General features: G+C 65.3%; 215 protein-coding genes, 2 tRNA genes, 1 pseudogene and 1 riboswitch (1 of these 219 cut by a window edge). Of the genes and pseudogenes, 101 read left to right on the forward strand and 117 right to left on the reverse strand.

Going from position 1 to position 224965, the window contains the following annotated elements:
* Window positions 1-862: 862 nt before the first annotated feature.
* Window positions 863-2251 (forward strand): MFS transporter, encoded by a 1389-nt coding sequence (locus tag AABA86_RS21795; RefSeq protein ID WP_338308391.1) that lies wholly within the window; start codon window positions 863-865, stop codon window positions 2249-2251.
* 35 nt (window positions 2252-2286) lie between these two features.
* Here the strand turns inward: AABA86_RS21795 and AABA86_RS21800 are convergent, their stop codons facing one another.
* Both AABA86_RS21800 and AABA86_RS21805 read right to left on the reverse strand, forming a co-directional pair.
* Window positions 2287-4482 carry a hypothetical protein gene (locus AABA86_RS21800; protein ID WP_338308392.1) on the reverse strand — a complete coding sequence of 732 codons (2196 nt, stop codon included), beginning with the start codon at window positions 4480-4482 and terminating at the stop codon, window positions 2287-2289.
* A 264-nt stretch (window positions 4483-4746) separates the two neighbouring features.
* Window positions 4747-6363, reverse strand: a complete 1617-nt coding sequence (locus tag AABA86_RS21805) for a B12-binding domain-containing radical SAM protein (protein ID WP_338308393.1) — start codon at window positions 6361-6363, stop codon at window positions 4747-4749.
* A gap of 332 nt (window positions 6364-6695) precedes the next feature.
* On the opposite strand from AABA86_RS21805, the gene AABA86_RS21810 reads away from it, so the two are divergent.
* From AABA86_RS21810 to soxA, 7 genes are all read left to right on the forward strand, one after another.
* Window positions 6696-7145 (forward strand): (2Fe-2S)-binding protein, encoded by a 450-nt coding sequence (locus AABA86_RS21810; protein ID WP_212247830.1) that lies wholly within the window; start codon window positions 6696-6698, stop codon window positions 7143-7145.
* 11 nt (window positions 7146-7156) lie between these two features.
* Window positions 7157-9343 carry a xanthine dehydrogenase family protein molybdopterin-binding subunit gene (locus AABA86_RS21815; RefSeq protein WP_338308394.1) on the forward strand — a complete coding sequence of 729 codons (2187 nt, stop codon included), beginning with the start codon at window positions 7157-7159 and terminating at the stop codon, window positions 9341-9343.
* A gap of 54 nt (window positions 9344-9397) precedes the next feature.
* On the forward strand, window positions 9398-10669 hold the full coding sequence (locus tag AABA86_RS21820) for an NAD(P)/FAD-dependent oxidoreductase (RefSeq protein WP_338308395.1): 1272 nt from the start codon (window positions 9398-9400) through the stop codon (window positions 10667-10669).
* 195 nt (window positions 10670-10864) lie between these two features.
* Window positions 10865-11305 carry a sulfur oxidation c-type cytochrome SoxX gene (gene soxX, locus AABA86_RS21825; RefSeq protein WP_338308526.1) on the forward strand — a complete coding sequence of 147 codons (441 nt, stop codon included), beginning with the start codon at window positions 10865-10867 and terminating at the stop codon, window positions 11303-11305.
* Between the two features lie 9 nt (window positions 11306-11314).
* Window positions 11315-11782, forward strand: coding sequence for a SoxY-related AACIE arm protein (locus tag AABA86_RS21830; protein WP_212247825.1), 468 nt, complete (start codon window positions 11315-11317; stop codon window positions 11780-11782).
* Window positions 11782-12099, forward strand: coding sequence for a thiosulfate oxidation carrier complex protein SoxZ (soxZ, locus tag AABA86_RS21835; protein ID WP_338308396.1), 318 nt, complete (start codon window positions 11782-11784; stop codon window positions 12097-12099). The genes AABA86_RS21830 and soxZ overlap by 1 nt, the downstream gene beginning before the upstream one ends.
* Window positions 12096-12875 (forward strand): sulfur oxidation c-type cytochrome SoxA, encoded by a 780-nt coding sequence (soxA, locus tag AABA86_RS21840; RefSeq protein ID WP_338308397.1) that lies wholly within the window; start codon window positions 12096-12098, stop codon window positions 12873-12875. Before soxZ ends, soxA begins: the two co-directional genes overlap by 4 nt.
* A 102-nt stretch (window positions 12876-12977) precedes the next feature.
* On the opposite strand, the gene AABA86_RS21845 is transcribed toward soxA, so the two are convergent.
* Window positions 12978-14540: a hypothetical protein gene (locus tag AABA86_RS21845; RefSeq protein ID WP_338308398.1), complete on the reverse strand. Its 1563-nt coding sequence runs from the start codon at window positions 14538-14540 to the stop codon at window positions 12978-12980.
* 261 nt (window positions 14541-14801) lie between these two features.
* Here AABA86_RS21845 and AABA86_RS21850 point away from each other — a divergent pair, with 261 nt between their 5' ends.
* On the forward strand, window positions 14802-15806 hold the full coding sequence (locus AABA86_RS21850) for a helix-turn-helix domain-containing protein (RefSeq protein WP_338308399.1): 1005 nt from the start codon (window positions 14802-14804) through the stop codon (window positions 15804-15806).
* A 78-nt stretch (window positions 15807-15884) separates the two neighbouring features.
* On the opposite strand, the gene AABA86_RS21855 is transcribed toward AABA86_RS21850, so the two are convergent.
* Window positions 15885-17552, reverse strand: coding sequence for a regulator (locus AABA86_RS21855; protein ID WP_338308400.1), 1668 nt, complete (start codon window positions 17550-17552; stop codon window positions 15885-15887).
* A 10-nt stretch (window positions 17553-17562) separates the two neighbouring features.
* A complete protein-coding gene (locus AABA86_RS21860; RefSeq protein WP_338308401.1) occupies window positions 17563-18261 on the reverse strand; it encodes a cysteine hydrolase family protein in 699 nt (232 codons plus the stop codon).
* 417 nt (window positions 18262-18678) lie between these two features.
* Between AABA86_RS21860 and AABA86_RS21865 the strand changes: the two genes are divergently transcribed.
* Window positions 18679-19959: a glycoside hydrolase family 75 protein gene (locus AABA86_RS21865; protein ID WP_338308402.1), complete on the forward strand. Its 1281-nt coding sequence runs from the start codon at window positions 18679-18681 to the stop codon at window positions 19957-19959.
* Window positions 19960-19965: 6 nt separating this feature from the next.
* On the opposite strand, the gene AABA86_RS21870 is transcribed toward AABA86_RS21865, so the two are convergent.
* Window positions 19966-20919 carry a hypothetical protein gene (locus AABA86_RS21870; protein WP_338308403.1) on the reverse strand — a complete coding sequence of 318 codons (954 nt, stop codon included), beginning with the start codon at window positions 20917-20919 and terminating at the stop codon, window positions 19966-19968.
* A 166-nt stretch (window positions 20920-21085) separates the two neighbouring features.
* On the opposite strand from AABA86_RS21870, the gene AABA86_RS21875 reads away from it, so the two are divergent.
* Window positions 21086-24562: an indolepyruvate ferredoxin oxidoreductase family protein gene (locus tag AABA86_RS21875; RefSeq protein WP_338308404.1), complete on the forward strand. Its 3477-nt coding sequence runs from the start codon at window positions 21086-21088 to the stop codon at window positions 24560-24562.
* 146 nt (window positions 24563-24708) lie between these two features.
* On the opposite strand, the gene AABA86_RS21880 is transcribed toward AABA86_RS21875, so the two are convergent.
* The 4 genes from AABA86_RS21880 to AABA86_RS21895 form a co-directional block, all read right to left on the reverse strand.
* On the reverse strand, window positions 24709-26430 hold the full coding sequence (locus AABA86_RS21880) for an FAD-dependent oxidoreductase (protein WP_338308405.1): 1722 nt from the start codon (window positions 26428-26430) through the stop codon (window positions 24709-24711).
* Window positions 26431-26489: 59 nt separating this feature from the next.
* Complete coding sequence (locus AABA86_RS21885; protein ID WP_212247802.1) at window positions 26490-27509, reverse strand: S1C family serine protease; 1020 nt, start codon at window positions 27507-27509, stop codon at window positions 26490-26492.
* 91 nt (window positions 27510-27600) lie between these two features.
* Window positions 27601-28047: a hypothetical protein gene (locus AABA86_RS21890; RefSeq protein ID WP_338308406.1), complete on the reverse strand. Its 447-nt coding sequence runs from the start codon at window positions 28045-28047 to the stop codon at window positions 27601-27603.
* Window positions 28048-28054: 7 nt separating this feature from the next.
* A complete protein-coding gene (locus tag AABA86_RS21895) occupies window positions 28055-29653 on the reverse strand; it encodes a GMC family oxidoreductase (RefSeq protein ID WP_338308407.1) in 1599 nt (532 codons plus the stop codon).
* A gap of 200 nt (window positions 29654-29853) precedes the next feature.
* Between AABA86_RS21895 and AABA86_RS21900 the strand changes: the two genes are divergently transcribed.
* Complete coding sequence (locus AABA86_RS21900) at window positions 29854-30642, forward strand: thermonuclease family protein (RefSeq protein ID WP_338308408.1); 789 nt, start codon at window positions 29854-29856, stop codon at window positions 30640-30642.
* 219 nt (window positions 30643-30861) lie between these two features.
* On the opposite strand, the gene cyoD is transcribed toward AABA86_RS21900, so the two are convergent.
* Genes cyoD through AABA86_RS21920 form a run of 4 tightly spaced genes read right to left on the reverse strand, consistent with a single transcriptional unit; the run spans window position 30862 to window position 34709 of the window.
* On the reverse strand, window positions 30862-31248 hold the full coding sequence (cyoD, locus tag AABA86_RS21905; RefSeq protein WP_212247795.1) for a cytochrome o ubiquinol oxidase subunit IV: 387 nt from the start codon (window positions 31246-31248) through the stop codon (window positions 30862-30864).
* On the reverse strand, window positions 31245-31886 hold the full coding sequence (locus AABA86_RS21910; protein WP_338308409.1) for a cytochrome (ubi)quinol oxidase subunit III: 642 nt from the start codon (window positions 31884-31886) through the stop codon (window positions 31245-31247). The genes cyoD and AABA86_RS21910 overlap by 4 nt, the downstream gene beginning before the upstream one ends.
* On the reverse strand, window positions 31886-33886 hold the full coding sequence (gene cyoB, locus AABA86_RS21915; RefSeq protein WP_338308410.1) for a cytochrome o ubiquinol oxidase subunit I: 2001 nt from the start codon (window positions 33884-33886) through the stop codon (window positions 31886-31888). Before cyoB ends, AABA86_RS21910 begins: the two co-directional genes overlap by 1 nt.
* Complete coding sequence (locus AABA86_RS21920; protein WP_212247789.1) at window positions 33876-34709, reverse strand: cytochrome ubiquinol oxidase subunit II; 834 nt, start codon at window positions 34707-34709, stop codon at window positions 33876-33878. The genes cyoB and AABA86_RS21920 overlap by 11 nt, the downstream gene beginning before the upstream one ends.
* A 249-nt stretch (window positions 34710-34958) precedes the next feature.
* On the opposite strand from AABA86_RS21920, the gene AABA86_RS21925 reads away from it, so the two are divergent.
* Window positions 34959-35759: an SDR family NAD(P)-dependent oxidoreductase gene (locus AABA86_RS21925; protein ID WP_212247788.1), complete on the forward strand. Its 801-nt coding sequence runs from the start codon at window positions 34959-34961 to the stop codon at window positions 35757-35759.
* A gap of 60 nt (window positions 35760-35819) precedes the next feature.
* Here the strand turns inward: AABA86_RS21925 and AABA86_RS21930 are convergent, their stop codons facing one another.
* Complete coding sequence (locus AABA86_RS21930; RefSeq protein WP_338308411.1) at window positions 35820-37184, reverse strand: PQQ-dependent sugar dehydrogenase; 1365 nt, start codon at window positions 37182-37184, stop codon at window positions 35820-35822.
* A 179-nt stretch (window positions 37185-37363) separates the two neighbouring features.
* On the opposite strand from AABA86_RS21930, the gene AABA86_RS21935 reads away from it, so the two are divergent.
* From AABA86_RS21935 to AABA86_RS21945, 3 genes are all read left to right on the forward strand, one after another.
* Window positions 37364-38554: a urate hydroxylase PuuD gene (locus AABA86_RS21935; RefSeq protein ID WP_338308412.1), complete on the forward strand. Its 1191-nt coding sequence runs from the start codon at window positions 37364-37366 to the stop codon at window positions 38552-38554.
* 141 nt (window positions 38555-38695) lie between these two features.
* A complete protein-coding gene (locus AABA86_RS21940; RefSeq protein ID WP_338308413.1) occupies window positions 38696-39553 on the forward strand; it encodes a VOC family protein in 858 nt (285 codons plus the stop codon).
* Between the two features lie 77 nt (window positions 39554-39630).
* Window positions 39631-39906: a hypothetical protein gene (locus AABA86_RS21945; RefSeq protein ID WP_212247782.1), complete on the forward strand. Its 276-nt coding sequence runs from the start codon at window positions 39631-39633 to the stop codon at window positions 39904-39906.
* 4 nt (window positions 39907-39910) lie between these two features.
* On the opposite strand, the gene AABA86_RS21950 is transcribed toward AABA86_RS21945, so the two are convergent.
* The gene (locus AABA86_RS21950; RefSeq protein ID WP_338308414.1) at window positions 39911-40945 is read right to left on the reverse strand and encodes a L,D-transpeptidase family protein; all 1035 of its coding nucleotides are present in this window, start codon (window positions 40943-40945) and stop codon (window positions 39911-39913) included.
* A 184-nt stretch (window positions 40946-41129) separates the two neighbouring features.
* Between AABA86_RS21950 and AABA86_RS21955 the strand changes: the two genes are divergently transcribed.
* Window positions 41130-42089: a transglycosylase SLT domain-containing protein gene (locus tag AABA86_RS21955; protein ID WP_338308415.1), complete on the forward strand. Its 960-nt coding sequence runs from the start codon at window positions 41130-41132 to the stop codon at window positions 42087-42089.
* A gap of 48 nt (window positions 42090-42137) precedes the next feature.
* Here the strand turns inward: AABA86_RS21955 and AABA86_RS21960 are convergent, their stop codons facing one another.
* A complete protein-coding gene (locus AABA86_RS21960) occupies window positions 42138-42785 on the reverse strand; it encodes a DUF1236 domain-containing protein (RefSeq protein ID WP_338308416.1) in 648 nt (215 codons plus the stop codon).
* Between the two features lie 548 nt (window positions 42786-43333).
* Here AABA86_RS21960 and AABA86_RS21965 point away from each other — a divergent pair.
* Window positions 43334-43795 (forward strand): NUDIX domain-containing protein, encoded by a 462-nt coding sequence (locus tag AABA86_RS21965; protein WP_338308527.1) that lies wholly within the window; start codon window positions 43334-43336, stop codon window positions 43793-43795.
* Window positions 43796-43816: 21 nt separating this feature from the next.
* Here AABA86_RS21965 and AABA86_RS21970 read toward each other — a convergent pair whose 3' ends face one another.
* Window positions 43817-44800, reverse strand: a complete 984-nt coding sequence (locus AABA86_RS21970; protein WP_338308417.1) for a Bug family tripartite tricarboxylate transporter substrate binding protein — start codon at window positions 44798-44800, stop codon at window positions 43817-43819.
* Window positions 44801-45251: 451 nt separating this feature from the next.
* Between AABA86_RS21970 and AABA86_RS21975 the strand changes: the two genes are divergently transcribed.
* Window positions 45252-45899 (forward strand): hypothetical protein, encoded by a 648-nt coding sequence (locus AABA86_RS21975; RefSeq protein WP_338308418.1) that lies wholly within the window; start codon window positions 45252-45254, stop codon window positions 45897-45899.
* On the forward strand, window positions 45896-46171 hold the full coding sequence (locus AABA86_RS21980; RefSeq protein WP_338308419.1) for an HGGxSTG domain-containing protein: 276 nt from the start codon (window positions 45896-45898) through the stop codon (window positions 46169-46171). The genes AABA86_RS21975 and AABA86_RS21980 overlap by 4 nt, the downstream gene beginning before the upstream one ends.
* A 159-nt stretch (window positions 46172-46330) precedes the next feature.
* On the opposite strand, the gene AABA86_RS21985 is transcribed toward AABA86_RS21980, so the two are convergent.
* The 3 genes from AABA86_RS21985 to AABA86_RS21995 all read right to left on the reverse strand — a co-directional run bounded on the left by AABA86_RS21985 (window position 46331) and on the right by AABA86_RS21995 (window position 48587).
* Window positions 46331-46513 carry a hypothetical protein gene (locus AABA86_RS21985; protein WP_338308420.1) on the reverse strand — a complete coding sequence of 61 codons (183 nt, stop codon included), beginning with the start codon at window positions 46511-46513 and terminating at the stop codon, window positions 46331-46333.
* A 175-nt stretch (window positions 46514-46688) separates the two neighbouring features.
* Window positions 46689-46916, reverse strand: coding sequence for a hypothetical protein (locus AABA86_RS21990; protein ID WP_338308421.1), 228 nt, complete (start codon window positions 46914-46916; stop codon window positions 46689-46691).
* A 252-nt stretch (window positions 46917-47168) separates the two neighbouring features.
* Window positions 47169-48587, reverse strand: a complete 1419-nt coding sequence (locus AABA86_RS21995) for a TAXI family TRAP transporter solute-binding subunit (RefSeq protein WP_338308422.1) — start codon at window positions 48585-48587, stop codon at window positions 47169-47171.
* 276 nt (window positions 48588-48863) lie between these two features.
* Between AABA86_RS21995 and AABA86_RS22000 the strand changes: the two genes are divergently transcribed.
* The 5 genes from AABA86_RS22000 to AABA86_RS22020 all read left to right on the forward strand — a co-directional run bounded on the left by AABA86_RS22000 (window position 48864) and on the right by AABA86_RS22020 (window position 54792).
* A complete protein-coding gene (locus AABA86_RS22000; RefSeq protein ID WP_338308423.1) occupies window positions 48864-50105 on the forward strand; it encodes an MFS transporter in 1242 nt (413 codons plus the stop codon).
* A gap of 32 nt (window positions 50106-50137) precedes the next feature.
* Window positions 50138-51331: a M20/M25/M40 family metallo-hydrolase gene (locus AABA86_RS22005; RefSeq protein WP_338308424.1), complete on the forward strand. Its 1194-nt coding sequence runs from the start codon at window positions 50138-50140 to the stop codon at window positions 51329-51331.
* 173 nt (window positions 51332-51504) lie between these two features.
* Window positions 51505-52590, forward strand: coding sequence for a mandelate racemase/muconate lactonizing enzyme family protein (locus AABA86_RS22010; RefSeq protein WP_338308425.1), 1086 nt, complete (start codon window positions 51505-51507; stop codon window positions 52588-52590).
* Between the two features lie 227 nt (window positions 52591-52817).
* Window positions 52818-53966, forward strand: a complete 1149-nt coding sequence (locus AABA86_RS22015) for an amidohydrolase (protein WP_212247760.1) — start codon at window positions 52818-52820, stop codon at window positions 53964-53966.
* 103 nt (window positions 53967-54069) lie between these two features.
* Window positions 54070-54792: a DUF72 domain-containing protein gene (locus AABA86_RS22020; RefSeq protein WP_338308426.1), complete on the forward strand. Its 723-nt coding sequence runs from the start codon at window positions 54070-54072 to the stop codon at window positions 54790-54792.
* Here the strand turns inward: AABA86_RS22020 and AABA86_RS22025 are convergent.
* Together AABA86_RS22025 and AABA86_RS22030 are read right to left on the reverse strand one after the other, a co-directional pair.
* Window positions 54789-55976, reverse strand: a complete 1188-nt coding sequence (locus tag AABA86_RS22025; protein ID WP_338308427.1) for a CaiB/BaiF CoA transferase family protein — start codon at window positions 55974-55976, stop codon at window positions 54789-54791. The two genes, AABA86_RS22020 and AABA86_RS22025, sit on opposite strands and share 4 nt — an antisense overlap.
* 97 nt (window positions 55977-56073) lie before the next feature.
* A complete protein-coding gene (locus AABA86_RS22030) occupies window positions 56074-57426 on the reverse strand; it encodes a ferredoxin reductase family protein (RefSeq protein ID WP_338308428.1) in 1353 nt (450 codons plus the stop codon).
* A gap of 282 nt (window positions 57427-57708) precedes the next feature.
* Between AABA86_RS22030 and AABA86_RS22035 the strand changes: the two genes are divergently transcribed.
* On the forward strand, window positions 57709-58185 hold the full coding sequence (locus AABA86_RS22035; protein WP_338308429.1) for a hypothetical protein: 477 nt from the start codon (window positions 57709-57711) through the stop codon (window positions 58183-58185).
* A 19-nt stretch (window positions 58186-58204) separates the two neighbouring features.
* Here the strand turns inward: AABA86_RS22035 and AABA86_RS22040 are convergent, their stop codons facing one another.
* The 5 genes from AABA86_RS22040 to AABA86_RS22060 form a co-directional block, all read right to left on the reverse strand.
* Window positions 58205-60490: a heavy metal translocating P-type ATPase gene (locus tag AABA86_RS22040; RefSeq protein WP_338308430.1), complete on the reverse strand. Its 2286-nt coding sequence runs from the start codon at window positions 60488-60490 to the stop codon at window positions 58205-58207.
* A 33-nt stretch (window positions 60491-60523) separates the two neighbouring features.
* Window positions 60524-60937, reverse strand: coding sequence for an EF-hand domain-containing protein (locus AABA86_RS22045; protein WP_433960972.1), 414 nt, complete (start codon window positions 60935-60937; stop codon window positions 60524-60526).
* Between the two features lie 186 nt (window positions 60938-61123).
* A complete protein-coding gene (locus AABA86_RS22050) occupies window positions 61124-61318 on the reverse strand; it encodes a DUF2783 domain-containing protein (protein ID WP_094892235.1) in 195 nt (64 codons plus the stop codon).
* The gene (locus tag AABA86_RS22055; protein ID WP_338308431.1) at window positions 61315-62952 is read right to left on the reverse strand and encodes an FAD-dependent oxidoreductase; all 1638 of its coding nucleotides are present in this window, start codon (window positions 62950-62952) and stop codon (window positions 61315-61317) included. Before AABA86_RS22055 ends, AABA86_RS22050 begins: the two co-directional genes overlap by 4 nt.
* A 28-nt stretch (window positions 62953-62980) precedes the next feature.
* Window positions 62981-63523, reverse strand: a complete 543-nt coding sequence (locus AABA86_RS22060; protein WP_212247743.1) for a VOC family protein — start codon at window positions 63521-63523, stop codon at window positions 62981-62983.
* A gap of 139 nt (window positions 63524-63662) precedes the next feature.
* Here AABA86_RS22060 and AABA86_RS22065 point away from each other — a divergent pair, with 139 nt between their 5' ends.
* Both AABA86_RS22065 and AABA86_RS22070 read left to right on the forward strand, forming a co-directional pair.
* Window positions 63663-64136, forward strand: a complete 474-nt coding sequence (locus tag AABA86_RS22065; RefSeq protein WP_338308528.1) for a MarR family winged helix-turn-helix transcriptional regulator — start codon at window positions 63663-63665, stop codon at window positions 64134-64136.
* 145 nt (window positions 64137-64281) lie between these two features.
* Window positions 64282-65463, forward strand: a complete 1182-nt coding sequence (locus tag AABA86_RS22070; protein WP_338308432.1) for an APC family permease — start codon at window positions 64282-64284, stop codon at window positions 65461-65463.
* Between the two features lie 199 nt (window positions 65464-65662).
* Here the strand turns inward: AABA86_RS22070 and AABA86_RS22075 are convergent, their stop codons facing one another.
* Window positions 65663-66934 (reverse strand): hypothetical protein, encoded by a 1272-nt coding sequence (locus AABA86_RS22075; protein WP_338308433.1) that lies wholly within the window; start codon window positions 66932-66934, stop codon window positions 65663-65665.
* A gap of 286 nt (window positions 66935-67220) precedes the next feature.
* Window positions 67221-67295, reverse strand: a tRNA-Gln gene (locus AABA86_RS22080).
* A gap of 256 nt (window positions 67296-67551) precedes the next feature.
* Here AABA86_RS22080 and AABA86_RS22085 point away from each other — a divergent pair.
* A complete protein-coding gene (locus AABA86_RS22085; RefSeq protein ID WP_212247738.1) occupies window positions 67552-69330 on the forward strand; it encodes an acyl-CoA dehydrogenase in 1779 nt (592 codons plus the stop codon).
* A 165-nt stretch (window positions 69331-69495) separates the two neighbouring features.
* Here the strand turns inward: AABA86_RS22085 and AABA86_RS22090 are convergent, their stop codons facing one another.
* The gene (locus AABA86_RS22090; RefSeq protein ID WP_338308434.1) at window positions 69496-70734 is read right to left on the reverse strand and encodes an MFS transporter; all 1239 of its coding nucleotides are present in this window, start codon (window positions 70732-70734) and stop codon (window positions 69496-69498) included.
* A 219-nt stretch (window positions 70735-70953) separates the two neighbouring features.
* Here AABA86_RS22090 and AABA86_RS22095 point away from each other — a divergent pair, with 219 nt between their 5' ends.
* The 8 genes from AABA86_RS22095 to AABA86_RS22130 all read left to right on the forward strand — a co-directional run bounded on the left by AABA86_RS22095 (window position 70954) and on the right by AABA86_RS22130 (window position 80252).
* Window positions 70954-71712 (forward strand): enoyl-CoA hydratase-related protein, encoded by a 759-nt coding sequence (locus AABA86_RS22095; RefSeq protein ID WP_212247733.1) that lies wholly within the window; start codon window positions 70954-70956, stop codon window positions 71710-71712.
* Between the two features lie 172 nt (window positions 71713-71884).
* Window positions 71885-73540 (forward strand): bifunctional metallophosphatase/5'-nucleotidase, encoded by a 1656-nt coding sequence (locus AABA86_RS22100; RefSeq protein ID WP_338308435.1) that lies wholly within the window; start codon window positions 71885-71887, stop codon window positions 73538-73540.
* A 133-nt stretch (window positions 73541-73673) separates the two neighbouring features.
* On the forward strand, window positions 73674-74603 hold the full coding sequence (locus AABA86_RS22105) for a histone deacetylase family protein (RefSeq protein ID WP_028144213.1): 930 nt from the start codon (window positions 73674-73676) through the stop codon (window positions 74601-74603).
* 73 nt (window positions 74604-74676) lie between these two features.
* Window positions 74677-74928 (forward strand): exodeoxyribonuclease VII small subunit, encoded by a 252-nt coding sequence (locus AABA86_RS22110; RefSeq protein ID WP_008132970.1) that lies wholly within the window; start codon window positions 74677-74679, stop codon window positions 74926-74928.
* A gap of 611 nt (window positions 74929-75539) precedes the next feature.
* Window positions 75540-77468: a 1-deoxy-D-xylulose-5-phosphate synthase gene (dxs, locus tag AABA86_RS22115; protein ID WP_028144212.1), complete on the forward strand. Its 1929-nt coding sequence runs from the start codon at window positions 75540-75542 to the stop codon at window positions 77466-77468.
* 214 nt (window positions 77469-77682) lie between these two features.
* Window positions 77683-78237, forward strand: a complete 555-nt coding sequence (locus tag AABA86_RS22120) for a nucleoside 2-deoxyribosyltransferase (RefSeq protein WP_338308436.1) — start codon at window positions 77683-77685, stop codon at window positions 78235-78237.
* Window positions 78238-78277: 40 nt separating this feature from the next.
* Complete coding sequence (locus tag AABA86_RS22125) at window positions 78278-79012, forward strand: TlyA family RNA methyltransferase (protein ID WP_212247727.1); 735 nt, start codon at window positions 78278-78280, stop codon at window positions 79010-79012.
* Complete coding sequence (locus tag AABA86_RS22130; RefSeq protein WP_212247725.1) at window positions 79005-80252, forward strand: class I SAM-dependent RNA methyltransferase; 1248 nt, start codon at window positions 79005-79007, stop codon at window positions 80250-80252. The genes AABA86_RS22125 and AABA86_RS22130 overlap by 8 nt, the downstream gene beginning before the upstream one ends.
* Before the next feature lie 34 nt (window positions 80253-80286).
* Here the strand turns inward: AABA86_RS22130 and AABA86_RS22135 are convergent, their stop codons facing one another.
* From AABA86_RS22135 to AABA86_RS22155, 5 genes are read right to left on the reverse strand one after another with little or no spacing between them, the layout of a single operon-like run.
* Window positions 80287-81138 (reverse strand): ABC transporter permease, encoded by an 852-nt coding sequence (locus tag AABA86_RS22135; RefSeq protein WP_212247723.1) that lies wholly within the window; start codon window positions 81136-81138, stop codon window positions 80287-80289.
* Between the two features lie 2 nt (window positions 81139-81140).
* Entirely contained in the window at window positions 81141-81989 is an 849-nt protein-coding gene (locus AABA86_RS22140; protein WP_212247721.1) for an ABC transporter ATP-binding protein, read from the reverse strand.
* The gene (locus AABA86_RS22145) at window positions 81986-83032 is read right to left on the reverse strand and encodes an ABC transporter substrate-binding protein (RefSeq protein ID WP_338308437.1); all 1047 of its coding nucleotides are present in this window, start codon (window positions 83030-83032) and stop codon (window positions 81986-81988) included. Before AABA86_RS22145 ends, AABA86_RS22140 begins: the two co-directional genes overlap by 4 nt.
* Before the next feature lie 41 nt (window positions 83033-83073).
* Window positions 83074-84288, reverse strand: a complete 1215-nt coding sequence (locus AABA86_RS22150; protein WP_338308438.1) for a CaiB/BaiF CoA transferase family protein — start codon at window positions 84286-84288, stop codon at window positions 83074-83076.
* Complete coding sequence (locus AABA86_RS22155; RefSeq protein WP_338308439.1) at window positions 84285-85220, reverse strand: hydroxymethylglutaryl-CoA lyase; 936 nt, start codon at window positions 85218-85220, stop codon at window positions 84285-84287. Before AABA86_RS22155 ends, AABA86_RS22150 begins: the two co-directional genes overlap by 4 nt.
* A 90-nt stretch (window positions 85221-85310) precedes the next feature.
* Here AABA86_RS22155 and AABA86_RS22160 point away from each other — a divergent pair, with 90 nt between their 5' ends.
* Both AABA86_RS22160 and AABA86_RS22165 read left to right on the forward strand, forming a co-directional pair.
* On the forward strand, window positions 85311-86219 hold the full coding sequence (locus AABA86_RS22160; RefSeq protein WP_338308440.1) for a GntR family transcriptional regulator: 909 nt from the start codon (window positions 85311-85313) through the stop codon (window positions 86217-86219).
* Between the two features lie 95 nt (window positions 86220-86314).
* Window positions 86315-87409, forward strand: coding sequence for an Acg family FMN-binding oxidoreductase (locus AABA86_RS22165; RefSeq protein ID WP_445083480.1), 1095 nt, complete (start codon window positions 86315-86317; stop codon window positions 87407-87409).
* On the opposite strand, the gene AABA86_RS22170 is transcribed toward AABA86_RS22165, so the two are convergent.
* Together AABA86_RS22170 and AABA86_RS22175 are read right to left on the reverse strand one after the other, a co-directional pair.
* Entirely contained in the window at window positions 87406-88008 is a 603-nt protein-coding gene (locus tag AABA86_RS22170) for a hypothetical protein (protein WP_338308442.1), read from the reverse strand. The two genes, AABA86_RS22165 and AABA86_RS22170, sit on opposite strands and share 4 nt — an antisense overlap.
* Before the next feature lie 77 nt (window positions 88009-88085).
* The gene (locus AABA86_RS22175) at window positions 88086-88469 is read right to left on the reverse strand and encodes a bleomycin resistance protein (protein ID WP_028144200.1); all 384 of its coding nucleotides are present in this window, start codon (window positions 88467-88469) and stop codon (window positions 88086-88088) included.
* A 106-nt stretch (window positions 88470-88575) separates the two neighbouring features.
* On the opposite strand from AABA86_RS22175, the gene AABA86_RS22180 reads away from it, so the two are divergent.
* Window positions 88576-89496 carry an enoyl-CoA hydratase/isomerase family protein gene (locus AABA86_RS22180; RefSeq protein WP_338308443.1) on the forward strand — a complete coding sequence of 307 codons (921 nt, stop codon included), beginning with the start codon at window positions 88576-88578 and terminating at the stop codon, window positions 89494-89496.
* A gap of 37 nt (window positions 89497-89533) precedes the next feature.
* On the opposite strand, the gene AABA86_RS22185 is transcribed toward AABA86_RS22180, so the two are convergent.
* Together AABA86_RS22185 and AABA86_RS22190 are read right to left on the reverse strand one after the other, a co-directional pair.
* On the reverse strand, window positions 89534-90169 hold the full coding sequence (locus AABA86_RS22185) for a hypothetical protein (protein WP_028144198.1): 636 nt from the start codon (window positions 90167-90169) through the stop codon (window positions 89534-89536).
* 166 nt (window positions 90170-90335) lie between these two features.
* A complete protein-coding gene (locus AABA86_RS22190) occupies window positions 90336-91196 on the reverse strand; it encodes a DUF1194 domain-containing protein (RefSeq protein ID WP_338308444.1) in 861 nt (286 codons plus the stop codon).
* 272 nt (window positions 91197-91468) lie between these two features.
* Window positions 91469-91546, forward strand: a riboswitch (Fluoride riboswitch).
* A gap of 102 nt (window positions 91547-91648) precedes the next feature.
* Between AABA86_RS22190 and AABA86_RS22195 the strand changes: the two genes are divergently transcribed.
* The 6 genes from AABA86_RS22195 (at window position 91649) to AABA86_RS22220 (ending at window position 95233) form a co-directional block, all read left to right on the forward strand.
* Window positions 91649-92857: an MFS transporter gene (locus AABA86_RS22195; protein ID WP_338308445.1), complete on the forward strand. Its 1209-nt coding sequence runs from the start codon at window positions 91649-91651 to the stop codon at window positions 92855-92857.
* Window positions 92858-92876: 19 nt separating this feature from the next.
* A complete protein-coding gene (gene crcB / locus AABA86_RS22200; RefSeq protein ID WP_028144194.1) occupies window positions 92877-93266 on the forward strand; it encodes a fluoride efflux transporter CrcB in 390 nt (129 codons plus the stop codon).
* A gap of 6 nt (window positions 93267-93272) precedes the next feature.
* Window positions 93273-93698, forward strand: coding sequence for a fluoride efflux transporter CrcB (gene crcB / locus AABA86_RS22205; RefSeq protein ID WP_338308446.1), 426 nt, complete (start codon window positions 93273-93275; stop codon window positions 93696-93698).
* Window positions 93699-93700: 2 nt separating this feature from the next.
* Window positions 93701-94042: a DUF190 domain-containing protein gene (locus AABA86_RS22210; protein ID WP_338308447.1), complete on the forward strand. Its 342-nt coding sequence runs from the start codon at window positions 93701-93703 to the stop codon at window positions 94040-94042.
* A 44-nt stretch (window positions 94043-94086) separates the two neighbouring features.
* On the forward strand, window positions 94087-94392 hold the full coding sequence (gene clpS, locus AABA86_RS22215) for an ATP-dependent Clp protease adapter ClpS (protein ID WP_018322577.1): 306 nt from the start codon (window positions 94087-94089) through the stop codon (window positions 94390-94392).
* Between the two features lie 79 nt (window positions 94393-94471).
* Window positions 94472-95233 carry a hypothetical protein gene (locus tag AABA86_RS22220; protein WP_338308448.1) on the forward strand — a complete coding sequence of 254 codons (762 nt, stop codon included), beginning with the start codon at window positions 94472-94474 and terminating at the stop codon, window positions 95231-95233.
* Window positions 95234-95254: 21 nt separating this feature from the next.
* On the opposite strand, the gene AABA86_RS22225 is transcribed toward AABA86_RS22220, so the two are convergent.
* From AABA86_RS22225 to fabI, 4 genes are all read right to left on the reverse strand, one after another.
* Complete coding sequence (locus AABA86_RS22225; protein WP_338308449.1) at window positions 95255-96445, reverse strand: adenylate/guanylate cyclase domain-containing protein; 1191 nt, start codon at window positions 96443-96445, stop codon at window positions 95255-95257.
* Between the two features lie 62 nt (window positions 96446-96507).
* Window positions 96508-97596: a chorismate synthase gene (gene aroC, locus AABA86_RS22230; RefSeq protein ID WP_338308450.1), complete on the reverse strand. Its 1089-nt coding sequence runs from the start codon at window positions 97594-97596 to the stop codon at window positions 96508-96510.
* A gap of 178 nt (window positions 97597-97774) precedes the next feature.
* Complete coding sequence (locus AABA86_RS22235; protein WP_338308451.1) at window positions 97775-98374, reverse strand: histidine phosphatase family protein; 600 nt, start codon at window positions 98372-98374, stop codon at window positions 97775-97777.
* Between the two features lie 13 nt (window positions 98375-98387).
* Window positions 98388-99203, reverse strand: a complete 816-nt coding sequence (fabI, locus tag AABA86_RS22240) for an enoyl-ACP reductase FabI (RefSeq protein WP_092259949.1) — start codon at window positions 99201-99203, stop codon at window positions 98388-98390.
* 173 nt (window positions 99204-99376) lie between these two features.
* Here fabI and AABA86_RS22245 point away from each other — a divergent pair, with 173 nt between their 5' ends.
* Both AABA86_RS22245 and AABA86_RS22250 read left to right on the forward strand, forming a co-directional pair.
* Complete coding sequence (locus AABA86_RS22245) at window positions 99377-99865, forward strand: RNA polymerase sigma factor (protein ID WP_028144186.1); 489 nt, start codon at window positions 99377-99379, stop codon at window positions 99863-99865.
* Between the two features lie 106 nt (window positions 99866-99971).
* Window positions 99972-100742: an anti-sigma factor family protein gene (locus AABA86_RS22250; RefSeq protein WP_212247697.1), complete on the forward strand. Its 771-nt coding sequence runs from the start codon at window positions 99972-99974 to the stop codon at window positions 100740-100742.
* 314 nt (window positions 100743-101056) lie between these two features.
* Here AABA86_RS22250 and AABA86_RS22255 read toward each other — a convergent pair whose 3' ends face one another.
* Together AABA86_RS22255 and AABA86_RS22260 are read right to left on the reverse strand one after the other, a co-directional pair.
* Window positions 101057-102019 (reverse strand): DnaJ C-terminal domain-containing protein, encoded by a 963-nt coding sequence (locus AABA86_RS22255; protein ID WP_212247696.1) that lies wholly within the window; start codon window positions 102017-102019, stop codon window positions 101057-101059.
* A 109-nt stretch (window positions 102020-102128) separates the two neighbouring features.
* Window positions 102129-102536 carry an RT0821/Lpp0805 family surface protein gene (locus tag AABA86_RS22260; RefSeq protein WP_212247693.1) on the reverse strand — a complete coding sequence of 136 codons (408 nt, stop codon included), beginning with the start codon at window positions 102534-102536 and terminating at the stop codon, window positions 102129-102131.
* Window positions 102537-102649: 113 nt separating this feature from the next.
* Between AABA86_RS22260 and pdxH the strand changes: the two genes are divergently transcribed.
* The gene (gene pdxH / locus AABA86_RS22265; RefSeq protein ID WP_212247692.1) at window positions 102650-103291 is read left to right on the forward strand and encodes a pyridoxamine 5'-phosphate oxidase; all 642 of its coding nucleotides are present in this window, start codon (window positions 102650-102652) and stop codon (window positions 103289-103291) included.
* A gap of 25 nt (window positions 103292-103316) precedes the next feature.
* Window positions 103317-104069 (forward strand): SDR family NAD(P)-dependent oxidoreductase, encoded by a 753-nt coding sequence (locus AABA86_RS22270; RefSeq protein WP_212247691.1) that lies wholly within the window; start codon window positions 103317-103319, stop codon window positions 104067-104069.
* 418 nt (window positions 104070-104487) lie between these two features.
* On the opposite strand, the gene AABA86_RS22275 is transcribed toward AABA86_RS22270, so the two are convergent.
* Together AABA86_RS22275 and AABA86_RS22280 are read right to left on the reverse strand one after the other, a co-directional pair.
* Window positions 104488-104706: a hypothetical protein gene (locus AABA86_RS22275; protein WP_038972668.1), complete on the reverse strand. Its 219-nt coding sequence runs from the start codon at window positions 104704-104706 to the stop codon at window positions 104488-104490.
* A 204-nt stretch (window positions 104707-104910) separates the two neighbouring features.
* On the reverse strand, window positions 104911-105888 hold the full coding sequence (locus tag AABA86_RS22280) for a magnesium transporter CorA family protein (RefSeq protein ID WP_212247690.1): 978 nt from the start codon (window positions 105886-105888) through the stop codon (window positions 104911-104913).
* A 337-nt stretch (window positions 105889-106225) separates the two neighbouring features.
* Between AABA86_RS22280 and AABA86_RS22285 the strand changes: the two genes are divergently transcribed.
* Window positions 106226-106912 (forward strand): L,D-transpeptidase, encoded by a 687-nt coding sequence (locus AABA86_RS22285; protein ID WP_212247689.1) that lies wholly within the window; start codon window positions 106226-106228, stop codon window positions 106910-106912.
* Between the two features lie 36 nt (window positions 106913-106948).
* Here the strand turns inward: AABA86_RS22285 and AABA86_RS22290 are convergent, their stop codons facing one another.
* Window positions 106949-108046 carry an extensin family protein gene (locus AABA86_RS22290; RefSeq protein WP_338308452.1) on the reverse strand — a complete coding sequence of 366 codons (1098 nt, stop codon included), beginning with the start codon at window positions 108044-108046 and terminating at the stop codon, window positions 106949-106951.
* Window positions 108047-108110: 64 nt separating this feature from the next.
* Here AABA86_RS22290 and AABA86_RS22295 point away from each other — a divergent pair, with 64 nt between their 5' ends.
* Window positions 108111-109739: a fatty-acid--CoA ligase gene (locus AABA86_RS22295; RefSeq protein ID WP_338308453.1), complete on the forward strand. Its 1629-nt coding sequence runs from the start codon at window positions 108111-108113 to the stop codon at window positions 109737-109739.
* A gap of 227 nt (window positions 109740-109966) precedes the next feature.
* Entirely contained in the window at window positions 109967-110821 is an 855-nt protein-coding gene (locus tag AABA86_RS22300; RefSeq protein WP_338308454.1) for a DUF1499 domain-containing protein, read from the forward strand.
* A 120-nt stretch (window positions 110822-110941) separates the two neighbouring features.
* Here AABA86_RS22300 and AABA86_RS22305 read toward each other — a convergent pair whose 3' ends face one another.
* The 4 genes from AABA86_RS22305 to AABA86_RS22320 form a co-directional block, all read right to left on the reverse strand.
* Window positions 110942-111865, reverse strand: coding sequence for an MBL fold metallo-hydrolase (locus AABA86_RS22305; RefSeq protein ID WP_338308455.1), 924 nt, complete (start codon window positions 111863-111865; stop codon window positions 110942-110944).
* Between the two features lie 167 nt (window positions 111866-112032).
* A complete protein-coding gene (locus AABA86_RS22310; RefSeq protein WP_028144024.1) occupies window positions 112033-113247 on the reverse strand; it encodes an acyl-CoA dehydrogenase in 1215 nt (404 codons plus the stop codon).
* A 128-nt stretch (window positions 113248-113375) separates the two neighbouring features.
* Window positions 113376-114452, reverse strand: coding sequence for a 3,4-dihydroxy-2-butanone-4-phosphate synthase (gene ribB / locus AABA86_RS22315; RefSeq protein ID WP_212247679.1), 1077 nt, complete (start codon window positions 114450-114452; stop codon window positions 113376-113378).
* A gap of 172 nt (window positions 114453-114624) precedes the next feature.
* Window positions 114625-116355: a cation:proton antiporter gene (locus AABA86_RS22320; RefSeq protein ID WP_212247678.1), complete on the reverse strand. Its 1731-nt coding sequence runs from the start codon at window positions 116353-116355 to the stop codon at window positions 114625-114627.
* Between the two features lie 67 nt (window positions 116356-116422).
* Between AABA86_RS22320 and AABA86_RS22325 the strand changes: the two genes are divergently transcribed.
* Both AABA86_RS22325 and AABA86_RS22330 read left to right on the forward strand, forming a co-directional pair.
* Complete coding sequence (locus AABA86_RS22325) at window positions 116423-116950, forward strand: DUF3124 domain-containing protein (protein WP_212247673.1); 528 nt, start codon at window positions 116423-116425, stop codon at window positions 116948-116950.
* Window positions 116951-117069: 119 nt separating this feature from the next.
* Entirely contained in the window at window positions 117070-118302 is a 1233-nt protein-coding gene (locus tag AABA86_RS22330; protein ID WP_338308456.1) for an aminotransferase-like domain-containing protein, read from the forward strand.
* 10 nt (window positions 118303-118312) lie between these two features.
* On the opposite strand, the gene hpaD is transcribed toward AABA86_RS22330, so the two are convergent.
* A complete protein-coding gene (gene hpaD / locus AABA86_RS22335) occupies window positions 118313-119167 on the reverse strand; it encodes a 3,4-dihydroxyphenylacetate 2,3-dioxygenase (protein ID WP_338308457.1) in 855 nt (284 codons plus the stop codon).
* Window positions 119168-119185: 18 nt separating this feature from the next.
* Entirely contained in the window at window positions 119186-119458 is a 273-nt protein-coding gene (locus tag AABA86_RS22340; protein ID WP_026202606.1) for a helix-turn-helix domain-containing protein, read from the reverse strand.
* Window positions 119459-119617: 159 nt separating this feature from the next.
* Here AABA86_RS22340 and AABA86_RS22345 point away from each other — a divergent pair, with 159 nt between their 5' ends.
* Window positions 119618-120070, forward strand: a complete 453-nt coding sequence (locus tag AABA86_RS22345) for a hypothetical protein (RefSeq protein ID WP_338308458.1) — start codon at window positions 119618-119620, stop codon at window positions 120068-120070.
* A gap of 95 nt (window positions 120071-120165) precedes the next feature.
* Complete coding sequence (locus AABA86_RS22350) at window positions 120166-120396, forward strand: hypothetical protein (RefSeq protein ID WP_212247669.1); 231 nt, start codon at window positions 120166-120168, stop codon at window positions 120394-120396.
* Window positions 120397-120465: 69 nt separating this feature from the next.
* Here the strand turns inward: AABA86_RS22350 and AABA86_RS22355 are convergent, their stop codons facing one another.
* From AABA86_RS22355 to AABA86_RS22380, 6 genes are all read right to left on the reverse strand, one after another.
* On the reverse strand, window positions 120466-121284 hold the full coding sequence (locus tag AABA86_RS22355; protein ID WP_338308459.1) for an aldo/keto reductase: 819 nt from the start codon (window positions 121282-121284) through the stop codon (window positions 120466-120468).
* Window positions 121285-121599: 315 nt separating this feature from the next.
* Window positions 121600-123174 carry an alkaline phosphatase D family protein gene (locus tag AABA86_RS22360; RefSeq protein ID WP_338308460.1) on the reverse strand — a complete coding sequence of 525 codons (1575 nt, stop codon included), beginning with the start codon at window positions 123172-123174 and terminating at the stop codon, window positions 121600-121602.
* Between the two features lie 119 nt (window positions 123175-123293).
* A complete protein-coding gene (locus AABA86_RS22365; RefSeq protein ID WP_212247662.1) occupies window positions 123294-123713 on the reverse strand; it encodes a hypothetical protein in 420 nt (139 codons plus the stop codon).
* 108 nt (window positions 123714-123821) lie between these two features.
* Window positions 123822-124823: an NAD(P)H-dependent flavin oxidoreductase gene (locus AABA86_RS22370; RefSeq protein ID WP_212247660.1), complete on the reverse strand. Its 1002-nt coding sequence runs from the start codon at window positions 124821-124823 to the stop codon at window positions 123822-123824.
* A gap of 219 nt (window positions 124824-125042) precedes the next feature.
* Window positions 125043-125201: a hypothetical protein gene (locus AABA86_RS22375; RefSeq protein WP_018321727.1), complete on the reverse strand. Its 159-nt coding sequence runs from the start codon at window positions 125199-125201 to the stop codon at window positions 125043-125045.
* Between the two features lie 19 nt (window positions 125202-125220).
* The gene (locus tag AABA86_RS22380; RefSeq protein ID WP_028144036.1) at window positions 125221-125595 is read right to left on the reverse strand and encodes a PRC-barrel domain-containing protein; all 375 of its coding nucleotides are present in this window, start codon (window positions 125593-125595) and stop codon (window positions 125221-125223) included.
* Between the two features lie 138 nt (window positions 125596-125733).
* Here AABA86_RS22380 and AABA86_RS22385 point away from each other — a divergent pair, with 138 nt between their 5' ends.
* From AABA86_RS22385 to AABA86_RS22410, 6 genes are all read left to right on the forward strand, one after another.
* On the forward strand, window positions 125734-127521 hold the full coding sequence (locus AABA86_RS22385; RefSeq protein WP_338308461.1) for a thiamine pyrophosphate-requiring protein: 1788 nt from the start codon (window positions 125734-125736) through the stop codon (window positions 127519-127521).
* 8 nt (window positions 127522-127529) lie between these two features.
* Complete coding sequence (locus AABA86_RS22390) at window positions 127530-127757, forward strand: hypothetical protein (RefSeq protein WP_338308462.1); 228 nt, start codon at window positions 127530-127532, stop codon at window positions 127755-127757.
* Between the two features lie 86 nt (window positions 127758-127843).
* Window positions 127844-128395 carry a DUF4142 domain-containing protein gene (locus AABA86_RS22395; protein WP_338308463.1) on the forward strand — a complete coding sequence of 184 codons (552 nt, stop codon included), beginning with the start codon at window positions 127844-127846 and terminating at the stop codon, window positions 128393-128395.
* Window positions 128396-128522: 127 nt separating this feature from the next.
* On the forward strand, window positions 128523-129101 hold the full coding sequence (locus tag AABA86_RS22400) for a phosphatase PAP2 family protein (protein WP_338308464.1): 579 nt from the start codon (window positions 128523-128525) through the stop codon (window positions 129099-129101).
* Window positions 129098-129445: a DUF3147 family protein gene (locus tag AABA86_RS22405; protein WP_338308465.1), complete on the forward strand. Its 348-nt coding sequence runs from the start codon at window positions 129098-129100 to the stop codon at window positions 129443-129445. The genes AABA86_RS22400 and AABA86_RS22405 overlap by 4 nt, the downstream gene beginning before the upstream one ends.
* On the forward strand, window positions 129445-129930 hold the full coding sequence (locus AABA86_RS22410) for a DUF3147 family protein (protein WP_338308466.1): 486 nt from the start codon (window positions 129445-129447) through the stop codon (window positions 129928-129930). Before AABA86_RS22405 ends, AABA86_RS22410 begins: the two co-directional genes overlap by 1 nt.
* On the opposite strand, the gene AABA86_RS22415 is transcribed toward AABA86_RS22410, so the two are convergent.
* Window positions 129901-130095, reverse strand: coding sequence for a hypothetical protein (locus AABA86_RS22415; protein ID WP_338308467.1), 195 nt, complete (start codon window positions 130093-130095; stop codon window positions 129901-129903). The two genes, AABA86_RS22410 and AABA86_RS22415, sit on opposite strands and share 30 nt — an antisense overlap.
* Window positions 130079-130237, reverse strand: a complete 159-nt coding sequence (locus AABA86_RS22420) for a hypothetical protein (RefSeq protein ID WP_018321736.1) — start codon at window positions 130235-130237, stop codon at window positions 130079-130081. Before AABA86_RS22420 ends, AABA86_RS22415 begins: the two co-directional genes overlap by 17 nt.
* A 173-nt stretch (window positions 130238-130410) precedes the next feature.
* Here AABA86_RS22420 and AABA86_RS22425 point away from each other — a divergent pair, with 173 nt between their 5' ends.
* Window positions 130411-130659, forward strand: a complete 249-nt coding sequence (locus AABA86_RS22425; RefSeq protein WP_338308468.1) for a hypothetical protein — start codon at window positions 130411-130413, stop codon at window positions 130657-130659.
* A gap of 152 nt (window positions 130660-130811) precedes the next feature.
* Here the strand turns inward: AABA86_RS22425 and AABA86_RS22430 are convergent, their stop codons facing one another.
* The 3 genes from AABA86_RS22430 to AABA86_RS22440 form a co-directional block, all read right to left on the reverse strand.
* The gene (locus AABA86_RS22430; protein ID WP_212247645.1) at window positions 130812-131033 is read right to left on the reverse strand and encodes a hypothetical protein; all 222 of its coding nucleotides are present in this window, start codon (window positions 131031-131033) and stop codon (window positions 130812-130814) included.
* Between the two features lie 70 nt (window positions 131034-131103).
* A complete protein-coding gene (locus AABA86_RS22435; RefSeq protein WP_256379439.1) occupies window positions 131104-131235 on the reverse strand; it encodes a hypothetical protein in 132 nt (43 codons plus the stop codon).
* A gap of 111 nt (window positions 131236-131346) precedes the next feature.
* Window positions 131347-131541 carry a hypothetical protein gene (locus AABA86_RS22440; RefSeq protein ID WP_246550159.1) on the reverse strand — a complete coding sequence of 65 codons (195 nt, stop codon included), beginning with the start codon at window positions 131539-131541 and terminating at the stop codon, window positions 131347-131349.
* A gap of 94 nt (window positions 131542-131635) precedes the next feature.
* Between AABA86_RS22440 and AABA86_RS22445 the strand changes: the two genes are divergently transcribed.
* The 3 genes from AABA86_RS22445 to AABA86_RS22455 all read left to right on the forward strand — a co-directional run bounded on the left by AABA86_RS22445 (window position 131636) and on the right by AABA86_RS22455 (window position 140437).
* Complete coding sequence (locus AABA86_RS22445) at window positions 131636-132148, forward strand: DUF4142 domain-containing protein (protein ID WP_212247643.1); 513 nt, start codon at window positions 131636-131638, stop codon at window positions 132146-132148.
* 490 nt (window positions 132149-132638) lie between these two features.
* Window positions 132639-138935 carry a HAMP domain-containing protein gene (locus tag AABA86_RS22450; RefSeq protein WP_212247641.1) on the forward strand — a complete coding sequence of 2099 codons (6297 nt, stop codon included), beginning with the start codon at window positions 132639-132641 and terminating at the stop codon, window positions 138933-138935.
* A gap of 14 nt (window positions 138936-138949) precedes the next feature.
* Window positions 138950-140437 (forward strand): HWE histidine kinase domain-containing protein, encoded by a 1488-nt coding sequence (locus AABA86_RS22455; RefSeq protein WP_338308469.1) that lies wholly within the window; start codon window positions 138950-138952, stop codon window positions 140435-140437.
* Here the strand turns inward: AABA86_RS22455 and AABA86_RS22460 are convergent.
* The gene (locus tag AABA86_RS22460; RefSeq protein WP_028144049.1) at window positions 140434-140655 is read right to left on the reverse strand and encodes a hypothetical protein; all 222 of its coding nucleotides are present in this window, start codon (window positions 140653-140655) and stop codon (window positions 140434-140436) included. The genes AABA86_RS22455 and AABA86_RS22460 overlap by 4 nt on opposite strands.
* Before the next feature lie 142 nt (window positions 140656-140797).
* On the opposite strand from AABA86_RS22460, the gene AABA86_RS22465 reads away from it, so the two are divergent.
* Together AABA86_RS22465 and AABA86_RS22470 are read left to right on the forward strand one after the other, a co-directional pair.
* Window positions 140798-141055: a hypothetical protein gene (locus tag AABA86_RS22465; RefSeq protein WP_338308470.1), complete on the forward strand. Its 258-nt coding sequence runs from the start codon at window positions 140798-140800 to the stop codon at window positions 141053-141055.
* Window positions 141056-141152: 97 nt separating this feature from the next.
* On the forward strand, window positions 141153-141401 hold the full coding sequence (locus tag AABA86_RS22470) for a hypothetical protein (RefSeq protein ID WP_212247636.1): 249 nt from the start codon (window positions 141153-141155) through the stop codon (window positions 141399-141401).
* A gap of 158 nt (window positions 141402-141559) precedes the next feature.
* On the opposite strand, the gene AABA86_RS22475 is transcribed toward AABA86_RS22470, so the two are convergent.
* From AABA86_RS22475 to AABA86_RS22485, 3 genes are read right to left on the reverse strand one after another with little or no spacing between them, the layout of a single operon-like run.
* The gene (locus AABA86_RS22475) at window positions 141560-141760 is read right to left on the reverse strand and encodes a hypothetical protein (protein WP_338308471.1); all 201 of its coding nucleotides are present in this window, start codon (window positions 141758-141760) and stop codon (window positions 141560-141562) included.
* A 33-nt stretch (window positions 141761-141793) separates the two neighbouring features.
* Window positions 141794-142003 carry a hypothetical protein gene (locus AABA86_RS22480; protein WP_338308472.1) on the reverse strand — a complete coding sequence of 70 codons (210 nt, stop codon included), beginning with the start codon at window positions 142001-142003 and terminating at the stop codon, window positions 141794-141796.
* Between the two features lie 19 nt (window positions 142004-142022).
* Window positions 142023-142244, reverse strand: a complete 222-nt coding sequence (locus AABA86_RS22485) for a hypothetical protein (protein ID WP_338308473.1) — start codon at window positions 142242-142244, stop codon at window positions 142023-142025.
* 115 nt (window positions 142245-142359) lie between these two features.
* Here AABA86_RS22485 and AABA86_RS22490 point away from each other — a divergent pair, with 115 nt between their 5' ends.
* Together AABA86_RS22490 and AABA86_RS22495 are read left to right on the forward strand one after the other, a co-directional pair.
* A complete protein-coding gene (locus AABA86_RS22490) occupies window positions 142360-142554 on the forward strand; it encodes a DUF3072 domain-containing protein (RefSeq protein WP_212247632.1) in 195 nt (64 codons plus the stop codon).
* A gap of 79 nt (window positions 142555-142633) precedes the next feature.
* Window positions 142634-142924: a DUF6496 domain-containing protein gene (locus tag AABA86_RS22495; protein ID WP_338308474.1), complete on the forward strand. Its 291-nt coding sequence runs from the start codon at window positions 142634-142636 to the stop codon at window positions 142922-142924.
* Between the two features lie 14 nt (window positions 142925-142938).
* Here AABA86_RS22495 and AABA86_RS22500 read toward each other — a convergent pair whose 3' ends face one another.
* Entirely contained in the window at window positions 142939-143301 is a 363-nt protein-coding gene (locus AABA86_RS22500; RefSeq protein ID WP_212247630.1) for a hypothetical protein, read from the reverse strand.
* A gap of 276 nt (window positions 143302-143577) precedes the next feature.
* Complete coding sequence (locus AABA86_RS22505; RefSeq protein ID WP_338308475.1) at window positions 143578-145122, reverse strand: Do family serine endopeptidase; 1545 nt, start codon at window positions 145120-145122, stop codon at window positions 143578-143580.
* Window positions 145123-145332: 210 nt separating this feature from the next.
* Between AABA86_RS22505 and AABA86_RS22510 the strand changes: the two genes are divergently transcribed.
* Entirely contained in the window at window positions 145333-146169 is an 837-nt protein-coding gene (locus tag AABA86_RS22510; protein WP_212247627.1) for a universal stress protein, read from the forward strand.
* 21 nt (window positions 146170-146190) lie between these two features.
* On the opposite strand, the gene AABA86_RS22515 is transcribed toward AABA86_RS22510, so the two are convergent.
* The 11 genes from AABA86_RS22515 to AABA86_RS22565 all read right to left on the reverse strand — a co-directional run bounded on the left by AABA86_RS22515 (window position 146191) and on the right by AABA86_RS22565 (window position 158565).
* Entirely contained in the window at window positions 146191-146403 is a 213-nt protein-coding gene (locus tag AABA86_RS22515; protein ID WP_063203548.1) for a hypothetical protein, read from the reverse strand.
* 187 nt (window positions 146404-146590) lie between these two features.
* Window positions 146591-148462, reverse strand: a complete 1872-nt coding sequence (locus AABA86_RS22520) for a putative bifunctional diguanylate cyclase/phosphodiesterase (protein WP_246550192.1) — start codon at window positions 148460-148462, stop codon at window positions 146591-146593.
* Between the two features lie 2 nt (window positions 148463-148464).
* Window positions 148465-149616, reverse strand: a complete 1152-nt coding sequence (locus tag AABA86_RS22525; protein WP_246550157.1) for an FIST signal transduction protein — start codon at window positions 149614-149616, stop codon at window positions 148465-148467.
* 208 nt (window positions 149617-149824) lie between these two features.
* Window positions 149825-150562 (reverse strand): ribulose-phosphate 3-epimerase, encoded by a 738-nt coding sequence (gene rpe / locus AABA86_RS22530; protein ID WP_212247621.1) that lies wholly within the window; start codon window positions 150560-150562, stop codon window positions 149825-149827.
* Window positions 150559-151491, reverse strand: coding sequence for a CbbX protein (gene cbbX, locus AABA86_RS22535; RefSeq protein WP_212247619.1), 933 nt, complete (start codon window positions 151489-151491; stop codon window positions 150559-150561). The genes rpe and cbbX overlap by 4 nt, the downstream gene beginning before the upstream one ends.
* A 97-nt stretch (window positions 151492-151588) precedes the next feature.
* Window positions 151589-151996 (reverse strand): ribulose bisphosphate carboxylase small subunit, encoded by a 408-nt coding sequence (locus AABA86_RS22540; protein WP_212247617.1) that lies wholly within the window; start codon window positions 151994-151996, stop codon window positions 151589-151591.
* Window positions 151997-152007: 11 nt separating this feature from the next.
* Complete coding sequence (locus AABA86_RS22545; protein WP_028144065.1) at window positions 152008-153468, reverse strand: form I ribulose bisphosphate carboxylase large subunit; 1461 nt, start codon at window positions 153466-153468, stop codon at window positions 152008-152010.
* Between the two features lie 38 nt (window positions 153469-153506).
* Complete coding sequence (fba, locus tag AABA86_RS22550) at window positions 153507-154592, reverse strand: class II fructose-bisphosphate aldolase (protein ID WP_028144066.1); 1086 nt, start codon at window positions 154590-154592, stop codon at window positions 153507-153509.
* A 12-nt stretch (window positions 154593-154604) separates the two neighbouring features.
* The gene (gene tkt, locus AABA86_RS22555) at window positions 154605-156623 is read right to left on the reverse strand and encodes a transketolase (RefSeq protein WP_338308476.1); all 2019 of its coding nucleotides are present in this window, start codon (window positions 156621-156623) and stop codon (window positions 154605-154607) included.
* Between the two features lie 16 nt (window positions 156624-156639).
* A complete protein-coding gene (locus tag AABA86_RS22560; protein ID WP_212247613.1) occupies window positions 156640-157515 on the reverse strand; it encodes a phosphoribulokinase in 876 nt (291 codons plus the stop codon).
* Between the two features lie 12 nt (window positions 157516-157527).
* Entirely contained in the window at window positions 157528-158565 is a 1038-nt protein-coding gene (locus AABA86_RS22565) for a class 1 fructose-bisphosphatase (RefSeq protein WP_212247611.1), read from the reverse strand.
* A 118-nt stretch (window positions 158566-158683) separates the two neighbouring features.
* On the opposite strand from AABA86_RS22565, the gene AABA86_RS22570 reads away from it, so the two are divergent.
* Window positions 158684-159661, forward strand: coding sequence for a LysR family transcriptional regulator (locus AABA86_RS22570; RefSeq protein ID WP_338308477.1), 978 nt, complete (start codon window positions 158684-158686; stop codon window positions 159659-159661).
* A gap of 229 nt (window positions 159662-159890) precedes the next feature.
* On the opposite strand, the gene AABA86_RS22575 is transcribed toward AABA86_RS22570, so the two are convergent.
* On the reverse strand, window positions 159891-160787 hold the full coding sequence (locus tag AABA86_RS22575; protein ID WP_338308478.1) for an NAD-dependent epimerase/dehydratase family protein: 897 nt from the start codon (window positions 160785-160787) through the stop codon (window positions 159891-159893).
* Window positions 160784-161308: a dTDP-4-dehydrorhamnose 3,5-epimerase gene (rfbC, locus tag AABA86_RS22580; protein WP_338308479.1), complete on the reverse strand. Its 525-nt coding sequence runs from the start codon at window positions 161306-161308 to the stop codon at window positions 160784-160786. Before rfbC ends, AABA86_RS22575 begins: the two co-directional genes overlap by 4 nt.
* A gap of 152 nt (window positions 161309-161460) precedes the next feature.
* Here rfbC and AABA86_RS22585 point away from each other — a divergent pair, with 152 nt between their 5' ends.
* Window positions 161461-162693, forward strand: coding sequence for a class I SAM-dependent methyltransferase (locus AABA86_RS22585; protein WP_338308480.1), 1233 nt, complete (start codon window positions 161461-161463; stop codon window positions 162691-162693).
* A gap of 14 nt (window positions 162694-162707) precedes the next feature.
* Here AABA86_RS22585 and AABA86_RS22590 read toward each other — a convergent pair whose 3' ends face one another.
* The 5 genes from AABA86_RS22590 to AABA86_RS22610 all read right to left on the reverse strand — a co-directional run bounded on the left by AABA86_RS22590 (window position 162708) and on the right by AABA86_RS22610 (window position 167615).
* Window positions 162708-162917: a hypothetical protein gene (locus tag AABA86_RS22590; protein WP_338308481.1), complete on the reverse strand. Its 210-nt coding sequence runs from the start codon at window positions 162915-162917 to the stop codon at window positions 162708-162710.
* A 150-nt stretch (window positions 162918-163067) separates the two neighbouring features.
* A complete protein-coding gene (locus AABA86_RS22595; RefSeq protein ID WP_338308482.1) occupies window positions 163068-163487 on the reverse strand; it encodes a DUF4118 domain-containing protein in 420 nt (139 codons plus the stop codon).
* Window positions 163488-163633: 146 nt separating this feature from the next.
* Window positions 163634-164821: an MFS transporter gene (locus tag AABA86_RS22600; protein ID WP_338308483.1), complete on the reverse strand. Its 1188-nt coding sequence runs from the start codon at window positions 164819-164821 to the stop codon at window positions 163634-163636.
* A 49-nt stretch (window positions 164822-164870) separates the two neighbouring features.
* Entirely contained in the window at window positions 164871-165491 is a 621-nt protein-coding gene (locus AABA86_RS22605; protein WP_445083481.1) for a TetR/AcrR family transcriptional regulator, read from the reverse strand.
* 1170 nt (window positions 165492-166661) lie between these two features.
* Window positions 166662-167615: an N-carbamoyl-D-amino-acid hydrolase gene (locus tag AABA86_RS22610; RefSeq protein WP_338308485.1), complete on the reverse strand. Its 954-nt coding sequence runs from the start codon at window positions 167613-167615 to the stop codon at window positions 166662-166664.
* A gap of 276 nt (window positions 167616-167891) precedes the next feature.
* Between AABA86_RS22610 and AABA86_RS22615 the strand changes: the two genes are divergently transcribed.
* Both AABA86_RS22615 and AABA86_RS22620 read left to right on the forward strand, forming a co-directional pair.
* Window positions 167892-168116: a hypothetical protein gene (locus tag AABA86_RS22615; protein WP_028141616.1), complete on the forward strand. Its 225-nt coding sequence runs from the start codon at window positions 167892-167894 to the stop codon at window positions 168114-168116.
* Between the two features lie 250 nt (window positions 168117-168366).
* Entirely contained in the window at window positions 168367-168693 is a 327-nt protein-coding gene (locus tag AABA86_RS22620; protein ID WP_212249366.1) for a hypothetical protein, read from the forward strand.
* A 31-nt stretch (window positions 168694-168724) separates the two neighbouring features.
* Here the strand turns inward: AABA86_RS22620 and AABA86_RS22625 are convergent, their stop codons facing one another.
* The 4 genes from AABA86_RS22625 to AABA86_RS22640 form a co-directional block, all read right to left on the reverse strand.
* The gene (locus AABA86_RS22625; protein ID WP_338308529.1) at window positions 168725-169996 is read right to left on the reverse strand and encodes an MFS transporter; all 1272 of its coding nucleotides are present in this window, start codon (window positions 169994-169996) and stop codon (window positions 168725-168727) included.
* A gap of 284 nt (window positions 169997-170280) precedes the next feature.
* Window positions 170281-171639, reverse strand: a complete 1359-nt coding sequence (locus AABA86_RS22630) for a sigma-54-dependent transcriptional regulator (RefSeq protein ID WP_028141619.1) — start codon at window positions 171637-171639, stop codon at window positions 170281-170283.
* Window positions 171636-173423, reverse strand: a complete 1788-nt coding sequence (locus AABA86_RS22635) for an ATP-binding protein (RefSeq protein ID WP_212249365.1) — start codon at window positions 173421-173423, stop codon at window positions 171636-171638. Before AABA86_RS22635 ends, AABA86_RS22630 begins: the two co-directional genes overlap by 4 nt.
* Before the next feature lie 294 nt (window positions 173424-173717).
* A tRNA-Pro gene (locus tag AABA86_RS22640) sits at window positions 173718-173794 on the reverse strand.
* A 50-nt stretch (window positions 173795-173844) separates the two neighbouring features.
* On the opposite strand from AABA86_RS22640, the gene AABA86_RS22645 reads away from it, so the two are divergent.
* From AABA86_RS22645 to AABA86_RS22670, 6 genes and pseudogenes are all read left to right on the forward strand, one after another.
* Window positions 173845-174852: an L-threonylcarbamoyladenylate synthase gene (locus AABA86_RS22645; RefSeq protein WP_338308486.1), complete on the forward strand. Its 1008-nt coding sequence runs from the start codon at window positions 173845-173847 to the stop codon at window positions 174850-174852.
* Window positions 174853-174873: 21 nt separating this feature from the next.
* Window positions 174874-176301 (forward strand): FAD-binding oxidoreductase, encoded by a 1428-nt coding sequence (locus tag AABA86_RS22650; RefSeq protein WP_338308487.1) that lies wholly within the window; start codon window positions 174874-174876, stop codon window positions 176299-176301.
* Window positions 176298-176691: pseudogene (locus AABA86_RS22655) on the forward strand (GNAT family N-acetyltransferase). The gene AABA86_RS22650 and the pseudogene AABA86_RS22655 overlap by 4 nt, the downstream one beginning before the upstream one ends.
* Before the next feature lie 8 nt (window positions 176692-176699).
* Window positions 176700-177281 carry an NUDIX domain-containing protein gene (locus tag AABA86_RS22660; protein WP_212249361.1) on the forward strand — a complete coding sequence of 194 codons (582 nt, stop codon included), beginning with the start codon at window positions 176700-176702 and terminating at the stop codon, window positions 177279-177281.
* Window positions 177282-177443: 162 nt separating this feature from the next.
* The gene (locus AABA86_RS22665; RefSeq protein WP_338308488.1) at window positions 177444-178373 is read left to right on the forward strand and encodes a glycine reductase; all 930 of its coding nucleotides are present in this window, start codon (window positions 177444-177446) and stop codon (window positions 178371-178373) included.
* A 35-nt stretch (window positions 178374-178408) separates the two neighbouring features.
* On the forward strand, window positions 178409-179602 hold the full coding sequence (locus tag AABA86_RS22670; protein WP_338308489.1) for a CaiB/BaiF CoA transferase family protein: 1194 nt from the start codon (window positions 178409-178411) through the stop codon (window positions 179600-179602).
* Window positions 179603-179623: 21 nt separating this feature from the next.
* On the opposite strand, the gene AABA86_RS22675 is transcribed toward AABA86_RS22670, so the two are convergent.
* Window positions 179624-180385, reverse strand: a complete 762-nt coding sequence (locus tag AABA86_RS22675) for an SOS response-associated peptidase (RefSeq protein ID WP_338308490.1) — start codon at window positions 180383-180385, stop codon at window positions 179624-179626.
* Between the two features lie 63 nt (window positions 180386-180448).
* Here AABA86_RS22675 and AABA86_RS22680 point away from each other — a divergent pair, with 63 nt between their 5' ends.
* The 4 genes from AABA86_RS22680 (at window position 180449) to AABA86_RS22695 (ending at window position 182405) form a co-directional block, all read left to right on the forward strand.
* A complete protein-coding gene (locus AABA86_RS22680) occupies window positions 180449-180949 on the forward strand; it encodes a hypothetical protein (RefSeq protein ID WP_212249357.1) in 501 nt (166 codons plus the stop codon).
* Window positions 180950-180952: 3 nt separating this feature from the next.
* Complete coding sequence (locus AABA86_RS22685) at window positions 180953-181387, forward strand: NUDIX hydrolase (RefSeq protein WP_338308491.1); 435 nt, start codon at window positions 180953-180955, stop codon at window positions 181385-181387.
* A 108-nt stretch (window positions 181388-181495) separates the two neighbouring features.
* Window positions 181496-181873: a TIGR02301 family protein gene (locus AABA86_RS22690; protein WP_014497304.1), complete on the forward strand. Its 378-nt coding sequence runs from the start codon at window positions 181496-181498 to the stop codon at window positions 181871-181873.
* Window positions 181874-182138: 265 nt separating this feature from the next.
* Complete coding sequence (locus tag AABA86_RS22695; RefSeq protein ID WP_018323382.1) at window positions 182139-182405, forward strand: hypothetical protein; 267 nt, start codon at window positions 182139-182141, stop codon at window positions 182403-182405.
* 191 nt (window positions 182406-182596) lie between these two features.
* Here the strand turns inward: AABA86_RS22695 and AABA86_RS22700 are convergent, their stop codons facing one another.
* From AABA86_RS22700 to AABA86_RS22720, 5 genes are all read right to left on the reverse strand, one after another.
* On the reverse strand, window positions 182597-182917 hold the full coding sequence (locus AABA86_RS22700) for a cupredoxin domain-containing protein (protein WP_212249355.1): 321 nt from the start codon (window positions 182915-182917) through the stop codon (window positions 182597-182599).
* 8 nt (window positions 182918-182925) lie between these two features.
* On the reverse strand, window positions 182926-183459 hold the full coding sequence (locus tag AABA86_RS22705; protein ID WP_212249354.1) for a DUF4142 domain-containing protein: 534 nt from the start codon (window positions 183457-183459) through the stop codon (window positions 182926-182928).
* Between the two features lie 88 nt (window positions 183460-183547).
* Window positions 183548-184240 carry an RNA polymerase sigma factor gene (locus AABA86_RS22710; protein WP_338308492.1) on the reverse strand — a complete coding sequence of 231 codons (693 nt, stop codon included), beginning with the start codon at window positions 184238-184240 and terminating at the stop codon, window positions 183548-183550.
* A 75-nt stretch (window positions 184241-184315) separates the two neighbouring features.
* Complete coding sequence (locus AABA86_RS22715; RefSeq protein ID WP_338308493.1) at window positions 184316-185185, reverse strand: sulfurtransferase; 870 nt, start codon at window positions 185183-185185, stop codon at window positions 184316-184318.
* A 171-nt stretch (window positions 185186-185356) separates the two neighbouring features.
* A complete protein-coding gene (locus AABA86_RS22720; protein ID WP_338308494.1) occupies window positions 185357-186691 on the reverse strand; it encodes a dihydroorotase in 1335 nt (444 codons plus the stop codon).
* Window positions 186692-186792: 101 nt separating this feature from the next.
* Between AABA86_RS22720 and ygfZ the strand changes: the two genes are divergently transcribed.
* The 6 genes from ygfZ (at window position 186793) to AABA86_RS22750 (ending at window position 193415) form a co-directional block, all read left to right on the forward strand.
* Entirely contained in the window at window positions 186793-187668 is an 876-nt protein-coding gene (gene ygfZ / locus AABA86_RS22725; RefSeq protein WP_338308495.1) for a CAF17-like 4Fe-4S cluster assembly/insertion protein YgfZ, read from the forward strand.
* On the forward strand, window positions 187665-188291 hold the full coding sequence (locus tag AABA86_RS22730; RefSeq protein WP_212249349.1) for a DNA-3-methyladenine glycosylase I: 627 nt from the start codon (window positions 187665-187667) through the stop codon (window positions 188289-188291). The genes ygfZ and AABA86_RS22730 overlap by 4 nt, the downstream gene beginning before the upstream one ends.
* Entirely contained in the window at window positions 188288-188902 is a 615-nt protein-coding gene (locus AABA86_RS22735; RefSeq protein WP_212249348.1) for a YfbR-like 5'-deoxynucleotidase, read from the forward strand. Before AABA86_RS22730 ends, AABA86_RS22735 begins: the two co-directional genes overlap by 4 nt.
* A 163-nt stretch (window positions 188903-189065) precedes the next feature.
* On the forward strand, window positions 189066-189572 hold the full coding sequence (locus AABA86_RS22740; RefSeq protein WP_212249347.1) for a tyrosine phosphatase family protein: 507 nt from the start codon (window positions 189066-189068) through the stop codon (window positions 189570-189572).
* Between the two features lie 121 nt (window positions 189573-189693).
* On the forward strand, window positions 189694-190662 hold the full coding sequence (locus tag AABA86_RS22745; protein ID WP_212249346.1) for an NUDIX hydrolase: 969 nt from the start codon (window positions 189694-189696) through the stop codon (window positions 190660-190662).
* A 50-nt stretch (window positions 190663-190712) separates the two neighbouring features.
* Window positions 190713-193415, forward strand: coding sequence for a DUF2339 domain-containing protein (locus AABA86_RS22750; RefSeq protein ID WP_338308496.1), 2703 nt, complete (start codon window positions 190713-190715; stop codon window positions 193413-193415).
* Between the two features lie 63 nt (window positions 193416-193478).
* Here AABA86_RS22750 and AABA86_RS22755 read toward each other — a convergent pair whose 3' ends face one another.
* The 7 genes from AABA86_RS22755 to AABA86_RS22785 form a co-directional block, all read right to left on the reverse strand.
* Entirely contained in the window at window positions 193479-195167 is a 1689-nt protein-coding gene (locus AABA86_RS22755; RefSeq protein ID WP_338308497.1) for a methyl-accepting chemotaxis protein, read from the reverse strand.
* Between the two features lie 249 nt (window positions 195168-195416).
* Window positions 195417-197387 (reverse strand): methyl-accepting chemotaxis protein, encoded by a 1971-nt coding sequence (locus tag AABA86_RS22760; protein ID WP_338308498.1) that lies wholly within the window; start codon window positions 197385-197387, stop codon window positions 195417-195419.
* 197 nt (window positions 197388-197584) lie between these two features.
* Entirely contained in the window at window positions 197585-199327 is a 1743-nt protein-coding gene (locus AABA86_RS22765; RefSeq protein ID WP_338308499.1) for a methyl-accepting chemotaxis protein, read from the reverse strand.
* A gap of 220 nt (window positions 199328-199547) precedes the next feature.
* Window positions 199548-199781: a DUF6894 family protein gene (locus tag AABA86_RS22770; RefSeq protein ID WP_338308500.1), complete on the reverse strand. Its 234-nt coding sequence runs from the start codon at window positions 199779-199781 to the stop codon at window positions 199548-199550.
* 164 nt (window positions 199782-199945) lie between these two features.
* Window positions 199946-200545, reverse strand: a complete 600-nt coding sequence (locus AABA86_RS22775) for a hypothetical protein (RefSeq protein ID WP_338308501.1) — start codon at window positions 200543-200545, stop codon at window positions 199946-199948.
* 113 nt (window positions 200546-200658) lie between these two features.
* Window positions 200659-201645 (reverse strand): acrylyl-CoA reductase (NADPH), encoded by a 987-nt coding sequence (gene acuI / locus AABA86_RS22780; protein ID WP_338308502.1) that lies wholly within the window; start codon window positions 201643-201645, stop codon window positions 200659-200661.
* Between the two features lie 41 nt (window positions 201646-201686).
* Window positions 201687-202940 (reverse strand): MFS transporter, encoded by a 1254-nt coding sequence (locus tag AABA86_RS22785; RefSeq protein WP_212249338.1) that lies wholly within the window; start codon window positions 202938-202940, stop codon window positions 201687-201689.
* A 340-nt stretch (window positions 202941-203280) separates the two neighbouring features.
* Between AABA86_RS22785 and nadA the strand changes: the two genes are divergently transcribed.
* From nadA to nadC, 3 genes are all read left to right on the forward strand, one after another.
* Window positions 203281-204411, forward strand: coding sequence for a quinolinate synthase NadA (gene nadA / locus AABA86_RS22790; RefSeq protein ID WP_338308503.1), 1131 nt, complete (start codon window positions 203281-203283; stop codon window positions 204409-204411).
* Window positions 204412-204604: 193 nt separating this feature from the next.
* On the forward strand, window positions 204605-206200 hold the full coding sequence (locus AABA86_RS22795) for an L-aspartate oxidase (protein WP_338308504.1): 1596 nt from the start codon (window positions 204605-204607) through the stop codon (window positions 206198-206200).
* A 10-nt stretch (window positions 206201-206210) separates the two neighbouring features.
* Window positions 206211-207089 (forward strand): carboxylating nicotinate-nucleotide diphosphorylase, encoded by an 879-nt coding sequence (gene nadC, locus AABA86_RS22800; protein WP_212249335.1) that lies wholly within the window; start codon window positions 206211-206213, stop codon window positions 207087-207089.
* 181 nt (window positions 207090-207270) lie between these two features.
* On the opposite strand, the gene AABA86_RS22805 is transcribed toward nadC, so the two are convergent.
* From AABA86_RS22805 to AABA86_RS22815, 3 genes are all read right to left on the reverse strand, one after another.
* A complete protein-coding gene (locus tag AABA86_RS22805; protein WP_212249334.1) occupies window positions 207271-208725 on the reverse strand; it encodes a cell wall hydrolase in 1455 nt (484 codons plus the stop codon).
* Between the two features lie 641 nt (window positions 208726-209366).
* Window positions 209367-212306: a pyruvate, phosphate dikinase gene (ppdK, locus tag AABA86_RS22810; RefSeq protein WP_338308505.1), complete on the reverse strand. Its 2940-nt coding sequence runs from the start codon at window positions 212304-212306 to the stop codon at window positions 209367-209369.
* 98 nt (window positions 212307-212404) lie between these two features.
* Entirely contained in the window at window positions 212405-212560 is a 156-nt protein-coding gene (locus tag AABA86_RS22815; protein ID WP_018648785.1) for a DUF3096 domain-containing protein, read from the reverse strand.
* A gap of 230 nt (window positions 212561-212790) precedes the next feature.
* Here AABA86_RS22815 and AABA86_RS22820 point away from each other — a divergent pair, with 230 nt between their 5' ends.
* Window positions 212791-213144: a DUF1236 domain-containing protein gene (locus tag AABA86_RS22820; protein WP_338308506.1), complete on the forward strand. Its 354-nt coding sequence runs from the start codon at window positions 212791-212793 to the stop codon at window positions 213142-213144.
* A 300-nt stretch (window positions 213145-213444) separates the two neighbouring features.
* Here the strand turns inward: AABA86_RS22820 and glyS are convergent, their stop codons facing one another.
* From glyS to AABA86_RS22850, 6 genes are all read right to left on the reverse strand, one after another.
* On the reverse strand, window positions 213445-215559 hold the full coding sequence (gene glyS / locus AABA86_RS22825; RefSeq protein ID WP_338308507.1) for a glycine--tRNA ligase subunit beta: 2115 nt from the start codon (window positions 215557-215559) through the stop codon (window positions 213445-213447).
* Complete coding sequence (locus AABA86_RS22830) at window positions 215559-216494, reverse strand: glycine--tRNA ligase subunit alpha (protein WP_212249330.1); 936 nt, start codon at window positions 216492-216494, stop codon at window positions 215559-215561. The genes glyS and AABA86_RS22830 overlap by 1 nt, the downstream gene beginning before the upstream one ends.
* Before the next feature lie 212 nt (window positions 216495-216706).
* On the reverse strand, window positions 216707-216898 hold the full coding sequence (locus tag AABA86_RS22835) for a hypothetical protein (protein ID WP_212249329.1): 192 nt from the start codon (window positions 216896-216898) through the stop codon (window positions 216707-216709).
* Between the two features lie 104 nt (window positions 216899-217002).
* A complete protein-coding gene (locus tag AABA86_RS22840) occupies window positions 217003-217911 on the reverse strand; it encodes a S49 family peptidase (protein ID WP_338308508.1) in 909 nt (302 codons plus the stop codon).
* A gap of 214 nt (window positions 217912-218125) precedes the next feature.
* Window positions 218126-218890, reverse strand: a complete 765-nt coding sequence (locus AABA86_RS22845; protein ID WP_338308509.1) for a tRNA1(Val) (adenine(37)-N6)-methyltransferase — start codon at window positions 218888-218890, stop codon at window positions 218126-218128.
* Window positions 218883-219110 carry a putative signal transducing protein gene (locus AABA86_RS22850; RefSeq protein WP_018323354.1) on the reverse strand — a complete coding sequence of 76 codons (228 nt, stop codon included), beginning with the start codon at window positions 219108-219110 and terminating at the stop codon, window positions 218883-218885. Before AABA86_RS22850 ends, AABA86_RS22845 begins: the two co-directional genes overlap by 8 nt.
* A 135-nt stretch (window positions 219111-219245) precedes the next feature.
* Between AABA86_RS22850 and AABA86_RS22855 the strand changes: the two genes are divergently transcribed.
* From AABA86_RS22855 to AABA86_RS22875, 5 genes are all read left to right on the forward strand, one after another.
* Window positions 219246-220253, forward strand: a complete 1008-nt coding sequence (locus AABA86_RS22855; RefSeq protein WP_026202916.1) for a polyprenyl synthetase family protein — start codon at window positions 219246-219248, stop codon at window positions 220251-220253.
* Between the two features lie 446 nt (window positions 220254-220699).
* Window positions 220700-221215 (forward strand): winged helix-turn-helix transcriptional regulator, encoded by a 516-nt coding sequence (locus AABA86_RS22860; protein ID WP_338308510.1) that lies wholly within the window; start codon window positions 220700-220702, stop codon window positions 221213-221215.
* 1 nt (window position 221216) lies between these two features.
* A complete protein-coding gene (fabF, locus tag AABA86_RS22865; protein ID WP_338308511.1) occupies window positions 221217-222479 on the forward strand; it encodes a beta-ketoacyl-ACP synthase II in 1263 nt (420 codons plus the stop codon).
* A gap of 43 nt (window positions 222480-222522) precedes the next feature.
* A complete protein-coding gene (locus AABA86_RS22870; RefSeq protein ID WP_212249324.1) occupies window positions 222523-223155 on the forward strand; it encodes a LysE family translocator in 633 nt (210 codons plus the stop codon).
* A gap of 7 nt (window positions 223156-223162) precedes the next feature.
* A complete protein-coding gene (locus tag AABA86_RS22875; RefSeq protein WP_338308512.1) occupies window positions 223163-224035 on the forward strand; it encodes an alpha/beta fold hydrolase in 873 nt (290 codons plus the stop codon).
* 140 nt (window positions 224036-224175) lie between these two features.
* On the opposite strand, the gene AABA86_RS22880 is transcribed toward AABA86_RS22875, so the two are convergent.
* Window positions 224176-224965, reverse strand: the 3' portion of a protein-coding gene (locus AABA86_RS22880) for a 4-(cytidine 5'-diphospho)-2-C-methyl-D-erythritol kinase (RefSeq protein ID WP_212249322.1). Its footprint extends 95 nt past the window's final position; 790 of the gene's 885 nt are visible here — the last part of the coding sequence; its start codon lies beyond the right edge, outside the window; the stop codon is at window positions 224176-224178.

A 224965-nucleotide genomic window follows, 5' to 3' on the forward strand; every position in this document is an offset into this window, starting at 1 on the left:
GGTATGAGGGCGTCAAATCAGGCGCGTTTGCTTCCTGTTGGCATCGTCTTCATTGCGCAGTCGGGTACGTTGCCGTCCACGGTAAACCAAAGCTCGTACATCGTATGGAATATGGGCAGGGCACGGCGAACATGCGAAGCTGACGGCGTTTTCGCAGCGTCTCGGAGCTGAGGAGTGACCGATGCGCCTTGCATTGCCCTATTTGGGAATTGGCGTCTGCTTGTCTCTTGCGACCTGGCTGGCGCTGGGGCTTGTGTTTGAGTGACGGTTTTCCACCACGAGCGTTGATCTCCACGTCACTTATTCCGCCGGCTTCTTACCAGCCGTCTTGCCGCGACCTCGCGCAATCCATCGTTCGGGACGACCCGATCTCCCGGCGCGATCTCCGCCTGTTCACGCTGCTAGACCCGCCTGACGGTGTAGCTGAACGCCGATTTCGTCAGCGTGGCCTCGCCTGCTAAGGCAACACAGTGCAGGAGGCGCCGGCAACAATGTCGGCGACAGCGCGCCGAGCATCTCCCTTGCCTTCAAAGGCGGCCAATCGTGCTCGTGAGAGGCGCGCGTCCACATGCTTGCCGGGTGTCGTCAGCATAACGTGCTTGCCGGTGTTTTGCCCGACGTGTCGTCGTCGCAACGGCGGATGTCGTCCCGTTGCCGATTGAAAACCCCTTATTGATCAAGCCCATCTCTACTGTGCATGGGGTTGTTTTCGCACTTTTTGCCGGAGCCAGCAGCCGCGGGCGGTGCGCATACACAGCATGCACGCGTGTGTCTGTGGCAGGCGGCGCGGGCGTAGTACATGCCGAAAGACCCTTTCGGCCACGCCGCCGAAGCAACGCGCTGAGGCAATGACACCAAGGCAATGACAATCACGTTACCTTCCGCCGCGCGCGAGCACGACCACACCATCTCCGACGGCCTCCCCGCCACGCAGCGGCGCTGGGCGATTGCCGCGATCTTCACCGCGCTGGCGATGGCCTCGCTGGACACCGCGATCGCCAATATCGCCCTGCCCGCCATTGCCGCCGATCTGCATGTCAGCCCCGAGCAGTCGGTCTGGGTGGTCAACGTCTACCAGATCGCGCTGGTGACGACGCTGCTGCCACTGGGCGCGCTCGGCGAGATCGTCGGGCACCAGCGCATTTATCTCGGCGGCCTCATCCTGTTCACCATCGCCTCGCTGCTCTGCGCGGTGGCGTGGTCGCTGGACAGCCTGCTGGTCGCCCGCACGTTGCAGGGGCTGGGTGCCAGCGGCATCATGAGCGTCAACACGGCGCTGGTGCGCTTCGTCTATCCCGGCCGGATGCTGGGCCGCGGTTTTGGCCACAACGCGCTGGTGGTCGCGACCGCCTTCACATTCGGGCCCACGATTGCCTCCGCCATCCTGGCGATCGGCCCTTGGCCGTGGCTGTTCGCCGTCAACATCCCGTTCGGCCTCGTCGCGATCGGCATCGGCTTTGCGATGCTGCCGAAGACGCCGCGTGCCGATCACGGGTTCGACTTTCTCGGCGCGATCCTGGCGTCGGCCTGCCTCGGCCTGTTCATCACCGGCATCGGCAGTGCCGCGCATAATCTGTCGCCGGTCGTCGTGGGCATCGAGTTGGTGACGGCCCTCGCGCTCGGCGTCATCCTGACGCGCCGCCACGCCGACCACCCGGCGCCGATGCTGCCGATCGATCTGTTCAGCCGGCCGATGTTCGCGCTGTCGGCCGCGACCGCGGTGTGCTCCTTCGCCGTGCAGGGCCTCGCCTTCGTCTCGCTGCCGTTCTATTTCGAGGACGTGCTCGGCCGCTCGCAGGTCGAGACCGGCTTCTTCATGACACCATGGCCACTGGTGGTCGGCATCATGGCGCCGATCGCGGGACGCCTGTCCGACCGCCACGCGGTTGGCCTGCTCGGCGGCATCGGCCTGGTGCTGCTCGGCCTCGGCATGGCGCTGCTCGCGACGCTTCCGGCCAACCCCGCCATTGCCGACATCATCTGGCGGATGGTGATCTGCGGCATGGGCTTCGGCTTCTTCCAGGCGCCGAACATGAAGGCGGTGATGTCGAGCGCGCCGCCGCATCGCAGCGGCAGCGCCTCGGGCATCGTCGCGACCGCGCGCCTGACGGGACAGACAACGGGCGCGGCCCTCGCGGCGCTCTGCTTCGCGCTCGCCGGCCACGACGGCGCAACCGTCGCGCTGGCGCTCGGCGCCGGCTTTGCCGCGCTCGGCAGCGTGATGAGCTTCCTGCGGCTGGCGGTGAAGTAGACCGAACGCGTTCGCGCGCCTCACTCGGCCGGCCTTCACGGAGCCTTCTGCGCGATGGGACGGCTCACGATGGCCGCGGCATCGAGCGGCTCGCATTTGATCGTCCGCGTCAGCCTTGGCGGGCCCTTCCAGCCCGCGGTCTCGCTCAGAGGCGCGAACGTGCCCCCTTGCGGCGTCAGGATGATCGGCTCCGACTTCAGGCAGAGATCGGGAAATGCGAGGCCATGGCCGCCGCCTTGGCTGAACCGCCCAACCAGCATCTGGGAAGCCTGCATCCGCGTCGCCGGCGAGGCCCGCATCGTGCGGTCGGGATCGAACGCGCGGTAGCACGGCCAATCGGTGTGGTTCGCTTCGAACTCATAGACGATCCGGCAAGCCGCGCCAGCCGATTTCACGAATGGCGCATCGGGCGGCGCGACCGCATCGCGTTCGAAAACCAGGGTCTGCAGCGTCAACACTTCGGTCGTCGCGCGGGACACGTCGGGTTTGCCCGGTTCGACCGCTATCTCCCCCCGCGAGAACACCAGCTTGGTCCTCGGTCGCGCCTCCCTGGTCTCCAGCACCAGCACGGGTCTCTCCGCCCACGAGCGGTCCAGCTCCACGTCACCATTGCCCATCGTCAGCCGCGCATTGCCAACGGAGGGGTTGTCCCTGGCGAAATCGATCGTGCGAAGGTGCACGCTCGACTTCGTCGCCTCGAGGCTCAGGAATCGCAGATCGTCCGCCTTGCGCGTGATCGGCATCATCGGATCGAAGCGATCGTCGATGTTGAACCGGACGATCTTCTTCAGCTTGGCCGCAAGAGGCCCCTTGGCGGCGAGCGGCGCCGCAACGTCGATCACGAGCAGGGCACCGTCGGGCGAAAAGCTATTGCCGAAGGCGCGCTGCCAGGCGGCGGTCAGCAGCGAGTCCGTCCGCTGATCGATGTCCCGCGCGACATAGATCTGCTGTCCGGCGCGAACCAGCGGAAAGTTCTGAAATGCGCCGAGCGCCGCGCCTTTGCGAACTTCCGGTTCAGGGAAGGTGACGCATTTGGACTTGTCGTCGCCTCCGGACTCCTCGACCTTCCTGGACGCAGAGCGGGAGCAGAAGCTCAGATGCTGCTCTTTTGTCTTCTGTGCGCTGATCGACGTCGCGTAGATCAGATCCGGACTTCCGGGCACTTCCATCGGAATCGGAGAGGTCGCGAACATGTCGACCTCCACCCTGCTGAGCGACGGGCCCGCATCGACCGAGCAGAGATCCCGGGCCGGCAGGGTATTGGTGAGAAGGCGCGCCGCATCGGCGCCAACGATACAGGACATGCTGTCCTGCGGGTTGTTCCGGCTCATCCAGATCAGATGGTCCCTGCCCGCTCCATCGACCAGGAGATGCGGCGCCGCGTGCCGGCGGCGCGGCGGCAACCAGACCGGCATGGTCTCGGACAGCATGGGCTCGCGCTTGAGCAGCGCCTCCGGCAACCGCGTCACGCCGACCGAGCGCAATTCGGCGCTGACGGCGTTGGGATCGGTCGTCCATTCGAGAACGGGAACGCTTGCGCAGGTGATGCAGGTCACCGCAAGATTGGAGCGGACGTTCTCGAACATGAGAATGACCTGATCGGGGTCGCTGCCATATTTGGCCGGCGCTGCCGTCTTGAACGGATGATTGACCACACGGCTGACCAGAAATCCGTTCGACCGCGACGGGTCCGAATCGAATTCGAAATAGGTCGATCGGTCCCAACCGCGATAGGCGTCGTATCCGCCGAGGCTCACGCCTGCCAGAACCATCTTGGAGTCGGTCTGACAGCGCGCCGCGCTGCTCTCCTGGCTGCCGTTTCGTATGTAGAGACAGAGTCGAAAAGCCGCGTTCTGCAGAATGCGGTCGCAATCGTTCTGGTTATAGCCATAGGTCGCAAGGCCATGGCGATAGCACAGGTCGTGAAAGACGCACGCCTGCCTGAAGCGCTGCAGGACGAGATGGCGCTTCTGGTTGGAATCCCTGCCGCCGTCGAAGAATATGTTGGCCCAGCGCGGCAGGCTGCAGTTCAGGCCCTCGCCGCTGCCACCGATGGTACTGACGACGTCCGGCCCCGATTGAAAGGCCGTGACGGTGGCGGGCATCTCACCGTCGGTGATGTCGTCGACGTTCTTGTAGATGGAATCGGCGATGAAGGAAGGCAGATACGCGAAGACCAGCACCGCCACGACAATCAGCGCAACCGACCAGCCGATCACCTTCCTGAACATGGCCCAACCCCGCTAAAGCTCTTCCGGCAATGACGTCGGTCGCAATGGCAGACGAGCACTGAGCCTCGCGGGCCAATTCAAATGCCCGCGCGGAACGTCCAGACGCCGAAATCGCAGCAAGCCCGGTGTCGTCCTGATGACGATCAGCTTGAGGTTGTCCTGCTGTCAAGCCGGGATCTCACACATGACAGCCAGTTTGATTGCCGACGCCACACCGGGCAGCGCATCAAAGCGTCGTGGGCGGTTCCATCACGCCCCCGGATGTCAGCCCAGATGTCGAGCCTCGGTCGCGCCCGCAGCCACGGTTGGATTCGGCATATGCTCGTCCAGCGCCGCCAGGCGCGCGTCAATGGCGGCGATGACCTTGCGCGAGAACGGTCCGAGATGGGCATAGGCTGCGATCATCTGGACCGCAATGCGCGCCGATGAGGTGTCGCGCTTGGCGCAGTTCATGAAGGTCTGCCACAGCGGCCCGCGCGCTTCAGGAAGCGCGGAGACGACACGATGCACGGTCTCCATCGCGCCGAGCTTGGCGCGGATATCCCCTTCCGCGAGTTCGTGGCGCTGCCGCGAACGGTCGAGCAGCGTCATCAAGCGGTCGACGCGTCCTGCATAGGCGGCCGGGCTGTAGACGCGCTCCAGCACGCGCTTGTAGTCCATCAGGATGTCGCGCAGCGGGCGCACCGGATCGAAATTGATCCCGGCCGTGCACTGATCGGCGCCGATGGTCGGCGCCACATCGTGGCCCGCATGGAGCCGGCCTTCGCGCTCCAGGCGGCGCGTCAGCTGCGTGTTCGGCAAGGCATAGAGCAGTCCGACCATGCTGACGGGAATCGCCGCCTCCTCGATGAAGTCGATCATGGCGTCTGCCATGGAGACCTTCTCATTGTCGAAGCCGACGATGAAACCCGCGGTGACGAGCATGCCGGCGGCGTAGATCTTGTGGATGCTCTCGGCGATGTTGCGCCGCGTGTTCTGCTTCTTCCGCATGGCGACGAGCGTCGCCGGATCCGGACTTTCGATGCCAACGAAGATGCCGAAGAAGTTGGCCGAACCCATCAGCTCCAGCAATTCCGGATCGTCGGCGAGATTGATCGAGGCCTCGGTGGAGAGTTCGAAGGGATAGCCGTGGGTACGCTGCCATTCTGCGAGTTGCGGCAGGAATTGCCGCAGCGACTTCTTGTTGCCGATGAAATTGTCGTCGACGAAGTCGAGATGGCCGCGGTAGCCCATCTGATAGAGCTTCTCGAGCTCGACGAACATCTGCTCGATCGTCTTGGTCCGCGGCACGCGGCCATAGAGCTCGATGATGTCGCAGAACTCGCAGGTGAAGGGACAGCCGCGCGAATATTGCACACCGAGATAGAGATAGTCGTCGAACTTGAGCAAGTCGAAACGCGGCACCGGCGTCTTGGTCACGTCCGCCTGGAATTTCGGTGCGGTGAAAACGCCGGACCGCGTGCCACCCTCCCAGGCCGCAATGAATTCATCAATGACGCTCTCGGCCTCGCCGAGCACCCGGAAGTCGGCCCGCTCATAGATGTGGGGGCTTGAAGTCGGATCGGGACCGCCCACGACCACTGGCTTGCCGGCCGCGCGGCAGATTTCGATCAGGCGCAGCGTGTCGGCCTGCTGCGGCATCATCCCGCCGGTGAAGACGACGTCGGCCCAGGCGAGATCCTCGTCGTTGAAGGGCGCCGTATTGCAATCGATCAGCCGGACCGTCCAGCTTTCGGGCAGCATCGCAGCCACGGTGATCAGACCCAAGGGAGCTGCAGGGCGCTTTACGCCCAAGACCTTGCAGGATTCACCAAAGGTCCAGAAGGACTCTGCCGAGAACAGCGGGTACAACATCAGCACGTTAGGACTCGGCACGTTCATTGGAACTCCTTCTCGCGTCGGCGCAGTGTACCAAAGCGCCTGCGTCTTGTACCCCGGCAAAAGGGACAAACTGTCGCCGCGGCCTCGATCAGCCCTGGAACCCGCATTCACAGCTCGGCGTCGCCTCAGACCCATGAATTGGCGCCCGCGGAGGTCGATCGAATCGACCATGATGGGGGTGAGACAAAACACCGCTCACTCCACAATCTTCCCCCGGGAGGCCTAATTCTTCGCATTTCACCCCTCGGACTGTTGATTTGAACAGTTCCAGTTTGCCGGACACATTGCGCCCGTGAGTTCAATCGGTGGATTGGGCCAATCAGGGGACTGCGATGGCAAACCTAACAATCAACGGAAAAACCTTCACCCTCGACGTCGAGCCGGATACGCCGTTGCTCTGGGCGATCCGCGAGAATGCCGGCCTGACCGGCACGAAATACGGTTGCGGCATTGCACAATGCGGCGCCTGCACCGTCCACATCGAAGGCGTCGCCACCCGCTCCTGCGGCGTCTCGGTGAGCGAAGCCCAGGGCAAGAAGATCACCACCATCGAGGGGCTCGCCTCCGGCGACACGCTGCACAAGGTGCAGGAGGCCTGGATTGCCCAGGACGTGCCGCAATGCGGCTATTGCCAGAGCGGCATGATCATGGCGGTGGCGGCGCTGCTGAGCGAGAAGCCGAAGCCGACCGACGCCGACATCGACGAGGCCATCACCAACATCTGCCGCTGCGGCACCTTCCAGCAGGTGCGCGAAGCGATCCACACGATCGCCAGCGCGTAAGGAGCCGCCCCATGAACAAGCACGTTTCCCCCAAGATGAATCGTCGTGCCTTCGTCATCGGCAGCGCCACGCTGGGCGCCGGCCTCGCCATCGGCCTCGACATCCCCTTCGGCGGCCCCGCCGTGGTCCGCGCCGCCGACGGCTCGCCCGAAATCGGCGCCTGGGTCGTGGTCAGACCCGACGACACCGTCGTGATTCGCATCGCCCGCTCCGAGATGGGCCAGGGCTCGCTCACCGGTCTCGCCCAGCTCGTCGCCGAGGAGCTCGAATGCGACTGGACCAAGGTCACGACCGAATATCCGACACCCGGCCAGAGCGTTGCCCGCAAGCGCGTCTGGGGCGATTTCTCGACCGGCGGCAGCCGCGGCATCCGCTCCTCGCAGGACTACGTCCGCAAGGGCGGCGCCACCGCGCGCGTGATGCTGATCCAGGCCGCCGCCGACGCATGGAAGGTGCCAGCCTCCGAATGCGCGGCCGCGAACAGCGTCATCACCCATACGCCATCGGGCCGGACCACGACTTACGCCAAGGTCGCCGAGGCCGCAGCCAAGCTGTCGCCGCCGGCGGACGTCAAGCTGAAGGATCCGAAGGACTGGAAGCTGATCGGCAAGGGCGTGAAGCGGCTCGACACCGCCGACAAGACCACCGGCGCCATGATCTACGGCGCCGACGTGAAGCTGCCGGGCATGCTGAACGCCGCGATCAAGGACTGCCCCGTGTTCGGCGGCAAGCTGAAGAGCTTTGACGAAGCCAAGATCGCCGGCATGAAAGGCGTGAAGAAGGTCATCAAGGTCGGCGATACCGCGGTCGCGGTCGTTGCCGACACCTGGTGGCACGCCAAGACCGCGCTGGATGCGCTGCCGATCGTCTGGGACGAGGGCGACAACGCAAAAGTCTCGAGCGAGACGATTGCCAAGTGGCTGGCCGAGGGCCTCGATAACAACCAGCCGGCCTATGTCGGCAACAAGAACGGCGACGCCAAGGCCGCGATTGCGAGTGCGGCGAAGAAGGTCGAGGCCGTCTACTCCTATCCCTACCAGAACCACGCCACGATGGAGCCGATGAACGCCACCGCGCTCTATACGTCGGACAAATGCGAGGTCTGGTGCGGCACGCAGAATGGCGAGGCTGCGTTTGCGGCGGTGCTGGAAGCTTCCGGCCTGCCGGCCGACAAGTGCGACGTGCACAAGGTGATGTTAGGGGGCGGCTTCGGCCGGCGCGGCCAGACCGACTATGTCCGCCAGGCCGTGATGATCGCCAAAGAGATGCCGGGCACGCCGGTCAAGCTGTTGTGGTCGCGCGAAGAGGACATGGCGCACGGCCGGTATCATCCGATCACCCAGTGCAAGATGACCGGCGCGTTCGATGCCGACAACAACCTGGTCGCGCTGCACTACCGCCTGTCCGGGCAGTCGATCCTGTTCTCGCTGCGCCCCGAAGCGCTGCAGAACGGCATGGATCCGGCCGCCTTCCAGGGCGTCGCCCAATCCGGCGAGGCCGCGTTCGGCTATTCGGTGCCGAACCTGCTGGTCGAGCACGCGATGCGCAACCCGCACGTCCCGCCGGGCTTCTGGCGCGGCGTCAACGTCAATCACAACGCGATCTACATGGAGTGCTTCATGGACGAGCTGGCCCAGGCCGCAGGCCAGGACCCGCTCGAATTCCGCCGCAAGCTGATGGGCAATCACCCCAAGCATCTGGCGGTGCTCAATGCCGTCGCCGAGAAGATCGGCTGGACCACGCCGGCGCCGCAGGGCGTCTATCGCGGCATCGCGCAGGTCATGGGCTACGGCAGCTATGTCGCCGGCGCCGCCGAAATCTCGGTGACCGACGGCAGCAAGATCAAGGTGCATCGCATCGTCGCCTCCACCGATCCCGGCTACGTCGTCAACCCGGCGCAGGTGGAGCGGCAGATCGCGGGCTCCTTCGTCTATGGCCTCTCCGCACTGTTCTACGGCGGCTGCACCGTCAAGGACGGCAAGATCGAGCAAACCAACTTCGACACCTACAACTCGATGCGCATCAACGAGATGCCGAAGGTGGAATCGGTGATGGTGCCGAGCGGCGGGTTCTGGGGCGGTGTCGGCGAGCCCACCATCGGCGTTGCCGCGCCAGCCGTGCTCAATGCGTACTTCGCAGCGACGGGCAAGCGCATCCGCTCGGTGCCGCTGCGGAATCAGAACATCACCTTCGCCTAAGAGACGCGCTGCGGCGGCCACGACGGCCGCCGCAGCATTTTCCGGATGATATCCATGAATGTGCCGGTGACACGGCGAAATGCCGTCCTCGGCATCACCGCGGCAGCCGCAACGCTGGCGCGGCCATCGATTTTGCGCGCGCGGTCTGCGGGCCTCGTGGTCGTCGTCGGCGGCGGCTTTGGCGGCGCGGCCTGCGCGCGAGCATTGAAGCGAGCCAATGCGTCACTCGACGTCTCGCTGATCGACGCGAACAGGGTGTTCACCGCCTGCCCGTTCAGCAACGAAGTGATCGCGGGTCTACGCGACATCCAACTCCAACAATTCAGCTATGACAAGCTCGCCGCCGACGGCGTCTTTGTCGTCGGCGAGACCGCGACGAGGATCGACCCGCAGCAACAAAGCGTCACTGTAGAGGACAGCACCTCGTTCTTTTACGATCGCCTCGTGCTCTCGCCCGGTATCGACTTCCACTTCGAGGCCCTGCCCGGCTACGACGAGGCTGCGTCGGAAAAGATGCCGCACGCCTGGAAGGCCGGCGCGCAGACCCTTTTGCTACGCAAGCAATTGGAGGCAATGGCTGACGGCGGCACGGTCGCCATTGCGATCCCGGCCAATCCCTCGCGCTGCCCACCGGCGCCTTATGAGCGCGCCAGCCTGATCGCGCATTACCTGAAGACGAACAAGCCACGGTCAAAAGTGCTGATCCTCGACGCCAAGGACAGTTTCTCCCAGCAGCGGCTGTTCGAGAAGGCGTGGAAGGAGCTCTACGGCGACATGATCGAGCGCGTCGCGCTGTCGCAAGGCGGCCGCGTCACCTCGGTCGATCCTGCTACGAGGACCATCATCACCGAGTTCGGCAACTACACGCCCGATGTCGCCAATGTCATTCCGCCGCAGCGTGCGGGGCGTATCGCCGCGATCGCGGGCGCTACGGATGCGACCGGCTGGTGCCCGATCGATCCTGTGACCTTCGAGTCGAAGCTCGTCAAGAACATCCACGTCATCGGCGATGCCTGCCTCGGCGGCGGCATTCCCAAATCGGCATCCGCCGCGAGTGCGCAAGGCAAGGCTTGTGCCGCCGCGATCGTCGCTTCGCTCGCGGGCCGAACACCCGAGACGCCACGGTTGACCGGCGTCTGCTACAACACTGTCGCGCCCGGCTACGGCTTTTCGCTTGCCGGCAATTACCAGCCCAAGGGCGACATCTTCGCCGAGGTCGACGGCGGCGCCACGAGCCCCGTCGATGCGCCGCGCGAGCTGCGCGCGCGCGAGGCCGCCGAAGCGAAACGCTGGTTTCAAACCATCACGGCGGACACCTTTGGCTAGATCATGACGAGACGAAGCCACCGCTACGACCACAGTGCGCCCCCTCCCCCGCCAGCGGGGGAGGGTCGGGGAGAGGGTGTCTCGACAACGAAGACTCACCCAGAGGAAAGAACCCTCACCCGGCGCTGCGCGCCGACCTCTCCCGCAAGCGGGAGAGGTAAGTGGAGTTCGCGGCGACCTCGATCATTACGTCCAATACCCGCGATTGCCGCATTCATCGTAGCGAGCCTTGCCCTCTCCTCGCATACCAAGGCAGACGAACTCGTCCCTTACAAGATTGTCGGCGACGGCATTCCAGCCTCACTCACCGGCTCTCCCGGCGATGCCACGCGCGGGCGCGCGCTGGTGCTGGCGCGCACCACGACCTGCATCCTCTGCCATTCCGGCCCCTTCCCGGAAACGCGATTCCAGGGCGATCTCGCACCTGACCTCACAGGCGCCGGGAACCGCTGGTCGGCGAGCCAGTTGCGGCTTCGGCTGATCGATGCGGCGCGCTTCAACGCACAGACCATCATGCCGTCCTATTTTCGCAATGACGACCTCGTGCGAGTCGGACGCAATTTTGCCGGCAAGCCGATCTTGTCGGCCGCGGAGATCGAGGACATCGTGGCTTTTCTTGCAACGCTTCGCGACTAAGGATTGTTCATGCCAACCACGCGACGACAATTTTTGAGCCTCGCCGGAGGCGTGACGGCCGTCGGGACGCTTCCGATCGTCACGCTGCGGCCGCTTCACGCGACGCCTGCGATGCTCAACACTGCGATCCGCAACGTCGTCGGCGAAGCGCCAATTCGCACCGGCAGGGTGAAGCTCGACATTCCGCCGCTGGTCGAGAACGGAAACACCGTGCCGATGACGGTGAGCGTCGCGAGCCCGATGACGGCTGATGATCACGTCAAGAGCATCCACGTCTTCAACGAGAAGAACCCGCAGCCGAACATCGGCAATTTCTATCTCAACCCCTCCTCGGGCCGCGCCCAGGTCTCGACCCGTATCCGCCTCGCTGACACCCAGAAGGTGGTCGCGATCGCGCGCCTGTCCGACGACACGTTCTGGCAGGTCGCCGTTGATGTCGTCGTGACGCTGGCCGCCTGCACCGAAGAGATGAACTGATGGCCGCGCTTATCAACGTTCCCGCGAAGGCCAGGCGTGGCGACGTCATCGAGATCCGCACGCTGACCTCGCACATCATGGAAACAGGCTTCCGCCACACCGTGGATGGCAAGCTGGTGCCGCGCGACATCATCACGAGCTTCACCTGCCGCTACAACGGCGCCGAGATCTTTCGCGCCGACCTCTTTCCGGCGATCGCCGCGAATCCCTACTTGTCCTTCTTCACCGTGGCCAAGGAGAGCGGCAAGTTCGAGTTCGAATGGATCGGCGACAACGGCTATGCGTCCATCGCATCGGCATCGATCACCGTCGAATGAGCGTTTGGCGCGCGATAGCAGCGGCGGCCTTGTTCGCCGCGGCCCCTGCCCTGCTCGCCGGCGAAATCCCGCCCGATGCGCGCCGGTCCGGCTACTCCTTCATGGGCCCGGACACGCGCGCCATGCAGGATGACGACACCTCCAATCCCGGCATGCTGTTCGTGCTCGATGGCGAACAGCTGTGGGGCAAGAAGACCGGCAGCGCGGAGAAGTCCTGCGCCGACTGCCATGGCGAGGCGCGCAGCAGCATGAAGGGCGTCGCCGCACGCTATCCCGCCATCGACAAGACGCTCGGTCACCCCGTCACGCTCGACCAGCGCATCAATCTCTGCCGCGCCAATCATCAGCAGGCCTCACCACTGCCCTACGAGAGCCGCGACCTCCTGGCGCTGTCCGCTTTCGTCGCCCACCAATCGCGCGGTATCGCGATCACCGCTGGCGACGATCCGCAAGCAAAGCCCTTCGTGGAGCAAGGCCGCGAACTCTTCATGCAGCGCGAGGGCCAGCTCAACCTCGCCTGCACCAATTGCCACGACGACAATTTCGACAGACGCCTCGCGGGTGCGCCGATCACGCAAGCGCAGCCGACCGGCTATCCACTCTACCGCCTGGAATGGCAGACGCTGGGTTCGCTGGAGCGGCGGCTGCGCAGCTGCATGAGCGGCGTCCGTGCCCAGGCCTATGATTACGGCTCGCCCGAGCTGGTCGCGCTCGAGCTCTATCTGATGTCGCGGGCGCGCGGCCTGCCGATGGAGACGCCGGCCGTGCGGCCCTGATCCGATCCGCGAAGCCGAGGGCGATGGTTGCGCCTCCGCGCGCACGGGCGCGCAAGCTACGATGAGAAGCATACCTACGGTCAATCGTGGGATACCATGCACTCACCATCCCACGCGCAGGCCAACGCGTCCGCCGGCGACCCGCTGGTCGGGTCCATAGCCGATTCCACCGTTGAACTGCATGTTCCGATTGAGGCGGAGTGCCGCATTGAGCGCAAGACCATTGGCCCGCTCGAAGGTGCCGTAGTTCATCGTCACGGCGAAGGTCTCGTCCGGTAACAGCGTCGGCACGCCGGCCATGGCAAAGGCCATGGCGACGCCGCTGGTCGCCTTGCTGGTCCGGCTGCTGAGGTCGTCGAGACGGCCGTTGATGCTGGCGAGCTGTGCATTGATGGCGCTGAGATCACCCGTCGAAGCCAGGCCGAGATTGGCGAGCGTGGTGGTCGCGAGATTGCCGGCGCCGTCGGACGTCACGAGCTGCGTCGCGCCACTTTGCGCGGCCTTGCTCGCAGACGAGGTGACGCCGGCCATGGTGTAGGTGTTGCCCGCCGTGCCGAACGTCTGCTGATTGGCGCGCGTCGCCGTGGCGCCGTTGCCGAAGGCGGCAGAATTGGCGAAGCCGGCGCTGGTATTGTTGCCGACGGCGACGGCGTTCGCGCCCGCGACCGATACGCTGTTGCCGATCGCAACGGCGCCTGTCCCGGTCACGGTCGCCGTGTTCGCCATCACCAGCGCATTGGGCGCGTTGACGGCGTTGCCGGAGCCGAACACCGAGGAGCCTGCTGCGCTCGCGGTGCCGGCCACCGCGTTGTTGGAGCCGACGACGTTGACGTTGTCGCCCCGGCCGATCTGGTTGGTGCCGTTGATCGTGTTGTTGTCGCCCAGCACGAAGCTGCCATTGCCGTTCAGCGTATTGGGGTCGCCGATGGCGTAGCTGCCATTGCCGCGCACGGTCTGACCGGTGCCGAACGCACCGCTGCTCGTGCCGGTGACGTTGTTGAGCGCACCGACCGCGGTGCTGTTCGCGCCGGTCACCACGCTGTTGGTGCCGACGGCCGTTCCATTCGCGCTGCCCGCATTGACGACCGCCCACGAGCCGACCGCCACCGAACTGTCGGCATACGCATAGCTGTCCATACCGTAGGCCGAGCTGGACAGGCCGGTCGCCGTGCTCCGGCCACCGGACGCGGTTGCGAAGTCCCCCGAGGCCTGGGAGCTGGCCCCCACCGCCGTGGAGAACCAGCCCCCTGCACTGCTATTTGAGCCAACGGCTACGGCTTGATCGCCGCTCGCGCTGCTCACATAGCCGTATGCGGCGCTCTGGTAGCCACTTGCCGCGCTCTGCGCCCCGATGGCGGAGGTGTACTGACCGAGCGCGTGGGCGCCATACCCCACCGCGGTTGTTTGCACGCTGGTCGCCTGGCTCGAGGCGCCGACGGCGACGCCGAAATCGCCAGAGGCATTGCTGGACGCACCATAGGCGGAGCTGGATACGCCGCCGGCCGCACTGCCGCTGCCGCACGCCGTACTTGTGGCAGAGCCTGCGCCTGCGCCGCCGGTGCTGTTGCTGGCATCGACGCAGACGAACTGCGCTTGTGCGGATGGCATATCGAGCAAGGCGCCGAGCACGATCGCCGCGACCGCACAGATCGAGGCTGGCAGCATTCGGCGCCGCGCCGCACCTCTCCCCGTTCGTCCCGCCCTCTCGCTGGCCCGCCCATCGGCCAACCGCGCCACAAAACCCGTCCCCCGCGCCTTCATCGCCCTACCTTCACGTCATTGCAAATTGTCCGGGCCGCGAAACACGCACGGCTGGCCCGCGCGCGATAATATGAATATTCATGTCCGGAGACTGCGGTTCGACGGCGTGGAAACTTGCCTGATCGTCCCAATTTGCAGACCAACTGCCGAAGGGAGCGGCCTGGCATGACGAAAATTCCGTATCTGCGCTTCGATACAGCGGAGCTGCCTGCCGCCGAGCGGCTCGACCGCTACCGCGCGATTCTCACGCATTACGAGGTGTCGGTCCCCGAGGGCACGGCCGGCGACGATTTCGAGGTTCTGGCCGAGGCCTGGCTGCTGGGCGGCCTGGTGGCCGCATCCACGCGGATGGGGCCGGTGCGCTTCACCCGCTCCGCCGCGCTGGCGAAGGCCGATGGCCGCAACTCATTCGCGCTGCTGCTGCTCCGTCGCGGCGCCTGGAGCGGCGAGGTCGACGGCGAGCCGATCTCCGCCGGCCCCGGCCAGGTGCTGGTGCTCGACCTGACCCGGCCCTTCGATGGTGTCGCCACGGCGACCGACACGATCAGCCTCGACGTCGAGCGCGATGCAATCGTCAGCGCCGCGCCCGATGGGCTCGACCTGCACGGGCTCGTCCTCGACGGCGCCGCCGGCCGGGTGCTGGCCGATCAGATGGGGCTGCTACGACGACGGCTTCCGGCGATGGGGGAGAACGAGGCGCCCGAAGCGGTCCGGACGACGCTTGGACTGCTGCGCGGATGTTTTGGCATGGCCGCGCAGCCGCGCGAGCAAGGGCTCGCCCGGCGCGACATCGCCATCCTTCATCGCGCCAGCCGTTTCATCGACCAAAATCTCGGTCATCCCGATCTCTCGGTGGCAACCATCTGCCGCGAGATCGGCGTGTCCCGCTCGGTGCTCTATCGCGTCTTCACGCCGCTGGCGGGCGTCGCCGATTACATCCGCGGACGGCGGCTCGAGGCGATCCACGTACTGCTCGAAGACGCAGGCGAAGAGCGCTGGAATGCAGAGATCGCCGCTGAATTCGGCTTCGTGAGCCAGGCCCATTTCAGCCGCAGCTTCCGGCAACGCTTCGGCTACTCGCCGCGCACAGCGCGTGACTCCCGCGATCTTGCAGCCGCCGTCGCAGCTGGCCCGGAACTCTTCCGCGAGTGGATCAACCAGCTGGGTTGACTTGCCCTGGCGTGCGGTTCGAAAGGAAACGGCCGGTCAGCATGACGCCGCCCGGCCGCAGTCTCTGCTTTCCTTCTCCTACTCCGCCGGCGCGGCCGACATCTCCGGATGCGCGGCATAGTGTTCGCTGGCGCCGAGCTTGCTGGCCGCGAACAGGCCGGCGGCCATCGCGGCATAGGCCAGCGCGACGGCGGGCGTGACACCGAATCCGCCGCCGATGCCGACGGCCTCGCCATGCATGAAGCCGAAATAGGTCAGGACCGCACCGACCAGCGCGAAGCCTGATGCCTTCTCGAAGTCGCGCTCGATGATGAAGACGCCGATCGCGCCCAGGATGAGGCCACCGAGGATGGAGCCGCCGCCCATCACCTCCAGCCCGTGGTAGAACACGCCCTGCTGCGGCAGCGCGGCGATCGCGGCAGCCTTCACCGCGTCCGCCTTGTCGGCGGCCATGCCGCCGACGGTTGCCGCCGCATTCATGGTCGAGCCGAGCATCGTGTCGATCTGCAGCTTGGCCCAGGCGGCCAGATGCGGCGTCAGCGCCAGCACGATCGCGGGGGCGTGCTTGACCGGCGTGGTCTGGAACGCCTGCGCGCCGATCAGCATGCCGATATAGAGCAGGATGGGCGAGATCGCGACCACAGGCACCAGCGCCAGCAGCACCGAGATGATGCCGAACCAGGCCAGCACGATCACCATAATGCCGGTTGCCGCCGAGTAGCCGATGCGGCCGCCCATCGCCTTCCAGCCGGGATGGCCGATATAGACGGCGTTGATGAAGGGATTGCCCATCAGGCAACCGATCAGGCTGACGACGCCATCGGCCGTGAGCACCCGCGTGGTCGGATATTCGTCGCCGGCGGCTTCCGCGCTCTCGACATTGTCCATGGCTTCGACGAGGTCATAGATGCCGAACGGAATGGCGGTGACCAGGATGATGCCGAGGAATTCGAAGCCGGAAAAGACGTAGCCTACGGCGGGGAGCGGCACCGAGAAGCCGAAATTGGCAAAGGCATCGCCGACACCCTTGACGCTTAGTCCACCGAGACCGAGCCCGAACAGGTTCGAGCCCCATGCGATGATCATGCCGACGGCGATGGCGACGAGGCCTGCGGGAATGCCGCGCGGATATTTCACGCCGCCAAACCAGCTCACCAGGATGATGGCGAAGCAGACGAGGCCGATCTGCGGCGTCATGTACATTTCCAGCGCCGGCCGCATCGAGATGAAGGTGACGGAGACGCCGGCAAGGGTGCCGAGCAGCGCCGCGCGCGGCGTGATCTTGCGAATGAACGGCGCAATGAAGCCGCCGATCATGAGAATGAAGCTCTGGAAGAACACCCAGACCAGGCCGGCCGACCAGCCCTTGAGCGGATCACCGGTTTTCAGCGTGATCGGCAGCATGATCACGAAGGTGACGATGAACATGTGCGGCACGCTGACGCCCGAGGGCAGCGCGCAGACGTCGTTGCGGCCGGTCTTCTGTGCCAGACGATAGGCGAGGTAGGCGTAGTAGAAGGTCGAGAGGCACATCATCAGCCCGAGCGCTGGGAGGATGCGGCCGAACACCAGACTGTCCGGCATCTTCAAGACGAAGCGCAGCAGGCCCGTGAGCACCAGCATGTTGACGAGGATGTTGGTGCCGAAGCCGAAAAACGCGTTCCAGTCGCCCGATGTCCATAGTGCCGGCTTGAACTCAGACGTATTGAACTCAGACTTGCCGGTCGTCCCCGTCAATGTGCTCATGACAATACCCCTATGTGGTCGAAACCTTCATTGCCTCCAGAACCGCGGCCGAGGTTGCGACCCAGCCGAAGATGCCGCCCTGGGCCTTGATCATCTTCAGGCCCATCTCGTGAAACTCGGGGAAGTAGGACGCGCAGCCGTCCGACATGACGACGCAGCGGTAGCCGCGGTCATTGGCCTCGCGCACCGTGGTGTTGACGCACACTTCGGTGGTGACGCCGCACACCAGCAGATTCTCGATGCCGTATTTCTCCAGCACGTCACCGAGCTCGGTGGCGTAGAACGCGCCCTTGCCGGGCTTGTCGATCACGATCTCGCTGTCGAGCGGATAGAGTTCGGGAATGATGTCGTGGCCCGCTTCGCCGCGGATGAGGATGCGCCCCATCGGGCCGGGATCGCCGATGCGAAGGCTCGGCGCGCCGCGCTCGACTTTCGCCGGCGGCGCGTCGGAGAGATCGGGCAGATGGCCCTCGCGGGTGTGGATCACCAGCATGCCGGTGTCGCGCGCCGCCGCCAACATCGCGCCGATCGGCTTCACCGCGCGCGCAAGCTGGCTGACGTCGTTGCCGAGCGTCTCGCCGAAGCCGCCGGGCTCCATGAAGTCGCGCTGCATGTCGATGATGAGAAGCGCGGTGCTCGGCCAGTCGAGCTTGATCGGCTCGGGCTCGGCGTTGATGACGCCCAATGTCGGCTTGCTCGAGTCCAGCATGACGCCCGCCCCTCGCGAGAACTTCTTTGCCGGAGTTCTGCAAGCGGCGTGCCATTGTGTACAATTTCAGTCGCGCGCAGGTTGCGAGCGAATTCGCTGCATGCTCAGAAGGTTAGGAAGAGAACCGACGCCTGCTTATTCCCTGTGCGACGGCTTTGCGAGGTGCATTTGCTCAAAGGATGAGCGGCGCGACCTCTCCCGCCGCCATGCCGGGGCTGACGGCACGCTTTGGCCTTCGCGCTTGGGCGGGCACGTCGTCTCCCCCGGAATGACGGGACGATAAGGCCGAGACCTGACCTCGCACTTCGCCACTTGGCAGATTTGTCCGTCCCACTTTTTCTTCATCCTGATCTTGCACCGTCCTGCAGATTCGGTAGCATTTTCGGATTGCGCAACATTTGATTGTGGAGTTTTCCGATGGCTATTTCGCTGGGCGACCTCGTCCCGGAATTCCGCTCGCTGGTCAGCGAGCTGCTTCAAGCCTGTGCCGCAAACGACGTCACCATGGTTCCGACCGAAAGCGTCAGAACCCCCGCGCAGCAGGCGCGTTATTGGCGGCAATCGCGTTCGATCATTGAGATCAACAACGCGATCGCGATGCTCCGGCAAAGCGGCGCCTCGTATCTTGCGGACGTGCTGGAATCGGTCGGCCCTCAGAACGGAGACGAGGTGACCAAGGTCCTTCCGGGCAACAGTTGGCATCAATGGGGGGAGGCCATCGACTGCTTCTGGGAGGTCGACGGGAGAGCCGAGTGGTCGACGACCAGGAAGATCAACGGCGTCAACGGCTATCAGGTCTATGCCCAGGAAGCGAAGAGGCTTGGCCTGACGGCGGGCCTGCTTTGGCCGCGGTTCAAGGATGCGCCGCATGTTCAACTTCGCTCCGATGACAATCCCATCTCGTCCGGCCTGACCTGGCCGAAGATCGATCAAACCATGCGCGAGCGCTTTGGCGGCGCGCCGGCCGTCGCCAATTTTGGCGTCGAAATGCAGGGGATCGTGCCAGCGCATGACCCCATACGGCTCGCCTATAGCGCGCCCGAAGGCTGGCAGGTCTACGAGACGACCGATGTTTGCGCCGCCGTCTTCCGCGGCAGGTTCGCGGTCGATGCAGATGGCGCGCCGAAGGCCTATCACCAGAACAACGCCGTCGCGCTCGATTTCCTCGCGAACGCGGGACGGCCTGGAAATTGGTGGGCGCTCGTGACCGATGCGCGCGGCGCTCCCAGGATTCAGGACAATGCGGATCCGGCGCCCGGCTATTTTGTCTCAACGACATCGCTGACCAACCCGGGCTTCCCTGCCGATCGACCCAGCCATTACGTCGATGCAAGCACCATCCCGTTCCTGGTCCTGCCCGGTGGCCGCTTCCGGCAATTCACCTCAGTCAAGGTGTTGCGGCTTGGCGACCTCGGGGTCGCCTACAACAAGCTGAACGGCAAGCTCTGCTTCTGTCAGTTTGCCGAGACGGGCCCAGCCGACAAGATCGGCGAAGGCTCGATCGCGCTGGCTTCCAGCCTCGGCATCACTGCCGACCCCAAACGGGGCGGCCTCGGGACCAGGGACGTGATCTGGGCGGCGTTCGCCGGTTCAGGCGTGGGCCGGGGAATGTCCGTGGCGGAGATCAATGCGACGGCACAGCCCATCTTCGAACAATGGGGCGGAATGGCGCGCATGCGGTCTTACGAACAGCTTTGACGTAACCTAGCGCCCGGCCCCATACAGCTGCCGATACTCTTCCGCGTACGGCGCATAGGAGTCCTTCATCGTCGCCATGTTCAGCAGCATGGTGGCGACCACCGTACTCGCCTTGTCGAACACACGCGTCCTGGCCCAGGCGCTTTCGGTGCGGCGGCTGCCGGAGAGGGCGACCACCTCGCGCTCGACCGCGTACTCCTCGTCCACGAAGAGCGGCCCCTTCACCAGCCGGATCTCCTGATCGGCGAACAGGCCGACGGCCGGGCCCTTGGCCGGGAGCGGATCATCCTTCGAGCGGTACTGAAACAGCACGCTCAGCATCTCCATCGGGATGATCGGTCTGCCCCAGGGATTGTCGGCGCCGGAATAGTATGGCGAGCTTTCGGTAATGACCGCGAGCTTCTGCCGCAGCGAGAAGGGATAAAGGTCGCCCATGGTCTGATCGAACGCCATGCGGACCGTCTGCCGCCTGCCGGTCTGCGCCACCTTGACGTCGCGCAGAATGACGGGATCGGCGAGCGGCTTGAGCTCGGCGAGGCGCGCCTCCAGCGCAGTCGCTGCGTGCGGTTCGCCGACGGAGGCCGTGCCGCGCAGCACCTCGGTGCCATCGCGCTTGACCATTTGGATTTGGCACTGGCTTGTCCCGGGCAGTGGCTTCGACAGGATCGCCTGCACCTCCTCGCCCTCATAGCAGACGCTGCGATAATGCGCGGAGAGGCAGCCGGTCTCGAACCAGGCGCGTCCCCACAGCTGCGCGCCGAGCGGGGCGAACTGGCTGAAATGCGTCGGGCCTTCGATGGTGCCGCCCTTGAAGCCGAGCTTCTGCGCGGTGGCGTCGTCGTGAATGGACGCGTGCGCGTCGTAGGTTTGCGCTTGCAGCATCTGACGCGGCTGGCGCCACGGTCCGATCAGGGCCTCGGCCGTCTCGGTGATTTCGGTCTCGAACACGTTTGCAGCCATTGGTCTCCTCCACAGACAGCCATGACTAGCAGGAGCGCCACGGATGCGGCCAGCGATATTGACTTCGCCGGCCCATGCTCTTGACTGCGAGCTTCCGCTCCGCAAAGCCGCGAGCCTCCCGCGGCGCAAAATCCCTCGCCGGACCAGGACAACAAGGATCCCCGACATGACGCTGTTGCAGGTCGAGCTGGACGATAAATACCGGCTCGAATCGAAGCGGATCTTCCTGTCCGGCACACAGGCTCTGGTTCGCTTGCCGATGTTGCAGCGCGAACGCGACCGGCTCCAGGGACTCAACACCGGCGGCTTCATCTCCGGGTATCGCGGCTCCCCGCTCGGCATGTACGACCACGCGTTGTGGCGCGCGAAGTCACACCTTCAGCAGCACGACATCGCCTTCGTCCCAGGCCTGAACGAAGATCTGGCGGCCACCGCAGTCTGGGGCAGCCAGCAGGTCGGCCTGTTTCCCGGCGCCAAGGTCGATGGCGTGTTCGGCATCTGGTACGGCAAGGGCCCCGGCGTCGACCGCTCGGTCGATGCGCTCAAGCATGCCAATGCCGCCGGCACCTCGCTCAATGGCGGCGTGCTGGCGCTGGCCGGTGACGACCATGGGTGCCAGTCCTCGACGCTGGCGCATCAGAGCGAGCAGGTGTTCGCGGCGGCGCTGATCCCCGTGATCAATCCCGCGACGCTGCAGGACTACCTCGATCTCGGCCTCTACGGCTTCGCGCTGTCGCGCTTCTCCGGCTGCTGGGTCGGATTCAAGGCGATCAGCGAGACCGTGGAAAGTTCGGCGTCGATCGACAGCGACCCTGAACGCATCAAGATCGTGCTGCCCGAGGATTTCGAGATGCCGCCCGGCGGCCTCAACATCCGCTGGCCCGATCCGCCGCTGGATGCCGAGAGGCGCCTGTTCGGCCCGAAGATGGCCGCGGTGCAGGCCTTCGCCCGCGCCAACCAGCTCGACCGCATCGTGCTCGATTCCAAGCCGGCGCGGCTCGGCATCGTCGCCACCGGCAAAGCCTATCTCGATCTGCGCCAGGCATTGGCCGATCTCGGCATGACCGACAAGGACGCGCAGGATCTCGGTCTGCGCATCTACAAGGTCGCACTGACCTGGCCGCTGGAGGAAACCGGCGCGAAGCGTTTCGCCGAGGGCCTTCAGGATATTCTCGTGGTCGAGGAAAAGCGCGGCTTCATCGAAGACCAGTTGATGCGCATCCTCTACAACATCGATGCCTCCAGGCGCCCGACGATCACGGGCAAGCGCGACGAGCGCGGCGCGCCGCTGTTGCCAAGCGAGGGCGAGCTGACGCCGACCATCGTCGCCGCCGCGCTGGTGGCACGCTTGCGCAAGCTCGGCCATCACAGCCCGGTGCTGGAGCAGCGCCTCGCCCGGCTCGAGGCGTTCGACCATCCGGTCACCGCCAGCTCGCAGATCAAGCTCGCACGCACGCCGTTCTTCTGCTCGGGCTGCCCGCACAACACCTCGACGCGCGTGCCCGAAGGCAGCCGCGCCATGGCTGGCATCGGCTGCCACGGCATGGCCCTGAGCATGCCGACCCGCCGCACCGATCTGATCTCGCATATGGGCGCCGAGGGCGTGAACTGGATCGGCCAGTCGCCCTTCACGAGCGAGAAGCACATCTTCCAGAATCTCGGCGACGGCACCTACACCCATTCCGGGCTTCTCGCCCTTCGCGCGGCATCGGCCGCCGGCATCAACATCACCTACAAGATCCTCTACAACGACGCCGTCGCGATGACCGGCGGCCAGCCCGCCGAAGGCGCCTTCAATGTCGCGCAGATCGCGCATCAGGTCTGGGCCGAGGGCGTCAAGCGTCTTGCAATCGTCTCGGACGATCCGAGCAAGTACCCGCAAGCAAACTACTTCCCGCAAGGCGCGACTATCCACCATCGCCGCGAGCTCGATGCCGTCCAGCGCGAGCTGCGCGACATCAAGGGCCTCACCGTCGTGATCTACGACCAGACCTGCGCCGCGGAAAAGCGCCGCCGCCGCAAGCGCGGGCTCTATCCCGATCCGGCCAAGCGCGCCTTCATCAACGAGCTGGTCTGCGAGGGCTGCGGCGATTGCTCGCAAGCCTCCAACTGCGTCTCGGTGCAACCGCTGGAGACCGAATTCGGCCGCAAGCGCCAGATCGACCAGTCGAACTGCAACAAGGACTTTTCCTGCGTCGAGGGTTTTTGCCCGAGTTTCGTGACCGTGCACGGCGGCACCCTGAAGCGCATGAAGACTTCGGCCGTCGATTCAGGCCAGCTGTTCGCCGATTTGCCGCTGCCGCCCGCGCGCGAGCTGGACGTGCCCTACAATATCCTCGTCACCGGCATCGGCGGGACCGGCGTCATCACCATCGGCGCGCTGCTCGGCATGGCCGCCCATGTCGACGGCCGCGGCTGCTCGGCGCTCGACTTCACCGGCCTGTCGCAAAAGAACGGTGCCGTGATGAGCCATGTCCGCATCGCACGGAGACCCGAAGACATCTCCGCGGTCCGCATCACCACCGGCGGCGCCGACGTCATTCTCGGCTGCGACATGATCGTCTCGGCCGGCCCCTCCGCGCTCAGCCGCGCCGAACGTGGCGTGACCAGAGCCTACATCAACGCCGATTTGCAGCCGACCGCGAGCTTCGTGCAAAATCCCGATCTCGACTTCGAGATGGGCACGATGCAGACCGTGCTGCGCGACGCCGTCGGCGACAACAACCTCGATATCATCGATGCCACCGGCATTGCCGCCGCGCTGTTGGGCGACAGCATCGCGACCAACCCCTTCATGCTCGGCTTTGCCTTCCAGAAGGGCGCAATCCCGCTGTCGCTGGAAGCGCTGCTGCGCGCCATCGAAATCAACGGCGCCGCGATCGAGATGAACAAGCTCGCCTTCACCTGGGGACGCCTGGCCGCCCACGACATGTCGCGGGTGCGCAGCGTGCTCCAGTTCAAGAGCCGCGCCGCCGCTCCGACCAAGTCCCTCGACGACATCATCGCGACCCGCGCCGAGTTTTTGACGGGCTATCAGGACAAGGCGTACGCGGATCGCTATCTCGCGGCCGTCGCCAAGGTGCGCAAGGCGGAAACCTCCGCCTCTGCCGTGTCAATCGAGCTGACCGAGGCCGTCGCGAAGAACCTGTTCAAGCTGATGTCCTACAAGGATGAGTACGAGGTCGCGCGGCTCTACACCGACGGCAGCTTCGCGAAGAAGGTGTCGGAGAAGTTCGACGGCGACTTCAACCTGAAATACCACCTCGCTCCGCCGATCTTCGCTCGGCGCGACAAGACGACGGGCCGGCTGCAGAAGCAGGAGTTCGGCGGCTGGATGATCCATGCCTTCCGCGTTCTCGCCAAGCTCAAGTTCCTGCGCGGCGGTGCCTTCGATCCGTTCGGCCGCACCGAGGAGCGCCGGACGGAGCGGAAGTTGATGGCGGATTATCTGGCGATGATTGACCAGCGAATCGCCGGGCTGAAGGCGGAGCAACTCCCGCTGCTGGCACGGCTCGCAAGGGTGCCGGAAATCATCCGCGGATTCGGCCACGTCAAGGAAGCCAACGTCAAGCTCGCGGCAGCCGAGACGGCGCGGCTGGAAGCGGAGCTGGAGAACAGCCGATTTGCGGCGGCTGCGGAGTGACGGAGGAGGCAGGCGCGAGCCTCACACTTGCTGTCATCGCCCGGCTTGACCGGGCGATCCAGTACTCCGAGACGGCAGTGAAATACGGATAGGCCGCGGCGTACTGGATGCCCCGCCTTCGCGGGGCATGACAGCGGTGGGGGTGGCTAGACCGACGTCAACAGGCTGGCAGCGGTCTCACGCGCCACACTCCCCTCCGCCAGATGCCGTCCTGCAATATACCCGAACGTCAGCGCCGGCCCCAGCGCGATGCCCGGCGCCGGATAATTGCCGTTCATGATCGAGCCCATGTCATTGCCGCAGGCATAGAGGCCCGCGATCGGCGTGCCATCCTCGCGCAACACCCGGGCTTGCGGATCGACCCTCATGCCGATGGCCGTGCCGAGATCGGCCGGATGGATGCGCATCGCGAAGAACGGCGTGCGGAGGATTGGCGCGACGCAGGGGTTGGGCTTGTGGCTGATATCGCCGAGATGGCGCTGGTAGATGGTGCTGCCGCGGCCGAATTCGCCATCGCGCCCCTCTTTCGCGCCTTCGTTGTAGCTCGCGATCGTCGCCGTGAGCACCGGCGGCTTGACGCCGATCCTCGCCGCAAGCTGCGCAATGTCAGGAGCCTCGACCAGCTCGCCGCTCACCACATAGCGCCGATAGCTGCGCGTGAACGGCTTGATGCGGCCGAGGCCGTAGGCCCACAGGAACCGGCGATCGCAAATCAGATAGAACGGCTCGCCATTGCCATGACGGAGCATGGCGAGCACGAATTCATGGTGGGACAGCGCCTCGTTGACGAAGCGCCGGCCCGCCGCGTTGACGGCGATCACACCGGGCTTGGCGCGGTCGGTCACAATGTGCGGGAACACGCCGCGGCTGCCGTCGTCGCGGCGGAACAGCGAGGACGGGACCCAATAGGCCGGGCTGGTCGCGTCCGCGTTGAGCGCGGCACCTGTCGTCGCCGCGAGCCGAAGTCCGTCGCCGGTGCCCGAGGTGTTGGTCGCCGAGACAAATCCGGCCGCCGCCGGGAAGAAGCGCTTGCGCAAGCTCGCGTCGTGCGAGAAGCCGCCGGTTGCCAGCACCACGCCGCGGCGCGCTGCGATCAGCCGGTCGCGCGAGCCATGACGGATCACCACGCCGCTGACGCGGTCGCCCTGCAGCGAGAGGTCTTCGACGTCGGCGCTGAAGAGAACTTCAACCTGCCGCGCCAGCAGCGAAGCATAGAGCTGCGCGGCAAGTGCGTTGCCGAGATGCAGCGACGTTCCGCGCCGGCTGCGCAGCCGCTGCAGCGCATATCGAGAGACCAGCCGCGCCGCACGCATGGTCGAGCGCAGCGATTTTCCAACGCTGCGCAGGTGCGGAACGTCGAGAGGATTGACCATCATCCCGCCGAACAGCGTGAACTCCGGCAGCGGTGGCCGCAATCGCGCAAAAGCGGCGCCGAGCCGCGTGCCATCGAAAGCAGCCGGCTCCAGCACGCGGCCGCCAGCCGTTGCCCCCAGCCGCTCCGGATAACAATCCGGACAGGCCTTCACCGGCTGGAGGCGAACTTCCGTGTTGGCTTCGAGATAGGCGATCGCCTCGGGCCCGCGCGCGAGGAAGGCGGCGCGCAGACCGGCATTGGCAGGCTCGGGCACCGTGCTCGACAGATATTGGACGGCATCCGCGACGCTGTCGGAGAGCCCGGCCTCCCTCATCTTGGCATTGGCGGGAATCCAGACCATGCCGGCGGACCAGGCGGTGGTGCCGCCGACGAACGCGGTCTTCTCGATCACCAGCACGCGCAGGCCCTGCGCAGCGGCAACGGCCGCCGCCGTCATGCCGCCGGCACCGGCGCCGATGACAATAACGTCGTAGGTCTCATGCGCCGGCATCATGCGGCGGATTTCCGGGGACGGGGCATGACACCGTCATACCTCGCCCGGAGGGGCCGACGCTAGCGCGCAGGCTTCCGCTCGATCGGATCGATGTCGATCGCCCGCAGGCGGCCGAGCCGCAGCACGTCCATGGCGAGCCGCCGGCCGATCCGGTCGCGATCGAGCACGCGGATCAGATCGTCGACGCCGTTGATCTCGACGCCATCGAGCCTGATCACCACGTCGCCGGGCAACAGTCCCGCCTTCGCCGCCGGACCGTCCGGCTCGATTTGCGCGAGCAGCGCGCCCATCTTGTTTTCGATGCCGGCCAGCACCGCATGCCGCCGCGGCACCGGCGCGGTCTGTCCGGCGACGCCGATATAGGCGCGGCGGACATAGCCGTGGCGGATGATCTCCGCCAGCACGAATTGCGCGGTGTTGCTGGCAACCGCGAAGCAGATGCCCTGCGCGCCGTTGATGATGGCGGTGTTGATGCCGATCACCTCGGCATTCGACGACAGTAGCGGGCCGCCGGAATTTCCGGGGTTGAGCGCGGCATCGGTCTGGATCACGTCCTCGATGGTGCGGCCGCTGACCGAGCGGATCGAGCGGCCGAGCGCCGAGACCACGCCGGCGGTCACGGTCGATTCGAAGCCGAGCGGATTGCCGATCGCGATCACGAGCTGGCCGCGGCGCAAGGTCTTGGAGTTGCCGAGCGCGGCGTAGGGCAAGTCGCGCACGCCGTTGGCGCGCAGCAACGCGAGGTCGGTGTCGGGATCTACGCCGAGCACCTGGGCCTCGCCGACATGGCCCTCGACGTCGCGCAGCCGGATCTCCTTCGACGTGCCGACCACGTGGCTGTTGGTGAGGACAAGCCCGTCCGGTGAGATCACGATGCCCGAGCCGAGCCCGCCGCGCTCACGGCCGTTCGGCACTTTTGGCCCGGTCTCGACACGCACGACCGCGGGGCCGACGCGGTCGGTCACATCGATCACAGCATTGGAATAGGCGTCCAGCAACGCCCGGTCATCGGCCGGCGCAGATGCCGTCGTTCGCGATGACGCGGCGTCATCGACGATATCTGAGGTGAAATCCAACATGGCAAGAGTCCTTGAGGCTCACACAGATGGTGGCCTGCTCGCTGCCGCGCAAGGTGCCCGCCAGGAGTGCAGGGCTCGACTGCCCAGATGGTTAGGGCGCGCGCCGCAGCGTGCCTGCCCTCGCCTTGACGGGGTCGAGCAGCGACCAGTCCCCATCCGGAAGCACATGGCCGTTCGGGAATGGCGCCCGCGGCTCGATCCCCAACGAGCCCAGCACGCGGTCGTCGCGGTAGTAGCATTGCAGCACGACACGGACGAGCGTTGCGGCGGCCGCACCGCCGGCACTGCGGAACTCCTGCGCCACCGCATCGCGCCTGGCGGCATCGAGCTCGGCAAGCGGCCGACCTGCCAGCCGCGCCAGATGATCCAGCGCCGCCGCCACCAATTTGGTATCGCGGCCGAGCGTTGCCAGCATGTCGGCCTGGATCGCGGGGTCGTCTGCGCCGGGCACCTTGTACTCGTCGCTGGCGGGAACGATCATCGCGGCGATGGTACGGAGGTCGTCGCGCTGGGTGCGCGTGAGATTGTCTGCGGACATGGCGGCCTCAATCGAACAAATTGGCAAGGCGCTGCTTCATCTGGTCGGCGATGTAGAGCGCGAGGGCCTGGATGGTGGAGGTCGGGTTCACGCCGCCCGAGGTGACGAAGATGCTGCCGTCGACGATGAAGAGGTTCTTCACGTCGTGCGTGCGGCCCCATTCGTTGACGACGGAGCTCTTGGGATCGGTGCCCATCCGCGCGGTGCCGAGCAGGTGCCAGCCGCCCCACGGGATCGGTGAGTTGACGCAGATGTCGGTGGCGCCTGCGGTCTCGAGGACCTCCCGACCGCGCGCCAACGCATGTTCCATCATCTTCCGGCTGTTCTCGCTGATGGTGTAGTCGATCTTCGGTGCGGGAATGCCGTGACTGTCCTTCAGGACGGGATCGAGCGTGACGCGATTATGCTCCTCCGGCAGATCCTCGCAGATCGCAGAGAAGCCCAGCCGGTGGCCGTTCAGCTTGCGGAAGACGCGGTGATGATCGGCGCCCCAGGGCAGAATGCCCTTCTGCTCGCTGACGACGGCCTCGAACACCGGCCCTGCCCCGCGCACGAACTGAACGCCATAGCCGCGCACGAAGCCGCGCGACAGGTCGGTGTCGTACCACTCCTTGCTCCACAGGCAGGTCGGCGGCGCGCGGTTAGAGTCGGTCGGCTCTTTCACATAGCCGTAGATCTGCGCGTAGGGATGGAACATCAAATTCTTGCCGACGAGGCCGGACGAATTGGCAAGGCCGTTCGGAAAGCGCAAGGACGCCGAGTTCAGCAATAGCCGCGGGGTGCCGACGCCGTTGCAGGCGATGATGACGACATGCGCGGGCTGGAACTGCTCGATGCCGTCCTTGTCGTAATAAACCACGCCGGAGGCCATGCCGTTCTCGTCGGTGGCGATCTCGCGCACCCGGCAATGGGTGCGCAGCTCGACGCCAGCACGGATCGCCTGCGGCCAATAGGTGATGTCGGTGGAGGACTTGGCGCCCTGCGCGCAGGCCGGCGTGCAATGGCCGAGATTGATGCAGCGCGCCCGGCCCTCATAATCCATCGTCGCGACCGTCGTATCCGACGGCCACCAGTGCCAGCCGAGCTTGTTCATGGCCTTGCCGATGATGGCGCCGGACAATCCGAGCGGCTGTTGCGGCATCGGCGGATGCGTCAGCGGCGAGCGCGGATCGCCTGACAAGCCCGACGTGCCCATGATCCGGTCGTTCTCCTCGAAGAACGGGGTCAGCGTGTCGTAATCGATCGGCCAGTCGTCGGCGACGCCGTCCAGCGTCCGCACCTTGAAATCGGAGGGATGCAGCCGCGGCCAGTGCGCGGTGTACATCACCGTGGAGCCGCCAACCGCATTGTAGTTCACGACCTTGATCGGCGAATTGTCGTCGTTGATCGGATAGTCCTCGGGACGGCCGCGCACGTTCGGGCTCGACGACCACTCGCCGTAGAACTTGGCCTCCCAGTCGCGGCCGGTGCTGGGATATTCCGCCGGGTTCATCCAGCCGCCCTGCTCCAGGCAGAGGATATGCATCTTGGTCTCGGCCAGCGACCACGCCACCGCCGCGCCCGAAGCGCCGGCGCCGATGATCAGGACGTCCACGGGGTCTTTCATCGCAACCTTTTCCTCCCGCCCTCGCCGCTTCCCGGGCGATTCGGCCTGCACGGTCCGCAAGGCCTGCGAACGATAGGGTCAGAGCGGGCGGGGAGTAAAGCCGCGGGGCCGGAATGTCGCACTTCGCAGGGTGCAGACCATTGGTATCGCCACATCCGGATGCTAGGAACAGGCGCACGAGCAATCGATAGCGAGACCGTATGTCCTTCCGAAATGTCTTTGCCGCCGCCCACGCTTTTGCGCTCATTTGGTTCTTCGCCTTGTCCGGATTTCTGGCGTCTTCCGAGCCGGCTTCCGCGCTGACCGCCGCCGCGACAGTCCGCGACGGCAACTCCATCCAGCTTGGCGACGTCACCTATCGGCTCGACGGCGTCGACGCGCCCGAGCTCGACCAGGTCTGCATCGACGACCACGCCGATCCCTGGACCTGTGGCATCGAGGCCCGCGATCAGCTGGCGAAGCTGATCAACAAGCGCTCCGTGCGTTGTGACGATGTCGGGCCGGAGAAGAGTTTTGGCAAGCGGCACCGGGCGATCTGCACGGCCGAGGGCGACAAGGCGACCTTGAACGAGCAGCTGGTCAAGCTCGGTTTTGCCATCGCCCGCGAGCCGATCAAGGCGAACGTCAAGCCGGCGGCGGGCGAAGCCAAGACGGCCTCGGCCGGAATTTGGAAGGGGTGCTTTGTTGCGCCGCAAGACTTCCGTGCCGGCAAAAAGGACGGCGCCCTGCTGGGCGCCGCCTGCCGCCCGGACCGCGACAAGGAAATTCGCGCCGTGCTGTTTCCGGAGGAGCTGACGATGCCGCCGAGTTGCAGCATCAAGGGCAAGCTCGCGGTGCGCGCACGCGTCACCGGCAATATCGGCATCTATCATTTGCGGGGTTGCCCGAGCTACCCGGCGACCACCAAGCCGGACCGCTGGTTCTGTTCGGAGGACGACGCCCAGGCGGCCGGCTTCCGCAAGGCCTATAACTGCCGTCGGCCGAAGTGAATAATTCCCTCACGCATCCGTGAGTAGTAGTCCGGCACCGTATTGATCCGGAATTGAACTCCTTCGCGAGTCGCTGCACTCATAGAGGTACGCAAGCGCTTGCGCGGGCGTTTCCTTGGCAGCAATCCGGCTCCGGCCCGATTGCCCTGCTTGGGCGTTTCCTCCCTAGACTTGGGCCGCTTGTCACAACAAGCGGCTCTTCTTTTTTGGACGGCTCTATCACTGCATCCGCATGATCTGGTCCATCGGCGGCATGTTGGCATTCAGATGCGCCATGATCCAGACCGTGCCGCCCACCACCAGGAAGACCACCAGCAGGCCGAAGGCCAGCGCCAGCACATTGTTGGTGTTGTCGGGGCCGGTCGTGATGTGCAGGAAGAACACCAGATGCACCCCCATCTGCGCGATCGCCAGCACGATCAGCGCGACGGGGATGGAGGGCTGCCAGACCAGATCGGTGCCGGCGATGAAGAACGACGTCGCCGTCAGCAGCAGCGCCAGGACAAGGCCGACGACGTAGCCGAGAATGCGCGTGCCGACACTGTGCTGCTCTTCCTCGCCCGGCGCGAGGTCATGGTCGGTCCGTGCATGGGTCTGATCGCTCATGCCGCACTCCCAAGCAGGTAGACCACGGAGAACACCGCGACCCAGATGATGTCGAGCGCGTGCCAGAACAGCGCAAAACACATCATCCGGCGCAATATGTCGGCACGGAAGCCCTTGGCGAACACCTGGGCCATCATGGTGAGCAGCCACAGCACGCCGGCCGAGACATGCAGGCCGTGGCAGCCGACCAGCGAGAAAAATGCGGTCAGGAACGCGCTGCGCGACGGGCCATAGCCGCGCGCGACGAGGTCGGCGAATTCGCGGAATTCGATCGCCAGGAATATGAGTCCCAACAGACAAGTCACGGCCATGCCGAGATAGAACCAGAACCGGTTGCGCACATCGGCGGCAATGCTGGCCATGCCGCAGGTAAAACTCGACAACAGCAGGCAGACCGTCTCGATCGCGACGTTCCTCTGCTCGAAGATCTCCGAGCCCTTCGGGCCGCCGGCCGTCTGGCCAGACAGCACCGCATAGGCCGCGAAGAAGCAGGAGAACATCACGATGTCGGAGAGCAGGAAGACCCAGAAACCGTAGGCGGTCACGATGCGCTTCGACGCGGGTCCGGGATGCTCGATGACGAGCCCGATGTGATGGGGATCGGCGTGCGCATGGCCGACGGTCGCGGTCATCGCCATCAGACTGCTCCCGCCATGCTGACGAGGCTGCGCCGTTCCTCGAGATTGACGCGGTCGATCGCGGCGACCTCGTCGGCCGGAATGACGTATTCGTCGTGATCGCGCCAGGCGAACACGACGAAGGTCGCGAACGCGCCGAGGCCGCCCAGAATCACCATCCACCAGATGTGCCAGATCAGCGCAAAGCCCATGATGGTAGCGAAGAACGCGCAGACGAAGCCGGTCGGGGAATTCCGGGGCATCTCGATGTCCTGATAGTCCGGCCTGTCGCGTTCGAGCGATTGCTGCTGGGCACGGACCTTCATGTCCCAATAAGCGTCCTCGCCGCGCACATCGGGATTGAAGGCGAAGTTGAAAACGGGCGGCGGCGACGAGGTCGCCCATTCCAGCGAGCGGCCGTCCCAGGGATCGCCGGTGGGGTCGCGTAGCGCATCGCGGTTGCGGATGCTGACCACGAGCTGCACGATCTGACAGATCACCCCGATCGTCAGCACGGCCATGCCAATCGCTGCAACGATCATCCAGGGCCGCCACGCCGCAACGTCATAGTGCTGCATGCGCCTGGTCATGCCGAGCATGCCGGCAATATAGAGCGGGACGAAGGTGATGAAGAAGCCGAGGAAGGTGAACCAGAACGCCAGCTTGCCCCAGCGTTCGTCGAGGCGGAAACCAAACGCCTTCGGAAACCAATATTCGAAGCCGGCGAAGGCGCCGAACAGCACGCCGCCGATGATGACGTTGTGGAAATGCGCCACCAGGAACATGCTGTTGTGAAGCATGAAGTCCGCCGGCGGCACCGCGAGCAGAACGCCCGTCAATCCGCCGACGATGAACGTCACCATGAAGCCGACCGACCACAGCATCGGCGTCGCAAAGCGGATGCGGCCGCCATACATCGTGAACAGCCAATTGTAGATCTTCACGCCCGTCGGCACCGCGATGATCATGCTGGCGATGCCGAAGATGGCATTGACGTCCGGCCCCGCCCCCATCGTGAAGAAATGATGCAGCCAGACCATGAAGGAGATGACGCAGATCGCCATGGTCGCAAGCACCATCGAGCGATAGCCGAACAGCCCCTTGCCGGAGAAGGTCGAGACCACCTCGGAGAAGATGCCGAACGCCGGCAGCACCAGAATGTAGACCTCCGGATGGCCCCAGGCCCAGATCAGATTCATGAACATCATGACGTTGCCGCCGGCCTCGTTGGTGAAGAAATGGAAGCCGAGGTGACGGTCGAGCAGCAGCATCGCGAGCGTGGCGGTGAGGATCGGAAAGGCTGCAACGATGAGGAGGTTCGAGGCCAGCGTGGTCCAGCAGAACATCGGCATGCGCAGATAATTCATGCCCTTGGTGCGCAGCTTCAGGACCGTCGTGACGAGATTGATGCCGGCCACCAGCGTGCCGACGCCGGAGATCTGCAGCGACCAGGCGTAATAGTCGACGCCGACGCCGGGCGAATAGGACAGCTCCGACAGCGGCGGAAAGGCGAGCCAGCCGGTGCGCGCGAACTCGCCGACCACGAGCGAGAGATTGACCAGCAGCGCACCGGTCGCGGTCAGCCAGAATCCGACCGAATTGAGCGTCGGGAAAGCGACGTCGCGCACGCCGAGCTGGAGCGGCACGATCAGGTTCATCAGCCCGATCACGAACGGCATCGCCACGAAGAAGATCATGATGGTGCCGTGCGCCGAGAAGATCTGGTTGTAGTGCTCCGGCGGCAGATAGCCCTGCGACTGGTAGGCGACGGCCTGCTGAATCCGCATCATGATGGCGTCGCTGCCACCGCGCAGCAGCATCACCGAGGCCAGCAGAATGTACATGACGCCGATGCGCTTGTGATCGACGCTGGTAATCCATTCGCTCCAGAGATAGGGCAGATGTCCCTTCACCACGACCCAGGTCAGCACGCCCAGGATCGCGACCAGCACCACTGCGCCCGCGACCAGCGGGATGGGCTGATCGAACGGAATGGCCGACCAATCGAGCTTACCGAGCATCGTGGCCTCCACTGTGCGGCCGGCCTGCATCGGAGAGCAGTTCCGGCCCGGGTCCCGGCGGAATGTGCTGGGTCGCGATCAAATCAAACAGGCGGGGATCTTCCAGGCGATAGATCGGCCTGCCCTTCTCGACGCCCTGCTGCATCAGCTTCTTGTAGCTGTCCTCATTCAGCACGGCATCGGTCTTCGCCGTGGTCGCCACCCATTCCGGAAAGGCGAGCGGCGAGATCACGTTGACGTCGAACATCATGTCGGGAAAGCCGTCGCCGGAGAAATGCGCGGACAATCCCTGCAGCTTGCCTTCGTTGTCGGCGCGCAGGTTCAGCTTCGTCACCATGCCGTTCATGGTGTAGATCATGCTGCCGAGCTGCGGGATGAAGAACGTGTTCATCACGCTCGACGACGTCAGCTGAAAGTTCAGCTCGGCGCCGGCCGGCACGGTCAGCGTGTTGACGGTGGCGATGCGCTGGTCCGGATAGATGAACAGCCATTTCCAGTCGAGCGAAACCGCTTGGATCCGCACCGGGCTTCCAGTCCCCGGCACCGGTGCTGCGGGATCGAGTTGATGCGAGCCGATCCAGGCGACGCCGCCGAGCAGGATGACGGTGAGCGCAGGGATCGCCCACACCACCATCTCGACGCGGCCGGAATAGACGAAGTCAGGCTGGTAGCGCGCTTTTGGATTCGAGGCGCGAAACCAGAACGCAAAGCCGAGAATCGCGAAAATGGTGGGCACCACGATCACGAGCATGATGAAGACGGAATCGACCAGAATGGTGCTGTTGGCCGCAGCCACGGGCCCTTGTGGGTCGAGCAGATTCATCGGCAAGCCACTGGCGGTTGGGAAGCCCCCGGACAGAGCCTAGCGCGGGAAAGGCTCCGCAACAAACGCGGCGACCTCGGAACGGTTCCTGGACCGCAAGGGCCAGCCATGCGCATTGAGCCGGCGCAACATGCAAATCCATGCGATGTCAATGACATGAACGCAGAAGCCGCGCCCTTCTCTCCGGTCGGGGCGATTGCTAATCTGCACGAAAATAATGGGAAGTACGGGATCAGGGAGTGAATCGAGATGCGCTTGAAGGACAAGGTCGCCATCGTCGTCGGAGCCGGACAAAGTCCCGGCGAAGGCATGGGCAACGGCCGCGCCACCGCGCTGACCTTCGCGCGCGAGGGCGCAAAGGTCCTGTGCGTCGATCATCATCTGGAATCGGCGCAGGAAACGGTGGCGATGATCACCGCGAAACATGGCACTGCCGCAGCCTTCAAGGCCGACGTCACGAAGTCGGCCGACATCATGGCGATGGTTAAGGACGCGCAGTCGCGCTGGGGCCGGATCGACGTGCTGCACAACAATGTCGGCGTCAGCCTGTCCGGCGGCGATGCCGAGCTGCTGCAACTGACCGAGGAGGCGTTCGACCGTGTCGTCGCGATCAATCTGAAGAGCTGCATTCTCGCAGCGAAAGAGGTGATCCCGATCATGCGCGCGCAAGGCAGCGGCGCCATCATCAACATCTCCTCGATGGCGGCGATCACGACTTATCCCTATGTCGCCTACAAGGCGACGAAGTCGGCGATGATCGCCTTCACCGAACAGCTCGCCTACCAGAACGCCGAATACGGCATCCGCGCCAACGTCATCTTGCCCGGCCTGATGAACACGCCGATGGCCGTCGACACCCGCGCCCGCGAATGGCACAAGACCCGCGCCGAGGTCGAAGCCGAGCGCGACAGCAAGGTGCCGCTGCGCAAGAAAATGGGGACCGGCTGGGACGTCGCCAACGCCGCGCTGTTTCTGGCGTCGGATGAGGCGAATTTCATTACGGGCGTGACGCTGCCGGTGGATGGCGGAGCGAGCGTGAGACGGGGGTAGGTCAGGCGAGCGCCTTTCTTACTCTCCCCTGGAGGGTCCATTCCAGGGGAGGGTGAAGCGTCAGCGCGGCGCGCTTATCACCCGCCAGATCGTGCCGTTGCCGTCCTCCGACACCAGCAGCGATCCGTCCTTCGCCACGGCGACTCCCACCGGCCGCCCCCACACTTCCGTGTCACTGACGACAAAACCCGTGACGAAATCCTCGTACTCGCCCGTCGGCTTGCCGTCCTTCATCCTAATGCGGATCACCTTGTAGCCGGTGCGCTTCGACCGGTTCCAGGAGCCGTGCTCGGCGGCGAAGGCGTCGCTCTGATACTCGGGCGGAAACTGCGTGCCCTGGTAGAAGGTCATACCGAGCGAGGCCGAATGCGGCTGCACCAGCACGTCGGGGACCGTCACCTTGTCCTTGATATCAGGCCGCGCGCCGGCGTGGCGCGGGTCTTCGTTGCCGCCGATGTAAAACCAGGGCCAGCCGTAGAATGCGCCTTCCTTCACGCTGGTCACATAATCGGGCACGAGATCGTCGCCGAGGCCGTCGCGCTCGTTGGTCGAGCACCAGGGCAGACCGGTCTGCGGCTGGATCGCAAGGCCGACGCAATTGCGGATGCCGGTGGCGTAGATCTTCCGCTCCTTGCCATCCGGATTGAACGCCAGCACCGCCGCGCGCTCAGTCTCACTGGCCCAGGCCGCGCCGAGCGGCTGCGCTTTCGACCACGCCTCCGTCCCGCCCGGCGGCGTGCCCAAACCTTCCGCGACGTTGCTGAGCGAGCCGACGGAGACCAGCATGCGCTTGTTATCAGGCGTGAAGACGATATCGCGGGTGGAATGACCGCCGTCATGCGGCAGGCTCGGCACGATCGTCTCGGCCTTGCCACGCGCCTTGAGATCGCCGGCCTGATAGGGAAAGCGGACGACGCTGTCGGTGTTGGCGACATAGACCCATTGCGGATTGTCGCCGTTCGGAAAGAAGGCGATGCCGAACGGCTGTCGCAGGCCGCTGGCGAACACTTCATTGGTCGCGACCTTCCCGCCGTCCCCGGTGCGCAGCACGCGAATGGTGCCGGACCGCGTCTCCGCGACAAAGACGTCACCGTTCGGCGCGACCCTGATGATGCGCGGCGCGCGCAGACCTTCGGCGAACAGCTCGATCTTGAATCCGGCCGGCACCTGGAGTGCGGCGTCCGGCGGACGCGGCACCACGCGCGACGAGCTCGCAACCGAGCGTGTGGCGCCTGGCCTGACCAGATCCTGCGGCCGGATCAGCCTGACCGTGCCCGGCTTGTCGGCCTGCCAATCGCCATAAGCATCCCTGCCCTGCAGCACCGGCTCGGCCTGCGCGCCGGTAGCAACCAGCAGCCCCGCGGATATCGCAACGGACAAAATTCTGCTCTTCAAATTGTCCTCCCGGCCTGCAATCTCGAACATCGACATCACCGCGACAGGTCGAAGCTCTGCCGCATCCCACGTCAACCGATGCCCGCACGATGTGCATCAGCTGCAACCCATCGTACTGGAAAACACCGCGGATAGGTGCGACACATTGTAAGGGCGGGGGTTGCGGTCATCAAAGCTGCGGCATCGCTGTCGCAATTGACGGGATGATCATGTGGGGATCCATCATATCGGAATGGGCGAGCCTGCTGCTGCGCTGGCTCCACGTGGTGGCGGCGATCGCCTGGATCGGCAGTTCCTTCTATTTCATCGCCCTCGACCTCAGTCTCAAACCCAGGAGCGATCTGCCTGACGGCGTGCAGGGCGAGGCCTGGCAGGTCCATGGCGGCGGCTTCTACCGGATCATGAAATATCTGGTCGCGCCTTCCCAGATGCCGGACGAGCTGACCTGGTTCAAATGGGAGGCTTACACCACCTGGCTGTCCGGCTTCGCGCTGATGGTGGTGGTGTATTATCTCGAGGCGGATTTGTTCCTGGTCGACAAGTCGATCCTCGACCTCACGCCGTTCCAGGCCGGCCTGTTCAGCCTCGCGAGCCTCGCGCTGGCGTGGCTGCTCTATGAAGCCGCCTGCCGCACCGGGCTTGCGCAGCGCGAGCTGCCCTTCGCCATCGGCGGCTATCTGTTCCTGGTCGCGCTGACCTATGCCTTCACCCACGTGCTGAGTGGCCGTGGCGCCTTCAACCAGATCGGCGCCATCATCGGCACCATCATGGTGGCCAATGTCTTCGCGCTGATCATCCCCAACCAGAAGAGGATCGTGGCCAGCCTGATCGCGGGACAGGCGCCCGATCCGAAGCTCGGCAAGGCCAGCAAGGAGCGCTCGGTCCACAACAACTATCTGACCCTGCCCGTGGTCGTGCTGATGATCAGCAACCACTATCCCCTGCTCTACGCCACGCGCTTCAACTGGGTCATCGTCGCGATCATCCTGGCGCTCGGCCCCGTGATCCGCCACTTCTTCAACGAGCGCCACGCGGGGCGCAAATCGCCGTGGTGGGTGTGGGGCGTCGCGGCAATCAGCGTGATCGCGATCCTCCTCCTCTCCGCGGCCGGCCCACGCGCGGTAAAGACCGGCGCGCTGCCGGCGCAGCCGACGCTCGCCGCGGTCGAGGAGATCGTGATGTCCCGCTGCAGCATGTGCCATGCGGCAGAACCAGTCTGGACCGGCATCGTCACCGCGCCGAAGGGCATCCTGCTCGACGCGCCCGAACACATCCATCGCAACATCCGCCTGATCGGCCGTGTCGCGGCCTGGTCCAATGCGATGCCGCCGGGCAACATCACCGAGATGACCAGCCAGGAGCGCGCGATCCTTGCCGCCTATCTCGAGCAGGCTCGCTGAGCTCCTCGCATGCCGCATTTCGCGGAATGAAATTCCGCATGTCCCACCGAATTGAAAATGACTTGACCGCCTATCCGGCGTAGACAGGACCGGCCGCCGCCGGCGCGGCCTCAAGTCAGTTTGCATTCGGGGATAAGAACAGTGGTTCTCAAGAACGTCATCGGTATCGACCACGCCGTGGTCATGGTGAAGGACCTCGACAAGGCTGCCGAGAATTATCGGCGCCTCGGCTTCACCGTGTCGCCGCGCGGCACCCACAGCGCGCATATGGGCACCGGCAATTACACCATCATGTTCGATCCTGATTATATGGAGCTGCTCGGCGTGCTCGCCGCGACCGAGCACAACGCGCCGGCGCGCGCCTTCCTCGACAAGCGCGGCGAAGGCATTGAGCGCATCGCCTTCACCGCGGTCGATTCCGCCGAAGGCGCGGAGGAGATCCGCGCACGTGGCTTCACGCCGATCGGCCCGACCGATTTCGAGCGCCCGGTGACCTTGCCCAACGGCACGGTCTCGGCGGCCAAGTTCCGCACCTTCATGTGGCCGACCGCGGAAGCGCCCGGCGGCGTGCGCATCTTCGCCTGCCAGCACAAGACGCGCGAGACGGTCTGGATTCCCGAGCTGATGCAGCACGCCAATGCGGCCAAGCGCATCAGGCAGACGCTGATCGCAACGCCCGAACCCGCGAACGAAGCGGCACATCTCGGCCGGCTGATCGACCGCGAGCCGAAGGCGGAGGCCGACGGCGCGGTCACGGTGCCCTCTGGCGGCGATCGTGCCGACTTCGTCTATCTGACGCTGGACCAGCTCGCCAAGCGCTATCCCGGCGTGCCGCTCGCCGGCCTCTCCGAACGCGGCGGCGCAGCGCTGGTGCTCGTCAGCGGCGATCTCGCAGCGACCGAAAAAGCGCTGGGTTCGGCAGCGGTGCGCAGCGGGACCGCGATCTGCGTGCCGCCGGCCAAGGCCAACGGCACCCTGCTCGCCTTCATTGCCGGCTGATTTGAGCTAATTCTTTAACGCGTGTTTACCCGGCGGCTCTAGGATTCCCCGCAATCCAAGCCACCGGGGCCAAGTGCATGTTCAAAGAGGGATCGCCTATCGCCTATGACGAGCCGGCCGAATTGAAGAAGTGGCCGTCGCTGAAGGGCGAAAGGCAGAAGGACAGAGGTCCGCCCTATCTCGTCTACAACGGCACGCTCGCCGACTGCGTCCGCGAGCTCATGGGCAAGCCGATCAAGGGCATCTCGCTCTATGACATCATGACGAAGCCGCAGGCGGCCTTCGATCAGACCGTGCTGTCGCCGGGCGATGCCGCCGAGATGGCGATGCGCAAGGATTTCCCCAAGGACTAAAGGACTAATTCGCGGCGCGCTTGCCGGTCGGCTTGCCCTTCTGCTTCGAGGAGGATTCCGTCGGCGCATCGAGGAAGACGACGGGCGTGCCGCGCTTGATGTTGTCGCCGAGCGTACGGGCGTCCCAGTTGGTGAGCCTGACGCAGCCGTGCGAGGCGGACTTGCTGACCTTATCGGGCTCTGCCGTTCCGTGGATGCCGTAACCCTGCGCGGACAAGCCGATCCAGTACGCCCCCACCGGATTGTTCGGGCCAGGATTGATGTCGAATGGCTCCCTGGATTTAACGCTTTTGAACTTGTACTCGGGATTGTAATGGTAGGTCGGCTTCTCGTCGGTGCTTGTGACCTTGAGTGTGCCACTCGGCGTCGGACGATCCGGGCTCCCGATTGAAGCCGGGTAGAACGCGAGCAGAGCACCACTCCCGTCGAACGCTTTGAGCGTCCCCAGTTTCTTGTCGACCTCGAGACGTGCAATGCGCGGCAACTCTTTTCGCGCGGAGACATTCGCAACGACAATCGTCTCGCCGGCCTTGTCAAAGGATTTTCCCGGATTGAGCGCCTTGAGCAGATCCGCGCTCATGTGGAATTTCTCGGCGAGCCCCTCGAGCGCGCTGGTGTAGCTCAGCGCTCTCAGCGACCTCATCTGCTCGAGCCTGGCCGGCAGCTCCTTCAGGAAAGGCCCTTTTACATCGGCCTCCTCGATCTTGTAGTCGACGACAATGGCTCCCTCGCTCGCTGTCGTCAGCTTGTCCCAAAGCTCCGGCGCGATTGCCTTGTCGGATGCGATACCGTTGTGCTCGGCAAAGGCCTTCAGCGCCTTCTGCGCGTTCTCGCCGAGCTTGCCGTCGATCTCGCCGGGCGAGAATTGCGCACGATCCAGCAGGACCTGAAGCTTCACCACCGATGGGTTGAGCCTGGCGGTGGCTGGCTGCCTTGCAGGACGCGCAGCATCATTCACCGCTTTCACATCGAGATTGCCCGCGAGCACCGGGCAGATGAACCACAGCGACATCGCCGCGCCAAGCATCCATCGCATCATGATCGCTCGTCCCAATTCGCAAATAAAGATCCGCAAAACCGCGGGACGTTTCTGTTTGGGAACACCGTAGTAACACCGAAGGAACCGCCGAGATCGCAGCTTTGCCGCAATCGGACGGTTAAGAACTCCTTATCGCCGGCGCATCGCTGGCCGTTCATCCCACAGTTCGAGGTTGTCTCCGCAAATGCGATTTGTCATCGCGGCTTGCGCCGCGTTCTTGATTCTGATGTGTGACCTCGATCCGTCGGCGTCCCGGCCAACATCAACTTTCGACCACGCAGTTATTCAGAACAATCGGGCCTCCCCACTTGTTCCGGTGGTCGAACTCTTCCTCGCAAGTGTGCAGGCCATCGAGCTTGCCAACGCGCGTGCCGCCTATGAGCAGGTGATCGAGCCGTCCCTCGCGGCCGAGCCCGCCGTGCAGGCGCCGGTTTCGCCGACCGAACGATTTTGCCACGCGCTGCGCGAGGCCGCCGAGGCCAGCGGCATTCCCGTGCCATTCTTCGCCCGCCTGCTCTGGCAGGAGAGCCGCTTCAAGTCCAACGAGGTGAGCCAGGCCGGCGCCCAGGGCGTGGCGCAGTTCATGCCCGAGACGGCCGCCGAAGTCGGGCTCGACGATCCCTTCGATCCCATGAAGGCGCTGCCCGCATCGGCAAAATTCCTGCGCAAGCTTCGCGACGATTTCGGCAATCTCGGCCTCGCTGCGGCTGCGTATAATGCCGGTCCCGGCCGCGTTCAGAAGTGGCTCGCCAAGGAAAGCGAGCTGCCGCGTGAGACGCGCGATTATGTCCGCATCATCACCGGCACCAAGGCCGAGGACTGGACCGAGCGGTCGGAGGCGCTCGCGATCAGGATCGACCTGCCGCGCGAGGCGCCGTGCGAAGGCATCGGCAGCCTCTCCAAGGCCAGGGATATCGCCTGGGTCCCGGTGAACCTGACGCCGTCAGTCGTCACCATCAAGCGCAAGGCCGAGCAGCTGGCCGCGCGCCTGTCGACAAGCCGGGCGCGCAAGCGGTTCGTATCCCTGCTCCACAAGAACGCCCCGGCCCGTGGCAAGGCGAGGAGCATGATTGCAGCGCGTGCGGCGAAGGGCACCAAGGCTCGCGCCATCCGCCTCGCAGCGCGCGAACGTTCGGCGATATGACGCATAAATCGGGAAGCCGCCCGATGGACGGCTTCCGGCGGCTGTGAACTAATCGATCTCCTCGATCACGCGTCGTTCGCGAGGCTCGATGACATAAGTCCGGGTATCGCGATGGATGTAGCGGTACTCGCGCAGATCGGGCGCATCACGGTAGACCGTGCTGGGAAATTCCTCGACCTCGACACTGTCAGGAACGCGATCGCCGACATGGATCTCGGTGCGTGCGGTGCTTCCGGTGGTCTGCCGTTCGCTCCGGCCTTCGGGACGAGCTCTCGCATGCTTGCGGATCGCATCACGATCGCGGTCGGAGAACTTGCTGGCGCTGCGCTCGCGGGTGGTCGACGTCGTCGTTGCCGTGGATTTCCCCGAATACGGCAACACCGTCACGATCTTGTAGGTCGCAGGATCGACCACGACGATCTCATCCTTCACCAGCGCGAAGCTGTAGCCGCGATACTGCGGCACGATCTCCACGACATCAGGCGGAAGGGTCGAGAGGTGCACATCGCGCGGCACCACGGTTCCGACATTCAGCGAGAAATTGACGTTGGTCACGGGCCGAACGTTCAGGCGCGAGATCGAGGTGCTGATCTTGGTCTCCTGCTGCCGATTGAGATTGACGTCGCTCTGCGCGGCGGCTTGGGAACCGGTGCTGGACCGCTCACTCACCCTGGGCCTGATTGCTGGCTGGCGCATTCGGCGCCTGCTGAGCCTGGTTGGTCCCGGATGCAGCGGGCGCCTGCTGGGCCTGATTGCTATTGGCCGGCGGCGGGTTGGCGCCCTGCTGGGTCGCGGGCTGGTTGCCGGTCGTGTTCGAGCTTGCCGTGCCGCTCTGCGGCCGCGAGGTGTCCGTGCTGTTCGCAGCATTGGACGTGCCCGATCCGGAATTGGCAGCCCCGGGTGACGGCGCGGTGGTCTGGGTATTCTGTGTCGAGGTTCCTGCCGCCGGTGATTGCTGCGGCTGCGATGTGGTCTGCTGCTTATCAGCCGCATTAGATGGCGCGGTGGTGGACGGCGCTGTGGAATTTGATTGGGATTGCGGCGTCTGCTCGGACTTCGTGGTCGTGCTTGGCGATTGCGCGAAGGCGGCGTTTGCCAGCACCAGCCCCAGTGCGGTGGTTGCCAACAGGCGGATCATGGTTCACTCCCTTTTATCAAATGAACGTTGGCTACTAACCTGCGCTAAAACGGCCGGTTCCACTTTTTCCCGATACAAAGCGGACCGCTTCTGCACGGAACCTGCGATGCCATCGAAGAGTGCCGGGATCATCGCCTATCGAAAACGCCGGAAGCTCGAGATCCTCCTTGTCCATCCCGGAGGGCCGTTCTGGCGCAACAAGGATCTCGGCGCGTGGTCGATCCCCAAGGGCGAGTATGCGGACGAAGAAGATGCGAAGGCCGCCGCGCGACGGGAATTTGCCGAGGAGCTGGGCTTCGAGCTGTCCGTGCCGCTGATCGCGCTTGGCGAGGTCAAGCAGCGCGGCGGCAAGCTCGTCACCGCGTTCGCCGCCGAGCTCGACATCGATGTGCGCAACGTTCGCAGCAACACGTTCGAGATGGAATGGCCACCGCGGAGCGGCAAACGGCAAGTCTTCCCGGAGGTCGATCGTGCCGAATGGTTCACGCTCGAAGAGGCGCGGGAGAAGATCAACGCAGGACAACGCCCGCTGCTCGATCGGCTGGCGCAGCTGGCCGGCGGTGAATAGCGATGGAAGCAGGGACGCTCCCTACTCCGCCTTGATGTCCGCGGCAGCGACGACCTCGGCGAGGTCCTTGGTCTCCTTCGCGATCTTCGCGGCGTACTCGGCCGGGGTCAGCACGCTCACGACGCCCTGCGAGCCGAGCTTCTCCGCGGCCCCCGGATCCTTGGCCGCCGCGACGATCTCCCGGTGCAGCGTCTCCAGGATCGGCGCCGGCGTCGACTTCGGCATGAAGAAGCCGACCCAGAACGAGATGTCGAAGCCGGGATAACCGGCTTCCGCAACGGTCGGCACGTCCGGCAGTGCCGGCAGCCGCTCGGCCGACGACACCGCGAGCGCGCGCAGCTTTCCGGCCTTGACCAGCGGCACGGCGGAGAGCGGATCGAACACCGCCAGCACCTCCTGGGCGAGGATGCCGACCTCGGAAGCCGCGCCGCCGCGATAGGGCACGTGGATCAGCTTGACGCCGGCCTTCTGGCTGAGCAGCTCCATGGCGAGATGGGCAAGGTTGCCGTTGCCGCCCGACCCGTACGCAAGCGCGTCGGGCGCGGCCTTCGCCGCGGCAACGAGATCGGCCACGGTCTTGATATCAGCCGTCTTGGGATTCTCCGGATTGACCACGAGCACGAGCGGCGCCGACACGACGGTCGTGAGCGGCGCGAAGTCGCCCTGAGGATCGTAGCGGATATCCTTGAATAGCGTCTTGTTGAGCGTGATGGTGGAGGAGTTGCAGGCGAGCATGGTGTAACCGTCGCCGTCCGCATGCGCGACGCCCTCGGCGGCGATCATGCCGTTGGCGCCGGCGCGGTTCTCCACCACGAAGGGCTGCCCGAGCTTGTTGCCGAGGCGATCGCCGATGATGCGCGCGACGACGTCGACCGGCCCACCGGCGCTGAAGCCGACCATGATTTTGACCGGCCGCACCGGATATTTCTGCGCCGAGGCCTGCGTCGACAGCGCAGCGGCGCACAATCCGGCGATGACGGCCAGCAGGCGGGCGGTTCGTTGCATTGGTTCTCTCCCCAGACCTCATTGCGCCGCTTGTGCAGGCTTGTTGGTGCGACGCATCCGACAATCATGAATAGCGGCCATCCCGGATTTCGCAATCGCGTTCGATCGCCGGCATTCCGCCGCACGGCACGTGCGCGCCGCCTCCAAGCAAAAAATGCGAAAACAACCCCATGCACAGTAGACGGCCCCTGTCGAAACAAGGACTTATGCCAGGCCGCGAGCTTCGGATGTTACGAAACGATTTTGACTCGTCGGGCAAAACAGGGGCATAATGCCATCATCGCGATCTGCGTCAGCAACCCGGCCTCCACAATCATGTGGGCCTCGCTTCGATCGCGCACAAGCCCAGCATCGACATTTCAAAACGCAATCGCCGCACGGCAACCGAGAGGGTCGGCTCGCACCAGAGGGGCCGGCTCGCGCGTGCCGTGGGCTCGAAGGAGACATCGACATGACAACAGCCATGACACGCAACAGCACGACGCCAATCGTCAGGTACGGCAGCAGGCCCACCCCGCGGGTCAAGCTCACCGGACAACGGATCGCAATTCAGCATCCGAACGCGGAGACCGGCGAGCACTTGATGGGCGAGGCGCTCGGTGCCGTCGATCAAGACGCTCTGCATGGTATCCTCAAGCAATTGATGAAAGCCAGCGTGATCCTGCAGAAGCCCGATGAGGAGAATCTCGCCTTCATGATCTCGATGATGAAAGGCATCGCGCCGCGGGATTCTCTCGAGACCATGCTGACGGCGCAGATGGTGTCCGTCCACGTCGCGACCATGCGCTTTGCCTGCCGTCTCGCCTTCGCCGAAGGCATCCCGCAGCAGGAGGGCATTTCGCGCACATTGACCCGGCTGGCCCGCACCTTCGCAGCCCAGATGGAGGCCCTCAACCGCCACCGCGGCAACGGCGAGCGTCCGATCACGGTGCAGAACCTGTCGGTACAGGACGGCGGCAGCGCGATCGTGGGGAATGTCGCGCAGCATGCGCATCTCATCGCTCCCGAGCCGGGCACCGCGATCGACGCGGGACCGGTGCCGTCCGGCAACGCCGGCGAGCGCGAACGGGCCGAGGCCATGCAAGGCGGCACCTCATGAGTGCCGGTCACATTCGCGATACGCGCGCGATGTCGGCGAGCCCGCGCTGCGGCGCCGGCACGCGCGGCGGCCTCGCCTGCCGCGCGCCGGCGGTGCGTGGCAAGCTCCGCTGCCGCATGCACGGCGGCGCGCCCGGATCGGGCGCACCATGGGGAAACCGCAATGCGCGCAAGCATGGCGCCTTCACGCAGGAGCGGATCGCGGAACGAAGGGCGATCCGAGAGCTGTTGGACGAGGCGGGGAAGCTGCTGGGGGAGCTGGATCCGGACTAAAAGGAAAGCAGCCAGATCGGAAGCGTCGCGGCGATCAGATCGTTCAGAAGGACATGAGCGATACCGCCGCGCCCCTTGCCCACGACAAATTCCAGGACGCATTTGCCCTCACGAAGTGCTGCAGCATCGGGCCGTACCACCGGCTCGCCGGCCGAAAGCTCAGTGCGGCGCGTTCGGCGGATTGACGGCAGAGATCTGCAGCCCTGCCTCATCCAGCGCCTGGGCAATCTGCTTCGCCAGCAGCTTGGCCTCTTCGGCCCCGATTTGTGCGTCTGGATGGTCTTTGAAGAACGCGCAAATGGTCGTGGCGATGATGGTATTCACCTGGTGCAAATCAACCATTTGATGCACACGAAGTTGCGAACTGCTTCACCCGAAGGGGCGGCGGTCGGCGCGCAGAAGGAAGAGCGGTCAACGCAAGCCAAAGAATGACAGAATGGCCGCGATCACGACGACTAGTCCTACGAGGTAAATCAGGCCGTTCATAGCAGTTCTCCTTTCGATGGGATGACCAGAATTATCCAGGGGTCGTGAGTGCGCCTTTGGCGCTGCCCTGCTCAACGAGCTGAAGCTTTTCGAGCTGAACTTCCTTTTCTATGGCGGTCAGAGAATTACCGATCCTATCGACGATCCTGACCAGATCGGCATCGGAGATCTTGAGGCGCTTTCGAACGGACTTGACCTGCTTTGCGTTCGCAAGATCAAGCGTCGTGCGAATGACCCGTGGCGGCTTTGAGCACAGCATGAGCAGGTCTCCTGACCAAGGTAAGAGCGGTGACGTCTCTTTTGTTCCGAATCTTCGTCAGACCACGCGTACTGAATGACGGAATAGACGAGACGACGACGATAGGAGGCGCGATAGACAAGGGATGCGTGTCGGCGCAGAGAACTTCGACCGCGTCGACAGCGGGTCTCACAAGCGTAAATTGATCTTCCCGGCTACGCCCTCGGTCCCGCCTTGGCATTGTAGACGAATTGCGTCGCAGCGCCGGTCGTCTCAACCTCGCGGCGCGCTCGCCGCGCCTCGAACGGTTTCGAAGTTGGCAGGCTGCAGCGCGGCTCGTCTCTCCGTGATGGCGTTGCTCAACAGGCCGAGCACCAGACCGAATGCTGCGAGCTCCTCTTCCTCGATAGCGCCGTCGTCGTAGCATTCGAGCGTTTCAGCTATGATGGCGTCGGCCTCGCGCTGCAGAACCAGAAGCTCCTGGCTCGATCCCGCGGTTCGCGCGCTGGACACCATGGCCAGGATTCTCTTGCGGTGGTCGGTGGTCTCCTCTCTTTCGTCGCGATTCAAATAGCGACGCAACCAGGCAGCGGCCGAGCCGATCCCGGAGAGAAGCAGCAGCCCGAACCAGAAGTAATCGCCGTATCGGTCGAGGAAGGTACGTTCGTTTCCGTCGATGACAGCCGCCGCTCCCCGATGGACCGGCAGTTCGGTGTCCTTGTCGACGTCGGGCTTGGCAATGTGCGCGCCGCCCGGAACCTGCCTTGCAATCGCCTGGCGAACGGCAAAGAGCTGGCGGAAAAAGGCGGCGACTGTCGTTTCAGGCAGGGACTTTCTCGCGACGATCAGGTGACTGACGCTGACCGCCTCAACCTTGTCAGCCGGCCGAGCCGGGTCCGCATTGAAAACGCTGGGTGGGATTTCCTCCGATTCATACCGGGGGTGCTTCAAGGCGATCGCTTCCGATGTCTCGATGGCGAGAAACTTCGGCTCACCGCGCACCCGCGCCGTCGCAGCAACGGCGTCGGATGTGATCTTGCTGTCGAGCGGCCCGACCGCCATGAACGCATCGATGGCGGGATCCCGCGCCAGCTCCTCGGTCTGGTCCGTGCCAAAGTGCGTCACGATGACCTTGTCCGCTTCGACTCCGGAGGCGCTCAGGATGACGCGTAGCAACGTCGCGTTCACCGGGGTCCGGCCGATCATACCGACGCGGCGCCCTGCGAGATCGGCGACCTCCTTGATCTTCGGGGAGAGCTTTCTTTTCGAGCCCTTGCCCGCAGGTCCAGACGGAGCCCACAGCACGACGAAGTTCTTGCGCACGACGGCGACGGTCTGCGCCTCGGCAGGCATGTCCAGGTCGCCCCGGCCGACGGCGAGGTCGGTCTTGCCAGCCCCAAGCAGGGCAAGAGCCTCCACCGCTCCGTTGGTCTCGATCGGAAGCAGCCTGATTGTCCGACTTTCGTCGCCGAACGCATCGGCCATCGCCTGAATGACTTTGTAGTCGTCGCTGCCTGGTGGTCCGACGGCAATGCGGAGGGTGTCCGGCCGCAACGTATAATAGAGAGCGCCCGCCGCGGCGCCAAAGACAAGGAATCCCACGGCGAGAACCAAGAGCAAGGAATTGCTCCTCCTCCGCTCTCGGCGGGCCGCCTCGCTGGTCGTTTGACCTGTACTCTCGGATGAAGACATTGCCGCCGCTGGCCGCAGGTGAAGGCGCGTCCTGCCTGGCAGGATGCCACGTTTTCCCCAAGGACAACGTCTGGCGGCCATCCTGGTTCATAACCGCCGCCTGAGGCCGGCAATACGATCAGGCGCGTCGTCGTGACGGCCCGCAGACAGGCGGCAAACGCCGTGCTGATTGCCGGCTGAAGCCACAATCCGGAATGAGGGGGGCGCGCTGCCGCCATTGGCGCCCGCCCCGCCATCATGTATCCCCACCCGAAACCCCCTCGGGACGGGACGCCCATGGCCACCAACGACGACGCGGGCATCGCCACCCGCGCGCTGATCCTCGCGCTGCTCGCCCTCGCCTGCGGCCACATGCTCTCCACCTTGCTGCGCACCATTCCGGCGGTCAGCCTCGACCTCATGGCGGCCGATTTCCATATCGAGCCGCAGGCGCTGGCGAGCCTCACCTCGATCTATCCCTTCGCCTTTGCCGCGGCGCAGATCCCGGTTGGCGCGGCGATGGATCGGTTCGGCGTGCGGCCGGTCTCGCTGAGCCTGCTCGCGGGGACCGTGGTCGGCGCGGTGGCGTCGGGCTTTGCCACGGGGGCTGCGAGCTTTGCGGTCGGGCAGTTCATGCTGGGCGTTGCCACGTCGGGCATGCTGATGTGCCCGATGACGCTGGCGGCCAAGCAATTGTCGGCGGCGCGCTTCGGCCTGTGGTCGGGCGCGATCCTCTCGATCGGCAATATCGGCATGCTGCTGTCGTCGAGCCCGCTCGCCTTCGTCGTCGACGCCTACGGCTGGCGCGCGGGATTCTGGATGTCCGCTCTCGGCGGCGTTGCGGTCGCGCTCGCCGTGTTCGCGCTGGTGCCGCAGCAGCCGGCCGAGCACAAGGACGATTCCTCGCCGTTGTCGCAGATGATCGAAGTGCTCAGGCTCGGCCTCTCGCGTCCGTTGCGCGGGCTGATCGCGCTGGCCCTGGTGTCGCTGGCGACCTCGCTGGTGCTGCGCGGCCTGTGGGGCGGACCGTGGCTGATGGACATCAAGGGCTTGTCGCGGGTCGAGGCCGGCAACCAGCTCGGCGCGTTCACGCTGGCGATGATCGCAGGGCCCCTGTGCATCGGCATGATCGACCGCAGGCTCGGCCGCCGCCGCGCGCTGGTGGCCGGCACGCATATGGTCGGGGCGTTGCTGCTGGCGCTGATGGCGCTCGGGGCGCCGCATTACGCGGTGTCCGTTTTGTTCGGCGTGCCCGTGATGCCGCCGCAATACGACCTCGTTCTGTTCGTGCTGATCGGCCTTGCGACCTCCGCCCAGCCGCTGCTGTTCGGCATGTCGCGGCAGCTGGTCGACGCGCAAGTGGCGGGCAAAGCGCTCGCCGCGATCAACCTCGCCTTCTTCCTCGGCGCGGCGCTGATGCAGTCGGTGACGGGCGCGGTGGCGGCACTCGCCGGGCTGCCTGCGGTGCTGCTGTTCATGGCTGCCATGCTGGCATTCGGTGTGCTGATCTTTTTGACTTACACCTCGCCGCGTTCGTAGGATGGCGGGCCGGTCTGCCAAAGGAAATAATCATGCCCGTCGACACCAAAGCCGCCACCGACCGCCTCATGCGCTTCCTCTCCGTCGAGGGCGTGACCGGACAGGAGGCGGCGATCGGGCGTGAGCTCACGGCCGCGCTGAAGGAGGCCGGCGTGCCGGCGAAGGCGATCCGGCTCGACGACGCCAACACCCGCATTCCCGTGCCGACCGAGACCGGCAACCTCATCGTTGACCTGCCCGGTCGCGGCGCGCTGCACAACCAGCCGCGCATCATGTTCATGACCCACATGGACACCGTGCCGCTCTGCGCCGGCGCCAGGCCGAAGAAGTCCGGACGCAAGATCGTCAACTCCGCCAAGACCGCGCTTGGCGGCGACAATCGCTGCGGCTGCGGCGTGCTGGTGACGCTGGCGGCCGAACTCGCCAAGCAGAAGCTCGATCATCCGCCGATCACGCTGCTGTTCTGCGTGCGCGAGGAGAGCGGGCTCTACGGCGCGCGTCACGTCAAGCTGGACGAGCTCGGCTCGCCGGTGATGGCCTTCAATTATGACGGCGGCTCGGCCTCCAACGTCATCATTGGCGCGGTCGGCGCCGACCGCTGGACCGTCGAGATCCATGGCCGCGCCTCGCATGCCGGCGTTGCGCCGGAGCGCGGCATCTCCTCGACCATGATCATGGCGCTGGCGCTCGCCGAGGTGAAGGCCGGCGGCTGGTTCGGCAAGGTGGTGAAGGGCAAGCTTCAGGGCACCAGCAATGTCGGCCCCGTCACCGGCGGCGAGGGGCGCCCGGCGGGCGATGCCACCAACGTCGTCACCGACTACGTGCATGTGCGCGGCGAAAGCCGCAGCCATGACGGAAAGTTCTTCAAGGAGATCACCAAGGCCTACAAGGCCGCGTTCGAGAAGGCCGCCAAGAAGGTGACGAACGCGCAAGGCAAGTCCGGCAAGGTCAAGTTCCGGGCCCAGACCGACTATTATCCGTTCCGCATGAAGGAGAACCTTCCGGTCGTCAAACGCGCGATCGAGGCGGTGTCTGCCGTGGGTGGAGCTCCGAACGTGCGCGCCGCCAATGGCGGCCTCGACGCCAACTGGATGGTTCGCCACGGCATTCCGACCGTGACCTTCGGCGCCGGCCAGAACGAGGCGCACACGGTGGACGAATGGATCAATCTCGACGAATACGACCGCGCCTGCGCGCTGGCGCTGCAGGTTGCGACGATGCGGTGAGGCGGGTTCGTAGGGTGGGTTAGCTGGCGGCAGCGCGAAGCGCAGCCCGCCGGCGTAACCCACCGCTGCTCGTCTCCCCGGACATAGAAGAGGTGGGCTACACCGAGCGCATGCGCTTTGCGCATTGGCTCGGCTAACCCACCCTACGAAACAAAAACAAGAAGGGAGGCACCATGCCGCACATCGCAAATATCGAGACCGGATTTTACCGGATCCCCCTCCCCGTCACGCTCTCCGACTCCACGCATGGCGAGATCGCGGCGTTCGAGCTGATCACCTGCCGCATCCGAGATGCCGACGGCGCCGAGGGCGTCGGCTACACCTACACCGTGGGACGCAATGGCGGAGCCGTTGCCGACATTCTCAAGCGCGAGATCCCGCCGCTCGTCGAAGGACACGAGGCCGATGACACAGAGGCGATCTGGCATCACGTCTGGTGGGCGCTGCATTATGGCGGGCGCGGAGGACCTGCGGTGCTGGCGCTCTCGGCGCTCGACATCGCGTTGTGGGACCTGAAGGCGCGGCGCGCCAAGCTGCCGCTGTTCCGGCTGCTCGGCGGGTTCGACGCGCGCGTGCCGTGCTATGCCGGCGGCATCGACCTCGATCTCTCCGTGGAGGCGCTGCTGAAGCAGACCGACGGCAATCTCGTGAAGGGCTTTCGCGCCATCAAGATGAAGGTCGGCCGGCCCGACCTGAAGTCCGACGTCGCGAAGGTCTCCGCGATGCGACAGCACCTCGGCGACGGTTTTCCGCTGATGGTGGACGCCAACATGAAATGGACGGTCGAAGAGGCGATCCGCGCCGCCCGGGCCTTCGTGCCCTACGACCTGACCTGGCTCGAGGAGCCGATCATCCCCGACGACATCGCCGGCCACGCGCGCATCATGCAAGCGGGCGGCGTGCCGATCGCAGCCGGCGAGAATTTGCGCTCGCTGTGGGAGTTCAAAAGCTACATCGCCAGTGGCGCGGTGTCCTATCCGGAGCCCGACGTCACCAATTGCGGCGGCGTTTCCGCCTTCGTGAAGATCGCGCGGCTGGCGGAGGCGTTCAACCTGCCCGTCACCAGCCACGGCGCGCACGACATCACCGTGCATCTGCTCGCAGCCTGCCCGAACCGCTCCTATCTGGAGGCGCACGGCTTCGGGCTGGACAAGTATATCGAGCACCCGCTGGTGCTTCAGGACGGCAAGGCGCTGGCGCCGGACCGGCCCGGGCACGGCATCAGCTTCGACTGGGCGGGGCTGGCGAAGCTGGCGTGACACCCATTGGCCGTCATTCCGGGGCGCGACGAAGTCGCGAGCCCGGAATCCATCGGCCCCAGAGGTTGCTGCACGATGGATTCCGGGTTCGCGCCAAGAGGCGCGCCCCGGAATGACGAGGGAGAGACGGCGCGTTGCTGCACGCAAGGCATTCCAAGGCGCTTGATGCGGGGCGTGGATTATCCGCTATGGTGGCGGCAACCGAGATTTTGCGAGAGACCGCTGCCTTGACACCCGAGCTGCACCAGAAACTGACCGCGTGGCGCCGGCACCTGCATGCGCACCCGGAGCTGTCGCTCCAGGAGAGGGAGACCGCCGCCTTCGTGCAGGACAAGCTCACCGAGCTCGGGATTCCCTTCGAGGCGGGCATCGGCGGCCACGGCATCGTCGCGACCTTGACGCGCGGGCACGCGCGCACCCGCGTCGGCTTGCGCGCCGACATGGATGCGCTGCCGATCACCGAAGATACCGGGCTTGCCTACGCCTCCGGGACATCAGGCGTGATGCATGCCTGCGGCCATGACGGGCACACCGCCTCGCTGCTCGGCGCCGCTGCGCTGCTCGCCGCCGACAGCAGCTGGAGCGGCACGGTCGATTTCATCTTCCAGCCGGCCGAGGAAGGTTTTGGCGGCTCGCGCGCGATGGTCGCGGCCGGGCTGTTCGACCGCTTTCCGATGGAACGGGTGTTCGGCTTTCACAATTGGCCGGGCCTTGCCGCCGGCACCATCGCCGTGCATGACGGCGTCGTCATGGCCTCCGGCGGACGCATCACCATCACCATCGAGGGCCATGCCGGTCACGCCGGCATGCCGCATCTGACGCGCGATCCGGTGATGGCGGCGGGCCATCTGATCGTGGCGCTGCAATCGATCACCTCGCGCGGCGTCGATCCGCTCGACACCGCCGTGCTGTCGCTCTGCACCATTGAGGGCGGCACCGCGCCGAACCAGATCGCCGGACGCGTGACCATCCGCGGCACGCTGCGGTACCACCGCGAGGCGGTCAAGACCGTCATCCTCGACGGCATCGAACGGACCTGCGCCGGCATCGCGACCAGCTTTGGCGTCAAGGTGACGCCCGAGATCGTGATGGGCGTCGGCGTCGTGATCAACACGCCTGATGAGGCCGCCCTTGCTCGGATCGCCGCCGAGAAGGTGCAGGCCGAGGTGCGGCGCGACCTCGCGCCCAGCATGGCCGGCGAGGATTTTGCCCACTATCTCCAGCAGCGGCCGGGCGCGTTCGTCTGGATCGGCAACGGCGAGCTTCGCGAGGGCGCCGAGCTGCACGGTCCGCGCTACGATTTCAACGATGCGATCCTGCCGGTGGCATCGAGCTGGATGGCTGAAGTGGCCAAGACGGCGCTGGCGTCGAACTGATGAGGCGCGCGCTCCGCCGCGCCGACAGCAACATATTCTCTCCGCGAACGTTGCCTCTCACAAGGCGCGGCAGCTCCCGCCGCGTCCAAGGGATCGCATCTCGATGGCGCGCGTTCTGATCGGAACTTCGGGCTGGCATTACGATTCCTGGCGCGGCCCGTTCTTTCCCGAGGGCGTGACGCTGAAAGAGCAGCTGCGCTACTACGCCGGACAGTTCGACACCACGGAGCTGAACGGCGTGTTCTACCGCACGCCCACGCCTGAAGCCGTGAACGGCTGGCGCGAGCAGACCGGCCGCGACTTCGTCTTCGCCTGGAAGGCGTCGAAGTTCATCACGCACTGGAAGCGCCTGTCGGACCGCTCCGTCAACAGCCTCGAGCTGCTGGAGGAGCGCATCTCGCGGCTCGGCGGCAAGGCTGGTCCGATCCTGTTCCAGCTGCCGCCGCAATTCCAGGCGGATGCGGACCGCCTCGCATCCTTCTTCAAGCTGTTGTCGCGGAAACGGCGATACAGCTTCGAATTCCGTCATCCGAGCTGGTATCAGCCGCGCATCCTCAAAATGCTGGCGGACGAGAACATCTCGCTGTGCCTGTCCGACCATCACGATGCGCCCGCGCCATGGAAGCGCACGGCGGATTTCGTCTATGTGCGCGGACACGGGCCGGGCGGGCGCTATCACGGGCACTATACCAAGGCCGCGCTGGCGCAATGGGCGAAGCGCATCAAGTCATGGAAGCGGCAGGGCTGCGACGTTTATGTCTATTTCGACAACGACCAGAAGAGCGCGGCGCCCGCGGACGCCAAGGCGCTGAAGCAGTTGCTCTAGATGACACCGCCTTGCCGAAGCGCCGCGATCGCAGCCTCGTCATAGCCGAGCTCGGCGAGGACGCGATCAGTGTGCTCACCAAGCGTCGGTGGGCGGGTCGCGATCTCGCCCGGCGTTTCCGACAGCCGGACGGCCGCGCGCGTCACCGGCGCGGGCTTGGGCAGGCCGGGATAATCGACGTCCTGCATGAAGCCGGCGGCGCGGATGTGCGGATGATCCAGCGCCTGTTGCGGTGAGAGCACGGGCCCCGTCGGGATCATGGCCTCGCCCAGCGCGTCGACGGCCTCCTGCGTGGTGCGCTCGGCGCACCAGCGCGCCATCCGCTCGCTGATGACGGGTCCGTTGTTGCCGCGGCTGATATCGTCGGCAAAACGCGGATCCTTCAACCACAGCTCCTCCTCGCCCATCAGCCGCGCCCAGCGCTTGAACAGCGGATGTCCCGTGACCTGGCACAGCACCCAGCCGTCCCGGGTGCGGTAGATGTCGGCGGGCGCCGCGGTCTGGCCGAGATTGCCTGTCGGCACGCGATTGACGTTGATCACGGCCTGCTCGATCAGCGTCGCGTTGGTGAAGGACAGCGCGGTTGCGAGCAGCGCGCCCTCGACGACCTGCCCGCGCCCGGATTTGCCGCGCTCGATCAGCGCGGCGAGCGTGCCGAACGCGCAGTGCAGCGCGGTGCCGAAATCGACCCAGTTCACCGCGGCGCGGTACGGCGGATCGCCGGCGCCCGTCATGTAGACCGACCCCGACATGACCTGCCCGACGCCGTCGAAGCCGACCCGGTCGGACCACGGTCCCGGGCCGCCGAACGCGGTTGCGGTCGTCAGGATGATGTCGGGCTTGATCGCCTTCAAGGACTCATAGTCGAGCTTCATCGCGCGCAGGGTCTGCGGCGGCAGATTGGCGACGACGACGTCCGCGGTCGCAACCAGGCGGCGCATCACCTCCTGCCCCTCCGGCTTCATCGGATCGAGCGTGATGCACTTCTTGTTGCGGTTGACCTGGAGGAACAGCGCGCCCTCGCCGCCTTCGCCGACCGGCGCCACGAACCGATCCTCGCTGCCCTCGCGCTTCTCCACGCGAATGACCTCGGCGCCGAATTCGGCCAGCAAGGTCGCGCAATAGGGCCCGGCGATATAGCGCCCGAAATCGAGCACGCGCACACCCTCCAGAACTCCTCCCATCGATCCCTTCCCTGCGCCGCTTGCCCGTTGTTTTCCGCAGATTACAGGGACTGGCTGCGAGGGCAAGTTGGGAAGCGGGATGGACGTGCGGCTTTCATCATCGCATCGCGAACAGCTCCTGATGAAACCGCTGTTCGACGGGGAAGCCGTGCGCGCTGAGGTCTCGTCTGAGGGCTTCCCCAAAACCCGCCGGACCACAGAACCAGATGCTGGCCTCACGCCATTGCGGCACGGTTTCGCGAATGCGTTCGCCGGTCAGTCGTCCGTGACGGGCGTCGATGAGGACGTGGAGACGAACATTTGCCGAGCGCGCGTCTGCTGCGAGCTTGCCGAGGGCTTCCTCATCCACATCGGCGGTGGTGTGAAAGAGGTCAACCGCCTGCGCGACCGAGCAACCTGGAATATCCTCCGGCATGGCCATCTGTTTCATGCGGGCAACGAAGGGCGTGATGCCGATGCCACCGCCGATCCAGATCTGGTGCGAGCAATCGTCGTCGAAAGTGAAGCAGCCATAGGGCCCTTCCACCTTCACCTCCTGCCCGACACGGAGCTTCTGCCGCAGCCGGCTGGTGTGGTCCCCGAGTTCCTTTGTGATGAAGACGATCCTGGGGTCTGCGGCATTCCAGCACGAGGCGATCGTGTAGGGGTGCGCGCCCTCGGAGACATCCGACGTGGCGAAGGCGAACTGGCCCGGCCTATGCCCCGGCCAGCCATGGGGCACTTCGATCTCGGTCTCGATGGCCCTGACGCCGGGATAATATTTGAGCGAGGTGATCCTGCCCTGGACCTGGCGACGGGCGCCAATGCGCCGCAACAGCGCGACAGCCGCCGCCCATGTCCCGAACGCAAGCAGCGCCCCCACGATCCAGCCGAGCGGCGACATCCAGTAGCTGAACTTCATCAGCGTGACGGCGTGAAACACCAATACCAGATACGCGACCGCGAGGAGCCGATGCGTCTTGTAGAAGAGCCGATAGGGGAACATTTGAACGAGCGCCAAGGCAATCAGCACGACAGCGCCGTAGAAGGCCCACTCGCCCAGCCCCTCCGCCGGTCCATGCAGGCCGTCAAAGAAGGCCTCGATCGGATTTTCGATGGCAGGCCTTGCCCCACGCTGCGGTCGCGTCAGCAACCCCCAGCCGACCGCCCATTTCGGGGCATTGGCCCAGAGCCAATGGATAATGGCAGTCACGAGGGCGGCGATACCGAGCCATTTGTGCAAGCGGTACATCTTGTCGAGGCCGCCCAGCCACGCCTCCGGCCAACGTGGTCGCAGCGCGAGGATCATCGCCATGCTCATGCAAACGATTGCCAGGACGCCGCTCAGCTGCACCATCCTCTCGCGAAGCGGGAAGAAGGAGCCCGGCCCAAATGGCTGGGGCTCCGCAACCAGCCACAGCAGGACGAGAACCGCCAGACTGCCCCAAAATACCCGTTTGAGATTCCGCATGCCGTCCTTGCCTCACAACGTTACGGCGCCAGCTTGACCTGATCGCGCCGCGTTGCATTGAGCTGACTCAAGCCTGATCGTGATGACCTGCACGGGCTGGTCGAGGCAGAGCGTGAAGGATTCTCTTTCAGCTCGTCGCCTGACGGCCGCCTGAAACCGCCCTGCGACGCGTCCTGCGTCGCGGGGCCGCAGCTCATTCCGTTCAAGACTTTGCTCCAGCGCAAACTCCTGAATGCCGCAAACTCCCACCTGAGAGCAAAGAAGCTCTTCGGAGGAAATCCCGTGATCATCTCAACCAAATCGCTCATACCCGCAGCCCTCGCGCTCTGTCTCGTCCTGGGGCAGTCTGCTCTCGCCGCCGGACCACACACGCATGAAGGACCAACCACGACCGCCGGGCCGGTGCTCGACCACGGCAAGAAGTGGCCGACCGATGACGTCTTGCGCCGCGGCATGGACGACATCAGTCTCGCGATGAGGCAATCGCTGGTACCCATTCACAGTAATGTGTTTACGCCTGCGCAATACGAGGCTCTGGCGACGCGAATCCAGGCGCAGGTCGATGACGTCGTGGCAAACTGCAAGCTGCCCGAGCAGGCCGATCAGCAACTTCACCTTGTCCTCGAGCAGATCATCGACGGCGCGGCCAAGATGAAGACCGGGACCAGCCGCGATCAGGGAGCCGTGACGATCGTGCGGGCGCTCGCTCAGTACGGCAAGTATTTTGACCATGCCGGCTGGCAACCGCTGGAGCATTGAGGTCGATTGCCGCTGCCGCCTATGCGGCCACGGCCTCGTAGATGTCCTCCTCCTGGGCCGTGTGCATGCGCACCAGCGTTTCGATCGCCTCGATCACGCGCTGAGCGTCACGAATAAGGTAGCGGTCGATCTTCTCTGACGGCAGATCCTCCGCGATCCGGGCGAGCAGCCGCGCGAGATGCAGTATCTCGCGATGCGCACGGCTCATGGCGGAGAGCCCGTGGCGGTCGCGCAGCACCTCGGTGAGCTTCGGATAGACGCTGTCTTCATCCTCGCGTTCGTGCATCACGACGCTGCCCTGGACCAGTCGGTGGGCCTCGCCAATCAAAGTCGCGGCGGATTCGGGCACCGCATCGTCCAGCGCATCGACGATCTGCCGCAGGCGGTCGAGATCCCTAAGCAGGGCCTGATGATCATGATGCAACGTCAGCCCCTGCTCCGCGGTGAGGCGCGGACCGCTCCTGACGAGGGGCGGATTGAGCGCTCGCAACGCGTTCAGGATGACGGCAACATCGATCACTTCCTGAACGATCGCGGCGGGTACGGGATCGAGCCAGCCAAGGCTGGCCGCGACCATGGCTACCAATGACAGCCCCATCCCGACGAAGATGCTTTGCAGGGCAATGTGCCGCGCGCGCTGGGCGATGATGATCGCTTCGCCGACCCGATCGAGCCGATCCGTGAGGATCACCACATCTGCCGCCTCGGAGGAAGCGCTTGCACCGCGCGCACCGAGCGCGATCCCCGTGTCAGCCACGGCCAGCGCCGGGGCGTCATTGATGCCGTCGCCGACCATGATGGTCGGATGCAGCCGCTGTTCGCTACGCACCGCTTCGACCTTGTCCGAGGGAACGCGATCGGCCAGCACGGCATCGAGATCGAGCGCCGCTCCGATGGCCTGCGCCGCCGCGGCGCGATCACCCGTGACCATCACCATGCGCGCAATGCCGGCATCGCGCAGCAGCCGGATCGCGCGTGGCGTATCGGCTCGCAATTCGTCTGCCAGCAGCAACGCGCCGATCAGACGGCCGTCCACCGCGACGAAGACGATCAGCGCCGAGCGCCACGAGGCACGTCTAATCGCCCGCAACTCCCATGGCGACAGCTCGGCTCGCGAGAGAAGCATTTCTCGCGAGCCCGCCATGACCTGGCGTCCGTCGATCTGGCCGCTGAGGCCGGAACCCATGGTCTCCTTGACCTGTTCCGGCGGCTTCAGCTTGAGCCCCTGGGCGAGGGCCGCAGCGACGACGGCCTTCGCGAGCACGTGATGCGAAGCTTGCTCGAGCGACGCCCCGAGCGTGAGGACCTCATCCGGATCCTCGCCCGGCGCAACCTCTACGGACAGCAACCGCGCTCCGCCCACGGTCAGGGTACCGGTCTTGTCGAAGAGCACGGTGTGCGCATGGGCCAACGCCTCCAGCGCCTTCCCGCCCTTGACCAGGATGCCGCGGCGGGCTGCTTGCGCCACCCCGGCGATGAAGGCGACAGGTGCGGCCAGAATCAAGGGACACGGCGTCGCCGCCACCAATACGGCAAGGCTGCGGGTCACGTCGCCGGAGATGTGCCATGCCACGAAGGAGATGACGAGTGTCACCGGCAGGAAGATCAGCGCATACCGGTCGGCCAACCGCACAAAGGGAGCTCTCGCTGTTTGCGCCACAGTCACCATGCGCACGATGCCCGCATAGGTACTCTCGCTGGCCGCCGCGGTCACGGTCAATTGGAAGGTCTCGCCCGCATTCAGAGAGCCGGAAAGAACGGCGCTTCCGCGGGTCTTCTCTACCGGAATCGGCTCGCCCGTCACCGCGGACTCGTCGATCGCAGCGAAGGCCGACGCAACGACACCGTCGACCGGCACGATCTCGCCGGCTTTAACCAGAAGCTCTTCGCCGACCGCGACGTCCTCGATCGGAACATCCTCGATCCGCTCATCGGACTTGCGATGGACCTGCCGGGGCGCCCGATCAACCAGGGATCGCAGATCGTGCTCCGCCCGTGCGATCGCGATCTCCTCCAGAACATTGCCGCCGGAATACATCAGCGCGACCACGGCGCCTGCGAGCGGCTGTCCGAGCGCCAACGCCGCACTCATCGACAGCAGCGCGATCGCGTCCACTCCGACGCGGCCCCGCAGCAGGTCCTGGACGATCGAGACCGCCAATCCTGCAATCACGGGCGCCGTGCCGAGCGCCCACGCGACATCGGCCAGATCAGGCCGACCCGCGGCCCGCGCCAGAGTACCCGCAGTCAATCCTGCGATTGCGATCGCAACCAGAGCCCATCGCAAGACCCGATCATACGACATGGCTTGGCGCGCCCGCCCTTCGGTTTCCGCTCGCTATTGCTGCGGGACGGAGCTCTTGTTCCTGTGCATGAACGCCATCATCTCGTCGAAGGTCAGCTTCCCGTCCTTGTCGCGGTCCATTGCCTTGAAAATTCGTTCGTGCGCGACCTGAAACTCGGGCAACGAGACGGTCCCGTCGCCATCGGCATCTATCAGCGCGAAGATGATGCGGAAGGGGACCGGCGGCTCCATGGCGTCACCGCCTGTCGCGCCATGCCCCTTCATTCCTTGTCCCATCATTCCGCGCCCCATCATGTCTCCACCGCGCGTCGGGCTCTGCCGCTCGGCGGACGGGCTGGCAGGAGAGCTCGACTGCGGCGACGCCGGCGTCTGCTCCTGTCCGGGATGATGACCTTGATGGTCCGCCGCCGATTGAGCCAAAGCTGGCTGGCCCAGGATGGCGAACAACAACGCTGCAACAACGGTTCGACCTAGCATGGCGCTTCCTCCGGCCTTGGTGTGTGCCTGACGAGGTTGTCGAACTTCACCGAACTTACCTTGAGCCAGGTCAAGAAAGCGGCGAGATCGCGCAAGTGGGCCCCCCGCCGGCGCAGCCAGCGGCCTCCTCTGCGGAAGAAGCGATGTTCCCGTGTGTCAGCCACCACCGGTGCGGGCGCAGCCGATCGCCTCCGTCAGGACCTTGCGGTCGCCGATGTGATTGGCGAGCAACAGGATCAACCGGGCGTTCATCCGCAGCGCCTGCTCCTCGTCGAGGTCGCGCTGGCTGTTGATCAACTCGGCGTAGAAGTCGTCGGGATCGGCGATGTTCGGTGACAAATTGAGGGTCATGCTGCCAGCTCCTTCCGTCCGGCGGTGTCGTGCCCGGAGGCCCGCAACATCGCATCCGCGATCTTTGCCTCGTCGAATCCGGTCCAGCGTGCCGCGACATATTGATCGGGGCGGAACAGGTAGCTAGTCCCGGGCGAAGCGCCGTAGCGCTCGGCAAGCAGGCCGGAGGGATCGGCGATGTCGCGGCCGACGACAATGAGCTTCGCTTTGAGGGGACCCACCGCGATCTCGGTCTTGTCGGTCTCCTTGCCAAAGGCCACGACCGTGAAGCCATCGCCGAGACAATGGAGGAACCAGCCGGGTTTGCCATCCACCGTGATCGGCGCATCGGCCGCATTGGTGCCGGGCCGCACGCCGTCCATCATCGCGTCGTCATCGGAGGTATTGAGCGACGACGTCACGTAGGGCGTCGGCGTGGAGAGACGGCCGCTGTTGACCAGCGGCCGCGCAAAGCCGTGATGCCGGGCGAGCTCCAGCACCGCGTCACGGAAATAGCGGCTCGGCTTCGTCTTCGGCGTGATGAAGTCGGTGGCGCGCGTCGAGTTCAGGATGTTGTCGTCGGCGGCATAGGCGCGCTCTTCGTGATAGCTGTCGAGCAGCGCTTCCGAGGCTTCGCCGCGCAGCACCATCGCGAGCTTCCAGGCGAGATTGTCGATGTCCTGGACGCCGGTGTTGGCGCCGCGCGCGCCGAACGGCGAGACTTGATGCGCGGCGTCGCCGGCGAACAGCACCCGGCCCTGGCGGAAATTGTCGATGCGCCGGCAGGCGAACTGATAGATCGAGACCCATTCCAGCGCGAACTCGGTCTCCTCGCCGAGCATGGCGCGGATGCGCGGGATCACCCGCTCCGGCCTCTTTTCCTCATCGGGATCGGCGTCCCAGCCGAGCTGGAAGTCGATGCGCCAGATCTTGTCCGCCTGCCGGTGCAGCAGCACGGACTGGCCGCGGTGGAACGGCGGATCGAACCAGAACCAGCGCTCGGTCGGGAAATCCGCCTTCATGGCGACGTCGGCGATCAGGAAGCGGTCCTGGAAGAACTGTCCCGTGAACTCGGCGCCGACCATCTTGCGCACGTCAGAATTGGCCCCGTCGCAGGCGATCACCCATTGCGCCTCCATGGTGAAGATGCCGTCGGGCGTTTCCACCACCAGCGTCGCATGGTCGGCGGCCTGCTTCAGGCTGATCAGCCGGTGCTTCCAGCGCAGCTCGATCAGCGGATTGGCCCTGCATTTGGCGACCAGGATCTCCTCCAGATGATATTGCTGCAGATTGATCATGGCCGGCCATTGGTGGTCGGTCTCGGGCAACAAATCGAACTGGTAGGACAGCTGGTCCTGGAAGAAGACCCTCCCGACATTCCAGCTCACCCCGCGGTCGACCATGGGCGCCGCGCAGTCGAGGCGGTCCCAGATCTCGAGCGGACGCTTGGCGTAGCAGACCGCGCGCGAGCCGATCGAGACGGTGTCGTTGTCGTCGAGCACCACGACCGGCTGGCCGCGCGCCGCGCAGTCGAGCGCTGCGGTCAGGCCGATGGGACCCGCGCCGACCACCACGATTGGATGCCGCTTCACGATGCCTTCGGCCTGCTCCACGGAGCGCCGGTAACCGAACTTCGGATAGATGTAGCTCGTCATGTTCGCTTCCTGATGCGCGTGCCGGGGATCAATGCGCGTCCGCGAATTCCTTCTCGTGCATCCAGGCGGTGTGACGCGGCGGGCGCTTGGTGCGCGACCATTCCTCGACCATCTCGTGGGCGACCGACTTCATGCGGTCGATCTGCTCGGGCGTCGCGGTCCAGGCCGCGATCTCCAGGCGATGGCCGCTCGGGTCGCGGAAATAGATCGACTTGAAGATGGTGTGGTCGGTGACGCCGACGACGTCGAGGCCGGCGGCCTCCGCGCGCGCCTTGGCCTCTTCGAGCTCGGCGAGGTCCTTGACCTGGAAGGCGATGTGCTGGGTCCACTCCGGCGTGTTGGGATCGCGGCCCATCGGCGGCGAGTTCGGCAGCTCGAAGAAGGCGAGGATGTTGCCGTTCCCGGCGTCGAGGAAGATGTGCATGTAGGGATCGGACGCCTTGGTCGAAGGCACCCGATCCTCGGCAATGGCGCCGAGAAGATCCATGTTCATGACGGTCTTGTAGAACTCGACGGTCGCCTTGGCGTCGACGCAGCGATAGGCGACGTGATGGATCTTCTCGATTTTCATGGCGTTTCGCTCCCTGGATTTGCGGTTGCGAAATTGGTATCAGATGTTACTATTTATTGAGTTTGATCTGGATCAATCCGCTCCGAAGAATTTTTCGGGTGGACCGGCGAAGGGGACTCGCGTGACGGGACGTTCGAGCGTGGCGCGCGGGGAAGCGGCCAAAGCCGCAACGGCGCAGGACGGCGTCGAGCTGGACCTGCAGCGATATTTTCCGTACCGGCTGGCACGCCTTGCCGAGCAGGTGTCGCTCGCGGTTGCCGAGGTCTATTCCGAGCGCTTTGCGTTGACACGGCAGGAATGGCGCGTGCTCGCCATTCTCGGCATGCGCCCGGAAATTGCGACCAAGGAGATCGGCCCGCTGACGACGCTCGACAAGATGCAGGTCAGCCGCGCGGTGCAGGGCCTGGAGTCGCGCGGCATCGCCAGCCGCAAGCACCATCCCGACGACCGGCGCGAGCTGATCGTCTCACTGACCCCAGCGGGTCGCGCGCTTTATCGCAAGATCGTGCCTTTCGCGCTGGCGCGGGAGACGAAGCTGCTTGGGGCGCTGACCGCCGAGGAAGCGGCAGTGCTCGACCGGGTGATGCGCAAATTGTCGGCCGCGCTGAGCTAGCCGGCGGCCATCCCTGCATTTGATCGGCCTCAAGCGCTGCGCGGAGACAGGTGGCAAACAGTTGCTATATTCGCCCCTGCGCATCTCAGCTCTCGGATAGATAATGACGCCTCGGAACACGCCGAAGCTTGTTCGATCCCTCACGTTGACTCATGCGGTCCTCTATGGGCTCGGCGTCACGATCGGTGCAGGGATTTACGTTCTGGTCGGAGCGGCGGCCGCGCGGAGCGGCATGCACGCGCCGTTGGCGTTTCTTGCCGCGGCATTCGTGATGGGGATGACCGCGGGAACGTTTGCGGAATTGGGCACACGGATGCCGGTTGCGGCAAGCGAGGCAGCCTACGTCCAGACTGCCTTCCATCGAAAATGGCTTGGCGGCGCCACTGGGCTGCTGGTGGTCGCGGCGGCGACGATTTCCGGCGCCACCATCAGCGTGGGAAGCGCCGGCTATCTCGGCGTCTTCCTTCCACTCCCGTCTCCCTGGATCATTGCCGGCGTCGTGCTGGCGATGGGGGCCGTCGCCTGCCTCTCTGCGGTCCAGTCCATCAGCTTCGCCGGCGTGATGACGGTCGTGGAAATCGGAGGATTGCTTCTCATCGTCGCGGCGGGCTTGTTCGAGGGCGGCTCGCTGGTGTCGCGGCTGCCCGAACTGTGGCCCGCGACCGGCGATCTGGGAGCCTGGACCGGGATCGCCCAGACCTCGCTGCTGGCCGTATTCGCCTTCATCGGCTTCGAGCACCTCGTCAACATCTCGGAGGAGATGAAAAATCCTCGCCGGACCTTGCCGTGGGCGCTCTTCATCACGCTGGGTGCGACGGCGATTCTCTACGCAGCGGTGGTCTGGATCGCCGTCACCGCTGTGCCGCCAACCGAGCTCGCCCGCTCGTCTGCTCCGCTGGCATTGGTTTTTCAGCGGCTGACGGGACTTCCTCCGCAGATTCTTGGTGCGATTGCGATCGTGGCCACGGTCAATGGCATCATCGTCCACATGATCATGATCGGCCGTGTGCTGTACGGCTTGGCCGACCAAGGCAATCTTCCGCCGATCCTCGCCAAGGTGAGCCCCCGAACCGGCACGCCCATCATCGCGACCCTGTGTGGCGTTGCGGCCATCCTGATCCTCGCACTCGCCGTTCCGCTCACTGGACTGGCCGAGTGGACCTCGCGATTGACACTCGCAATCTTCGTCCTGGTCAATTTGGCGCTTCTTCGCATCAAGCTGACGGAGCCGAAGGCGCCGTCTGGCGTGTTCGTCGTGCCGGCATGGGTGCCTGTCGCGGGACTGCTCACGAGCGCCTCTGTGCTTCTGATCGATCTCATCGGGTGAGGCCGGCTGGCCGGCTCACCTGGGACAGACCAGCATTCTTGTCACTGGGACGGCATGGAGGGCCGAGCGATGCGCAAAGCGCGGGGCAACGCGGGCCAGTCGGAGACGGCTGGCGACGCAGCTCCCAGCTGGGCCGATATCTTAGCAATTTCAAACATATGTGCGGTCTCGCACATGGAAGCGCGTCGACGAGGCGGTGCTAGACAATAAAAACCGGTGCGAACCCACCGCCCGGCGTTCGAAAATTGGTTGTCTGCCCCTGATAGAGGCGAGCCGCCATCAGCAAGACCTGACCGTCATAGACGTAGAGCCGAACGTCCATCTTGCGAGGCTCGTCGCTGCCGCCAAGCCTGACGATGCGTTCGCTGGGCGCTGCAAACTCCTGGGCGACGTATCCGCTTTGGACGATTTCCGCCCACACCCCCTTAGTCACTTTTGCTCCTCGATAGACCGCCTTGCTGCCGTAGCCGCTCGCCGGTTTGAAGAACCAATTCTTGCGCGTCGTCCAGAGCTGCTCTGCATTGTCCGATGTAACGAGCACGGTGCGTGGCACCCCCGAGAGATCCTGCATTATCGGCGCCGGAACGCCCCATGAGCGCAACCGTTCGCGATCCGACAATAGCGCGAGGTTACGCTTATCGGCGAGCAAGGCATGGATATGAGGGTTGGGCGTCACAACGATCGCACCATCCATATAGGCCGACCGCAAAGCTGCGTGTTCTGGCCTGTCGAGCGAGAAATCGACGACGCGATTATAGACGAGGTCGATCGTCCGTTCGCCAAGGCAAAGCTGACCGTTTACGTATGTCAGAGCGCTCGCATCAGCGATCACCGCATCGATGCCATGCCTCAGAAAGAGCTGCCTTGCCAGCAGGAATTCCGGATAGAGATATTGCGCCTCCGGCTTATCATCGACAATCGCGATCCGCCTTGGCCTGCCCTTGCCTCGCTGACTGATCCACTCCTGTTCGAACATGCGCAAGACGGCCGGCTCGAATTCATCCACGTGAGATCTCATCAATCCGACTTCGACCTCGCGACAGCATGCACGCTGCGCCTTGGCCAACAACGCGTTCAGGAAAGCGCCTCCGGCATTCGTATTCACTTCGATCAATTTGGGGCCGTCGGAACTCACATGGAAGTCGTATCCCATGAACGCTCCTCGCGGTCCGAAATGTTTCGAGGCGATCGGAGGGGCCCACGCCAATGAGGCCTGTTGATATGCCGGCAACTCCGCCACACTCTCGATCGCACGCACGATGCGGGTCATCCCGTGTGTGACTGCTTCCGAAAGAAACACGGGGGCATTCGAGAAAAGATTTGGGCGCTCTTTGGCAACGCTCGCACAGATTTCGCGATCGCCGGCTACCCTCTCCACCTCCCGACACAACGCGTCGTGGTCGAGGGTAATGCAGAAGCACTCGCGATTGAGGAGATCGGATACTGCCGAGGCGGGTAGAACGTCGTTCATCAATCGACCCTCGGTTCAAGGCACGATGCCCTATCCCATGGGAATTTTATCCGCCGACGACCATTCTGATTTGCGATTGATCAATCTCCGCCCCGTCGCAGCGCCCTCTCGTGTCAGTGCGATAGTGTTCTCGATCCGAGCGCCGGCGGCCCCAGCAAGAATCCAACCGCGAGGACGGAGATGTCCGACAGAGCTCCCCGTTTGTGCAGCGGGAATGTGTCGCAGCCCTGCGCTTCAGCCCCCGGCCAGGCCGATTCATCAGTCATTCAAACGACGGAGGGCTCGCTGGCTGGGGCGGGAGGGATCGAACCTCCGAATGGCGGAATCAAAATCCGCTGCCTTACCGCTTGGCTACGCCCCAACAGGCGACCTGAGGCCGGCGGAAGAACTGGCTACCGCAGATTCCCTTGGTCGCAGCCGGTCTATAGGGAGCGGCGCAGCATTTCAACCGCCTGGAGGGGCAAAATACCACAGCCCCTGGATCGGCCCCGCCACACTCTCTTTATGGGGCCCGCGACGGCCCAATTCCGGCCGTCACCGTCCCGCCCCTCCCGCCCATTGAGACCTCCCCCATTTCATGGGAATAGGGCGCCAAGACCTGTCCACGGGAGTGAACCATGACCTACCGCGCGCCGATTTCTGACATGCTGCTGTCGCTCAATCACGGCGCCGGCCTCAAGGCCGCCGTGGAGGCCGGTCACTACGGCGATTTCGATGCCGACATCGCCGCGGCCGTGCTGGAGGAAGCCGGCAAGTTCGCAACCGACGTCCTGGCCCCGCTCAACAAGGTGGGCGACGAGCACGGCATCAAGCTCAGCGACGGCAAGGTGACGACCGCGCCGGGATGGCCGGACGCCTACAAGCGCTGGACCGAGGGCGGCTGGAACGCGGTATCCGGCCCTGAAGATTTCGGCGGCCAGGGCCTGCCGATCGCGATCAATGCGGCCTGCACCGAGATCTGGAGCGCGGCCAACGTTGCCTTCGGCCTCTGCCCGCTGCTGACGGCCTCGGCGATCGAGGCGCTGGACGCGCATGGCAGCGACGAGCTCAAGAAGATCTATCTCGAGAAACTCGTCTCCGGCGAATGGACCGGCACGATGCAGCTGACTGAGCCGCAGGCCGGTTCCGACGTCGGCGCGCTGCGCACCCGCGCCGAGAAGCAGGCCGACGGCACCTACCGCATCAAGGGGACGAAGATCTTCATCACCTATGGCGAGCACGACATGACCGACAACATCGTGCATTTCGTGCTGGCGCGTCTGCCCGACGCGCCCGCCGGCACCAAGGGGATCTCGCTCTTCCTCGTGCCCAAGTTCATGATCAACGACGACGGCTCGCTGGGGCAGCGCAACGACATCTTTGCCTCAGGCGTCGAGCACAAGCTTGGCATGCATGCCTCCCCCACCTGCACCATGACGATGGGTGATCATGGCGGCGCGATCGGTTTCCTGATCGGCGAAGAGAACCAGGGCATGCGCTGCATGTTCACGATGATGAACCAGGCCCGCCTCGGCGTCGGCCTCGAGGGCGTCGGCGTTGCCGATCGCGCCTATCAGCTGGCTTTGTCGTACGCGCAGGAGCGCAAGCAGGGCCGCGCCGTCGGCAGCAAGAGCGACGGCTCGGAGGCCATCTTCGTGCATCCCGACGTCAAGCGCATGCTGATGCGGATGCGGGCTCAGACCGCCGCCGCGCGCACCATCTGCTATGCGACCGCGGTCGCGCTCGACGTCTCGACGCGCGCCAGGGATCCCAAGGTGCGCGCCGATGCCGCCGCGCGCGCGGCGCTGCTGACCCCGATGGCAAAAGGCTATTCCACCGACATCGGCAACGAGGTCGCCTATCTCGGCGTGCAGGTGCATGGCGGCATGGGCTTCATCGAGGAGACCGGTGCGGCCCAGCATTACCGCGATGCCCGCATCACCGCGATCTACGAAGGCACCAACGGCATCCAGGCGATCGACCTCGTCACGCGCAAGCTCGCGGCCAATGGCGGCGCTGCCGTCTGGGCGCTGCTCGACGAGCTCGCAGCGACGGTCAAGAAAGTCGAAGCGTCGAACGATCCGGCTTTTGGCACCACGGGCGTCAAGCTGCGCGAAGCGCTGGAGGCCTTGACGCGCACCAGCAAGTGGCTGCTTGAGCGCGTGACGTCCGCGCCGAACGAGGCGCTTGCCGGCGCGACGCCGTATCTGCAGCAGTTCGGCTCGACGCTCGGCGGCTGCCTGCTCGCCTCCGAGGCGCTCGCCGCCAAGGCCGACGGCAACACGGACGCCGCGCGCTACGTCTCGCTGGCACGCTTCTTCGCCGAGAACATCAGTGTGCAGGCCGGCGCGCTCGAGCGCACCGTGACGGAAAGCGCGGAATCGGTCGCGGCGGCGGATGCGGTGCTGCTGGGGTAAGTTGGCCGCTCGTGTCCCGGACGCGCTGCAACGCGTAGCGTTGCTGCGCAGAGCCGGGACCCAAGCCAAGAAAGCGATCGCGGTGACATGGGCCCCGGCTCTGCAGCGCACCGCTGAAGGAGCGTTGCGCTGCGTCCGGGGCACGAGAGTGCAAACCTGCGCTGCCTACGAAGCTGCGAGCTTTGCCGTTCTCCCCGGCCGCCACAACACGACGCCGGCCGCCACGAGATCGAGCGCGACACACATCGCAAAAGCCGCCGTGTAGTTGCCGGTGAAGCTGCGCACGAGGCCGACGATGCCGGGGCCGAAGGCGCTGACGACGCCGCTGATCGAGGTGCCCAATCCCATTGCGGCGGCGAAGGCGCCGGCGCCGATCTCGCGCTGGATGATCAGGGGCGGAAACGTGATCATGTTGCCGATCGAGAAGCCGTAGACGGCGCAGCACACCAGCAGCACCGTCGGACTCGTGCTCTGCACGAGAACGAACAGCGCCGCCGCCTGGCTCGTCATCGACGCCGCGCAGGCGAGGCGCGGATCGAGCCGGTCGACGAACAGGCCGAGCGACAGGCGGCCGACCACCGCCATCGCCGCCATGATGGTGACCGCGCCGCCGGCGGCCGAACGGCCGATCAGCGGCTCGAGAAAACTCACCTGGTGGATGATGAATCCCATCTGCGCCAGCAGCGCGATCGCGATCGGCAGCACCATGGTCCAGAACGCCGCGTTGGCGAGCAGCGCTTTGCGGGAATGGCTTGGCGCGGCCGCGCTCCCGCCGGAAGGGCGTCCGCCCGAGGCCGCCGAGGTCCCGGCGGGCCAGCCGATGAAGGTCACGACCACCGGCAGCACCAGCACCATCATCGCGAGCGTGGCCGCCAGCATGGCGGAGCGAAATCCGATGCTGCCGGTCAACGACAGCAGCAGCGGAACGAGGATGATGCCGCCGCAGGTCGCGCCGTTGAACGCGAGGCTGAGCGCGAGCCCGCGCCGGCGTTCGAACCAGGAGTTCAGCACGGTTGCGATCACCACGGTACCCATGCCGGTCCAGCCGACCGACATCAGCGCATAGGCGAGATAGAGCTGCCAGGGCGTCTGCATCAGCGCCAGCAGCACCGTCGAGGCGCCGAGCGCCGCCAGGCCGCACAGGATCAGCGACCGCAAGCCGATGCGGGCGAGCAGATCGTCGGTGAAGATGACGAGGACGGAGGTCAGGAGAAACGAGAAGGTGCTGGCCGCGGAGACCAGCGTGCCCGGCCAGCCATGGGCGCGCTGCAGCTCGGCGAGATAGACGCCCTGGCCGTACAGGCCGAAGCCGAACATGAAGAAGGCCATCAGGAAGCAGGCCAGCACGACGCGCCAGCCGCGGTAGTGCAACGAGGATTCGTCGACGCGGGTTGCGGCAATCATCAATCGGGCAATCAAGCCAAATGGAACCGCGCGGGATCGTGCACCACAACCACCGGTTTTTCAAATGAAACATTGTAGCCAATTGTTGCGGCGCGGGGCCACGCGCCGGCCTTACGGGAATTCGACGCCGAAAAGGTTGAGCGAGCGCATTGGCACGCCTGCGGGATGATGTAGGCTGATGCTTGCAAGTCTCGCGAGCGGCGAGCGCAGGGGGTTCTCATGCCGAACGGCAACATCGTCCTCACCGAGGAGCGCGGAACGCGCGTGATCACCCTGCGCCGTCCGGGCAAGAAGAACGCGATCACCCAGGACATGTATCGGGAGATGAGCCGCGCGATCGACACCGCGCAGAACAACCCTGATATCCGCTGCATGATCATCACCGGCGGCTCCGGCGTGTTCACCGCCGGCGACGACATCGACGATTTCATGCACGCCGACACCTCGCGCCCCGAGACGCTGTCGGAGGGTGCCAAGTTTCTCTATTCGCTCGCCCTCAACGTCAAGCCGATCATCGCCGCCGTCGACGGCGCCTCGATCGGCATGGGCACCGTGATGCTGTTTCACTGCGACTACGTGCTGGCCTCGAACGCTGCGACCTTTTCCGCGCCCTACATCCATCTCGGGCTGGTGCCGGTCGGCGCCGCCAGCCTCTTGATGCCGAACACGATGGGATATCAGCGCGCCTTCGCGATGCTGGTGATGGGGCGGACCTTTTCCGCCGCGGAGGCGCACGCGGCAGGCTTCGTCAACACCGTGGTATCGCCGGGACATACCGAGGTCGAGGCGCGCAAGGTGGCGCGCGAGATCTGCCGGCTGCCGGCCGAGGCGGTCGCAACCTCCCGCAAATTGCTGCGCGCTCCGGCCGAAGATCTCACCCGCCGCATCGACCAAGAAGGCCATTTGTTCGGCGAGCGGCTCAAGTCGGATGAAGCGGTGGCGGCGTTCGATGCGTTTGCGAACCGGAAGAAGCGGTAGGGTGCGATCAGCTCAATGGTCGTCATTCCGGGGCGCGACAAAGTCGCGAGCCCGGAATCCATTCATCCACCAGCTCTGCCGCACAATGGATTCCGGGCTCGCGCCTCGCGCGCTCCGGAATGACAGCGAGAACTTTCGTGAAATCTTCGCGCGGAACGACTAATCTTGTTCCATGCGATACCGATCCATCCTCGCCGCCCTCACTCTCGCCTCCGCCCTCCCCGCCTCGGCCCAAACCGCCGCGCCGGTCGAGCTGCGCATCCTTGCGATCAACGATTTCCACGGCAATCTGCGCCCGCCGCCCGGCGGCATCCGCATCGCCGATCCCGAGGACGGAGCCAGGAAGGTGATGGTGGCGGCCGGCGGCGCCGAATACATGGCGACGCTGGTGAAGCAGCTGCGCGAAGGGCACAAGAACACGATCTTCGTCGCCGCCGGCGACCTGATCGGCGCGAGCCCGTTCCTGTCGGCGATGTTTCACGACGAGCCTTCGGTGGAGGCGCTTTCGCTGATGGGCCTTGCGATCAGTTCGGTCGGCAATCACGAGTTCGACGAGGGCATGACCGAGCTGCTCAGGATGCAGAACGGCGGCTGCCATCCGGTCGACGGCTGCCAGGGGCCGCATCCGTTCACGGGTGCCAAATTCCGTTATCTCGCCGCGTCCACCATCGATACCGCGACGGGCAACAGCGTGCTGCCTCCCACCGAGATCCGGGAATTCGAGGGCATCCCCGTCGCCTTCATCGGGCTCACCTTGAAGGAGACCGCGGGCATCGTCTCACCGTCCGGCATTGCCGGACTCGAATTCCGCGACGAAGCCGCGACGGTGAACGCGCTGGTGCCGCAGCTGAAGGCGCGCGGCGTCGAGGCGATCGTGGTGCTGATCCACCAGGGCGGCGAGCCCGCCGGCGACTACAATGAATGCCCCGCCATCACGGGGCCGATCGTCGATATCGTCAAAAAATTCGACCGCGCCGTCGACGTCGTCGTCAGCGGCCACACCCACCGCGCCTATGTCTGCGACATCGACGGGCGGCTCGTCACCAGCGGCGACAAATACGGCACGCTGGTCACCGCGATCGATCTCAAGCTCGATCCTGTAACCCGCGACATCGTCAGCGCCAAAGCCGAGAACGTCATCGTCGCCAATGCCTCGCTGGCGAAGGACGCCGAGCAGACCGCGCTGATCGAGGCCTATGACAGGCTCTCGGCGCCGATCGCCAACCGGCCGGCCGGATCGGTGACGCAGACGCTGTCGCGCGTGCCGAACGAGGCCGGCGAAAGCGCACTCGGCGACGTCATCGCGGACGCGCAGCTCGCCGCGACCCGGGCGGCCCAGGATGGCAGCGCTGTCATCGCGCTCACCAATCCGGGCGGCATCCGGACCGACATCGTCCCGAGGGAGAACGGCGCGATATCCTTCGGCGATGTTTTCGCCAGCCAGCCATTCCGCAACCGCCTCGTTACGATGACGCTGACGGGCAGTCAGCTCAAGGACATGCTCGAGCAGCAATGGCTAGACCCGAAGCGGCCGCGGATTCTCCAGGTGTCGAACGGGTTCAGCTATGCCTGGGATGCGTCGAAGCCATTCGGCGAGCGCGTGATCGCCGACAAGATGATGCTCAACGGCAGGCCGATCGAGCAAGCCAGCGGCTACCGCGTCACCCTCAACGATTACCTCGCGGTCGGCGGCGATGGTTTTACCGTCGCCAAACAAGGCACGGCGCCGCAATATGGCGGCTACGACGCGGACGCGCTGTTCGCGTTCTTCCGGGCACACGGACCGATCGGCCCGCTGCCGCTGAGCCGCATCCTGCGCGTGAATTGATCCGAATCAAACGGGCCAGAACGGGACAACCCTTTGCCATTCCCGTTCAAGCGCATAGATTGGGTTTTGCATTGCGTTTTGGCGCCGGATGCGCCAAGCGACGTCGAAAGCCCGCATCCATGAGGCCGACCTGATGAGCACGCTTCTCCTTTCCCACAAGGCCTGCCTCGACCATGTCACCCCGCCGGGACATCCTGAAAGGCCGGATCGCCTGCGTGCGGTGGAGGAAGCGCTGTCGCATGAGCGCTTCCAGTTCCTGGTGCGCGACCAGGCGCCGGAGGGCGATCTCGATCTCGTCACGCTGTGCCACAACGAGCACTACGTCACCGAGCTGCGCCACATCGCACCGAGCAGCGGGCAGGTCTATATCGACGGCGACACCTCGATGTCGCCGGGCACGTGGGAAGCGGTGATGCGCGGCGTCGGCGGCGCGGTGGCGGCGACCGAAGCGGTGATGGCGGGCGAGCATCGCAACGCCTTCGTCGCGGTGCGCCCGCCCGGCCATCACGCCGAGATCGGCAAGCCGATGGGCTTCTGCTTCTTCGACAACGTCGCCATCGCCGCCCGCCACGCCCAGCGCAAATACGGCATCAAGCGTGCTGCCATCGTCGATTTCGACGTGCATCACGGCAACGGCACGCAGGACATCTTCTGGTCGGACCCGACCGTGATGTATTGCTCGACGCACCAGATGCCGCTGTTTCCCGGCACCGGCGCCACGGGCGAGCGCGGCGACCACGACACCATCGTCAACGCGCCGCTCGCCTCCGAGGACGGCGGGCCGGAATTCCGCTCCGCGTTCGAGAATTTGATCCTGCCGCAGCTCGAAAAATTCAGCCCCGAGCTTGTCGTCATCTCCGCCGGCTTCGATGCGCATTATCGCGATCCGCTGGCCTCGCTGAATTTGCGCGCGGAGGATTATGCCTGGGTGACGCGCAAGCTGATGGATCTCGCCGACAAGTCCGCGGGGGGGCGCGTTGTTTCGGTGCTCGAGGGCGGCTATGACCTGCAAGGACTGAAAGAATCTGTTACGGCGCATGTCGGCGCCCTGATGGGCGCCTGACAAGCCCGCCACATTAAGCCCGCAAAACCCGCCTTCACTGCAAGGAAAGCGAATCGGGCAATCGGAAACGGATATGGCCGAAAATACTCAAGTCGACGTCTCCAGGCTCACCTTCGAGCGCGCGATCGAGGAACTCGAAACGATCGTGAAGCGGCTCGAGGACGGCAAGGTGCCGCTCGAGGAATCCGTGACGATCTACGAGCGTGGCGAGGCGCTGAAGCGCCGCTGCGAGGAATTGCTGCGCCAGGCCGAGGCGCGCGTCGACAAGATCACCACTGATGCCAGCGGCCAGGCCACCGGCACCGCGCCGCTGGACGTGCAGTAAGGAAGGCCGAGCTTCCCCCTCAGTTTCCCCTGATGGCAGGCCCCGCGAAACTCATCACAGGAGCGTGGCCGCCCGCATCGATTTCATGATTGCACGGCGCTGTCCCGCCAGGCAGCGGGGTCCGTGCAGGCGCATCGATGCCATCCGCTCCGGAAATTCGTCCCTCAGGACCAAAAAAGATCTCATTCAGGCGAAAAAGCCTGCCAGGGAACCCGCCAAGGCTGGAACCCCTTGTCCTGAGCCACAGTTAACCACTCTGGCCCGCCGGTTGCATCTGCATACCCCTAATCGGTCCGGCGGGTTGGCTTTGGCCCAAGCTTTGGTGTAAAGCTGCGCGGAGTGTGGCTTTTTGCAAGCCTTGCGTGGGCAGAGAATTCCGACGACAAGCGCTTCAAACTGCTAATGAAATTGGCTGGGACGGACGAAGCCGATCTAAGTGACAGGGATCACAGAGACTGAACCGGAGCGCACTTAAGCTTACCTAAGCTTGAAGACGGGGCCTTGCCCCATGCAGGTGGCTCCGACGGTTTGAGGACTCGCGCTGCGCCGATATTGTGCAAACCCATCGCGCACCGGAATGACCTTCCGGCGCTGACAAATTGGAAATCGCCGTGAACGCATACAGTAAAACGCCGCTTCTCGACACCATCCGGACACCGGACGATCTGCGCAAGCTCAAGATCGAGCAGGTTCGCCAGGTCGCCGACGAGCTGCGGCAGGAGACCATCGATGCCGTCTCGGTGACCGGCGGTCACTTCGGCGCGGGCCTCGGCGTGGTCGAGCTCACCACCGCGATCCATTACGTCTTCGACACGCCGCGCGACCGGCTGATCTGGGACGTCGGCCATCAGGCCTATCCGCACAAGATCCTCACCGGCCGGCGCGACCGCATCCGCACCTTGCGCACCGGCGGCGGACTGTCCGGCTTCACCAAGCGCAGCGAGAGCGATTACGATCCGTTCGGCGCGGCGCATTCCTCGACCTCGATCTCCGCCGGCCTCGGCATGGCGGTGGCGCGCGACCTCTCCGGCGGCAAGAACAACGTTATCGCCGTGATCGGTGACGGCGCGATGTCGGCCGGCATGGCCTATGAGGCCATGAACAATGCGGGTGCGATGAACTCGCGCCTGATCGTGATCCTCAACGACAACGACATGTCGATCGCGCCGCCGGTCGGCGCCATGAGCGCCTATCTGTCCCGGCTGTACTCCGGCAAGACCTATCGCACGCTGCGCGATGCGGCCAAGCAGATCAACAAGCGCCTGCCCAAGATCATCGCCAACCGCGCCAACCGCGTCGAGGAATATTCCCGCGGCTTCATGATGGACGGCGGCACGCTGTTCGAGGAGCTCGGCTTCTACTATGTCGGCCCGATCGACGGCCACAATCTCGACCATCTGCTGCCCGTGCTGAAGAACGTGCGCGACATGGAGACCGGACCGATCCTGGTCCACGTCGTGACGCAGAAGGGCAAGGGCTACGGCCCGGCGGAAGCGTCCGCCGACAAGTACCACGCCGTCGTCAAGTTCGACGTCGCGACCGGCACCCAGGCCAAGGCCAAGCCGAATGCACCGGCCTACCAGAACGTGTTCGGCCAGAGCCTCGTCAAGGAAGCACAGAAGGACGACAAGATCGTCGCCATCACCGCGGCGATGCCGTCCGGCACCGGTGTCGACATCTTCAACAAGGCCTTCCCCGACCGCACCTTCGACGTCGGCATCGCCGAGCAGCACGCGGTGACCTTCGCCGCCGGCCTTGCCAGCGAAGGCTACAAGCCGTTCTGCGCGATCTATTCGACCTTCCTGCAGCGCGGCTATGACCAGATCGTCCATGACGTCGCGATCCAGAACCTGCCCGTCCGCTTCGCCATCGACCGTGCCGGCCTCGTCGGCGCCGACGGCGCCACGCATGCCGGCTCGTTCGACAACGCCTATCTCGGCTGCCTGCCCAACATGGTGATCATGGCGGCGGCCGACGAAGCCGAGCTCGTGCACATGGTGGCGACCCAGGTCGCGATCGACGACCGTCCGAGCTCGCTGCGCTATCCGCGCGGCGAAGGCCGCGGCATCGAGATGCCCGAGGTCGGCATTCCGCTCGAGGTCGGCAAGGGCCGCGTGATCCGCCAGGGCAGCAAGATCGCCCTGCTCTCCTTCGGCACGCGCCTCGCCGAGTGCGAGAAGGCGGCCGATGAGCTCGCAGCCCATGGCCTGTCGACCACGATCGCCGATGCGCGCTTCATGAAGCCGCTGGATACCGAGCTGGTGCTCAAGCTTGCCCGCGACCACGAGATCCTGATCACGATTGAGGAAGGCTCGGTCGGCGGTTTCGGCTCGCATGTCGCGCAGTACCTGACCGATCAGGGCGTGCTCGACACCGGCATGGTCAAGTTCCGCTCGATGGTGCTGCCCGACGTGTTCCAGGACCACGACACCCCGGCCGCGATGTACGGCCGCGCCGGTCTCGACGCCAAGGGCATCGTCGCCAAGGTGTTCGAGGCGCTCGGCAAGGACGTGAAGGCCGAGACGGTCAAGCTGGCCTAACGGCCGTTGTCTTCACCTCTCCCGCTTGCGGGAGAGGTCGGATCGCCTCGGCGATGCGAAGCATCGTCCGGCGCGATCCGGATGGGGGCTCTCACCTCTCGGGGGTTCTCGGTTACGGAGACACCCTCTCCCCAACCCTCCCCCGCAGGCGGAGCAGGGAGCAGAGCACGCACCGCAGCTCGCATCTCGGTTCAAATTCTTCGGCTCGGCTCCCATGAAAATCTATCTGGCAGGCCCCGACGTGTTCCTGCCGGATGCGGTTGAGATCGGCCGGCAGAAGGTCGCGATCTGTGGTCGCTACGGGCTCACCGGCCTCTATCCCCTCGACAACGCCATCGACCTCACCGCGCCCGACGCCGCGCGGCAGATCTTTTGCGGCAACGAGGCGATGATGGACGCGGCCGACGTCATCATTGCCAACCTCACCCCGTTCCGCGGCGCCGGCGCCGATCCCGGCACCGTCTACGAGCTCGGCTACATGGCCGGCCGCCGCAAATTCTGCCTGGCCTATTCCAACGACGGCGCCGCCTATGCCGACCGCCTCGGCCGCTTCATGGACGTCAGGTCCGAGGACGGGCGGCTGGTCGACGCGCAGGGACTGACGGTCGAGGATTTCGGCCTCGTCGACAACCTCATGATGATCCATGCCCTGGAGCTGCACGGCTGTCCGCTGGTGACGCCGGCCGCGATGCCGATCGACGTCTGGCACGATCTGGCTGCGTTCGAGGCTTGCGTCCGGATGGCGGCCGCGCGATTGATCGCTACATAAGCACGTCAGTCGTCCCAAAGAATCGTCGCATGAGAGCGTGATGTCCCCTGCCCGCAAGCGCGCAGATGTATTGCTGGTCGAGCGCGGCCTGTTCGAGAGCCGGGCGCGGGCGCGCGCGGCGATCGAGGCCGGCCTCGTCACGGCCGACGACAAGCCGGTCGCCAAACCGTCGGAGACGATCGCCGAGGATGCGGTGATCCAGGCCGAACCCGCGCACCCCTACGTCTCCCGCGGCGGCGTCAAGCTCGCCGGTGCGCTGGAGCGGTATCCCATCGAGATCGAGGATCATGTCTGCCTCGACGTCGGCGCCTCCACCGGCGGCTTCACCGAGGTGCTGCTGGCGAACGGCGCGAGCCTGGTGTTCGCCATCGATGTCGGCACCAGCCAGCTGCATGCCTCGCTGCGCGACCATCCCAAGATCGTGTCGATGGAGGAGACCGACATTCGCAGCTATGAGGGCAAACGGCTGCCGGCACGGCCCGATGTCGTCGTCATCGACGTCAGCTTCATCTCGCTGAAGACGGTGCTGCCGGTGGCGCTGTCGCTGGCCGCCGCGCCGATGAGCCTGCTGGCGCTGATCAAGCCGCAATTCGAGGCTGACAGGAAGCACAACAAGAAGGGCATCGTCCGCGACGCCGCCGTGCACCGGGAGATCTGCGACGACATTGCCGCCTTTGCCGCTTCGCTCGGCTGCAGCGACATCGAGATATTCCCCTCGCCGATCACGGGCGGCGACGGCAATATCGAATTCTTCCTGGGCGCGCGCCGTGGTTGAGCGTCTCACCATCGACCATGTCGGCCATCGCGGCGACGGCGTCTGCCTCGACGCCGGCGAAGCGATCTACGTGCCCTACACGCTGGGCGGTGAGACCGTCGAGGTCGATCACGTCGTAGGCAACCATCCCGACCGTCGCAAGCTGCTCGCGGTCGACGTCGCGAGCCTGGAGCGTATCGACCCGTTCTGTCCGCATTTCGGCGTTTGCGGCGGCTGCGCCATCCAGCACTGGTCGGCCGAGCCGTACCACGCCTGGAAGCGCGGCATCGTGGTGGAGACGCTGGCGCAGGCCGGCATCGATTGCGAAGTCGCGCCGCTGGTCGATGCTCATGGCGCCGGCCGCCGGCGCGTCACGCTGCACGGCCGCTTCGGCACGCATGATATCCTCAAGGTCGGTTTCTCCGCGACGAGCTCACACGACGTCATCCCGATCCATCGCTGCCCGATCCTCGATCCTGCACTCGACGGCGCGCTCGATGCCGCCTGGGCGCTGGCGGAGCCGCTGACGTCCAAAATGCCGGTGACCAAGCCGCTGGACATCCAGGTCACCGCCACCGCCAACGGCCTCGATGTCGACGTGCGCGGCTCCGGCCCGCTGCCGACGCCGCTCGTCACCGCGCTCTCGCGCGTCGCCGAGCAGCACCGCCTGGCGCGGCTGACGCGGCATGGCGAATTGGTGCTGCAACGCCTGGCGCCGACAATAAAGATGGGCCGCGCAGAGGTGGCGCTGCCGCCGGGCTCGTTCCTGCAGGCAACCGTCGCGGGCGAAGAGACGCTGGCAGCGCTCGTCGCGGAACGCATTGGCAAGGCCAAGGAGGTTCTCGACCTCTTCTGCGGCGTCGGGCCGTTCGCCTTGCGGCTCGCCGAAAAAGCGCGCGTCACCGCCTATGACAACGACGCCGGCGCTGTCGCAGCGCTGGCAAAAGCCGCGCGCACGCCGGGCCTGAAGCCGATCAAGGCCGAGCCGCGCGATCTGTTCCGCCGCCCCCTGGTGCCGCCGGAGCTGCGCGACTTCGACGCTGTGGTATTCGACCCGCCGCGCCAGGGCGCGCAGGCGCAGGCGCTGAAGCTCGCCGCGAGCAAAGTGCCCGTCGTGGTCGCGGTGTCCTGCAACGTCGCAACCTTTGCCCGCGACGCGCGGCTGCTGATCGACGGCGGCTACCGGCTGGAGGCGGTGGTGCCTGTCGATCAGTTCCGGCACACGCCGCATGTCGAGCTGGTGGCGCGGTTCAGCCGGTGACGTTGCACGCGCCCGCTCACCCTCGTCCGGGCCGCTATGCTGACGGCTCGAATTGCGGCTGCCATCGCAACAAATAGGACTGCAGCGAGCGCACCGCGATCGCCAGCAGGATGCCGACGAACATCATGACGAAGATCGCGACCATCATCTCGCTGGCATTGGCCCGCGCCTCCGCTTCGATGATGAGCTTGCCGAGACCGCGCTCGGCGCCGATGAACTCGCCGACGATGACACCGATCAGCGCAAAAGACACGGCCGGCAAGAGCGAAGCGAACACCCAGGCGAGCGCGGACGGGATCACGACGGTCCGCAGCACGGTGAATTCGCTGGCGCCGAGCAGACGGGCGGCCGCGATCTGGTCGCGGTCGACCGCCCGCGTTCCCTCGAACGTGTTGAAGAACACCACGAAGAAAACGACGAGCCATGCGGTCGCGATCTTGGAGAGGTCGCCGAGGCCGAAGATCAGGATGACGAGCGGCACCAGCGCAATGCGCGGTATCGAGTTGAGCGCCACGATGTAGGGCCCGAACACGCGGGCGAGGAAGTCCGAACGTCCGAGAATCAGGCCGGCGGCGATGCCGCTCGCTGAGCCGAACAGAAAGCCCCACCAGGTATTCTTCAGCGTGACGAGCGTGGCGAGCCACAGATTGTTGTCGTTGCCCTTGATGCAGGCGGCAAAGCCGCCGGCATCAGCGAAGCAGCCGAGCCGCAGGAAACTTTGCCAGATCAACGACGGCTTGGCGACGAAATAGGGATCGAGGATTTTGGGCACGTAAGCCCTCGGCAACAGCGCCTTGCTCCATTCGAAGCCCCACTGCCAGATGACGAGAACGGCTGCGAGAATGGCCAATTGCCAGAACAGGATCACGATGCGGCTGTTGGACATGGTCAGTCGGCCCTGGTGCGGCGGAATTCTTCGCCGAGGGAGTGCCAGATGTGAGAATAGAGGCGGCCGAATTCGGCGCTCTCGCGCACGGAAACGGGATCGCGTGGCCGCGGGATGGCGACGTCGAAGTCCTCCTTCAGGCGCCCTGGCCGTGCCGAAAGCAGGATGATACGGCTCGCCAGCGTCAAGGCCTCGCCGAGATCGTGCGTCACGAACAGCACGGTCTGCCGCTCGCGCTCCCAGATCTCCAGCAGCGTCTTGTGCATCTCCAGCTTGGTGTGGGTGTCGAGCGCGCCGAACGGCTCGTCCATCAGCAGGATCTCGGGCTCGAGGATCAGCGTGCGCATCAAGGCGACGCGCTGGCGCATGCCGCCGGACAGCATGCGCGGAAAGCTCTGCCCAAAGCCCGAGAGCCCGGCCTTCTCGACCGCCGAAGCGACGCGGCCGGCGCGCTCGGTCTTCGGCAATCCCGCGATCTCCAGCCCATAGCCGATGTTCTGCTCCACGGTTCGCCAGGGAAACAGCGTATCGCGCTGGAAGACATAACCGACCCTGGGGTTGACCTTGCCGGTCTCGACGGTGTCCTGATCGATCAGGATGCGTCCGCCAGAGCGCGGCAACAGCCCCGCCACCATGTTGAGGATGGTGCTCTTGCCGCAACCGGACGGGCCGAGCAGCGCGACGAACTCGCCCTGCTTGACATCGAAGGAGACGTCATCCACCGCCACGAACTCGCGGCCGGACGCGTTGAAGCGCTTGGCAAGCCCCTGCACGGCGATGCGGGTGCGTGCCGCTGTCGCTTCATCCTCGCCGCGCGCGAGCGCGAAGCCCTGGCCCGGCGCGGCGATCATTTGTACTTCGCCCTGGCCGCCTGGAGGAAGCTCATGTCGACGACATCCTCGTATTTGGTCTCGGGAATATCCGTGCCCTTGCGGTACCAGGGCTTGGCGCCGCGTTCGAACGCGGGCTTGTCGATGGCGCCGTCATAGGCCCAGGTCGACTTGTCGAAGCCGAGCTCGGCACTGACCGCATCGGGGTCGATGCCGGAGAAATATTTCGGCGTGACCAGCGCCTGCACCTCCGCGAGCGGCGTCGCCTTCACGAACGCCATCGCGCGGTAGATCGCATTGACGTAGGCCTGCACCAACGCCTTGTCCTGCTCGACCGTATCCTGGAGCGTGTAGATCACGAGCACGGGCAGCGCGCCGCCGAAATCCTTCTCGAACACGCCCGGCTTGGACGTGTCGTAAATCGTCCTGCCAAAGCCCTTCTTCTCGACCTCGACGATCCAGCTCGGCGGCGCCATGATGGCGTCGAACTGCTTGGTCTGGAGCGAGGGGAACATCGTGTTGGGCCCACCGCCCGCGACCCAATTCACCTTGTCGCCGAGCCCGCGCGCTTCGAACACATAGGTGCCGAACACCCAGGTGCCGGAGCCGATGGCGGTCGCGGCAACGATCGGCTTGGCGCCGTCCGCCCGCTTGTAGCCGGCGAGCTTCTCGACCGAATTGATGCCGCTGTCGTAGAGGTCGTGCCGGACCATGATGTTGGCGTAGGAGCACACCATCTCGGTGGCGAGCAGGATCTTGCAGGGCTTGCCGCGCGCCCCGAGCTGAAGCGGGTGGCTGGCATCGCCATGTGCGAACAGTGCCTGCCCTGCCGCCAGCGTCTGGCGACCGAATGTGCCGGCATTGCCGGTGATGAGCTTTGAATCGAGCCCCTCGTCCTTGAAGTACCCCTTCAGCTCCGCAATCATGCCGATGGCGTAGACCGGCGATACCGGCCCGAACGCAAGCGAGACCTGCTTGGCTTCCGCGTGCAATCGTCCCGGCAACAGCGATGCTCCCGCCCATGCGGAGCCCGCGATCAGCGCCTGGCGCCTGGTAATGCTCATGTGCTCCTCCTCCCTTGTTTCTTGTCCGATACGTCGACCGGTCAGGTCGGCGCGACCTTGATCGTCCCTGCTTGTCGCAGCGTGTCGATCTCGTCCGAAGACATGCCGATCTCGCTCAGGATCTCGCCGCTGTGCTCCCCGATCTGGGGGGGATCGTAGCGGTTGGGCAGACGCCTTCCGTCCATGGAAATCGGCAACAACGGCGTCTTGGCCTCGTTACCGTCGGGCAGCCGAATGGCGGTCAGGCCGCCGGACTGGTTGAGATGCGGATCATCGAAGAGATCGCCGGGCTTGTTGACCGGCGCATAGGGAAGATCGAGCTGCTCGAGGCGCGCGGCAAGATCGGCCTTGTCCCACTGCTTGAAGATCTTCGCGATCTCGGGGATCAGCCAGCCGCGATGATCGACGCGGTCGTTGCTCGTCGCAAAGCGCGGATCGACGAGCCAGGCTTCACGATCGAAGGCGCGACAGAACGCCTCCCATTGCTCTTCACCGACGATGGTGACGAACAGCTTCGAGCCGTCCCTGGTGTCGAAGAGATCGTAGACCGGCCATGGGCTGTCCTTGATCGAATACGGGATCGACGGCTGGCCGCTGACCACCTCACACATCATGGCCTGCGCCATCAGGAACACGTTGTTCTCGTACAGCGCACTCTGGATGTAGCGCCCCCGGCCGGTCCGCTGCCGCTCGGCCAGCGCAGCCTGGATCGCGATCACGCCGAACATGCCGCCCATGACATCGTTGACCGAGGCCCCGGCACGCATCGGGCGGTCAGGCAGGCCGGTCATGTAGGCAAGGCCCCCCATCATCTGCACCACCTCGTCGAGCGCAAGGCGGTTCTCGTAAGGCCCAGGCAGATAGCCCTTGAGCGAGCAATAGATCAGGCGCGGCGCAAAAGCCGCAACGCTCTCGTAGTCGAGGCCGATCCGCTTCAACAAGCCCGGCCTGAAATTCTCGATCATGACGTCGCTGCTCTCGATCAGCCTGCGCGCGACCTTCTGGCCTTCCGCGGTCGACGTATCGAGCGCGATGCTGCGCTTGTTACGGCTGTAGGTGGCGAAGAAACCGGCGGCGGGACCCTTGAAATAGCGGGTGCGGTCGCCCTTGGGCGGCTCGACCTTGATCACGTCGGCACCGAGATCGGCGAGGATCAAGCCGCAGCTCGGCCCCATCACCATCTGGCTGAACTCGATCACCCGAAGGCCGGCCAGCGGACGAAGCTCCGATGCCGTCGCGCGCGCGACCGTGGTCATGCCGCGCTCCGCAGGACTTTGGGAATGCCGGCCTCGTGCAGATGCCCCGTCAGGTGTTTCGCCGGGATATGGCGCGCGAGGATTTCACGCGTTTGCATCAGGCGATCGAGATCAATGCCGGTGGAGAGCCCCATGCGCTCCAGCATGAACACGAGGTCCTCGGTGACGATGTTGCCGCGCGCACCGGGCGCGAAGGGACAGCCGCCGAGGCCGGACACCGCGGCATCGAAGCGGCGGATGCCGGCTTCGAGGCCGGCGACGGCATTGGCAAGGCCCGCACCGAGCGTGTCGTGCAGATGCAGCCGCAGCGTCATTTTCGATCCGACCTCTTGCCGTACCGCCGCGACGATCTTGCCGATCGATTTGGGCGTCGCATACCCGACGGTGTCCGCCAGCCCGATCTCGTCGGCACGCGCTTCGGCAAAGGCGCGCGCCACGCGGCACACGGCTGCTTCGCTCACCTCGCCTTCCAGCGAGCAGCCGAACGAGGTGGAGATCGCACCCATCAATTGCGGCCGCTGGCCCACGGGCCGCGCGTCGATCGCGGCGCGCACCGCGCGAAATCCCTCGATCTGCTCATTGACCGTGCGGCGGACGTTGGCCTGGTTGTGCGTCTCGCTCGCCGAGATGACGAAATAGACCGCATTGACGCCGGCCGCGATCGCGCGCTCGGCGCCCTTCGGGTTCGGCACAAGCGCGCCGATGGTCGTCGATTTGTGCGTCAGCGCATGCGCCATCACCGCGTCGACGTCGGCAAACTGCGGCACGACCTTTGGCGGCACGAAAGATCCGGCGTCGATCTCTGGCACGCCGGAAGCTGCGATCGTGTCGATCAGCGCGCATTTGGCTTCTGTCGGAACGAAGATGTCCAGGTTCTGCAGGCCATCGCGGGGAGCAACCTCGCAAATGTGGACATCGGGCGCTGCCGCCATCGGGCTCTCTCCCTGATCGATTGTATATTGTTGCCTAAAAGAACAATCCATGGGACAGTCTGTCAAGCCCTAAAACTTGCGTGCACTGCAATGAGCGCATCCGACAGTTCCCGACAACGCAGCGACAAGAACGGTTCCGAACGCGCCGAGCACCTCGCCGGACTGATCATGGCGCTCGCCCGGCGCGACGGCATGAAGGCCGGCGACCGCTTGATCGAACAGAGGCTTGCCGATGCGCTGGACCTTTCACGCGCGCCGATCCGGCTCGGCCTCAAGGCTCTGGAAGCCGCGGGTTTGGCGCGCGGCGAGCCACATCGCGGCTTTGTGCTGGCCAAGAATCCCACCAGCAGCGCAGCCCAACCGGCCCTCGCGGCAGTCAGGCGCAGCGAGCAGGTTTATGCGACCATCGCAGGCGACGTGCTTGCAAGCCGGTTGACGGCCGACGTCACCGAGGCTGAGCTGATGCGTCGCTATGGCCTCAGCCGGGCCGAGTTGCAGCGGCTGCTCGACCGGATCGCTGCCGAGGGCTGGATCGCACGCCTGCCGGGCTATGGCTGGCGCTTTGCGGAGACGGTCTCGAGTCCCGAAGCCCAAGCGCAAGCCAAGGCGTTTCGTGCCGTGATCGAGCCGGCGGCGATCGCGCAGCCGGGTTTTGCCCTGCCGCAAGAGGTGATCGTACGGCTGCGCGAGCGCCAGCAGCGCGTGTTCGAAGGCGAGCTCGAGAAGATGACGATCGGCGAGGTCTTTCACTCCGGCTGCGAATTCCATGAGGAGATCATCCGCGGCGCCGGCAACCCCTTCTTCCTCGAAGCCCTCAGGCGCGTGAACTCGATCAGACGGCTGTTCGCCTATCGCAGCTTCGCCGACCGCGACGGCATGCGGCGGCACGTGCGCGAGCATTTGCGCCTGCTCGACGTTCTGGAAACCGGGCGTTACGCCGAAGCGGCGGAGCTGATGGCCAAGCACCTGCAGCGCCCGCTGGTGGCGGGCCTGTCGTGATGCTCAAGCCAGGATTGCCTGGACCCGCCATCCGATCTTGATTCCGCTCAATCGTTCTGCCGCCCGTTGGTGCTAGAGGCTTGCTGTGCAAGGGCATGGAGCGGACGTTTGTGGTTGACCGGCGACAGTTCATCGCAACCGCGCTCGGGTCGTCAGCGGCCGCGATCGGCGGCTTCCCCGCCGCAGCAGCAACGATGACCTATGACGAGGCAGTGACGACGTCTCGGGCTCCGCTGCAGGCCGTGCCGAGGGATCGCGAACTCGTGCGCTTTGCCACCCTCGCCGCCAACAGCCACAACACCCAGCCGTGGATCTTCTCCGCTCGCGGCAACGAGATCGCGATTGCACCGGACTTCACGCGCCGCTGTCCGGCCGTCGACCCGGACGATCATCACCTCTTCGTCAGTCTCGGCTGCGCCGCAGAAAACCTCATCCTCGCCGCAACCAAGCTGGGCTGGCGCGCCGATCCGGTCATCGACGGCGACAGGATCGTGATCGCGCTCGAGCAGGCCCCGCCCGCCGCATCAGCGTTGGCGGCCGCGATTCCGGTCAGGCAATGCACCCGCGCGGCGTTCGACGGCAGGCCGGCCGCAACCGAGACCTTGCGCCAGCTCGAAAGCGCCTGCCGCGAACCTGATGTCGCGGCCATCCTGATGACCGAGCGCACCGCGATCGCCGGGGTCACCGACTATGTGCTCGAAGGCAACTCCGCGCAAATGCGCGACAAGGCCTTCATGCGCGAGCTCGTGAGCTGGATTCGCTTCAACGAGGCAGAGGCGCTCGCGACCATGGACGGATTGTTCTCACCCGCCTCGGGGAATCCCTCTTTGCCGTCATGGCTGGCCCGGCCGCTTCTGAAACTCTTCTTCACGGAGAGCGGGGAAAACAAGAAGTACCGCGAACAGCTCGCCAGCTCTGCGGGCATCGTCGTGCTCGCGGCCGAGCGCAGCGACAAATCGCACTGGATTGCGGTCGGCCGCGCCTGCCAGCGCTTCGGTTTGCAGGCGACCGCGCTCGGGCTCAAATATTCCTTCGTCAACCAGCCGGTCGAGGTGGCGGCGCTGAGGCCGCAATTCGCGGCCTCAATCGGACTGGGCGCACGGCGTCCCGATATCGTGATGCGTTTCGGGTACGGCCCGGACCTGCCGAAATCGCTGCGGCGTCCGCCGGAGCTGGTGATGCGATCCTAACGCCGAAGGCCGCCCAGGGCCGGCGACTCGCCGGGCAGCATGTTCGATCTGATATCGCTGTCCATGCGACCCGAGTCCTGCTGGATGAAACCGGCGCCGAACGACAGACTGAGGTTGGAGGTCGGTTTGAACTCGACGCCCGCAAACGCGCTGGTGCCGGGAGCCGCGCCCGACGTCAGCGGCGCCACCGAGCTGCCGATGCCATTGCCATATTTCAACGTGTCGAAACCGGCAAAGAACGTCACGGGCAAGCCGCCAGCTGTCTTGGTGGTGTAGCCGAACTGCGTGCTGTCATAGGAGAGCGCGCTGAAATTGCCGGCGAGCCCGGTCTGACTGATCCCGCTCCAATTGAGGTTGCCGCGCTGGCTGCCGACGAAGAAGCCGTTCGCAAAATTAGTGCGCCCGCCTGCGTCACCGGCATTGAAGCTCGAAAAATTGCCGTAAGGATCGGAGCCCTGGCCATCGCTGCCGCCAAAGCCAAACGGTCCGCCCGGTATGACATATCTCAGCGGTGCAACTTGCGCATCAACGGACGTTCCGCCGAGGCAGAGCACGGCGAAGATAGCTGCAAGACCGCATGAAGCTGCAAGGCGGGACATTCAGGTAACCTTCGAAAACCTCGCAAATTATACCCTCCGGCGCTGAGGAATGCCAGCGAGGCTGCGCCGGCATCGCCTCACCCAGGTTCCGGGATACCCATGCCGAAGGTGAGCTGATTGCCGTCGGCATCAACGATGTCGAAATCGCGCATGCCGTAATCGCGATCCTCCGGCTGGTTGATGGGCCTGGCGCCACGGCCCGACAATTCGGCATAGAGCTGGTCGACGTCGCGTACGAAAATGCAGAGGCCGCCCTGCCCGGGCAATCGTTTCGTCCTGGCCGCTGCAAGCAGATGCAGAGCGACCACGTCGCGGCAGAGGCAGGCATAGGACAAGGGCGCACCATATTCGAAGGTGACCTCGAACCCGAGCACGTCGCGGTAATAGGCGAGGCTCGCGGCGATGTCGGAGACGACGAAAACGGTGGCGGAGCCGGCCATCATGGGATGTTCGTCGGTCATCTGTGCTCTCCAAGTCGCGAGCAATCTCCCGCATGCAGCCTAGCATGCGCGCCCGAGGTCTTGCACGGGTCGCGCCGCAACGTAAGCTGGTCACGAAGCCGCGCTCTTGCCGCTGACGATCCCGCATCTGGCGGAACGGACTGACGATGTCCGGCGGCTGATCGGCGGTGGCGCCCTTGCGGTCGCGTGCGAAGTCTTGCGCAAGGTCGAGCGGCAGTTGAAGGTGCTGTCCGATGACAGCATGGAGAGCTCGGTGACATCTGACGATCCGGTCGTATACGAACGTCTCGACGACATCGCCCGCATCACGCTGCGCCACCCGCCCGTCAATGCGCTGAGCCTCGAGATGATCCGCGCGGTTGTCGCCGCCTTCCGCCGCGCTGCGGACGACGACGGCGCGCGCGTAGTCGTGCTGGCGAGCGCAATTGCAAAACGTTTTTCGGCAGGCCTCGACCTCGACATCCTGCTTGGCAGGTCCGGCGCCGAGATCCGGGAATTCCTCCAGGCGCTCTATATCGACCTTTACGATGCCCAGTACGGGCTCGGAAAACCTTCGATCGCCGCAGTCGGCGGCGCGGCACGCGGTGGTGGCATGACCATGGCGGTGTCCTGCGACGTGGTGCTGGCATCCGAGAGCGCGACGTTCGGCTATCCCGAGATCGACGTCGGCGTCATTCCCGCGATCCACTACGCGCATCTGCCGCGAATCGTCGGACGCCACCGTGCCTTCGAGCTGCTGTTCACCGGCCGGGTCTTCAGCGCCATGGAAGCACGCGAGCTCGGCGTGGTGAATCGCGTCATCGCGGATGCGGAGCTCGAGGCCGAGGTCGCGAAGCTCGCTGCGCAGTTCACCGGCAAATCAGCCGCGGTGCTGCGCATGGGCCGCGCGGCCTTCATGCGCCAGATCGATCTCGACTATCGCCGCAGCATTGCAAGCGCCGTGGACGATTTCTGCAACGTCGCGACGTCGGATGAGGCGCAGGAGGGCTTGAGGGCGTTCGTGGAGAAGCGGGCGCCGAAATGGTGAGGACGGCAGGCCCCGCGCGTATCGGGGCGCCGCGCGCTCAGGCGGTCCTGTCGACGGAGGACGACGTGTCGGCCGGCGGATATTTTGTCACCGGCACCATGAAGGATTTCGTGCCGACCTGGTAGATGACCTTGCCGTTCTGCCCGTCATCGGTCGCGATCTGCGTCTGCCCGAACATGATGACGTTCTTGTAGACGTAGCCGGTGCCCTGGCGCGTGACGCCGTCGGTGGTGACGCTGACCTGCGCTTCCTTGCCATTGACCGCGAGCACCTTGAAGCTCGCGCTCTTGCCGTTGGCGCTGGAATAGCCGCCCCAGCTTCCCATGAGGCGACTGTCGGAAGCCGGCGGGGCCTGCTTCTCGAGATTCGCGGTCTGCTTGCCAGCGCCCCCGAAAGAGAACAGCATCACCATGTTCTTGCCGTCCTTGGTGCCGACCGTGACCCCGCCAAAAGTGATAAGTGTGCCCTGAACCTCGGCAAAGCCGCGCTCGGTGTGCCCGTTATGGGTGTACTCGACCTGCGCCCGGGCGCCGCGGATGTTCACGACCTTGAAACCGACGGGCTGGTTGTTGCCCACCCAATTGCCCTTCCAGTCGCCGACCAGAGCACTCTGGTGATACAGCCGCTCGTTGGCGGGCGAAATCTGGTTGGTGCTCGATGTGACGGTGGCCATTGGACTGCTCGGAGACAGGTCTGACAAACCCGCTTTCGTTAGCCCCAGCAATGTCAGGATGCCGGCTGGAAACGGACAGAAATCATGCGATTAGGGACACGCGCCGGTTAACGAGCCGTTAAACTCAACTGCCGGCTGGATGGGCAAAAGGTCTCAGCCGGGGGCTTCAGCGCCCCCAGCGGTCCGACCAGATCTTTTCGCCAATCAGGCAGTTGACGCGCGGCTCCTTGTCGGCGACCCGCATCACGGGGCGCTCCGGCGTGCGGCCGGCGACCTCCATCAGCAGCTTGGTGCGGATCGCCTCCTTGAACTTGTCGCGGTCCTTGATCGTGATGACGAAGGAGCCCGGACCGCCGATGACGCAGTCCTCGTAGTAGAAATCGAGATTGTCGATATCCATGGTCGAATAGGACGGCTCCTTGACCATGATCGGCAGGCCGTTGATGACGACGCCCTTCTCCAGCGCGGCGTCGCGCGCCACCGTGACCGGGCCGCCATTGTTGTTGGGGCCGTCGCCGGAAATGTCGATCACCCGGCGCAGGCCCCGATAGGGATCCTCGTCGAACAGCGGCATCGCGAAAGTTATCGCACCGGAGATCGAGGTGCGCGAGGCGCGCCGGATCGGCGTCTTCATGATCTCGGCGGCGACTGCATCCGCCGTCTCCGGGCCGTCGATCAGCCGCCAGGGAATGATGATCTTCTGGTCGCTCGAGGCGGCCCACTCGAAATAGGTCACCGCGATCCGGCCGTTCGGTCCGAGCTTCAGCGCCTGAAGAAATTCCTTCGACTGGATCGCCTGCGCATAGCCTTCGCGCTGGATCGCGAGCTCGTCCATGTCCATGGAGTAGGATACGTCGACCGCAAGGATCAGCTCGACGTCGACCGTCTGCGCGTCCCTGTCGGCCGCAAACCGCTGCGGCTGGTTCTTTGGCTCAAATTTTGGTCCTGGTGCCGCGATGCCCGCGACGTCGCCTCCGGCAAACATGCCGGCAACCAGCACAGCCCCGATCGAGAACAGCAAACGCATCGCAGTCTCCCGTCGTATGACGCGATGGTGACATGCAATCGCCGAGCCGCAAAGGGCGAAGATCGCTTGCGCTTCACATTCAAGTTAGGAAGCTGCGGGTTGGGACTATGCACGCCCTTGCGCAGAGCTGCCGCCGTGTTGCCGCGCTCGCGCCGCTGGAACGCGCCAGATTGCCCGCATCATCGGGCTCACGATGCGCGAAGCCGGAACGACGAGCCGCGGGACAGAGCGTCCCGCCTACTTGTCCGGCACGATTTCCATGCTAGGTTGGCCACACAGATGGGGATGGAGTCCCCCGATAACCGCCCGCCGGTCGATGACCGTGGTGGGCTGATGACTTCTGCTTGAGGAGGGGCAATCTTTGAGCCTCTGCCTTCGGCGGGAGCATGGACAAACCCGCCGGTGGCGGGTTTTTTGTTGTCTGGCGACGAAAGCCGGGAGAAGGCGAAGACGTGACGACGACGACACCAAGTACTGCACGTAGCGCGCTGCCCAGGGGGATCTGGGTGCTCGGCTTCGTCTCGATGCTGATGGACATCTCCTCCGAGATGATCCACGCGCTGCTGCCGGTCTATCTCGTCACGGTGCTGGGCGCTTCGACGCTGACCGTCGGCTTCATCGAGGGCATGGCGGAAGCGACGGCTTCGATCACCAAGATCTTTTCCGGCGCGCTGTCGGACTGGCTCGGGCGGCGCAAGCTGCTGGCCGCCCTTGGCTATGGCCTTGCCGCCTTCACCAAGCCGCTGTTCCCGCTTGCGCCCAGCGTCGGATGGCTGATTGGCGCGCGCTTCATCGATCGCGTCGGCAAGGGCATTCGCGGCGCGCCTCGCGATGCGCTGATCGCCGATATCGTCCCCGTCGGCCAGCGCGGCGCGAGCTTCGGCCTGCGGCAGTCGCTCGATACCATCGGCGCCTTCGTCGGGCCGCTTATGGCGATCGGCCTGATGTGGTGGACGGCGGACAATTTCGCCCTCGTCTTCTGGTTCGCCGTGCTGCCGGCATTCCTGTCCTTCGGCCTGATCACGTTCGCGGTGAGCGAGCCGGAGCCGGATCCGAGCCGGGAGCCTGCAGGGAATCCGCTCAATCTCGCCGCGATGCGGCAGCTCGGCGCGGTCTATTGGCGCGTCGTGGCTGTCGGCGTCGTCTTCACCCTCGCGCGCTTCAGCGAGGCCTTTTTGATCCTGCGGGCACAGAATATCGGGCTCAATGCGATGTGGGTGCCGGCGGTGCTGGTGCTGATGAACGTCGTCTACGCGCTGTCGGCCTATCCGGCCGGCGTGCTCTCGGACCGGATCAACCGGACCGGCTTGCTCGCGGTCGGGCTCGTCTTCCTCGCGTGTGCCGATCTCGCGCTGGCGCTGCTGCCGAGCCTCGGCGGCCTCGCGCTCGGCGTCGTACTGTGGGGGCTGCATATGGGACTGACGCAAGGCCTGCTCTCGGCCCTCGTCGCCGACGCCGCGCCACCGAGCCTGCGCGGCACCGCGTTCGGCTATTTCAACCTGTTCACCGGCCTTGCCATGCTCGCCGCGAGCGTCATCGCCGGCGCGCTGTGGGACGCCTATGGTCCGGCAGGAACGTTCTTTGCGGGGCTCGGCTTCGCGCTGGTCTCGCTCGTGGGACTATTGGCCGTCGGCAACGGTCTGGCAGCGGAAGACAAATGAGGATGAGAGGTCGTTCGTCGTGCTGAGCGGAGCAATCGCGATCATGGTCGGCAGCGTGCTCGGCGGCTGCGCGCGCTATTTCGTTTCCGGCGTGATCGCGCGGCGGCTGGGCGAGACGTTTCCGTGGGGCACCATGACCATCAACGTCACCGGTGCCTTCCTGATCGGCATTTTCGGCGCGCTGGCGACCCATCCCGGCTCGGCCTTCGCCGCGCCCAATCCGTGGCTGTTCGCGGTCACGGGATTTCTCGGCTGCTACACCACGGTGTCCTCGTTCAGCCTGCAGACGCTGACGCTCGTGCGGAGCGGCGAACCGATGCATGCGCTCGGCAATGTCGTGTTCTCGGTCGGGCTCTGCCTTGCCGCCGTCAGCTGCGGTTTCCTCCTTGCGGACGGCTTGGGAGGCTAGAGGCCGATGAACTCCCCTTCCGCCGAGCGCTGGCGCACTGCGATGCTTTACGGCTGGGTTGCCGCCGGCAGCATCGTCGGCGGGCTGACGCGCTATCTCGTCGGGCTCGCGCTCGACACCGGACCGGGCTTTCCCTTGGCGACGCTGTTCATCAACGCCACGGGCTCGCTGATCATCGGCTTCTACGCGACGCTGACCGGCCCCGACGGCCGCATGCTGGCACGGCCCGAGCACCGGCAATTCGTCATGACCGGGTTTTGCGGCGGCTACACCACTTTTTCGACCTTCAGCCTGGAGACCTTCCGCCTGTTCCACGGCGGCATGAAATACACCGCGCTCGCCTATATCGCGGCGTCCGTCATCTGCTGGCTGGTGTCGGTATGGATCGGCCATATGATGGCGAGCCGCTACAACCGCTTGACAAGGAGCTGACCATGCAAATCCCCAATCAGGCAGTTTCACTCCGGATCTTCATCGGCGAGAGCGACCATTTCGACGGCAAGCCACTCTATGAAGCGATCGTGATGACGGCGCGCGAGCGGCATCTCGCCGGCGCCACCGTGCTGCGCGGCCCCATGGGCTTCGGCAAATCGAGCCGGCTGCATACGTCGAAGATATTGCGGCTTTCGGAAGACCTGCCGCTGCTGATTGAGATCGTCGACAGCGAGGACAACATCAACGCATTCCTGCCCATCCTGGACGGCATGATGTCGAGCGGTCTGATCACCTTGGAGAAGGTGCAGGTCCTGCAATATGGTGCGAAGGCCGTAAGCTGATCGCTGCGGCAGGGAACCCGAGCCCGCCGTGTCCGGGAGGCGGAATGAACAACACTGTCACCAAGCCGAAGACGCGGACGAAGACCAAGGTCGAGCGGCCGAAGCTGCACAAGGTCATCCTGATCAACGACGACTACACGCCGCGCGAATTCGTCACCATGATCCTGAAGGCCGAATTCCGCATGACCGAGGATCAGGCCTACAAGGTGATGATCACCGCTCACAAGCTCGGCGCCTGCGTCGTCGCCGTGTTCACCAGGGACGTCGCCGAGACCAAGGCCACCCGCGCCACCGACGCCGGCCGCGCCAAGGGCTATCCGCTGCTGTTCACGACGGAGCCGGAGGAGTAGCGGCGCGATCTGCCCGCTTCGGGTCAATTTTAGCGATCCGCGCTACCGCAGGTTCAATCTCCTGTGTCACCACAACGCGATGACAGTCGCACTGCGCAAACAGCTCGCGCTCGAGCCCGCCCGCCCCGATACCTCGTTCGGTCCGTTCAAGCTCCTGCATGCCCTGCCCTGGCTGATCCTGGCGGCTGCAATGCGCGTGATCGCGTTCGGCGGCGGCGCCGTGGCACTGCCGGCCATCATCGTTTCCGACATTTCGGTGCTGCTGGCGTTCTTTGCGACGGCACGACAATCGATCGAGGCGGCCGGCGGCCAATCCTCGCTCGGCACGCTGACATTGGGCGAGCAGTTCAAGCTCTCCTTCTCGATCCTGTGGCGGATCATGCTCGTGATGATCGCGGCGGCGCTCAGCGCCGCCGCGATCGGCTATGAGGCTTCGTATCATCTGATGGCAGGCCTCGACGGCATGGCACTCGACCAGTTCACCCATCCCGGTCGATTCTGGAGCGCATGGATCGCCGCACTCGTGCTGCTCATGATCGTCCGTGCCGAGCGCGACGACGGCAAGGTCGCCCTGTTTGCCGCCATCGGCGAATTCGCGCGGCACGGACTGTGGCTCGGCGCCGCCGTCATCGTCCTCGGCAGCATCAACGTCGCCCTCGCCTATGGACAGGAAGCGGTGCGCAGCGCGATCTGGAATTTCTGGCAGACCTCGTCGGCGACCCAGTTCAGCAAGAACCTGATCTATTTCGTATTCATCTTCAGCTTTGCCATGCTGCGGCTGTGGATCACTCTGACGATCCTGACGCTTGGGCTGAGGCAGTCATATGTGCGCGCTGACTAGTTCCGCCGACGGTGCCGTCCACTAGGCCATCACAACCGGTGTCTCCTCGCCGAGCCCATACACGCGCTGCGCCTTGGAAAATCCCGCGATCGGAAATTCGCCGAGCTCTTGCCAGTCGTGGCGACAGACGTTGGCAAAGCCTTCCGAGGCGACGACGGTCCGCCCCAGGCGGCCCGTGATCTTCTCGAGCCTTGCGGCAAGGTTGACGGCAGGACCAATGCAGGTGAAGTCGAGCCGGTTGCCGCCGCCGATATTGCCGTAGAGGATGTTGCCGACATGCAGCGCGACGCCGAAGCGAAAGCGCTCGACGGCGTCGCCGACTGGAAAGGCCAGCGCCTCGACGCTGGCGCGGGACTCGCGCGCCGCTTCCAGCACCCGCGTGCAGACATGGGCGGCATCGCCAACATATTCGTCGATCGGGAACACCGCGAGCAGGCCGTCGCCCATGAACTTCAGCACCTCGCCGCCATGGCCGCGGATCGCGGCGACTTGGCAGTCGAAATAATGGTTCAGGATCTCGACCACGGTCTCGGCGGGCAGCCGGTCTGAGAGCGCGGTGAAGCCGCGAAGGTCCGAGAGCCAGATCGCGGCCTGCATGGTGTCGTTGTGGCCGCGGCGGATCTGGCCGCCCAGGATGCGCGCGCCAGCGCGGTTGCCGACATAGGTGTCGAGCAGCATCTCGGCGGTGCGGCGCAGGCTGATGATCTCGCTGACGCGCGCCAGCGGCGTCACGATGGAGCGGATCGCCGCGATGTGGTCGTCGGTGAAGCCGCCGGGATGCCGTGTCACCCAGCTCGTCGCGTGGACCGAGCCGTCGAGAAACGGCATCGGCACGGCGACATAGTCGGTCGCCCCTTCGGCGCGCAGGTCGTCGAGGATCGGAAACCGCTTGTTGTCGGGATCTCCAATGCGCCCCCTGACCTCGATCCCCTGCTCGAACACGATGCGGAGCGGGCTCGCGGCGAATTCGGGCGTGTCGAGGATCTCGAAATCGACGGTGCCGATCTCGACCTCCTCGCCCTGCCGCCAGATGAAGTTGCGGCCGAAGATCTCCGGATGCAGCGTGCGGATGAAAATGCCGAACCGCCACAGCGGCAGGCCTGCTTCGACCAGATGTTCGCAGACGTCCGAGATCATCTCGGCCGGGGTGCCCGACGACCGCGCGCCGTCGATCAGCCAGTTGGTGATGCGCTGGAGCTCGGAGCTTTCCATGTCCGCATTTGCGGACGAAGTTGTGGGATCGTCAAGCTGCGCGGTGGGCTAGTACCGCGACATCAACGCCCCACCTGCCCGCGATCGCGCAAAAAGTGGTCGGCGAGCACGCAGGCCATCATGGCTTCGCCGACGGGGACGGCGCGGATGCCGACGCAGGGGTCGTGACGGCCCTTGGTGAAGATCTCGGTGTCGGCGCCCTTGCGATCGACGGTGAGACGCGGCTGCAGGATCGACGAGGTCGGCTTCACCGCGAAACGCACCACCACCGGCTGCCCCGTGGAGATCCCGCCCAGCACGCCGCCGGCATGGTTGGACAAAAAGCGCGTGCCGTCATTGCCGGTGCGCATCTCGTCGGCGTTCTCCTCGCCGGTCAGCTCGGCGGCGCCGAAACCGGCGCCGATCTCGACACCCTTCACCGCGTTGATGGTCATCATGGCGCCCGCCAGATCGGAATCGAGCTTGGCGTAGATCGGCGCGCCAAGGCCGGCCGGCACGCCTTCGGCGACCAGCTCGATCACCGCGCCGATCGAGGAGCCGCTCTTGCGGATGCCATCGAGATAGGTCTCGAAGAACGCGGCCTTGTCCTTGTCCGGGCAGAAGAACGGATTTCTTGCGATCTCGTCCCAGTCCCATTTGGCGCGGTCGATCTTGTGCGGCCCGATCTGCACCAGCGCGCCGCGCACCTTGACGTCGGGCAGCACTTTGCGCGCGATGGCGCCGGCGGCAACGCGCGTCGCGGTCTCGCGCGCCGAGGAGCGGCCGCCGCCGCGATAATCGCGCAGGCCGTATTTGGCTTCATAGGTGAAGTCGGCGTGACCCGGGCGAAACTTGTCCTTGATCTCGGAATAGTCCTTGGAGCGTTGGTCGGTGTTCTCGATCAGGAGCCCGATCGGCGTGCCCGTCGTCACCTGCACGCCGGTCTCCGGATGCGCCATCACGCCGGAGAGGATTTTGACCTGGTCCGGCTCCTGGCGCTGGGTGGTGAAGCGCGACTGGCCCGGCCGGCGGCGGTCGAGGTCGCCCTGGATGTCGGCCTCGGTGAGCGGGATCATGGGTGGGCAGCCATCGACCACGCAGCCGATCGCCACCCCATGGCTCTCGCCGAAGGTGGTGACGCGGAACATGTGGCCGAAGGTGTTGAAGGACATCCGTCTCTAGCTCGTAAGTCGGTTCTAACTTGTGGTAGCGCCCGGAAACACCGCATTCAACCCTGTTCCGTCATTCCGGGGCGATGCGGAGCATCGAACCCGGAATCTCGAGATTCTCAGGTGCGCAAGGGCGCACCGGAGTTCGCCCTGCGGGCGCCCGGAATGACGAAGGGTGGGCTTAACTGAATTTCTCCAGCCGGCCGTCGTGGAACACGTAGACGGCGCCCTGCTGGATATAGAGCTCGGCGGCGCTGGCCGGCGTTTCCAGGCCGAGCGAAACCATCAGGGCCCGGCAGGTCCCCCCATGGGCGACCGCGACGATGTCGGTCCGGAGCTGGTCGTACCAGGCGCGCACACGGACCTGCACATCGGCGTAGGTCTCCCCGCCGGCAGGGCCCACCGTCCATTTGTCGGCGAGCCGCCTCGCATAGATATCGGGATCGGTCGCCTCACTCTCGGCCAGCGTCAGCCCCTCCCAGCTGCCGTAGCCGATCTCGCGCAGACGATCATCGAGCGAATAGTCCGCCACCGGCAGTTCGAGCTTGGCGCGCGCGAGTTCCATGGTTTGGCGCGCCCGGCCGAGCGGGCTCGACACATAGGGCAACGCCGCCTTGTCGCGGCCATCGCGCTTGAAGAGATCGGCGAGAATGCTGCCGGCCTGCACGGCCTGACCGCGTCCACGCGCGTTCAGCGGAACGTCCTTGGTGCCCTGAAGCCTCCCGAGCGCATTCCACTCGGTCTCACCATGGCGAAGATAATAGATCGTGGGCACGGGCATTCCGGATTTGAGGCTAGTCCTTGCCGCCGAACGAGATGTCCGGCGCGTCCGGGCGCTTCATGCCGAGCACGTGATAGCCGGAATCGACGTGATGCACCTCGCCGGTGACGCCGCGCGAGAGGTCGGAGAGGAAATACAGCGCACTGCCGCCGACGTCCTCGGTCGACACGTTGCGTCGCATCGGCGCGTTGGCCTCGTTCCACTTCAGGATATAGCGGAAGTCGCCGATGCCGGACGCCGCGAGCGTCTTGATCGGACCTGCCGAGATCGCATTGACTCGGATGTTCTTCTCGCCGAGGTCGGCGGCGAGATAGCGCACGCTGGCCTCCAGCGCCGCCTTGGCGACGCCCATCACGTTGTAATGCGGCATCCACTTCTCGGCGCCGTAATAGCTGAGCGTGATCAGCGAGCCGCCGTCGGTCATCAGCTTCTCGGCGCGCTGCGCCACGGCCGTGAACGAGTAGCAGGAGATCAGCATCGACTTGGAGAAATTCTCCTGCGTGGTGTCGACATAGCGGCCGTCGAGCTGCTCGCCATAGGCGATCGCGTGCACCAGGAAGTCGATCTTGCCCCACTTCTCCTTCAGCACAGCGAACGCGGCATCGATGGTCGCGGCATCCGTGACGTCGCAATGGCCGAGCACGAGACCACCGATCTCGGCGGCGAGCGGCTCGACGCGCTTCTTCAGCGCATCGCCCTGGTAAGTGAAGGCGAGCTCGGCGCCGGCGGCGTGGCATGCCTTGGCGATGCCCCAGGCGATCGAGCGGTTGTTGGCAACGCCGAGGACCACTCCGCGCTTTCCTTGCATCAGACCCGAATTCTGCGCCATTTTTGAACGTCCCGTCGAACTCTTGGTGAGGTCTGGAGGTACACCAGCCCTCCCCTGCGGTACAGCCCTATTACGCCGCGTTAACGCTGTTTCGAGCGCCGGAATAGCCGTTCCGTTCGGGTGTTATGATCGCTATAGGCGCTCGCGCCTGATACCAGGACGTCAAGACCGCAATGAGTGCGTTTCGCCAGAGTGTGGAAGCCATGATCCCGGCGTTGCGCCGCTACGCCCGCGCGCTCACGCGCGACGCGGACGCGGCCGACGATCTGGTGCAGGACACGCTGGTGCGGGCACTGCGTTCGGAGCGATTGTTTCTCGGAGGCGACGTCAGGAGCTGGCTCTACACGATCCTGACCAATCTCAACAAGAACCGGCGGCGCTCGCTGGCGAGGCGGCCGCAGTTCATGCAGCTGACGGAGAACAACCCGGATGCCAGCGGCACCGAAGCCGAAGGGCGCGACATCGAGAGGGCGCTGGCGACGCTCGTCGAAGAGCAACGCTCGGTGTTGCTCCTGGTCATGCTGGAAGGCATGAGCTACCGCGAGGTCGCCGACATCCAGGGCGTGCCGATCGGCACCGTGATGTCGCGCCTGGCCCGCGCCCGCGCCCACGTCAAGGCCTCGCTGGAGGGCGAGCGCCCGACGCTCAGGCGGGTGAAATGATGGCAGGGTTGATGCATCGCGCGTCGTCCGCCCGCAGCATGCCGATGAGCTGCGCGAAGTCGAGCTTTGAACGACATTTAAGGCCCCAGAGCCAGAGACGATTGATATGAACGACCGCAATATCCCAGTGACCGAGGACGAACTGCACGCCTATGTCGACGGCGAGCTGCCGGCCGAGCGCCGCGCCGACGTCGAGGCCTGGCTCGCCGCTCATCCTGAAGAGGCCGAGCGCGTGCAGTCCTGGCGGGCCATGGCGGAGATGCTGCACGCCCGCTACGACGCCGTCGCCCAGGAGCCGGTGCCGGCACGGCTGGAGCTCGAGCGGCTGGAGCGCCGCCCGCGGCAATGGCTCTATGGCGCCGCCGCGGCCGTGCTGGTTGCTTTCGTCGCCGGCGGCACGGCCGGCTGGGTCGCGCATGGCGCCGCCAGCGCGCCCTCGACCTTCCAGAGCTTTACGGCGGACGCGCTCGACGCCCACCGCCTCTATGTCGTCGAGGTCCGCCACCCCGTCGAGGTCGGCGGCAACGAGCGCGACCACCTCCAGGCCTGGCTGACCCGGCGCTGCGGCTGGACCGTGTTCGCGCCGAACCTGGAGGCGAGCGGGCTGAAGCTCGTCGGCGGCCGGCTCTTGCCGGGTCCGAACGGTCCAGCCTCGTTCCTGATGTATGAGGGCGCCTCGGGCGAACGCTACACGATCTACACCGCCAAGACCGAGAATGGTGCGACGCAAATGCGCTACGCCAGGACGGACAAGGACGGCGCATTGTTCTGGGCCGAGCGCGGCGTCGGCTACGTTGTCAGCGGTGGCGGTGATCGCGACCGGCTGACCCGGGTGGCGCAAGCGGTCTATGATCAGGCCGAGAAAAACGGCACCTAGACAGCCGTTCGAGGGCGGTGCCCAGATTCCGTCATTGAAAATTTGGAATGAAGACATCGGCGCGTCTCATTATCGCACCGGATGATCACGCGAAAATGAGCAGCGTTCGATCCGCCGATCGACGCGGGCGGCCTCGATTGGGGTTTTTGGTACCGCGCTGGTCCCCCTCTCGAGGCCGCACCTTTTTATCGGCTGCCCCGCCGGACAGCCGACACGTAGAGTTCATGAAGCGCTACCACGCCTCAGGCTTATGATGAGCATCATCTCCAGGACGATGCCCTAGACCTTTAGGAGAACCCCTTCAGTTCGAACGCCTAGCCAAGCCCGCTACGTGGATTGTAGGGGTGTTGGTCCCGCCACTTCTCCATCAATGCTTCAAGCTCGGCGTCGTTCCCGTCCGGTAGCATAATCCTGATAGTGACAAAGAGATCCCCGGTTCCGCCAGTTTTCGGCAAGCCCTTGCCCTTGAGGCGGAAGGTTCGGCCGCTGGAGGTGTTTTTTGGAACCGAAAGCTCCACGGCATTGCCGAGGGTGGGCACGCGGACCTTACCGCCGAGCACGGCCTCATAGAGCGTCACCGGCAGATCGATCCGCAAGTCGGCGCCCTCGACCTTGAAGTAGGCGTGCGGCGCGATGCCGATGGTGATCAGGAGATCTCCGGGCGGATGGCCCTGCGCGGACTCGCCCTGCCCCCGAAGCCGGATCTGCTGGCCTTCGGTGACGCCGGCCGGAATCTTGACGTTGAGCTCCTTGCCCGTCGGCAGCCGGACGCGCTTCTCGCCGCCCTTGACCGACTCTTCCAGCGAGACGGACATGGCAACGTTCACGTCGAGATCGAGCCCGACGCCGCCGGTGTCGAATTCGAACTGCCCGGCGCCGCCGGCCCCAGGCCGGGCGCCGCGCATCCCGCCGCCGAACATGCTGTTGAGGATATCCTCGAACGCGCCGCCGCCCTGGCCGGGGCCGCCGCCGGAGCGGAACGAATAGCTTTCGAACCCGCCGGGGCCGGCACGGCCGCGCGGCCCGCCGCCGCCCGGAAAACCCTGGAAGCGCGGCTTGCCGTCGGCGTCGATCTCGCCGCGGTCGAACTGCTTGCGCTTGTCCTCGTCGCCGATGATTTCGTTCGCCGAGTTGATCTCGGAGAAGCGCTCGGCGGCTTTCGGGTCGTCCTTGTTGCTGTCGGGATGATGCTTCTTGGCAAGCTTGCGATAGGCGCTCTTGATCGCGGCAGCGCTGGCGCTCCGCGGCACCCCCAAGACCTCATAGGGGTCGCGCATCCGTCACGTCTCCTTCAAGAAATCGAATTGTTCAAAGGGCTCCCCGCCCCACCTGCGATCCATGTGGGGAGAGAGTGGCATTTTTGCAACTAGGGGCGCGCGCCGAATCCTAGCTCCGCCACGGCTTTAGCGTATGAATCTCCCAACGGCCACGGGTGCTTTGGCAGCCGGCGCCCTGGAGCCAGCTTTCGGTCGCCCCGTTGACGTAGCTCGCCAGGAAATCGCGGCATTTGCGGCCGTCCTCGGCGGCATAGGACTGCGCGATCGGCGTCACCGAACCGCGCGCGCCGGTCTCCGGATTCTCCCAATGCTGGCTGGAATCCCTGTCGCCCTTGCTGAGGACGTCGGAGGCGGCGTTGCGGGCAAAGGCGAGATCGGTCTCGGACGGCGGGGCGTCCTTCGCCGGCCGCGCGATCGAACCGGTGAGGTCGCTGTCGTCGGCCTTGGCGTAGGCACTCTTGTCATTGCGGGAAAAGCTGCATCCTCCGGCGCCGAGCCCGATGAGAATGATCGTCATGACAAAGCCGGACGGCCGGATCGCCGATAGGCCAACGCGTCCCCATGCCCTATATAGGGCGGTAGCGGACGACAACGCGTTTTGGGCCGCGGGACGCAACTCGGACTCCAGACATGACCGACACGACCTCGATGAAACACCAGACACCCTTAACATCCGGTGATTTCACCGCCGCCGACGAGCCATTTGCGCTGTTCGAGGCCTGGCTGAACGAGGCGATCAAGAGCGAGCCGAACGATCCGAACGCCATGGCGCTCGCAACCGTCGACCCCGACGGCCTGCCTGACGTGCGCATGGTGCTGATGAAAGGCTTCGATACCGAGGGTTTTGTCTTCTACAGCCACATCGCCAGCCAGAAGGGCCGCGAACTCGCCGCAAATCCTAAGGCAGCTTTACTTTTCCACTGGAAGTCGCTGCGCCGTCAGGTCCGCATCCGCGGCAACGTGACGCCGGTGACCGAGGCCGAGGCCGACGCCTATTTCGCCACCCGGCCCAAGCAGGCCCAGATCGGCGCCTGGGCGAGCAAGCAGTCGCAACAGCTGGAGAGCCGCTTCGCCTTCGAACAAGCCATCGCGAAGGTCGCGGCCAGATACGTCATCGGCGAAGTGCCGCGGCCGCCGGGCTGGAGTGGCTGGCGCATCACCCCCTCGCGGATCGAGTTCTGGCACGACCGCCCGTTCCGCTTGCATGACCGCATTGAATTTCGCCGTGACGCGGCCGGCCAACCATGGTCCAAGACGCGGATGTATCCGTAAGATTGGGCCGACCTGAAAGATGTCCATGCCGCATTCGTCCAATGCGCCGCGCCGCACACTGCTCCTGACCGGAGCCAGCCGCGGCATCGGCCACGCCACCGTGATCCGCTTCTCCTCGGCGGGCTGGCGCGTCATCACCTGCTCGCGGCATCCGTTTCCGGAGGACTGCCCGTGGGACGCGGGGCCCGAGGACCACATCCAGGTGGACCTCGCCAACCCCGCGGATACCACGCGCGCGATTTCCGACATCCGCAACCGGCTCGAAGGCGGCACGCTGCATGCGCTGGTCAACAATGCCGCGATCTCGCCGAAGGGCGCGGGCGGCTCCAGGCTCGGCTCGGTCGACACCGATCTCGACACCTGGACGCACGTCTTCCATGTCAACTTCTTCGCACCGATCATGATTGCCCGCGGGCTGATCGAGGAATTGAAGGCGGCCAAGGGCTCGGTGGTGAACGTCACCTCGATCGCGGGCTCGCGCGTGCACCCCTTCGCAGGCGCCGCCTACGCCACCTCCAAAGCCGCGCTTGCTTCGCTGACGCGCGAGATGGCCTCCGACTTCGGCCGCGTCGGCGTGCGCGTCAACGCGATCGCACCGGGCGAGATCGACACCTCGATCCTGTCGCCGGGCACCGAGAAGATCGTCGAACAGCAGATCCCGATGCACCGGCTCGGCACGCCCGACGAAGTGGCAAAAATCATCTACGTGCTGTGCACGGACACCTCGTCCTACGTCAACGGCGCCGAGATCCACATCAACGGCGGTCAGCACGTTTGATCCGTTCGCGTCATCGCGCGGCAGTGACGGAGCAATTGCCACAACTTCGCGCTCGTGTCCCGGACGCGCTGCAACGCGAAGCGTTGCTGCGCAGAGCCGGGACCCAGATTACGACGCGGCGCGCGTGGAGAGATGGGCCCCGGCTCTGCTGCGCACCGTCGAAGTGACGCTGCGCTGCGTCCGGGGCACGAGAGTGGAATGTGGCGCACGATATCGCCACATCGTTATTCGAACGTAGCGAAGCAATCCAGACTGCCTCCGCGGAGACAGTCTGGATTGCTTCGTCGCTTCAGCGCAAAATTGCCAGGCAATTTTGTCGCGAGCTCCTCGCAATGACTGGGTTGTTAGCCGCTCAAGGGAAGCAAGGCGATCCAGACAACGCCGCCGCAAGACCTGGATCGCCCTCGCCTTCCGTTCCTCAATCGATTCGAATCCGACGTGACCTGTCGCGCGGCCGCGGAGCGGCCGTGCTGAACGCGGTCGAGCAGTCGTCGTCATTCTCACCGTCGAGCAGCGGAGCACCACAGTGCCGGCACATGCGTGCCGACATCGACGACGCCTTACCGCTCGCCAGGACCTGACGATAGTTCGCCAGGTCGATGACGTTGCGGGGCGACGTTATGTGTTTTTCAACCATGGTTGTTCCTCGCGGCTACGCACTACTTATCGCAGACAAGTTTCGCGCAAACGTTCAGCCCACCGCTCAAATTTTACCGGAGGAATTGCGGCACTGCGCACCCATCACCGCGCGGCCTCAATCCCGATCTATTCTGCGACACGATTCACCGTGTCTGTGCGACCGGCGTAAGGTCTCGGTAGCTATTTTCCGAGCGCGACGAGATCAGAGCCACTTCTTCCACTTGAAGAGCCAGTACGGAAGAATCGCGGCGACAAGCATCATCACCAGCGCCATCGGATAGCCGTGCGCCCATTCGAGTTCCGGCATCATCTTGAAGTTCATGCCGTAGATCGAGGCGATCAGCGTCGGCGGCATCAGGACGACGGCCATGACCGAGAACAGCTTGATGATGTTGTTCTGCTCGAGATTGACGACGCCGAGCATGGCGTCGAGCACGAAGGTGATCTTGCTGGAGAGATAGGAGGCGTGGTCGGTCAGCGAGACGACGTCGCGCTGCATGGTCTTGAGCTGCTCACGCATGTCCTTCGACCACTTCACCCCCTCCACCACCGCCGAAAGGAAGGCGACGACGCGGCCGATTGACACCAGGCTCTCGCGAACCTTGGAGGTCAGATCGCCCTTGCGGCCGATCGAGATCAGGATCTGGGAATACTGCTTGGCGTGGCCGTGGCGCTCGCTCTCGGGCTCGAAGATGTCGTGGCTGACCTGGTCGATCTCGGCGCCGCAGCGCTCCAGGATGTCGGCGCAGCGGTCGATCACGGCGTCCAGCAGTTCCATCAGCACCATCTCGCCGGTGATGGCGGGCGTGCAGGAGCGGGCGAGCTTGGCCTCGACCAGGGCGAAGGGCTTCGGCAGGTCGTAGCGTACCGTCACCAGGCGGTGGTCGCCGAGGATGAAGGTCACCGCCGTGGTCCGGGGCATGTCGGTATCGGAGTGGCACATTAGCGTCGCGGTCATGTAGCGCGCGCCGTTCTCGATATAGAGGCGGCTGGAGATCTCGATCTCCTGCATGTCTTCCCGGGTCGGGATGGCGATGCCGGCGAGCCGCTCCACTGCCTTGTCCTCGGCCGCGCTCGGGTTGACGAGGTCAATCCAGACCGCGCTTTCGGGCAACGCGGTGAGATCTTCGATGACAACCTTCTTCAGGACGGACTCGGAGGGAACAAACACCGAAAACATGCGCGACTCCAGAGAACCTGCGACAGAATGACAGCCCTTAGCGCGATTCTGACAAGTTCACGATGACAACCACATTAACGGAGCGTTTGCATTTGTGGCGGTGCCATGGCTCAACTGTGGCACGGAATCGACAGTCCGGCGCCCCGCGGCCCCAAAATCTTCACGGGACCGTAAAACTTGCGGCAGAAAAGCCACAGCTCGGGTCTTGCAGCGCGGGATAATGCCTTCAATGCTGGAATTGTGGCAGATTTCAACGATAATGGGATTAACGGAGTCGAGGAACTTGGGCGGTAAGCTCAGGCCTTCCGCACGGTATTGTTTTGATTGGAACCAAATCATGTCGTCGCTGAAAGTTAAGTTGGGAATTCTGGCCGCCGGCCTGATGCTGTCGGGCTGCATGCAGGCTACGCATTTCGAGGCGACCGACACCAAAGCCTTCAAGCCGAAGGACAAGGAACTGCTCGCCAAGGTCCGGTACGAGAACACCCCGGTTGCGGAGCCGTTCCGGCGCGCCATCGTCGAGTACCACCGCAAGGAATCGCCGGGCTCGATCGTGGTCGATTCGGACAATCACTATCTCTATTACGTGCAGGATGGCGGCAAGGCGATCCGCTACGGCATCACCGTCGGCGAAGAGGCCATGGCCTGGTCGGGCATCGCCAAGGTGGGCAGCAAGACCGAGTGGCCGGCCTGGCACCCCACCCCCGGCGAAATTTCGCGCCTGGGCGTGCCGACCTATGTCGCACCCGGCCCGGACAATCCGATGGGCTCTCGCGCGATTTACCTCTATTCCGGCGGGAAAGACACATTGTTCCGCATCCACGGCACCAACCAGCCGGAATATATCGGCGCCTCCATCTCGTCAGGCTGCATCCGCCTGACCAACGAGGACGCGATTGATCTCTATGATCGCGTCAAGGTCGGCACGATCGTGGTCGTGCTCGAGCCGAAGCACGGCGACTCTCCCTACAATTCGCGGCTGGCGCTCGGCAGCAGCCAGACCGGCCAGGCGGGCAGCTACTGATCGCTTTCCGATCTCTGAAATTCAAAAGCGCCGGTTTTACCGGCGCTTTTTTGTTGCCGGCTTGTGCGGCTGGGACTTGCCGGCACCGGGCCCCGGATTCTCCGCGGGCGCTGGAGACTTCTCCACCGCCTCGTCGTCAGCTCCATCCTTTTCTTCAGGTTTGGCCTCGGGCTTGGCCGCGACCTCGCGCGGCGGCGCCTCCTCGGGGCGTTCCGCCGGCAGCAGCGGGGCGACTTGCGGCAGCGGATCCCAGACGTTCCACTGGCAGATCCGGTAGTCGTTGCGCCGCTGCGCCAGATCAAGATGGATATGGTCCTCATGGTACCAGTCCGAGCCCGGGCCGAGCACGGTGGAAAACCGCGTGCAGACCGAATGCAGCACGCGCTCGCGCACGTCGCGCGACATGCTGCGATCGGTAAGGCCGATCGACTGCCCGTTGGCCAGCTTGATGCCCCGGACATCGAGGGCGTTGGCCTTGCCGTGCTCGGACAGCAGCGCGCCGGCGACGCGGTTGCGTCCCCGGCACTCAAAGCTGTCGAAATTATCGAGTTCGCCAATGGTCGAACCGAGGCTGGTGGCCAGCGGCGCCATGTCCTTGCGCAGCCAATCGGCGATTGCTGAGGCCATGGTGCAGCGAAGGATCGCCGCCGGCTTGACCGCCACCTTGCGCTTGTCCGGCAGCACGACGGCTTCCAGCCGCACCAGATCCTCGCCGCCGCAGGCCCCGGGGCCGCGGATGTCCGGAATTGAGGGCGCGATTGCGATCTCCTCGGTCAGCGCGAGACGGCAGGCGGAGACCGGCTTCTGGGGTGGTGCCGCAGCCTCGGCGGGCTTGTCCGGAGAAGGCTTGTCCGAAGAAGGCTTGCCGTCAGCCTCCGGCGGGGCCTCGTCCGATGCCTTGGGCGCCTCCTCGGGGCGCGGTCTCGGCAGCGGGATCCTGGCGGAATGAACCGCGTGGCGCGGCCGTGGTGCAGCGATACCGAAGATATCCAGCGGGAATGTCGATTTTCGCGCCTCTGCCCTCTCGGCGAGCACGAGCGACAGCCCGAGCGCAGCGGTAACCATTGCCGCGCCAGCGGACATATAGCCGCGACAAGACCATTTGCGGCGAAAGTCCGGCAGGCTAAAACTCATGGCAATCTTTGGCCCAACGCTGAGAGCGACAACGCGCCCAGCGACTTCTCGGAGGAACGTCGGAATGCTTGGTTTGATGCAAGATTGGCCCCTGCTCTGCCACCGGATCATCGAACACGCCGCCAGGATTCATGGCAAGCAGGAGGTGGTCACACGCTCGGTCGAGGGACCGATCCATCGCACCACTTACGCCGAGATCCACAAGCGCGCGCTCAAGGTCTCGCAGATGCTGGAGCGCGACGACATCAAGCTCGGCGACCGTGTCGCGACGATCGCCTGGAACACCTGGCGCCATCTCGAGGTGTGGTACGGCATCATGGGGATCGGCGCCATCTGCCATACCGTCAATCCCCGCCTTTTCCCCGAGCAGATCGCCTGGATCATCAACCATGCGCAGGACCGCATCGTGATGACCGACATCACCTTCGTTCCGGTCCTGGAGAAGATCGCCGACAAGCTGACGAGCGTGGAACGCTACGTCGTGCTGACCGACAAGGCGCACATGCCGCAGACGACGCTGAAGAATGTGGTCGCCTACGAGGACTGGATTGCGGAGGCCGACGGCAAATTCAAATGGAAGGACTTTGACGAGAACACGGCAGCCGCGATGTGCTACACGTCGGGCACGACAGGCGACCCGAAGGGTGTGCTGTATTCGCATCGCTCCAACGTGCTGCACGCGCTGATGGCCAACAATGTCGACGCGCTCGGCACCAGTGCGTCCGAGACGATGCTGCCGGTGGTTCCGCTATTCCATGCCAACAGCTGGGGCATTGCCTTCTCCGCGCCCTCGCAGGGCACCAAGCTGGTCATGCCCGGCGCCAAGCTCGACGGCGCCTCGGTCTACGAGTTGCTCTCGACCGAGAAGGTGACCCACACCGCCGGCGTGCCGACGGTGTGGCTGATGCTGCTCCAGCACATGACCGCCAATAATCTCAGGCTACCGGACCTGAAGATGGTGATCTGCGGCGGCTCGGCGATGCCGCGCTCGATGATCAAGGCCTTCCTCGACATGGGCTCGAACGTGCGTCACGCCTGGGGCATGACCGAGATGAGCCCGATCGGCAGCGTCGCGGCGCTGAAGCCGCCGTTCCAGAACGCCACCGGCGACGAGCGGCTCGACGTGCTGCAGATGCAGGGCTACGCGCCCTTCGCGGTCGAGATGAAGATCACCGACGATGCCGGCAAGGAGCTGCCCTGGGACGGCAAGACCTTCGGCCGCCTCAAGGTCTCCGGCCCTGCCGTCGCCAAGGCCTATTACCGCGTCGACAGCAACATCCTCGACGAGGACGGCTTCTTCGATACCGGCGACGTCTCGACCATCGACGAGGACGGCTACATGCGGATCACCGACCGCTCCAAGGACGTGATCAAGTCCGGCGGCGAGTGGATCTCCTCGATCGACCTCGAAAACCTCGCGGTCGGTCATCCGGCCGTGGCGGAAGCCGCCGTGATCGGCGTGTTCCACCCCAAATGGGACGAGCGACCGCTCCTGATCGTGCAGCTCAAGCAGGGTCAGCAGGCCACCCGCGAGGAGATCCTGAAATACATGGACGGCAAGATCGCCAAATGGTGGATGCCCGACGACATCGCTTTCGTCGACGGTATTCCGCACACCGCCACCGGCAAGATCCTGAAGACGGCGCTGCGCGACCAGTTCAAGGATTATCGCTTCCCGAACGCGGCGGCGTAAGGCCATCGCTCGAACGTCATTCCGGGGCGATGCGAAGCATCGAACTATGGTGCGCACTTGCGCATCTGAGAATCTCGAGATTCCGGGTTCGGCTCTTTGAGCCGCCCCGGAATGACGGGGAGTAGCAGCCCCCACCCTTGAATTTGCCCCCGGGCCGTGGTCTCAACGGCTCATCGTCGCGCCGCGTCGGCCGGCACGTCTCCAAAAGCCCCGGCAGAGCTCACTCGATGGCCCGCAGGTTTTCCGCTCCCTATCAGTCGGAGCCCGTGTCCAGCCTCGCGAGCTGGGCACGCAATTTGGCCGTGTTCGCGGTGGTGGCGGTGGTGGTGTCGATCATCATCGTCCGCTTCGATTTCCTGGAGCCGAAGCCGGCGCTTGCGACCTTCTTCGGCGGGCTCGCGATATCAGGCCTGTCGATCCTGTTCGGGCTCGCCGGCTTTGCCGCGATCTGGCAGAACGGCTCGCGCGGCATGGCGCGCATCCTGCTCGCTTTCCTGATCGACGGAGCGATCCTCGCCTATCCCGCCTATCTGGCCTTGCAATATCGCAAGCTGCCGGCGATCTACGACATCACCACCGATCCGATCGATCCGCCGCGTTTCGAGGCGCTGGCGCGGCTGCGCACCGGCGAGGGCACCAACACCGCGGTCTATGCCGGCCTCTATTCGGCGGAGCAGCAGCGCCACTTCTATCCTGATATCGAGCCCGTCGAGCTCGAGATTTCCGTCGACCGCGCCTATGCGATCGCGCTGCAGCTCGTCAACAAGCGCAAATGGATCGTCATCGACGAGCGCGCACCGCAGCCGCCGCGCCGCGTCGGCCGCATCGAGGCGGTGGCGCGCACGCCGATCATGGGTTTCCGTGAGGACATTTCGATGAGGTTCGTGGCGGACGGCGATGATTCCCGCGTCGACATCCGCTCGGCCTCGCGCAATTTCGACAGCGATCTCGGCAGCAACGCCGCGCGCGTCAAGAAATTCATCGACGACCTCAACACCGCCGCCGATGCCGACGCGCTCAAGCCGGTGAAGAAGACCCCGGTGGCGCCGCCGAAGACGCCGGCAAAGACGGTGAAGAAGTAGCCCCGCAGTCATTCCGGGGCGCGCAATAGCGCGAACCCGGAATCCATCGAGCCGCAGCGTTGGTGGATGAATGGATTCCGGGCTCGATGCTGCGCATCGCCCCGGAATGACGGCGGAGAGCTACGCGTTCGCCATCCGATACGTCCCGCCAATCACGGGATCGCCCTCGGTCGCGACCACGCCGCGGGCGACCAGGTCTTCCAGATGCGCCAGCACGGAATAGCCGGCGGCGGTCGTCAGCCTGGGATCGATGCCGATATAGATCGCGCGGACCATGGTCGGGATGTCGGCCTCGCCCTTGGCGAGGCGGTGCAGGATCGAGGCCTCGCGCGCCTTGCGGTGGCGGATCAGGAAGCGCACGAAGCGCTGGCCGTCGGGGATCTCCGGGCCATGGCCGGAGAAATAGAGATCCTCCTCGCGTGCGGCGAGCCGGTCGAGCGAGTCCATGTAGTCGATCATCGAGCCGTCGGGCGGCGCCACGATCGAGGTGGACCAGCCCATCACGTGATCGCCGACGAAGTTGAACTTTCGCTCCGGCCAGGCGAATGCCAGATGATTGGCGGTGTGGCCCGGCGTCGCCACGGCCTCGAGCCGCCAGCCGTCACCTTCGACGACGTCGCCATGGGCGACGCTGACGTCCGGTACGAAATCGCGGTCGGCGCCGGATTCCGGATTGTGCTTCTCACTCTCGAAACGCGGGCGCGAGGCCCGGTGCGGGCCTTCGGCGTAGACCGGTGCACCGGTCGCCTGCTTGATCCGCGCGGTGTTCGGCGAATGGTCGCGATGGGTGTGGGTGACGAAGATATGGCTCACCGTCTCGCCGCGCACGGCATCGAGCAGCGCAGCCGCATGCGCCGCATCGTCCGGACCGGGATCGATGATCGCGACATTGCCGCGGCCTACGATGTAGCTGACCGTGCCGGTGAAGGTGAACGGGCTCGGATTGTTACAGAGCACGCGGCGCACGCCGGGTCGGACTTCCTCGACGACGCCCGGCTTCAGCGGAAAGTTGCGGTTGAACGGGACGTCGTCGTTGTCGGACATGGCTTGCTCATACCTTGCTGACTTCGTCATGCCCGGCCTTGTGCCGGGCATCCCCGTTCTTCGCGCGCCTAAGACGTAGATGGCCGGGTCATCTGGCGCGAAGACGCGCTTCGCGCTTTTGCCCGGCCATGACGTCGAAGAGTTTCCCGCCGCGTAACCTTGCGAGCTCAGAAGAACGCCTGGATGCCCGTGATGGCGCGGCCGAGGATCAGGGCGTGGACGTCGTGCGTGCCCTCGTAGGTGTTGACCGTCTCGAGGTTATGGACGTGGCGCATCACATGATACTCGATCGAGATGCCGTTGCCGCCGTGCATGTCGCGCGCGACACGGGCGATGTCGAGGGCCTTGCCGCAATTGTTGCGCTTCATGATCGAGATCATCTCGGGCGCGAACTTGCCCTCGTCCATCAGGCGGCCGACGCGAAGCGAGCCCTGAAGGCCGAGCGCGATCTCGGTCTCCATGTCGGCGAGCTTTTTCTGCACGAGCTGGGTCGCGGCGAGCGGCTTGCCGAACTGCTTGCGGTCGAGCGTGTACTGGCGCGCGCGATGCATGCAGTCCTCGGCCGCGCCGAGCGCGCCCCAGGAGATGCCGTAGCGGGCGCGGTTGAGGCAGCCGAACGGCCCCTTCAGGCCGGAGACGTTGGGCAGCAGCGCGTCTTCCGGAACCACGACACCGTCCATCACGACCTCGCCGGTGATGGAGGCGCGAAGCGACAGCTTGCCGCCGATCTTCGGCGCGGAGAGGCCCTTCATGCCCTTTTCCAGCACGAAGCCGCGGATCTGGTTGTCGTGCGCGGCCGATTTGGCCCACACCACGAACACGTCGGCGATCGGCGCGTTCGAGATCCACATCTTGCTGCCGGTGAGGCGGTAGCCGTCCGCGACCTTCTCGGCGCGGGTCTTCATGCCGGCCGGATCGGAGCCGGCATCAGGCTCGGTCAGGCCGAAGCAGCCGACCCACTCGCCGCTGGCGAGCTTCGGCAGGTACTTCTTGCGCTGGTTCTCGTCGCCATAGGCGTAGATCGGGTACATCACCAGCGAGGACTGCACCGAGTTCATCGAGCGATAGCCGGAATCGACCCGCTCGATCTCGCGCGCGACGAGGCCATAGGCGACGTAGCTCGCATTGGCGCAGCCATATTCCTCCGGCAGCGTGATGCCGATCAGGCCGAGCTCGCCCATTTCGTTGAAGATCTCGCGATCGGTCGTCTCTTCGAGATAGGCCTTGGAGACGCGCGGCAGCAGCTTGTCCTGGGCATAGGCGCGGGCAGTGTCTCGCACCATGCGCTCGTCTTCGGTGAGCTGCTCGTCGAGCAGGAACGGATCGTCCCATTGGAAAGAAGCCGCAGCCGGCTTGTCCTTGGCCTGAGGGCGCACGCTCATGAAACGTCCTTTCGTCTGGTTCCGTCAGAAATTGCCCGACAAACTAAAGCGCCGCGGCAACAAGTGCAATTGCATCCTGGTTCGGTCATTCCGGGTCGCGCAACGGCGCGAACCCAGCAACGGCGTCGTCAGTTCTCGAGCTGTTCGTTGGCGACGATCTCGATGCCGAAGCCCGACAGGCCCTTGTAGTCGTGCACCGAGGAGGTGAGATGCCGGATCGAGGTGACGCCGAGGTCGCGCAAGATCTGCGCACCGACGCCGACCTCGCGCCACTGGCGGTTGCGGTCGGCTTCCGTCGCCGACTCGTCCGGCAGCGCCGCCACGGGGACACCGGCCGCGCCGTCGCGCAAGTAAACCAGCACCCCTCGGCCGGATTTCTTGAAATGCTCGAGCACGGCGGCCATGCGCTTGTGCCCGGTGAAGATGTCCTTGACGATGTTCGGCTTGTGAAAGCGCGTCAGCACGTTCTTGCCGTCGCCGACGCCGTTATAGACGAAAGCGACGTGGGCGATGGAATCGAACGGCGAACGGTAGGCATAGCCTTGCAAGGGTCCGATCGGGCTTTCGGTGACGAAGGTCGAGACCCGCTCGATCAGCTTCTCGCGCGCCTGGCGGTAGGCAATCATGTCCGCGATGGTGACATGCTTCAGCTTGTGCTGGGCGGCGAAGCGGGCGACCTGCTCGCCCTTCATCACGCTGCCGTCGTCGTTCATCAACTCGCTGATGACGCCGACCGGCGGCAGGCCGGAGAGCTTGCAGAGATCGACGGCGGCCTCGGTATGGCCCGAGCGCAGCAGCACGCCGCCATCCTTGGCGATCAGCGGGAAGATGTGGCCGGGCCGGGCGAAATCATTGGCGCCGACATTGGGATTGGACAGCGCGCGGCAGCAGGAGGCGCGTTCCTCGGCGGAGATGCCGGTGCCGCCATCGGGCTTGTAGTCTATCGACACCGTGAAGGCGGTGGTGTGCGCGGAATCGTTGTGGGCCACCATCGGATCGAGCCGCAGGCGGCGCGCGTCCTCGGTGGTCACCGGCGCGCAGACGATGCCTGACGTATGGCGGATGATGAACGCCATCTTCTCGGCGGTGCAGAGCGAGGCGGCGACGATCAGATCGCCCTCACCCTCACGGTCCTCGTCGTCGGTGACGACAACGAGCTCACCCCGGGCAAAGGCCTGCAAGACTTCCTGAACGCTATCGGGCATGTCCCAATCTCTATCGGTTACGAGCGGGAGGCTTAGCCGGACTTGGGCCGGGGCGCTAGTGTCCTGGACGCAACCGCATATTCCGGGCAGCGGGCCATCGGAGGCCGGCCTTGCACCGAAGATACCAGGGATATAGGCGCAGACGGCCGGAGCGGAAGGCGGCCGGACGCCGTCAGGGCAGCACTTCGCGGCGCTCGCCGAGCCGCTGATCGAGCTCGGCGCGCTTGTCGGAGAGCAGGCCGGCCTGCGCGGCCTCGATCACGGTAAACAGCTCATGAGCGTCGCTGAGCCGGGTTACGGTGACGTAGCTGGCGCCGGCCGCATAGAGCTCCTCCACGTCCGACAGGAGATCGGCGGTGGCAACGATCATGGCGGTCGGATTCAGGGTGCGGACGTGGCGGACCAGCTTCTCGTTGCTGGCGCCCTTCAGTAGCGCATCCGGCACGCTGAGGATGATCATCTCGGACTTGCCGACGCCGGCATGGAGCAGCGTATCCGCGCTGCTGATGTCGCCATAGATCACGTGCAGGCCGCGCGACAGCAACGTCTGGTACACATTGGGGTTGAAATCGACCACGGTGATCTGCTCCAGCAGCACCGGCGCCTGCCGTTCGATCTCGGCCAGCAGCGCGCTCGCCGCACGGAAAAAGCCGAGGATGACGATACGGCGGGCCTCGCCATGGCCGCCCTCGTGCCCCTCCTCCGCATGGCCGTTGCCGTGGTCGAGATCGCGCAGGCCGATCCGCTTCAGGGGGCCGATCGCCCAGCGGGTGATCTCGTCGCTGCGGCTCATCGCGAAGGTCGAGAGCACCGCGAGCACCACGAAGGCGAAGGAGGCGGCATTCGCCGTCTCGGCTGCGATGTGGTGGTCGGCGACGCCGGTCTGGATCACCACCAGCGAGAACTCGGAGATCTGCGCGAGGTTCAGCGCCGGCAACAGGCTGGCGCGCAGGCCCTGCTTCATCAGATAGAGCGGCGTGAAGGTGGTGACGAGGCGGCTCACGACCGTGAAAGCCGCGATCATCAGCGCCAGCCCGATCACGGAGAGGCCGGGCACGGGAATGGTCATGCCGAGCGCGACGAAGAACAGGGTGATGAAGAAGTCACGGAGCGTGGTGACCTTGGCGGTGACGTCGAGCGCGTAGGGAAAGGTCGAGAGCGAGACGCCGGCGATCAGGGCGCCCATCTCGCGCGACAGCGACAGCCGCTCGGCGGTCTCGGCGACGAGAAAGCACCAGGCCAGCGCGCCGAGCAGGATCAGCTCGGGTCGCCGGGCGATCTGGTGGAACAGCCGCGGCAGCACGTAGCGGCTGACCAGCAGAGCTGCGGCGACCAGCACCGCGACACGGCCGATCGAGAGCAGGATGACGCTGGCCTGCAGATTGGCAAGGCTCGGCTGCACCGCCAGGAACAGGATGGCGAAGATGTCCTGAAGCACCAGCACGCCGAGCGTGATGCGCCCCGGCAGCGTGTCGAGCTCGCGTTTCTCGTAGAGCACCTTGACGATGATCACGGTGCTCGACAGCGCGCAGGCGACGCAGAGATAGACCGCATCGAAGTGCCCGCCCCCGAGTGACAGGCCGATGCCGACGAAGAACAGGACCCCGAGCAGGCAGCCGCCAAGGAGCTGGCCGCCCGCCGCGAACAGGATCACCTTTCCCGCCCGCACGATCTTCTTCAGGTCGATCTCGAGGCCAATCATGAACAGCATGAAGATCAGGCCGAGCTCGGAGATGACGCTGATCGATTCCTGCGAGTGGACCCAGCCGGCGCCGAATGGACCTATGCAAAAGCCGGCGATAAGATAGGCCAGAATGAGCGGCTGCCGGGAGAAATGGGCGAGCAGGCCCAGCATCCAGGCAAACAGAATACAGAGAGTGATGTCGCGAATGAGCTCGTGCATGCCAAATTGGTCCGTTTTGCCGCACCCTAGAGACGGGTTGCGGCGCGGCAAGCGAGCAATTCGTCACATGCGAAAAGGGCTGTTCGCAGCAATGCTGCTATGCCCCCTCGCCTTTGCCGTGCCCGCCGCTGCACAATCCAAGGTCAATATTGAACAGAACTTTGCCGATTCCCTCACCGCGCTGCCGAAGGAGGAGCTCGCAATCTCCGGTGGATTCTACGTGCCTGCCTATTCCAGCGTCGCAATGAGCCAGGGCAAGCTGCGCGTCGACTTCTCGGTGACCTTGAGTGTTCACAACGCCTCCGAGACCCAGCCGCTGGTGATCAAACGCATCGCCTATTTCGACACCGCAGGCAAGCAGGTCGAGAGTTATCTGAAGGCGCCGGTGGCCGTGAGGCCGCTGGCCACCGTCTCGATCTTCATTCCGACCGACGACGTGCGCGGCGGGACCGGGGCCAATTTCCTGGTCGACTGGGCCGCGACAGGCGAGATCGCCGAGCCCGTGGTCGAGGCCCTGATGGTTGGCGGCGTCGCCAATGCGCATTACGCTTTCATCAGCCAGGGCCGTCCGACTAGGACGGCCACAAAGAAGTGAGTCCGTCCGACCCGGACGGCTGGCAAGAAGTAAGGCCGTCCGACCCGGACGGCCGGCAAGACACAAGGCTGGCCGGCGCAACGCCGGCTGGCTCAACAAGAACAAAACGAGGAACACCCATGACGTCCAGCTTCGATTTCGCCCCCCTGTTTCCGGCAGGGCTGCCGGCCCCTTCTGCGCGCTGGACCGGCCTTGCCAAATACAGCTTCGTCGGCGGCAACAACGATTCCGAACAGGTGCCGCTCGACGAGTTGATCGAAGCGACCAACACGGTGCTGCGGCGAGAGGGCCGGTCGCTCGCCACTTACGGGCTGGCGCATGGGCCGCAGGGCTACCTGCCCTTGCGCGAATTCCTGGTGACCAAACTCAAGCGCGATGCCGGCATCAACTGCACCGTCGACGATCTCCTGATCGTCTCCGGCTCACTCCAGGCGCTCGACCTCGTCAACGCGACGCTGCTGACGCGCGGCGACACCGTGATCTTCGAGCAGGACAGCTATCAGGGCTCGCTGACCCGCCTGGCGCGGCTCGGCGTCAATGTGGTCGGCATCCCCCTCGACAAGGACGGCATGCGCATGGACGTGCTGGCAGCAACGCTGGCTGACCTGAAGAGCCGTGGCATCCGGCCCAAATACATCTACACCATCCCGACCGTGCAGAACCCGACCGGCAGCATCATGCCCGAGAGCCGCCGCACCGAGCTGGTGCGGCTCGCGACCGAATATGGCGTGCCCATTTTCGAGGACGATTGCTATGCCGACCTCGTGTGGTCGGGCCAGCGGCCGCCGGCGATCCATGCGATGAGCCCGAACGGCGGCGTGATCCATATTGGCTCGTTCTCCAAGTCGATCGCGCCGGCGCTGCGCGTCGGCTTCATCGTGGCGCCCTGGGAGGTGATGTCGCGGATGCTGGCGCTGAAGACGGATGCCGGCTCCGGTGCGCTCGAGCAGATGGTGCTCGCCGCCTATTGCAAGCCGCATTTCGCAAGCCACGTGCCGGCGCTGACCAAGGCGCTGCGCACCAAGCTCGACACGCTGATGGAAGCGCTGAACGAGCAGTTCGGGACGGCAGCGGAATTCGAGGAGCCCAAGGGCGGCATCTTCCTCTGGGTGAAGCTGCCCGACCAGGTCGATACGCTTAAACTGTATCAGGCCGCACTCGCCGCGGGCGTCTCGATCAATCCGGGACCGGAATGGTCGACCAGCAAGAGCCATTCCAGCTCGCGCTTACGGCTGTGTTTTGCGAGTCCGACGCATCAGCAGATCCGCGAGGGCGTCGCCGTGCTCGCCGAGGTCTGCCGCAAGGAGTTCGGCGTGCCGGCCCGGAGTGCGAATGTGGAGAAACGGGCCTGAGGCCGCGGCCTCACGCCTCGACGTGAAACTCCACGTTGACCTGGCCGGAGCCGGAGGACGGAAAATAGTCGCAGAGCTGCTCGGCGGCGCCGCAATAGTCGTACCAGCCGAGCGCGGCGAACAGCATGATGGTGTCGGCCATGCCGCCTTCGCCGTTGCACTTGGTGGCGTAGTCCGGAAGCATGTCGAGGAATTCGCGATAGCGGCGGCTCTGCCATAGCTCGAGCACGCGCAGGTCGACCTGGCGGTTGAACTCGCTGGCCACCGACGTCCACGCCTCCGGGCCCAGCTTCTTGTTCGGCCAGAGCCGATGCGAGAGCGAACCGCTGGCGAGGACGGCGACCCGTTCACCGGACTCGTCGATCGCGCGGCGGGTCGCTTCACCGAGGATCCGGCTCTCCTCGAATGAGGTGAAGAGCGGCGAAGCGACCGAGACGACCTTCGCGAAGCCGTCCAAGTTCAGGTAGTGCATTGGCACGACGGTGCCGTATTCGAGCCCGAGGCTGGCCACCTGATGGGCGATCACGTTCAGGCCGGCGTCCCCGGCCCTATCAGCGATGGCTTCGGCCAGGCGCGTGTCACCCGGCAGGTCGTAGCGCAGATCCTGGATCATCTGCGGCGCCTCGTGGCTCGTGAACGAGCCGCGATGCCGCGCATTGGCATTGATGTGGTAGCCGAAATTGGAGAGCCAGTGGGTGTCGAACACCACGAAGCAGGTGACGCCGCGCTCTTTCGCCCGTCGACCGAGCTCGCGCAAAGACCTGACCGCCGGCTCGCGCGCGGCGCGCAGCAAGCTGCCGGGCGCCTCCGACAGCATCAACGATGGAACGTGGGTGACCTTGGCCGCGAGTACGAGCTGCCCCATGGCGGTCACCTCGAAGCGTCAGGCCGCCTGTGGCTGGCTGCCGTGGATCGCGGAGGCCAGCCGCAGCAAGAGGACGATCGAGACGTTGCCCTTGCCGGCCTCGATCTGGGCGATATAACGCTCGGAAATCCCGGAACGGCGGGCCAGTTCGCGGCGCGACAGGTCGCAGCGCATGCGCGAGGACCTCAAGCGATCGCCCAGCTCCGTCAGAAACGCGGTCTCCGAATATGGCGGCACGGCACAGCTCCCCGGCAGCACTTCGCCCGCAAAATCCATGACTTGATTCAGCATTGGTCTATCCAGGTTCGCCTTCGGGAAACGCCATCCTACCCCGGAAAAGACCGGCCTCATTGACGCGGATCAAATTCGCGAGCGATCGGCGGCGGCCATGGACGGACGCCGGCGGGATGCTACACTTTGGAATTCTTCGAGGCGGGGTTTCTTCAGGACATGACGCGTTGTTTGAGCCGCGGAATCGCGGCTGCGATGCTGTGGGTGGCGATCACCTCCACGGCAGGTGCCGAGACGTTGACCACGACGGTCGAGCAATACGGCCTGCTCGGCTCGTGGGCGGTGGATTGCGCGGTCCGGCCCGACCGCGACAAGGGCGCGCTCCTGACTTACGAAATCCGGAAGGACGGCCGGGTGATGTACCGGCGCAATTTCGGCGAGGCCAAGGACGAGAACGAAGTGGTGTCGGCCAGGGTCGGCGCCGAGGGCCTGCTCAATGTGATGGTGTACTTCCCATCGCTGCACCAGACGCGTGAGTTCGGCCTGCTGCTGGCCAAGGACGGCAGCCTGCGCGCGATCTACAATCGCAGCGAGCGCGGCGCGTACACGATCAGGGACGGCAAGTACGTCGCCACCGGCGCGCCGACGCCGGCGCAGCAACGCTGCGATTAGTCACCTGAACAGCTGTTCAGAATTCTCCCGCGCCTCCTCCGGAACGTTCGCGCGAATGCGCGGTTTAATTGTGCATTCGATTGGAGGAGGACATCATGAAGAAGCTTGGTTATGTGGTTGCGGCTCTGGGTGCGCTCGTGATCGCGGCGCCGACGCTGGCGAGCGCGGAGACGGTGGTGATCAAGCGCGGTCATCATCACGGCCCGTACGGCGCTCGCGCGGAATTCCGCGAGCATCGCGACCACGGCTGGCATCGCGGCTGGCACCATCGCGGCGACAGGGTCGTGGTGATCAAGCGCAACCATCGCCACCACCACTGGGACTAATGCAGAGCGCAATATGGAAATGGCCCCTCACGGGGCCATTTCTCTTGCGCATCGAAAGCCCTTCCGAAGCTAATCCCATGCCGGCGCGAAGCCGGGATTGACGCAGCGCCTGTCCTTCGGCAGCGCGGCGATCTTCTGGCGGTCGGCATCGTCGAGCGTGATCTTCAGCGCGTCGAGATTGGCTTGCTGGCTCTCCCGGCGCGAGGCCTTCGGAATCGCGGCGACGCCGTCCTGGTCGAGCAGCCATTTCAGCGCCACTTGCGCGGCGGTTGCGTTGTGCCTGGCGCCGATCTCGGCCAGCACCGGCTCCGAGGCAACGCGCCCCTGCGCCAGCGGGCAATAAGCCACCAGCGGGATCGACTTCGCGGCGAGATAGGCCAGCACCTTCGATTGATCGAGCATCGCGTGATATTCGATCTGGTTGCAGGCGATCGGAGCCCTGATGTCCTCGACCACGGTCTTGAGCAGCGCCGTGGTGAAATTGGCAACGCCAATCGCCCGCGTGCGGCCCTCCTGCTTCAGCCTCATCAGGGTCTCGAACACCGCACCCCAGTTCGCAGCCTTCGACGGCCAGTGCACCAGATAGAGATCGACATGATCGAGCCTGAGCTTGTTCAGGCTGGCATCGAAGGCACGGCGGATCGCGTCGGGGCTGAGGTTCTCATGCCAGACCTTGGTCGTGAGGTGCAACTCGCCGCGCGGCAGGCGAGCCGCGGCAAGGGCATCGCCGATGGATTCTTCGTTGGCGTACATCTCGGCGGTGTCGATGTGGCGATAGCCGATCGACAGCGCGCTCTCGACCGCGGCGCGGCAGGCATCGCCCTGCATGCGAAAGGTGCCGAGGCCGAGCTTGGGCATGCTGATGCCCTGTGTCTTCAGATTGTCCATGAAACAGGCTCCTGACGTCGTTCAACCCGCTGGATGCACGCGGCTTGCCGCGTGAGCAGACTCTTCGGTGATGGAAAAGAGATGGCGGGAGCGGTGAGTTTAGCGAGAGCGGCGGGAGGCGGCCAATCAAGATCGGGTTAGGTGGGATTGGGCTTGACTGTCGCCTCGGGCGAGGTCGACCCCCTCTCCCGCTTGCGGGAGAGGGCTGGGGAGAGGGTGCATCCGCAACGGGACAATCCCCTAGAGGAGAAAGCCCTCACCCGGCGCTTCGCGCCGATCTCTCCCGCAAGCGGGAGAGGTTAAGGGAGCCGCCCCTCACGAATGCTGCGCGACCACGGCCGGCCGCGCCTGCGGCTGGGGCACGATGTCGACTGACCAGAGGTGGCGATTGTCGACGTCTTTCAGCGTTACAGTCATCACGCCGCTGGCACCGTCGATGTCGACGCGGCCGAAGAATTGCAGTCCGAAACACGGCGCCAGATTCTCGCCTTGCGCCGCGGTGCAGCCGTTCTGGTACATCGCGACCGGACCGAAGGTGTTGTCGAGCTCGCCCGGGCCCCAGGTGCCGGCGTGCAGCGGGCCGGAGACGAACTCCCAGAACGGCTCGAAGTCTTGAAACTGCGCCTTGCCGGGATCGTAATAATGCGCGGCGGTGTAATGCATGTCGGCGGTAAGCCAAACGATATTGCGCACGCCGGCGCGCTTGATGGACGCCAGAAGGTCGGCGATCTCGTGCTCGCGCCGTTCGGGCGGCCCATCGCCGAGCGCGACGGCGTCCAGGCTGACCAGGCCGATCGGCAGGTCGGCCGCGATCACCTTCCAGGTCGCGCGCGAGGCGGCGAGCTCCCGCTTCAGCCAGGCGAGCTGCTCGGCACCCAAAATCCAGCCGCGGTGATCGCCGCCCTTGTTCCAGCTGTCGTCGCGATAACTGCGCATGTCGATCATGAAGACGTCGAGCAGCGGGCCGTAAGCGATCTTGCGATAGACCCGGCCCTGCCGCGCGCCGATGTCGCGGATCGGCATGAAGTCGAAGAAGGCGCGGCGGGCGCGTGCAACCAGGCGCGGGGTGCCGTCGTCCTCATAACCGGCCTCGTCATGGCTGCCGGCCGGCGACCAGTCGTTGGTGACCTCGTGGTCGTCCCATTGCGCGAACATCGGCACCTCGGCGTGGAAGGCGCGAAAATTCTCGTCGAGATGGTTGTATCTGTAATTGCCGCGAAACTGCGCCAGCGTGTGCGCGACCTCGGACTTTTCCTCGGTCACGAGGTTGCGCCACATCTCGCCGTTCGGCAGCTTCTGCTCGGAAGGAACCGTGCAGTCGGCGTAGATGTGATCGCCGGAGTGGATGAAGAAATCCGGGTGGTTGTCGAGCATGGTACGATAGCTGCGATAGCCGCCGCGCGAAATGTCGATGCCCCAGCCCTGCCCCGCGACATCGCCGGACCACACGAACGAGATCGAGCGGCCAGCGGCGGGCGCGGTGCGGAAATGGCCGACGCGGCTTTCGCCGGCAATGCCGGCCGCGATGTCGTCGAAGCGCACGCGGTAGAAGATATCCTGGCCGGGCGGCAGATCGTTGAGCAGCAGCTTCGAGGTGAAATCCGTGTCGGGCAGAGCGTCGCGCGAAGCTGACGCAATGATGGTCTTGAAACTCTCGACGGTCGAGCATTCCACCTGCATCCGCGCGGGCCGGTCGGCGCGCGCCCAGATCACGGCGGAGTCGCCAGAGACATCGCCGGATTGAATACCGCCCGCGATCTGGGGCCGGTCGGCGGCGCGGCTGAGGTGTGGCGCGGCGAGCGTGCCGAGCGAGGCGAGGGCGAGGCTGGAGGTCGAGCGGACCAGGAATTGCCGCCGGGTCCATGCGCGCGAAGCGCGGAGCGATACCATTCAGGAAACCTTCGTCGAATCGCGACGGAAGGTGCCTGCGCTCCTTGACTCCTACCCTTACGGTTTCTTGACTCCGCGCCTACAGTTTTGCGACGCGCCGATGACGCGCTCAGACCGGGTTAACGCTGCCAGTTGCAGATGCCGCCGGAGCGGCACGGCCAGGTCTGGATGCGGGTATCCCTCGCCTGCGCATCCAGCGGATTGCCGTGGCGATGCGCGAGTTTGGTCCGGGCTGCGCCGCGCGGCTGGGCGGGCCTGGCGTGCGCAACCTTCGGCTCGGTCGCACGGACGCGTTCGGCCGCAACCTTCTTCGGCGCGTCGACGGGTGCGGCGCGGGCCTGCGCCTCATTGCCGCCGCGCGCTTCCAGCGCAACCGGAGCGAAGTGCGTCTCGGGCCCGAGACGTTTCGGCGACAGCACGGCCTTGGAGAGATCGAGGCCGAGATATTCGTCTGGCTTGTAGTCGTCAGCGCGCGCGAAGCCGCCCCATGCGATCACGAGGGCAACGGCAACTGCTAAAGGAACGCTTTTCAGGACCACGGACGCCTCCTGAAATTGATTTTGAAAGGGGTATTTTATCCTTATTTAGGAGGCGTCGCGGCCAATTCCAGCGGCCATTTGCCGCCGTGGTTAAGAAGTTTGGCGGTCTCAGGCGACCTTTCGCGTCGCCCCTGTCCCCTCCAGGAACCCCATCAGACGGCTGCGGATGATCTGTTCCGCCTCGGCCATGATCCGATCGACGAGTTCCTTGCAGGAGGGGATGTCATGGATCAACCCGGCGACCATGCCGCAGCTCCAGGCGCCGGCGTCCATCTGGCCCTCCAGCATGATCTTGGGATAGACGCCCGCGACCTGGTCGTGGATGTCGTCGATCTTCAGCTTGTCGCCCTTCTCGCGCTCGATCTCGATCAGGCGATCGACATTGGCGTTCCTCAGCACGCGCTCGGTGTTGCGCAGGCTGCGCATGATCAGGCGGGTATCGAGCTCGGTTGCGGCGACCAGCGCATTCTTCACGTTCTGATGCACCGGCGCCTCCTTGGTGGCGATGAAGCGCGTGCCCATGTTCATGCCGGCGGCACCCAGCGACAATGCCGCGACGAGGCTGCGCCCGTCGGCCATGCCGCCGGAGGCGACGAACGGGATCTTCAACTCCTCCGCCGCGCGCGGCAGCAGGATCATGTTGGGAATGTCGTCCTCGCCGGGATGACCGCCGCACTCGAAGCCGTCGACGCTGACGGCGTCGCAGCCGATCCGCTCGGCCTTGAGTGAGTGACGCACCGAGGTGCATTTGTGGATGACCTTGATGCCCGCCGCCTTCAGCGCCGGCATGTATTGTTCGGGACTGCGGCCCGCCGTCTCCACCGCCTTGATGCCACCCTCGACGATGGCCGCAATGTATTCCGGATAAGGCGGCGCGGCGAAGGTCGGCAGGAAGGTGAGGTTCACGCCGAACGGCTTGTCCGTCATGTCGCGGCAGCGCGCGATCTCCTTGGCGAGCAATTCCGGCGTCTTCTGCGTAAGGCCGGTGATGATGCCGAGCCCGCCGGCATTGGAAACGGCAGCAGCCAGTTCGGCAAAGCCGACGAAATGCATGCCGCCCTGGATGATGGGGTGCTCGATGCCGAACAGTTCGGTGATCGCGGTCTTCACTAAAATACCTCCCGGAATCTGCTTAAGTTGGGTTCAGTCTAGCCGGACTTCTGCGCCGCGGTCACCATTTCTCTCCGAAGGGGGATCTCCATTTCATGGGTCCGCGAGGCCCACACCTCGTGAGAGCCCCGCTGCCAGTCGTGAACGCCTTCTCAAAAAGAAGCGCGGCACAGTGTGTGCCGCGCTTGTCTCTGACGTCTCACGGGAAGCGCGCCTGTCTCAGTGCGTCTTCGTCTCGTGCCATTTCTCGAGATCGGGCTTCTCCTCGTCCGATCCCTGCTCCTTCTCCGGATTGCCCTTCCAGGGCTTGTCCGTCTGTCGGTGCGAACCCCAGTCGTTCTGCTGCCGGGGATCGTCGTTGGGCCGTTCCTTGCTCATCGATCTCTCTCCGTGAACATCAAGCGAAGGGAACGCCGTAATAGGAGTTGATACCGCGTACCGCGGCGTCATCACCCCAGTTCCAGTCGCTTCGTTCGCCATATTTTGGCGCCCCTTCCAGTTCCTTGGTGGTGATGCCGGTGACGTACCCGCCAAGCTCCGTGTCGTATTTCAGCGACTGCCAGGGCAACGGGTAGTGATCGTTGCCGAGGCCCAGGAATCCGCCGAAGCCGAGCACGGCATAAGACACCCTGCCGCTGACCTTGTCGATCATCACGCGTTCGATCGAACCGATCCGATTGCGGTCGGCGCCGTAGACCGACGTTCCCTCGACCTTGTCGCTGCCGATCAGCCGTCCCATCTCGCTGCGGCCCAGCTCGCCTTGATTCAGCATCTCGCTCCTCCACTCAGCCAATGTGAATCAACCGGACAGATAAGCGATCGTTCCGGCGCCGATGTTCCGGCAGCGATCGAGGAACATCACGGCGAAGGAGCCGTTTTCCGAGGCTCATGCACAGCCGAGGCCGCTGCGATGTCCCAGACCGTCTCCGACTTCATCGTCCAGCGTCTGCATCAATGGGGCGTGCGCCACATCTTCGGCTATCCCGGCGACGGCATCAACGGCGTGTTCGGCGCGATGAACCGCGCCGAAGGCAAGATCGGCTTCGTGCAGGCGCGGCACGAGGAGATGGCGGCATTCATGGCGACCGCTTACGCAAAATTCTCTGGGGAGCTCGGCGTTTGCATCGCGACCTCGGGCCCGGGCGCCTCGCATCTCATCACCGGGCTCTACGATGCGCTACTCGATCACCAGCCGGTGCTGGCGATTGTCGGTCAGCAGGCCCGCAACGCCCTCGGCGGGCATTATCAGCAGGAGATCGACCTTCTCTCCATGTTCAAGGACGTCGCCGGTGCCTACGTCATGCAGGCCTCCTCGCCTGCGCAGGTGCGACATTTGATCGACCGAGCCGTGCGGATCGCGCTGGCGCGACGGGCCCCGACCGTGATCATCCTGCCCAACGACCTGCAGGAAGAGCCTTACGAGAACCCGCCACGTGCCCACGGCACGCTGCATTCCGGCATCGGCTACAGCGCACCCAGCATCATGCCGCGCGAGGCCGATCTCGATCGCGCCGCGGAAGTGCTGAATGCCGGCAAGAAGGTCGCCGTGCTCGTCGGCGCCGGCGCACTTGGCGCCACCGACGAGGTGATCGCCGTCGCTGACCGGCTCTCGGCCGGCTGCGCCAAGGCGCTGCTCGGAAAGGCAGCGCTGCCCGACGACCTGCCGTGGGTGACCGGCTCGATCGGCCTGCTCGGCACCGAGCCCAGCTACAACATGATGATGGAATGCGACACGCTGCTGATGGTCGGCTCTGCCTTCCCCTATGCCGAGTTCCTGCCGAAGGAAGGCGCGGCACGCGGCGTGCAGATCGACATCGACGCCGGCATGATGTCGATCCGCTTTCCCATGGAGGTCGGCCTCGTGGGTGATGCCGCCGAGACGCTGCGTGCTCTGTTGCCCCGACTGAAACCCAGGAGCGACAGTGCCTGGCGCCAGAGTATCGAAGCTGACGTCGCGACATGGTGGAAGACGCTGGATGGCCGGGCACATCAGCCGGCGGAGCCAATCAATCCGCAACTCGTCGCCTGGGAACTATCCCCGCGCCTGCCCGACCGCGCGATCATCACCAGTGATTCCGGCTCCTGCGCCAATTGGTTCGCCCGTGACCTGAAGATGCGGCGTGGTATGATCGCCTCGCTCTCCGGCGGCCTCGCCTCGATGGGCGCCGCGGTGCCCTATGCGCTTGCCGCGAAATACGCCCATCCGGACCGTCCGGTGATCGCCCTGGTCGGCGACGGCGCAATGCAGATGAACAACATGGCCGAACTGATCACCGCCGTGAAATACTGGCGCTCCTGGCGCGACCCGCGCTTCATCGTCTGCGTCTTCAACAACGAGGACCTCAACCAGGTGACCTGGGAGCAGCGCATCATCAACGGCGACCCCAAGTTCGAGGCCTCGCAACGCATTCCCGACGTTTCCTATTCCCGCTTCGCCGAACTCATCGGCCTGCGCGGCATCTTCGTCGACAGCCCTCAGCTGCTCGGCTCGGCCTGGGAGCAGGCGCTGGGAAGCGAGATGCCCGTCGTGCTGGAGGTCAAGACCGATCCCGAAGTGCCGCCGCTGCCGCCGCATATCACGCTTCAGCAGGCCAAGAACTTCTCGCTCGCCCTCTTGAAGGGCGACCCGAACGAAAGCGGAATGATCAGGGGAGCAGCACGGCAGGTGCTCGAAACGATTCTGCCCGGAAAGCAATGAGGTCAACCATGAGCGATTTTCGCGACATCCAGCACGGCGTCAACGATCCCGTCGACGGCGTCGACGTGAAACGCCACTTCAACGACAACAAGACGCCGCACGAGCGCGCGCAGCGCCATGCCGATGTACGTGCCGACGCCACGGCCGTCCCCAATGAGCCGTTTCTGCCCGAGCGACTGCGACGCAAACCGACCGATCCCATCAATCCGCGCACCGGGCGGAATCCGGCGGATTAGTCGTTAGGAACCCCGGCGCATGCGACGTGTTGGTCGGCGCAACACCGCGCGGCAAGAGGCTGCGCGCCCACTCGGAGGGACCAGACATGAGACGGACCGTCATTGCCCTTGCCTGCGTGCTTCTCGCAGGGCCCGCGCTCGCCCAGTCACTGGGTGAGAAGACCGGCGTCAATTCGGCGCTGGGCGTCGCGCCCGCGACCGCCGACTTCGTCAAGGAGGTCGCCATCAGCGACATGTTCGAGATCGAGTCGGGCAAGCTCGCCCAGCAGAAGGGCAACGCGCAGGAGAAGAGCTTCGCGCAGCAGATGGTGACCGACCACACCAAGACGAGCACCGAGCTCAAGGGTCTCGTCGGTGACGGCAAGGTGCAGGCGACCCTGCCGACGGCGCTCGACAGCTCGCACCAGAGCAAGCTCGACAAGCTCAAGAACGCGAATGGCAAAGACTTCAGCTCGGACTACAATTCCTACCAGGTGAGCGCCCACGAGGATGCCGTGTCGCTGTTCGAGCGCTACGCCAAGGGCGGCGACAATTCCGCGCTGAAGGATTGGGCCGGCAAGACCCTGCCGGCGCTCAAGCACCATCTCGACATGGCCAAGGAACTCGGCAAGGCGCCGAGCGTCGGCCAGGCGAAGTAAACGTTGAACGAGGACGTCGGCGTGGCCGGCGTCCCGCGGGCCTGGTGCCGACGCGGCCGAACTCAGGAACCTTCGTTGATTCCGGGCTTTACAAATTTGTCATGAAGAACATCTCGCCTGCGGACCGATGGTGCTCGTAACAGTCAAACCCACCCGGATCGATACGGCGATCGCAAACGAGATCGCGCACCACACCAACTCCGGCCTCGAGCATGCCGCCCAGACATTGACCTGGGGCGCCGACGAGCATGTGCTCATCGCGCTGGCCGCCGCGGGATGGCTCTACACCCGGCTGCGGCGACCGCAGCAGCGGCCCGTTGCAGATCACATTCTGATGGTCTCGCTGGCGACAGCCGTGCTGCCGCATGTTCTGAAATCCGTGTTCGACCAGACCAGACCGGACCGGCTGACAGTCGTCGGCCATTGGCGCGGCGTGCCCTTCTCGGGGCGATCACGCGACGCATTTCCCTCCGGTCACGCCGTGCATATGGGGGCGCTCGCCTCGGCGGCCGGCCTGTTGCCGCCTGCCCGGCGTCGGGCGGTCCGCTTCGTTGCCGTGGCGCTGTCGTTGACGCGCGTCGTGGTGCTGGCGCATTGGGCCAGCGACGTGGTGGCCGGTTTCACGCTCGGCGTCGTCGTCGAGCGACTGCTCAGGCCGTTCACGCTGACGAAGCGGCGGCCTAAGGCCTCACGGATACGGCCATGACCGAATATCTCCTGCGCTTCATCGCCGGCGGCCTGATCGTCTCTGCCTTCTCGATTCTGGGCGACATGCTGCGACCGAAGAGCTTTGCCGGACTGCTCGGCGCGGCGCCGTCGGTCGCGCTGGCCACCCTCAGCATCGCCGTCGTCCAGCACGGCCCGCAATATGTCGCCGCCGAAAGCTGGACGATGATCTACGGTGCCATCGCACTCGGCTGCTACAGCATCGTCGTCTGCCATCTCCTGATGAGGTTTCATTTCACCGCGCTGCCAGCCACCATCCTCGCTTTTGCCGCATGGCTCGTCGTCGCCTTCGCTCTGCTCGCGGGTTTCGGAGGTGCTGCCTGATGCTGGTCAAGCTGTCTTCATCGGCACTCAAGCAGACGCGGTGGCACGAGTATGGTATCCGCTTTCTGCTCGGCGGACTGGCGACGGTCCTCGCGGGGGCTGTGAGCTCTCATTTCGGCGTCGCCGTCGGTGGGCTCTTCCTCGCCCTGCCTGCCATCTTCTGCGCCAGTGCAACGCTGATCGAAAGCCATGAGCGTCGCGCCAAGGAAAAGGCCGGCCTCAGCGGACGGCGACGCGGGCAGCAGGTCGCAGCGCTCGATGCTGCCGGTGCCGGCTTGGGAAGCATCGGTCTCGCAGCGTTCGCTGCAGTCTTTTACATCGTGGTTTCGACAACCGTGATCGGCGCATTCGTCGCCGCCATCCTGGTATGGGCGGCGGTGTCGGTGTCGGCTTGGTGGCTGCGGCGAAAGCTTCGCATCACCTCGAGGACCGTGCAGACCGAACGCATGGGGCCATCAGCGAGGGGCCGCGGCCTCTTCCCGTAGCATCAGAAAGCCATACATCTCGGCGGCCGTCTGAAGCTGATCGATGCGCGCAAGAACAATCTCGCGCTGGCGGCCGTCGGGCAGGCCCGCCAGTTGATGCTCGAGCCGCAGCTTCTGCGCCCTGAGACGCTGTTCGAATGTATGTGGCTCAGATCGTCTTCGCATCTTCCGTCCTCGGTGGCTGCAGCCCCGGGCTGTTGGCCCAGCGCTCGACTTGTTCGATGACCTTCTGGTGGCTGGGACGCACCGGCTTGGGGGCTTCCGGCTCTTCGGAAAGCTTACGAGGCAACCTGACTTCGTCCGTCATGGCTTCTCTCCCTTTCCAATGAGAATGCGCCATCACGAGAGTCGTTTCAATATAACTAATTGATTTTGTTATATTTTCTTACTCATTTGGTGCCATTTTGGACTCTTATGGAACTCCGGCCAAGTTGGTTCGTTGAGTAACCTACTCAACCTGCTCAATTTGTGTGATCGACCATGAACGACCTTCGCGCCGAGCGCCTCCAGGTCATGCTCACGCCGGAAGAGTTGGCCGCCGTTGACGATTTCCGGTTCAAACATCGCATGCCGACGCGGGCGGCGGCGGTCCGCGAACTGCTCAAGTTCGGATTGGCCGCCGTCGGCGTCGACGCGACTGCGGGTGTGAAGTCGAGCAGCTTCGGCGTGCTCGGCCGCGGGCCCGACGGGCATACGCAGGAAGATCCCGAGAACGGCACCGGGGGTTGACCCACAGCAGCCATTCATAAGCAAACGACCCCGGCACGGGGCGTGCCAGGGCCGTCTTGGAGATTGCTTCCGGCGCACCGGGGGCATGACAACCGGAAGCAACCTGTCGACTCGTCGCGCGAGGATTCGTTCCTCGCGCTGATCCGTTGCGTCTAGCCGCTCGGCGCGTCGCCGGAATCGTCCGGCGTCATGCCGGAGCCCGGCGTCTTGCTGTTGTCGTTGAGCTTGGGATCGCGCGTCGCCTCCCGCGACGGCGAACCTTTCGAACCAGCATTTTGCGGATCCGTCTTGTGCACGGACTGCGCGCGCTGCTTGTCGCGCGGCTGTTCCTCCGCCCGTTCGTCCTTGACGATGCCGTGGTCGGAATGGGCCATGATGTGTTTTCGCCTCTCCTGATGTGTCGAAGCGCTTACGCACTGCGGCGTCGAATGTTCCGGCGAGGCGCTAGCTGTGCGCCGCGTGGACCGCCGCCGATGCATTCCCCAGATGAACCTGGCGCACCGTCGTCACCGTCGCGAACGCGACCGAGACACCAAAGGCGAGAATGAGTGAAAGAAGAGCCAGACGTGGAGCCATCACAAAACCTCCTTCTGGAAGCGAAAACCAACGCGATCGACTGTTCCCTGATCATCCTGGATTGGTCGCTTGCATTCCGTGAGCGGTCTCACACGCGGAAAAGGAGAGCCCTCACGCATCCTGCTTTTGAGGGAAACGGACCACGAGAGGCGGAATTTCCCCGTCGAGCCAATCCTGCTCGTGAGCGAGCGCGGTCCAGGCGTCCGCCATGCGCGAAAAGCGCTTGTGGGCGGGTTGTCCCTCGGCGCGCTCGGCGAGCTGAAGACAGTTGTCGGCGTTATCCCTGAAGATGTCAGACTGTTTCATATTGAAGACGTGGGGACGGAACTCTCGGGTCGCAACCCGCTTGCCGGATCGTAATGTTCAGGGAACTCCGCACGCCCTTGGATGTTTGATATCGATGCGAGTTCTTGTCGCGATCATCCTGGCATTCATCAGCACCGCAGCGCTTGCCGACAGCACCGGTGAACGAAAACTTGGCGACCGCCCGCCGAGCGCAACCGACGTCATCAGCGGCCTCTATGATTTCAGCCGCTTTCAGCAGGGCCTCCTGGAGAGCACCGATCTGAAGGGCAACGCCGAGGTCAAGAACCTCGCCGCCTTGCGTGCCGAGGAAGCGGCCAAGCGCGACAAGGCGCTGAAGCAGATCCAGGAGGCGATCGGCGCGGAGCCGCGCATCGGCAAGACGACGTCGGTCAGCGCGGGCCTGGTCGAGCCCGAGACGTCCGACGGACCGACTTACGTCCGAAGCTTCTATGCCTCGCAGATTCCCGAATATGAATCGGCCATCGACCTGCTCGAGCGCTATCTGAAGGCGCCCGATAATGCGGCGCTCGCAACGTTCGCGCGCGAGCAGCTCCCGATGCTGCGCGCGCAGGTCAAGGACGCCGGACGCACCATGGCGGACAAGTAGCCGCCCTCATTTGTCGTTCGGATGATGTTGCTGGCTCTGCGGTCGCACGGTGCGGTCGCTCTCCGGCATCCTGTCCCGGCCCGCATCGCCATTGTCATCCTTGCCGCCCGAAGATGAGGTGCCACTGCCGCTCGGATTCGACCGGGTGGCCGCCCCTGTGGTCGGTGTATCCGCCTTCGGGCTGGCGGAGCTCGCGGCGGGATCGCCGGTCACCGCCCCGCGGCCTGCCGCTGGGCGCTCCACCCTGCGCCAAGGCCGACCCATCCGAAGGACGGCGGGGACGAACGAGCGGCCGGGCCCCGGGTGCCATTTCTTCCCAACCCACATGGAACCAATTCGGCGATTCGCGGTTATTGGCGTTGGGCTGAGCAAAGCAGGTTCCATTTGCTGGCGCCGCAACGTTGGCGCTTGATTTCGAATTTGGCTGACGCTCTATGTTGACCAATCGCGTCGGGCCTTGGATTCGGCCGACACCTGCGGGGGAATCAGTATGAGCGACCTCGATCCCGGATCTGCATCACGGTCCGGTCGTCGCGTCCCAAAGCCAAAGCCCAACGGTGTATCGGATCCGGATTCCCGGGCCGAATTGCTGCTCGCCCTGCAGGCCATGCGCAGCGGCGATTTCTCCGTCCGCATGAGCGGCGACTATCTCGGCATCGACGGCAAGATCGCCGACACTTTTAATGAAATCATCGCCGCCAACCAGCGCATGGCGCAGCAGCTCGAGCTGGTCGGCCAGGTGGTCGGCCGCGAAGGCAAAACGCGCCAGCGCGTGAAGTTCGGCCTCGCCAGCGGCTCCTGGGCCGACATGGAAGGCTCCGTCAACACGCTGATCGACGACCTGCTGTGGCCGACCCGCGAGGTGACGCGTGCGGTCGCGGCGGTGGCGCAAGGCGACCTGCTCCAGACCGTCAAGCTCGACGTCGACGGCCGTCCGCTCCGGGGCGAATTCCTGCAGTCGGCGACCATCGTCAACACCATGATCAAGCAGCTCGGCGTGTTCACCTCCGAGGTGACGCGCGTGGCGCGCGAGGTCGGCACCGAGGGCAAGCTCGGCGGCCAGGCCCAGGTGCCGGAAGTGACCGGCGTCTGGAAGGACCTCACCGAGAGCGTCAACTCGATGGCGAACAACCTGACCAACCAGGTTCGCAACATCGCCGAGGTGACGATCGCGGTCGCCAACGGCGACCTCTCCAAGAAGATCACGGTCGACGTCCGCGGCGAGATCCTTCAGCTCAAGGAAGCCATCAACACGATGGTGGACCAGCTCCGCTCCTTCGCCTCCGAAGTGACGCGCGTGGCGCGCGAGGTCGGCACCGACGGCAAGCTCGGCGGCCAGGCGATCGTGCCCGGCGTCGCCGGCACCTGGAAGGACCTGACGGACTCCGTCAACGCGATGTGCGGCAACCTGACCGCACAGGTCCGCAACATCGCCAACGTCACCACCGCCGTGGCGCGCGGCGACCTGTCGCGCAAGATCACGGTGGACGTGCGCGGCGAGATCCTGGAGCTGAAGGACACCATCAACACCATGGTGGACCAGCTCAACTCGTTCGCCTCGGAAGTGACGCGCGTGGCGCGCGAGGTCGGCACCGAGGGCAAGCTCGGCGGCCAGGCCCAGGTGCCCGGCGTCGCCGGCACCTGGAAGGACCTCACCGACAACGTCAACTTCATGGCCTCGAACCTGACGGCGCAGGTCCGCAACATCGCCGACGTCGCCACCGCCATCGCGAGCGGCGACCTCTCGAAGAAGATCACGGTGAACGTCTCGGGCGAAATCCTTCAGCTGAAGGAGACGCTCAACACCATGGTCGACCAGCTCAACGCGTTTGCCGGCGAAGTGACGCGCGTGGCGCGCGAAGTCGGTACCGAGGGCCGGCTCGGCGGCCAGGCCAACGTGCTCGGCGTCGCCGGCACCTGGAAGGACCTCACCGAGAGCGTCAACTCGATGGCGTCGAACCTGACCGCCCAGGTCCGCAACATCGCCGAGGTGACCACTGCCGTTGCCGGCGGCGACCTGTCGAAGAAGATCACGGTGGACGTGCGCGGCGAGATCCTGGAGCTGAAGGACACCATCAACACCATGGTGGACCAGCTCAACGCCTTCGCCGGCGAAGTCACGCGCGTCGCCCGCGAGGTCGGCACCGAAGGCAAGCTCGGCGGCCAGGCCGTCGTGCGCGGCGTCGGCGGCACCTGGAAGGATCTCACCGACAGCGTCAACTCGATGGCCTCGAACCTCACCGGCCAGGTCCGCAACATCGCCGAGGTCGCGACCGCGGTCGCCAAGGGCGATTTGTCGAAGAAGATCACGGTGAACGTGTCGGGCGAAATCCTTCAGCTGAAGGAAACGCTCAACACCATGGTCGACCAGCTCAACGCCTTCGCCGGCGAAGTCACGCGCGTCGCGCGCGAGGTCGGCACCGACGGCAAGCTCGGCGGCCAGGCCGGCGTGCCCGGCGTCGCCGGGACCTGGAAGGACTTGACCGACAGCGTGAACTCGATGGCGGGCAACCTCACCGCCCAGGTCCGCAACATCGCCGAGGTCGCGACCGCGATCGCGGGCGGCGACCTGTCGCGCAAGATCACCGTGGACGTGCGCGGCGAGATCCTGCAGCTCAAGGACACGCTGAACACGATGGTCGACCAGCTCAACCGCTTCGCCGGCGAGGTGACGCGTGTGGCGCGCGAGGTCGGCACCGAAGGCCGCCTCGGCGGTCAGGCCAACGTGCCGGGCGTCGCCGGCACCTGGAAGGATCTCACCGACAGCGTGAACTCGATGGCGGGCAACCTCACCGCTCAGGTCCGCAACATCGCCGAAGTGACCACCGCCGTCGCGCGCGGCGACTTGTCGCGCAAGATCACCGTCGACGTGAAGGGCGAAATCCTCGAGCTCAAGAACACCATCAACACCATGGTGGACCAGCTCAACGGCTTTGCGGGCGAAGTGACGCGCGTCGCGCGCGAGGTCGGCACCGAAGGCAAGCTCGGCGGCCAGGCCGAGGTGCCGGGCGTTGCCGGCACCTGGAAGGACCTCACCGACAACGTCAACTTCATGGCCTCGAACCTGACGGCCCAGGTCCGCAACATCGCCGAGGTCGCGACCGCGATCGCCGGCGGCGACCTCTCGAAGAAGATCACGGTGGACGTGCGCGGCGAGATCCTGCTGCTCAAGGACACCTTGAACACCATGGTCGAGCAGCTGCGCTCCTTCGCCGCCGAAGTGACGCGCGTCGCGCGCGAGGTCGGCACCGAAGGCCGGCTCGGCGGTCAGGCCGTCGTCCCCGGCGTCGGCGGCACCTGGAAGGATCTGACCGACAACGTCAACCTCTTGGCCGCGAACCTCACCACTCAGGTCCGCAACATCGCCGAAGTGACCACGGCGGTCGCGCGCGGCGACTTGTCGCGCAAGATCACCGTCGACGTGAAGGGCGAAATCCTCGAGCTCAAGAACACCATCAACACCATGGTGGACCAGCTCAACGCCTTCGCCGGCGAAGTGACGCGCGTGGCGCGCGAGGTCGGCACCGAGGGCAAGCTCGGCGGCCAGGCGCAAGTGCCCGGTGTCGCCGGTACCTGGAAGGATCTCACCGATACCGTCAACTTCATGGCGGCAAACCTGACCGAGCAGGTGCGCGGCATCGTCAAGGTGGTGACCGCGGTCGCCAATGGCGACCTCAAGCAGAACCTCACCGTGAAATCGAAGGGCGAGGTCGCTGCGCTCGCCGACACCATCAACAACATGACCGAGACGCTCGCGACTTTCGCCGACCAGGTGACGTCGGTGGCCCGCGAGGTCGGCGTCGAAGGCCGGCTCGGCGGTCAGGCCAACGTTCCGGGCGCGGCCGGCACCTGGAAGGACCTCACCGGCAACGTGAACCTCCTGGCGGCCAACCTCACCTCGCAGGTGCGCGCGATCGCCGAAGTCGCGACCGCCGTGACCAAGGGCGACCTGACACGGTCGATCCAGGTCGATGCCCGCGGCGAAGTCGCCGAGCTGAAAGACAACATCAACACGATGATCACGAATCTCCGTCTCACGACGGACGTGAACACCGAGCAGGACTGGCTGAAGACCAACCTCGCCAAATTCACCAACATGCTCCAGGGCCAGCGCGACCTCACCACCGTCGGCCGGCTGCTGCTCACCGAATTGTCGCCGCTGGTGAACGCCCATACCGGCGTGATCTATCAGATCGAGAGCGAGGACAATCCGCAGCTCCTGCTGCTCGCCTCCTACGCCAGCGACGGCATCTATCCGTATCAGCGCGTGCTGCAGTTCGGCGACGGCCTGATCGGCCAGTGCGCGCTCGACAAGCGGCCGCGCGTGGTCGCGGACATTCCGTCCGACGTGGTGCCGATCAACTCGGCGCTGTTCCGCGTCGCGCCGAAGAACCTCGTCGTGCTGCCGGTGCTGTTCGAGGGCCAGGTCAAGGCCGTGATCGAGCTCGCCTCGCTCGTCTCCTTCACGACCTCGCAGATGACGTTCCTGGAGCAGCTCACCGACTCCATCGGCATCGTGCTCAATTCGATCGAAGCGACGATGCAGACCGAAGGCCTGCTCAAGCAGTCGCAGCAGCTTGCCGGCGAGCTCCAGACCCAGCAGCGCGAATTGCAGCAGACCAACGACCAGCTCGAGCAGAAGGCGCAGCAGCTCGCCGAGCGCAACGTCGAGGTCGAGCGCAAGAACCAGGAGATCGAGCAGGCCCGCCGCGCGCTGGAGGAAAAGGCGACCGAGCTCGCGCTGACCTCGAAGTACAAGTCCGAATTCCTCGCCAATATGAGCCACGAGCTGCGCACGCCGCTGAACTCGATCCTGATCCTGGGGCAGCAGCTCACCGACAATCCGGACGGCAACCTCTCGGCCAAGCAGGTCGAGTTCGCCCGCACCATCCACGGCGCCGGCACCGACCTGCTCAATCTCATCAGTGACATCCTGGATCTGTCCAAGATCGAATCCGGCACGGTGACGGTGGACGCCGAGGAAATCCTGACTGCGAACCTGCTGGAGACTGTCGGACGGCCGTTCCGGCACGAGGCGGACAACCGCAATCTGTCGTTCAAGATCGACGTCGATCCGAACCTCCCACGCAGCATCGTCACCGACTCCAAGCGCCTGCAACAGGTCCTGAAGAACCTGCTCTCCAACGCCTTCAAGTTCACCGCCGAAGGCGAGGTGCGCCTGAATGTCACCGCCGCGGTCGGCGGCTGGGGAACGGATCATCCGGTGCTGAACTCCGCGCCAGCGGTGATCGCGCTCGAAGTGTCCGACACCGGCATCGGCATTCCCGTGGAAAAGCAGAAGCTGATCTTCGAGGCGTTCCAGCAGGCCGATGCCGGCACCAGCCGGAAATATGGCGGCACCGGCCTTGGGCTTGCGATCAGCCGCGAACTGGCAAGCCTGCTCGGCGGCGAAATTCATCTGCGCAGCTCGCCGGGCAAGGGCTCCTCGTTCACGCTCTATCTGCCGCTCAAATATTCCGGCCCGACGCTCGCACCGCGGGCCGCACCTGCGTCGCAGCAACACAATCAGCCGCCGGCGCTGCAGCCCGCCGCGCCGGAACAGCAGCGCGTCATCGAGCAGCTTCCCGACGACCGCCTCAACCTCGAACCTGGCGACAGCATCCTCCTGATCGTCGAGGACGACCCGCATTACGCGCGTGTGCTGGTCGATCTCGCGCGCGACAAGGGCTTCAAGGTTCTGGTCGCCGCCCGCGGTGCGGAGGCACTGGAGCTTGCCAAGCAGTACCAGCCGAGAGCGGTCTCGCTCGACGTGTTCCTGCCCGATATGCTCGGCTGGACCGTGCTGAGCCAGCTCAAGCACAATCCGCTGACCCGCCACATCCCCGTGCAGATCATCACGCTCGACGAGGACCGCCAGCATGCGCTGGCGCGTGGCGCGTTCTCGTTCGTCAACAAGCCGACGACGACCGAGGGTGTCTCGGCCGCGCTGACGCAGATCAAGGAATATGCACGGCCGCGGCGCAAGCGGCTCCTGATCGTCGAGGACAACGAGGCCGAGCAGCTCTCGATCCGCGAGCTGCTGCACCACGACGACATCGAGATCGTGACCACCGACACCGGCGCCGGTGCGCTCTCGACGCTGCGCGAGGCGCCCTGCGACTGCGTGGTGCTCGACCTCAGGCTGCCCGACATGAGCGGCTTCGAGGTGCTGGACCAGATCCGCAACGACGAAGCGCTGTCGAACATTCCGGTCGTCGTCTTCACCGGCCGCGAGCTTTCGGCGGAGGAGGATGCGGAACTCCACACCATGGCGCGCAGCATCGTGGTCAAGGGCGTGGAATCGCCGGAGCGCCTGCTCGACGAGACCGCATTGTTCCTGCACCGCGTGATCACGGAACTTCCGGTCGAGAAGCAGCGCATGCTGGAGAAGCTGAACAGTTCCGACGAGGACCTGATCGGCAAGACCGCACTGCTTGTCGACGACGACGCCCGCAACATCTTCGCGCTGTCGAGCGTGCTGGAACGGCGCGGCATGAAGGTGCTGACGGCCACGACCGGCCGAGAAGCCGTCACCCTGGTCGAATCCAATCCGGAGATCGCCATCGTTCTGATGGACATCATGATGCCGCAGATGGATGGCTACCAGACCATCGGCGTCATCCGCGAAAACCAGGCCTTCGCCCGCCTTCCGATCATCGCGCTGACCGCCAAGGCGATGAAGGGTGACCGGGAAAAATGCCTGGAGGCCGGCGCGTCCGACTATCTCGCCAAACCCGTCAACACCGATCAATTGCTGCTTGCGATCCGCATGTGGCTGCACCGATGAGTTTGGATCCGCGAATGGACCACGAAAAGGTCAACATCCTCCTCGTCGACGACCAGCCGGCCAAGCTGCTCGCCTATGAGGTGATCCTGAAGGAACTCGGCGAGAACCTCGTGGTCGCTTCGTCTGGACGCGAGGCGCTGGAGGTGCTGCTCAAGAACGAGATCGCGGTGATCCTGGTCGACGTCTGCATGCCCGAGCTCGACGGCTTCGAGCTCGCTGCGATGATCCGCGAGCATCCGCGCTTCCAGAAGACCGCGATGATCTTCATCTCCGCCATCCAAGTCAGCGACATCGACCGGTTGCGCGGCTACGAGATGGGCGCGGTCGACTATGTGCCGGTACCGGTCGTGCCGGAGGTGCTGCGCGCCAAGATCAAGGTGTTTGCCGAGCTCTACCGCAAGACCCGCGAGCTGGAACGGCTGAACCAGGAGCTCGAGGATCGGGTCCGCGCACGCACGGCGGAACTGGAGAACTCCACCGCGAAGCTGCGCGAAAGCGAGCAGCGGCGCAGCATGGCCATCGCCGCCGGCAAGATGGGCTCCTGGGATTGGGACTGGATCAGCGGCGACTGGATGTGGGACGAGGGGCAATATCGCATCTTTGGCGTCGGCCCGGAGAGCTTCGAGGTCAATCCGGCCAACGTTCAGGCGCTGTTGCATCCCGACGACGTGGATCAGTTGCGCAAGGCGATCGCCGAATTCAACAAGGGCACGCGGGCTTATGAGACCGAGTTCCGCATTGTGCGGCCCGACAGCGAGGTGCGCTGGTGCGTCGGCACGGCGGCCGCGACCGTCGACGATAGCGGTCGCGTCGTGCGCGTGAGCGGTGTCACCGTGGACATCACCGAACGCAAGCGAGCCGAGGAACGGCAGAACCTGCTGGCGCGGGAAGTCGATCATCGTGCCAAGAATGCGCTGGCACTGGCCCAGTCGATCGTGCGCCTCACCCGTGCCGACGAGGTCAAGGCCTATGTCAGCGCCGTCGAGGGACGCATCAATGCGCTGGCGCGCGTGCACACCATCCTGTCGCTGTCGAGCTGGCAGGGCGCCGAGCTCTCCAGGCTGATCGACGAGGAGCTTGCGCCCTATTCGCTCGGCGGCCAGATCGTATTGGCGGGTCCGAAGGTCCAGTTGCTGCCGGCGACGGCTCAGACGCTGGCGCTCGCGTTGCACGAGCTCTTCACCAACTCGGCCAAGTATGGCGCACTCTCGACCAGGTCGGGACGGCTCACGATCGGCTGGCAGGTCGAGGACCAGCTGCTGACGCTGAGCTGGGAAGAATCCGGCGGTCCACTCGTCATGACCCCGAAATCTCGCGGCTTCGGCACGCGGAGCCTGCTTGCGAGCGTCGAGTCCCAGCTCGGTGGACAGGCGCAATTCGATTGGCGAGCCGAAGGACTGTTGTGTCGCCTCGAGGTGCCGCTGACACGCAAGACGGCGACGACCACACCCGGAAAATTCGACGCCCCCGGCTCCGCCGAATTACAACGCGCCTCAGGCTAGCCCGACGCCGCCATCCTCGTTTGCCGCGGCGGCCGCGCTTCCTCGGCGAGGCGTCCTTCGAGCCAGGCTTCCGTTTGAGCGAGATCGCGTAGCGCCCTCGCGTACCGGCGGGCTGCACTTCGCTCCGCGCCGCGCGGCAGTTTGCGGGCCTTGCGCAGCATGTCCGCAGCCGCGTTGCGATAGGCCAGCGAGCGGTAAAGAAAGACAACCTTACCCATATCGAATGTTCCCGTTTTTCTGACGCTCATCCTCGCAGCCCCGCCATGAACGTCGGATGAAGCCTGTGATGACAATTCCTTCATTCGTTTGGAACCGGTGAATATAGCCCGCGTTTGCATGCCAGTTCGGGATGCAGTTCCCATGCGTGCAAAAAAGTCTTCGGACGTGATCTCTCCCGCCGGCCTCATCAAGCTGATGACGCATGCGATGATGGGCGCAGCCCTCGGCCTCGCCTTCAGCCTCACGCTGATCCTGTCCAATCCCGCCGTCGCCAGCCTGCTCGATCACGGCGGAAGCCAGGCCGCGATCGTCTTCGCCCTCACATTGGTGACGACGTTCGCGATCGGCGCGACACTCACCGGGGCCGTGTTCATCATCGTTGAGGACAAGAAATCTTGAAGCCTGCGTGCGACGCGGCAGATGCGTTTTGTCAGGAACTCCTTCGGACAATAGCGGTTGGCTGCCTGCGTCAATTTAACCCAGGGAGTTCCCCCGCATGACAACGACAAAGCTCGTTCTCACCGCAATGTTGGCCACCGGCCTCGCCGCCGCGCCACTCGCCGCACAGGCCAAGTCGCACAAGGCGAAACACGGATCATCGATGTCGTCCTCGCAGACCACCGGCGCCAACACCAAGGCCTCGAAGGGCGCGGATCCTTCCGGCCAGGGCGGTTCTGGTCCCGGCTCGGACCAGGGCGGCACCATGACGAACAAGAGCAGCAAGGGCATGAGCAACACCAAGTGAGCTCAGGCCGACATGACATAAGGCCCCGCGGCGACGCAGGGCCTTTTGCCTTGCTCGATCGGCAATTCCTTTAAAGCGCGATGCGGTTGGGATGAGTCGTCATCCGCCTTGGGTTTCCTTCCGGAAAACCACTGCGCGCTTTTCCGGACCATGTTCTTTTAGCGCCACATCGTCGGCGCGCGCGTCAGCGCAATGCGGCCGGCGCGCCGCAAATCTTCGATGGAGCATGGCGCTGCTTGAGCGGCTTCGCGCAGCTTGGCGGCAACGCGCTCCCGTATCGCTGTATCGGACGGAGCAACATCCGCGCAGACCTCGTCGAGAACCGTCCTCAACAGCGAGACCATCTCGGCATCCGGCATCGACGAGCTCCAGCGTGTCGCTTGCGCGCACGCTTAGCTGCGTCGGATGTCAGGGGTGTTAAGGCCGCGGTCCGCGGCCTTCGTCTTCACGAGTTGCTCGAGTTGCGCCCGCTTGCGTCCGATCAGAAGTTGGGCCGCAGCATCATCGAGCCCCGCACGCTGCAATTGCCGGATGGCAGAGCCCAATTCGAGAATCTCGGCGCGCAACCTCAAGATCCGGTACGTGTCCGGGTCTTCCTCCACGGCGCCCCCCAAAAAGGTTTCAGCGCCGCGTGCTCGCGCGCTCGGGATTGTCTTCTGTCTTCACGAGACGAAGGCGCCCCCGGTCGCGAACGTCAGGCAGGACGTCGCCGCCGCCGGCAACCTTCCATTCGCCGATCAGCAGGTTGACCTTCCGGCGCAAATCCATCTGCGCCAGGGCCTGCTGGACGCAATCGCGGTCGCCGTTGATGAGATCGCGCACGGAGGCCTCGACGCCGGTCATTTCGAGCCTCAAGGCGCTGATTTTACGTCGAATTTCATTAATTCTGTTGTCCATGGCTTGTTAGAACAAAATAAGAACATATAGTCAAGTCACGATTTCAGGACGGAGAAGCGGCATGCAGGTTCAGGGCAAATACGACGCCAGGGTTTTCCTCACCGAGCAGATGACCCGGACGCAGGGGCTCAGGCTGAAACGGCTGAGTGAAGAAGCGTATCAGCCCGCGCAATATGCGCGCGATCTGTCCTTCAGCGAGGCGGCACGGCGCATCCAGGTGCTGGAAGCCGAGATCGAGCTGGCGAATTCCTTCTAGGCTGCGTCTGGAACGCTGTGCGCGTCCTTCGGAACCATGCCCGGGTCGAAAGGTTCTCCCCGGCCAAGGGAGAACATGCATGGCACGCAAGGCAAAGAAGCGCCGCTACTCACGCAGCGCCGGCAGCGATGTCGAGAGCGAGATGCGCCGCTACAAGAAGGGCACCGCAAAGAGCGGTCGCAAAGGCCGCGGCGGACGCGTGAAGAGCCGCAAGCAGGCGATCGCGATCGGACTGTCGAAGGCACGCAAGAAGGGCAAGAAGGTCCCCAAGAAGGCTGCCAAGAAGACCTCCAAGAAGACGTCCAAGAAGAGGACGACCAAGAAGAAGACGACCAAGACATCGTCGAAGCGCAAATCCAGCAAGCGTTGACGCTGATCTGTCTCTCAGATCATGCTGCCCGGCATGAAGCAGCGGATCGAAACGCCGAACGCGGTCTTGACCGGCCACACCATGGTGCGGCCGGCGCGGTTCGGCTCGGTGATGACGGCTTCGTCCGGCACCTCGATCCACTCGCCGTCGAGACGCACGCGATAATGCCCGTTATGCGACTCCCAGTCGGGATCGGCGACGGCAAAACCATCCGCATCCGAGCAGCACGGACCAAGGTGGCTGCGCAGGCTGTCGAACCATGGCTTCAGGGGTGAGTCCGCGTAGCGGCCATCGTCCCGCCCGAGAGCGTTTCCGGCCGACAGCACGAATGGCGCCACCAGCAGCGCCCTCCTCAGCGAGAGCTTCAATCGATCCATGTCGGCACCGATCAAATGCGAACCAGCGGCCAGTTCCACAAAGCGGCGGCAAGTTCGAAGTTCCACGCTTGCAACCCGTCCCGGCGGCAACGTAGCCGCCGGCGATCTGCACGACTCGGAACTTTGATGAGCGAACACGGCTTTTTCGGACGAACCGCGTCATCGTCGCTGCCGTTGACGAGAATGTTATCGATCGCCTCCCGGGAGTCCTGAAGGCAAACGAAAAAGGCGGCCTCGAGGGCCGCCTTTCTTGATCTATGCCGATCGACGTTCGCCTCAGGCGAGTGGTACCGCGACGAAGCGGGTCGCCTGCGCGCTTCTGACCTGCAACAACACGCTGCGCTTGCCGGACGATTTGGCCTGCGCCAACTCCGAGCGAACGTCGCCGACATTGGCGACGGCCTTGCCGCCGACATTGAGGATGACGTCGCCGGTTTGGATGCCGCGCTGCGCCGCCGGCCCTTGCGGATCGACTTCGGTGACGACAACGCCCTTCTGGCCAGCACCCTGGACCTCACCGGCCGGAGCCAGGCCGAGCCCGAGACGCGGCGTGTCGGCGTTCGGCTGCGCCTTGCCCTCGCCGGCCTTGCCGTCTCCCTGGGCCTGCCGCTGGTTCGGCAGCTCGCCGAGCGCCAGCGTCACCGTTTTGCCGTCGCCCTTGTGGAAGACATCGAGCTTCACGGACGTGCCCGGTGCCAGGGTGGCGATGGTGCGGGCGAGGTCGCGGGAGTCCTTGATCGCGGTGCCGTTGACGGCGGTGATGACGTCACCCGCCTCGACGCCGGCCTTGGCCGCCGGGCTGCCATCCTGCGGACTGTCGACGATCGCACCGCGCGCCTCCTTCAGCCCGAGGCTGTCGGCAATCTCGGCGGTGACCGGCTGCACTTGCACGCCGAGCCAGCCACGGGTCACCGCGCCCTTGTCCTTCAGCTGCGCGACGACGAGCTTTGCAGTCGAGGCCGGAATGTCGAAGCCGATGCCGACCGAACCGCCGGACGGCGAGAAGATCGCAGTGTTCACGCCGATCACGTTGCCGTTCATGTCGAAGGCCGGGCCGCCGGAATTGCCCTTGTTAATGGGCGCATCGATCTGGATGAAGTCGTCATAGGGGCCGTTGCCGATGTCGCGGCCACTGGCCGAGACGATGCCGGCGGTCACGGTGCCGCCAAGGCCGAAGGGATTGCCGACCGCAACCACCCAGTCGCCGATGCGCGGCTTCTGGTCGGAGAATTTGACGAACGGAAAGTCCTTCTTGCCATCGACCTTGATGAGCGCGAGATCGGTCTTCGGATCGGTGCCGACGACCTTGGCGGTGTAGCTCGTGCCGTCATCCATGGTCACCTGCACCGACTCGGCGTGGTCGACGACGTGGTTGTTGGTCACGGCATAGCCGTCGGCGGAGATGAAGAAGCCGGAGCCTTCGCCCGTGATCATCTGATGGCGCTGGCGCGGCATGCCGTTCATGCCGCCCGGGCCACGGAAGCCGAACTGCCGCGAGAACTGGTCGAACGGGGTGTCCTCGTCCTGATCCATCCGGTTCTGCTGCAGCATCGCGCTCTTGTCGTTGTCCTGGTCGATCTTGACCCGCACCGAGATGACGGCGGGTTTGACCTTTCTGACGAGGTCACCAAAGCCCGGCGGCGTCGCGGCGGATTCGGCGGCCTGGGCCGGGGCAATGAAGGAGTTCGGACCGAACGGCGAAGAGCCGGGAGCAGCCGCCAGCACGGCCACGCCGAGCGCGGCCACGGTGCCGAGCAGCGCAAGCCGGCGCGGCCTCAGGATCTTGCGGGACGTGGTGTCGGAATTGACGCGATCGTTCATGTCGAAATGTCCATGTTGGATAAGGTGTCGCCTTGCCTCCAACATGGCCATCGTCACCTTACGACGTCCCGTCCATCCGATTAAATCTTGGCAAAGAATGCGCGCGGGCCTCGCGGGAAAATCGTCCCTGCGCATTTGATGCAGCTCAACGCGGGTCCTTCGGGCGGTGAAAAACTGCGGCCACCGGATGATGTTCATCGGAGGCGCGCCATGTACAAAGACATTCTCGTCCACATCCCCACCGAACGCCCCATGCGCTGCGCGATCGAAGGCTCGATTTCGCTCGCGGCGCAGTTCAACGCCCATCTCGACGCAGTCGCGATCGGCTATGTCGCAACCAGTGCGGCCTACGTGATGGAGGGCGGCGCTGCGGTCGCGGCCGTGTTCGAACTGGAACGCGAGCGCGCGGTAGAGCGGGCCGAGGCCGCGCTCGCCGTGTTTGGCATCGAAGCGGCGAACGCCGGCATCTCCTACGGCTGCCGCGCGCTCGGCGCGATCCCGGTGGATGCAGCCGGCTCGCTCGGCGAGATGGCGCGGTTGCACGACCTCAGCGTCGTGCTCCAGCCTGATCCGGCGCAGGGCTCATTCGACAACGACGTGCCGCGCGAGATCCTGTTCCAGGCGGGCGGCCCGGTGCTGTTCCTGCCCTACACCTTCCATGGAGCGTTCAAGGCGGCGCGGATCGGCATCTGCTGGGACGGCAGCCGCCTCGCAGCCCGCGCCGTGCACGACGCCGCACCGTTCCTGGCCCGCGCCGACGAGATCGTGATCATCACCATCAACGAGGCCGACGCGGTCTCGGACGAAGCGTCAGCGAACGGTCTGGCAAGACATCTCGGCCGGCGCGGACTGTCGACCCGCACGGTCGGCCTGTCGGCGACGCGCGCCGACATCCAGCCGACCATCCTGTCGCTGGCGGCGGACGAAGGCCTCGATCTCCTGGTGATGGGCGGCTACGGCCATTCGCGGTTGCAGGAGCGCGTTCTCGGCGGCGTCACCCGCGCCATGCTGCAGGCCATGACGGTGCCGACGCTGATGTCGCATTGAGCCGGGCCGGCCCCGGCGCCGTCACGCCGCGACCGGGGTCTCCCACGTCGCGGGCGCTGCGGCGCCCTCGTCGTGTTGCACATTGCACGCGTCGAAATGTGCCTTGAGCTCGACCTCGGCGAGATATTCGAAATGTTCGGCCTGGCCGAGGAGTTCCCAGTTCTGAAGCGGCCGGTAGGCCGCCTGCTGACGACAGAGGGACGCCAGCGCCCGGTAGCGACGTACGTTCTCCATGAGACCCTCCCTCGCATTCACAAGGCTTATTGCCCCGATTTGCGTCAGGCCGATGGCGGTTGTGCAAAAGATTTGCTGCGCCGGTCGCGCGCCCGGCTTCGGCTCGTTCTTGGGAAGCGCGTATCCGGGCCGAGGTTCCAAACGTCGGTGAGACGGGCACTCGGTAACCCACCACCGGAGCCAAGCGCTAGGCGGAGAGCCGGCGCTCCACGGTCACGCCGACCAGGTCGAGATAGCGCTCGATCAGGTTGGGCCGGCCGACCAGATAGCCCTGCATCTCCTCGCAGGCCTCCCGCGCCAGGAAGGCACGCTGCGCTTCCGTCTCCACCCCCTCGGCAATGACCGGGATATTCAGGGCGTGCGCGAGGCTCAGGACCGCGCGGACAATCTCGGCCGATTGCGGCGTCGCCTCGAGATTGGAGATGAAGCTGCGATCGATCTTGATCTTGTCGAACGGGAACGACTGGAGATAGGACAGCGAGGAATAGCCGGTGCCGAAATCGTCCATCGCGATGCGGATGCCGAGCGCCTTCAGCCGCCGCAGCAGATTGAGTGCGCGGGTGAAATCGCCGATCAGCACGCCCTCTGTGATCTCGACCTCGAGCCGCGTCGGCGTAAGCCCCGTCTCCAGCAGGATCTGGTGGATCGAACGTTCGAGATCGCCGGCCTGGAACTGGACCGGTGACAGATTGACGGCGACCTGCAGCGGCCGCGGCCAGGATGCCGCCTCACGGCACGCTTCGCGCAAGACCCATTCGCCGATCTGGACGATCAGCCCGTTCTCCTCGGCGAGCGGAATGAACTGGTCCGGCGGCACGAAGCCGCGCGTCGGATGGTTCCAGCGCAGCAGAGCCTCGAAGCCGATGACCTCGCCATCCACCCGCGCCTGCGGCTGGAAGTAGACCAGGAACTGGTTCTGCTCCAGCGCCTGTCGCAGATCGTGCTGCAACAGCCTGCGGTCGCGCAGCTCCTGGTCCATCTCGGATTCGAAGAAGCGCACCCGGCCCCTGCCCTCGCGCTTGGCGCGATAGAGCGCCGAGTCGGCGTTGGCGAGCAGCGTGGCGGCATTCACGCCGTCGTCCGGATAAAACGCGATGCCGACGCTGAGGCCGACATGGGAGAGATAGTCGTCGACCTCCAGCTCCTGGCCGATGGTCTCGACCAGGCGTTCGGCGAGCGCCAGAACGTCATCGCGGCTGATGTCGTCGGGCATCAGGATCATGAACTCGTCGCCGCCGATACGGGCGACGAAGGCGCCGTCGGCCTCCTCGGCAAGCCGGTCCGCCGCCGCCCGCATCAGCAAATCGCCGACAGGATGGCCGAACACGTCGTTGACTTCCTTGAAGCGGTCGAGATCGAGGCTGAGCACGGCAAAACTGGTCGCCGCCTCCTGCGCCCGCTCCAACCGTTCGCCGAGCACGGCGTTGAAGGCGCTGCGGTTCGGCAGGTCGGTCAACGCATCATGATGCGCAAGATGGCTGATCCGCGCCTCGTTCGTAATCCTCTCGGTGACGTCCTCGATCACGCCGACCAGGTATTGCGGAGCACCGCTGCCATCCCTGACTAGCAGCTTGCGCGAATTGACGAGACGATCGCGGCCCTTCACGCCGACTTCGAGCAGATGCCCCTCCAGGAACATCGGCCCGCCGCTGTCGACGACGCGGCGATCCTGCTCGTTCACGACGCGGGCGATATGGTCCGGGAAGATCTGTTGCGGAGTCTTGCCCAGCATCGCCTCGCGCGGCATTCCGTAATACTCTTCGCCGGCGCGGTTGAGCAGGACGTAGCGGGAATCCTTCGCATCCTTGGCGAACACCGCGATCGGGATGTTCTCGATGATACAGTCGAGGAATTCACGCGCCCGCCGCAGATCCTGTTCGGCGCGCTTGTGCGTCTGTTCGAGTTCCTCGATCATCAGCCTGATCGCACGGTCGGTGCGACGGCGATCGCGATCGCCCTCCTCGTAGGCCGCACCGACGAGCTCGCAGAGCTTGGTCAGGTCGACCTGTCCGGACTCGTCCGTCGACTGACGAATCTGTCTCGCGAGCAGCCGGTGCATGGTCAAGCCGCCGCCTCCGCGATGACGGTGACGGTCATGGTCTGGTTGTGCAGCTCGCAGCGACCGGACCCGGCCGGCGGAGCGATCTCGCCGTAGGAGTAGAATCCGATCCGGACGACGTCCTCGCCGAGCTCGGTGGCGACGGCATCCAGCTCGTCCTGCGTGCGCTGCCCCATCACCCTGCGGCGGCCGGTACAGCTCACCAGGATCGCAAGCTTGTCGCCGTCAACGCCCTCCGCGAGTGCGCTACGCGCCTGCCGACCGGCTTCGCCGGCACCGGCGGCAAGACTGTCGAAATTGGCCCGCATCAATTGCGCGGTGCATCCTTCCGGAATGTCGGCGGCGAACGTCAGGGTGCGGGCATTGCGGTCCACCGCGAACACCGAGCGTACGATCTGCCGGTCCGGCTCGGCCTCGTCGTGAATGCCCAAGGGGAATGCCAGCCCCGAACCCGGCATCGCTTCGGCCTCTTCTTCGCCGAGATAGCGGGTGTAGAGGTCCAGCGGCGGCTCGCCGTCGAGTTCCACGACCACGGATCCTTCCGACTTCGTCACCCTGCGGCGCGGGCCGAACACATCCCAGCCGCCGGCACAGCCATGCGCGAAACGGAACGAGGCGCCGTAGAATGCGATCGCGGCGACGCGGTTCGGCGTCGGCTCGGCGTCGGCCCCGACGAGCGTCTGTTCAAATCGGGTGCCGTCGCCGGCGAGTCCGCCCGTGACGGGCAAATCCGGTCCCAGAACCTCGGTGATTCCGGCAAGCAGTTCGCCGCCGTTCACCGCCAATCCGTCGGACAGGACAAACAGACCGGCCAGATCCGCCTCCAGCACCTGGCGGGCAAGGCGCGCGCCGCAGGCCCGCGACGCATCGCGGGTTTCGACGAGCTCCTGCACCAACCGCACTTGCGTATGGGCGAAACGCAAGGCGACAGCGATGACTGCGTCATCGCAGATGTCGTCGCCATGAATTTGTCCGCCGGTGCTGCAGCCGACGATATGGCTGTCGGGATAAAGGCCGCGCAGCTCGCGATAGCGTTGGCCATCCACCAGTTGCTCGCGGCTGCCGAAATAGAGCACGAGCTGAGGAGGCTCGCGCAGGGCATCCGCTCCGCGCCAGCCATGGGCAGCATTCCAGTGACGATATTGAATGTGCATCCCACGCTCTCTGCAGCTCTTGAACCACAGATTGTGGAGCGGCGCATTGCGTCGCCGTTAACCGCGCATGTACTTCGACACCGTTGGTTACCCCGGCATGAAAATCATCGCCGAGTCGCGCTGGATTCTCCGTAAGATCCCGGGAACAATCCGGGCCTTGAGACCTTCGCTACCTTGGCGCAATCAGCCTTGTGATGCCGCCCGTAATCTACCGGGTGCGCGCGCTTTCCCCGAGGCGCATCGGCTGCACGGCATGATCCCGCAGCTTTGGAACCCGGCCGGTCTCGGCGGCGACGCGAATGGCCTCGATATTTGCGGCATACTCCGCATCGCTCTTGCCGCGAAACACCGCGGAACCCGCCACCAGCGTATCGGCGCCCGCGGCGGCCACGGCAGCGGCATTGTCACGCGTGACACCGCCGTCGACCTCGAGCCGGATCGGCCGGTCGCCGATCATGGCTTTGATCCGCTCGATTTTCGGAAGCTGGGATTCGAGGAACGACTGACCGCCGAATCCCGGATTGACCGTCATCACCAGCACGAGATCGATGCGGTCGAGCACATAGGCGATCGCGCTCTCGGGCGTGGCGGGACACAGGCTGACACCGGCTTTCTTGCCGAGCGCGCGGATGGCTTGAAGCGAACGGTCGAGATGCGGGCCGGCTTCGGCATGAACCGTGATGACGTCGGCCCCCGCCTTCGCGAACGCCTCGAGATAGGGATCGACAGGCGCAATCATGAGATGCACGTCGAAGATCTTCTTCGTCATCGGCCGGATCGCCTTGATGACATCGGCGCCGAAACTGATGTTCGGCACGAAGTGGCCGTCCATGACGTCGCAATGGATCCAGTCGGCGCCGGCCGTGTCGATTGCCGCGATCTCCTCGCCGAGGCGCGCGAAATCCGCGGCCAGGATCGAGGGAGCGATGATGATCTCTCTGGTCATGGCTTTGCACTCCGCGCGTCGGCGCCGCCGCTGAAGACACGGCTCGCCAGAACGTCCATGGGGTCGATGGTTTCGAGGTCGTCGACGTCGAGCATGCGATCGAGATCGGACACCAGCCGATCGGCCTGCCGCAAGCGGATACGGTCGACGGCGTTGCGGATCGAGCGCGCATTGGAGAAGAACGGCTGGGTACGGCGTAGCGCGATGTACTTCTCGAACGCCTCACGTGCCGCCGCCGAGAGGCGATAGCCCCGCTCCTTCAGCATCAGCTCGGCGATGACGAGCAGCTCGTCTTCCGCATAGTCCGGAAATTCGATGTGGTGGGCGATGCGCGAGCGGAAGCCGGGATTGGAGGCGAAGAAGCTCGTCATGCGCTCGCCATAGCCGGCGAGGATCACGACGAGGTCCTCGCGCTGGTTCTCCATCACCTGGAGCAGGATCTCGATGGCCTCCTGACCGTAGTCGCGCTCGTTGTCGGGGCGATGCAGATAATAGGCCTCGTCGATGAACAGCACGCCGCCCATCGCCTTCTTCAAGATCTCTTTGGTCTTCGGCGCGGTGTGGCCGATATACTGGCCGACGAGATCGTCGCGCGTCACCGAGATCACCTGTCCGCGCCGCACGAAGCCGAGGCCGTGCAGGATCTTGGCCATGCGCAGCGCCACGGTGGTCTTGCCGGTGCCGGGGTTGCCGGTGAACGACATGTGCAGCGTCGGCGGCGCGGAGGCCAGGCCCGCGCGCTGCCGGATGCGCTCGATCAGCAGCAGCGAGGCGATCTGGCGCACGCGGTTCTTCACCGGCTTCAATCCGATCAGCTCCCGCTCGAGCTGCTGCAGCGTGTCGGTGATCCCGGCCGCTTCGGCTTCCTTGCGGAGATCGAATTGGGTCTCGCCGGGCTCAGTCGTCGTTGCGTGGGGAACATCCAGCATCGGTACCTCGAAGAAAGGAGCTTCGCCGCGGGGGAGCGGCGAAGCAGTGGTCCGCCAAGGATGCGGAGCAGGGAGAGCTCCGCGCGGAGCGGATGACTTAAGTTGGCGCGTGCGCGGCCGGCCGGCGCACGGTGGTGTAACGGATCGCGCGGCCACCGACTTCCTGCCGCACCAGCTCGAACTCCGCCTCATGCGGCGGCCGATTGACGAGGAAGGAGATCCGCACCGATTCCCAGCCGTGGCTGGAATCGAAGCCGCAGATGCGGATGTAGCTGTTACCGTACACCCTGCGGCACTCCGCGAGCTCCATCATCACGCCGGCGGCGTCCTGAAGGTCGAACATCGGCAGGCCCCACATCTCCCAATAGGTATTGCGGGGATGGGGATCATCGGTGAACTCGATATTCACCGCCCAACCGTTTCCAAGACAATATTGCACCTGCTTGTAGATCTGGTCGTCAGTGAGATCGGGCAGGAACGAAAAGCAACCCTGAGTGAGTTTCATGCTGCGTCTCCTCAAACGGTTTCGAGCGCGGTCGGCACGAAGTCCGGCGTGTCGGTGGATTGATAGTTGAAGGTCACGTCCTTCCAGACCTCGAGCGCCGCCTTCAGCGGCGTGCAGGTCTCGGCCGCCCTGGCCAGGATCTCCGGGCCCTCGTGGACGTAGTCGCGCCCCTCGTTACGGGCGAGGATCATAGCCTCCAGCGCCACGCGGTTGGCGATCGCGCCGGCCGCGATGCCCATGGGATGGCCGATGGTGCCGCCGCCGAACTGCAGCACGACGTCTTCGCCGAGGAGATCGAGCAGCTGATGCATCTGGCCGGCATGGATGCCGCCGGAGGCGACCGGCATCATCTTGTTCAGGCTCGCCCAGTTCTGGTCGAAGAACAGGCCATGCTCCAGCTTGGTCGGGTTGAAGTCCTCGCGGCAGACGTCGTAATAGCCGCGCGTGGTGTTGGGATCGCCTTCCAGCTTGCCGACCACCGTGCCGGCATGGATGTGGTCGACACCCGCGAGCCGCATCCACTTGGCGATGACGCGGAACGACACGCCGTGGCTCTTCTGCCGCGTATAGGTCGAGTGACCGGCGCGGTGCAGATGCAAAATCATGTCGTTGCGCCGCGCCCATTTGGCCATCGACTGGATCGCGGTGTAGCCGATCACGAGGTCGATCATGACGATGCACGACCCGAGCTCCTTGGCGAACTCGGCACGCTCGTACATGTCCTCCATCGTGCCCGCGGTGATGTTCAGGTAGGTGCCCTTCACTTCGCCGGAGGCCGCCTGCGCGCGGTTCACGGCCTCCATGCAATAGAGGAAGCGATCGCGCCAGTGCATGAAGGGCTGCGAGTTGATGTTCTCGTCGTCCTTGGTGAAGTCGAGACCGCCCTTCAGCGCCTCGTAGACCACGCGGCCGTAGTTGCGGCCCGAAAGCCCGAGCTTCGGCTTCACCGTCGCGCCCAGCAGCGGCCGACCGAACTTGTCGAGCCGCTCGCGCTCGACCACGATGCCGGTCGCCGGTCCCTGGAAGGTCTTCACATAGGCGACGGGGAAGCGCATGTCTTCCAGACGCAGCGCCTTGAGCGGCTTGAAGCCGAACACGTTGCCGATGATCGAGGCCGAGAGGTTCGCGATCGAACCCGGCTCGAACAGGTCGAGGTCATAGGCGATGTAGGCGAAATACGAGCCCGGCGTGCCCGGCACCGGATCGACGCGGTAGCATTTCGCGCGATACTTCTCGGCGGCCGTGAGGCGATCGGTCCACACCACGGTCCAGGTCGCGGTCGAGGATTCACCGGCCACCGCAGCCGAGGCCTCGATCGGATCGACGCCCTCCTGCGGCGTGACACGGAACAGCGCGATGACGTCGGTGTCCTTTGGTGTGTAGTCGGGCTCCCAATAGCCCATGCGCTTGTATTCCATGACGCCCGAGCGATAGCGCTCTTTGCCGCGGACCGTGCCGGTATGTGCGTTCATGTCTCTCTCCTGCTGTTTTCTCTGTTGTTTCCGATTGACTAGGCCGCGACGGGCTCGCGAGCATCGACGCGCGGATCGAGCTCGCCGGCGCGATAGCGCCGCGCCATCTCGCTCAAGGGAATGACCTTGATCTTGCTGGCATGGCCCGCGGTGCCGAACTGCTCGAAACGGTCGCGACAGAGTTCGCGCATCGCGTCCATCGCCGGCTTGAGGAATTTGCGCGGGTCGAACTCGGAACGCGTTTGCGCCGCGACCTTGCGGAACACCGCGGTCATTGCGAGGCGGCAGTCGGTGTCGATATTGACCTTGCGCACGCCGCTCTTGATGCCGCGCACGATCTCCTCGACCGGCACACCCCAGGTCTGCGGCATCTCGCCGCCGAACTGGTTGAACATGTCCTGCAGCGGCTGCGGCACCGAGGAGGAGCCGTGCATGACGAGGTGCGTATTCGGCAGCCGGCGATGGATCTCCTCGACCACCCGCATCGCCAGGATGTCGCCATCAGGCTTGCGGCTGAACTTGTAGGCGCCGTGCGAGGTGCCCATCGCGATGGCGAGCGCATCGACCTTGGTGGCCCGGACGAAGTCCACCGCCTGGTCGGGATCGGTCAGGAGCTGGTCGTGGCTGACCGTGCCCTCGACGCCGTGACCATCCTCCTGCTCGCCGCCGCCGTGCTCGAGCGAGCCGAGCACGCCGAGCTCGCCTTCGACGGAGGCGCCGACCCAATGCGCGAGGTCGACGACGCGGCGGGTGATCGCGACGTTGTAATCGTAATCGGCCGCCGTCTTGGCATCGGCCTTGAGCGAGCCGTCCATCATGACGGAGGTGAAGCCATGGGCGATGGCGGAGGCGCAGGTCGCCTCGTCATTGCCGTGGTCCTGGTGCATGCAGAGCGGGATGTCGGGATAGGTCCGCTCCAGGGCGTCGATCATGTGCGAGAGCATGAGATCGCCGGCGTAGCTGCGCGCGCCGCGCGAGGCCTGGATGATCACGGGCGCATCGACCTCGGCCGCCGCCTGCATGATCGCGATGCCCTGCTCCATGTTGTTGATATTGAATGCCGGCACCGCGTAGCCATGAGAGGCGGCATGGTCGAGCAGTTGGCGAAGTGTGATACGGGCCACGAGAAGTCCTCCTTATTGGCTCTTGCGGGCGATCGCCCGGCGGGCGGCTTCCGCAATGCTTTGCGGTGTGATGCCGAATTCGCGGTACAGCACCGGCGCCGGCGCCGAGGCGCCGAAGCCACGCATGCCGACGAACTCGCCGTCGGAGCCGATCCAGCGCGACCAGTCGCCCTGCACCGCCGCCTCGATTCCGACGCGCGGCGCGGTGCCGAGCACGCTGGCGCGGTAATCGTCCGGCTGCTCCTCGAACAACGCCAAGCATGGCGCAGACGCCACGGCGGCGCGGATGTGCTCGGTCGCGAGCAGGCGGGCGGCTTCCATCGCAATCGACACTTCCGAGCCGGTTGCGATCAGCGTCACGTCGCGGCCGCCGTCCGGCGAGACGACGAGATAGGCGCCGCGTGAGACGCGGTTTTTGCCGCGCGCATCGCTGCGGAAGGTCGGCAGCGCCTGACGCGACAGGCACAGCACGGACGGACGATTCTCGGAATTGAGCGCGCAGTCCCAGGCTTCCAGAGTCTCCACCGCGTCGGCGGGACGGAACACCAGCAGGTTCGGGATCACGCGCAGCGCGGCAAGGTGCTCGACAGGCTGGTGCGTCGGGCCGTCCTCGCCGAGCCCGATGGAATCGTGGGTCATCACATGGATGACGCGCAGCCGCATCAGGGCCGCAAGGCGGATCGCCGGCCGGCTGTAATCGGAGAACGCGAGGAACGTGCCGCCGTAGGGGATGAAGCCGCCATGCAGCGCGAGGCCGTTCATCGCGGCGGCCATGCCATGCTCGCGAATGCCGTAATGGATGTAGTCGCCGGCGAACGCCCCGCGCTTGACGGGGACTTGCACCTTGGCGTGCGTGAGGTTCGAATGCGTCAGGTCCGCGGAGCCGCCGACCAGGCCGGCGATCGTCCCGGCGATGCCGTCGAGCACCTGTTGCGAAGCCTGCCGTGTCGCGAGCTTCGGACGCTCGGACGCAAAGCGTTCGCGCAATTTCGCCGCGGCCAGCGCATAGGCGGCCGGCAGGGCAACCGCCTTGCCTTCGACGAACATGTCGCGCTGCTCGGGTGTCACGCATTCATAGCGATCGAGCCAGGCGAGCCGATCGACCTGGCCGCGTTGCCCGATCATCCGCCACGCCTTCTGGATCGTGACAGGCACCACGAAGGGCTGATAGTCCCAACCCAGCGTCCGGCGCGCTGCCGCGGCTTGCTCGCTCCCGAGCGGCGCACCATGGGCTTTCTCCGTGCCCTGCCTATCGGGCGCGCCGTAGCCGATGACGGTGCGGCAGGCGATCAGCGACGGTTTTGCCGTCTCCCGCTCCTCCGCGATCGCCTGCGCGATCGCTTCGGGATCGTGTCCGTCGATGCCGCGCACCGACCAGCCGGATGCCGCGAAACGCGCGAGCTGGTCGTCGGACGTTGCCAGCGAGGTCGGCCCGTCGATGGAGATGCCATTGTCGTCGAACAGCACGATCAGGCGGCCGAGCCCGAGATGGCCGGCGAGCGAGAGCGCTTCCTGGCTGAGGCCCTCCATCAGGCAGCCGTCACCGGCGATCACATAGGTGAAGTGATCGACGAGACCGTCGCCATGCCGCGCATTGGCCATCCGCTCGGCGAGCGCCATGCCGACCGCGGTCGCGATTCCCTGCCCCAGCGGCCCCGTCGTCATCTCGACGCCCGGCGTGTGGCCATATTCCGGATGCCCCGGCGTCTTGGAGCCCCATTGCCGGAAGGCCTTGATGTCGTCGAGGCTGACGTCGCCGCCGGTCAGATGCAGCAGCGCGTACAGCAGCATCGAGCCGTGGCCCGCCGACAGCACGAAGCGGTCGCGATCCGGCCAATTGGGGTGCGCTGAGTCGAACTTCAGGAAGCGCGAGAACAGCACGGTTGCGACATCGGCCATGCCCATGGGAAGGCCGGGATGCCCCGACTGCGAGGTCTCGATGGCGTCGACCGCGAGGAAGCGGACGGCGTTGGCGAGATCATTGTGCGCGACCGCCGTGAGGTCGGCTTCGGCATGAACCGAGATGTTCATCGGATTCTCTCCTCGTTCACTTCAAGCTGCGCTTGCGCTCGATCAGCTGCATGATCAGCGGCGTCAGGATCAACTGCATGGCGAGATCGAGCTTCGCGCCGGGACACACGATCGAGTTCGCGCGGGACATCCAGCTCTGCGGCAACATCGAGAGCAGATAGGGGAAGTCGATGCCGCGCGGATTCTTGAAGCGGATCACCACCATGGATTCGTCCGGCGTCGGGATCCAGCGCGCGACGAACGGATTGGAGGTGTCCACCGTCGGCACGCGCTGGAAGTTGATGTCGGTCTCGGTGAATTGCGGGCAGATATAGTGGATGTAGTCGGGCATACGCCGCAGGATGGTGTCGGTAACCGCCTCGGTCGAATAGCCCCGCGCACTGCGATCGCGGTGCAGCTTCTGGATCCATTCGAGATTGATGACCGGCACGACGCCGATCTTGAGGTCGGCATAGCGCGCGACATTGACCTTGTCGGTGACGACGGCGCCGTGCAGTCCCTCGTAGAACAGCAGGTCCGAATTCTCCGGCAGCCGCTTCCAATCGGTGAAGGTGCCGGGCGCCGTGCCATGCAGCGCGGACTCCTCGGCGTCATGCACGTAGTGCCGTGTCGTCGCGGTGCCGGTCTCACCATAATCGCGGAACGCGCGCTCCAGCTCCTCGAACAGGTTGGTCTCGGGGCTGAAATGGCTGAAGTGCTTGTTGCCGCGATCGGCCTCCTTCGCCATCTGCGCGCGCATCTCGACGCGGTCGTAGCGATGGAAGGCGTCACCCTCGATGTAGGCCGCGTTGACTTTCTCGCGGAAGAAAATCTGCTCGAACGTCTTCTTGACCGAGGTGGTGCCGGCGCCGGAGGAGCCGGTGATAGAGATGATGGGATGCTTCCTGGACATCGGACGCCCTCCTTACAGCCGGAAGAATCCGCGCCGCGCGAACAGCGGCGCTGAGACGCTGGCAACCAGCAGCGGATCGCAATGCAGTTCCTCGACCCGGCGCACCTCGTTGCTCGAGCCCATGATCAGCGGCACGCGCTGGTGCAGGTTCTGCGCCGAGAGATCGAGGATGCGCTCGCGTCCCGTTGTGGCGGAGCCGCCGGCCTGCTCGATGATCATGGCCATCGGATGCGCCTCGTAAGTCAGGCGCAGGCGGCCGTCGCCATAGCCGGGGCGCGCGTCCGAGGGATAGAGGAAGACGCCGCCCCGGGTGAGGATGCGATAGGCCTCGGCAACCAGCGAGCCGACCCAGCGCATGTTGAAATCGTGGTTGGCGGGCCCTTCGACGCCGGCGAGGCACTCGTCGACGAAGGCACGCACCGGCGAATCCCAGTGCCGGCGGTTCGACGCGTTGATCGCGAACTCCTCGCAGGCCTCGGCGATCTGCGCGCCGCTGCGCGCGAGGCGGAAGCAGCCCGCCTTGCGGTCGAGCGTGAAGATGTCGACGCCTTCGCCGAGCGTCAGCACCAGCGAGGTCTGCGGGCCGTAGGTGACGAAGCCTGCCGCGAGCTGCGCCGAGCCGCGCTGATGGAAGGCGAGCGAGAGGTCGTCGGGCGCGGGCAGGATCGAGAAGATCGTGCCGACCGTCATGTTGATGTCGATGTTGGAGGAGCCGTCGAGCGGATCGATCGCGATGCAGATGCGGCCGTCGCGATCGCAGATCTGGGCTTCGCGCATCTCTTCCGAGGCGAGCGCTGCGATCGGCAGCTTGCTGAGATAGCGGCGCAGGATCGCATCCGCCTGCACGTCGAGATCGCGCTGGACGTCGCCGTCGCTGTTGCGGCCGGTGGTCAGGCCGGAGGCGTCGGCGAGATCTCCGGTGGCGATCAGGTCGGCGATCTCGATGGCCGCCGCCGCGATGGCATCGACCGCGGCCGCCACCGCCAGCGCGTGAGGCGCGGTCTCGGAATACCGTTGAAGATGGTCGTCCAGCCTCAGTTGCCCGGTCATCTGCGCATCCCCTCTGCCGGCGCCGTATCCAGTTCCCTCCCCTCTGGAGGTCGGTACGGTCAGTCCCGGCATCAGGAGATTGACAGGGGCAGCTTAATAAGGAAAATTTCTATTCATAATGAGCGTCAAAGAATTTTCTTATAATGGCCCCAGCCATGCGGCGACCCAGCTCCGGCATCTGACGATCCGGCAGCTGCGCTCGCTTGCGGCGCTCTCGGCCAAGGGCAGCGTGACGGCGGCGTCCGGCCATCTCGGGCTAACCCAGCCGGCCGTGACCCAGCAACTCCGCCAGCTTCAGGACCTCGCCGGCCTGCCGCTGGTGCAGCGGACCGGCGACGGCATGCTGCTGACGGAGGCGGGCAAGGAGGTGCTGACGCTGGCCGAACGGGTCGAGGCCGCCATCATGGACTGCCAGGGCGCGCTCGACCTGCTCGCGGGGCGGACCGGCGGCACCGTGCATCTCGGCGCGGTCTCCACCGCCAAATATTTCGTGCCGCATGCGATCGCGGCGTTCTCCAAGCGGTACCCCAAGATCGAGATCAAGCTGACCATCGGCAATCGCGAGGAGATCCGCGAGGCCATGCACGGCTACGACCTCGATTTCGCGGTGATGGGTCGGCCACCGGCCGACGTCACCGTCGACGTCCGCCAGCTCGGGCGCAATCCGCACATCATCGTCGCGCGCAAGGGACACTGGCTGGAGAACGATTCCGGCCTCAACCTGACCGACCTCGTGCACGAGACCTTCCTCACCCGCGAGCCCGGCTCGGGCACGCGGACGCTGATGGAGGGCATGTTCCAGAAGTCCGACCTCGAGCCGATCATCGGCATGGAGATGAGCAGCAACGAGACCATCAAGCAGGCGGTGATCGCCGGGCTCGGCATCGCCTTCATCTCGGCCCACACGGTGGCACATGAGCTCACCGAGGGCCGACTCATCGTGCTCGACGTCGCGGGCCTGCCGATCGTGCGGCAATGGTACGTGATCCGCCGCAGCGACAAGGTGCTGCTGCCGCCGGCGCAGGCGATGTTCGATTTTCTGGGCTCGGAGGGGTCGAACTATCTGCCCGAGGTGCCCGAGTTCAGCGCACGATAACCGGCCGGCACTCAGCTCATCAGCTTCATGGCGACGGTCGCCGCCAGGATCACGATGATCTGGAGCAGACGCTCCGTCGTGAAGATGCGGTTGAACGTGGTCATCGCTTGCCCCGGCCGACGTGAAGGAGATTTCGGTCGGCCTGTTGCTAGCACAGGCAGGCAGCCAGACAACTCCGTAATTGCCACGGGTGCCGCTTGCCGCCGGCCTGTTGCGAGGAGACCGCACGTCATCCCCTCCCCGGCAGACGGTCGATCCACCATGCCAGAGCGTGTGCGGCGCCCTCCTCGAATCCGATGACCGGCACGCCCGCGATCACGTCGCGGAGGCGGCGGACGTCGGCGGCAATGATCGGTTCGGCGTCGACGCCCGTTGCATCGACGGCGCCGAACCTGACCAGATGGCGTGCTTTGAGGAGACCTGCGACATGCTCGATCACGCTGCGCAGGCTGCGCACTTCGCCGCTGGCGAGATTGACGACACCAGAGAGCTCGCTGTCGAGCACGGCGGCGATCATCCGCGCGAGGTCATCGACATAGGCGAAATCGCGCAGCTGCCCGCCATGCGAGCAGTCGAAGTTTTGTCCCGCGCGAAGGCTTCGGATCAGCGCAGGGATCAGGCGCGCCTCGGGCTCGTGCGGGCCGAACGGGACAAACACGCGGCCCCAGACGGCGCCTGCCGCGATGTAGGCTTCGGCCGCAGCGAGCTTGGCTTGACCGTACAATGTCGTGGGGCGGCATGGGCTGATGCGCTCATCACATGGGCCGCTCTGCGGTCCGTATTCGAGGCAGCTTCCGATGCCGAGGATCCGGCTGACGCCGCAGGCCCGCGCGCGCGACAGCAGGTCAATGCTCGCCTCAGCCCAGAGCCGGTTGACCGGATCTTCGCGATAACGGCCCGGCCGGACTTCCCAGGCGAGATGAACCAGGTGCGTCGGACGCGACTCAGACAGCGCGTGCACACGGCCGGCTTCGGTGAGGAGATCAGCCGCATGCCAGATCACGCCCGCCGCTGCCGGTTGAGCCGAGCGCGCGACGCCGTGGACCTCCAAGCCGCGATCGACCAGCACAGGCAACAGCGCACGGCCCAGGAATCCGGAAGCGCCGGTGACCAGCACCCGCTTCATGCGAGACACGGCAGCGCGCGGTCGCGCGCGGACAGAATAGGATCGGCAAGCGGCCAGTCGATCGCGAGCGATGGATCGTCCCAGCGAATGCCGGCCGCGCCTTGCGCGTCATAGGGCACATCGATGCAATACATCAGCTCGGTCGCATCGACGAGCGTCTGGAAGCCGTGCGCGCATCCGGCGGGAATGAATACGGCATTGCCACGGCCGGCGGCGAGCTCGACCGAGCACCATTGTCCGTAGGTCGGCAGCGACCGGCGCAGATCGACGATCACGTCGAAGGCGCGGCCGGCAACGCACCGCACCAGCTTGGCCTCCGGCCGGCCGGCCTGGTAGTGCAGGCCGCGCAACGTGCCGGCGCGCTCGTTATGCGAGAGGCTGTGTTGCGCGAAATGCGTCGGCAGGCCCTGCGCCGCGAAGGCCTCAGTATCGAACAGCCGGGCGAAGAATCCGCGCGCGTCGGTCTCCGGTTCGATGCCGATTTCAACCACGCCTGGCAGAGCCAATGCAGTGAACTTCATCCCGGGCCCCCGCACCGCGACGCCGCCGTTGCGAACGTCGGTTCACCGAAACGCCTTTTGGGTTGCATCATGCGCAACGTTGTCGGAATTTCCGTGGCTTGAGAGAATTCACTAACAGCCGCGGCACGACGGCACAACGGGACGATCCGTTCATGGACAGGCACCGATGCCGCTTTTGCACGCGGGAGCTCGACGAGACCTTCGTCGATCTCGGCCTGTCGCCTTTGGCGAATTCTTATCTGCCGCCGGATCGCGCGGATGCGACCGAGCCAACCTATCCGCTGCATGCCCGTGCGTGCGGCGCCTGCGGGCTGGTGCAGCTTCCGCAATTCGAGCCTGCGGCCAACATCTTCGACCAGTATCTCTATTATTCGTCCTATTCCGAGAGCTGGCTGCTTCATGCGGAGAGCTACGCCGCCGAGATGATCGTCCGCGCGAAGCTCGGAGCAGCGTCCGAGGTGATCGAGATCGCCAGCAATGACGGATATCTGCTGCAGTATTTCCAGCGCGCCGGCATCCGCGCGCTCGGCATCGAGCCGGCCAGCGGCCCGGCGGCAGCTGCGATCGCCAAGGGCATCCCGACCCGGACCTGCTATTTCGGCCGCGACGTCGCGACAGCGCTGCGCGCCGAAGGCCACAGGCCCGAGTTGATCGTCGCCAACAACGTGCTGCCGCACGTCCCTGATATCAACGATTTCGTCGCGGGCCTGCGCATCCTCCTGCCCGAGACCGGGCGCGCGACGCTGGAGCTTCCGCATCTGTTGCACCTGATCGGAGCCATCCAGTTCGACACGATCTATCACGAGCATCTGTCGTACTTCTCGCTCGCGACCCTCGAGAGGGTCTTTCGCGCACACGCCTTGCGCATCTTCGACGTTGATGAACTGCCGACGCATGGCGGCTCGCTCCGTCTGCACATCTGCAGCGAGACCGCGCCTCGGAGCGCCTCGCTTGCAATCGAGAGCTTGCGCCGGCGCGAGACCCTGGCAGGGCTCGACCGGCCCGCGAGCTATCGTGATTTTCAGGCGAAGGTGGCGGCCAAGCGCGAGACGATCCGCGACTTTCTCGTCGCGGCGCGGCGCGCGGGCAGGACGGTGCTGGCCTACGGCGCGCCCGCGAAGGGCAACACGCTGCTCAATTATTGCGACGTCACGCGCGAGCTGATTCCGTTCACCGTGGACCGCAATCCGCACAAGCAGGGCCTGCTGCTTCCGGGAACGCATCTGCCGATCCGCGATCCCGCCGCCCTGATCGCGGCCAGGCCCGATTACGTCTTCGTCCTGCCGTGGAATCTGAAGGACGAGATCATCGCCCAGCTGGCGGAGGTTCGCGCCTGGGGCGGACAATTCGTGGTGCCCGCGCCCGATCTGACCATCATATCGTGAGCGATGGTTAACGATCAGGCTGCAAGCGGGGCGGCAAAGTCCGCGCGTGCCGCGAAATAGGCTTCCAGCTCCAACAGCGCCCGCGCTTCCCAATCGCTCGCCTGCTCCAGCAGCGACCAGCTCTGGCCCGGGCGGAACGCAGCGGTCTGGCGATAGAGCGATGCGATGCCGCGGTAGCGGCGCACATTCTCCAAGATGGCCTGACCGTTTACTTGGCCGTTCATGTCCGAAAACTCCCTCGTCATTCCCGGGGGAGAAACTGCGGCCAAATCTTTTTCGAAAAGTTAGCGGCGCGCAGCAAGCTCGCGGATGGTTGCCGGACTGTTGCGCGCACGCAACGTGCACGGTCGCGCAAGGACGACCTCGAGAGCGAATTATTGCGGATTCGTTGCCGCGCTCTCGCCCGGGGACTTCAGCCCGCCCCGGCTGACGATCCTCATCATCTCGCGGCAGAGATCGGCAAGGCCAATCAGCAGCACGGCGAGCAGGCAGAACAGGTTGATGGAATCGGTATTTGCGCTGGATAGCGCGTTGAACTCGAAGAAGGGCGGAATGAATGCCCACCACACCAGGGGAATGGTGAACAGCGCGGCAAACCCCGCCGCCGGCGTGCCTGCTACAAGGCCGAGCACGAACAGGCCGGGCAGGAACGCTGCAAAATAGAGCTTTGCGCCGAGCGCAACGCAAACGCCCTGAAACGCAGCCGACATGGCGACAACGACGCATCCGAGCAGAAACGCCTGCCACGACCATGGCCGTACCCGCGGTACGCCAAACAGCCCCGCACGCCTCATCAGCCTCCCCCTGCCGCCCATTGACCGGGCCCGCTTGAGACCAAAGTACTACAGCAGCACCGAAATCGCGAGATGCAAATTGCATCACCCGGCTGCCTCCCGCGGCCTGGTAAACGGCCGCATCGCACAATTGCTGCGACCGCCGTCTATTCCATCGCCGCATAGAGCAAGCCGATGACGGGCAGAGCGAGGCCGATGGCCGATGCGAGCGTCCAGCCGCCTTGCGCGAAGGCCCAGGCGCCGATTGCGGAGCCGGCGGCGCCGGCCGTGAAGAACGTCGCCATATAGAGGCCGTTGAGGCGGCTGCGGTGCTCGTGCCCGAGCGCGAAGATGGCGCGGAAACCGAGCACGACGTTGCCCTGGACACCGACGTCGATGGCAATTGCCGCCACGACCAGACCGACCAGGTTCAGCATCGAGCCGGGCGCGCCGATATAGGTCACGAGGAAGCCCCCGGCCGCGAGCAGCATCGCGACCAGTGTCGCGATGCGGCTGTGGCCGCGATCGGCGAGCCGTCCGGCGATTGGCGCCGCGAACACGCCGGCCACACCGGCCAGCGCGAACAGCGCGATGCCGCGCTGGGTGAAGCCGAACGCATCCGCGAGCTGAAGCGGCGCCACTGTCCAGAACAGGGTGAAGCAGCCGAACAGGCTGGCCTGATAGAGCGCCCGGCGCCGCAGCAGCGGCGTGGCCCGCACCAGATGCGGCATCGACAGCAACAGCTCGCCATAGTGCATCCGCGTCACCGGCCTGCGGATCGGCAGCGTCATCCAGAGCACAGCCGTCAGCACGATCATCAGCGCGGCGGAGGCGAAGAACACTGCGTGCCACGACAGCGCCGAGGTGACGAAGCTCGACACCGGACGCGCCAGCATGATGCCGAGCATCAGGCCGGTCGAGACGTTGCCGACGACGCGGCCGCGAATGGCTTCCGGCGCCAGATGCGCGGCATAGGGAATGATGATCTGCACCGCGACCGAACCGAGGCCGATGAACAGCGCGGCGATCAGGAACGGCGTCGCATGGGTGGCGAACGCGGCGGCGAGCAGGGCCGCCGCGCCGAGCGTGATGACGGAGCAGATCAGGATGCGGTTCTCGACGAGATCGCCGAGCGGCACGATCAGCAGCAGCCCGGTGCCGTAGCCGATCTGCGTCATGGTGACGATCAGCCCGCTAGCTGCGTGCGACAGGCCGAGCGCGGTGCTGATCGGGGCGATCAGCGGCTGCGCATAGTAGATGTTGGCCGCGATCATGCCGCAGGCCGCGGCAAGCACGAAGGTCAGGCGCTGCGACACCGCATCCGGCGCGGTCTCGATCGTGGCATTCATCGTCATTCGTTGACTCCAGAATAGGGAACGATCGTTCCCTAAAGTGACAAAAAATTCAGGCGAGCAGCTTCATCGCGACGCCGACCAGCCGCTCACCGTCGAGCGTCAGGCGCGCCTTGCCGACGACGCGCATTCCCTGCGTGATGCAGATCATCAGCCGCGCGGTGTCGTCGGCATCGACATGGCGCGGGATCGAGCCGTCGGCCTGCCCCTCGCGAATGAGGCCGGCGATGAAGTCTTCGTTGATCTTGAGCTGCGCACCGACGCGGGCGGCGACGACGGAATCGACCGCCGACAATTCGACCGCGCTGCCGACCACGAGGCAGCCGCGCCGTCCCTCGGCGCCCTGGGACTGCGCGACATAGGACAGCAGCACGTTGCGGATCCGATCGCGGCCGTTTGTGCCGCGCCGGGCGGCGCTGCGGGTCTGCTCCTGGCGCAGCGCCGTATAGCGCTCGAAGGCGGCCAGGAACACCGCATGCTTGTCGCGAAACGCCTTGTAGATGCTTCCCGTCGCCAGCCGCATCGCCGCGGTAAGCTCGCCGATGGAGGTCGCATGATAGCCGCGCTCACGAAACACCCGCACGGCGCGGTCCAGCGCCGTGTCCATGTCGAATTCCCGGGGACGACCGGGCGGACGGGAGGCAGACTGGGATCGGCGGACCGCTTTTTGCATCGCGACATAATAGGGAATGATCGTTTCCGAATCAAGGCACGTGGTTGTGATGGGGTGGGATCGCGCCCAGGCGCGCGTGTCCCGGACGCGCTGCGGCACGCAGTGACGCTGCGCAGAGCCGGGACCCAGAAAGCGACAGGGCGCGCTGCGGATGGATGGGCACCGGCTCTGCAGCGCACCACTTCGTGCTGCGCAGCGTCCGGGGCACGAGAGCGGAGTGAGGCGCACGTCTGCCTCCACATCGTCGTTGCGAGGAGCCCTTGCGACGAAGCAATCCAGAGTCTTTCCGCGGAAAGATTCTGGATTGGAGTGTGGGGCGGTAGGTTGCTTCTCCAAATGACGCCGTCATTCCCCGCGAAAGCGGGGAATCCAGTACGCCGCAGCTTCTCGGTTCAATCATTACGGCCTCTGGAATACTGGATCGCCCGGTCAAGGTCGGGCGATGACAGCGCGTATGTGGTTGCAGACATGCCTTCGCAGCCTCGCGGCGCGTTTCGCCCGAGCTTTGCTTCATCTTTCGCCCCTCCAATCCAAGAGGGCGCAGGGAAGGCCGGGTGCCGGCTCGCACCCGCGGTCCGCTGCGCGAAATGCACACGCAGGAAGAACCGCACAGCAGCATACAGGTGGTGCCGATCACTCGGCCTTCCCTGCGCGATGGTCGGACGGCTTATGCCGTGCTCTCCCGGGAGCCGAGTTCCCTCTGGCCTCCCTCGCCGTTCGAATTGACGATGCCGTCCGCCCGGTTGGGCTCGCGCGCACCTTCGAAAGGCTTGACCGTAGCAACGACGGCCAGGACCACACGGTTTTGCCGTACGCGTTCAGCGTCGCTCGTCCGCACGCGGTTTCGGGCTCACAGGGACTACCCGCCCTGCCCGCTACCTTTTTCGTGCCGACGCTGCCGCGTCCACCGCAAGCCCGGCTCGCGAAACGTGACGACGCGCGATCGCCCCTCAAGGTCAAGCCGGAATGGACGACACATACGCCGAAACCGAATTTCGGTAAAGTGGAATATTTTTCCGCGCGAGGATTGACAGAGGGCGACACAGGCTGGGCCCCGTAGCCCGGATGGAGCGCCAGCGTAATCCGGGACAGTGCGCGGAGCGGCCCCGGATTGCGCTTCCGCCTTCGCTCTCCGAGCTACGGCGGAAGCTCCATCCGGGCTACGGGAGATCACTCCGGCACCGGCATTCCGTCCGCCATGATGGATCGCCCCTTCCGTTCCACGATCATCCCATAAGCCTGCGGCTGGCGGTGAAGGTCGAAATTGAAGGTGGTGCGCTTGTAGGAGTTGCAGAGGTCGAGATCGCAGCGCGCCAGCGCGATCTCGTCGCCCTTGGTCGTGCATCGCGCGATGATCTCGCCCGAGGGCGCGATGATGCAGCTGCCGCCGATGTGATCCACGCCCTCCTCGACGCCGGCCTTGGCGACGCCGACCACGAAAGTGCCGTTCTGGTAGGCGCCGGCCTGCATCACCAGATGGTTGTGGAACAGCGAGAGATCGTCATGCTCGGGCGCGGGCGGATTGTGCACCGGCGTGTTGTAGCCGATCAGCACCATCTCGACGCCCTGCAGGCCCATCACCCGGTAGGTCTCGCTCCAGCGGCGGTCGTTGCAGATCGCCATGCCCATCACGCCGCCGAAGGCCTCGGTCACGCCAAAACCGCTGCCCGGCTCGAAGTAGCGCTTTTCCAGATGCTGAAATTTCCGCCACGGCTCGGGCTCGGCATGGCCGGGCAGATGGACTTTGCGATACTTCGAGACGATCGCGCCGCTCTTGTCGACCAGAATGGACGTGTTGTAGCGCCGGACAATTCCGTCCTCGACCGTCAGCTCGGCATAACCGAGATAGAAGCCGATGCCGATCTCGCGGGCGAGATCGAACAGGGCACGCGTCTCCGGCCCCGGCATCTCGCGCTCGAAAAAACTGTCGATCTCGGCCTGATCCTCAAAATACCAGCGCGGAAAAAACGTCGTCAGCGCAAGCTCGGGATAGACGATCAGATCGCAGCCGCCGGCTTTCGCCTCGCGCATCGAGGCCATCAGCCGGGCGACAACTTCCGTCCTGCTCGCGGTCCTTGCGATCGGGCCAAGCTGGCCGGCTGCGATAGTTACGAATCTCGCCACGCCTCATTCCCTCGTCTTCCGGAGTGCATCGGGCCTTGAGCCTATCGAGCAGCGCACCGCGCGCACAGGCCGGCTCGACCCATCGTCGCGACGAGGCACAATCAAATTCCATGCCTGTGGGTATCATTGTGCAGCGTCCGGCGGCCGCGCATCAGAATTCCGGAACTTCGTTGCGAATCTGCAACGGTTCCCCACCGTCTGAAGCCGGACAAAACAAACTCCCATTCCGGCCACGAACCGCTCTCACAAGGCCGTGAGACTATCAGGGGAACGACGATGCGCGCACAACGCGTTTGGAAAGTGAATGGGGACGCCAGCATCGGGCAGCTCCAATCCAGACTGGACGATCTGAACAAGCGTCTCGGTCAGCTCGAAAACCAGCATCCGGAGAGCTGGAAGCTGGAAGAACTGAGAGCAAGCGCGCTCAGCCTGTCGCGCGAGATCGACGATATCCGCTGCGCCGAGGCGACGGCGGCACTGAGCGAGTTGCTGCGGAAGTAGTCACCCCCTGGCGATTCGGCATTGCGTAGGATGGGTAGAGCGCCAGCGAAACCCGTCGCTCCCTCTCAGTCGCGCGAGGAACCAACCTCTCTCGCCGTCATTTCCATGAGAGCATGGAGCACGATCATGACCAGGCACCTGACGCGAACCCATCTCGCGCGCGGCGTGGCCGGCGCGGTGTCCACGTTGGTCCTGTGCGCGACGGCGGCCTTCGCCCTTGCGCGCCATTTCGCATTGTAAGGGATTTCGCATGACGTCCGATCCCGAGGAGCAGGTGCGGCTGCAAGGCTTTGGCGAGATGACGCTACGCACGGCAATCGCGACACTGACGACGCTCGCGCCGCGCGAACGCTCGGAGACTGCGATCTTCCGCGTCCGCGACGGCGTCCGGCTGGCGCAAAGCGAGATCGCCGAACTCGCCTCACACTGGGACATCGAGCCCGCGCCTAACGTGCGGTCTCCGAGACTGGTCCCGGAGCAGCATTGGCCGGACATCGTGCGCGGCATGGTGCGCGAGGCCCCGCTGCCGGCGCTGATGGTGGCGTTTCTGGTGGGCGTGGTGGTGGCAAGGCGGTGAGGAACCCCACCGCCCGCCCGGGGATCCCGACCTATTCGTGACGATCCATCGCGGACGTCGCCTTGGTGTCGCGCATCGTCAGATAGACCAGCAGCGAAACCGCGATGCAGTCGGTCAGATACCAGTAGAACCAGCTTTCGTGGCCGATCGACTTGAACCATAACGCGATCGATTCGGCGGTACCGCCGAAGATCGAGACGGTCAGCGCATAGGGCACCCCGACGCCCGTTGCGCGTACGCTGGTCGGAAACAGTTCCGCCTTCACCACCGCATTGATCGCGGTATAGCCCGACACGATCATCCAGGCGGCGGCGATCAGCAGGAAGGCGGAAAATGCATCGTGCGTGGCCTGCAGGGTCGTCAGCAAGGGAATGGTGAACAACGTGCCGGACACGCCGAAGCCGATCAGCAGCCATTTGCGCCCGATGCGGTCGGAGATCGCACCGTAGACCGGTTGCAGCACCATCGCGAAGACGAGGCTTCCCGCTGTCACCATGGTGGTCTGGTCGTCGGTCAGCTTCACCGACAGGCGGAGGAATTTCTGCATATAGGTGGTGTAGGTGTAGAATGCCGCCGTGCCGCCCATGGTCAGCCCCACCACGAGCATCAGCTCACGCGGGTAGTTCAGCAGCGCGCGGATCGAGCTGGATTTCTTCACCGCGGCCTGGCTGCTCTTGAAGGCGTCGGTCTCGTGCAGATTGCTCCGCATCAAGGCCGCGACGACCGCGAGCACGGCACCGAACGCAAACGGCACGCGCCAGCCCCAGGCCCGGATCTCGTCAGTCGAGAGAAACACCTTCTGCAGGAGAAGCAGCACGAGGATGGCGCAGAGCTGCCCGCCGATCAGGGTCACGTACTGGAAGCTGGAGTAGAAGCCGCGATTCTTCTCGTCGGCGACCTCACTGAGATAGGTGGCGCTGGTGCCGTATTCGCCGCCGAGGCTCAGCCCCTGCAGGACCCGCGCAAGGCCGAGGATGACGGGAGCGGCCAGACCGATCGAAGCATAAGTCGGTGTCACCGCAATGATCAGCGACCCGAAGCACATCATCACGACGGACAGCGTCAGCGCGTTGCGCCGGCCATAGCGATCGGCCAGATGGCCGAACATCCAGCCGCCGAGCGGGCGCACCAGGAAGCCCGCAGCAAACAGCAGCGCCGCATTGAGCTGCTGAACCACCTCGTCACCATCAGGGAAGAACGCCTTGGCGAAATACAGGGAGAACGCCGCATAGGCGTAGAAATCGTACCACTCGACGAGATTGCCGACCGAGCCGACGAAGATCGCGCGCAACCGGCGCTTCATGTCGGTGATATCGGCACGCTGCTTCGTGGCGGGCGCTCCGACAGTCTGAATTGAGGCTTCCTGTGAACTCACGACGTCCTCCGCAGATTTATTGGAAAACCGGATGGCTTCGGCGCTGCTTCAGCAACGGCCGTGCCAATCGTGAGCGGCACGCGAAAACGGTGGGAATTGCCGTAAATTGCGCAGTTTTTTGAGGAGGACGGCCACGCGAGGGCGGGAGCGTCGGCAAGAATCCGCCGATGCAAATGTCGACATCGGCGGATTTCCGCCGATCAATCACCGGCTCAGGGCTCCTTGCGGCCGGGCCGCGCCAGCGCGTATTTCGCCATCTTCTCGTTCAGCGTCCGGCGCGGCACGCCGAGCTCCTCTGTGACGGCGGCAATCGACCAGTCATGCTCGCGCAAGGCGGCCTCGATCAGCGCACGCTCGTAGGCCGCAACACGGTCGGCGAGCGACCGCTGCGGCGCTCCCGGTTCGCCGCGTCGAAGGATCTCGGCGACGCTGCGACCGGTCGCGACCAGTCCCAGCGCATAGCGTTCGGCGACGTTCTTCAGCTCGCGCACATTGCCAGGCCAGTCATGGGCGAGCAGCGCATCGAGATCGTCCGCCCGCAGCGGCGACATCGTGCGGCCCGCGCCCTGGGCGGCAGCGGCGGCAAAATGCTCGAACAGCAGCAGGACGTCATTGCCGCGCTCGCGCAGCGCCGGCAGGTGAACCTCCGCCGCCGCAAGACGGAAGTAAAGATCGGAGCGGAAGCGCCCCTGGCGGCTGTCGGCCGCGAGATCACCCTTGGCTGCCGCGATGACGCGAACGTCGACCGGCAGCAGCTTGTTGGACCCGACCCGCTCGATCGCGCGCTCCTGCAGCGCCCGCAGGATCTTGGCCTGGAACGGAAGCGGCATGCTTTCGATCTCGTCGAGCAACAGCGTGCCGCCACTCGCGTGCTCGAACTTTCCGATGCGGGCGCCACGTGCGCCGGTGAAGGCGCCGGCCTCATGGCCGAACAATTCGCTTTCGAACAATTCGGCCGGGATCGCGGCGCAGTTCACGGCAACGAAAGGCGCCTTCGCGCGCGGGCCGAAATCGTGCAGGGCCCGCGCCACCACCTCCTTGCCGGTTCCGGTCTCGCCGGTGACGATCACGTCGCGATCGTGACCGGCGAGCTCGAGCACGCTGGCACGCACCGCGACCATCGGCTTCGACAGGCCGATCAGGCGGGCATCGATCTCGCCGGGCGCGGCGAGACGATCCGAGAGCTGGCGAAGCTGCAATTTCAACTGTCGCCGCTCGATCGCGCGGGTCATGACTGCCGAGAGCAGCTCGGGATCGTGAGGCTTCTGCAGGAAATCGTAGGCGCCCTCGCGCATCGCAGCGACCGCCAGAGGCACGTCGCCATGCGCGGTCAGGAGCACGACGGGAATATCAGGATCGGCGCGGCGAATGTCGCGCATCAACTCGAGCCCGGATCGCTGCGGCATGCGAAAATCGGTCAGCACGGCGTCGGGCGGAGTTTCCTTCACGAGGCGCATGGCCTCGTCCGCGCCCGCGGCAACCCGGACCGTGAACCCACCCAGCTCCAGCCACTGCCGCACCGAATTGCGGACGATCTCCTCGTCGTCGACGACGAGCAAGGACCCGCTCATGCCTGCAGTTCCGATTGCTGGGAAACCGGCGCGACATCCACGACCGGAATGACGACCTTGAAAGTCGAGCCTTTGCCCGGCGCGCTCTCCACCAAGATATCTCCTCCGAACTCCCTGACGATTCCGTACGAGATCGAGAGCCCGAGGCCAAGCCCCTCGCCGATCTCCTTGGTGGTGAAGAACGGGTCGAACAGCGATTTGAGGTGCTCGGGTGCGATGCCGGCGCCGGTGTCGCCGACCTCGATCACAGCGCTGTCGTCGCGGCGGCCGAGCCGGACCTGGAGCACCCGCCGCTCGCAATCGCGCATCGCATCGATCGCATTCGACAGCAGATTGACGACGACCTGCTCGAGCCGGATCGGATTGGCAAGGCTATGGAGCGGCTCGGCAGGCGCCTCGCGCACCACCTCGATATGCTCGTGATCGATGCGGTATTGCAACAGGCGGACCGCATTGTCGATGACAGGCGCGAGCTCTACGGCGCTGCGCGTCCCGGTCTCCTTGCGCGCGAACATGCGCAGGTGATCGATCAGTGCCATCATGCGCTCGGCGATCGATGACATCAGGTCGAGGTTGGCGGCCGCGCGATCGACCTCGTTGCGGCGGAGCAGGACGCGACTGCTCGCGACATAGGTGATCAGCGCCGCGAGCGGCTGGTTGATCTCGTGCGCGACGCCGGCAAGCGCCTGGCCGAGGCTCGCGAGCTTGGCGCTCTGCACCAGGCTTTCCATGGTCCGGCGCAGCTCTTCGGTGCGCTCGGCCACGCGCCGCTCGAGAACGTCATGAGCCTCGAGCTTCGCCCTGACGGCCTGCCGCCGCTGCCAGGCAACCAGCACGACCAGCAGCGAGGCGACGAGAGCCAGGACGCTCGCGATCGCGACGGTCGCCGCACTGCGCTTGGCATCCGTGACGTCCGAGAACAGGAGCAGCTTCCAGCCCTGATCGTGCGGATGGACCTGAAGGGCATATTCCCCGAACTCGGCATTGCCGCGGCCGCGCGCGCGACCGATCTGGATGCGCTGCCGGTCGCGCTCGGGCACGAAGATTGGAGCGGCGTCGATCGCCTGACCGAATTGCTGTACGGCGTTCAGCTCTGCGAGCCGCTCCGCAGGCACCGGGAGCAGCGGACGATATTTCCAGTCCTCGCGGCTGGCGAGGAAGATCACGCCGTTCTCGTCCTCCATCGCCACGAGGTCGCCGGCCCGCGCCCAGTCGGACTCGAGCGAACCGAGATCGATCTTGACCACGGCGACGCCGAGGGTTTTGCCGCCCTCCACGATCCGATGCGACAGGAAATAGCCGGGCTGTCCCGTGGTGGCACCGACGGCGTAGTAATGGCCCTCGCCGGCGCGCATGGCGTCCACGAAATAGGCGCGGAACGCGTAATTGTGCCCGACGAAACTCGAATCCTGGTCGAAATTGCTCGCCGCCAAAGCGAGACCGGTGCTGTCGAGGACATACAGCTCGGCCGATCGAGCTCCCTGGTTGAGCGATTTGAGGTAGCGATTCGCGGCGGCGGTCGCCGATGCGTCATGGGGATCGCGGTAGAGCTCGCGGATGGGATCGGCGAGCGACAGAACCGCCGGCAAATAGCGATAGCGCGCGACGGTCGCGTCGAAGGTGCTTGCAATCAGCGCAAGCCGGTCATTGCCCTCCCGCTGCATGCGCGCAAACCCTGCATCCAGCGCGAGAACGTAGGCCAGCCAGCCCACCGCCGCGATCGCCGCAAGCGCGAGAGCGCCCGTCAGCGTGTGCCGCCGCAGAGCTGGACGAGGAGTTTGCATCTGGGCTCCGGACCGGGACGATTTCGCTAGGTAGCATATCGCGCGACCGGCGCCCGAGGGGAACGCCGCGCGGAAAAGGGGCTGCTGGGGGAATGCCGAGCCGTCCGGTCGGTCGGGTCCGGCCCATGGGCCGCAACAAGCCATGCCGCCGCAACAGACCGCCCCGCCCGTGCAAATCGGCCGTGGACCCGATCTGAAAATCGTTGCAGAAAGGCGCTCCCGAGGCGCTGGCGGCCGGTCCGCCAAGCCTCTGGAAAACGTCAACTTTTGGGAAAACGTCAACTTTTGGAAGAATGGTCGGAGTGGCAGGATTCGAACCTGCGACCCCTGCGTCCCGAACGCAGTGCTCTACCGGGCTGAGCCACACTCCGACAAGAAGGCGGCTTATAGCGGCGGGTTCGGCGCACTGCAAGCGGCCGGCATGAGGAATTTTGTCCCTGTGAAAATGGGTCTTGAAACGCTGATTTTACCGGCCGGCGCGGCCGGCGCCGAGGCTGCCGCCCGCACGCTGGCCGCCGGCGGGCTGGTCGCGTTTCCGACCGAGACCGTCTACGGGCTCGGGGCGGATGCGGCCAATGCCGCCGCGATCGCCCATCTCTACGCCGCCAAGGGGCGGCCGGCCTTCAATCCGCTGATCGCCCATGTCGCCGATATTGCCGCCGCACGGCGGATCGGCCGGTTCGACGCCCGCGCGTTGAGGCTCGCGGAAGCGTTCTGGCCGGGGCCGCTGACGCTGGTGGTGCCGAAGGCGGAGGACTGCCCGGTGGTGGATCTCGCCACCGCGGGCCTCGACACGGTCGCGATTCGCATCCCCGCCCACGAGGTGGCGCAGGCGATCCTGCGCGCCTTCGGCGGCGCCGTGGTGGCGCCGTCCGCCAACATCTCCGGCCACGTCTCGCCGACGCTGGCGGCCCATGTCGAGAGCGACTTATCGGGGCGGATCGACCTGATCGTGGACGGCGGACCTGTTACGGTCGGCGTCGAATCGACCATTGTCGGCTGCCTCGACGCGCCGATGCTGCTGCGCCCCGGCGGGTTGTCGCGCGAACGGATCGAGGCGGTGCTGGGTACGCCCCTGGCGCGGCCGCCGGTGGAGGCCGAAAGCGACGACAGCCAGCCGCTGGCACCGGGCATGCTGGCCTCGCATTACGCGCCGCGCGCCAGCGTGCGGCTTCGCGCGCAGGACGTTGCGCCCGGCGAAGCGCTGCTGGCGTTTGGCTCTGAGCGCCTGCCTGGCGTCGATGCGGCCGTCGCTGTCATGAACTTGTCGCCCACCGGTGATCTCGATGAAGCCGCCGCCAATCTGTTCGGCTATCTTCGCGCCCTCGATGCGAAGGGGCCACGGGCCATCGCGGTGATGACGATCCCCGAAGACGATCTGGGCGAAGCGATCAATGACCGGCTGCGCCGGGCTGCGGTGGCGAGATAAGAGCGAAGTAGAGACGAGACAATGAACATCAATAAGCCTGCGATCCCTCCACTTGCGCCCGAGCTGATCGACCAATTTCGCAAGATCGTCGGCGACAAGCACGCGATCACCGATGCAGCCGACATCGAGCCTTACGTCACCGAGGAGCGCAATCTGTTCCACGGCCGCTCGCCGCTGGTGCTGCGTCCGGGCTCGACGGCGGAGGTCTCCGCGATCTGCAAGCTTGCCTCCGCGCATAAAATCGCGCTGGTGCCGCAGGGCGGCAATACCGGGCTCGTCGGTGGGCAGACCCCGCACAATGGCGAGGTGGTGGTGTCGCTGCGCCGGCTCGACAAGATCCGCGAAGTCGACACCGCCTCCAACACCATGACGGTCGAAGCCGGCGTGGTGCTGCAGATCGCGCAAGCGAAGGCGTCCGACGTCGACCGGCTGTTTCCGCTTTCGCTCGGCGCCGAGGGCAGCTGCACCATCGGCGGCAATCTCTCCACCAATGCCGGCGGCACCGCCGCGCTCGCCTATGGCGTGGCGCGCGAGATGGCGCTGGGGCTGGAAGTCGTGCTGGCCGACGGGCGCGTGCTCAACGTGTTGTCGAAGCTGAAGAAGGACAACACCGGCTACAATCTGCACAATCTCTTCATCGGCGCCGAAGGCACGCTCGGCATCATCACGGCAGCGACGCTGAAGCTGTTCCCGAAACCGCGATCGGTCGAGACCGCCTATGTCGGGCTGAAATCGCCGGAAGCGGCCTTGAATCTGCTGACGATCGCGCAGAGCGAGGCCGCGAGCGCGCTGACGAGTTTTGAGCTGCTGTCGGAGATGGCGGTCGATTTCTCGGTGCGGCACGGCATCGATGTGCGCGATCCGCTCAGCGAGAAGCATCCCTGGTACGTGCTGATGGAGTTGTCGTCCCCCGGCGACGATGCCCGCACGCCGCTGGAGACGATCCTCGCCCGCGCCATGGAAGAGGAGATCGTCGACGACGCCGTGATCGCGGCCAACCTCAGCCAGCGCAACAATTTCTGGAAGCTGCGCGAGGAGATGTCGGCGGCGCAGAAGCCGGAGGGCGGCTCGATCAAGCACGACATCTCGGTGCCGATCGCCGCGGTGCCCGCCTTCATCGCGGAAGCCAACGCCGCCGTGGTAAAACTGATCCCGGGCGCGCGGCCGGTGCCGTTCGGCCATCTCGGCGACGGCAATCTGCATTACAATGTCAGCCAGCCGATCGGGGCCGACACCGCGGACTTCCTGGCGCGCTGGCACGACATGAACGCCGTCGTGTTCGAGATCGTGCTGCGCATGGGCGGATCGATCTCGGCCGAGCACGGCATCGGCGTGCTCAAGCGCGACGAGCTGCCTGACGTCAAGGACAAGACCGCGATCGAGCTGATGCGCGCCATCAAGGCGATGCTCGATCCGCTCGGCATCATGAATCCGGGGAAGGTGCTGTGACCGCGTCGTTCTCGCCTGCTCCGCTTGCGATCGACGCCATCGGCGATGCCGATGTCGAAGAGGTCGTCGCGCTGTGGCAGCGCTGCGGCCTGACGCGGCCGCGATGGCGGCGCGATCGTGGCGACCGTCATGGTCGGCCACGACGGTCATCGCGGCTGGGTCTATTACGTCGCGGTCGACCCCGACGGCCGCAAGCGCGGCCATGGCCGCCTCATCATGGCCGCAGCCGAAGACTGGCTGCGCGCCGCCGGAATTTCGAAACTGCAACTCCTCGTCCGCCGCGAGAACGCACAGGCCAATGCGTTCTACGGCGCGCTGGGCTTCGAGCTATCGACGTCCGTGATGTTCCAGAAGTGGCTCGACGGCCGCGCGACCACGCCAAGCAACTGAGATCAACCATGACCATTTCCGACCGCGTCCGCATCAAGGACGTCCGCGTGCTCTCGGACGGCTGGACCACGCTGAAGACCACCACGTTCGAGTACCGGCGCGCCAGCGGCGAGTGGCAGACGCAGCACCGCGAGACCTATGAGCGCGACAACGCCGCAGCCGTGCTGCCCTACAACCTCGCTGGGCGCACCGTGATCCTGGTGCGCCAGTTCCGCCTGCCGGCCTTCATCCGCGGCTACGACGACCTGCTGATCGAAGCCGCCGCCGGCGTGCTCGACAACGCCGAGCCCGAAGAGCGCATCCGCGCCGAGGCCGAGGAGGAAACCGGCTACCGCCTCCACCACGTCCACAAGGTGTTCGAGGCCTTCATGAGCCCCGGCGCCATCACCGAGAAGCTGCATTTCTTCGTCGCCGAGTACGAGCCTTCGATGCGGGTCAGCGACGGCGGCGGCCTCGAGCACGAGGGCGAGGACATCGAGGTGCTGGAGCTCTCGATCGACGAGGCGCTGGCGATGATCGCCGACGGCCGCATCATCGACGCTAAGGCGATCATGCTGCTGCAATATGCGGCGCTGCATATTTTCAGGTAGATGCTTTCTTCACCTCTCCCACAAACAGGGCGAAGGGAGCGCACCGGGCGCGCGGCGCGCCCTTGCGCCAACGCAATTCTGACCTGCGCCGCCGCTCTCCCCGTTGAGCAACCCGAAAACTACCTCTAGTCTGGCCTCAACCAAGAACCAGGAGACGCGCCCATGTCCGCTTCGCGCGACGACGAATTCGGCTTTGCGCCCGACTATGATTCCCCCGTCCCCTACATGCAGCGCACCCGCGATTATTACGCGGCGATCGGCTACACCACCGCGTATCGCTGGGCGCATTACACCGAAGCGCCGTTCCAGCCGCTGAAGAAGCCGCTGGCAAAGTCGCGGGTGACCATCATCACGACCGCTGCGCCGTACGATCCCAGCAAGGGCGACCAGGGACCGGGCGCGGCGTATAATGGCGGCGCCAAGTTCTACCAGGTCTATGACGGCGACACGTCGAAAGAGCACGATCTGCGCATCTCGCATATCGGCTACGACCGCAAGCACACCTCGGCGACCGATAACGGCACCTGGTTTCCGCTGCCGCAGCTCCTGAAGGCGTCCGCCGCCGGCCGCATCGGCGAGGTCGCGCCGCGCTTCTTCGGCGCCCCGACCAACCGCAGCCATCGCGTCACGCTCGACACGGATGCACCGGACATCCTGGCACGCTGCCTTGCGGACAAGGTTGACGTCGCGGTGCTGGTGCCGAACTGCCCGGTCTGCCACCAGACCACGGCGCTGGTGGCGCGGCATCTCGAGCAAAACGGCATCCCGACCGTGATCATGGGCTGCGCCAAGGACATCATCGAGCACGCCGCCGTGCCGCGCTTCCTGTTCTCCGACTTCCCGCTCGGCAATTCCGCCGGCAAGCCACACGACGTCGCCTCGCAGGCGCAGACGCTCGAGCTGGCGCTCAAGCTGCTGGAGAGCGCGAGCGGCCCGCAAACCACGATGCAATCGCCGCTGCGCTGGAGCGAAGATGCCTCCTGGAAGCTCGACTACAACAACGTCGCGCAGCTTTCGCCGGAAGAGCTGGCGCGCCGCCGCGCCGAATTCGACAAGCAGAAGGAGATCGCGCGCGGCAACCGCGCCGCCTGACGTCCTCCGATAACGATAACAATGGGGAGAGCGACGTGACGCGACCGTTCGAGGGCGTGAAGATCCTGGATTTCACGCAAGTGCTGGCCGGCCCCTATGCGAGCTACCAGCTCGCGCTGCTGGGAGCCGATGTCGTCAAGGTCGAGCGGCGCGAGGGCGAGGACATGCGTCGCACGCCACTCTCACGAGAATGGGCCGACCGCGGCCTCGCGCCGGCGTTCCAGGCCGTCAACGGCAACAAGCGCAGCCTGACGCTCGATCTGCAGAAGCCGGAGGCGATCGCGATCGTGAAGAAGCTCGCAGCGACCGTCGACGTCGTCATGGAGAATTTCCGCCCCGGCGTGATGGACAAGCTCGGCATCGGCTATGAAGCGCTGTCCGCGATCAATCCAAAACTGATCTATTGCGCGGTGTCCGGCTTCGGCCAGACCGGCCCGGATCGCCTGCGGCCTGGTTATGACGGCAAGATGCAGGCGCTGTCGGGCATCATGGCCATCACCGGCCATCCCGAGACGGGGCCGACGCGCGCGGGCTTTGCGGTGTGCGACGTGCTGTCGGGCGCCACCGCCGCGTTCGGCGTGTCGAGCGCGCTATATCAGCGCGACCGCACCGGCAAGGGGCAGTTCGTCGATGTCTCCATGCTGGAGGCGACGATGGCGTTTCTGTCGGGACAGATCGCGGACTGGTCGGTTGCCGGCCATCGCCAACAGCTCTCGGGCAATCAGGCGGTGAGCCGCAGGACCACGGCGAATTTGTTCAAGTGCGGCGACGGCCACATCCTGCTCGCCGTCAACAATGAGAAGCAGTACCGCGCGCTGATGGCTGCGCTCGGCCGCGAGGACACGCTGAGCGACCCGCGCTTTGCCGACTGGTTTTCCCGCAACGAGAACGAGCCCGCGCTGCGTGCCATCATCGAAGCGGCGCTGGCGGCAAAACCGGCGCGCGAATGGGAGACCATTCTGGAGGACGCCGGCGCGCCCTGCGCCAGCATTTGGAAGGTCGAGGAGGTGATCGACCATCCGCAAATCAAGGCGCGCGGCGCGATCCAGCAGCTGGATACGCCCTACGGACACCTGCGCTTTGCCGGCAGCGGCTTCCAGCTCGCCCATGGCGGCGGCAGGCTGGACCGGATGGCGCCGGAGCTCGGCGCCGATACCGATGCCGTGCTGGGCGAGCTGGGGTTTGATGCGGCGGAGATCGCGGGGCTGCGGGCACGGGAGATTGTTTAAGACTCCGCTGCCGTAGGGTGGCTAAAACAACGACCCCTGCCCGTCATCAGATGACGCCGCCGCCTTCCGCGCCGCCTTCTTCGGCTTCGCCGCCTCTGCTTCCGCCGCCATCTCCTCCGCGCTGATCGGCAGCAGCAACTGATCGTCATCATTGGCGACGCGGTTGACGCGGGTCGAGACCGGGTGCCAGGCGAATTCGCCGATGCGCGGCGCCGTCATCAGCGGCAGGATCGCATCGACCTCGTCGCCCCTGATGTCGAGCCAGCGCTCGAAATCGCGCGGGCTGATGGTGACGGGCACGCGGTCATGCAGTGCGGCGAGATCCTCGCCCGCCGCGGTCGTGACGATCGCGACCGTGTCGAGCTCCTCACCGTTCGGCCCCGCCCAGGTCTCGAACAATGCAGCGAAGCCGAGCGGCGCACCGTCGGCGCGGTGGATGAAGAAGGGCTGCTTGCGGCCGTCCGCCACCTTCCATTCGTAATAGCCATCGGCCGGGATCAGGCCGCGCCGCCGGCGAATCGCGCGTTTGAAGGCGGGCTTCTCCAGCACCGTCTCGGAGCGCGCATTGATCAGGAGCGTAAAGCCCTTGGGGTCCTTGACCCAGCCTGGCAACAGGCCCCAGCGCATCAGGCGAAAATGCCGCGCGCCGTTCTCGGCCAGGACGACCGGAATCGGTTGTGTCGGGGCCACATTGTACCGGGGCGGGAAATTCGGCTGCTCGATGTAGCCAAACAGTTGCCGCAAAGCCGCGGGGGCCGAAGTTATGACGAAGCGTCCACACATCCCAGAATGTCTATATAGGGTCCGTTCAGGTCCTTTTAACCCCGAACGTTAACACTGCGGCAGATGAGCTCAACGGCCTCCCAACCCGCGCGGACGCAAGCACAGACGGGCCCCGAGGCCGCCGACTGGGCCGAACGGCTGCGCGTGGCCAATATCAACCCGCGGACCGGGCTTGCCACCGACTATCTCAACCATTTCAATGAAGCCGTGATGCTGCTGGAAATGGTTCCGGACATGCCGGAATGCGCGGAAGATTTTTTGACCTGGTCGCCGCTGTCCTACGCCGAGCATTTCACGGCATCGAACTTCAAGGCGCGGGACCTGGCCATCGAGGCCTATGAGAAGGCCAACCCCAACGTGCGCGCCCAGTTCGACCACATCACCGATACCATGACCTCGATCCTGTCTGCGGTCGGCTCGGCCATGCGCGAGGTCGAAAAGGACACGACCCGCGTCCGCCTCGCCGAGCAGGCCACGCTCTGGGTCAAGCCGCTGATCGCCGCCTGCGGCGGCATCATCAATGGCGGGGCGGAAGCCGACGTCGACACCATCATGGCGAACTGAGCTGTGGTTGCGGTCGTCCAGCCCACCCATCCCCAGCTCGCCGTCAGCGCCGCCATTTTCCGCGACGGCAAGGCGCTGCTGACCCGCCGTGCCCGTTCGCCCGCCAAGGGCTTTTATTCGCTGCCCGGCGGCCGGGTCGAATTCGGCGAATCGCTGCATCAGGCCCTGAGCCGCGAGGTCGACGAGGAGACCGGGCTCGACATCGCGATCGTCGGCCTTGCCGGCTGGCGCGAAGTGCTGCCGGCCGCGCCCGGCGCCGGCCATTATCTGATCATGTCGTTTGCCGCCCGCTGGGTGGCCCGGGAGCCGGTCCTGAACGACGAGCTCGACGACTACCGCTGGATCGCCCCCGACGCTCTGGCGGGCCTCGGAGACCTCAAGCTGACCGGAGGACTGGAGGAAGTCATCCAGTCCGCCGCGCGGCTGATTGGAGCTTAAAACTAGCCCCGACCTCCGCTGCACTCCCAACCGTCGAGGGAGCGCACCGACTGCGCGGCAGCTTCCGTGCCTTGCTTCTCCGCATCGGAGAAGGCATACACCCGGCCGATGTCGACGCGATTTCTGGCCATTTTTGCCCTGATTCTCGCCTGCGCCTCCGTGCCCACGAGGGCCCAGGACGTGGCGGCGCCGTTCGACGCCGATTTGCAGCGGCTGGCGGAGATCCTCGGCGGGCTGCACTATCTGCGCGGCATCTGCGGGTCCAACGAGGGCAACAAATGGCGCAACGAGATGCAGGCGCTGATCGATGCCGAAACCCCCTCCGGGGAGCGCCGCACCCGCATGATCGCTGGCTTCAACCGCGGCTATAACGGCTTCCAGCAGACCTATCGCAGCTGCACGCCGGCCGCGACGGTGGCGATCCGCCGCTATATCGAGGAAGGCTCGAAGATCTCGCGGGATCTGACGGCGCGCTACGCGAACTAGCTGTCATTCCGGGGCTCGACGAAGTCGAGAGCCCGGAATCCATTCATCCGCCGCCTCTGCGGCCCGATGGATTCCGGGCTCGCGCTACGCGCGCCCCGGAATGACAGCGCGGCTCGACCTGAGGGCACGACGGGAACCCTGTCATCGACTTTGTACACAGCCGTTAACCGTTCCTAAAGATGTGGCCTAGCGGTCGTTAATGCGCGTGCTACACCTCTCGCACAGCGCATCGCCGTGGATCGCGCCCCAGCCCCGATCGAGTTTCATGAGCCAGCCGATTTCCTACGCCCCCGACCGCGCGCCGCTGCCCGATCACGAGCAGAAGCAGGCCGCACTGAGTTATCTCAACGAGGCCTGGGCCGAAGCGCGCCATGAGGGCGTCGACGGCGACTGCCTGGCGCAGGCGAGTCTGTTTGCGGCCTTCGCCGAGCTCGTCGGCACCTACGGCGAGGACGCGGTCGCCAAATTCGTCGAGGGCTTTCCGGGCCGCATCCGCAACGGCGAGTTCTCGGTCACGCTCGCAAGGCAGTAATCCCTCGTCACGAAAATGACCCCGCCACGCGGGCGGGGCCAGTCAACGGATGAATGACTTTGCGAACGGATTTGGCGAAAGCCTTCGCGAAGTCTGCTGCGTTTATCGCACGGAAGTGGCTTACCGCGGATAAGCATTAGTCTCGCGGTGGCCGGGAGATATTCCCGCGGCGATCAGGAACCTCCCTCCCCTCACGGCTCGACCTTGAGCGTCGCTTTCATGTTGGGATGATAGCGGCAGTAATAGTCGATCACTCCGGCCTTCTTCAGAACCGATGTCGCCGATTTCTTCGGCGGCAATGTCACGTCGAAATCGCCATTCTTCGCCGTGGCCGTGTGGGCGAAGACGTCCTTGTTGATCCAATTGATGGTGTCGCCGACCTTGGCCGACACATCGGCCGGAGATATCTCGAGGTTCTCCATCGTGATCTCGATGGTCGCGGCGCGCGCCGGGGCGACCATCGCCGCAAGGACAAATGCTATGGCGATCGAAGCCAGTCGCTCCGGCATCATTGCCTCCCCTATTTCAGCTCGGCCGCGACGTGCTCGGCGTGCTGCTGATGGCCCTGGAAGATCTTCAGGCCGGTTTGCAGCAGGCTCTTCAGCTCGGCATTGTTGGCGGACGGAATCAGCTGGGTCTCCAGCGCGCCGTTGACCGCCTTGTGGTAGGCGACCTCGTTGGCGACATAGGCCTTGTCGAAGGCGGCGCCGCTGAGCTTGTCGAGCTCGGCCAGCTTGTCGCTCGCCTGCTTCGACAGTGCCTTGCTGGTGTCGTTGTCTTCAGGGGTGACGTTCAGCTTCTTGACCAGCGCGAGCGCCTGCTTGTTGACCGCCTCGTGGTCGCGCAGCATGTCCTCGGCAAACGCCTTGACGTCCTTGTTCTGTGCCTTCTTCTGCGCCTGCTTGGCGGCGTTGATGTCGATCACGCCGGCGGTGTAGGCGATGTGAGCGATCTGGGGATCGGTGGGCTTGTCGGCTGCGCCGGCGCTTTGCAGCAGCGCGGGGCCAGACAACAGAATTGCCGCGGCGATCGCCGCGCTCCGTCGGGTGAACATGGCTCGATACTCCTGTGGTGCCGGACGTTGGCCGGCGCGTTGCTTCACAGGGATTGGATGCGACTTTCGAGCAAACGTTCCCGAAAAATTACGCCCCGACGCCGAGGCGCCTGAGCACCGCCTCGGTCAGGCGCTCGCAGCGCTGTCCGGCGAACGGAAACGCGTCCATCACGACGGGGCCGATCTTCTTCTCGACGTTCTCGCGCAGCAGGGTGCGCGCACGGTGCAGCCGCGTCTTGACGGTCTCCGGCTTGATGCCGAGCAGCCCGGCCGTCTCCTCCATGCTCATGGCCTCCATCACCCGCGCGATGAAGACCGTGCGGTAGACGTCGGGCAATTCATCGACCGCGTGTTCGACGACGTGCTGGATCTCGCGTTGGGCCATGGATTTTTCCGGATCGGTTGCGGCGGACGAAAGGGGAAACTGGATGATCTGTGCTTCCAGCGTTGCCTCCGGCACCGATCCCAGCTCGACCTGCGGCTTCCGACTGCGCAAGCGTCCGAGCGCCTCGTTGATCGCAATGCGCGACAACCAGGTCGACAGCGCGGCTTCACCCAGAAAACCGTCGAGATGTGTGAAGGCGCGGACGTAGGTTTCCTGCACCACGTCCTCGGCCTCGCTGTCGCTGCGCAAGATGCCGCGGGCGAGCCGATAGAGCCTGCGGTTGTTGGCCTGCATGATCTCGCGGAGCGCAGCCTCGTCACGGCGCCGCGCGCGCTCGATCAGCTCGGATTCTGATGTCCTGACGCCGGCGGGCAGGCCGGCTGCGGTCCCTGGCATGGCGGGCACCCTGTCTCCATTGGTTCCAGACATTGGATGCCGGCCGGGGGAAAAGGTTCCAGACTTTTCTCGAGCCTAATCCGTCTCGATCGGCAGCGCCGGATCCCTCGCCCATTCGCCCATCGAGGCGTCATAGAGCGTCAGTCTGTCGTAGCCGAGCTGCGTCAGCAGGAACAGGTCGATGGTCGCCGAGATGCCGCCGCCGCAATAGAGAATTACGTTCTTGTCGCGCGTGACACCGTGGGCCGCGAATTTCGCTTCGGCGTCCGCCAGGCTGGTCAACGTCTTGTCGGCGTTCACGAGCGTTGCGGCCGATACGTTGACGCTGCCGGGAACGCGGCCGGGCCGGCCGTAGCGGCTCGGCTCGAGGCCGCGATGAAACTGCGGCCCGAGCGCGTTGACAATGACCGTCGAGGGATCGCCGATCCGCGCCTTCACGGTCGTCTTGTCGACGAAGAAACCGGCGCGCGGCGCGGCCTTGAAGGTGGTGGCCGGATATCCCCTCGGCGCGCCTGTCTCAATCGGCCGCCCCTCTTCCTTCCATTTGTCGAAACCGCCGTCGAGCACATGGGCATCGACGCCGAGCGAGCGCAGCATCCACCAGAACCGCGTCGCCCACATCATCGTCCCGATGCTGTAGAGCACGATGGTCTTGCTTGCATCGAGGCCGTGGCGGCCGAAGGCGGCCTCCAATTGGGCGACATCGGGCATCATGAAGAATTGTTGCGCGGAGGTGTCGGAGAACTCGCCTTGCAGATCGAGGAAGTCGGCGCCCGGAATGTGGCCGGCTTCGAACGTCTTGTCGCCGGGGACTGCGCGATAGGGTACGTCACTGCCCGGCGGCACCGGCTCGTTGTAAGTCGTGCAGTCGTAGAGGCGCAGGCTGGACTCGCCCAGGATGGCGGCGAGCTGCTCGGTCGATATGAGAGCGGCTGGCTGGGACATTGGACCTCTCCCAATTTGAGCTTGTGCGTCGTGGCACACTGTCATTGCCCGCGAAGGCGGGCAACCCAGTATTCCAGAGGCAGCAGCCGTATCAGCCAACTATCGCCGCGGAGTACTGGATGCCCCGGTCAAGCCGGGGCATGACAGCGGAGGGAGAGGCTTGACCTACTCCTACGGCTTCAGCGTTTCCAGAAACCGCACCGCTTCGCCTTGCGCGGGCGTCACCAGCTCGCCCTGCCACATCACGCGGCGGCCGCGGATGAAGGTGCCGACGGGCCAGCCCGTGACGCGCAACCCGTCATAGGGGGTCCAGCCGGCCTTGGACGCCACCCATTCGTTGGTGATGGTCTCGCTGCGCTTCAAGTCGACGATGGTGAAATCGGCATCGTAGCCGGCGGCGATGCGGCCCTTGCAGGCCATGTTGTAGAGGCGCGCGGGGCCGGCGCTGGTGAGATCGACGAAGCGCGCCAGCGACAGCCGGCCGGCATTGACGTGGTCGAGCATGAGCGGCACCAGCGTCTGCACGCCGGTCATACCGGAGGGCGAGGCCGGATATGTCTTCTGCTTCTCTTCCAGCGTATGCGGGGCGTGGTCGGAGCCGAGCACGTCGATGATGCCCTGCTCGATGCCGCGCCAGATGCCGGCGCGGTGATCGGCACCGCGCACCGGCGGGTTCATCTGCGCCAGCGTGCCGAGCCGCTCGTAGCATTCGGGCGCAGCGAGCGTGAGGTGGTGCGGCGTCGCTTCGCAGGAAGCGACGTCCTTGTGATCGCGCAAAAACTCGATCTCTTCCTTGGTCGAGATGTGCAGCACGTGGATGCGCTTGCCGGTCTCGTGCGCAAGCTTGACGAGGCGCTGCGTCGCCATCAGCGCCGCAGTCTCGTCGCGCCAGACCGGATGCGAGCGCGGGTCGCCTTCGATGCGATGCGACTTGCGGTCGTTGAGGCGGTATTCGTCCTCGGCATGGAAGGCCGCGCGGCGGCTGATCACCTGGAAGATGCGGCGCAGGCTTTCATCGTCCTCCACCAGCAGCGCACCGGTCGAGGAGCCGATGAACACCTTGACGCCGGCGCAGCCCGGCGCGCGTTCGAGCACCGGCAGATCCTGCACGTTCTCGCGGGTGCCGCCGATGAAGAAGGCGAAATCGCAATGCATGCGATGATGGGCGCGCTTCACCTTGTCGGTGAAGGTGGCCTCGGTCACGGTGAGCGGCGAGGTGTTCGGCATCTCGAACACGGCGGTGACGCCACCCATCACGGCGCTGCGCGAACCGGTCTCGAGGTCTTCCTTCTGCTCCAGCCCGGGCTCGCGGAAATGCACCTGCGTGTCCATCACGCCGGGCAGGATATGCAGGCCCTTGCAGTCGATGACCTCCGCGGCGGAGCTCTGCGACAGCGGGCCCAGCTCGGCGATGCGGCCGCCCGTGATGCCGATATCGCGAACATTCTCGCCGTCCTGGTTGACGACGGTGCCGCCCTTGAGGATCACATCGAAACGCTGGGTCATGGCTGAAGGCCCTTCTCATCCCCAAGCGCAGGGCTCGAGGTCTTGTCGTTTATGCCTCGCGGGCTTACGTTCCGGAGCAACATGTCGCAAGAGATTTTCGCATGAAATCAGCGTTTCTTCCCGACCGGGGCGTGGTCAAGGTCGCGGGCGAGGATGCGCGCAACTTCCTCAACGGCCTGGTCACGACCGACGTCGACAGACTGAAGCCGGGCCTGGGGCGATTCGGCGCGCTGCTGACGCCGCAGGGCAAGATCATCGTGGATTTCCTGATCACCGAGGTGCCTGCGGGTCACGGCGGCGGGTTCCTGATCGACTGCCCGAAGGCGCTCGCCGAAAGTCTCGCCACCAAGCTGAAATTCTACAAGCTGCGCGCCAAGGTCACGGTGGAAAACCTCGATCTCGGCGTGCTCGCGGCCTGGGACGGCCAGCCTGCGGCGCAGCCGGACCTCGCCTTCACCGACCCGCGCAACGAAGCTCTCGGCACCCGCGTCCTGATCCCCGAAGATCTCAAGCAGAAGCTGTCCGACCTCATCGGCGCCGAGCTGGTCGATGCGGCCGACTACGAGGCGCACCGCATCGCGCTCGGCGTGCCGCGCGGTGGGCTCGATTTCATGTACAGCGATGCGTTCCCGCACGAGACCAACATGGACCGCCTTGCCGGCGTCGATTTCGACAAGGGCTGCTATGTCGGCCAGGAGGTCGTCTCGCGCATGCAGCATCGCGGCACCGCCCGCACCCGCAGCGTGAAGGTGCTGCTCGACGGCCCCTCCCCCGAGGCGGGCGCGACCATTCTCGCCGGCGACAAGCCGGTCGGCACCATCGGCTCGACATCCGGCGGCAAGGGCATTGCCCTGGTGCGCATCGACCGTGTCGCCGACGCGCTCGATGCCGGCCAGCCGCTCACCGCAGGCGGCCTCGCCTTGAAGCTGGCAGAACCTGACGTCGTCCGTATTCCTGCAAAGCAGCCCACCGCATGAGCCGAGCCCCCCGCCTGCATCCCGACGGAAAGACCCGCTGCCCCTGGCCGGGCGATGACCCGTTTTACGTTGCCTATCACGACACCGAATGGGGCGTGCCGGAGTATGACGACCGCGCGCTGTACGAGAAGCTGATCCTCGACGGTTTCCAGGCCGGCCTGTCCTGGATCACGATCCTGCGCAAGCGCGACAATTTCCGCAAAGCCTTCGACGATTTCCAGCCGGAGAAGATCGCGCGCTACAATGCCAAGAAGGTCCACGCGCTGATGAACGATGCCGGCATCGTGCGCAACCGCGCCAAGATCGACGGCACGATCGCGAGCGCGAAATCGTATCTGGACATCATGGAGAGGGGCCCGGGCTTCTCGCAGCTGCTGTGGGACTTCATGGGCGGAAAGCCGCTCGTCAATCATTTCAAGACCACCGCGAGCGTGCCGGCCTCGACGCCGCTGTCGGTGCAGATCTCGAAGGAGCTGTCCTCGCGCGGCTTCAAGTTCGTCGGCCCGACTATCGTCTATGCCTTCATGCAGGCGACGGGCATGGTCAACGACCACCTCGTCGACTGTCACTGTCACGCCAGCTGCAGCAAGACGCAGCGCAAGCCGCGCCTCAAGGTCAAATGACGGCCAAGAAGACTGCACGCGACGTGGCGTCCCGCGCCTGGCAGCGCATGCTGTCGGGCCGGCGGCTCGATCTGCTCGATCCCTCCCCGCTCGACGTCGAGATCGCCGACATCGCACATGGGCTGGCGCGCGTCGCGCGCTGGAACGGGCAGACCGTTGGCGCGCACATCTTCTCGGTCGCGCAGCACACGCTGCTGGTGGAGACGGTGCTGCGGCACGAGATGCCGCGTGTCGACCAACGCATCCGGCTTGCAGCCCTGCTGCACGATGCGCCCGAATATGTCATCGGCGACATGATCTCGCCGTTCAAGGCGGTGCTCGACGGCCACTACAAGGCGGTGGAGAAACGCCTGCTCGGCGCCATCCACATCCGCTTCGGCCTGCCGCCGGTGCTGCCGGAGGAGGTCACGCTGGCGATCAAGGCCGCCGATCGGGGCGCGGCCTATCTGGAAGCGACCGAGCTTGCCGGCTTCAGCGAGAGCGAAGCGCGGCGCCTGTTCGGCAAGGATCCCGGCCTCTCCGACAGCGTCCGGCGCGACTATCTGACGCCGTGGACGGCGGCGCGAGCCGAGAAGCAGTTTCTAGAGCGGTTTGGCGCGGTGTTTGCGTAGGTGCCGCAGGGTGGGCAAAGGCGCGCTTGCGCCGTGCCCACGTCCTTTCGCGTTTGCGACAAAGGTGGTGGGCACGCTTCCGCCTTCGCTCTTCGAGCTACCGCGGACATGTCGCTTTGCCCACCCTACGGCACCGGCTATAATCGCGGCAAAAAGGTCCGCCATGATCCACGTCTGTTCCCTCGCCGCACTTCCCGAAACCGTCCGCCTTACCGGGGCCAGCCACGTGCTGACCGTGATGGCCAATGTCGAGCAGGTGGCACGGCCGGTGTCCGTGCTGCCCGCCAACCATCTCAAGGTCTCGATGGACGACATCACCGAGGAGATGGATGGTTTTACCGCACCGTCCGAGACGCATATCGATCAGGTGCTGAACTTCGTGCGCGGCTGGGACCGAGCTGCGCCGCTGGTGGTGCATTGCTATGCCGGCATCAGCCGCTCCACCGCGAGCGCGTTCGCGGCGGTCTGCGCACTCAATCCGAACCGCGACGAGCTCGAGATCGCCAGGAAGATTCGCACGGCCTCGCCGATCGCCTCGCCGAACCGGCGCATCGTGGGCCTTGCCGACCGTGCCTTGGGACGCAATGGCCGCATGCTGCGCGCGCTCGACGAGATCGGCCCGGGCGCGATGATGGTCGAAGGCCGTCCCTTCGTGATCGAGCTCGAATGAGAACGCGCCACAATAGAGGTGCGCTCCCTCTCCCGCTTGCGGGAGAGGTGCAGCGAGTTCTTGGCAAGATTTGCTCCACCAACGAAGATATCCTTTTCGCAACGCCCGCGATCGTCATCGCATGAGCGATAAGCTGCTGACGCCGATCGAGATCGGCCTGACCGCGGCAATCGTCGCGATCGAGGGGCATGAGCCGCTGATCCTCACCGCGCGCGGCAGTGACGGGCTTGCCGGCCTGCCGTTCGGCCCGTTCGACGCGCTCGCGCACCGCACCTTCGACATCGGCCTGCGCGCCTGGGTCGAGCAACAGGCGGGCTTGCGGCTCGGCTATGTCGAGCAGCTCTACACCTTCGGCGATCGCGGCCGCCATGCCGAGGCCGGCGACACCGGCGCGCACATGGTGTCGATCGGCTATCTCGCATTGACGCGCGCGGTCGACGGCGAGCTTGCGGCCAACGCGGCGAGCTTCGCGCCGTGGTATCGCTTCTTCCCCTGGGAAGACCGGCGCGAGGAGCCGCCTGCGATCATCGCCCGCGACATCATCCCGGCGCTGACCGAATGGGCCGCCGAAGAGACGCCTGAGGCGATTCGCGCGCTGCCGCGCAAGGATCGCGTGCGGTTCTATTTCGGCCTCGACGGAGCGGCCTGGGACGAGGAGCGCGTGCTCGACCGCTACGAGCTCCTGTACGAGGCCGGGCTGGTCGAGGAAGCGCGGCGCGACGGCCGCCCTGCGGCATTAGCGCGCAAGACGCTTCCCCCGCTCGGGACCTCGATGCAGTTCGATCACCGCCGGATTCTCGCCACGGCGATCGCGCGACTGCGGGCAAAACTGAAGTATCGTCCTGTCGTCTTTGAACTTTTGCCGCCTGAATTCACACTTACCGAACTGCAGCATACGGTCGAGGCGATCTCCGGCCGGCACCTGCACAAGCAGAATTTCCGCCGCCTGGTCGAAATGGAAGCCCTGGTCGAACCGACCGGGGTGATGTCGACACAGACGGGCGGACGGCCGGCGGCGCTCTATCGCTTCCGGCGCGATGTGCTCCAGGAGCGGCCCGCGCCGGGCTTGCGCGTGCGCTCCCGGCGCTAACCCGACATACTACGTGACCGGCCCCTGCCCGCCGGTCGCCTGGAGGCTTTATGTTCGACGGCCCGTTTGACGTCTTTGCGTGGATCATTGCGATCGCCGCCTTCCTGATCGCGATCAAGGCCTCCAGCCAGGCGGCCGAGCTGCGCCGGCGACTGAATTCGCTCGAAGAGATGTTCTACGCGCAACGGCAGGTGCAGCCGCCGCCGCTCATGCCCGTGCAGGAGCCGGCGCCCGCGCCCGCGGCGACGGCCGCCGAGCCGCCGCCGCTTGCGCCTGAAGCCGAAGTGGCTCCGCCTCCACTCGTCACCGAAGAGCTTTCACCGCCGCCGCTCGAAGCGAGCCCCGCGGCTGCCGCACCGCCTCCGGTGCCGGCCGCCGCGCCCGGCTTCGAGGAGCAGCTCGGCACCCGCTGGGTGGTGTGGATCGGCGGCCTTGCGCTCGCGCTCGGCGGCTTCTTCATGGTGCGTTATTCGATCGAAGCCGGCCTCCTCGGCCCCGGCGTGCGCGTGTTCCTGGGCGGCCTGTTCGCAGCTGCGCTGCTCGGGGCCGGCGAGTGGTCGCGGCGCAAGGAGAGCATTTCCAACATCCAGGCGCTGCCGATCGCCAACATCCCGGCGATCCTCACCGCCGCGGGTACGGCAGTGGCGTTCGCGACCATCTATGCCGCCTACGCGCTCTACGGCTTCCTCGTGCCCGCCACCGCCTTCGTGCTGCTCGGCATCGTGGCGATGGGCACGCTCGCCGCCGCGCTGCTGCACGGACCGGCGCTCGCCGGCCTCGGCGTGGTCGGCGCCTTCGTGACGCCGCTCCTCGTCTCCAGTGGCAAGCCGGACTATTGGGCACTCTACATCTATCTTGCGGTCGTCACTGCCGCGAGCTTCGGCCTCGCGCGCATCCGGCTGTGGCGCTGGCTCGCGGTCACGACGATCGCCTTTGCCGTGCTCTGGATCTTCCCGGGTCTGGATACCGAAGAGTTGCAGGTCGCGCCGCACGCTTTCCACGCCATCGCAGGCTTCGTGCTCGCCGCGCTGCTCGTGGTCTGCGGCTTCATGTTCGGCCCCAGCATCGAGGACGGCGAGATCGAGCCGGTCTCGTCGAGCTCGCTCGGCGCCTACCTGTTCGGCGCAATGCTGATCGTGCTGTCGAGCGCACATGCGGATCTGGCGCTGATCGCGTTCACGCTTCTCGTCGGCGCGACGCTTCTCGTCGCCTGGCGCGCGCCGGCGGCCACCGGCGCGCTCGGAGCGGCGGCAGCGGCCGTCTTCATCGTGTTCGCCGAATGGGCGGTGCGCGCCAATCCCGACATGCTGGTGCTGCCGGGCGGCGCAATGTCCGGTATCGGGCCGACCGCGACCGAAAGCTCGGTGACGCTGCATCTGGTGATGGCCGCGATCTTCGCCATCGGCTTCGGCGTTGCCGGCTTCCTCGCGCAGGGTCGCTCGAACTCGGCCATCATTCCGGTCGTGTGGTCGGCGACGGCCGTCGCGACGCCCATCGCGATCCTCATCGCACTCTATGCGCGCATCGCCCATCTCGACCGCTCGATCCCGTTTGCGATCCTCGCGGTGCTGCTCGCCGCCGCCTTTGGCGCCGCGACCGAAGCGCTCACGCGCCGCGAAACCCGGCCGGGCGTCGCCGTCTCCACAGCCCTGTTCGCGACCGGCACGCTCGGCGCGCTGGCGCTGGCGCTGACCTTCGCGCTGGAGAAGGGCTGGCTGACGATCGCGCTGGCTCTGATGTCGCTCGGCACCGCCTGGATCTCGATGCAGCGGCCGATCCCGTTCCTGCGCTGGCTCGCCGCCATCTTCGCCGGCATCGTCACCGCGCGCATTGGCTATGATCCGCGCATCGTCGGCGACGCCGTCGGAACCACGCCGATCTTCAACTGGCTGCTCTGGGGCTATGGCCTGCCGGCCGCCTCGTTCTGGGCCGCGAGCGTCTTCCTGCGCCGCCGCGCCGACGATCCGCCGCTGCGCATGGTCGAGACCGCCGCGATCCTGTTCACCGCACTGCTTGCCTTCATGGAGATCCGGCACTTTGCAACCGGCGGCGATATGATCTCGCCGCCATCGCTGCTCGAATTCGCGCTGCAGGTCTGCATCACGCTGGCGATGGCGATCGGGCTGGAGCGCCTGCGGCTGCGCAGCCGCAGCATCGTGCACAATGTCGGCGCGGTCGTGCTGACGGCGATCGGCGGTCTCATCAGCGTGTTCGGCCTCCTGATCCTGGAGAACCCGCTGATCTGGCGCATCGACGTCGGCGGCGCCGTGTTCAACCTGCTGCTGCTCGGCTATGCGTTGCCGGCGGTGCTGATGCTGTTACTCTCTTATGCGGTGGTCGGCGAGCGTGGCAAGGTCTACGCCAACACCATTGCGGGCGGCGCGCTGGTGTTCGCGCTTGCCTATGTCACGCTGGAGATCCGCCGCTTCTATCACGGCCCGATCCTCTCCACCGGCGAGACGACGGGCGCCGAGCAATACACCTATTCGATCGGCTGGCTCGCCTTCGGCGTGGTGCTGCTCGGCGTCGGCATTCTCGTCAACTCGGAGCGCGCACGGCTGGCCTCGGCTGCCGTCATCGCGCTGACGATTTTGAAGGCGTTCGTCATCGACATGTCGACGCTGACAGGCGTCTACCGCGCGCTGTCGTTCATGTGCCTTGGCGTCGTGCTGGTCGCGATCGGCTGGCTGTACCAGCGCATCCTGTTCCGGCGGCAGGTCGCACCGCCGCCGGCTCCGCAGACGAGCGGCTGAATTATTTGAGCATGATCTTTTCGGAAAACCGCTTCACGCTTTTCCGGATCATGCTCCTGAAGATCAGGCCGCGCGGACCGATTCCAGGAACTGGGCGACCTCGACCTTCAGGCGGGTGCTGTCCGTTGCCAGCGATTTCGCGGCCGATAGCACCTCGACCGAGGCCTCGCCCGTCTCGATCGCACCGCGCTGCACGTCGGTGATGTTCGCCGAAACCTCCTGCGTGCCGACCGAGGCCTGCTGGACGTTGCGCGAGATCTCCTGCGTGGCTGCACCCTGCTCCTCGACGGCGGCGGCAATCGCCGCGGACACTTCGGACAACCGCTCGATGGTGCCGCCGATCTCCTGGATCGCACTCACGGATTCCTGCGTCGCGGACTGGATGCCCGACACCTGCGCACCAATCTCGCCGGTGGCCTTCGCGGTCTGCTCGGCCAGCGCCTTGACTTCGGAGGCGACGACGGCAAAGCCGCGGCCGGCTTCGCCGGCGCGCGCCGCTTCGATGGTCGCATTCAGCGCCAGGAGGTTGGTCTGGCCCGCGATGGTGTTGATGAGCTCGACGACGTCGCCGATGCGGGAGGCCGCCTGCGACAGCGCGTTGACGCGTTCGTTGGTGCGCGCCGCCTGCTCGACGGCTTCCGCCGCCATCCGCGCCGAATCCTGCACGCGACGGCTGATCTCGGTGATGGAGGACGACAGCTCTTCCGACGCGGAGGCAACCGCCTGGACGTTGGTGGAGGCCTCCTCGGAGGCCGCCGCAACCACGGTCGCGAGCTCCTTGCCGCGCTGAGCGGTGCTGGTCAGCGTCGATGCCGACGCTTCGAGCTCGGTCGAGGCCGAGGAGACGGTGCCGACCACCTCGCCGATCATGGCTTCGAACTTGCTGGTGATGGCATCGACGCGGCGGCCGCGCTCGATCTTGGCTTCGGCATCGGCCGCTGCGGCCTCGTCGGCCGCCTTCTTGGCGATCAGCGCCTCCTTGAAGATCTGGAGCGCATCCGCCATTGATCCGATTTCGGTCCGCTCGCCGCGATGCGGCACCTCCGCCGAGAGATCACCCTCGCCGAGCGACTGCATCGGACGGATGATCGAAGCAATGCCGCGCGACACGTCACGCACGAGGTAATAGGCAGCGCCGATTGCGATCACGACGGCAACGACGATGATGCCGACCAGCACGCGGAAGATGGTGGCGTAGCTGTCGGCCGCCTGCCTGGTCTCCGTCTCGGCGCCTTGATTGTTGAGCTCGATACCCTTCTGGAGCAGCGGATCGGCAGCCTGGGCCATCTTGGCGACCTTGGTCTGCAGCATTTCGTTGGCATCGGCCGGGAAGCGGCCGACGCTCTTGCGCGACAGCGCCATCACCTCCTGCACGCCATTCAGGTATTCGGCCCATGCCCTGGTCCATTGCTCGTAGAGCGAGCGCTCTTCGGCGGCCGTGATCAGGGGCTCGTAGACCTTGCGCGTCTTCTCGATGCGCTCCCGCAGCGAGGCCAGGCGCTTCTCGGCCGCCTCCTTGCCCTCCGCGGTGTCCTGCATCAGGTGCAGGCGCAGCGCGACGCGCAGCTCGTTGATGTCGGCGCGCATCGAGCCGAGCGCACGCACGCTCGGCAGCCAGCTTTCCGCGATTTCGACCGTGTGAGCGTTGATGTTCTGCATGGTGCCGATCGCCGTTACGCCGACACCGGCGAGCGAGAGAACGAGAATCGACAACACGGTCAGAAGCTTGAAGACGATCGATAACTTCGACATCACGACAAATCCCGATGATACCCTGGCAGCGCGCACGTCACCCGCGCCGCAGGCGTCACGAAGGACGACCGGGCGGAGGTCAGTTCAACAATGCTGGCTGGTTCTTGTCCCGTAAGATTGCGCCTCATAATTGCAAGCAGGCGTTAACAGGAGCCTACGTAAAACTACGGGCTGGCCTCGTCGGGCGTTATTTTCTCCGCAGCCGCGCGAAAGACGACGCGTCGCCACATTCACCGGGCGGCGGCCGCCTCAGGCCGCCCGCACCGACTCCAGGAAGCGCGCGACCTCGCTCTTGAGCCGGTTGCTCTCCTGCGACAGCGACTGCGCGGCCGAATGCACCTGCGCCGAGGCAGCCCCGGTCTCGCCGGAGCCGCGCTGGACGTCGGCGATGTTCGACGAGACCGCGGAAGTACCTTGCGCGGCGTGCTGGATGTTGCGGGAGATCTCCTGCGTGGCGGCCCCCTGTTCCTCCACCGCGGCAGCGATGGTCGACGAGATCTCCGACATCCGCGCGATGGTGTCGCCGATCTCCTTGATCGCGCCGACGGATTCGTCTGTCGCGGACTGGATCGCGCCGATGTGCTGACCGATCTCGCCGGTGGCTTTCGCGGTCTGCTCGGCAAGCGCCTTCACTTCGCTCGCGACCACCGCAAAGCCCTTGCCGGCTTCGCCTGCCCGCGCCGCCTCGATCGTCGCGTTGAGCGCCAGGAGGTTGGTCTGCGCGGCGATGGTGTTGATCAGCTCGACGACGTCGCCGATGCGGGAAGCGGCCTTGGTCAGCTCGGCGACGCGCGCATTGGTGCGCTGGGCCTGCCCGACGGCGACGTCGGCGACACGCGCCGATTCCTGCACCTGGCGGCTGATCTCGGTGACCGATGAGGTCAATTCCTCGCTCGCTGACGACACCGACTGTACGTTCGCGGACGCCTCCTCCGAGGCCGCCGCCACGGCGGTGGCAAGCCCGTTGCCGCGCTCGGCGGCGTGGGTCAATGTGTTCGACGACGCCTCGAGCTCGGTGGCCGCCGACGACACTGTCTCGATGATCTCGCCGACCGCGCCCTCGAACGTATCGGCGAGCCGGTGCATGTCGAGCTTGCGCTGCTCGCGCCCACGCGCGTCCGCTTCGGCCTGCTCGGCGCGCAGCCGGTCGGCCTCCACCATGTTGCTCCTGAACACTTCGACCGCGCCAGCCATCTCGCCAATCTCATCGTTGCGGCCAACGCCGGGGATTGCCACGGACATGTCGCCCCTCGCCAAACCGGTCATCGCGTGAACCATGGCGATCAGCGCTGTCGAGATCGAGCGGCCGGTGAAGAAGGACACGCTCCCCACCAGCAGGATGGAGCATCCGAGCGCGACCCACATCCAGAGCTTGATCGAGGCACGCATCGACTCTTCCGCGGCCCGCGCCGCGTCGTATCGCTGACTGACGGTCTTTTCGATCTCGTCGAGGACGGGCTCGATGGTGCGGAATTCCTTGGACATTGCCGAGCCGTGCGCGGCCAGATCCTGCGCGCCGGCTGCCCACGCCACGAAGTCATCCTGGTATTTGGAGAGCCTCTTGCCGATGTCCGCCTTGACGGCCGGCGGAATCACCGAAGCCTCGACTTGCCCGGAGAATTCCGCCGCCGTCTTCTTCAGGGCGTCGAGATATTTCGGGTCGCGGCGCAGCATGAAGTCCTTCTCGTGACGACGCATCGTCAGCATGCCGCTGGTGAGCCTGGGGTCGTCGACCTCCTTGAGCTTGGTTTCGATGTCGTGCACTGCCGTGCGCAACGAGCCCGATAGTCCGAGGGTTTCGTTCAATCCAAGCTTGACCTCGGCCTGCTCGACGGCCGCAAATTCGTTCACGTATCTCTCGAACCCGGCGCGGACCAGTGACGCCTTTTCCCCGACCGCCGCGTATCCTGCCGCCCGCGTTGCGCTGCCGAGGCGGTCGAGATTGCGGGTGACGTCGGAAGCAAGTTCGGCATGGCGCTTCGCATAGGACTGATCGCGACGGAGCTGGAAATCCTTCTCGGCCCGGCGCGCTTCGAGCAATTGCTGCGAGATCCGCTGGTTCAGATCGGACAGCCTGCGCGCGTCTTCAGCAGCGACGCGGGACGTGTCCTGAGAGAGGCTGCCAATCTGGTAGATCGTGCCGAAGGCGACGAGCCCAATGAGGCCGAACAGTCCGATCGCCATGACCTTGTGAGTGAGGCGAATGGAAATGCCACTCATGAAAGTGCTCCAACGATTGAGACGCAATACGCGAAAGGCGACTCAGCGCCCCAAATGTTGCGGGCATCATGACTGCGCCGCTTTTCCGGAAGGTTAACCCTGCGCGCATCGGTCGCGGCGTCGAGATACGCGCGCGAGCAACCGCCGCGCATTCACGCGTGATGGTTGCGAGCAGTAACCGCCGAAAGACGCCACCGTCAGGCTGCGCGCACGGTGCCGAGGAATTTGCCGACCTCGATCTTGAGGCGGTTGCTGTCGCCGGACAGCGATTGCGCCGCCGCCAGCACCTGCGAGGACGCCGAGCCGGTCTCGCTCGCGCCGTGCTGCACGTCGGTGATGTTGGACGACACCTGATGAGTGCCCTCCGCCGCCTGCTGCACGTTGCGGGAAATCTCCTGCGTCGCCGCGCCTTGCTCTTCGACGGCAGCCGCGATGGTCGAGGAAATCTCCGACAGCTTCTCGATGGTGTCGCTGATGTCCCTGATGGCGCCGACCGAATGCTCGGTCGCGGTCTGGATGCTGGCGATCTGCTGGCCGATCTCGCCGGTCGCCTTCGCGGTCTGCTCGGCGAGCGCCTTGACCTCGGAGGCGACAACGGCAAAGCCGCGGCCCGCCTCGCCGGCGCGCGCGGCCTCGATGGTCGCATTGAGCGCCAGGAGATTGGTCTGGCCGGCGATGGTGTTGATCAGCTCGACCACGTCGCCGATCCGCGCCGCCGCCTTCGACAATTCGCCGACGCGGTCGGTCGTGGTGCGGGCCTGGCTGACCGCCTCGCTTGCGACGCGCGCGGATTCCTGGACCTGGCGGCTGATCTCGGTGATGGACGACGACAGCTCCTCGGTCGCCGACGCCACCGACTGCACGTTGGTGGAGGCTTCTTCCGACGCCGCCGCGACCATGGCGGTGAGCTCCTGCGTGCGCTCGGCAGTCGAGGTCAGCGTGGTGGCGGATGCCTCGAGCTCGGTCGAAGCCGAGGACACCGTGCCGACGATCTGGCCGACCGCCGACTCGAAATTGTCCGCGAGCTTGTGCATCTCGGCCTTGCGCTGCTCGGCCGCGATCTGATCCTGCCGCACCTTGGCTTCCGTTTCCTCGCGCGCCTTCTGCTCGGACACGATCTTGAATTTTTCGACGGCACCAGCGACCTCGCCGACTTCGTCCCTGCGGCCAAGGCCCGGCAGCACCACCGAGAAGTCGCCGCCGGCGAGCTTCTCCATCGCCACCGTCAGCGCGCGCATGGGCCGCGCGATGCTGAAGACGGAGAAGATGCATGTGCCGATCAGGACCAGCGCGACAAGCACGCCGGTGACGAGTGACGTCCGCGCGACCGACGCAGCCTCGGCTTCCGCCTCGGCCCGCGCCTCGCTGCTTCTCTGCTTGGCGAAATCGGTGATCTGGTTTGCCAGCTCGGAAATCTCTTCGTTGATCGGCGCCAGCGTCCCCTTGCGAATGCGATCGACGTCGCTCACGAGCTTGGCGAGCTGCGCCGCCGCTTCGCCGTCCTTCTTCCCCTCCAGCGCGAGCTCCTGCTTCCGGATGGCTTCGATCTGCTGCTGGCCTTTGCCGAATTCGCCGATCAGGACGGTCAGGCGATCGATCCGCTTGCGATTCTCCGGCGAGCGCGAAAGCTTCGCCATTTCGCTCGAAAACTTCGTGGCGGCGGTCTGCCGGTCGTTGAAGTAGGTGACCGCCTTCTGCATCTCGGCCGGCGAGGCGGAGGTCAGAATGTCGCGAATGCCGATCTGCATCCCGCGAACCGACGCCTTCGCTTCCGCGGCGTTCTGCGCGATCGCCTGTTGTCCGGACGCTCCACTGCTGAGCTTCTGAACCTCGGTGCCTCCGCTGGTCTGGAGGAGGATCATCACCGCGACGAGCCCGATGGTCAGCGCGGAGGTGACGGCGAGCTTGGTGCCAATTCGCAGGTTCTGGATGAACATCATCGAAGTATCCCCGGAGGTACGCATTTGCCGCGACGGAGCGCGTGCACAACTCGGGAAAGCTAACAGCGAGCTTCCTCATTAACGTTAAGCGGTTATGGGTAGAAATACTGGAAAGGCCGCCCAACCCTCTGATTTTTCGCAGCTTTTGCGTGTAGCGGGATGGACTTCGCGAATTTGAACGTATTGGCGGCATTAACACCGCCCGCACCGTCCGCAATTGTCAGCGCACGCTCTCGCCGACGAGACTGATGCGAAAGACCGGCTTCTTGTCCTCGTCGAGCAGTTCCATGCACCACTCGGCGTTCGGCTTCAGGCTGCGCGCGATGCCGCCGAGCAGATTGGCGCAGACCTCGGTCATCTCGGTCCAGGCAGCGGTGCGATCGTCGAACTCGTACGGCTGGTCGGCGGCGCCGGAATAGCGACCGGTGCTGATGCGGAAAAAGTACAGCGACATCGTTGAACCCTTTTATCGGGCCGCGCCCCCCGGCCGTCCGCAAACTGGAGCGCGAACAGCTACCAACGCATGAAAGCCGCCGTCCGTATGACTACGGCGCGGCGGCTTGGCGTTCGATGGACGTCTTCAACGACAAAGTGCGCGGATCGTCCCGCGCAGCCGTCTCACTGAGTGGAACGGCGCAGCTCCAGCGGGGCCTCGTTCTTGGCGGGCTCCGACCTGATTTCCGACTTCACCGGCTCGAGCCGGCTGCTCTCGACGCGCGGCGTCTCGACACGCGCGGCGACTTCGGTGTTGGCCGGGCCGACCGAACCGGTGTGCTCTGCCCTGTGCAGCGAGCGTGGCCGCGCCGCAGCGCGCGCCATCAGCATCTGATTGCCGCCCTGATGATGGAAGTCGCAATAGGCGAAGCCCATGCCGGACACCGAGCCGCGGAAGCTGCGATCGTCGGTCTTTTCCAGGTTGAAACAAGGCTCGAACGGAATGCCCTTGATCGAGGCGCAGACGTTCTGGCCACGAATCTGGAGCGTATTGCCGGGCAGACGAAGATGCTTGACCGGGCCCGCGCCGGAGAACTGCACCGCGCCGGCGGCACCGAGATCGTCCAGGATGCGGCCCGCGCCGCGGGTGCCGTCGAAACAGGTGAAGGCAAACACCTTGCCCGCCACGAAGCGGCGCGCCTCGTCGGCGTTCATGCCTCCGGCAAGGGCCGGCGCAAACGTTGCTGCCGCCGTGACAGCCCCCAACACAATACGCGCAAGCATGCTCAACTCCGAACCAACCCCCGCGGCGGGCGATGCCTTATCTCTTTACCCGCTGCTTACCATACCAACCATGGCGACATTGAAGCAGCTTGGTTGGTAAAGTCTGAACGCCGTTAGACAATTTTTACCACGATGCGGCCGCGGACCTGGCCGGCCAGGATTTTCGCGCCCCACTCCGGCACCTGATCGAGAGAAATTTCATGAGTGATTTCAGATAGTTTCGTCCGGTCCAGATCCGACGTCAGGCGCTGCCAAGCGGCTTTCCGCGGCTCGATCGGGCACATCACGGAATCGATGCCGAGAAGGCACACCCCGCGCAAAATGAAAGGTGCGACAGACGACGGCAGGTCCAAGCCTGCGGCCAGGCCGCAGGCCGCGATTGCCCCGCCGTATTTCGTCATCGACAGCAGATTCGCCAGTGTGGTCGAGCCGACGCTGTCGACGCCCCCTGCCCAGCGCTCCTTTGCAATCGGCTTGCCCGGCGCCGACAATTCGTTGCGGTCGATGATTTCGGCTGCCCCCAGCTGCTTCAGATAGTCGGCCTCCGAGGCACGCCCGGTCGAAGCGATGACGTGGTAGCCGAGCTTGGAGAGCACGGCGATGGCGACCGAGCCGACGCCGCCAGCGGCACCCGTCACCACCACAGGGCCGCTCTTCGGCGACAGACCGTGCTTCTCCAGTGCCAGCACCGAGAGCATCGCAGTGAAGCCGGCGGTACCGATCGCCATGGCATCGCGCGCCGACAGGCCTTGCGGCAGGGCCACCAGCCAGTCGCCCTTGACCCGTGCCATCTCGGCATAGGCGCCGAGATGGGTCTCGCCCAGGCCCCAGCCGGTGCAGACGACCTTGTCGCCGGCCTTCCATTGCGGATGCGAGGATTGCTCGACGGTGCCGGCGAAGTCGATGCCGGCGATCATCGGGAAGCGGCGCACCACCGGCGCCTTGCCTGTCAGCGCGAGGCCGTCCTTGTAGTTCAGCGTCGACCACTCCACGCGGACGGTGACGTCGCCCTCCATCAGCTCGGCTTCATCGAACTGCGTCAGCGCGGCGGTGGTGCCCTTGTCCGCCTTGTCGATCCGGATCGCCTTGAATGTGGCCACGACTGAACTCCCTGACTTGTTTGTCGGGAATGTTTAGCCGATCACACAGGCTGCGCAACCGCCCGAACGACAGGTTTCTCCACGATCGGAAGATTGATCAGCGCCGAGAGCACCCCGAACAGGATCGAGAGCCACCAGATCGGCGTGTAGGAACCGAAGCGCTCGAACACGATGCCCCCGAGCCACACGCCGAGGAAGCCGCCGACCTGATGGCTGACGAAGGCAAAGCCGTACAGCGTCGCAAGCCAGCGCGTGCCGAACATCAGCGCCACCAGCGCCGAGGTCGGCGGCACCGTCGACAGCCAGGTCAGGCCGGAGACCGCACCGAACGCGATCGCCGAGAACGGCGTGATCGGGAACGAGATGAAGGCGAGTGTCGCGAGCGCACGCGTGAAGTAGATGGTCGAGAGGATGTAGCGCTTGGGCAGCGAGTTCTGGAGATAGCCGACGCTGAGCGAGCCGATGATGTTGAACAGGCCGATCGCCGCGATCACCCAGCCACCGGTTTGCGTGGAGATGCCGCGATCGACCAGGAAGGCCGGCAGATGCACGGTGATGAAGGCGAGCTGGAATCCGCAGGTGAAGAAGCCGAGCACCAGCAGCACATAGGAGCGGTGACCGAAGGCTTCGGCGAGCGCCCTGGTGAAGGTCTGCTCATCCGCCGGCGTCGCATTGGCCGTCGTTGCAGCCGGCGGCGTCGAGAGCGCCAGTGACAGCGGGATGATCAGCAACATCAGGAAGCCGAACACGGAGAGCGCCTGCTGCCAGCCGAAATTGTCGATCAACGCGACGCCGATCGGCGCAAACAGGAACTGGCCGAACGAGCCCGCCGCCGTGCCGGCGCCGAGCGCGAGGCCGCGCTTCTCGGCGGGCAGCAATTTGGTGAACGCCGACAGCACCAGATTGAACGAGCAGCCGGCAAGACCAAAACCGACCATGACGCCCGCACCGATGTTGAGCGACAGCGGCGTCGAGGAATAGCGCATCAGCAAGAGGCCGCCGGCATAGAGCAGAGCGCCGACGCACATCACCCGGAACAGCCCGAAGCGATCGGCGACCGCGCCGGCGATGGGCTGGCCCAGTCCCCACAGCAAATTCTGAAAGGCGATGGCGAGGCCGAACACGTCGCGGCCCCAGGAGAATTCGTGGCTCATCGGCTGCACGAAGAAGCCGAGCGCCGAGCGCGGACCGAAGCCGAGCATGCCGATCGCACAGCCGCAGAGAATGATGACGGCGGGGGTACGCCAGCTGGAGGAACGTGAGGCCGGAGCGAGTTCGCCCGCTGATGTCGACATGTGTTCCTCGTCTGTCATTGGCGGATTCGTAAAGAGGCTGCCGCGAACGGGTCATTTAATGCATTTGCATGAAAACCCCAAATCAAAAACGATTGCATTCCACGGGGAGCTGCCGCGGGAGCATTGCGTTTCAATGTGGCCTCGCCTGACGCGTCATCCCGGGCTTTGACGGAAATGTGTGCAACAGGATCTGGCGATCCCCGGCCGAGCATGTTATCTTTGATTTGCTCAATGTGAGTATATTAGGATCTCGATGAAGTCCGCGCTGGCCTCTCGGCCGGATTATTTGGGCCTCTAATATACTCAGATTGAGTATAATTGACATGCAAGGGAGGCTTCGATGCCGATCACCGGAATTTACGGCCCCGACGACTTCGCCAACCGGCCGCAGGGCCAAATCACTGGCCAAGTCACCGGCCACGTCACCGCCTCCCCCCGCGCGGCACCCGCGCGAACGGGCCCGCCCCTGCCCGCGCCTGCCTTGGAATGGACGCCGGAGGTCGAGCGTGCGACCGCGCCGCTCTATGAGCGGGTGAAGCATGTGATCCCGCCGATCGAGTGGCCGCTGATGGCGCCGACGATCCAGGCGATCAACGAGCTGAAGCGCGCGCGGGGCGCGGTGATCCTCGCGCACAACTACCAGGCCCCGGAAATTTTCCACTGCGTTGCCGACATCGGCGGCGACTCGCTCCAGCTCGCGGTCGAAGCCACCAAGGTGAAGGCCGGCATCATCGTCCAGTGTGGCGTGCACTTCATGGCGGAGACCTCGAAACTGCTCAACCCGGACAAGACGGTGCTGATCCCGGACTCGCGCGCCGGCTGCTCGCTGGCCGCCAGCATCACCGGCGCCGACGTTCGCCTGCTCCGTGAAAAATTTCCGGGCGTGCCTGTCGTCGCCTACGTCAACACCTCGGCGGAGGTGAAGGCCGAGGTCGACATCTGCTGCACCTCGTCGAACGCGGTGCAGGTGGTCGAGAGCCTGAATGCGCCAAGCGTGATCTTCCTGCCCGATCGCTATCTCGCGACTTACGTGGCCTCGAAGACCGACGTGAAGATCATCGCCTGGAAAGGCGCCTGCGAGGTGCACGAGCGTTTCAAGGGCGAAGAGCTGCGCGCCTTTCGCGAGGCCGATCCGTCCGTCCAGATCATCGCACATCCCGAATGTCCGCCGGACGTGCTGGCGGAGGCCGACTTCACCGGCTCGACCGCGCACATGATCAATTGGGTGCGCGAAAAGCGGCCGCGACGGCTGGTGATGATCACGGAATGCTCGATGGCCGACAATGTGCGGGCCGAGCTGCCCGACGTGGAGATGCTGCGCCCCTGCAATCTCTGCCCGCACATGAAGCGCATCACGCTCGCGAACATTTTGCAGAGCCTGCTGACGCTTGGCGAGGAAGTCACCATCGATCCCGCGCTTGCGGAACGAGCAAGGCGATCAGTCGAGCGGATGATCAATCTGAAGAATTGAGGGCAACCCGGAGCGGCAACCACCGCCGTCGTCCCGGACAAGCGCAGCGGAGCGGAGCGCAGATCCGGGACCCATAACCACAGGGAGATGTGGTTGCAAAGAAAGGCAACGCGCAGCTTCGCGTAACAACATCCGCCGCGGCGTATGGGTCCCTGCTTTCGCAGGGACGACAGCGGAGTGAATGGAGAGAACAATGACTAACATCCACAATCTCACCCGCACCGACGACATCGTCATCGTCGGCGGCGGCCTGGCCGGACTGTTTTGCGCGCTGAAGCTCGCGCCGCGACCGGTGACCTTGATCTCGGCGGCGCCGCTCGGACAGGGCGCATCCTCCGCATGGGCGCAAGGCGGCATCGCCGCGGCGGTGGCCGAAGGCGACACGCCGGAAGCACACGCCGCCGATACAGTCGCGGTCGGCGGCGGCCTCGTCGACGAGGCGGTCGCACTTGGGATCGCGCGCGAGGCCGCGCCGCGCATTCACGATCTCCTGAGCTATGGCGTCCCGTTCGATCGCGATCTCGAAGGCAGGCTCGCCGTGGGACGCGAAGCGGCACATTCGGCGCGGCGCATCGTGCATGTGCGAGGCGACGGGGCCGGTGCCGCGATCATTGCGGCCTTGAGCGAAGCGGTGCGCCGCACGCCGTCGATCCGCCTCATCGAAGGGCTCGTCGCCGAAGCGCTTCTGACCGAGCACGGTGCCGTCGCCGGTCTTCAATTGCGCGAGGCCGGCAACTCCCAGGCAAAGCCGTTCCTGCTCGCTGCACGCGCCGCGGTGCTTGCCACCGGCGGCATCGGTCATCTCTATGCCGTCACCACCAATCCACTCGAGGCCAGCGGCTCGGGCCTCGCCATCGCCGCGCGCGCCGGCGCCGTGATCGCCGATCCGGAATTCGTGCAGTTCCACCCGACCGCCATCATGGTCGGCCGCGATCCGGCACCGCTCGCGACCGAAGCCTTGCGCGGCGAAGGCGCGATACTGATCAACGGCAACGGCGAGCGCTTCATGATCGCGCGCCACCCGCTCGCCGAGCTCGCGCCTCGCGACATCGTGGCCCGCGGCGTATTCGCCGAGATCGCGGCCGGGCGCGGTGCCTTCCTCGACGCGCGGCAGGCGCTGGGCGCGCGCTTCGCCGACAGATTTCCGACCGTGCATGCGAGCTGTATCGCCGCCGGCATCGATCCGGCCACGCAAGTGATCCCGATTGCGCCCGCCGCGCATTACCACATGGGCGGCATCGCCGTGGACGAACGCGGCCGCAGCTCGATCGAAGGGCTCTGGGCCGGTGGCGAAGTGTCGTCGACCGGCGCGCACGGCGCCAACCGGCTCGCCTCGAATTCGCTGCTGGAGGCGGTGGTCTACGCTGCGCGCATCGCCGATGACATCGCCGGCTGCTCGATCCCCGCGCCTGCCCGCCTCCCCGACGCACCGGTCGCGTCGCGCGGCGGCACGCCGGATGCTGCGGCCGTGAAGCGGCTGCGCGCAATGATGAGCGCGCATGTCGGCGTGGTCCGCGACGGCGACGGCCTCACCGATGCCGTGCATCATTTCGCTGCGCTCGAACGCGGGGCGACGAGCATCGCGCTACGCAACATGGCGATCTCGGCCCTGCTCGCTGCAGCCTCTGCGTGGAGCCGGCGCGAGAGCCGCGGCGCGCATTTCCGCTCCGACCACCCGGCTGAAATCCCTGCGCTGGCGCAGCGAACGATGACGACGCTCACGGCGGCGCGCGAGGTCGCGGAAAGCCTGAGCTCCCTGCCGCGCGTTGCGCAACCCATGATCGCCTGATGGAGTCCCCATGATCGCCCCGACCTCACTGCTCAACCCCGACGCCTTCCTCTCACCGCTTGCGATCGACGAAGCGGTGCAACGCGCGCTCGACGAGGACCTCGGCCGCGCCGGCGACATCACCTCGCTGGCGACGATCCCGGAGGCGACCAGGGCGCAAGCCATTCTGGTCGCGCGCCAGTCCGGCGTGATCGCCGGCTTGCCGCTGGCGCTCTCGACGTTGCAGAAGCTTTCGTCCGACATCGACGTGCGCGCGCATGTCCGCGACGCCTCGCGCGTTGCCCGTGGACAGCAGGTGCTGACGATCTCGGGCCCGGCCCGCGCCATTCTCACGGCGGAGCGGACCGCACTGAATTTCGTCGGCCGCCTGTCGGGCGTCGCGACGCTGACGGCCGACTATGTCGCCCGCACCGAAGGCACCAAGATGCGGATTTGTTGCACGCGAAAAACTACGCCGGGGCTGCGCGCGCTGGAGAAATACGCGGTGCGCTGCGGCGGCGGCTTCAACCACCGCTTCGGCCTCGACGATGCGATCCTGATCAAGGACAACCACATCGCGGTCGCCGGCGGCATCCGCCCCGTGCTGGAGCGCGCCCGCGCCCATGCCGGCCACCTCGTCAAGATCGAGATCGAGGTCGATACGCTGGCGCAACTGCGCGAGGTGCTCGATACCGGACTTGCCGACGCCGTGCTGCTCGACAACATGGACCTTGCCACGCTGCGCGAGGCCGTCAGGATCAACGAGGGCCGCCTCAAGCTGGAGGCATCCGGCGGGGTCACGCTGGAGTCAATCGCGGCCATCGCGGCGACCGGCGTCGACTACGCCTCCTCAGGCGCGCTGACGCATTCGGCCCCGAATTTTGACTGTGCGCTGGATATCGAGGCGTGAGAAAACGGCCTTAACCCCGGGCAGGCTGCACCTCTCCCGCTTGCGGGGGAGGTCGGCGCGAAGCGCCGGGTGGGGGCTTTCTCCACACGGGGGTTCTCGCCTGCGGAGACACCCCCTCCCCAACCCTCCCCCGCAAGCGGGAGAGGGAGCGCACTTTCATTGCGGCTGCAATCGGATGTCTTTACCGCCGCTCGCTCACGCCCATCTCCGCAGAGCTCTTGGCTTCCTGCGCGAGCTCGGCCGACAGCGCAGCGGTCTGGGCTGGCGTGCCCCAACTCGGCTCCTCGCTGCCGTCGCCCCAGGCGCGCGGGCGATAGAAGGTGTGCACGCCGGTCTTGTACATCTTCTTCATCTCGGCGACCCAGGACGGACGCACCCAATAGGCGTGATAGTGCGTGGACTTGCCGACCTCGGGCAGCCAGATCTGGCCGTCGAGCATGGCCTTCGCGATCTTCTTGGCGCGCTCCCACATCTCGGGCTCGCGGATCACATCGGCATTGTTGTCGCAGGCGAAGGTGAACTGGCAGGCGAGATGGCGGTGCTTGTTCTGATAGACCGCTCCGCACACGGTATCCGGATATTTGCCGGAGAACACGCGGTTCATCACCACTTGCGCCACCGCCATCTGCCCGCGCACGGCCTCGCCGCGCGACTCGAAATAGACGGCTTCGGCGAGGCACTTCTCGGACTTCGCGCGCGACTTGTCGTCGAGCGCGAGCCGCTCCGCCGGCGATCTCGTACGCTGGTTGTCGGCGTTGACCTCGCCCTTCGGCGCAACGCTCTCGCCGCTCTCGATATCCCTGGCGATCTCCGCCGTCGGCGGTGACAGCGAAGCCGTCACCTTCATGTCGGGATCTGGCATCACGATCAGCGGCTCGGCGCCAGGCTGCCAGCTCTCGATGCTCTCCAGATTGCCGCCGAGCGAGGAACTGCCGAAGAACAGGTTGGAGGTCTTGACGCTGAAGGGATCGCGCGAGGGCGCGGCTGCGGCCGGGGCCCGCTTGAACGCCTCGAGCGGCGCGGTCGCGAGCGCGCGCGCAGCGTCGCTGGCCCGCGGTGGATTGGAATATTGCGGCAGCGGCGGCGCGCGGAGCGCTTCCTGAAGCTCGGGATCGAGCGCGGCCGCGGATTCCGGCGACATCGCCTGCGGCAGCGCGGCGGTCTTGGCGCCGAACACCGAGCTGTTCGACGTCGCGGGATCTTGCTGCGCCGGTGCCGCAGCTGGCGCGGCCGTCTCGGGAGTCTCGGTCGGTGCAATGGTTGCGAGCCGATCACCCTTCATGGAGCGATCGACCTTTGGAAAGTCGGAAGCCTGGTAGCGCGGCGCAGCCTGCAGCGCCGGATTGCGGCTGATCGCGCCGGTGACGTCGCGGCCATCGAGGCTCGCCAGACGCACCATCGCGCTCTGCGGAACCGAGGTGCCGATGGGGCGGGAAAAACTGTAAGTGGCGAGCTGGATCGAGGACGCCGCGGAGAACACCTGCTTCTGCCAACGCTCGGCGACGCCGGGTTGGCGCGCCAGCAGAGAGGCAATATCCTGATAGCCGGTCTCTCTCGGCATCAATGCGAAGATGCAGAGACCGATGCCGAAGGACGCGAACCGCGCGCCCTTCGGATGGTTACGCAACACAGACATCGATACGCTCACGCTACGCTTACGCCAGAAAAATCGAAACGCAGTACATCCGTGCAATTCGATCTTTATCGTAAGTATCCAATTTAGGTTGCCGGGGCGTTAATCGGCGTTGCGCGTGCAGCACACTCAAGCGATTGCAGGTGTTTTCACGGGGCGATCGCGCACGGTGGTAAATGCGTCGTCACGTGAAGCGGTAAACAACCGGTCAACGCGAATGGTGAAGGAACTCTTGCGCACGTATCAATACGGGACGCGCGATGAGTTCCCGATGTTGCGCGAAGTGCCGCCACATCATCGGTGTCATGCTGCGCGAAAGCGGGGCATCCAGTACGCCGCGGCTTCGCGATTCAATCAGTGCCGAGAACCACAAGCACATCGTTTCACCGGCACCCCGAGGTGGCCGCTTCTTCAGCGGCCCTCGAAGGGCGACGGCCCGGCTGCATCTTGGCCGTACATCCTTCGAGGCTCCCTGCGCACCGCGCCGCTCGCACCTCAGGATGACGGGACTAACAGAGGATGACGGGACTTACAGCTTCGCGAACCCGATAGGCGAGCGTGTCACCTCAAACGAAAAGAGGCGGAGCTTTGCCCCGCCTCTTTCGTTCCAGCATTTTAGTTCTGCTTACGCCTGTCAGCTTGACTTACGCCTGGCTGGCGATCGCCTTGCCGAGTGCGGCTTGCGCCGCCGCGAGACGGGCGATCGGCACGCGGTAGGGCGAGCAGGAGACGTAGTCGAGGCCGATGTTGTGGCAGAAGGCGACGGAAGCGGGATCGCCGCCATGCTCGCCGCAGATGCCGACCTTGAGCTTCGGGCGCGTCTTGCGGCCGCGCGCGACGCCGATCTTGACGAGCTCGCCGACGCCTTCCTGGTCGAGCGCGACGAAGGGGTCGATCGGGAGGATGCCCTTGGACACGTAGGTGCCAAGGAAGCTCGCGGCATCGTCGCGGCTGATGCCGTAGGTGGTCTGCGTCAGATCGTTGGTGCCGAACGAGAAGAACTCGGCGCTCTCCGCGATCTCGGCCGCGAGCAGACAGGCGCGCGGCAGCTCGATCATGGTGCCGACCTGATAGGCGAGCTTGGTGTTGGTGTCGCGCATCACCGCCTGTGCGGTGGCGTCGATCCGCGCCTTGACGAGATCGAGCTCCATCTTGGTCGCGATCAGCGGCACCATCACCTCGAGGCCGACGGCCTTGCCGGTGCGCTTCTCGGCTTCGACCGCCGCTTCGAAGATCGCACGGGCCTGCATCTCAGCAATCTCCGGATAGGCGATCGCGATACGGCAGCCGCGGAATCCGAGCATCGGATTGAACTCCGAGAGCTCGCGTGCGCGGTCGGCGAGGCGCCGCGGGTCGGTGTTCATGGCGCGTGCCACTTCCTCGACTTCGGCGTGGGTGTGCGGCAGGAACTCGTGCAGCGGCGGATCGAGCAGACGGATCGTGACGGGCAGGCCCTTCATGATCTCGAACAGCTCGACGAAGTCGGCGCGCTGCATCGGCAGCAGTTTTGCCAGCGCCGCGCGGCGGGACTGCTCGTCCTCGGAGAGGATCATCTCACGAACCGTGCGGATGCGGGTCTCTTCGAAGAACATGTGCTCGGTGCGGCAGAGGCCGATGCCTTCCGCGCCGAACTTGATCGCGGTCCGCGCGTCGTCGGGCGTGTCGCCGTTGACGCGGACGCCGATCTTGCGAACCTGGTCGGCCCAGGCCATCAGCGTGCCGAACTCGCCGGACAGCTCCGGCTCGATCATCGGCATGCGGCCGGCGAGCACCTGGCCGAGCGAGCCGTCGATGGTGATGACGTCGCCGGTCTTGAAGGTGCGCGAACCGATGCTCATGGTGCCGCGGCCGTAATCGACTCGGATGGTGCCGCAGCCGGAGACGCAGGGCTTGCCCATGCCGCGCGCGACCACCGCCGCGTGCGAGGTCATGCCACCGCGCGTAGTCAGGATGCCTTCGGCAGCGTGCATGCCGTGGATGTCTTCCGGGCTGGTCTCGATGCGGACCAGAATCACCTTGCGCCCGTCGGCCTGAAGCTTGGCGGCTTCGTCGGAGGAGAACACGATCTCGCCGGAGGCCGCACCCGGGGACGCCGGCAGGCCGGTCGCGATCACGTCGCGCTTGGCGTTGGGATCGATGGTCGGATGCAGCAACTGATCGAGCGAAGCCGGATCGATGCGGGTGACCGCTTCCTTCTTCGAGATCAGGCCTTCATTGGCGAGCTCGACCGCGATGCGCAGTGCCGCTTTCGCGGTACGCTTGCCGCCGCGGGTCTGGAGCATCCACAGCTTGCCCTGCTCGACCGTGAACTCCATGTCCTGCATGTCGCGGTAGTGCTTCTCGAGCTGCGTGTAGATCCGCGTCAGCTCCTTGAAGGCCTCCGGCATCGCCGCTTCCATCGACGCCTTGTCGGAGCCCGATTCCTGGCGCGCCTCCTCGGTGATGTCCTGCGGCGTGCGGATGCCCGCCACCACGTCCTCACCTTGCGCGTTGATCAGGAACTCGCCGTAGAGCTTGCTCTCGCCGGTCGAGGGATTGCGGGTGAAGGCAACGCCGGTCGCCGAGGTCTCGCCCATGTTGCCGAACACCATGGCCTGCACGTTGACCGCGGTGCCCCAGGATTCCGGAATGTCGTGCAGCTTGCGGTAGGTCACCGCGCGCGCGTTCATCCAGGATGAAAACACCGCACCGATGGCGCCCCAGAGCTGATCGTGCGGGTCCTGCGGGAAGTCCTTGCCGGTCTCGCGCGCGACGGCGTCCTTGTACTTGCCGACCAGCTCGACCCAGTCGTCGGCGGTGAGGTCGGTGTCGAGCGTGTAGCCCTGGCCGTCCTTGAAGGTATCGAGGATTTCCTCGAAGTGATGATGCTCGAAGCCGAGCACCACGTCCGAATACATGGTGATGAAGCGGCGATAGCTGTCATAGGCGAAGCGGCGATCGCCAGACAATTCCGACAGCGCTTCCACGGTCTGGTCGTTGAGGCCGAGATTGAGCACGGTATCCATCATGCCCGGCATCGAGGCGCGCGCGCCGGAGCGCACGGAGACGAGCAACGGGTTCCTGGCATCACCGAAGGTCTTGCCGGTCAGCTTGCCGACATAGTCGAGCGCCTTCTCAACCTGCGACTGCAATTCCTTCGGGTAGGATTTGTCGTGGGCGTAGAAGTAGGTGCAGACCGAGGTCGGCAGGGTGAAGCCCGGAGGCACCGGCAGGCCGAGATTGGCCATCTCGGCAAGGTTCGCGCCCTTGCCGCCGAGCAGGTCGCGCATCTCCGTCCGGCCCTCGGCCTTGCCGTCACCGAATGTGTACACCCATTTGCCGGCCTTGCCCGCGGCTGGCGTGGCCTTGGCAGGAGCAACCTTCTTCGGTGCAGGCTTCGCAGCGACCTTCGGCAGAGCCGCCTTGGTCACCGCCTTCGCAGCCGGCTTGGCAGCAGCCTTTGCGGCCGGCTTTGCAGCGGCTTTGGCGACCGGCTTGGGCGCGCTCTTGGCAAGCGCCTTGCGGGCTGCCGGTGCGGCTTTCGCCTTAGCGGAAGACTTTGATTTCGCTGGAGTTTTATTGGGCTTCGAGGCGGCTTTGGCCATAGCTTGCACACAACCTGCGAGAGGAATGGGATTTCGCGGGCCTTACACCATTTTGAACGGGCCCGCGCAAGTCAGACAGTTCCGGAAAATGAACACCCCTAGAGGTGAAGCCATTTCAGGAGCCCGAGCCCGATCGCACCGTTCACAATAAGGAAGATCGCGACGATCAGGTTGAGGAGTCGCGGCATGATCAAGATGAGCACGCCCGCAATCAACGACAGGATCGGCGAAATGTGGGCGACGGTGATGTGCATGAACTATCTTTCTGTGGAGGTGAGGCGAATCGCGGGCGGATCATAGCCCTCCCGGTTCCGCGAGTAGAGACGCGCAAGGCGCGATGCGAGTTCCGGCACCCACGAAAACTGCCTGAAATTGCCTCTGATGCGGCGGCCCTTTTCCGGAACATTGCCAAGGGGGCATGCATTGGCCAACCGGTCGCGCCATTGGCGCGTCCGAAAATAAAATCACGTCGAAGGAGTTGTCCATGCGGAACAGGATTCTCGCTCTTGTAGCGCTCGCGGCCGCGATCGACTCGCCCCTTACGGCGCAGGCGCAAAGCGGTGTCACCGTCGGACGCGCGCCCGCCGTGATCGACAGCGGCCCAACCATCGCAGTCGAACAGCGGCCGGCCTTCCGCGAGTACGTCGTCGAGCAGCGTGTGCCCGCCTTCAGCATTCCCGATCGCATCATCGTCGGCACGACATTACCCGAGGCAGGCGTCACCTATTATGACGTGCCGCAACGCTTCGGCGCCACCACCTACCGCTACACCGTCGTGAACGGCGAAACCGTGCTGGTCGAGCCGCGCTCGCGCCGCATTGTCGAGGTGCTGGACTAGCACTGATCGACTGTTGGCACTGATCGACTAGATGTCCGGCGCGTCACTTCAATCAGGCTGGCGCGAGCAGTGTAAATCGGACATCCGGCCCCGCCCGGTCTTCCCCCCGCCGGGCGGGGCTTTTTGCGGGCGCTGGCGTGTCCCGGACAAGGCGCAGCGCGCAAGCGTTGCGACGCAGAGCCGGGACCCAGAAGCTGCGAGCCACGCGGCCGGCATGGGCCCCGGCTTAGCTGCGCATCACGCCGCAAGGGCGGCGCGCTGCGCAACGTCCGGGGCACGAGAGCCGCAATAGCCGCGACCTCAATCCTGGATCTTCGAGAAATCCGCCACCGCGCGCGTGGCGCTGCGGATCTCGTTCAGCAGCTTCAGACGATTCTCGCGCACCTTCGCATCGTCGTCGTTGACGCGAACCTTTTCGAAGAACGCATCGACCGGCGGACGCAGTTTTGCCATAGCGCTCATCGCGGCTGCAAAGTCTTCCTTGGCGACGGCGGCGCTGGCTTCCGCCTGCACCTCGCCGATCGCCTTGGCCAGCGCCTTTTCCTCATCGAGGCCGTAGAGCGCAGCATCCGGCGCGCCGTCAAAGCTGCGCTTGTCCTTCTTCTCCTCGATGCCAAGGATATTGCTGGCACGCTTGATGCCAGCCAGCAGGTTCTTGCCGTCATCGGACTCGAGGAATTTTCCGAGCGCCTCGACGCGGCGGTCGATCATGAGAAGATCGTCCTGGCCGCCGAGCGCGAACACGGCGTCGACGAGATCGTGACGCGCGCCCTGTTCGCGGAGCTGGACCTTGAGGCGATCGGCGAAGAAAGCGAGCAGGTCGCTCGGAAGCTTATTTGTGTCGACAAGTGCCTGCTTCGTACCAGCTTCAAGCAAACCTGCAATCGCAGATGCCGCCACCTTCATGAGCGACAGACGCAGCGCGTTCTCGGCGATCAACCTGATCACACCCAGCGCCGCGCGACGCAGCGCATACGGGTCCTTGCTGCCTGTCGGCTTCTCGTCGATCGCCCAGAAGCCCACGAGCGTGTCGATCTTGTCGGCGAGCGCCACGGCCACGCTGACTGGATCGGTCGGCACGCGATCGGCGGGACCTTGCGGCTTGTAGTGCTCCTCGCAGGCCGCGGCGACCGAGGCATCCTCGCCCTGCGCCAGCGCGTAGTACTTGCCCATCAGGCCCTGCACTTCGGGGAATTCGCCGACGACTTCAGTGAGCAAGTCGGCCTTCGCCAGATGCGCGGCGCGCGTCGCCTTGGCGGCATCGGCGCCGATCAACGGCGCGATCTCCGCAGCGAGCCGCTCGATGCGCGCGATGCGCGCGGCCTGGGTGCCGAGCTTCTCGTGGAACACGATCTGGTCAAACTTCGGCAGCCGATCCTCGAGTTTTGTCTTCAGGTCGGTCTCGTAGAAGAACTTCGCATCGCTGAGCCGCGCGCGGATGACGCGCTCGTTGCCGGCGACGATGGTCGCGCCGCCGTCGGTCGCCTCGATATTGGCGACCAGGATGAACTTGTTGGCGAGCTTGCCCGTTTTGGGATCGCTGACCACGAAGCACTTCTGGTTGTTGCGGATGGTGGCGCGGATCACTTCCGCGGGCGTTGCCAAAAATTCCGGCTCGAACGAGCCCATCAGCACGACCGGCCATTCGACGAGGCCGGCGACCTCGTCGAGCAGGTTCTGGTCCTCGACCAGCTCGAAGCCTTGCGCAAAGGCGAGCTGCTTGGCGTCGGTGAGGATCGCGTCCTTGCGGCGCTCGGGGTCGAGCACGACCTTGGCGTCGAGCAGCTTTGCTTCGTAGTCTTCGAAACGACGCACGGAAATCGCGTCCGGCGCCATGAAGCGATGGCCGTAGGTGGTCTGCCCGGTCTCGATGCCGTCGACCTCGAACTTCACGACGTCAGGCTCTTCGGTCTCGAGCCCAAACGTCGCGGTGATCGCGTGCAGCGGGCGCACCCAGCTCAGCGAGCCCGGCTTGCCGGAGCGTGCGCCCCAGCGCATCGATTTCGGCCAGGGGAAGGTGCGGATGATGACGGGCAGGATTTCCGCGAGCACGTCGATCGCATCGCGGCCGGGCTTTTCGATCAGCGCGATGTAGAAATCGCCCTTGGGGTCGCGCTGGATCTTGGCCTCATCGAGCGACTTCAGACCCGTCGCCCGCAGAAAGCCCTGCACGGCCGCATCCGGGCCGCCGACTTTCGGACCGCGACGTTCGGTCTTGAGGTCAGGCTGGCGCGCCGGGATGCCGTGCACGGTGAGCGCGAGGCGGCGCGGCGTCGCGAACGCCTTGGCGCCCTCGTAAACCAGGCCTTCGGCGACGAGCTTGTCGGTGACCATGCGGCGCAGATCGTCGGCCGCCTTGGCCTGCATGCGCGCGGGGATTTCTTCCGAGAACAGTTCAAGCAAAAGATCGGGCATCAGGCCGCTCCGCCCGCTTCAGTATGGATCCAGGCTTCGCCACAGGCCTTTGCCAGCTCGCGCACGCGAAGAATGTAGCTCTGCCGCTCCGTCACCGAGATCACGCCGCGCGCGTCCAGGAGATTGAAGACGTGACTGGCCTTGATGCACTGGTCGTAGGCGGGCAGCGCCATCAGATGCGCCTCGCGCTTATCGTCCTTCCAGCCGGCCTCCAGGTACTTTCTGCACGCGCCTTCCGCCATCTTGAACTGCTCGAACAGCATCGCGGTGTCGGCGACTTCAAAATTGTGCTTCGAATATTCCCGCTCGGCCTGCAGGAACACGTCGCCATAGGTGACCTTGGCATCGCCGTCGCGGCCGTTGAAGTTGAGGTCGTAGACGCGGTCGACGCCTTGCACATACATCGCGAGACGCTCGAGCCCGTAGGTGAGCTCGCCCGCAACCGGCGCGCATTCGAAGCCGGCGACCTGCTGGAAATAAGTGAACTGGCTGACTTCCATGCCGTCGCACCAGCACTCCCAGCCGAGGCCCCAGGCGCCCAGCGTCGGGCTCTCCCAATCGTCCTCGACGAAGCGGATGTCGTGCACGGCGGAATCGATGCCGATCGCGGCGAGCGACTTCAGGTACAGCTCCTGAAGGTTCGGCGGAGACGGCTTCATGATCACCTGGAACTGGTAGTAGTGCTGCATCCGGTTCGGATTCTCGCCGTAGCGGCCGTCCTTGGGCCGGCGCGAGGGCTGCACATAGGCGGCGTTCCAGGGCTTTGGCCCGAGCGCGCGCAACGTGGTCGCCGGATGGAAGGTGCCCGCACCCATCTCCATGTCGTAGGGCTGCAGGATCACGCAGCCCTGCTCGGCCCAGAACCGCTGGAGCGCGAGGATGAAACCCTGGAACGAGCGTTCCGGGCGCATATGGGCGGGCAATGAGGCGTCCATCGTCAGATCAGGCTCTCGCGGGGGGGTTTGAATCGCGCGGGACCGTATCGACGGCGGGGGTGGGAATCAAGGCAAAGGGGGTGGATTCGGGCGTCATTCCGGGGCGCCCGCAGGGCGAGCCCGGAATCCATTGCGCCGCCGGCTCTGTGGTTCGATGGATTCCGGGTTCTCGCTTCGCGAGCCCCGGAATGACGATTGAGCGGAAGGGCCCCCTAACCCGGTCGGTAAGCCCCGGTCACGGGGTCACGCTTCAACGTCTGGATATCCCCGGCATGAGCGGCTTCAGCGACGCGCGAGAGGCGCATCTCCTCCAGCTCCTGGTTGATCCGGACGGCGGTCTTGTAGGCCCAGCGGACCACGGCAAGCCCACCCAGCACGCCCGCGAAAGCGACGAACGGCGGCATCGGTCGATCCTCGTTGAGTGTTCAACCCCCACGCACATTCTTGCGCAGACCGGCCCGCGCCGCAATTGGCTCGGGCCGGACCAAATGGCGCGGGAGGGTGTTGCCTAGAACCCGAATTTTGCCCAAATCGCGCGGGTTTCCACCGCCGAGATCAGCTCGTCCGGCAGGCCGGCCACTGATTCCAGGGCCGAAAGCTGCCCTGCGCCGGGGGATTTCCGCCCCAGAAGGCCGGAGAGCAGCCCGGTCGGCTGGGCGATCACAGGGGTGAGAACCTTCTCGCCATAGCGGGCACGAAGAGTTGAGCGGAGGTCGCCGATGCAGTCGGCAAGCCCGAGCGCGACCGAGCTCTCGCCGGCCCAGTATTCGCCCGTGAACAGGGTGTCGTCGTCGCCCTTCAGCCGCGCGCCCCGGCTCTCCTTCACCAGCGCAATGAAGATCTGGTGGATCTCGCGCTGGAGCGCCTTCAGCTTGGCGACGTCATCCGGATTCTCGGGCAGGAACGGATCGAGCATCGCCTTGTGCGCGCCGGCGGTGTAGAGGCGCCGCTCGATGCCGAGCCGCTTGATCGCCTCCTGGAAACCGAAGCTGCCGCCGACCACGCCGATCGAGCCGAGGATCGAAGAGGGATCGCAGATGATCTCGTCGCCGGCGCAGGCGATCATGTAGCCGCCGGACGCCGCAACGTCCTCGACGAACACCAGCACCGGCAGCTTCTTCTCCGCCGCGAGCTGCTTGATGCGCAGATAGATCTGGCGCGACTGCACCGGCGAGCCGCCGGGCGAGTTGATCACCAGCGCCACCGCCTTGGCGTGCCGATACGAGAACGCGCGCTCCAGCACTTTGGCGACGCCTGCGAGCGTCATGCCCGGGCGTAGCGGCGTCACCGCGCCGATCACACCCGACAGCCGCACCACCGGCACGACGGCCGTGCCGGGGCGGAAGCGCGCCGGCAGATATTGCATGAGCTTGTCGGCCAGGCCGGAACTCTCACGATCGTTCAATTGTTCGGCCATGCCGTTACCTCTGATTAACCAATTCTTATCACGCGACTGTCATTGGAAGTGCCTGGAACGTGTTTTGCAGATTTCCCGTTGGGAGGCTGCAATGAGGCAGCGGAGAACACCATGAAAATCTATCTGCTGATGCTGCTGATCGGTGCGCTGTTCATGGCGATCCGCTTGACGTCCCCGCAAGAGCAGCAGTCGGAATCGCTTCCGCAGTAAGCCATCACGGTTCCACCAGCGGCAAGGCCGCTCTCCCCTCCAGGATCTCCGTCACCTCTTTTTTAGACACGCCTGACGCGTCGTTGAGCATCAGCCCCGGCAGCAGCCGCGTCGGAGCCCGGCCGCCCTTGACCGCACGTACCAGCACGCGGATCGCGGGCCGCCCCGACTCACCGTGAACCGGCAGGATCGAAAGGCTCCCGAAGCCACGTGCCAGCGCCGCCAGAACATCGGCGATTCCATCTGCGCGCCAGATCAACGTCAGCACACCATTCGATCGGAGGATGCGCCGAGCTGCATGCATCCAGGCATGCAGGGTCTCCTCTGTCGCCACATGCGCGGTGTGACGCGCCTGATCCGGCGAGCCGCGATGCCGAGCCGGATCGTTGAAGGGCGGATTCATCAGCACCACGTCGACGCTGTCGGGCGACAGCCCGTAGGCCGCAAAGGCCGTGGCATCGGCCGTGACATCGAGCAGGATGGTCTCGGCGGCCAGCGCATTCGCGGCCGCATTGGCGCGCGCGAGCTCGGCCAGCTCCGGATCGATCTCGACCAGGCTCAGCCCGATACCAGCGACGCGCCGGGCCAGCGCCAGCCCGGCCGTGCCGATTCCGGCGCCGAAATCGACCACGCGGTCCCCGGGGCGGGCCTCGGTCGCCGCCGCAAGCAGAATGGCGTCGTGCCCGGCTCTGTGGCCAGTCCGCTTCTGCCTCAGGCGCAATTGCCCGCCGAGAAAGGCGTCCTCGGTAATATCGGCGGCCTCACTCATCGCCGCGCAGTTCGTGGCTGAGTCCGGCTTCGGTGAGGAGCTCCCGAGCCTCCTGGGCGTCGTCCTCATGGACCAGGATCCGCCGCGGCAAAATGCCGAGCGAGCCCTCGATGATGCTCATGTTCTGGTCCAGCACCAGATGATGGATGTTGGCGCCGTCGAGCAGCGCGCCGATCGCCGACACCAGCACCATATCGTTGGTCCGAACCAGTTCACGCAAAACGCAGGTTTCCTTGCCTGAGAGGGGGCTAAAGCGGCAAATGTCAATGGTTCCGCGGGCCTTGCCGCATCCGCCGCCAGTTTCTATTGTCTTTCCGTCAGAATAGCCCCTCCGGGGCAAATATTGGAGACCGGCGTGGCCGTCATCGTACCTTTCGAAACTCCCGGCGCGTCGATCGAAGAGCTGGTTGCCCTTGTCGCCCCTGATATGGAGCGCGTCAACGCCACGATCCTGTCGCGGACCGGTTCGGACGTGACCATGATCCCGGAGGTCGCCAACCATCTGATCTCCTCCGGCGGCAAGCGGCTGCGGCCGATGCTGACGCTCGCCATGGCCAACCTCGCCGGCTACACCGGCGACGGCCATATCAAGCTCGCCGCCTCCGTCGAGTTCATGCATACCGCCACGCTCCTGCACGACGACGTCGTCGACGAGAGCGAGATGCGCCGCGGCAAGCTCTCGGCGCGCATGCTCTGGGGCAACGAGGCGAGCGTGCTGGTCGGCGACTTCCTGCTCGGCCAGGCCTTCCGCATGATGGTCGAGGTCGGCTCGCTCCGCGCGCTCGACATCCTCTCTGCCGCCGCCGCGACCATCGCCGAGGGCGAGGTGATGCAGCTGGCCGCGGCCAAGAACACCGCGACCACCGAGGACGAATATCTCGCCGTGATCCGCGGCAAGACCGCCGAGCTGTTCGCCGCCGCCTGCGAGGTCGGCCCCGTGATCGCCAACCGCCCCAAGGCGGAGCAGACCGCCTGCCGCTCGGTCGGCATGAATCTCGGCATCGCCTTCCAGCTCGTCGACGACGTGCTCGACTATGGCGGCAAGAGCGCAAAGCTCGGCAAGAACACCGGCGACGATTTCCGCGAGGGCAAGATCACCCTGCCCGTCGTGCTCGCATTCCGCCGCGGCAACGACACCGAACGCGCGTTCTGGATCCGGGCGCTGGAGCGCGGCGAGATCGGCGATAGCGACCTCGATCACGCCATCGGGCTCATGAACAAGCACCGCGCGCTCGAAGACACGCTCAGCCGCGCCCAGCACTACGGCGCCATGGCGGTGGACGCACTGGCGCTGTTCCCCTCCTCGCCGATGAAGAGCGCGCTGGAGCAGGTGGTGGCGTTCTGTCTGGCAAGGTCGCACTAGACTTTTGCGTTTCGGCGCACCGCCAGCGAAACCACTCGGTGTCGTCCCGGCGAACGCCGGGACCCATACCGCGTGATCTATCGACACAGCTATGGTGCAAGTACCGATAACATCCGATCTTCGCCAAACCACTCCCTGTGGTTATGGGTCCCGTCGTTCGCCGGGACGACACCGGTGAGATAGGTCCGGACTGTCTCCACATCGTCATTGCGAGCGCAGCGACTTGTCCGCCGAAGCCTTGGCGAAGGCGGAGCAATCCAGAGTCCTGCCGTGGAGACAGTCTGGATTGCTTGACTGCGCTCGCAACGACGGAGTGTGACGCAGGACCACCGTTCGCCAACTCGCTTCTCGGAACACAGCTAGACTCCGCGATCGCACCATTCCCTCACCGACACCCGACCAACCAGTTACTTGCATTTTGAAAGTCACTACCCTACCTTCCCGCCATGCAACCCAAATCCCCCTCGATCCTGGAATGTCCGGTCGGTCGCGCCGTGGAGACGGTCGGCGAATGGTGGAGCATCCTGATCCTGCGGGATGCGTTTCAGGGGGCGACGAAATTTGACGAATTTTCGCAAAGCCTCGGGATCGCGCCGAACATCCTGTCGCGGCGCCTCGCTCATCTCACCGAGAGCGGCATGTTCGTGCGGCGCCGTTATCATGAGCGGCCTCCGCGTTACGAATACATTCTGACGGACAAGGCGCGGGATTTCTTCCCGGTGGTCGCTACGCTGCTCGCCTTCGGCAACAAACATCTCGCGCCCAAGGGCGAATCCATTCTGCTGGCGAACCGGAGCGATGCGCGCCCCTTCGACCCGGTCGTGGTCGATGCCGTCGACATGCAGCCGATCACGCTCGCCAATACGGTCGTCGTCGCCGGTCCCCGCGCCAGCCGCGGCATGCGCAAGCGGCTCGCTTCACTCAAGGCCATGAACCCGGCCGTCGCGCCGGCTGGAGAGTAACATGCGTCGTATCGTCGTGACGGGAATGGGCGCGGTGTCGCCGCTCGGCTGCGGTGTCGAAACCTCCTGGCGCCGGCTGCTCGCCGGCCACAGCGGACTGCGCCCTCTGCCCGAATGGGCGCAGGCACTGCCGGCGCGCATTGCCGGACTCGTGCCCGACAAGGCCGACGATGCCGATGGCGGCTTCGATCCCGCGCAGGCCGCCGCGCCAAAAGACCAGCGCAAGATGGACCGCTTCATCCTGTTCGCGCTGCTCGCCACCGCGGAAGCGGTGGCGCAGGCGAAATGGACGCCGCAGGACGCAGCCTCGCTGGAACGCACCGCGACGATCATCGCCTCCGGCGTCGGCGGTTTCCCGGCCATGGCGGAGGCGGTGCGTATCACCGAGCAGCGCGGCGTGCGCCGGCTCTCGCCGTTCACGATCCCCTCGTTCCTGGCCAATCTCGCCGCCGGCCACGTCTCGATCAAATATGGCTACAAGGGCGCGCTCGGCACACCGGTCACCGCGTGCGCCGCCGGCGTCCAGGCGATCGGCGATGCCGCGCGCATGATCCGTGCCGGCGAAGTCGACATCGCGATCTGCGGCGGCGCGGAGGCCTGCATCGACATCGTCAGCCTCGGCGGCTTTGCGGCAGCGCGCGCGCTGTCGAGCTCCTTCAACGCGGAGCCGGCGCGGGCCTCGCGCCCGTTCGATCGGGACCGCGACGGCTTTGTGATGGGCGAAGGCGCCGGCATTCTTGTCATCGAAGAGCGCGAACATGCGCTCGCGCGCGGCGCCACGCCGATCGCAGAGGTGATCGGATACGGCACAACGGCGGACGCCTATCACATGACGTCCGGTCCGCCCGACGGCGACGGCGCCCGCCGCGCCATGGAGATCGCGCTTCGGCAGGCGAAGCTTGCGCCCGCGGATCTGCAGCACCTGAACGCCCATGCGACCTCGACGCCCGCCGGCGACGAGAGCGAGCTTGGCGCCATCGCCGCGCTGTTCGGCCGCAACCGCGGCATCGCTGTCAGCGCGACCAAATCGGCCACCGGCCATCTGCTCGGCGCCGCCGGCGGCCTCGAGGCGATCTTCACCGTGCTCGCTTTGCGCGACCAGATCGCGCCGCCGACGCTCAATCTCGAAAACCCCGATGCGGGCGCTGAAGGCATCGACATCGTCTCAGGCAGCGCGCGGCTGATGCCGATGCAACACGCAATCTCCAACGGCTTTGGCTTCGGCGGGGTCAATGCCAGCGTGATCTTCCGCCGCGCGGGCTAAACGAGAGCCTTGCAATCGCGGCACGCTGCGCTACGAAAACAGGATGATCGAAACGAATTTCTGGCTGTTCCTGGCCGCAGCCTGTCTCATTGCCGCCGTTCCCGGCCCCGGCATCTTCTACGTCGCGGCACGGACCTTGTCGGAGGGACGCGCCAGCGGCTTCGCATCGACCGCAGGCACGGCGCTGGGCGGACTGGTTCATGTCGTCGCGGGCAGCCTCGGCATCTCCGCAATCATCCTCGCCAGCGCCGAATTGTTCGCCGCGGTCAAACTCGTCGGCGCGCTCTATCTGGTCTGGCTCGGCATCAAGACTTTTCGGCGCGCCGGCCGCGCCCTGTCGCTCGAGAGCGAGCCGGCCGGTGACAAGCGCGCGTTCCGCGACGGCGTGCTGGTCGAGGCGCTGAACCCGAAGACCGCCGCGTTCTTCCTCGCCTTCATTCCGCAGTTCCTCGATCCCGCGGAATCGAACCCCACGCTGCAGTTCATCATGCTGGGCGCGATCTCGGTGGCGTTGAACACGCTTGCCGACGTCGTCGTGGTGCTGATGGCCTCCGCAACACGCACGCAGCTGATCGGACGGCCGCACCTGATGCGGCGTCTCACCCAGGGCTCCGGCGTCTTCATTGCAGGCCTCGGCCTGTCGCTGGCACTGGTGCGGCGGCCGGCGAATGGATAGCGCCCCGATGCTCGCCCCGCAAAGCCGCTTCTACGAGTCTCATGGTCTGCGGCTGCATTACGCCGATTGGGGCAATGAGCGCGCGCCGCCTCTCATCCTGGTCCATGGCGGCCGCGACCACTGCCGGAGCTGGGACGTCATCGCCCGGTCGTTGCAGCCGCATTTTCACGTCGTCGCACCCGACCTGCGCGGCCACGGCGATTCCGACTGGACCAGGGGCGGCAGTTACGCGCTGACCGAATATGTCTACGATCTCGCCCAGCTGATCCGCACCATCGCAGCGCCTCAGGTGACCCTGATCGGCCATTCGATGGGCGGCATGGTGAGCCTGATCTTCTCAGGGTCATTTCCCGAGCAGGTCACGAAGCTGGTCGTGCTCGACGGCGTGACCATGTTGCCGGACACGCCGAAGCCGCCGGCACATGAGCGCATCGGCAAATGGGTCGGCCAGCTCGACAGGCTGCACGACCGCACGCCGCGCCGCTATGCGACCCTGGCGGACGCAGCGGCGCAGATGATGCTTCACAACAAGCGCCTGTCCCGTGATCTCGCGCTGCATCTCGCCACGCACGGCGCACGGCAGAACGAGGACGGCACCTATAGCTGGAAGTTCGATCCCTATCAGCGCGCCTCCGCGCCGCACCGCCTCTGGCCGGACGATCACATCGCGCTGTGGGCCCGCATCACCTGCCCGACCTTGCTGCTCAATGCCGGCGAGAGTTTTTTGACCGGCGCCCGGGCGGCGGGCCTGGAGCGGTATTTCCAGAACGCGCGCATAGAGACCATCGCCGGGGCTGGACACTGGTTGCAGCACGACAAGCCGCGAGAGGTGCTGGGCGAGATCAGGCGGTTCCTGGGATTGGCCGAGGACGAAGGCTAGCTCAACTTCCGCAGGTGGGCAAAGGCGCGTCAGCGCCGTGCCCACGTGTTGGAAGTGGTGGGCACGCTTCCGCCTTCGCTCTTCGAGCTACGGCGGACAAGTCGCTTTGCCACCCTACGGCAGCGTCTTTGGAGAAGCAGCTAACTCAACGTCCCCGCATGCACCCACCAGCCGGGGTGGTCGCGCCGGATCTTTTCAGCCGCGGCATGGGTATCGGCGGGCGAGCCATAGATCGCAAAGCACGTTGCGCCCGAGCCGGACATGCGGGCCAGCTTGACGCCGGCGGAGTCGCGCAGCGCTTCGAGCACCTCGCCGATCACGGGTTCGATACGCAGCGCAGGCGCTTCGAGATCGTTGGGAACGCTTTCGAGAACGTCGACCCAATCGGCGATCGACCCGCCCTCCTCCGGCCAGGCCGGAGCTCGGAAGACCGAGGTGGCGCCGACCAGGAGCTCGCCGTTGCGCAGGCCCAGCTCCTGGAAAACATCCTTGGTGGCCACAGGCACGCGCGGATTGACCATCACGCAAGGCATGCTCGGCAGTGCGAGCGGCAGCAGCTGCTCGCCGACGCCGGTCATGTCGCAGGCGCGCGAGAACAGGCACACCGGCACGTCCGCGCCGGTCGCGAGCGCGACCTTCTGCAGGCGCGGATCGTCGAGCGACAGATTGTTGAGACGCGCCAAGAGCCGCAGCGCCGCTGCCGCATCGGCCGAGCCTCCACCGATGCCGGCGGCAACCGGCAGCACCTTGTCGAGCGCGAAGGCGCCGAGCTTCAGGTTCGGCACGGCCTCGGCCAGAAGCTTGGCCGCCTTGAAGACGAGATTGTCCGCGGTATCGCCGCAGGCCGCGGCCAGCGGTCCGGTGGTTGCGAGCTTCAGCTCGCCGCCCGGCTCCAATGTGAGCCGATCGGCGCAGTCGGCAAACGCGACC

Origin of the sequence: Bradyrhizobium sp. TM233 (assembly GCF_036247965.1) — a bacterium.
Classification (GTDB): Bacteria; Pseudomonadota; Alphaproteobacteria; order Rhizobiales; family Xanthobacteraceae; genus Bradyrhizobium; species Bradyrhizobium ottawaense.

Bases quoted from the DNA above. Each gene is read 5' to 3' on its own strand.
- AABA86_RS21795 (WP_338308391.1), top strand. From the start codon at position 863: ATGACAATCACGTTACCTTCCGCCGCGCGCGAGCACGACCACACCATC.
- AABA86_RS21800 (WP_338308392.1), bottom strand. From the start codon at position 4,482: ATGTTCAGGAAGGTGATCGGCTGGTCGGTTGCGCTGATTGTCGTGGCG.
- AABA86_RS21805 (WP_338308393.1), bottom strand. From the start codon at position 6,363: ATGAACGTGCCGAGTCCTAACGTGCTGATGTTGTACCCGCTGTTCTCG.
- AABA86_RS21810 (WP_212247830.1), top strand. From the start codon at position 6,696: ATGGCAAACCTAACAATCAACGGAAAAACCTTCACCCTCGACGTCGAG.
- AABA86_RS21815 (WP_338308394.1), top strand. From the start codon at position 7,157: ATGAACAAGCACGTTTCCCCCAAGATGAATCGTCGTGCCTTCGTCATC.
- AABA86_RS21820 (WP_338308395.1), top strand. From the start codon at position 9,398: ATGAATGTGCCGGTGACACGGCGAAATGCCGTCCTCGGCATCACCGCG.
- AABA86_RS21830 (WP_212247825.1), top strand. From the start codon at position 11,315: ATGCCAACCACGCGACGACAATTTTTGAGCCTCGCCGGAGGCGTGACG.
- soxZ (WP_338308396.1), top strand. From the start codon at position 11,782: ATGGCCGCGCTTATCAACGTTCCCGCGAAGGCCAGGCGTGGCGACGTC.
- soxA (WP_338308397.1), top strand. From the start codon at position 12,096: ATGAGCGTTTGGCGCGCGATAGCAGCGGCGGCCTTGTTCGCCGCGGCC.
- AABA86_RS21845 (WP_338308398.1), bottom strand. From the start codon at position 14,540: ATGCTGCCAGCCTCGATCTGTGCGGTCGCGGCGATCGTGCTCGGCGCC.
- AABA86_RS21850 (WP_338308399.1), top strand. From the start codon at position 14,802: ATGACGAAAATTCCGTATCTGCGCTTCGATACAGCGGAGCTGCCTGCC.
- AABA86_RS21855 (WP_338308400.1), bottom strand. From the start codon at position 17,552: ATGAGCACATTGACGGGGACGACCGGCAAGTCTGAGTTCAATACGTCT.
- AABA86_RS21860 (WP_338308401.1), bottom strand. From the start codon at position 18,261: ATGCTGGACTCGAGCAAGCCGACATTGGGCGTCATCAACGCCGAGCCC.
- AABA86_RS21865 (WP_338308402.1), top strand. From the start codon at position 18,679: ATGGCTATTTCGCTGGGCGACCTCGTCCCGGAATTCCGCTCGCTGGTC.
- AABA86_RS21870 (WP_338308403.1), bottom strand. From the start codon at position 20,919: ATGGCTGCAAACGTGTTCGAGACCGAAATCACCGAGACGGCCGAGGCC.
- AABA86_RS21875 (WP_338308404.1), top strand. From the start codon at position 21,086: ATGACGCTGTTGCAGGTCGAGCTGGACGATAAATACCGGCTCGAATCG.
- AABA86_RS21880 (WP_338308405.1), bottom strand. From the start codon at position 26,430: ATGATGCCGGCGCATGAGACCTACGACGTTATTGTCATCGGCGCCGGT.
- AABA86_RS21885 (WP_212247802.1), bottom strand. From the start codon at position 27,509: ATGTTGGATTTCACCTCAGATATCGTCGATGACGCCGCGTCATCGCGA.
- AABA86_RS21890 (WP_338308406.1), bottom strand. From the start codon at position 28,047: ATGTCCGCAGACAATCTCACGCGCACCCAGCGCGACGACCTCCGTACC.
- AABA86_RS21895 (WP_338308407.1), bottom strand. From the start codon at position 29,653: ATGAAAGACCCCGTGGACGTCCTGATCATCGGCGCCGGCGCTTCGGGC.
- AABA86_RS21900 (WP_338308408.1), top strand. From the start codon at position 29,854: ATGTCCTTCCGAAATGTCTTTGCCGCCGCCCACGCTTTTGCGCTCATT.
- cyoD (WP_212247795.1), bottom strand. From the start codon at position 31,248: ATGAGCGATCAGACCCATGCACGGACCGACCATGACCTCGCGCCGGGC.
- AABA86_RS21910 (WP_338308409.1), bottom strand. From the start codon at position 31,886: ATGGCGATGACCGCGACCGTCGGCCATGCGCACGCCGATCCCCATCAC.
- cyoB (WP_338308410.1), bottom strand. From the start codon at position 33,886: ATGCTCGGTAAGCTCGATTGGTCGGCCATTCCGTTCGATCAGCCCATC.
- AABA86_RS21920 (WP_212247789.1), bottom strand. From the start codon at position 34,709: ATGAATCTGCTCGACCCACAAGGGCCCGTGGCTGCGGCCAACAGCACC.
- AABA86_RS21925 (WP_212247788.1), top strand. From the start codon at position 34,959: ATGCGCTTGAAGGACAAGGTCGCCATCGTCGTCGGAGCCGGACAAAGT.
- AABA86_RS21930 (WP_338308411.1), bottom strand. From the start codon at position 37,184: ATGTTCGAGATTGCAGGCCGGGAGGACAATTTGAAGAGCAGAATTTTG.
- AABA86_RS21935 (WP_338308412.1), top strand. From the start codon at position 37,364: ATGTGGGGATCCATCATATCGGAATGGGCGAGCCTGCTGCTGCGCTGG.
- AABA86_RS21945 (WP_212247782.1), top strand. From the start codon at position 39,631: ATGTTCAAAGAGGGATCGCCTATCGCCTATGACGAGCCGGCCGAATTG.
- AABA86_RS21950 (WP_338308414.1), bottom strand. From the start codon at position 40,945: ATGATGCGATGGATGCTTGGCGCGGCGATGTCGCTGTGGTTCATCTGC.
- AABA86_RS21955 (WP_338308415.1), top strand. From the start codon at position 41,130: ATGCGATTTGTCATCGCGGCTTGCGCCGCGTTCTTGATTCTGATGTGT.
- AABA86_RS21960 (WP_338308416.1), bottom strand. From the start codon at position 42,785: ATGCGCCAGCCAGCAATCAGGCCCAGGGTGAGTGAGCGGTCCAGCACC.
- AABA86_RS21965 (WP_338308527.1), top strand. From the start codon at position 43,334: ATGCCATCGAAGAGTGCCGGGATCATCGCCTATCGAAAACGCCGGAAG.
- AABA86_RS21970 (WP_338308417.1), bottom strand. From the start codon at position 44,800: ATGCAACGAACCGCCCGCCTGCTGGCCGTCATCGCCGGATTGTGCGCC.
- AABA86_RS21975 (WP_338308418.1), top strand. From the start codon at position 45,252: ATGACAACAGCCATGACACGCAACAGCACGACGCCAATCGTCAGGTAC.
- AABA86_RS21980 (WP_338308419.1), top strand. From the start codon at position 45,896: ATGAGTGCCGGTCACATTCGCGATACGCGCGCGATGTCGGCGAGCCCG.
- AABA86_RS21985 (WP_338308420.1), bottom strand. From the start codon at position 46,513: ATGGTTGATTTGCACCAGGTGAATACCATCATCGCCACGACCATTTGC.
- AABA86_RS21990 (WP_338308421.1), bottom strand. From the start codon at position 46,916: ATGCTGTGCTCAAAGCCGCCACGGGTCATTCGCACGACGCTTGATCTT.
- AABA86_RS21995 (WP_338308422.1), bottom strand. From the start codon at position 48,587: ATGTCTTCATCCGAGAGTACAGGTCAAACGACCAGCGAGGCGGCCCGC.
- AABA86_RS22000 (WP_338308423.1), top strand. From the start codon at position 48,864: ATGGCCACCAACGACGACGCGGGCATCGCCACCCGCGCGCTGATCCTC.
- AABA86_RS22005 (WP_338308424.1), top strand. From the start codon at position 50,138: ATGCCCGTCGACACCAAAGCCGCCACCGACCGCCTCATGCGCTTCCTC.
- AABA86_RS22010 (WP_338308425.1), top strand. From the start codon at position 51,505: ATGCCGCACATCGCAAATATCGAGACCGGATTTTACCGGATCCCCCTC.
- AABA86_RS22020 (WP_338308426.1), top strand. From the start codon at position 54,070: ATGGCGCGCGTTCTGATCGGAACTTCGGGCTGGCATTACGATTCCTGG.
- AABA86_RS22025 (WP_338308427.1), bottom strand. From the start codon at position 55,976: ATGGGAGGAGTTCTGGAGGGTGTGCGCGTGCTCGATTTCGGGCGCTAT.
- AABA86_RS22030 (WP_338308428.1), bottom strand. From the start codon at position 57,426: ATGCGGAATCTCAAACGGGTATTTTGGGGCAGTCTGGCGGTTCTCGTC.
- AABA86_RS22040 (WP_338308430.1), bottom strand. From the start codon at position 60,490: ATGTCGTATGATCGGGTCTTGCGATGGGCTCTGGTTGCGATCGCAATC.
- AABA86_RS22050 (WP_094892235.1), bottom strand. From the start codon at position 61,318: ATGACCCTCAATTTGTCACCGAACATCGCCGATCCCGACGACTTCTAC.
- AABA86_RS22055 (WP_338308431.1), bottom strand. From the start codon at position 62,952: ATGACGAGCTACATCTATCCGAAGTTCGGTTACCGGCGCTCCGTGGAG.
- AABA86_RS22060 (WP_212247743.1), bottom strand. From the start codon at position 63,523: ATGAAAATCGAGAAGATCCATCACGTCGCCTATCGCTGCGTCGACGCC.
- AABA86_RS22075 (WP_338308433.1), bottom strand. From the start codon at position 66,934: ATGAACGACGTTCTACCCGCCTCGGCAGTATCCGATCTCCTCAATCGC.
- AABA86_RS22085 (WP_212247738.1), top strand. From the start codon at position 67,552: ATGACCTACCGCGCGCCGATTTCTGACATGCTGCTGTCGCTCAATCAC.
- AABA86_RS22090 (WP_338308434.1), bottom strand. From the start codon at position 70,734: ATGATTGCCGCAACCCGCGTCGACGAATCCTCGTTGCACTACCGCGGC.
- AABA86_RS22095 (WP_212247733.1), top strand. From the start codon at position 70,954: ATGCCGAACGGCAACATCGTCCTCACCGAGGAGCGCGGAACGCGCGTG.
- AABA86_RS22100 (WP_338308435.1), top strand. From the start codon at position 71,885: ATGCGATACCGATCCATCCTCGCCGCCCTCACTCTCGCCTCCGCCCTC.
- AABA86_RS22105 (WP_028144213.1), top strand. From the start codon at position 73,674: ATGAGCACGCTTCTCCTTTCCCACAAGGCCTGCCTCGACCATGTCACC.
- AABA86_RS22110 (WP_008132970.1), top strand. From the start codon at position 74,677: ATGGCCGAAAATACTCAAGTCGACGTCTCCAGGCTCACCTTCGAGCGC.
- AABA86_RS22120 (WP_338308436.1), top strand. From the start codon at position 77,683: ATGAAAATCTATCTGGCAGGCCCCGACGTGTTCCTGCCGGATGCGGTT.
- AABA86_RS22125 (WP_212247727.1), top strand. From the start codon at position 78,278: ATGTCCCCTGCCCGCAAGCGCGCAGATGTATTGCTGGTCGAGCGCGGC.
- AABA86_RS22135 (WP_212247723.1), bottom strand. From the start codon at position 81,138: ATGTCCAACAGCCGCATCGTGATCCTGTTCTGGCAATTGGCCATTCTC.
- AABA86_RS22140 (WP_212247721.1), bottom strand. From the start codon at position 81,989: ATGATCGCCGCGCCGGGCCAGGGCTTCGCGCTCGCGCGCGGCGAGGAT.
- AABA86_RS22145 (WP_338308437.1), bottom strand. From the start codon at position 83,032: ATGAGCATTACCAGGCGCCAGGCGCTGATCGCGGGCTCCGCATGGGCG.
- AABA86_RS22150 (WP_338308438.1), bottom strand. From the start codon at position 84,288: ATGACCACGGTCGCGCGCGCGACGGCATCGGAGCTTCGTCCGCTGGCC.
- AABA86_RS22155 (WP_338308439.1), bottom strand. From the start codon at position 85,220: ATGGCGGCAGCGCCCGATGTCCACATTTGCGAGGTTGCTCCCCGCGAT.
- AABA86_RS22160 (WP_338308440.1), top strand. From the start codon at position 85,311: ATGAGCGCATCCGACAGTTCCCGACAACGCAGCGACAAGAACGGTTCC.
- AABA86_RS22165 (WP_445083480.1), top strand. From the start codon at position 86,315: ATGGAGCGGACGTTTGTGGTTGACCGGCGACAGTTCATCGCAACCGCG.
- AABA86_RS22170 (WP_338308442.1), bottom strand. From the start codon at position 88,008: ATGTCCCGCCTTGCAGCTTCATGCGGTCTTGCAGCTATCTTCGCCGTG.
- AABA86_RS22175 (WP_028144200.1), bottom strand. From the start codon at position 88,469: ATGACCGACGAACATCCCATGATGGCCGGCTCCGCCACCGTTTTCGTC.
- AABA86_RS22185 (WP_028144198.1), bottom strand. From the start codon at position 90,169: ATGGCCACCGTCACATCGAGCACCAACCAGATTTCGCCCGCCAACGAG.
- AABA86_RS22190 (WP_338308444.1), bottom strand. From the start codon at position 91,196: ATGCGTTTGCTGTTCTCGATCGGGGCTGTGCTGGTTGCCGGCATGTTT.
- crcB (WP_338308446.1), top strand. From the start codon at position 93,273: ATGAACTCCCCTTCCGCCGAGCGCTGGCGCACTGCGATGCTTTACGGC.
- AABA86_RS22210 (WP_338308447.1), top strand. From the start codon at position 93,701: ATGCAAATCCCCAATCAGGCAGTTTCACTCCGGATCTTCATCGGCGAG.
- clpS (WP_018322577.1), top strand. From the start codon at position 94,087: ATGAACAACACTGTCACCAAGCCGAAGACGCGGACGAAGACCAAGGTC.
- AABA86_RS22220 (WP_338308448.1), top strand. From the start codon at position 94,472: ATGACAGTCGCACTGCGCAAACAGCTCGCGCTCGAGCCCGCCCGCCCC.
- AABA86_RS22225 (WP_338308449.1), bottom strand. From the start codon at position 96,445: ATGGAAAGCTCCGAGCTCCAGCGCATCACCAACTGGCTGATCGACGGC.
- aroC (WP_338308450.1), bottom strand. From the start codon at position 97,596: ATGTCCTTCAACACCTTCGGCCACATGTTCCGCGTCACCACCTTCGGC.
- AABA86_RS22235 (WP_338308451.1), bottom strand. From the start codon at position 98,374: ATGCCCGTGCCCACGATCTATTATCTTCGCCATGGTGAGACCGAGTGG.
- fabI (WP_092259949.1), bottom strand. From the start codon at position 99,203: ATGGCGCAGAATTCGGGTCTGATGCAAGGAAAGCGCGGAGTGGTCCTC.
- AABA86_RS22245 (WP_028144186.1), top strand. From the start codon at position 99,377: ATGAGTGCGTTTCGCCAGAGTGTGGAAGCCATGATCCCGGCGTTGCGC.
- AABA86_RS22250 (WP_212247697.1), top strand. From the start codon at position 99,972: ATGAACGACCGCAATATCCCAGTGACCGAGGACGAACTGCACGCCTAT.
- AABA86_RS22255 (WP_212247696.1), bottom strand. From the start codon at position 102,019: ATGCGCGACCCCTATGAGGTCTTGGGGGTGCCGCGGAGCGCCAGCGCT.
- AABA86_RS22260 (WP_212247693.1), bottom strand. From the start codon at position 102,536: ATGACGATCATTCTCATCGGGCTCGGCGCCGGAGGATGCAGCTTTTCC.
- pdxH (WP_212247692.1), top strand. From the start codon at position 102,650: ATGACCGACACGACCTCGATGAAACACCAGACACCCTTAACATCCGGT.
- AABA86_RS22270 (WP_212247691.1), top strand. From the start codon at position 103,317: ATGCCGCATTCGTCCAATGCGCCGCGCCGCACACTGCTCCTGACCGGA.
- AABA86_RS22275 (WP_038972668.1), bottom strand. From the start codon at position 104,706: ATGGTTGAAAAACACATAACGTCGCCCCGCAACGTCATCGACCTGGCG.
- AABA86_RS22280 (WP_212247690.1), bottom strand. From the start codon at position 105,888: ATGTTTTCGGTGTTTGTTCCCTCCGAGTCCGTCCTGAAGAAGGTTGTC.
- AABA86_RS22285 (WP_212247689.1), top strand. From the start codon at position 106,226: ATGTCGTCGCTGAAAGTTAAGTTGGGAATTCTGGCCGCCGGCCTGATG.
- AABA86_RS22290 (WP_338308452.1), bottom strand. From the start codon at position 108,046: ATGAGTTTTAGCCTGCCGGACTTTCGCCGCAAATGGTCTTGTCGCGGC.
- AABA86_RS22295 (WP_338308453.1), top strand. From the start codon at position 108,111: ATGCTTGGTTTGATGCAAGATTGGCCCCTGCTCTGCCACCGGATCATC.
- AABA86_RS22300 (WP_338308454.1), top strand. From the start codon at position 109,967: ATGGCCCGCAGGTTTTCCGCTCCCTATCAGTCGGAGCCCGTGTCCAGC.
- AABA86_RS22305 (WP_338308455.1), bottom strand. From the start codon at position 111,865: ATGTCCGACAACGACGACGTCCCGTTCAACCGCAACTTTCCGCTGAAG.
- AABA86_RS22310 (WP_028144024.1), bottom strand. From the start codon at position 113,247: ATGAGCGTGCGCCCTCAGGCCAAGGACAAGCCGGCTGCGGCTTCTTTC.
- ribB (WP_212247679.1), bottom strand. From the start codon at position 114,452: ATGCCCGATAGCGTTCAGGAAGTCTTGCAGGCCTTTGCCCGGGGTGAG.
- AABA86_RS22320 (WP_212247678.1), bottom strand. From the start codon at position 116,355: ATGCACGAGCTCATTCGCGACATCACTCTCTGTATTCTGTTTGCCTGG.
- AABA86_RS22325 (WP_212247673.1), top strand. From the start codon at position 116,423: ATGCGAAAAGGGCTGTTCGCAGCAATGCTGCTATGCCCCCTCGCCTTT.
- AABA86_RS22330 (WP_338308456.1), top strand. From the start codon at position 117,070: ATGACGTCCAGCTTCGATTTCGCCCCCCTGTTTCCGGCAGGGCTGCCG.
- hpaD (WP_338308457.1), bottom strand. From the start codon at position 119,167: ATGGGGCAGCTCGTACTCGCGGCCAAGGTCACCCACGTTCCATCGTTG.
- AABA86_RS22340 (WP_026202606.1), bottom strand. From the start codon at position 119,458: ATGCTGAATCAAGTCATGGATTTTGCGGGCGAAGTGCTGCCGGGGAGC.
- AABA86_RS22345 (WP_338308458.1), top strand. From the start codon at position 119,618: ATGACGCGTTGTTTGAGCCGCGGAATCGCGGCTGCGATGCTGTGGGTG.
- AABA86_RS22350 (WP_212247669.1), top strand. From the start codon at position 120,166: ATGAAGAAGCTTGGTTATGTGGTTGCGGCTCTGGGTGCGCTCGTGATC.
- AABA86_RS22355 (WP_338308459.1), bottom strand. From the start codon at position 121,284: ATGGACAATCTGAAGACACAGGGCATCAGCATGCCCAAGCTCGGCCTC.
- AABA86_RS22360 (WP_338308460.1), bottom strand. From the start codon at position 123,174: ATGGTATCGCTCCGCGCTTCGCGCGCATGGACCCGGCGGCAATTCCTG.
- AABA86_RS22375 (WP_018321727.1), bottom strand. From the start codon at position 125,201: ATGAGCAAGGAACGGCCCAACGACGATCCCCGGCAGCAGAACGACTGG.
- AABA86_RS22380 (WP_028144036.1), bottom strand. From the start codon at position 125,595: ATGCTGAATCAAGGCGAGCTGGGCCGCAGCGAGATGGGACGGCTGATC.
- AABA86_RS22385 (WP_338308461.1), top strand. From the start codon at position 125,734: ATGTCCCAGACCGTCTCCGACTTCATCGTCCAGCGTCTGCATCAATGG.
- AABA86_RS22390 (WP_338308462.1), top strand. From the start codon at position 127,530: ATGAGCGATTTTCGCGACATCCAGCACGGCGTCAACGATCCCGTCGAC.
- AABA86_RS22395 (WP_338308463.1), top strand. From the start codon at position 127,844: ATGAGACGGACCGTCATTGCCCTTGCCTGCGTGCTTCTCGCAGGGCCC.
- AABA86_RS22400 (WP_338308464.1), top strand. From the start codon at position 128,523: ATGGTGCTCGTAACAGTCAAACCCACCCGGATCGATACGGCGATCGCA.
- AABA86_RS22405 (WP_338308465.1), top strand. From the start codon at position 129,098: ATGACCGAATATCTCCTGCGCTTCATCGCCGGCGGCCTGATCGTCTCT.
- AABA86_RS22410 (WP_338308466.1), top strand. From the start codon at position 129,445: ATGCTGGTCAAGCTGTCTTCATCGGCACTCAAGCAGACGCGGTGGCAC.
- AABA86_RS22415 (WP_338308467.1), bottom strand. From the start codon at position 130,095: ATGCGAAGACGATCTGAGCCACATACATTCGAACAGCGTCTCAGGGCG.
- AABA86_RS22420 (WP_018321736.1), bottom strand. From the start codon at position 130,237: ATGACGGACGAAGTCAGGTTGCCTCGTAAGCTTTCCGAAGAGCCGGAA.
- AABA86_RS22425 (WP_338308468.1), top strand. From the start codon at position 130,411: ATGAACGACCTTCGCGCCGAGCGCCTCCAGGTCATGCTCACGCCGGAA.
- AABA86_RS22430 (WP_212247645.1), bottom strand. From the start codon at position 131,033: ATGGCCCATTCCGACCACGGCATCGTCAAGGACGAACGGGCGGAGGAA.
- AABA86_RS22435 (WP_256379439.1), bottom strand. From the start codon at position 131,235: ATGGCTCCACGTCTGGCTCTTCTTTCACTCATTCTCGCCTTTGGTGTC.
- AABA86_RS22440 (WP_246550159.1), bottom strand. From the start codon at position 131,541: ATGAAACAGTCTGACATCTTCAGGGATAACGCCGACAACTGTCTTCAG.
- AABA86_RS22445 (WP_212247643.1), top strand. From the start codon at position 131,636: ATGCGAGTTCTTGTCGCGATCATCCTGGCATTCATCAGCACCGCAGCG.
- AABA86_RS22450 (WP_212247641.1), top strand. From the start codon at position 132,639: ATGAGCGACCTCGATCCCGGATCTGCATCACGGTCCGGTCGTCGCGTC.
- AABA86_RS22455 (WP_338308469.1), top strand. From the start codon at position 138,950: ATGGACCACGAAAAGGTCAACATCCTCCTCGTCGACGACCAGCCGGCC.
- AABA86_RS22460 (WP_028144049.1), bottom strand. From the start codon at position 140,655: ATGGGTAAGGTTGTCTTTCTTTACCGCTCGCTGGCCTATCGCAACGCG.
- AABA86_RS22465 (WP_338308470.1), top strand. From the start codon at position 140,798: ATGCGTGCAAAAAAGTCTTCGGACGTGATCTCTCCCGCCGGCCTCATC.
- AABA86_RS22470 (WP_212247636.1), top strand. From the start codon at position 141,153: ATGACAACGACAAAGCTCGTTCTCACCGCAATGTTGGCCACCGGCCTC.
- AABA86_RS22475 (WP_338308471.1), bottom strand. From the start codon at position 141,760: ATGCCGGATGCCGAGATGGTCTCGCTGTTGAGGACGGTTCTCGACGAG.
- AABA86_RS22485 (WP_338308473.1), bottom strand. From the start codon at position 142,244: ATGACCGGCGTCGAGGCCTCCGTGCGCGATCTCATCAACGGCGACCGC.
- AABA86_RS22490 (WP_212247632.1), top strand. From the start codon at position 142,360: ATGCAGGTTCAGGGCAAATACGACGCCAGGGTTTTCCTCACCGAGCAG.
- AABA86_RS22495 (WP_338308474.1), top strand. From the start codon at position 142,634: ATGGCACGCAAGGCAAAGAAGCGCCGCTACTCACGCAGCGCCGGCAGC.
- AABA86_RS22500 (WP_212247630.1), bottom strand. From the start codon at position 143,301: ATGGATCGATTGAAGCTCTCGCTGAGGAGGGCGCTGCTGGTGGCGCCA.
- AABA86_RS22505 (WP_338308475.1), bottom strand. From the start codon at position 145,122: ATGAACGATCGCGTCAATTCCGACACCACGTCCCGCAAGATCCTGAGG.
- AABA86_RS22510 (WP_212247627.1), top strand. From the start codon at position 145,333: ATGTACAAAGACATTCTCGTCCACATCCCCACCGAACGCCCCATGCGC.
- AABA86_RS22515 (WP_063203548.1), bottom strand. From the start codon at position 146,403: ATGGAGAACGTACGTCGCTACCGGGCGCTGGCGTCCCTCTGTCGTCAG.
- AABA86_RS22520 (WP_246550192.1), bottom strand. From the start codon at position 148,462: ATGCACCGGCTGCTCGCGAGACAGATTCGTCAGTCGACGGACGAGTCC.
- AABA86_RS22525 (WP_246550157.1), bottom strand. From the start codon at position 149,616: ATGCACATTCAATATCGTCACTGGAATGCTGCCCATGGCTGGCGCGGA.
- rpe (WP_212247621.1), bottom strand. From the start codon at position 150,562: ATGACCAGAGAGATCATCATCGCTCCCTCGATCCTGGCCGCGGATTTC.
- cbbX (WP_212247619.1), bottom strand. From the start codon at position 151,491: ATGCTGGATGTTCCCCACGCAACGACGACTGAGCCCGGCGAGACCCAA.
- AABA86_RS22540 (WP_212247617.1), bottom strand. From the start codon at position 151,996: ATGAAACTCACTCAGGGTTGCTTTTCGTTCCTGCCCGATCTCACTGAC.
- AABA86_RS22545 (WP_028144065.1), bottom strand. From the start codon at position 153,468: ATGAACGCACATACCGGCACGGTCCGCGGCAAAGAGCGCTATCGCTCG.
- tkt (WP_338308476.1), bottom strand. From the start codon at position 156,623: ATGAACATCTCGGTTCATGCCGAAGCCGACCTCACGGCGGTCGCGCAC.
- AABA86_RS22560 (WP_212247613.1), bottom strand. From the start codon at position 157,515: ATGTCCAGGAAGCATCCCATCATCTCTATCACCGGCTCCTCCGGCGCC.
- AABA86_RS22565 (WP_212247611.1), bottom strand. From the start codon at position 158,565: ATGACCGGGCAACTGAGGCTGGACGACCATCTTCAACGGTATTCCGAG.
- AABA86_RS22570 (WP_338308477.1), top strand. From the start codon at position 158,684: ATGAGCGTCAAAGAATTTTCTTATAATGGCCCCAGCCATGCGGCGACC.
- AABA86_RS22575 (WP_338308478.1), bottom strand. From the start codon at position 160,787: ATGAAGCGGGTGCTGGTCACCGGCGCTTCCGGATTCCTGGGCCGTGCG.
- rfbC (WP_338308479.1), bottom strand. From the start codon at position 161,308: ATGAAGTTCACTGCATTGGCTCTGCCAGGCGTGGTTGAAATCGGCATC.
- AABA86_RS22585 (WP_338308480.1), top strand. From the start codon at position 161,461: ATGGACAGGCACCGATGCCGCTTTTGCACGCGGGAGCTCGACGAGACC.
- AABA86_RS22590 (WP_338308481.1), bottom strand. From the start codon at position 162,917: ATGAACGGCCAAGTAAACGGTCAGGCCATCTTGGAGAATGTGCGCCGC.
- AABA86_RS22595 (WP_338308482.1), bottom strand. From the start codon at position 163,487: ATGAGGCGTGCGGGGCTGTTTGGCGTACCGCGGGTACGGCCATGGTCG.
- AABA86_RS22600 (WP_338308483.1), bottom strand. From the start codon at position 164,821: ATGACGATGAATGCCACGATCGAGACCGCGCCGGATGCGGTGTCGCAG.
- AABA86_RS22605 (WP_445083481.1), bottom strand. From the start codon at position 165,491: ATGCAAAAAGCGGTCCGCCGATCCCAGTCTGCCTCCCGTCCGCCCGGT.
- AABA86_RS22615 (WP_028141616.1), top strand. From the start codon at position 167,892: ATGCGCGCACAACGCGTTTGGAAAGTGAATGGGGACGCCAGCATCGGG.
- AABA86_RS22620 (WP_212249366.1), top strand. From the start codon at position 168,367: ATGACGTCCGATCCCGAGGAGCAGGTGCGGCTGCAAGGCTTTGGCGAG.
- AABA86_RS22625 (WP_338308529.1), bottom strand. From the start codon at position 169,996: ATGAAGCGCCGGTTGCGCGCGATCTTCGTCGGCTCGGTCGGCAATCTC.
- AABA86_RS22630 (WP_028141619.1), bottom strand. From the start codon at position 171,639: ATGAGCGGGTCCTTGCTCGTCGTCGACGACGAGGAGATCGTCCGCAAT.
- AABA86_RS22635 (WP_212249365.1), bottom strand. From the start codon at position 173,423: ATGCAAACTCCTCGTCCAGCTCTGCGGCGGCACACGCTGACGGGCGCT.
- AABA86_RS22645 (WP_338308486.1), top strand. From the start codon at position 173,845: ATGAGGAATTTTGTCCCTGTGAAAATGGGTCTTGAAACGCTGATTTTA.
- AABA86_RS22650 (WP_338308487.1), top strand. From the start codon at position 174,874: ATGAACATCAATAAGCCTGCGATCCCTCCACTTGCGCCCGAGCTGATC.
- AABA86_RS22660 (WP_212249361.1), top strand. From the start codon at position 176,700: ATGACCATTTCCGACCGCGTCCGCATCAAGGACGTCCGCGTGCTCTCG.
- AABA86_RS22665 (WP_338308488.1), top strand. From the start codon at position 177,444: ATGTCCGCTTCGCGCGACGACGAATTCGGCTTTGCGCCCGACTATGAT.
- AABA86_RS22675 (WP_338308490.1), bottom strand. From the start codon at position 180,385: ATGTGTGGACGCTTCGTCATAACTTCGGCCCCCGCGGCTTTGCGGCAA.
- AABA86_RS22680 (WP_212249357.1), top strand. From the start codon at position 180,449: ATGAGCTCAACGGCCTCCCAACCCGCGCGGACGCAAGCACAGACGGGC.
- AABA86_RS22690 (WP_014497304.1), top strand. From the start codon at position 181,496: ATGTCGACGCGATTTCTGGCCATTTTTGCCCTGATTCTCGCCTGCGCC.
- AABA86_RS22695 (WP_018323382.1), top strand. From the start codon at position 182,139: ATGAGCCAGCCGATTTCCTACGCCCCCGACCGCGCGCCGCTGCCCGAT.
- AABA86_RS22700 (WP_212249355.1), bottom strand. From the start codon at position 182,917: ATGATGCCGGAGCGACTGGCTTCGATCGCCATAGCATTTGTCCTTGCG.
- AABA86_RS22705 (WP_212249354.1), bottom strand. From the start codon at position 183,459: ATGTTCACCCGACGGAGCGCGGCGATCGCCGCGGCAATTCTGTTGTCT.
- AABA86_RS22710 (WP_338308492.1), bottom strand. From the start codon at position 184,240: ATGCCAGGGACCGCAGCCGGCCTGCCCGCCGGCGTCAGGACATCAGAA.
- AABA86_RS22715 (WP_338308493.1), bottom strand. From the start codon at position 185,185: ATGTCCCAGCCAGCCGCTCTCATATCGACCGAGCAGCTCGCCGCCATC.
- AABA86_RS22720 (WP_338308494.1), bottom strand. From the start codon at position 186,691: ATGACCCAGCGTTTCGATGTGATCCTCAAGGGCGGCACCGTCGTCAAC.
- ygfZ (WP_338308495.1), top strand. From the start codon at position 186,793: ATGAAATCAGCGTTTCTTCCCGACCGGGGCGTGGTCAAGGTCGCGGGC.
- AABA86_RS22730 (WP_212249349.1), top strand. From the start codon at position 187,665: ATGAGCCGAGCCCCCCGCCTGCATCCCGACGGAAAGACCCGCTGCCCC.
- AABA86_RS22735 (WP_212249348.1), top strand. From the start codon at position 188,288: ATGACGGCCAAGAAGACTGCACGCGACGTGGCGTCCCGCGCCTGGCAG.
- AABA86_RS22740 (WP_212249347.1), top strand. From the start codon at position 189,066: ATGATCCACGTCTGTTCCCTCGCCGCACTTCCCGAAACCGTCCGCCTT.
- AABA86_RS22745 (WP_212249346.1), top strand. From the start codon at position 189,694: ATGAGCGATAAGCTGCTGACGCCGATCGAGATCGGCCTGACCGCGGCA.
- AABA86_RS22750 (WP_338308496.1), top strand. From the start codon at position 190,713: ATGTTCGACGGCCCGTTTGACGTCTTTGCGTGGATCATTGCGATCGCC.
- AABA86_RS22755 (WP_338308497.1), bottom strand. From the start codon at position 195,167: ATGTCGAAGTTATCGATCGTCTTCAAGCTTCTGACCGTGTTGTCGATT.
- AABA86_RS22760 (WP_338308498.1), bottom strand. From the start codon at position 197,387: ATGAGTGGCATTTCCATTCGCCTCACTCACAAGGTCATGGCGATCGGA.
- AABA86_RS22765 (WP_338308499.1), bottom strand. From the start codon at position 199,327: ATGATGTTCATCCAGAACCTGCGAATTGGCACCAAGCTCGCCGTCACC.
- AABA86_RS22770 (WP_338308500.1), bottom strand. From the start codon at position 199,781: ATGTCGCTGTACTTTTTCCGCATCAGCACCGGTCGCTATTCCGGCGCC.
- AABA86_RS22775 (WP_338308501.1), bottom strand. From the start codon at position 200,545: ATGCTTGCGCGTATTGTGTTGGGGGCTGTCACGGCGGCAGCAACGTTT.
- AABA86_RS22785 (WP_212249338.1), bottom strand. From the start codon at position 202,940: ATGTCGACATCAGCGGGCGAACTCGCTCCGGCCTCACGTTCCTCCAGC.
- nadA (WP_338308503.1), top strand. From the start codon at position 203,281: ATGCCGATCACCGGAATTTACGGCCCCGACGACTTCGCCAACCGGCCG.
- AABA86_RS22795 (WP_338308504.1), top strand. From the start codon at position 204,605: ATGACTAACATCCACAATCTCACCCGCACCGACGACATCGTCATCGTC.
- nadC (WP_212249335.1), top strand. From the start codon at position 206,211: ATGATCGCCCCGACCTCACTGCTCAACCCCGACGCCTTCCTCTCACCG.
- AABA86_RS22805 (WP_212249334.1), bottom strand. From the start codon at position 208,725: ATGTCTGTGTTGCGTAACCATCCGAAGGGCGCGCGGTTCGCGTCCTTC.
- ppdK (WP_338308505.1), bottom strand. From the start codon at position 212,306: ATGGCCAAAGCCGCCTCGAAGCCCAATAAAACTCCAGCGAAATCAAAG.
- AABA86_RS22815 (WP_018648785.1), bottom strand. From the start codon at position 212,560: ATGCACATCACCGTCGCCCACATTTCGCCGATCCTGTCGTTGATTGCG.
- AABA86_RS22820 (WP_338308506.1), top strand. From the start codon at position 212,791: ATGCGGAACAGGATTCTCGCTCTTGTAGCGCTCGCGGCCGCGATCGAC.
- glyS (WP_338308507.1), bottom strand. From the start codon at position 215,559: ATGCCCGATCTTTTGCTTGAACTGTTCTCGGAAGAAATCCCCGCGCGC.
- AABA86_RS22830 (WP_212249330.1), bottom strand. From the start codon at position 216,494: ATGGACGCCTCATTGCCCGCCCATATGCGCCCGGAACGCTCGTTCCAG.
- AABA86_RS22835 (WP_212249329.1), bottom strand. From the start codon at position 216,898: ATGCCGCCGTTCGTCGCTTTCGCGGGCGTGCTGGGTGGGCTTGCCGTG.
- AABA86_RS22840 (WP_338308508.1), bottom strand. From the start codon at position 217,911: ATGGCCGAACAATTGAACGATCGTGAGAGTTCCGGCCTGGCCGACAAG.
- AABA86_RS22845 (WP_338308509.1), bottom strand. From the start codon at position 218,890: ATGAGTGAGGCCGCCGATATTACCGAGGACGCCTTTCTCGGCGGGCAA.
- AABA86_RS22860 (WP_338308510.1), top strand. From the start codon at position 220,700: ATGCAACCCAAATCCCCCTCGATCCTGGAATGTCCGGTCGGTCGCGCC.
- fabF (WP_338308511.1), top strand. From the start codon at position 221,217: ATGCGTCGTATCGTCGTGACGGGAATGGGCGCGGTGTCGCCGCTCGGC.
- AABA86_RS22870 (WP_212249324.1), top strand. From the start codon at position 222,523: ATGATCGAAACGAATTTCTGGCTGTTCCTGGCCGCAGCCTGTCTCATT.
- AABA86_RS22875 (WP_338308512.1), top strand. From the start codon at position 223,163: ATGCTCGCCCCGCAAAGCCGCTTCTACGAGTCTCATGGTCTGCGGCTG.